Origin of the sequence: Salipiger marinus (assembly GCF_900100085.1) — a bacterium.
GTDB lineage: Bacteria > Pseudomonadota > Alphaproteobacteria > Rhodobacterales > Rhodobacteraceae > Salipiger > Salipiger marinus.
Window position 1 is genome coordinate 1 of the sequence record NZ_FNEJ01000010.1, and the last position, 225,368, is coordinate 225,368.

Here is a 225,368-nt window from a genome sequence, read left to right on the forward strand (position 1 = left end):
CACACGCTACGACAAAACCGCTGAGAGCTTCTTGGGCTTCATCGACATCACCTCCATCCGACTTTGGCTGCGCCTTTTGTCAACATGACCTAGCAGAGCCTACTCAGGATTCAGGCCGCTGAAGACGTCGGCCTTCAAGCCACTGTGCAGAACATGGTTCACTCCTCGCGAGCATCTCTGGGGATTATGATGCGCTGATCTTGACCTGCCCCCTAAGGGCCCCTCATTCATAGCGAGAGGCTGCAGGTTGGATTTTGGCATTCGCGTGCTCCGTCAGAAGCAAGCGCGCCGGGCGCAGAGCCCTCAAGTTGCTCAAGCGCTCGGCGCGCTTGTTGCGAGGGGTGGTTGCCCAGCGAGGAGTGCGGTCTGACCGTGTTGTAGTCGTAGCGCCACAGGGCGAGCTTCCGCCGCGCATCGTCCAGGCTGTCAAAAAGCTCCTCGTTCAAGAGCTCGTCTCGCAGGCTGCCGTTGAAGCTTTCGACGAAAGCATTCTGCTGGGGCTTGCCCGGATCGATGTAGTGCCATGGCACCTCGTTCTCGTCGACCCATTTCAGGATCGCCCGGCTGGTGAACTCGGTTCCATTGTCACTGACAATGCAACCGGGCTTGCCGTAGATCCGGATCAGGGCGCTGAGCTCACGGGCAACCCGTGCGCCGGACAGGCTGGTGTCCGCCACGAGGCACAAGCATTCCCGGGTGGAATCATCGATCACCGCCAGGATCCGGAACTTTCGCGAGGCGCCGCAGCTGTCAGACACGAAGTCCCAGGACCAGCGAGCGTTGGGCCACGCGGCAACCGGCATCGGCGTCCTGGTTCCGCGTGCCCGTTTTCGGCCGCGTCGTCGCTTCACCGACAGACCTTCCTCGCGGTAGATGCGATAAAGCTTCTTGTGATTCATGCTCATGCCCTTGCGTTCCAGCAACACACCGATCCGGCGATAGCCGAACCGACGCCGCATGTCGGCGATGTCCTGCATCTCCTTGCGGATGTCAGCGAAATCCGGCGAGCGTTTACGCGCGGTGCGTCTTGGGATCGACACCGATCAGCCTGCAGGCCCTGAGCTACGAGATGTCATGATCCCGCATCACCCGGAGCACCGCGTCTCGCCGCCTGGTCAATGTCGTCAGTTCTTTCCCGGCAGATCCTTCGGCACGACGTTGTCCAGCATCGTGTCCGCCAGCAGGCGCTGAGCCGGGCGTTCTCATCCTCGAGGGCCTTCAGCCGGGCGGCTTCGGACACTTCCAGTCCGCCATACTTGGACGTCAGCTTGTAGAACGTTGCGGCGCTCAGGCCGTGCCTGCAGCATACTTCCGCAGTCGGCATCCCGTTCTGCGCTACGATTGATCCACTGGATCAATCGCTTAACGCTTGAACCCTACTCCCTGATTATCCCGATTATCTGCGCCTCGGTGAAACGGCTCTTTAGCATTCGTCTGCTCCTTCAGAGGTGCCGCAGACTCTCCATTGAGGTGAGCGATTTCGCGGCGGGCAGGTCAAACGAATTAGGCGAATGGAATGCTGTTCAGCTAATGTCGATCTTGACGCGCGCATCTCCACGCATTCTCTTCCATATTTTCCGACAGCTTACTCACATGATCGTGTCAGTGCCGATCCTGCACCAGTGGCGCAACTCGTCCCAACGCCAAATGAGCATCCCGTCCTGCACAAGGCTCCTCACCCTCTTTGAACTCCGGGACCCGCAACCCTCGCACGAACAGTGCCAGGGAGACCACGGGCCGAGTCAGTTCGCTGCGATCATGATGTCTCGGCCTGATCCACGGCCTGAAGCCGCCGCAGAAACAGCAGCGCCTCCAGTTTCTGAGCCTGTTGCCGTTCTGCATCTGACTGTCGGGCCTGCCTTTCGCGGGACTGCAGAGACGCCACCGCCTCGTCGCGCGAGAACGCGAGGCGGGCAACCGCGAGGTGGTGGGCTTGGCGCGCGCGCACCATGGCCATCTGCCGGTTGATCTCCATCCGTCGGCTGGTCAGCCAGCCCTGCCACAGTGTATCTGCGCCGATCAGGCGCTGCAGAGACACAGCTTGCGCCGCAGAACGTGCCGCTTCCCGCATTCTGTCGATCTCTCCCTGCTCCGCCCGCAGCCGGTCTTCTTCCAGACGTTCACGACGCACATCTTCGAGCGCGCGCGCGCGTAGCAGCGAGGTGATGTGGCGCAGCTCGCCAAGGTCTGAAGTTTTTCCGGTCATCGCGCGCCTCCTGGGACTGCCTTCGATTTTTGCCGCATCTCTTCGGCAAACCGGATCGCGGCAGCGACGGCGCGATAATGATCCCGGCTGATCTGTTGCCCTATCTTTGTGGAGGCAAACAGAGCACGGGCGGCGGGGGGATTCGAATGGATTGGAACTCCATGCTCCTCCGCAATTTCACGAATGCGACGCGCAATTTCATCCGCACCCTTCGCCACACATATGGGCGCCTCGCCCGGTTTTCGACTCCATTTCAGCGCCACAGCGTAATGGACAGGGTTAACGATGACCACATCGGCATTCGGGACGTCCAGCATCATCCGATTCATGGCAATCTCTTGTGCGCGTGCCCTGCGGTGCTGACGGAACATCGGATCGCCTTCGGATTCCTTGAATTCATCCCGAAGTTCTTTATGGGACATACGATTCCGTCTGAGATGTTCTCCATACTGCCAGAGGAAATCCAGAACGCCCAAAGTCATTGCAACCAAGGCTGCCAGAACCAGAAGCTGGGTCAGCAAAGCGGCCATCAGCATCGTGACCTGTCCCGGAGTTCCGCCAAGCGACCCCATCATCTGATCAAGGCGGTTGGACAGGAAGATCCCGAGCACCGAAGCATAGATGACCAGCTTCACAAAGCTCTTCATAAACTCGAAGAGTCCGCGCCGATCAAATTTGTTGCGCGCGTTTTCCAGCGGAGAGATGCGGCTAAGCTTCGGTGCAAGCCGTGAGGCCGTCACCGTCACACCTCGGCTGGCAAAGAGCACACACCCTACCAGAAGCGGCGGAAGCCCCAGCCATGACAAGAGCGGCGTCGTTGTCGATTGCAGCAGCCCCGCGGTGGCGGCTGTCGCCATACCGCCGAACAGCGCTTTTGACAGTTCTTCAGGCTGATCCAGCATAGGCAATAGCGACTCGCCAAATGACTCCAGCGACTGCCCACCCATAGCCAGGGCGGCCACCACCAGCCCGGAATAGGCGGCGGCCGTCAGAAGATCCGCAGATCGAGGAATCTCTCCCTTCTTTCGCGCGTCTTCCAGCTTTCGCTGCGACGCGTCATGAGATTTTTCGCCGTCATCATCCGCTGCCATGACATCACCAGAAGGGATTGGACAGAAAGGCGTCGACCCGATCCAGCCAGACCGCCAGCAGAAGGGGGGCAGCCAGCCCCAGAAGCGCAATGGCGCCGAAAGTGATTGCTGGAGCGCCGACAAAAGCCACCATCAGCTGCGGCATGGCTTTGTTGATGAAGCCCAAGGTCAGATTATACAGCGCTGAAAGGATGACAAAGGGTGCCGCCAGAGTGAAGGCGAGGGCAAAGCTTCGAGCGACTTCGGCCTGACCGGCTTCCGCGACCGCGCCCGGTGATGGCCAGGTGAGCGGTGGCAGGATTTCGTAGGACAAAATCAGGAAAACAGCAGCCTTCACATGAAAACCCGTGAGCATCAGCAGTGCCAGTGCCGCCGACGTCAGGATATGTCCGATTGAGGGAAGAGGTTCGCTGGTGCTGTTTCCCAGGAGCTGTGACAGGGAGGTGGCCTGAGCGGCAATTGTCCCGGCCATCTGCAAGGCAAACACGAAAAGCCGCAGTGTCAGACCAAGCAGCAGACCGGACACGGTTTCTGTCAGAAGCGCAGGCATAAAGACTTCCAGAGCCGGCGTAGCCTCGGGAAAGAACGGTTCAACCGCTGGCAGAACAGCGGCGGTAAGCAATCCTGCCAGAACAAGACGAATACGCACCGAAAGCCACTGCTCGCCAAGCCCAGGCAATGCGGTCAGCAGAGCCCCAATGCGCAGAAAAACCAGAAACCCGAGCCACAGCCCGTGAGAAAGCTGCGGAAATGCCTGCTCCAGCGCCGTCATGCGGCCACCACCCCAACCAGGGAGGGACGCGCTTCGATGCCAATTTCCTCGAAGGAAAGCACCGGGTTTGCGATCCCCTTTGCTGCCATGAGCGTTCGCAAAAAGCGCCTGCGCCGGGACGAAATGACAAGCGCTGGAAAGACCCCCCGTGCGCTGGCCTGAGCCACTTCGTCAGCAATGTTGCGGGTCAGCTGTTCGAACGCTTCGGGCGGCAATGCGACATCCAAGGCACCGCGCCCGCCGTCGATCTGGTAAGTGTTGAAGGTATCTTCCCATTCTGCGGCGAGCTGGATCAATGGAATCGTTCCGTCCTCCCTCCGCATGGCGGCGACAAGCTGGAAGCCAAGCCGCTGTCGGACATGTTCGCAGATGGCCTCCGGGGTTGAGTGATGTCCCCGGACTTCGGCCACCGCCTCCAGAATGAGGGGCAGGTTCCGTATGCTGACCTGTTCCTCAAGAAGCAGGCGAAGCGTCGCGTGCAGTGTATCGATCTGCACCTTGTCAGGAATGAGCTCGTCCAGCAGGCGCCGATTTGCCTCCGCGCGCGATTTGTCGCTGAGCGAGACCATCTCATCAAGAATGCGCCGAAGCGATTTCAACGTAAGAAGCCTGCCAAAATTCCGCTTGATGACTTCCAGCAGATGGGTCGCCAGAACCTCGGTCGGAGTTACGATGGTTGCGCCAGTGATGGCCGCCCGATCCTGATCAAGCGGACGGATCCATCGGGCGGGCGCACCATAGACCGGTTCAGTCACATCCCGCCCCTCGGGCAGCTGCCGCTTGTCATCAAGCATGAGCGCAAGCACCAGATCGGGGTTGAGCTCGCCGCGCGCCACCTCCACGCCATGGATGCGGATGACATAGACGCCGGTCGCCAGTGCCGGGGCGTCAGTCAGGCGAATCTCGGGCAGGATCAAGCCAAAGCCGGAAGCAATGTGACGGCGCATGTTGGCGATCCGGACGTCCAGACCAGTTCCGGGATCCAGAACCATGTTTACCAGATCAGGCGCGAATTCCACATGGATGTCATCAACATCCAGGATGTCTCCGATCGGCTTTTCACGCGGCGCTGGCGCTATCAGCTCAGCGGGTCCGGTCGCAGCCGTCGCGACGGGCTGCCGCGACAGGCGATAAGAGACAAATGACAGGATGACCGCGCCCAGCATGAAAGGCAGGAACGGCAGGCCCGGCACCAGCGCAAACAGGGCCATCAGCACTCCGACAGTCCCCAGCGCGGCGGGGTGCCGCGCCAGCTGGCTGATCATGGCCACGTCGGTGGCGCCGGTGGCACCTCCCCGCGCAAGAAGCAGACCCGAGGCGATGGAAATGATGACCGCGGGAATCTGCGACACCAGACCGTCCCCGACGGTGAGAATCGCATAGGTTTCAAACGCGTCGGAAACGGCCATGCCATGCCCGAAGATTCCCATGACCATGCCCATCACAAGGTTCAGCAGAGTGATGAGCAGCCCTGCGACCGCGTCTCCTTTGACAAACTTCGAGGCGCCGTCGAGAGAGCCGAAAAAGGTGGTTTCCTGCTGCTCCCGCTCGCGGCGCTGTTTGGCTTCAGCGTGGTCGATGGCGCCAGCTGCCATGTCGCTGTCGATGGCAAGCTGTTTGCCCGGCATTGCATCAAGGGCAAAGCGCGCGCCAACTTCGGCCATCCGTGCCGCGCCCTTGGTGATTACCGTGAAGTTGACGATCAGCAGCACGCCAAACACCACCAGGCCAAGGAACACGCTGCCGCCCATGACGAAATTCGCGAACCCCTCGATCACCTCACCCGCAGCGCCCGTGCCGGTATGTCCCTGACCGATAATGAGTTTGGTCGAACTGACATTGAGCGACAGCCGAAGCATCAGCGATGCCAGCAGGATGGTCGGGAAGGCAGAGAAGTCGAGCGGCCGTTCGATGAACAACGTGACGGTAAAGATCAGGATGGCCACGCCGAATGAGGCAGCAAGACCGATATCCAGCACCCAGGATGGCATGGGCAGGATCATCATCACGATGATCGCCATCAACGCGACAGCGAGAAACACTGTCGGCCGGAAATAGGAGTCGGAGCGGCTCGCCATATCTACTGTGTCTCCCGCGCGATCAGCGGGCGAATCCGGACAGAAATCGGCGTCAGGGACGCCAGCGCCCGCTCCCCCCCTGCGCGCAGCAAGGGATAGTCATTCTGGCGCGCGGCACTCACCATCCGGAGGGATCCGGCATCGAGTTCGGCAGAAATCTGTGTGAACCGGGCCTTGTACCGGGCCGCAAGCTCGGGAGTGCCGCTGTGATAGAGCCCTGCCGCCTCGGTCCAGTCTCCCGTGCGGGCGTAAAGCTCTGACAGGAAATGCGCCGCATAGCGGGCATTTTCCACCGGTGCGAACATGGCATCAAGCGAGGGGAACTTGTCAGCATGCCAGCGATGATTGATCTGGAAACATCCGATATCGATGCTGCGCCTGCCCTCCTCCAGATGCTGGCGGACATGAGCAAGCGCCTCCGGCTCGGAGGGAAACCATGCTCCCGTCCCCTCGACATTGACCGTCCAGGGCCAGGGCTGCACCTGTCCGTCCTTCAGCCGACCAGTTTCCGTACGCGAGAGCGCCATAAGCACAGCGAGTGGCACGCCGCTTTGCACCGACGCCTCCGCGGCGGCCTGATCACAGACGGACCCGGCCGGGACCGCCGCAGAAACGGAAAAAGGGGACATAGGGAGCATCCCCGCCAGACACATCACCGCCCTGCTGGAGAAGCGATGCCGCACAAGCAGCACAGCGGCGACGTTGATCATCTCAATCCCCTTGTTTGCGATATGTTCTGAGCTTTACCGCCAGAGTGGTTGAAATTTGGTATCTGGCTTGGCTGTCTCAGTCCTGAAGCCGCGTTTCTTCCAGCAGGCTTCGCAGCGTTTGCAACGTCTCTGCACCAGACGCGGCGAGCGTTTCCCCAAGCGCCAAGGTGATGGGCGCGGCTTCAAGATCCGGTAGCTCAGATCGAACGAGGTCGGCAGTGGCGGCATAGGTCGGTTCTGCACCATTTTCCAAGGCCGCCCAGTCCCCTGCCAGCCAAGCCGCATCCTGCGCCTCGTCGCTGCGGCCCAGCCGGGCGAAGGCGTCGGCTGCAAAGGTAAAGTCCTGCATCATTTCGCGGGCCTGGACGCGCAGGGCCAAAACGTCTTCACCCTGCAACCCGATCAGCGCAATTTCCGCTGCTTCGGGTTCGCCGCCTGCCAGATGCCTGCGGGCGAGCAGCAGCGCCTTGCGCCTGTCCTCCGGCTCGGCGGCATATCTCCCCAGCCACTGGTCCGCACTGTCGGGCAAATTCAGTTCCAGAAGGCGCGACGCCACATCCAGCGACACATCCCCGTCAAGACCGGGAAGCGCAAACACGTGCGGGTCAAGCACATGGCGCAGGAAAAGCGGCGTTTCCGCCATTTCGGCCATCACCTGCACCACTTCCGAAGCGGCTTTCGCCAGTGTGGCGTCCGGAATTTCGTCGGTCTGCAGAAGCTCCGTCACCGCTTCCTGAAACTGCCCGTTGGCCCATAGCGAACGCACATGTGCCAGCCAAATATCCGGGCCCTGTTCGGTCTTGCGCAGCTCTGTCACATAGGCGGCGGAAAGGTCTGTCAGGCGTGCCGGGACCGGAGCCCCCTGCTGCGTCGCAACTTCGATCGCGGCGGTCACGGCCTCTGCGGTGCGCGGCCCGTTTTCATGGGTGAACGAGTCGAGCACCGATTTTGCAGCCTCAATCTCTCCGGACAGAAGATCGATCCGCGCTCCTGTGAACTGCATTTCCTGGCTGACGCTGCCGGTGGCCCGCTGCAGACGAGACAGCACGTTCCGCGCCGTATCTTCGTGCCCCGCCTGAGCTAACCGGGTCGCGAGCTGAGGTCCCAGCAGATCGCGCAGCACCAAAGGCAGCGCTTCAAAAGCCCGCAGGACGGCGGCATCATTGATCTCGGCCCGGTCGGCACCGTTGCCACCCGCAAGAACCGACCACAAAGCTGCAGCACCGTCGCATTCTGTCTGACCGTCAAAGACGCCAAGATCACCCTGCTTGCCGTCAACAATCAACGCAAGCGCCGCAAGAAGCTCGGGCGGGCGCTCCTCATCAAGCGCGAGCAAAGCCCGTGCTTCCACCCCGAAGCCGATGGACAGATAGGCGCGAACCAGATCATGCATCACCTCGCGATCCAGCCGGTCACGACCATCATAGAGCCTGCTGCGCAGTGCCGGAATATGGCTGTCGAGCGGCGTGTCAGCCTCTCCGCCCCACGCGGACAGATCCAGCGCCGAGTCAGCCGTGCACGGGATTTGACCGCCAAGCCTTATGCGTTGCTCCGGATCGCTTGGCTGTGACGGGACGAGCGAAGCTCCCACATGCTCCCGTGCTTTCTGAGGCAGGGCAGCCGGCGGCTTCGAAGGGCTGGGCGGTTGTGCAAGCAGCCGCGGATCAAGCACCGTCTCCAGAAGGCCCTGAGTGGCGGCGCTGGCCACCTGCTGCGCCAGTGATTGCTCGAACTCCGTCAAATCGGTCAGCATCCGGGTATCTTCCTCCGCCCGGATCCGGTCCTGAAAGAAGGGTGCCGGCATCAGCGGGTTTTCGACCTGTCTGGGACCAATCCCCGGATCGGCCCCCAGACGAACTTCCGAGAGCATCCCGGTTTCCGGAGCGGAATTTTCGTCTGGCGGCACCACATCCTGTGCCTCCGGCAAAGATTCCCCCACATCCAGCACCATCATGCGATCGCCCGCGCGGAACAGCCGTGTGCCGCAGGCGCAGCCAAAACGGATGTCCAGCCCTGCCCCGTCCGGAAGAGCTGTCACGGAAGCAATCCGCGTCCGGGTGATGCGGTCAAACACCTGAGATGTGTCGAGACGATATCCCGGCCCGGGCAGTTTCAGCAGCGTGCCGCCACCGTCCGCCAAGGGTGCAGCAGTGATTTCGACCCCGGCAGGCAGGTCCAGCACAAGCCGGGTGAAGTCCCCATGTTCCCCAGACCGGACCAACACCGTCTGTGCTCCGGCTGCCGAAGCCAGAAGCCATAGGAAAATGGAGACCCTCAGGATGCGGATCATGCCGCCTCCTGCTTGACGGATTTCAGCGCCTCTTCCAGATCGACAAAGCTGGGGCGGAAATGCGCCGGAGTATTCTGACGACCGACCTCGATACAGATGTTTGTGGCGTGGTTGTGCAGGTTGGCCACAAGCACCTCTCGGATCAGCTGATAGAAATGCAGATCCTCTTCGACAACCGCTTTCACCTTTACGGCAAATGGCCCGGCGAACCCATAGGCGAGGAAGACCCCCAGAAAGGTCCCGACCAGGGCACCGCCAATCAGCTTGCCCAGCACTTCCGGCGGCTGGTCGATGGAGCCCATGGTCTTGATGACCCCGAGCACGGCAGCCACGATGCCAAGGGCGGGAAGAGAATCCGCCATGCTTTGCAAGGCGTGGCTGGAATGCATGCGATGATGCTCCACCGCCTCGATGCGCTTGTCCAGAACCTCTTCGACCTGATGGGGATCGTCATAATTCATGGACATGGAGCGCATGGTGTCGCAGATCAGTTCGATCGCCAGCTTGTCGCCCTGAATTTTCGGATAGCGCGAAAAGATCGACGAGTCCTTGGGCGATTCCACATGTTCTTCGATGGCGACCGGGCTTTGCCGGGCAAGGCGGATCAGTTCGAACAGCAGGCAGAGCAGGTCCTTGTAGTCAGAGGTCTTCCATTTTGGCCCCTTGAAGACCTTGCCCATATCCGCGAGCGTATGCTTGACGACGCTCCCGTCATTCCCGATGAGAAAGGCGCCCACGGCGGCCCCCCCGATCATCATCATTTCGAAAGGCAGCGCCTTGATGATGATCGCCATTTTGCCACCAGCGGCGATGTAGCCGCCGAACACCATGGCAAAGATCACAACGATCCCGATGATTCCCAGCATCTGGGCAGCTCCTAAATCAGCCTTCGTAACCGGATAGACCGCCGACCGTTAAGATGGCCTTTCGCGGCGAGCTCAGCGTCACATCACCACGAATTCCGCATGCAGCGCGCCTGCGGCCTTGATGCTTTTCAGAATGTCGATCATGTCGCGCGGGGACACACCCAGCGCATTGAGCCCGGCGATGACCTCTGACAGGCTGGTGCCGCCCGGAACTTCCGCAAGCCCGATGCCGGGCTCTTCGACAATATCCGCTTCGGTGCGGGGGACGGCGATGGTCTCGCCTTCGGCAAAGGGGTTGGGCTGCACCACGATCGGCGCTTCCTGAATGCGCAGCGTCAGGTTGCCCTGCGACACGGCAACCCGGGAAATCCGCACATCTTCCCCCATGACGATGGTGCCCGACCTCTGGTCGACCACGACCCGTGCCCGGCGCTGCGGTTCCACCGCAAGGTTCTCAATCGCCACGACGGCCCGGGCGGGAGAACTGGCGCCCGTGCTGAGCAGGTCGACCGACACGGTGCCGGCATCCGTCATGTTGGCCGCACGCCGCCCCACCGCCCGGTTGATCGCCGCTTCGATCCGGGCGGCGGTGGTAAAGTCCGGCTCGCGCAGCGCCAGCCGCAAGGTGGACAGATCCTGAAACTCGAAATCCACCTCGCGTTCGATCCGCGCCCCGGCGGGAATGACCCCGGAGGTCGGCACCCCCTGCACCACACGACCGGCATCACCTTCGGCTTCGACCCCGCCCGCGATCACCGTCCCTTGCGCCACGGCATAAATCTGGCCATCCGCGGCATTGAGCGGCGTCATGATGAGCGTTCCCCCCAGCAGGCTTTTGGCATCCCCGATTGCCGATACCGTCACGTCGATCTGGCCACCGGCGCGGCCAAAAGGCGGCAGTCGCCCGGTGACAAACACGGCTGCGACATTGCGGGGGCGAAACTGCTCTCCGGTGACGTTCACTCCGAGCCGTTCCAGAATATTCTGCATGATTTCTTCGGTGAATGGTGCGTTCCGCAAACCGTCGCCCGTGCCGTTCAGCCCGACCACCAGCCCGTAGCCCACCAGATCGTTGGCGCGGACGCCGTCGACCTCCACCAGATCCTTGATCCGCACCGCCTGCGCCTCGGTCTGCCCCGCCATGGCCGCAACCGCCAGCGTCACGCCCAGCAAAAGCCGTCGCATCAGAAGAACTCCGTCAGCGACATGCGTGAGGAACGTACGGTAATCGCATAAAGCGCCTCCAGCTGGGAGCGGGTGTTCTCGTAGCGGGCGGCGGTGTCGAACTGGTCGATCCCCACCAGATCCAGCCGGGCGAGGCTCATCGCGGTGGTCTCGGCAGCATTGCGCGTGGTGGTTTCCTCGATCCGGGCTTCCAGCGCGCCAAGGCCCGCGCGCAATTCCACCACCGGAGCCTGCGCCTGCAGCAGATCACGACCCGCTTTCGCCATAAGACCCGTCTGCACCTCCAGAGGCAGGCCAAGCGTCGGATCGGTGGCCAGCGCCGCCTTGGCCATCATCTTCAAGACGTCCCGGAACACCTGATTGTCCGCGCGGATGTCCAGGGCCGCGGTTTCGGTCCGGCTCAGCCGCAGCGGCGCAAGACCGTCCTGCGATCCAAGATAGCCCATCGTCTCGAACCCGCCGCCGGAACCGAACCATGCGTCGAGCGCGGCATCCACCCCGGCCACCGTCGTCTCTCCGGCAAGCGCGCCGCGCAGATCGGCCAGCATCGCCTCCGGATCCGCCAGCGGAGGCGTGTCGGTCGTGGTTCCGGCAAAAAGATAGCGGCCGCCAATCCCCCGGTTCAGGCCGCTGACCATCTGTCCAAAGGCATTGCTCGCCTCTTCCGACAGGGTGGAGAGCATTTCTGACGACGGGGTCAGCGCCGCCGAAAGCAGAACCTGCGAGACGGCCTCGGCGCGGGTCTGGATTTCGGACAGTGTCGTCTGCATCGTCCCCGCCAGCAGCGAGGCTTCCGCGGTATTGAGACGAAAGGCCTCCAACTGCGCGAGGGTGCGGTCAATGGCGACCAGACCGGTGACATCCCCCGCCAGATGGGTGGCTGGATCGCGGACGAACCCCGTGGCGAGTTCGACCCCGAGCTGATCCATCTCGCGGTTGAGCCGTGTGTGATGCGTCCGCAGCAGCAGCGTGCGCGCCATGTCTCCGACAGTGTTCATTCCCGCTCTCCTCAGATGTTCAGAAGTCTCTGCATCAGTTCGTCGACGACGGTCATCACCCGGGCATTGGCGGCATAATGCTGTTCGATCAGCATCAGGTCCTGCAGCTCGGCGTCGGTATCCACGCCCTTGGACAGCTCCAGCTCGCGCAGCGCCGTATTCTGGGCGCGGCTGAAGCTTTGTTCGGAGTCGGCCCGGACGCGCGACATCGCCACCTGCGACTGCAGATCCGCCACATGCTGGCCAAAGCTCTTGGGTCCAGTGCCCAGCGCAATCGACGCCGGGGTCCGCAGCGCCTCCAGCGCATCGGCATAACCATTGATCAGCGTGGCATCCCCCACGGCCCCCGTCACGGCGGCGCCGAGCCCGTCGCGCAGGCGCCAGGATCCGGCACCTCCGGGGGCGACCAGCGCATTGATGCGGATCCGGCCTGCGATGCCGGTTTCGTCACCCGGATCAAAAGCAAGCCCGGCATCGGTGAACAGCCCCGCATCGGTGGCGCCAAGCGTGGCATCCGGGCCGCCCGGACCAAAACGGTCGATCAGATCACGGGCCAGCGCATCCAGCGCCACCTGCGTCGCCACCCCGGCCTCGTCGCGGATCAGCAGCTGCGCACCCAGCGTGCCTCCCCCCAGCGGTCCGGCATTGCTGGCGCGAATGGCTCTACCGTTCAGGGTGATGCCCGACAGCAGCCCGTTATCCTGCGTCATGTCGCTGGTGACGGTCGCCACGGGGGTGAAGCCAAGAACCGCAGGCGCGCTGTTGATGTCGGGATCAAGCAGCACCGTGCCGGATCCCGCGTAAAGCGCCACCATGCCCCGGTCGCGCTGGACACTGCGCAGCGGCACGATCCCGGACACGCTGTCGATCACCCGCTGCCGTTCATCCATCAGCGAGGAAGCATCGCCATTGCGCAGCACCGTGTCAGAAATCGCCACGTTCAGCCGGTCGACCCGGGACAGGGCACTGTTCAGCGCCTCGACCTGCGTCGCGATGGCCGTATCCGCCTCGGTCCGGGCGGACTGGACGCCAGCGCTGATGACCGTCAGCTTGGCCGCCAGATCCTGCGCCGCCAGCGCCACGGCATCCAGCCGCTGGGTCGAGGCCGGATCGCTGGATGCCGTCAGCAGCGCGTTCTCGAACGTGGCATAACGTTCGGTCAGCGATCCTGCCGCGCCGCTTGCGCCAAACAGGGTCTCCACCTGAGTGGCATAGGACTGCAGGCTGTCGGCAAAGCCCGACTGTGCGTCGGAAAGCCTGCGATCCGACAGCACCGCCGCATCTTCAAGCCGCACGACCCCGTCGATCCAGACCCCTCCGGAGGTGCCGCTGCTGCGCGGAGACAGCTCCAGCACCCGACGGCCATAACTTTCGGTCGTCGCGTTGGAAATGTTGGACGAGACGAGTCCCGCCTTGCGGCTGTTTGCGGTAAGGCCGCTCAATGCGTTGGAAAGGGCTCCGGTCAGCGACATTCAGCGGCCTCCGTTCATGGGCTCTGCAGCGCGTCAGCGCTTGAGGTTGGTGGTTTCCTGCAGCATGTCGTCCACGGTCTGGATGACCTTGGCATTGGACGTGTAGGCGCGCTGCGTCTTGATCATGTCGGTCAGTTCGCGCGCCACATCGGTCGCGGATTCCTCCCGCGAGAAGGATTTGATCTCGCCAGTGGGACCATCCCCCGCATCCCAGAGGAAATAGGCGCCGCTGTCGGAAGAGGGTTTGAAGGTCTGGTTGTCCATCGCGATCATGCCGTTCACGTTCGGCAGATCCGCCAGCGGCACCTGATACAGCGTCTTGGAAATGCCGCTGTCATAAAGCGCACTGACATAGCCGCTGCCATCGACCTCGACCGAGATCATGCTGCTGACCGGGGATCCGTCCTTGACCACGGAGAGCGGGGTGAAGCTGTCGGAAAGCTGCGACAGGCCGGTGGTGCCGCCAACCGCGCCAAGGTCGAATTCGATGGGCCCCCCTGCCACGGTGACCGTGGCAAGGCCGGTCGCCGCGTTATAGGCGCCGCCGGTCACCGTCGCCACGGAGAGCAGTCGACCGCCGCCGGTGCGGCTGTCGTCGAAGGTCAGGGTGTATTCGCCAACCACCGTTCCGCCAGAGGCCGAATCCTCCATCACCAGCGTCCATTCGTTGGAGGTGCCGGTGGCGGGGACCGTGGGGGTGAAGGTCAGGCTGATGTTCTGCGACACGCCAAGATTGTCGAAATACTCGATGGACAGGTTTTCCGAGGCGCCATCGGCCCCCGCCATGGTGCCAGTGGCGGGCAGGTTCAGCGTCATCGCGACGCTGGTGGTCGGATCCCCCTGAAGAGCGCGATTGAACTGGATCGGCTCCAGCCCGCCCACCGTATCGCGCGGGAAGGCCGGGATGCTGCCATCAAGGTTGGCGGGCCAACCCATCAGGTAATATCCCGCCTCATTGGCCAGATACCCCTCGTCATTGACGCGGAACGAGCCGGTGGAGGTCAGCAGCATCTCCGGACTGGCGGGGTTGCGGTCATATTGCGGTCCCGCGACCACGGGCAGCAGACCCTTGCCGCTGACCGCAAGATCGGTGGCGTTGCTGGTCGTGGCCAGCGCCCCCTTCTGGTCCACCAGCCGCAGGTTCTGCGACACCACCCCGCCCGCAGTGAAACTGCGACCCGTGTTGTTCATCACGATCGCATTGAACTCTGTCTCTGCCCGCCGGTAGCCATAGGTGGAGGCATTGGCGATGTTGTCGGAAATGCTCGCCAGTCGGCTGGCATTTGCGCTAAGCCCTGAAACGCCCGCGTTGAGGGACGACGAAATGGTCATGGACACGCCTTTCTGCTGTCGCGGTTTCGAGATGTCCCGGCAACAGATACGCGCGGCAGCTTAATGGGCCGCTAACAGCTAAAATCCAAGCCATTCCCCCCTCCTCAGCGGTCGCGCAGAAAGATCACCTCCAGCCGGGTGTTGCGCGGATCCATCGGGTTGTCATGCGCGGGATCGCGGTCGGCATGGGCGGTCACGCGAGCCACACGGTCGCGGTCCAGCCCCTCCCGCCAGAGCAGGTCGCGCATATGCCCGGCATGCTGCGCCGATTCATCCCAAGCCGGATTTTTTGCCAGAACAATGGGATAGGCCCGCACATGCCCCTCCACCGCTACCGGATTGCTGACCATGTCGGCCACCCGTGCCACCGCCGCAGCCAGCCGTTCCAGCAGCGGCGTCGGCCTGCCGCTGTCGTCGAACAGCCGCGACTCGGCGGTCTCGTAGAGTTCGACCACCAGACCTTCGTCGGTCAGCCGGGTCACGATATGCCGCATCAGACCATCATCCAGCGCGCTTTCGCCGGTGCGGCCCAGCAGCTTCTGTTCAAGCTCGCGCAGCGCCTCTTCTTCGGCATCCTGCGCCTCGCCCTGCGTGAAGGTGCCGCGTGCGGAATCGCTTTCCGCCGGCCTCTCGCTGGTGGCGCCGGTGCCGACCTGCGGCAGCGTCATCTCGGAAAACGTGTTGTCCCCGCCCAGCATGCCAGTGCCGCCCCCGGAAATCCGGGCCACGGCAATCGTCGGATTGAAGTAATCCGCAAGTCCCTTGCGCTGTTTTTCCGTCGTCGCGTTCAGCAGCCACATCAACATGAAAAAGGCCATCATCGCCGTCACGAAGTCGGCATAGGCGACTTTCCAGGCCCCGCCATGGTGCCCCCCGCCGCCAACGACCTTTTTCCTTTTGATGATGACCGGCGCGACATTGCTGTCCGCACCCATCTCCACCACCCTTCCAAACTCACCCGGCGTCAGGAATAGCGCAACGGGTCTTACCGCCCGCTTAACAATTCAAAATGTGGGGGGATCCCTGTGGCGGAGCCGTGCCGAATATCCCACAGCGCGGCACCCTGCCCCGCCCGTGAATGGACAGACGGCGCATTTCGGACTAGCTCTGGTTCCAACACGGCACAGGGATCCGGGGGTGACATGGCGACGTGGCTGGGCAAGACAGCGGCACTGGCCGCAACGGCAGGTCTGACGGGCCTCGCCGCGCCGGTATGGGCCGACACGCTGCCGGCCTTCAACCTGTATGGCCTGCCGGGCCTGATCGACATGCCCACCGCCGAACCTGCCCCTGACGGCACGCTTGCCCTGACCTATGGCTATGTCGGCGGCGCGAACCGCGGCTCGCTCAGCTTTCAGCTGGCCCCGCGGCTGAGCGGCACCTTCCGCTACACCGGGATTCAGGATTTCGACCATCCGGCCTCGGTGGACGGGATCTATTATGATCGCAGCTTCGACATCCGCTTCCAGATCTTCACCGAAACCGACTGGCGGCCTTCGGTCGTGATCGGGCTGCAGGATTTCATCGGCACCGGCATCTATAGCGGCGAATACCTCGTGGCGACCAAGACTCTGGCGCCGGGGCTGGCGGTGACCGCCGGTCTGGGCTGGGGGCGGCTTGGCAGCTATGGCGCGATGACCTCGGTCGGCACGCGCTCCGACACCATTCTAGGCACTGGCGGCCAGCCCACCGCCGACCGCTGGTTCCGCGGCGATGTCGCGCCCTTTGGCGGGATCAGCTGGTCCCCCGACAAACGGCTGACGGTCAAGCTGGAATACTCCTCGGACGATTATGAGGAGGAACGGCGCAGCAGCGATTTCGACCATGGCATGCCGGTCAATCTGGGGCTGGATTACCGCTTCGACAATGGCACGCAGCTGTCGCTGTATTATGCCTATGGCTCCACCGTGGGCGCACAGCTGACCCTGCCGATCAACCCCAAGACGCTGGGGGTGCCCGGCGGCACCGAAAGCGCCGGTCTGCCGGTGAAGCCGCGCGCGCCCGGCAGCGCAGCCGATCTGGGCTGGACCAGCGACCTGCCCGGCACCAGCGACTCCGTGGAAGCCCAGCTTGCCCGCGCGCTGGAACGCGAGAATCTGGAGCTGCAGGGCTTCCGGCTGGAACCCACGCGCGCCACGCTGCGGGTCCGCAACGACACCTACGGCGCCCCGGCGCAGGCCATCGGGCGCACGGCGCGGGTGATGACCCGGCTCCTGCCCGCCTCGGTCGAGGAGTTTGTCATCATCCCGTCGGATCGCGGCATGGCGCTGTCGGCGGTGACGATGCGGCGCAGCGATCTGGAACGGCTGGAACAGGACGCGGCGGTGGACATGCTGGCCCGCACCAGCTTTTCGGACGCGCAGCGCATCGCCCCCCCCGTCGACCTGCAAAGCCATCCGCGCTTTACCTGGTCGCTTGGCCCCTCGCTGTCCTACAGCACCTTCGACCCGGACGATCCGCTGCGGGTGGATATCGGCGCGTCCCTGCGCGGCAAGCTGGAGATCACGCCGAACATCGTGCTGCGCGGCGCGCTGACAAAGCGCGTTTTCGGCAATCTGGACGAGATCGACCGCGAGAGCGAATCCGCCCTGCCCCGCGTGCGCACCGATTACGGCGTCTTCGCGCGGGAGGGGGATCCCTCGCTGCGCACCCTGACGCTCAGCTTTTACGGACGGCCCGCGCCGCAGGTCTACAGCCGCCTGACGCTGGGCTATCTGGAAAGCATGTATGCCGGGGCCTCTGCCGAAGTGCTGTGGAAGCCGGTTTCCAGCCGCCTCGCGCTTGGGGCAGAGCTGAACTATGTCGAACGCCGCGATTTTGACCAGCAGTTCGGCCTGCAGGGCAACGAGACGACCGACCCCGTCAGCGGCATCACCCGGAGTTTCCCGAAGGTGAACGGCCATGTCTCGGCCTATTACGATTTTGGCGGCGGCTATAACGGGCAGCTGGATGTGGGCCGCTATCTGGCGGGCGATACCGGCGCCACGCTGACCTTCAGCCGGGAATTCGTGAACGGCTGGAAGATCGGCGCCTTCGCCACGCTGACCGACGTGTCGGCGGATGATTTTGGCGAGGGATCCTTTGACAAGGGCATCATGCTGACCATCCCGCTGGCTATCGGCACTGGAACCCCCTCGCGCGAGGGCACCGATGTCACGATCCGCTCGGTGCAGCGCGACGGCGGCGCGCGGCTGTCGGTGCCTGACCGGCTTTACGAACTGGTGCGGGAGGGGCATGAACCGGATGTCGCCGCGTCCTGGGGGAGGTTCTGGCGATGACCGGCACACGCTTGCGCCAAGGGATCGGGCTCTGCGCCCTGCTGACCGCTCTGGCCGCCTGCGGCAACGATCCGCAGCGTCCGCGAATTCTGGAAACCGCCTATCAGACGCTGTTCCAGCGCGGCGAAACGGCCCCGTCCGAAGTGACCGGCCAGCAGATCCTTGCCACGCTTCAGGCCACCGACCGGCCCGTGATCTACCTGTCCATCGAGGACCGCAAATCGCAGGCGCTGGCCGTGGAAATCCAGCAGAACGGCGCCTATGACACCTTCGCCACCACCGAACGGCAGTCCTTCACCCTGCGGAACGGCTATATCGTGGCGACACGGGGTCTGGGCGGCGATCTGATGTCGGTGGAGGAGGACGCGGTTCTGGCGCTGATCCGCGCACGGCAGACCGGCACCGCCACGTATGTCATGCGCTTTCTCACCGCCGAAGACGTGACCGAGGAACTGACCTATCGCTGCGGCGTCGAACCCGACCAGACCGTGCCGGTCAGCATGGGGCTGATCAATGCCACCGGCACCGAAATGGTGGTGGCCTGCACCGGAGAGGACGGTCCGCCCTTCGTCGATTACTTCGTGGTCAGCGCGGAGGGTGAAATTCTCGGCTCCAAGCAGTGGCTGGGAACCACCACCGGATATGTCGCGATGCACCGCGTCCGGCTGTAATCGCGCGTCAGTTCAGAGGGATCCGCCGGATCACCGTGGCCGCGATCAGGCGCAGATCGTAACACAGGCTGCGCCGCCGGGCATAGATCAGGTCCAGCCGCGCCTTGCGGGGCACGCAGCGGCGGCAATAGACCGCTTCGGTCTGGTCGGCATTGCGGCAGGGCGCCAGCAGACGCTCCTCGGTCCGGTGAAAGGCCAGCGTGGCCAGCCCGGTGACGCCGGGGCGCTGCCGCAGCACCTGCGCGTAAAGCTCCGGAAACATCTCCACATAGCGGCGCAGCGGCGGGCGCGGCCCGACAAAGCTGATATCGCCGCGCAGGATGTTCCAGAGCTGCGGCAGTTCGTCCAGACGGTAGCGGCGCAGGAAATGCCCCGTGCGGGTGATGCGATCCGCCTTGTCGCCCCCCGACACACCGCGATCGGCGCCATCGGGGCGCATCGTGCGGAACTTCCACAGCAGGAAGCCGCGCTGCGGCGTGGTCATGCGTTCGGACAGATACAGCACCGGGCGCCCGTCGCGCAGCAGGATCAGCCCCGCGAGGCCCAGCAGCAGCGGCATCCCAACCACCAGCAGCAGCAGCGCCAGCCCCAGATCCAGCAGCCGTTTCGACAGGGTCACGCGCAGGGCTCCGCGGCGCACATCGGCAGGATCCTGCCCAAGCTGGCGCCACACTGGCAAGCCTTGGTCACCCGGGCCGGTTCAGGGCCAAATTCCGTCCGTTTGCGTTGCAAAACTCCGACGCTCCGCCGCTTGTGCCGGTCCTATGCACTTCCCCGGGACCAAGAAACTGTCTATCACCGAACCTGACCGGCAAGAAAGCCCGCAAACGGGTAAACGACTGCTTCGGGAGGCCCCGTGTTGATGACGTCTCGTATCCTGATCGCGCTTCTGGCTGGCGCTACGGCGCTGTCGGCCTGCAGCCTGCCCCGGGGGGCGGCGCTGCAATCCGAAGTCCTGCGCGAAGCCGATGCCGAAATTCCCAGCTTTCAGGTCATGCCCGTCACCCGCGCCACCATGCCCCTGATCGCAAGCTGGCCGCGCACCGGCGAAGGCCATGATACCGCGTGGCCCCGCACCGCCACCGGGTCCAGCGAAAGCGTCATCCAGACCGGCGACAAGGTCGACATCACCATCTGGGACAGTCAGGAAAACTCGCTGATCACCACGCCCACGCAGAAATCCACGGCCATGCCCGGGGTCGAGGTGGCTGGCGATGGCACGGTCTTCGTGCCCTATGTCAACGAGGTGCAGATCCGCGGACTGACCCCTGCCGCCGCGCGGGCGCGCATTCAGGCCAAGCTTGAATCCATCGTGCCCTCGGCGCAGGTGCAGCTGAGCCTGACGCAGGGCCGCGGCAATTCGGTGGAACTGGTGGGCGGCGTGTCCAGCCCCGGCGCCTTTCCGATGCCGTCACGCAATTACAAGATTCTGGGCCTGATCGCGGATGGCGGCGGCATCAGCAGCAGCCTGCGCAACCCCCGCGTTCGGCTGATGCGCGGCGGCACGACCTATGAAATCTCTGCCGGAACGCTGCTGGAATCCAGCGATTACAACGCGCTGCTTTATCCCGGCGATACCATCATCGTCGAGGAAGACGACAAGAGCTTTACCGCGCTTGGCGCTTCGGGCACCGAAAGCCTGATCTACTTCCCCAAGGACCGGCTGACCGCGCTGGAAGCCATCTCGCTGATGGGGGGCCTGTCCGACCAGCGGGCGGATCCCAAGGGCGTGCTGGTGCTGCGCGAATATGACGTGCGGCATCTGCGGTCGGGTTCGGGGGCGCCCAACATGCAGCAGGTGGTGTTCACCTTCGATCTGACCTCGGCGGACGGGCTGTTTGCGGCGCGCAAGTTTGGGATCAATCCCGGCGATACCGTGCTTGCGACCGAAAGCCCGGTGACCCGGGCGCAGACCATCTTTGGTCTGATCGGCAATGCCTTCGGCGTCAGCCGTCAGGTCGCCACCATCTCCAACTGACCGACAGGGGCGCAGCAGACCTGCGCCCCCACCCTCGGCTCAGCTTTCCGGCGACAGCGAAGCCAGATAGGCGAAGACATCCGCGCCGCCATCCTTCAGCTTGAAGGTCATGGCAGAGCGTGCGCCCGCATCGCCGGTAAATTCCTTCAGAAAGGCGGTGGGATCCTGCACATAGGCCACGAAGGCGGCCTCGTCCCAGACCAGCCCCTGTTCCGCCGCCGCCTGCAGCGACGCCTTGTAGCGGAAATCCGGATCGGCTGCGGCGGGCTGCCCGGCCACCCCGAACAGGTTCGGGCCGGTCCTGCCGCCGCGCTGGATCACCTCTCCGGCCGGGTCGGCGATCATGTGGCAGGCGCGGCAGCGCGTCTCAAAGGTTTTCTGACCGGTGGCCACGTCGCCTTCGGCATGGGCGGCGGTGGCAAGGGTCAGGGTGGTCAGGGCTATGGCCAGTCTGGCGGTCATCTCGGGGTCTCCCAATGGCGTCTCCACCCCCCGTGTCTAACCAAGCCGGGCAGCAAGCGCGCTGCGACCTATTGCCAGCGCGCCGCTTGACCCCGCCTGCCGTCCGGGGGAAACAGCCCCCCGCATCACCCCAAGGAGGTCCGGTCATGGCCGAACTCATTCCCGCATGGGACAAGGGCAGCCTGCTGCCGCTGGACAAGATCGAGGTGCATCGCCGCGGCCTGCGCCATATGGCCGTGTCGGTGTTCGTCCAGCGCGGCGGCCAGACGCTGCTGCAGCGCCGCGCCTTGGGAAAATACCACACGCCGGGGCTTTGGGCGAATGCCTGCTGCACCCATCCGCACTGGCAGGAGCCCGCCGCCACCTGCGCCGCCCGCCGTCTGGGGCAGGAACTGGGCCTGCATGGGCTGAGCCTGACCCATCGCGGACAGGTCGAATACCGCGCCGAGGTGGGGCAGGGCATGACCGAACATGAGGTGGTCGACATCTTCACCGCCACCGCCCCCGAAGGGCAGGAGCCGCAGCCCGATCCCGCAGAAGTGATGGACACTGCATGGCTGCCGCTGGCGGATCTGCCCGCGCGGATCGCCGCCACGCCCGAAGAGTTTACGCCATGGCTGCGGATCTATCTGGCGCGTCACGCCGCGATGATCTTTGGCTAGGCGCTATTTCCGGCGGCGCAGATAGACGTAATAGGCGCCGCTGCCGCCGTGTTTGCCATGGGCTTCGGTGATCTGCAGCACCGCATGGGTCAGCGGCGGCAGGCGCAGCCATTGCGGCACCTGCGTTTTCAGAACCCCCCGGCGGCGCGGCATCGGATCATGCGGATCCTCCCGCGCGCCCTTGCCGGTGATGACCAGTACCAGCCGGAATCCCCGCATCTGCGTGCCCAGAATGAAGCTCGCCAGTTCGCCATGCGCCTGATCCAGCGTCATCCCGTGCAGGTCCAGCCGCGCCTCGGGATCAAGCTTGCCGCGCCGCATCCGGGTAAAGGCCTTGGCGTCCATCCGCACCGGATCCCCCGCCAGCCGGTCCTGCGTGCTGGCGTAGAAATCATGGGTTTCGGTGCGTGGCGGCGCGCGGTCGCCCAGCCCGAATGCAGGCAGGGGATCCGCCTGCGGCGGCTTCGACGCGGCGGGCCGGGGCTTGGCCGGCAGCGGCGGGGCAGGGGGATCCGCCACCGGTTTGCGCCCCGGCAACCGCTGCGCGCTGCGCGCGACAAGATGCCAGAGCTCCAGCTCTTCGGGGCGGAGCCTGCGGCGGCTCACAGCACATGATCCGGCAGCAGCGCATAGGCGCGCTGGATCGGCAGCAGAACCATCATGCGGCCCGGATCCTTCAGCTGGCCCGCGCGGCGACCGGCGGCATCGCCGGTGCCAAAGAAAATGTCCGCCCGCTGCGCGCCCTTGATCGCCGATCCGGTATCCTGCGCGATCATCAGCCGGTGCAGGGGGATCTGCCCTCCCTTTTCGACCCAGACCGGCGCCCCCAGCGGCACAAAGGCCGGATCCACCGCCACCGTCCGCAGCGTGGTGATGGAGCGGTTCATCGCCCCCAGCGGGCCGCGATGCGGCGGCACCTCGTTGACCTCACGGAAGAACACGTAAGACGGGTTGCTCAGCAGCAGCTCCTGCCCCTCGGACGGGTTGGCGCGGACCCAGTTCTTGATCACCTGCGCCGAAACCTGATGCGCCTGAAACGTGCCGCGCCGCACCAGTTCCTGCCCGATGGAGCGGTAGGGATGGCCATTGGCGCCGCCATAGCCCACGCGCAGCACCCGCCCGTCGGGCAGGCGGATCCGTCCGGAACCCTGCACCTGCAGGAAGAACAGCTCCACCGCGTCATCGACCCACGCGATTTCCAGACCACGCCCCTGCATCACGTCGCTGGTCAGGATGTCGCGCCGGGTCAGCCAAGGCGACAGATCGCGCGCGTCCTGCGGCATCCGGTACAGCGGATAGCGAAAGCGGGCATCCGGGCGGAGGGATCCGTCCAGTTCCGGTTCGAAATAGCCGGTGAACAGGGCATCCTCCCCGTCAGAAATCAGCACCGGGCGAAAAAAAAGCTCAAAGAACGCGCGGGCATCACCCGCGTCACGCGCCAGCCCGCAAAGGCTGCGCCAGTCGGGATCGTCAAGATCGCCGCAGGTGTCCAGAAACACCGACAGGGCGGAGGCATGGTCATCCTCCGCCCAGCCGTCAAGATCGCTGAACTCCATAATCCGGTAAGTGGGGTCGGTCTGCGCGGCGCTCATGGTCCCGGCCAGCAGGAATCCGGTCAGCAGCGCTGCACGGATCCCCCCTGTCATGCGTCAGTCGCGACCAGCTGCCAGTTCGGATCGTCGCTGCCCATACGGCGCGCGTAGGTCCAGACATCCTTCTGGCGCTTCACCGAGGTGGGGCTGCCTTCGATCACCTCGCCATTGGCGTTTTTCACCACCGAGGTCAGCTCGCCCACATATTTGACCGTGATTTCGGCCAGACGTTCGTTTTCGTCGAAGGTCGCATCCACCAGCGACAGCTCGCGCACGCCGACAAATTCGGCCTCGATGGTCAGGCCCTGCTGGCGGCGCTGCTCCACCACCTCGGCGAAGCTGTCATAGACATCCTGCGACAGGAAGTCGCGGAGGCTTTCGACCTCGCCCCGCTCGAAGGCCATCAGGATCATCTCGTAGGCGCCGCGCGCCCCGGACAGGAAATCGCCCACATGAAAGGACGGCTCCGCCCGTTTCATCTGGCCAAGCGCCTCGGCGGCGGGGCTTTCGGCGGGGACATGGTCCACGATGTCGTGATCCGGGCCACCCTCGATCACCTCGAAGTCGCGCCGCGCGTCGTCCCGGGTCGCAGGGGCCGGAGCAGGCGGCTTTTCAAAGCCGTCCCGCGTGCCCAGCACACTGCGCAACCGCAGGATCAGGAAGATCGCGATCCCGGCAAGGACCAGCAGTTGCACTATAGACGATGTCATCGGCACCTCATTGACGGGGTCTTCATGGAAAATCTCATATCGCTTTCCTATGTAGGCACTGGGCGCGGGCAAGTCTACCGCCCCGGCCTGAAGGAAAGGGAGGCAAGCCATGTGGCTTTTTCTGGCGTTTCTCGCCGTGCCGCTGATCGAAATCGCGCTGTTCATCCAGGTGGGCGGGCTGATCGGGTTGTGGCCGACGCTGTTTGTCGTGGTGGTGACCGCGATCATGGGCACATGGCTTGTGCGCAGTCAGGGCCTGCGGGCGCTGGCAAATCTGCAGGGATCCTTTTCCCGGCTGGAGGATCCGACCCAGCCGCTGGCGCATGGCGCGATGATCCTGCTGTCCGGCGCACTGCTGCTGACGCCCGGCTTTTTTACCGATGCCGTGGGCTTTGCGCTGCTCGTGCCGGGCGTCCGTCTGGCGGTGATGCGACAGATTGCCCGCCGGGTAAAAGTGCAGCGGTTCAGCATGGGCGGCGCCTCTGGCCCGCAGCCCAGACCGGGCCCGCGCGGCCCCCAGACGCCAAAATCCGCAGGCGAGGTGATCGAGGGTGATTTCACCGAAGTGCCGCCCTCCAAACGGCCAAATCACCCCGGATCCGGCTGGACGAAGCATTGAGAAGCCCCTGTGCTGCTGCTATGCCAATGATAACTTTCCGGAGAGGAGCCTGATCCATGGCCGAAAACGCTGAAAACGGCGCAGCCGAAGCAACCCAGCCCACCCCCGTCAAGATGAGCGTGCTGGCGCAGTTCGTGCGCGACATGAGCTTCGAAAACATCCTTGCGCAAAAGGGCGTGTCCGGCGACGTCCAGCCCGACGTGCAGGTTCAGGTGAACCTCGACGCGAAAAAGCGCAGCGGTGACAACCAGTATGAGGTGGTCATCAAGCTGAAGGTGGAATCGAAATCCAAGGCCACGCAGGACATGCTGTTCCTTCTGGAACTGGACTATGCCGGCGTGTTCAGCATCGAAGGCGTGCCCACCGAACAGATGCACCCCTTCCTGCTGATCGAATGCCCGCGGATGCTGTTCCCCTTCGTGCGCCGGATCATTTCCGACGTGACGCGGGACGGGGGCTTTCCGCCGCTCAACCTCGAAACCATCGATTTTGTCGCGCTTTACCGCAACGAGATCGCGCGCCGTCAGGCCGCCACGTCCTCGCAATCCGCAGACGGGCGCAAGATGGACGCCTGAGCCCGGATCAGGTCCGCGTCCAGAGCGCGGACTGACCCAGCTTTGCGACAAAGGCGGCGTGAGCCGCCTTTTCGTCTTCGGTCAGGCGCGGGGGCAGCGGTGTGGGCCTGCGGGTCGGACGCCAGTCGCCTTCCGCCTCGCCGGCGCTGCGGCCCGTGGAGACCGGCGCCAGCACCAGATCGGGCTGTTTGCCGCCGATCAGTTCCAGATAAACTTCCGCCAGAATTTCACTGTCCAGCAGCGCGCCGTGCAGCGTGCGCGAGGAATTGTCGATGCCGAAGCGGCGGCACAGCGCGTCCAGCGAGGCGGGCGAACCGGGAAATTTCTTCCGCGCGATGTCCAGCGTGTCCAGCGCGCAGCCTGCGGGCAGGGCGGGACGGTTGCACCAGCGCAGTTCGGCGTTGAGAAATTTCACGTCAAACGCCGCGTTATGGATCACCAGCTTGAAGTCGGTGCCGAGGAAAGCCAGAAAATCGTCGACGATGCGGGCAAAAACCGGCTTGTCGCGCAGGAAATCGTCGCCCAGCCCGTGAACCTGAAACGCCTCCTGCGGCATGCCCCGTTCGGGGTTGATATACTGGTGATAGGTGCGGCCCGTCGGCAGATGGTTGAACAGTTCGACAGCGCCGATTTCCACGATCCGGTCGCCCTGTTCGGGCTCAAACCCGGTGGTTTCGGTATCAAGAACGATCTCGCGCATTCATCTGCCTTTCGATGTCGGAAAGCACCTTCTGAACCTGTTCGCGGGCATGGTCCAGCGTATCGGTCACGATGACAAAATCGGCCCGCGCGCATTTGTCCTCGTTGGGCATCTGGCGGGCAAGGATCCGGTCCAGATCGGCTGCGCTCATCGTGCCGCGCGCCAGAACGCGCGCACGCTGCACCTCGGGCGGGATGGTAACGCAGGCCACCGCATCCATCTCTGCCTCGGCGCCGGTTTCAAAGAGCAGCGGAATGTCGAAGACACCGATGGCGTCGGGATGGGCGCGGGCAAAGCTGTCCCGGTCGGCGCGGACCAGCGGATGCACCAGCGCCTCGATCCGGGGCAGGGCGGTGGAATCCGTCGCGATCACCTGCCGCAGCGCCTGCCGCGCGACGGATCCGTCCACAACCGCCTGTGGGAAAAGTTCGGCCATCGGGGCAACGGCGGCGCCTCCGGGCTCGTAAAGCCGGTGCACGGCGGCATCCGCATCCCAGACCGGGCAGCCCGCCTCTGCAAAGAATGCCGCTGTCTGCGACTTTCCCATGCCGATAGAGCCGGTCAGTCCCAGACGGAACCTCATTCCAGCACGACAGCCCGCAGCGCCTCGTCCACCTCGGGGCGCTGGCCGAACCAGCGTTCGAACCCGGGCACCGCCTGATGCAGCAGCATGCCCAGCCCGTCGACACAGGTGCAGCCCATCTCTGCCGCAACGCGCAGAAGCCGCGTCTGCAGCGGGGTATAGACCAGATCCGTCACCAGCGCCCGCCGCGACAGACCATCCAGCGGCACGCGCAGTTCGGCCTTGCCAGTCATGCCGAGCGAGGTCGAATTGACCACCGTGGCCGCGCCTTCGACTGCGTTGCCCGCCTGCACCCAGTCCACCACCTTGATCCGGTTGCCAAAATCCTCGCGCAGCGTTTCCGCCCGCAGCCGCGTGCGGTTGGTCAGACGGATTTCAGGCACCCCCACCTCCAGCAGCGAGGCGACGACGGCCCGCGCCGCACCACCCGCGCCAAACACCACCGCAGGACCGGACTCGGGCTGCCAGTTGGGCGCGGACTGGCGCAGATTTTCGATAAAACCAAAGCCATCGGTGTTGTCGGCGTGAATCTTGCCATCCCGGCGAAAGATCAGCGTGTTCGCCGCTCCGATCAGCGTCGCCCGGTCAGAGACCAGATCGGCAATCTCCATCACCCGTTCCTTGTGGGGAATGGTGATGTTGACGCCGACAAACCCGATCTGCGGCAAAAGCCGCAGCGTTTCTTCCAGCCGGTCGGCGGGCACATCCATGGGAATGTAATGCCCCGGCAGCCCATATTTGCGCAGCCAGTGGCCATGCAGGCGCGGCGACCGCGAATGCGCCACCGGGGAGCCGATCACCCCGGCAAGCGGAATTTTGTCCATACTCATGCGGCTATGATCCCCCGGAGGTTGAAAAAGGCAAGCAGCTCGAGCAGCGGCAGGCCCAGAATGGTGAAATGATCGCCCTCGATCCGGGAAAACAGCCGGACGCCTTCTTCCTCCAGCTTGTAGCCCCCCACCGCGTGACGCAGGCTGTCCCAGTTGCGGGCAAGATAGTCGTCCAGATACGCGTCGGAAAACTCGCGCATCAGCAGCCGCGCGACGCCGACATGGCGCCAGACCGGTTCCCCGTCCTGATAGATCACCGCCGCAGACAGAAGCTGATGCCGTTGCCCACGCAGCCGCAGAAGCTGCGCGCGCGCGTCCTCGGGGCTTTCCGGCTTGGCATAGATGACCCCGTCGCAGGTCAGGATTTGATCGCAGCCCAGCACGAAGGCCCCGGGCTGCCGGTCCGAGACGCGGCGCGCTTTGTATTCCGCCAGCGCATCGGCCATGTCGCGGGGCGAGGCGCCCTCGGCCTCCAGCGCGGCGCGGATCGACGACTCATCGACTCGGGGAATCGTCACGGTGAAGGGAACGCCCGCCGCCCGAAGCAGATCGGCCCGGATTTGCGAGCCGGAGGCTAGGATAAGGTGCGGATTCATGTGGATAACTCTGTTTGCAGCTCTGCGGCCATGTCAGGGGAATGTTCTGGGGAAAAACCGCTCAGGTTTCAAGCATGGGCATAAAACCCCTGTTTTTCTTCGATTCGGGCCGAGTCCTCCGGCTGTGGGCGGGGAAAACTTCTGCTTGTGGATAAGATTTCCGGCCACAGGTTTTGTCAGAGTTATTCCATGACGGATCCGTCGGGCGCAAGCGACTGGAATCCGGATGGATTCCACAACCCGTCCCAGCCTATGCGCTGGTTTTCCACAGAGAGTCACACAAGATCCGAGAGCGTGGACAGGATCCGGCGAAACATTTGATCCACCGGATCCCTTCGCCCCATCTCACACATCTATCTAAACTTTCTTTCTTTTATTTTTCGTTAAACAGACTGGCCCGGGGGATCCCTCCGGCACGATTGACTCCCCGCCCGGCACCCGCTACGACATCCAGCGTCCGTCCGGACAAAACTTTCCCGTATGACGATAGACACGACGGCCCGACATGGCCGGGAGGATTCCATGACCACCACGGAACGTCTCAACCTTGCTGATCTCAAGGCCAAGAGCCCGAAGGATCTTCTGGCCATGGCCGAAGAGCTGGAGATCGAAAACGCCTCGACCATGCGCAAGGGCGAGATGATGTTTCAGATCCTCCGCGAACGCGCGGATGAGGACTGGCAGATTTTCGGGGATGGCGTTCTCGAAGTGCTTCAGGACGGGTTCGGCTTCCTGCGCTCCCCCGAGGCGAACTATCTGCCCGGTCCCGACGACATCTATGTGTCGCCCGACATGATCCGCAAATATTCGCTGCGCACCGGCGACACCATCGAGGGAGAGATCCGTGCCCCCGATGGCGAAGAGCGGTATTTCGCGCTGATCGACGTGACCGCGATCAACTTCGAAGACCCTGAAAAAGCCCGGCACAAGATCGCCTTCGACAACCTGACGCCGCTTTATCCCGATGAGCGGCTGAAGATGGAGATCGAGGATCCCACCATTCGCGACAGATCCGCCCGGATCATCGATCTGGTGGCGCCGATCGGCAAGGGCCAGCGGTCGCTGATCGTGGCGCCGCCGCGCACCGGCAAGACCGTGCTGCTGCAGAACATCGCCAATTCCATCGAAAAGAACCACCCCGAGTGCTATCTGATCGTGCTGCTGATCGACGAGCGGCCCGAGGAAGTGACCGACATGCAGCGGTCCGTAAAGGGCGAGGTGGTGTCTTCGACCTTTGACGAACCCGCCACCCGCCACGTTGCCGTGTCCGAGATGGTCATTGAAAAAGCCAAGCGGCTGGTGGAACATAAACGAGATGTTGTGATCCTTCTCGACTCGATCACCAGACTTGGTAGGGCGTTCAACACGGTTGTTCCGTCCTCCGGCAAGGTTCTGACCGGCGGTGTGGATGCCAACGCGCTGCAGCGTCCGAAGCGGTTCTTCGGCGCGGCCCGGAACATCGAAGAGGGCGGATCCCTCACCATCATCGCCACGGCGCTGATCGACACCGGCAGCCGCATGGACGAAGTGATCTTTGAAGAATTCAAGGGCACCGGCAACTCGGAAATCGTGCTGGACCGCAAGGTTGCAGACAAGCGCGTGTTCCCGGCCATCGACATCCTGAAATCCGGCACACGGAAAGAGGAACTGCTGGTCGACAAGATCGATCTGCAGAAAACCTTCGTCCTGCGGCGGATCCTGAACCCGATGGGCACGACGGATGCGGTGGAATTCCTGATCTCCAAGCTGAAGCAGACCAAGACCAATTCCGAATTCTTCGAATCCATGAACAGCTGACATCACCGCGGAGGCGAAGATGGACACGATCTTCGCTCTCGCCACGGCGAACGGCAAAGCAGGGGTGGCGGTGGTCCGTGTGTCGGGCCCCGACGCCTTTTCTGCCGCGGAAGCCCTGGCGGGAGACATTCCAGCCCCCCGGCGCGCCGCGCTGCGCAAGCTGAGGGATCCCTCTGGCGCGGTGCTCGACGAGGCGCTGGTGCTGTGCTTTGCCTCAGGCGCCAGCTTCACCGGCGAGCCTGTGGTCGAGTTTCATCTGCATGGCAGCGTAGCAATCCTGCGGTCGGTGCTGCGGGTTCTGGCGGATCTGCCGGGGTTCCGCATGGCGGATCCGGGCGAATTCACGCGGCGCGCGCTGGATCATGACCGGCTCGATCTGACGCAGGTCGAAGCTCTGGCGGATCTGATCGAGGCGGAAACCGAAAGTCAGCGCGTTCTGGCCATGACCGTGTTTTCCGGTGCCTTGGGCCGCATGGTCGAAGACTGGCGCGCAGAGCTGATCGCGGCAGCCTCGCTGCTGGAAGTCACCATTGATTTTGCCGATGAAGAAGTGCCTGTCGACGTTTCTGACGACGTGCGCGCGGGCTTGCTGCGGGTGCGGGCGGATCTGGACCGTCAGCTGTCCGGCATGTCCGCCGCGGAACGGATCCGTTCGGGGTTCGAGGTGGCTATCGTCGGTCGGCCGAATGTCGGCAAGTCCAGCCTGCTGAATGCGCTGGCCGGACGCGACGCCGCCATTACTTCGGAACATGCGGGAACGACGCGCGATGTGATCGAGGTGCGTATGGAAATCGCGGGGCTTCCGGTGACGCTGCTGGATACCGCTGGCCTGCGCGAGGCGGAGGATCCGGTGGAACGGCTTGGCATCGCCCGGGCGCGCGACCGGGCGGACACGGCGGATCTGCGCGTTTTCCTGTTGGCCGAGGGTGACGAGCCAGAGCTTGAAGTGCGACCGGGGGATCTGATCCGACAGTCCAAGGCGGATCTGTCGGGGGATCCGCAGGCGATTTCCAGCCTGACCGGGCAGGGCATCGAACAGCTTCTGACGGATCTGGGCACGACTCTGTCCGAGCGGGTCCAGCGCAGCAGTCTTGCAACACGGGAACGGCACAGGGTTGCGTTTCTGGAAGGGCGGGACTGTCTGGATGCGGCGCTGCGCTTGCTTGACCTTGGGCCCGAACGGTATGATGTCGCATCTGAAGAGGTTCGCGTTGCGATTCGACGGCTTGAGGCTCTGATTGGCCGTGTGGACGTCGAAAACCTGCTGGACCATATCTTCGCAAGCTTTTGCCTGGGCAAATGAGATAACCAAGGAGTGTTTCACGTGAAACAACTCGACTTCGACGTGATTGTTGTCGGTGGCGGCCATGCTGGCACCGAAGCTGCTGCTGCCGCGGCCCGGATGGGTGCGCGCACGGCGCTGGTTACGTTGAAACGCTCCGGAATTGGCGTCATGTCCTGCAACCCGGCCATTGGCGGCTTGGGGAAGGGCCATCTGGTGCGTGAGATTGACGCCATGGATGGCGTCATGGGCCGTGTTGCCGATGCCGCTGGCATCCAGTTCCGCCTTCTGAACCGCCGCAAAGGCCCTGCCGTGCAGGGGCCGCGGGCGCAGGCAGATCGCAAGCTGTATCATCAGGCCATGCTTGCGGAAATGACCACCACGCCGCAGCTCGAGGTGCTTGAAGGCGAAGTTGTTGATTTTGTGATGTCCGGCGATCGGATCGCGGGGGTCATGCTGCAGGATGGGGCGCAGGTGACCGCGCGCGCCGTGGTGCTGACCACGGGCACGTTCCTGCGCGGAGTCATTCATATTGGCGACGTGTCGCGGCCCGGGGGCCGGATGGGGGACACGCCGTCGGTCCGCCTTGCGCAGCGTCTGGATGATCTTGCGCTGCCGCTGGGTCGTCTGAAGACCGGCACGCCGCCCCGCCTGGATGGGCGCACAATCGCCTGGGATGAGCTGGAATCGCAGCCGGGCGATGACGTGCCGACGATGTTTTCTTTCCTGTCCAAGGCCCCGGTCGCGCGTCAGGTGTCCTGCGGGATCACCCACACGAATACGCAAACCCATGACATCATTCGCGAAAATCTTGGACGCTCTGCCATGTATGGCGGCCATATCGAAGGGATTGGCCCGCGATACTGCCCCTCGATCGAAGACAAGATTGTCCGTTTTGCCGACAAGACGTCGCATCAGGTCTTTCTGGAACCCGAAGGACTGGACGATTTTACCGTCTATCCAAACGGGATCTCAACCTCCCTGCCGGTCGACGTGCAGGAGGCTTATGTCCGCTCCATGCGCGGGCTGGAAAAGGCGGAAATCCTTCAGCCTGGTTACGCCATCGAATATGACTTTGTCGATCCGCGCGCGCTGGATCTTCGTCTTGCAGTAAAAAATACGCAGGGCTTGTTCCTTGCCGGACAGATCAACGGCACCACTGGCTACGAAGAGGCAGCAGCGCAGGGGCTTGTGGCTGGCCTGAATGCCGCGGCAGAGGCTTTGTCACAGGATCCGGTGCAGTTCAGCCGATCTGACAGCTATATCGGCGTCATGGTGGATGACCTGACCTCGCGCGGCGTGACCGAACCCTATCGCATGTTCACGTCCCGTGCCGAATTCAGGCTCTCGTTGCGCGCGGACAACGCTGATCAGCGGCTGTCCCCGCTGGCAATTCAGCTTGGCGCGATGTCAGAGCGGCGGCGTGCAGCGTTTGCCGACAAGATGGAGCGTCTGCAGAAGGGGAAAGATCTTCTGGAATCTCTGGCGCTTACGCCGCGGGAGCTGAACGAGCTGGGTCTGCAGATGAATGCGGATGGCGTGCGGCGGACGATTTTTCAGTTGCTGTCTTATCCGGAAATCACACTCGACGCTCTTGCGCCTAAATTCCCTGAGCTTGCGGAACTTGACGCGGACACAACCGATCAGCTTGGTAAAGACGCGATTTACGCGAATTACATCGAACGGCAGAAGCGGGATGTCGAGGCGCTGCGCCGGGATGAGACCTTGGCTATTCCTGCGGATTTTGACTTTCTTGCCATGGAAGGCCTTTCAACGGAGCTCAAGCAGAAACTGACGCGCGCGCGGCCTTCGACGCTTGCGCAGGCAGGGAAGGTGGATGGCATGACGCCGTCAGCGCTTTCGCTGCTTCTGGTTCGGCTGCGCCGCGCGGAACGGCGCGAGAGCGCATGAGTTTGCCTGTCACCGGTCTGGAAGATGTTTCACGTGAAACATTGACGCGGCTGGAAAGCTATGCGGCAACGCTACTGAAGTGGAACCCACGCATCAATCTCGTGGCGCCTGCAACGCTTGATACGCTCTGGACCCGGCACATTCTAGACTCCGCGCAGATTTTTAAGCTGGCAGATGACGGTGTGAACCATTGGGCAGATCTGGGATCCGGCGGTGGCTTCCCGGGACTGGTCGTGGCCATCCTTGCTGCTGAAAAGGCGCCGCAGCTGCGGGTGACGCTGGTGGAAAGCGATCAGCGTAAGGCGACATTCCTTCGCACCGTGCTGCGGGAAACCGGGGTGACGGCGGATGTCCGGACAGAGCGGATCGAATCTCTGGAGCCTCTCAATGCCCGGGTTCTAAGCGCGCGGGCGCTTGCTCCGCTGCCAAAACTGCTGGAGTTCGCCTCGCGTCACCTTGCAATAGAGGGCATTGCGCTGTTTCAGAAGGGCGCAACCTGGCAAAAAGAAATCGCGGCGGCGCGGGAAATGTGGCAGTTTGACTTGATCACGCAGGGCAGCCTTACCGATGCCGATGCGGTCGTTCTGAAGATCGGAGCAGTGCACCATGTCTGATGCCGTCCGGCCCGGTGGGCCCAAGATTGTCGCGATTGCCAACCAGAAGGGCGGGGTGGGCAAAACCACCACAACCATCAACCTTGGCGCGGCGCTGGCGGAGCGAGGGTTGAAGGTTCTGGTGGTGGATCTTGACCCTCAGGGCAATTCCTCGACGGGGCTGGGGGTGGAGCCGGAAGACCGCGATTACACCTCTTACGAGCTGCTGCTGGAACAGGCGCCGCTCAGCGACATGATCCTTCAGACCGGGACCGAGGGGCTGTTCCTGATCCCGGCTACGGTTGATCTTAGCTCGGCGGATATCGAACTTGTTGCCAATGAACGGCGCAGCAGCCTGTTGCGGGCGGCCCTGCGGCAGCCAGATATGGCGCAGTTCAGCTATGATTTTGTGCTGATCGACTGTCCGCCGTCGCTGAATCTGCTGACTGTAAACGCCATGGTCGCCGCGCATTCGGTTCTGGTGCCGCTGCAGAGCGAATTTTTTGCGCTGGAAGGCCTGTCGCAACTGATGCTGACGATCCGCGAGGTGCGTCAGTCCGCCAATCCTGATCTGCGGATCGAAGGTGTGGTGCTGACGATGTTTGATGCCCGCAACAACCTGTCGCGGCAGGTGGAAGATGACGCACGCGCCAATCTGGGCGATCTGGTGTTCACAACCGTCATTCCGCGCAATGTCCGGGTCAGCGAGGCGCCGTCCTATTCCGTGCCGGTGCTGACCTATGACACCACGTCCAAGGGCGCCGCAGCCTATCGCGCCCTTGCTGAAGAACTCCTGAAAAAGAACGCCAAACTGGCGGCGTAAGGCAAGAAACGAGCATGACAGACCATGAGAACACCGAAAAGGGGGCAGAGATGGCGGAAAGACGCGAACCGCGCCGAGGGCTTGGCCGGGGCCTGTCCGCGTTGATGTCCGATGTCGAGGTGCGTCCTGCGGCGGATCCCTCCGCCTCTTCCCGCAATCCGGATCGGTTGATCCCCATCGAAAAGCTGTTCCCGAACAAGGATCAGCCCCGGCGGACCTTTACCCAGGATCAGCTGGACGAACTTGCGGAATCGATCCGTACCAAGGGCATCATCCAGCCGATCATCGTGCGTCCGCGCCCCAATGCGGAAGGCGAATACGAGATTGTCGCGGGTGAACGTCGCTGGCGCGCCGCGCAGATGGCGAAGCTGCACGAAGTGCCGGCGCTGATCCGCGATTTTGACGACATCGAGGTTCTTGAAGTCGCGATCATCGAAAACATCCAGCGCGCCGATCTGAACGCCATCGAAGAGGCGGCGGGTTACAAGCAGCTGATGTTCCGCTTTGGCCATACGCAGGAAAAGATCGCCGAAGCGCTTGGCAAAAGCCGCAGCCATATCGCCAACCTGCTGCGTCTGCTGAATCTTCCGGAAACGGTGCAGACCATGGTCGTTGAAGGGCAGCTGACGGCAGGTCATGCGCGAACCCTGATCACCTCTGAACAGCCAGAGGAACTGGCGAAGGAGATCGTGCGCCGCAAGCTGTCGGTGCGGCAGGCCGAGCAGATGGCGCGGCCCGGTGCGGCAAAAACCTCCCGTCGCGCCGCGGCTGATGCTGCGCCGCAGAAAGATGCCGACACCCGCGCGCTGGAGGGGGATCTGTCCGCCGCACTGGGGATGAAGGTCAGCATCCAGAACCAGCCCGGCGGCGAAAGCGGCAAGCTGATGATCAGCTATGACAATTTCGATGATCTTGACCGTCTCTGTGCGATCCTGAGCGCCGCGCGCTAGTCTGCCAGCAGCTTGGCGATCACCGCGTTCAGCACCAGTCTGCCCTGCAGGCTGGTGCCGATGCGGTCATCTTCGGTCCAGACCAGCCCCAGATCGCGCAGATCCGTCAGGCTGCGCGGCTCGGGAAAGCCGGGGGCAATTTCGGCGGCGCGGGACAGGGACAGGCCTTCGGTCAGGCGAAGCCCCATCATGACAAATTCCGTCAGGATTTCATCCGCAGCCAGTGGCGTGACTTGCTGGTCGCCGGTGCCCGCCTCGGCCCGTTCGATCCATGCGCCGGGCATCTTCCACGCCTCTGTCGCGTGACGGATCCCTCCCAGCGTGACGCGACCATGGGCGCCGGGGCCCACACCCACGTAATCGCCGCCGCGCCAGTAAACCAGATTGTGCCGCGACTGTGCGCCTGCGGCGGCGTGGTTCGACACTTCATAGGCGGGAAAACCCGCAGCGGCGGTGATCTCCTGCGTGGCAAGGAACATGTCGGCGGCCAGATCCTCGTCCGGAAGCCGCTTCAGCTGGCCGCGCTGCGCGCGTTCCCAAAACACCGTGCCTTCTTCGATGGTCAGCTGATAGAGCGACAGGTGGTCACCCGCCATCTCCAGCGCCTCGTGCAGTTCCTGCGTCCAGTCGGGCAGGGACTGGCCTTCGCGGGCATAGATCAGGTCAAAATTCACCCGGTCAAAGACCGATCGCGCCACGCCAAGCGCCGCACGCGCCTCGTCGACATCATGCAGGCGGCCCAGCTTGCGCAGATCATCGGCGCGCAGCGACTGGATGCCCATGGAAACCCGGTTCACGCCCGCTTCGCGAAAGCCTTCGAACTTGCGCGCCTCGACAGAGCGGGGATTGGCCTCCAGCGTGATTTCGATGTCATTGGCCCATGTCCAGTGCTCCCGCGCGGCGTCGAGCACGCTGCGCACGGTGTCCGGGGTCATGAGAGAGGGCGTGCCGCCACCAAAATAGATGGAATTCAGCAGCCGCCCGTCGGTCATCTGACCATAGCGGCGGATCTCGGCGGCCAGAGCGGCCGCCCAACGGCTTTGATCCACGTGGCGCACCACATGGGAATTGAAGTCGCAATAGGGGCATTTGGCCTCGCAGAACGGCCAGTGCACGTATAGGCCAAAGCCCCCTTCGCGCCAGGTCTCAGGCAAAACAGCCCTGCACGAGCTTGGTGAACGCATCGGCGCGATGGCTGATGCGGTTCTTGGCGAAACGCTCCATCTCGGCGAAGGTCACGTCATGGCCATCGGGCTGGAAGATCGGGTCATAGCCATGGCCCTGATCGCCGCGCATCGGCCAGACCACGCGGCCCTCCATCACGCCGGGGAACACCTCGTCATGGCCATCGGGCCATGCCAGCACCAGCGTGCAGCAGAAACGCGCGGTCCACGGTTCCGCCGCGCCGCTGTCCAGCAGCGCCTGATGGGCCTTCTGCATCGCCATGACAAAATCCCGGCCGGATCCGGTCTCGGCCCAGTCGGCGGTATAGACCCCCGGCGCGCCATCCAGCGCGTCGATGGCGATGCCGCTGTCATCGGACAAGGCGGGCAGGCCGGTCGCCTGCGCAGCGGCATGGGCCTTCAGCCGGGCATTTTCCACAAAGGTGGTGCCGGTTTCTTCGGGCTCGGGCAGGTTCATCTGCTTGGCGCCCACCACCTCGATCCCGTAGGGCTGGAGGAGATCGGTGATCTCCTCCAGTTTGCCCGCGTTATGGGTGGCGACCAGCAGCGTGGATCCGGTGAATTTCCGGGTCATGCCACCGCCGCTTTCTGGGCTGCGACCAGCTGCGCCACACCGGCTTCGGCCAGATCCATCAGCTGGTCCATCTGCTTGCGGTCGAAGGTGGCGCCTTCGGCAGACATCTGCACTTCGATCAGGCGGCCATCGCCGCGCAGGATGAAATTGCCATCCACGCCCGCTTCGCTGTCTTCAGCATAGTCCAGATCCAGCACCGCCTGCCCGGCATAAAGCCCGCAGCTGACGGCGGCGACCGGCGTGATCAGCGGATCCGTCACGATGGCACCGGTTTTCATCAGCTTGTTCACGGCCAGCCGCAGCGCGACCCAGCCGCCGGTGATCGAGGCGCAGCGGGTGCCGCCATCGGCCTGCAGCACGTCACAGTCCACGGTGATCTGGCGTTCGCCAAGTGCCACGCGGTCGACACCGGCGCGCAGGGACCGCCCGATCAGGCGCTGGATTTCGACGGTGCGTCCGCCCTGCTTGCCGGTGGTGGCCTCGCGCCGCATCCGCGACCCGGTGGAGCGCGGCAGCATGCCGTATTCCGCCGTCACCCAGCCAAGGCCGGATCCCTTGATGAAGGGCGGCACCCGGTCCTCCAGCGAGGCGGTGCACAGCACATGGGTGTCGCCGATCTTGATCAGGCAGGAGCCTTCGGCGTGTTTCGTCACGTTCGTTTCAATTGAAACGGCGCGCATTTCGCTTAAATCTCGTCCAGAAGGTCGCATGGGTGCCTCTTTTCTCGGTCGCATCCGGGATAGTCGGGCCGTGCCTGTCCCGCAACCCCGATTGACGGGGAGGGGACAGCACCTTTAATGGCTCGGGCACCGCGGAGGGATTGGATGAAACAGGGGACTGGTCTTCTGGACGAAATGAACCACCGCTCGCGAGAGGTGTTCCGCAGGGTGGTCGAATCCTATCTGGAGTCGGGCGAACCGGTCGGGTCGCGCACGCTGACCCGCAGCCTGTCGGAAAAAGTGTCCGCCGCCACCATTCGCAACGTCATGCAGGATCTCGAATATCTGGGGCTGCTGGACAGTCCGCATATCTCTGCAGGGCGGGTGCCGACGCAGCTTGGCCTGCGCATGTTCGTGGATGGCCTGCTGGAGGTCCGCGATCTGGACAATTCCGACCGCGAGGCGCTGGACGCCACCATGGGCCCCGGTTCCAACGATGTGGGTGGGGTGCTGGACCGGGTGGGGGCGGCGCTGTCGGGGGTGACGCAGGGCGCCTCGCTGGTGCTGACGCCCAAACACGAGGCGCCGGTGCGCCATATCGAATTTGTCAGCCTTGGCCATGACCGGGCTCTGGTGGTGCTGGTCTTTGCCGATGGCCATGTGGAAAACCGCCTGTTCCACCCGCCGCCGGGGCAGACCCCCAGTTCCATGCGCGAGGCCGCGAATTTCCTCAACGCGCTGATCGAGGGCAAGACCCTGTCCGATCTGCGCGGAGAGATCGCGCGCCAGATCGCCACCAGACGGCGCGAGATCGATGCGCTGGCCGCCGATCTGATCGAAACCGGCATGGCCGTCTGGGAGCAGGATGCCGACACCTCCGCCCGGCTGATCGTGCGCGGCGCCGCGAATCTTCTGGGTCAGGATGGCGAGGCGGCGGAACTGGACCGGATCCGGTCGCTGTTTGACGATCTGGAGCGTAAGCGGGACATCGCCGAGTTCCTCGAACTGGCCGAAACCGGCGACGGTGTGCGCATTTTTATCGGGTCAGAGAACAAACTTTTCTCACTTTCGGGTTCCTCTCTGGTGGTCTCTCCATATATGAACGCGGATCGTAAGATCATCGGCGCGGTCGGGGTCATCGGCCCCACGCGCCTCAACTACGGCCGGATCGTGCCCATTGTGGACTATACGGCGCAGCTGGTCGGCAGGCTGATTGCCGAGCGGAGCTAGAGGTAAGTTATGGCAGACGCGAAGAAAGACGATTTTCTGGACGATATCGAGGCGGCCGAGGCGGAAGCCTACGCGCAGGACGCCGACGAGATCGACCCGGTGGAGGCGGAACTGGACGCGCTGCGTGCCGAACGGGACGAGATGAAGGACCGTTTCATGCGCGCGCTTGCCGATGCCGAAAACGCCCGCAAACGGGCGGACAAGGACCGGCGCGAGGCGCAGCAATATGGCGGCTCCAAGCTGGCCCGTGACCTGCTGCCGGTTTACGACAACATGCAGCGCGCGCTGGCTGCCGCCCGCGAGGCGGACGCCGCCGAGGCGCTGATCGAGGGGGTGGAACTGACCCTGCGGGAGCTGTCCAACGTGTTCACCCGCCACGGCATGACCCCGATCACGCCGCAGGTGGGCGACCGTTTCGACCCCAAGCAGCACGAAGCCATGTTCGAGGCGCCGCTGCCCGGCACCAAGGCGGGCGACATCATTCAGGTGTCTGCCGAAGGGTTCATGCTGCATGACCGCCTGCTGCGTCCCGCGCAGGTTGGCGTCAGCTCCATGCCTGCGTCCTGATCCGCACCGCCTGATTGTGACAGACCAGACCCCCGGCCCGCGTGCCGGGGGTTTTCTTTTGCGCCCGGAGGCGGAACCTAGTCCGGGATGATGGCCCGCAGGTCGGACCGCAGCGTGCAGCGCAGCCCGTCCGCGTGATACTGCACCTGCGGTTCGCCGCCCAGATCCCCCGCCAGCGCCACAAGCAGACGCGTGCCGAAACCGCTGCGTTCCGGCGCATGAACCAGCGGGCCGTCATGTTCCTGCCAGTCCAGCGTCAGGGCGGATCCGTCCAGCTGCCAGCGCACCTCCACCCGGCCATGGTCATTGGACAGGGCGCCGTATTTGATCGCGTTCGTGGTCAGTTCGTGCAGCATCATCGTAAAGGCGATGGCGGCCTTGGGGTTCAGCGTGACGGCGGGCCCCTCGCTCGACAGGCGGTTGGCAAAGGCGCCCTGAATCTCGGCGGCGCTGGCCACGATGGCCCCCAGCGGTGCATCCAGCCCGTCGGACCGGGTCAGCAGGTCGTTGGTCCGGGCCAGCGCGCCGATCTGGTCGTTGATGAGCCGCTTTGCGTCCTGCATGGTGGCGGCGCGGCGCATTGCCTGATTCACGATGGACTGCACGATGGTCATCGTGTTCTTCATCCGGTGTCGCAGCTCGTTGGTCAGGACCGCGCTGCGCGCCTCGGCCTCGATCTGGGGCGTGGTTTCCACCACCGTCAGATAAATCCCCGCCACCTCTCCGCTGTCGCTCCAGATCGGGCTGTGGCTGTGGGTGAAATAGGCGTCGCGGGCGATGCCGTCGCGATCCGGCGTATAGCGCGCGTTTTCCGTGTAATAGCTTTCGCCCGCCAGCACCTTGCGGAAGAACGGGTCAAGCTGGTCCCACATTTCCGACCACCAGTCCTTGGCGGGCTGGCCAAGATGGCCGGGATGCTTGTTTCCCAGCCGCACCGCGTAGGCATCGTTGTAAAAGGTGAAAAGCTCGGGCCCCCAATGCACCATCGTGGCGAATTTGGCGGTCAGGCAAATGCGCACGGCGGTCTTCAGCTCGACCGGCCACGCGGCGGGGTCGCCCAAGGGATGACTGCGCCAGTCCAGCGCGTCAAGGATGGCGCTGCACTCTCCGCCCGTGGCGGGAAAGGGTCTTGCGGGGGGAAGAACAGTCTCCATGCGACAGGACTAGAACGCCTGTGAACGGCGTGCAACAGGCGGCACTGCCGCCCGCCGCAACGGCAGGTGAAACCCATCGGGACGTGGCGGAAGGCGCCGCCGTAACGCTCAGGATTTTTGCGGCAGCAGCGCCTTCAGGTCATAAAGCGCCTGCAGCGCCTCGCGCGGGCTCATCTCGTCGGGCAGCAGCCCGGCAAGGCGGCTTTCCACCTCTGACGGGGCGGCAGCGGCCTGAGGGGCGGGGGCGGCCCGCGCCACGGCGGAAAACAGCGGCAGATCGTCGATCAGCGCCTTGGGCGAGATGCGGTCGCGGTCGCCTTTTTCCAGCGCGTCCAGCACGCTGCGGGCGCGGGTGATCACCGGCTTCGGCAGACCGGCCAGCTGCGCCACCTGCACGCCATAGGACCGGTCGGCGGCGCCGGGGCGCAGTTCATGCAAGAAGATCACCTCGCCCTCCCATTCCTTGACGGCGACAGTGGCGTTTTCCACGCCCTCCAGCTTGCCCGCCAGCACGGTCAGTTCGTGGTAATGCGTGGCGAATAGCCCGCGCACCTTGTTCACCCCGTGCAGATGTTCCAGCGTGGCCCATGCGATCGACAGCCCGTCCCATGTGGCGGTGCCGCGCCCGATCTCGTCAAGGATGACCAGCGCGCGGTCATCGGCCTGATTGAGGATGGCGGCGGTTTCCACCATCTCCACCATGAAGGTGGAGCGCCCGCGCGCCAGATCGTCAGAGGCGCCGACGCGGCTGAAAATCTGGCTGACCAGACCCAGATGCGCCGATTTCGCCGGCACCCAGGATCCCATCTGCGCCAGCAGGGCAATCAGCGCGTTCTGCCGCAGGAAGGTGGATTTGCCCGCCATGTTCGGCCCGGTCAGCAGGCAGAGCGCCGCGCCATCCGGGGCCGCATTCAGTGCGCAGTCATTGGCGATGAAGGGCGCGCCGCCCTGCTTGGCCAGCGCGCGTTCCACCACCGGGTGACGGCCCGCCCGGATGTCAAAGGCGCGGCTGTCATCGACGCGGGGGCGGCACCAGCCCTCGGCCCGGGCGAGATCGGCCAGCCCAAGGCACAGGTCGAATTCCGCCAGCGCCTGCCCGGTTTCCGAAATCTGCGGCGCCTGCTCCAGCACGGCGGCTTTCAGCCCGTCATAAAGCCGCTTTTCGATCTGCAGCGCCTCGTTGCCCGCGTTCAGGATGCGGGTTTCCAGATCGGACAGTTCCACCGTGGTAAAGCGCACCTGATTGGCAGTGGTCTGGCGGTGGATGAACAGATCCGACAGCGGCTGCGACAACATCTTTTCCGCGTGGGTCGCAGTGGTTTCGATGAAATAGCCCAGCACGTTGTTGTGCTTGATCTTCAGCGAGGACACGCCCGCATGGTCGGCATAGCGCGCCTGCAGGGCCGCCACCACGCCCCGGCCTTCGTCCCGCAGCAGCCGCGCCTCGTCCAGCGCGCTGTCATGGCCCGGCGCGATGAAGCCGCCATCGCGCACCAGCAGCGGCGGTTCGGCGACCAGCGCCGCATCCAGAAGCTCGATCAGCGCGTCATGCCCGGTCAGCGCCTGCCGCGCCTCGTCCAGCAGCGGCGGCAGGGCGGATCCGTCCAGCATGGCCGCAATGTCTTCGCCCTGGATCAGCGCGTTGCGCAGGGCGGCCAGATCGCGCGGGCCACCCCGGTCCAGCCCCAGCCGCGACAGGGCACGGTCCAGATCGGGCACCTTGCGCAGGCTCTGGCGCAGGGCCGCAGCCTGCGGCGTCTCCATCGCCCAGTCCACCGCCTGCAGCCGTGCCTCGATCACCGCCAGACTGCGCGAGGGCGAGGACAGCCGCCGTTCCAGCAGCCGCGCGCCGCCGGTGGTCACCGTGCGGTCGATCACCGACAGCAGCGATCCGGCCCGCCCGCCATTCAGCGAATGGGTCAGTTCCAGATTGCGCCGGGTCGAGGCGTCGATCTGCAGCAGGTTCGACACCGCGTCACGCTGCGGCGCGCGCAGAAGCGGCAGGCGGCCTTTCTGCGTGATGTCGAGGTAATCGACCACGGCGCCCATGGCCGACAGTTCCTCTCGGCCAAAGCTGCCGAAGCCCGCCAGCGTCTGCACGCCAAAGAGGCGGCGCAGCCGGTCCTCGGCCCCGGCGGAATCGAACGAGGCGGCGCCTAGCAGGGTGGGCACGATGCCCAGATCCGACAGCACGGCGCGCAGATCCTCCTCCACCGCGTCGGTGGTCAGCAGTTCCGACGGCGCAAGCCGCGCCAGTTCCGCGCCGATCCGCGCCCGGCCAAGCGGCATCACGTGAAACGCGCCGGTGGAAATGTCGGCCCAGCTCAGCGCCCAGTCGTCACGCACCCGGCCAAGCGCGGCAAGGTAGTTGTGGCGCCGCGCCTCCAGCAGCGATTCCTCGGTCAGGGTGCCGGGGGTGACCAGCCGCACCACCTCGCGCCGGACCACGGATTTGGCGCCGCGCTTCTTGGCCTCGGCGGGGCTTTCCATCTGTTCGCAGACCGCCACGCGAAACCCTTTGCGGATCAGCGTCAGCAGATAGCCTTCGGCGGCATGGATCGGCACGCCGCACATGGGGATGTCATCGCCCGCATGTTTGCCGCGCTTGGTCAGGGCGATGTCCAGCGCCTCGGCGGCGGCGGCGGCATCGTCAAAGAACATCTCGTAGAAATCGCCCATGCGGTAGAACAGCAGCGCGTCGGGATACTGCGCCTTGATCTCCAGATACTGCGCCATCATCGGTGTGGCTGCGGTCATGTCGCCCCCCTGTCCTGTGCGGGGCAGGCATAGCAAAGCCGCGCGCCCGGGTGAAAGGCCCAAATCGGGCCGGTTGAGCGCCGCGTGCCGCTGCGGTAAGAGCAACGACGCTCGTATCGGAGGAGGGGCCGCGCATGACGAAACCGAAATTCACCCGTGAAGAGGCGCTGGCCTTCCATCTGGAGCCGGTGCCGGGCAAGTGGGAAGTGCAGGCGACGGTCCCGATGACCACGCAGCGCGATCTGTCGCTGGCCTATTCCCCCGGCGTGGCGGTGCCCTGTCTGGAAATCGCCGCAAATCCGGAACTCGCCTATGATTACACCAACAAGGGCAACCTTGTGGCGGTGATCTCCAACGGCACGGCGGTGCTGGGTCTGGGCAATCTGGGCGCGCTGGGGTCGAAGCCGGTGATGGAAGGCAAGTCGGTGCTGTTCAAGCGCTTTGCCGACGTGAATTCCATCGACATCGAACTGGATACCGAAGACCCGGATGAATTCTGCCGCGCCGTGCGGCTGATGGGGCCGACCTTTGGCGGCATCAACCTTGAAGACATCAAGGCGCCCGAATGTTTCATCATCGAACAGCGCCTGAAGGAAGAGATGGACATCCCCGTCTTCCATGACGACCAGCATGGCACGGCGGTGATCTGCGCGGCGGGTCTGATCAACGCGCTGCATCTGAGCGGCAAAAAGATCGAAGACGTGCGCATCGTGCTGAACGGCGCGGGCGCGGCGGGCATCGCCTGTCTGGAACTGCTGAAATCCATGGGCGCGCGGCATGAGAACTGCATCATGTGCGACACCAAGGGCGTGATCTGGCAGGGCCGGACCGAGGGCATGAACCAGTGGAAATCCGCCCATGCGGTCGCCACCGAACTGCGCACGCTGGAAGAGGCGATGGTGGGCGCGGACGTGTTCCTTGGCGTGTCGGCCAAGGGGGCGGTGACGCAGGACATGGTGGCGAGCATGGCCGACAATCCGGTCATCTTCGCCATGGCCAATCCCGATCCCGAAATCACCCCGGAAGAGGCGCATGAGGTGCGGGTGGATGCCATCGTCGCCACCGGGCGCAGCGACTATCCCAATCAGGTGAACAACGTTCTGGGCTTTCCCTACCTGTTCCGGGGGGCGCTGGACGTGCATGCGCGGGCCATCAATGACGAGATGAAGATCGCCTGCGCCCGCGCGCTGGCGGAACTGGCGCGCGAGGATGTGCCGGACGAGGTGGCGCTGGCCTATGGCCGCGCGCTGACCTTCGGGCGGGATTACATCATTCCCACACCGTTTGATCCCCGGCTGATCTACCGGATCCCTCCGGCGGTGGCCCGGGCCTGCATGGATACCGGCGCGGCGCGGCGGCCCATCATCGACATGGAGGCCTATGAGGCCGGGCTGAAAGGGCGGATGGATCCCACCGCCTCGATCCTGCGGTCGATCCATGCGCGGGCGCGGCAGGCGCAGGCGCGGATGATCTTTGCCGAAGGCGACGACCCGCGCGTGCTGCGCGCCGCCGTCAGCTATCAGCGCAACGGGCTGGGCAAGGCGCTGGTGGTCGGGCGCGAGGCCGATGTGCGCGCCAAGCTGGAAGCCACCGGGCTTGGCGATGCCGTGCGCGAGCTGGAGGTGGTGAACGCCGCCAACACCCGCCATCTGGAGACCTACAAGGCGCTGCTGTACCAGCGCCTGCAGCGCAAGGGGTATGACCGGCAGGATGTGCACCGGCTGGCGGCGCGCGACCGGCATGTGTTCGGGGCGCTGATGCTGGCGCATGGCCATGGCGACGGGCTGGTGACCGGGGCCACGCGCAAATCGGCGCATGTGCTGGAGCTGATCAACCATGTCTTTGATGCCGATGCCGAACATGGCGCGGTGGGGGTGACGGCGCTGCTGCACAAGGGCCGGATCGTGCTGATTTCCGACACGCTGGTGCATGAATGGCCGGAATCCGAGGATCTGGCCAATATCGCCTGTCGCGCCGCCGATGTGGCGCGCCATCTGGGGCTGGAACCGCGGGTGGCCTTCGTGTCCTTCTCGACCTTCGGCTATCCGGTCTCCGAGCGGGCGCAGAAGATGCATCTGGCGCCGAAGGTGCTGGACGCGCGCGGGGTGGATTTCGAATATGAGGGCGAGATGGCGGTGGATGTGGCGCTGAACCGGCGCGCGCAGGACAGCTACCCCTTCCAGCGGCTGACGGGGCCCGCCAACATCCTTGTGGTGCCGGCGCGGCATTCGGCCTCGATCTCGGTCAAGCTGATGCAGGAAATGGGTGGCGCCACGGTGATCGGGCCGATCCTGACCGGGGTCGACAGTTCGATCCAGATCTGCTCGACCAACATGACGGCGAATGACATTCTGAACATGGCGGTGCTGGCGGCCTGCAAGATCGGCTGACGGCGCCTTTGGCTGCCGCCGGAGCCTCCGGCGGGAGTTTTTCTGGCAAGATGAAGGGGCAGGGAATGGCCATCTACAATCTGGGGTCGATCAACGCCGACCTGACCTACCGCGTGCCGCATCTGCCCGCGCCGGGGGAAACGCTGGGCGCGCGGTCGATGACGCGGGGGCTGGGCGGCAAGGGCGCCAACATGTCGGTGGCGGCGGCGCGGGCGGGCGCCCGGGTGGTGCATCTGGGCGCCGTGGGCCGCGATGGCGGCTGGATGATCGACCGGATGCTGGAATATGGCGTCGACACCCGCCGCATTGCCGTGCTGGACGATCCGTCGGGCCATGCGGTCATCGCGGTGGAGGATGCGGGCGAAAACCTGATCCTGCTGTTCGCCGGGGCCAACCGCTGCATCGCCCCGGAGAGCATCGCCGAGGCGCTGGAAGGCGCGGGGCCGGAGGATCTGTTCGTGTGCCAGAACGAGACCAACGCGCAGCGCGACGGGGCAGAGCTGGCCTCTGCCCGCGGGCTGCGGGTGGCCTATGCTGCGGCGCCCTTTGATGCCGAAGCGGTGACGGCGGTGCTGCCGCTGCTGGATCTGCTGGTGCTGAACGAGGTGGAGGCGCAGCAGCTGCAGGCCGCCACCGGGCGGACGCCGGAAACCCTGCCGGTGCGCGACGTGGTGGTGACGCTGGGGGCCAAGGGCTGCCGCTGGATCAACACCGACACCGGCACGACGCGGGATTTTGCCGCGCTGAAGGTGACGCCGGTGGACACGACCGGGGCGGGCGACACCTTCACCGGCTATCTGCTGGCGGGGCTCGACCGGGGTCTGCCGATGCCCACGGCGCTGGAGATGGCGCAGCGGGCGGCGGCGCTGATGGTGACGCGCTATGGCACCGCCGATGTGATCCCCGACCTGAAAGAGGTCACCGAACACCGCTTCTGAGCGGCAAAACCGCGTCAAGGCGCGGAAAAACCTGAGTTTTACCCGGCCCGCGGTTCGCCCTGCGGGCCGGGTTTTTTATGGCCGCGAAGAATTTGTCGTACATTTTCGAAAAATTTTCGTCACCGGTGAAACTCTGTTTCTCGCGCCTGCGTGTCTATGGATGTCACGTGAGACGCTGCCGGGACTGTTTGTCGGTGTGTTGGTTTGCTGGTGTGCGGGTGTGTTTGCGATGTGTCGGGTTGGCGTGGTGAAGGCCGGACCCGGGTGGTTGGTAAAGGATCGGGCACGCTTGGGTGACATGGTGAAGGTCACGACCTTCCTGCGAAGAAAGCCGCTCCTGTCTGGTGTCAGTGCTGTGTGTAAGGGGTAGTTGGGGTGGTGCCCGGACCGTCGTGTATGAGTGAGAGTTTGGTTATGTCTGACGGTCCGGTTCGCGGGGACGGTGATGGTAAGAATTCAGGTATCGCCGTTTGGTGACCAAGGTAGAGGCTTATCAGCGTAACCCCACAAGGTAAGTCTCTGAGCCGCCCCCATGCCGTGAATGGGGGCGGCTCGTTTTTTGTTGGTATTTCAAGATGACGGCGGACCGGATCCGCCAAGAAGGGCCGGGTGGCGCAGCAGATGCGCCGCCCGGCCTTAGATGTCAGCCTTTCAACCGGCGGTTGCGCGCGGCCAGCAGTTTCAGCCGCAGCGCGTTCAGCTGGATGAAGCCCTTGGCGTCCTGCTGGTCATAGGCGCCCGCGTCATCCTCGAAGGTGACATGCGCCTCGGAATAAAGCGACTGGTCCGACCAGCGCGCCACGGTGCGGGCGGATCCCTTGTAAAGCTGCACGCGCACGGTGCCGCTGACATGCTCCTGGCTCTTGTCGATCAGCGCCTGCAGCATCTCGCGTTCGGGGCTGAACCAGAAGCCGTTATAGATCAGCTCGGCATAGCGCGGCATGATCGAATCCTTCAGGTGGCCCGCGCCGCTGTCCAGCGTGATCTGTTCGATGCCACGATGCGCCTCCAGCAGGATGGTGCCGCCCGGGGTTTCATAGATGCCGCGCGATTTCATACCGACGAAGCGGTTTTCGACCAGATCGAGCCGCCCGACGCCATGCTTGCCGCCCAGCTCGTTGAGCCGGGTCAGGATGGTGGCGGGCGACAGCGCCTTGCCATTGATCGCGACCGCGTCGCCCTTTTCGAAGGTGATCTCCACCAGTTCGGGCGTGTCGGGCGCGGTCAGCGGATCGACGGTGCGCTGGTAGACGTAATCGGGGGCTTCTTCCGCCGGATCCTCCAGCACGCGGCCTTCCGAAGACGTGTGCAGCAGGTTCGCATCCACCGAGAACGGCGCCTCGCCGCGCTTGTTCTTGGCGATCGGAATCTGGTTCTGCTCGGCAAAGTCGATGAGCTTGGTGCGCGAGGTCAGATCCCACAGCCGCCACGGCGCGATCACCTTGATGTCGGGGTTCAGCGCATAGGCGGCCAGTTCGAACCGCACCTGATCGTTGCCCTTGCCGGTGGCGCCATGGGCCACGGCATCGGCGCCGCAGGCGGCGGCGATTTCCACCAGCCGCTTGGAAATCAGCGGGCGCGCGATGGAGGTGCCCAGCAGATACAGCCCCTCATAAAGCGCGTTGGCGCGGAACATCGGGAAGACGAAATCGCGCACGAATTCCTCGCGCAGATCCTCGATATGGATCTCCGTGGCGCCCATCATTTCCGCCTTGGCGCGGGCGGGCTCCAGTTCCTCGCCCTGGCCAAGATCGGCGGTAAAGGTGACAACCTCGCAACCGTATTCGGTCTGCAGCCATTTCAGGATGATCGAGGTGTCGAGGCCACCGGAATAGGCCAAAACGACTTTCTTGGGCGCGGACATGGGCATTTCCTCTGGGTTGGACTGGGCACGCGGCTTACTGCCTTTTGGCGCAGGGGGCAAGGATCGCCCGTTGACCTGCGGATGTCATGTGCTAGCCCTCGATCCGGCAGACAGGAAAGGGCGAACATGACGGGGTGGCGCATTTTCGTCCATTCGGTGCGGATGGTGGTGGACAATCTTGGCACGGCGCTGCGCCTGTCACTGGTGCTGTATCTGGTGCAGGTGGCGGCGCAGGTGCAGGCCTATATGGGGCCGGTCGATCCGGCCCAGCTTCCCGACGATATGGGACCGGGGCTGACGCAACTGGTTCTGACGCTGCTGGCGGCGGTGGCCAGCCTGTGGATCGCGGTGGGCTGGCACCGTTTCGTGCTGACCGGAGAGCCGCCCGCGGGCCTGCTGCCGCGCTGGCACGGGTCGGCGATCCTGTCCTATCTCTGGCGGTCCATCAAGATCGGCCTGCTGATCGTGCTGGCGCTGATGGTGGCGGGGCTGGTGGTGACGCTGGTCGCGCTGGCGCTGGGGCCGCAGGTGGCGGCGGTGTTCGGCTTCGGACTGGTCGGGCTGGGCAGTTTCCTGTTCTTCCGCATGGGGCTGGTGCTGCCCGCCGCGGCGCTGGGGCTGCCGCTGTCGGTGCGCGAGGCGTGGCGCGCCACGAAACGTGATGACGGCGCGGTGATCACGCTGGCCTTTCTGGTGATTGGCGGCAGCCTGCTGATCGAGCTTCCGGCGATGATCGACGGCGGATCCGCCACCACGGTCAGCCTGATCTATGGCGTGGTGGTGAACTGGTTCGCCACGATGATCGGCATTTCCATCCTCACCTCGCTTTACGGCCATTTCATCGAAGGCCGCCCCATCGACTAGGCTTGCGAAGCGGCGCGTAATCGGTCACGCCTCTGTCATGACAGATTTTCTGGACCATGCCCGCGCCGCGACCGCCGAAATGCGCTCGGTCTTCCCCGAGACGCCCTTGCTGCGCAATGCCCATCTCAGCGACCTTTACGGCGCCGATATCTGGCTGAAGCGCGAGGATCTGTCGCCGGTGCGCAGCTACAAGCTGCGCGGCGCCTTCAACGCGATGCGCAAGCGGCTGGACAAGGATCTGTTCGTCTGCGCCAGCGCCGGCAATCACGCGCAGGGCGTCGCCTATATGTGCCGCCATTTCGGCAAGCGCGGCGTCATCTTCATGCCGGTGACCACGCCGCAGCAGAAAATCCAGAAGACCCGCATCTTTGGCGGCGATGCCATCGAGATCCGTCTGGTCGGCGATTATTTCGATGACTGCCTGCGCGCCGCGCAGGCCTTCTGTGTCGAGGCGGGGGGGCATTTCCTGTCGCCCTTCGACGATGCCGACGTGATCGAGGGGCAGGCCAGTGTCGGGGTCGAGATCGAGACGCAGCTTGGCCGTGCGCCCGACCATCTGGTGATTCCCGTGGGCGGCGGCGGGCTGGGCGCCGGGCTGCTGAGCCAGTTCGGCATGCGCTCCGGCTACACCTTCGTGGAACCGTCGGGCGGCGCCTGCCTGCGCGCCGCGCTGGAGGCGGGGCAGCCGGTGACGCTGCCGCGGGTCGACACCTTTGCCGATGGCGCTGCCGTGGCGCGGATCGGCGCGCGCACTTTCGAGGTGCTGAAGGATGTGGGGCTGGCCAACACGCTTGCCCTCAGCGAGGACCGGCTCTGCACCACCATTCTGGAGATGCTCAATGTCGAGGGCATCGTGCTGGAGCCTGCGGGCGCGCTGGCCATCGACGCGCTGAAGGATCTGGGGCAGGCCATCCGGGGCCGCACCGTGGTCTGCATCACGTCGGGCGGCAATTTCGATTTCGAACGCCTGCCCGAGGTCAAGGAGCGGGCGCAGCGCTATTCCGGGGTGAAGAAATACTTCATCCTGCGTCTGCCGCAGCGGCCCGGCGCGCTGAAGGATTTCCTGAATTTCCTCGGCCCCGAAGACGACATCGCGCGGTTTGAATACCTGAAGAAATCCGCGCGCAATTTCGGGTCGGTGCTGATCGGCATCGAAACCAGCGATCCCGCCCATTTCAAGCGGCTGTTCGACGCGCTGGATGCCCATGGCTACACCTATCGGGACATCACCGATGACGAGGTTCTGGCGCAGTTCGTGATCTGACATGGCGGTCACGCGGCCAGATGCTGCGGCAGATCCGTCAGGAAATGCGCCTTTGAGCGGGCATAGGCGGCCAGAATCTCGGGCACATCCACCGCCATGGCCGCCGCAGCGGCCTGCTCTCCGGTGCTGCAGAGTTCGGAAAGCGCCCTGAAACCCAGATTGAGCGCGCTGCCCTTCAGGAAATGCAGCGCGGCGGCCAGCGATTCGGGCTGGGCCTGCAGCAGGGGCAGCTGTGCAAGCGTGGCTTCGACTTCTGTCATGAACAGCTGCACCACCTCTTCAAAATCGTCGGGCCCGATTTCCCGCCGCAGTTCCGTGACCCTGTGCCAGTCGATCATGGGACACCTCCAGTCCCTGCAGCCTAGCGCCAAATCCTGAACAAAGGCTTTTTGCCGTTCCGGCCCCGGCCTGTCCGCGGCTAAAGTCCCCGTTAAGGTCCGGTGGTCTAGGGTGGCGGGAGTTCCGGCCAGACAGGAGATCCCGTGCTGCCCCATGCCTATGACAGTGCCGCAGCCGGGGAAGCCACCGGCCAAATCCGCCGCGTTCTTGTGGTGGATGACAGCCAGATGCAGCGGCGGATCCTGTGTGCCATGCTGCGGCAATGGGGGTTCGAGGTGTGGCAGGCCGACAGTGGCGAGGCGGCGCTGCGGCTCTGCGCCGACCTGCTGCCCGATGCGGTGCTGTCGGACTGGATGATGCCGGGGATGGACGGGCTGGATTTCTGCCGCCGCTTCCGCGCGCTGCAGCGCGACAGCTACGGCTATTTCATCCTGCTCACCTCCAAGAGCGACAAGGGAGAGATTGCGCGCGGGCTGGATGCCGGGGCGGATGATTTCCTGACCAAACCCGTGGATGCCGGGGAACTGCGCGCGCGGATCAATGCCGGGGCGCGCATCCTTGCCATGCAGCGGCAGCTGTCGGACACGCTGGGCGAGTTGCGCGCCGCCTATGACGCGGTGGACCGCGACCTGCGGCAGGCCCGCACCATCCAGCAGGCGCTGGTGCCGCAGCGCAGCCGGGTGTTCGGGACATCCCGCGTCAGCCTGCTGCTGAAACCCTGCGGGCATGTGGGCGGCGATCTGGTGGGCATGTTCAGCCATTGCGACCGCAAGCTGGGGCTCTACAGCCTCGACGTGTCGGGCCATGGCATCACCTCGGCGCTGATGACGGCGCGGATCGCGGGCTATCTGGGCGGCGATTTCCCCGACCAGAACATCGCGCTGGACCGGATCCTGCAGGGCACGCTGTTCCGCCCGCCCGAAGATGTGGCGCAACGGCTGAATGCCCGGCTTTCTGCCGATCCCGGCGTGGTGGAATATCTGACCATGGCCTATGCGGTGGCGGATCTGCAGACCGGGCGGGTTGATCTGGTGCAGGCCGGGCATCCGCCGCCGCTGCTGCTGCGGGCCGATGGCAGCACGGAATTTGTGGGGCGGGGTGGGCTGCCCATCGGGCTGATCCCGCAGGCGCGGTATGACCGGCTCAGCCTCTGGCTGAAACCGGGGGACCGGCTGCTGCTCTATTCAGACGGCATCACCGAGGCGACGCTTCGGGATGGCACGCTGCTGGATCAGGACGGCCTGCGGATGCTGGCCCGCACCTGTCAGGGCGAGGGCACGGAATATCTGGACGATCTGTTCTGGCGGTTGACCGAAGCCACCCGTCACGGCGCCCGGCTGGAGGATGACATCTCTGCCGCGCTGCTGGAATTTGCGCCGGATCAGCGCAGATAGCGCTGCAGGAAATCCCGTTCGCCCTCGTTGCTGAGCAGGCTCAGCGCGGCGGAGGGATCCATCCACAGCGCGGTATGGCCGGGTTCGGTGGGCGGCCCCAGCGGATGCACCGGATGCGCCACATAGAGCGTGCAGATCTTCTCGGCCCACAGATCGTAATCGGGCATGAAGGTGAAGCGGCGGAACACGCCCAGACGGCGCGGCGCGGCGATGCGCCAGCCGGTTTCCTCGAACACTTCGCGGTGCAGCGCTGTGATCGGCGATTCGCCGGGATCGATGCCGCCGCCGGGCATCTGGTATTCGGGCAGCGGATCCTGCTGGAACGTGACCAGCAGCGCGCCATCGCGGGGCAGCAGCGCGTAAACCCCTGGCCGCATGCGATAGCGGCGTCCGGATTGCGGTGGTTCTCCGTAGCGTGGTGTCATCCGCTGCGCTCCCCTTGGGTTCCGGGCTTGTCCTGCCTATATGGGGCCGGATATGCCAAGTTCAGGCAGATAAGGAAACCCCATGACCATCGGCAAAATCGCCTGGGACGATACCGTCCTGCCCTTTCAGTTGGATCTGTCGGACATCCGCGGTCGCGTCGCGCGGCTGGACGGGGTGCTGAACGGCATCCTTGCCCAGCATGATTACCCCGAGCCGATCGAGGCTCTGGTGGCGGAAATGACGCTGCTGACCGCGCTGATCGGCGAGACCATGAAGCTGCGCTGGAAGCTGTCGCTGCAGGTGCAGACCCGCGGCGCGCTGCGCATGATCGCCACCGATTACTTCGCCCCCGAGGCCGAGGGCGAGCCCGCGCGCATCCGCGCCTATGCCAGCTATGATCCCGATCTGGTGACCAAGGCCCCGGCCTATGACCAGCTGGAGGATGGCTATTTCGCCGTTCTGATCGATCAGGGCCCCGGCACCACGCCGTATCAGGGCATCACGCCGCTGGCGGGCGGGGCGCTGGCGCGCTGCGCCGAAAGCTATTTTGCGCAGTCCGAACAGATCCCCACCCGGTTCGAGCTGAATTTCGGCAACGTGCCGCAGGCGGACGGATCCTTCCACTGGCGCGCGGGCGGCGTGATGCTGCAGCACATGCCCAAGGCCTCGCCCTTTGCGAAGGATGGCGGCACCGGCGAAGGCGGCCTGCTGCGCCCCGAGGATCTGCTGCGCGACGATGACGATGGCGAAAACTGGCGCCGCGTGAATTTCCATCTGGATACGGTGGACGAGCTGGAGCTGATCGGCCCCGATCTGCCCCCGACCGATCTGCTGGTGCGGCTCTATCACGAAGAAAACCCGCGGGTGTTCGACGCGCAGCCGGTGCGGTTCGGCTGCACCTGTTCCGAAGACCGGGTGCGGCAGTCGCTGTCGATCTATTCGGCCAAGGACATCGCGCATATGACCACGCCCGAAGGTCTGGTGACCGCTGACTGCCAGTTCTGCGGTGCGCATTACGAACTTGACCCCCAGACCGTGGGGTTCGAGGCGGACAAGTGACGACCGCTGCGGCGCAGAGTGCGGCGCTGCGCCGCGCGGTCACGGCTTCCGGGGGCGCGTCGTCGGATTTCGACCTGACGCCGGGGCTGTCGCTGCCCGCGCAGCGCCGCCTGCGCCCCGCCGGGGTGCTGGCGGGCTTCATCCCCGGGGCGGAGGGGCTGGATCTGGTGCTGACCAAACGCTCCTCGCGGCTGAAGCATCATCCGGGGCAGATCGCCTTTCCCGGCGGCAAGGTCGATCCGGGTGATGCCGATGCCACCGCCGCCGCCCTGCGCGAAGCGCGCGAGGAGGTGGGCCTGCCGTCGGATCTGGTGGAGGTGCTGGGCACGCTGCCCGCCCATGAAACCGTCACCGGCTTTCTGGTGACGCCGGTGGTGGCGCTGATCCATGCCGAATTCGACACGATCGCCGAACCCGGCGAGGTGGCCGAAGTGTTCCGCGTGCCCTTCTCCCATGTGACGGATCCGTCGCGATTTCGGGTGGAATCCCGGCTCTGGCAGGGCGGGCAGCGCAAATACTGGGTGGTGCCTTACGGTCCCTACTACATCTGGGGAGCCACCGCGCGGATGCTGCGCGGGCTGGCGGAACGGATGGCGGGATGAAGGTTTCCGGAGACTGGCTGACCCGGCCCGCCACGCAGACCGTGCTGCAGATGCTGGAGGCGGGCGGGGTTCAGGCCTTCGTGGTCGGCGGCTGCGTGCGCAACGCGCTGATGGGCGTGGCGGTGGGCGATGTGGACATCGCCACCGCAGCACCGCCGGACCGGGTGATGCAACTGGCGCAGGAGGCGGGGCTGAAAGCCATCCCCACCGGCATCGACCATGGCACCGTGACCGTGGTGGCGGACGGCATCGGGCACGAGATCACCACCTTTCGCGCCGATACCGAAACCGACGGGCGGCGCGCGGTGGTGCGGTTTTCCTCCTCGCTGGCCGAGGATGCGGCGCGGCGCGATTTCACCATGAACGCGCTTTATGCCGATGCGCGCGGGCAGGTGGCGGATCCGCTGGGCGGTCTGCCCGATCTGGAGGCGCGGCGGGTGCGGTTCATCGGCGCGCCGCTGGACCGGATCCGCGAGGATTATCTGCGGATCCTGCGCTATTTCCGCTTTGCCGCGTGGTATGGCGACCCCGATCAGGGCTTTGACGCCGACGCGCTGGATGGCATCGCGCGCGGTCTGGACGGGCTGGCGCAGCTGTCGCGCGAACGGGTGGGGCAGGAAATGCTGCGCCTGCTGGCCGCCCCCGACCCGCTGGCGGCGGTGTCGGTCATGGCGCAGACCGGCGTGCTGGCGCAGGTTCTGCCCGGCGGATCCGCCCTGAGCCTTGGTCCGCTGCTGGCCGAAGAGGCGCGGCTGGGGCTGGCCCCCGACGCGCTGCGCCGACTGGCGGTGCTGGGGGCGGACAGCCCCGATCTGCGCCTGTCGCGCGCGCAGGCGACGCGGCTTGCCCTGCTGCATCGCCTGACCGGCAGCGCGGAACGTGCCGCCGAACTGGGCTGGCGCCACGGGCGCGACATCGCGCGTGACGTGCTGGCCCTGCGCGCCGCAAGCCTGCAGCAGCCGGTCTCCGAAGCCGATCTGCGCGCGGCTGATATGGGAGCTGCCGCAAAATTTCCCCTCACCGCCCGCGATCTGATGCCGCGCCTGCAGGGGGCGGCGCTTGGCGCTGCCCTGCGCGCGGCAGAGGCGCGCTGGATCGCGTCGGGCTTCGCCCTGACCCGGGCGCAATTACTGGACGACCTGCATGATTGATCCGCTTTACGGCTTTGTCTTCCTTGGCCTGTTTTCGCCGGGGCCGAACGTGATCCTGCTGACCACCTCGGGCGCGCGCTTCGGGCTGCGCCGCACGCTGCCGCATCTGTTCGGTGTGGTGCTGGGGGTGGGGATCACTGCCGGGCTGACCGGGCTGGGCATTGCCGCGCTGCTGAAACAGGCCCCCGCGCTGGAGCTTGCGCTGCGCATCGCGGCGGGGCTGTGGATGCTGTGGATGGCATGGGGCCTGTGGACGGCGGAGCGCCGCAAGAAGGCCGAGCGGGACCGCCCCATGACCCTGCTGGAGGCGGCGCTGTTCCAGTGGATCAACCCGAAGGTCTGGGGCGTGGCGCTGGCCGCTGCCTCGGCCTATCCGGGAACCGCCGGGCCGGTCTGGGAGGCGATCCGCCTTGGCACCGCCTTTTCCGGCATCAACCTGATCTGCTGCCTGTTCTGGACCTCGGCGGGCGCGATGCTGACATGGCTTCTGACCACACCGGCGGCATGGCGCCTGTTCACCCGCGTCATGGCGGTGGCTCTTGGCAGCTTTTCCGTCATGGTGTTCCTGTAGACCCGGCGCCAGCCGCCCCCAGAATTCAGGACAATGTGATGTTCCGCCGTTTTGAAAACATGGTGGATCCGTATGTGGACTATCCGCCCACGGACCGCCCTCCGACCCGTCTTCTGCCGTTCCTGCTGGATTACGCGCAGCCCTTCCGCGCCGTGTTCATCTGGGCGGCGCTCTTGGCCGTGCTGGTGGCCGGGGTCGAGATCGGGCTGATCTGGGCCATGGGCTGGGTCGTCGACATTCTGGGCGGCGATCCGGCGCAGGTCTGGGCGGATCACGGCTGGACGCTGATCGGGCTAGGCGCCTTCATCCTGATCCTGCGCCCGCTGATCCAGGGGCTGGACGTGCTGGTGCTGAACAATGCCATCATGCCCAATTTCGGCACGCTGGTGCGCTGGCGGGCCCATGCGCAGGTGTTGCGCCAGTCGGTCGGCTGGTTCGAAAACGACTTTGCCGGGCGCATCGCCAACCGCATCATGCAGACGCCCCCCGCCGCGGGCGAGGCGGTGTTTCAGGTGTTCGACGCCATCGCCTTTTCCATCGCCTATCTGGTGGGGGCGATGATCGTGCTGGGTGATGCCGATCTGCGGCTGATGATCCCGCTGGCGCTGTGGCTCGTGCTTTATGCCGTGCTGATGCGCTGGACCATCGCGCGGGTCGGCCCCGCCTCCAAGGCGGCATCGGACGCGCGCAGCTTTGTCACGGGCCGCGTGGTCGACGCCTATACCAACATCCATTCGGTCAAGATGTTCGCGCAGGACCGGCAGGAACTGGACTATGCCAAGGAGGCGATCGAACAGGCGCGCCAGACCTTCCAGACCGAGATGCGGCTTTATACGCTGATGGATGTGGGGCTGATGCTGCTCAACGGCCTGCTGATCGTGGGCGTGGTGGGCTGGGCGCTGGCGCTGTGGATGCAGGGATCGGCCAGCGTGGGGGCGGTGGCCGCCGCCACCGCGCTGACCCTGCGGCTGAACGCCATGACCGGCTGGATCATGTGGGCGCTGACCACGTTTTTCCGCCAGCTTGGCGTGGTGGCCGAGGGGATGGAAACCATCGCCCAGCCCATCACGCTGGTCGATGCGCCTGGTGCCAAGCCGCTGGTGCTGACGCGGGGAGAGATCGCGCTGAAGGATCTCAGCCACCATTACGGGCGCGACCGGGGCGGGCTGGATCACATCAGCCTGACCATTCCGCCGGGGCAGAAGATCGGGCTGGTGGGCCGGTCGGGCGCCGGGAAAACCACGCTGGTGAAGCTGCTGCTGCGGTTTTACGATCCGGAATCGGGACGGATCCTGCTGGACGGGCAGGACGTCACCGCCGTGACGCAGGACAGCCTGCGCCGCCAGATCGGCATGGTCCAGCAGGACAGCACGCTGCTGCACCGCTCGGTCCGCGACAACATCCTTTATGGCCGCCCCGGTGCCACCGAGGAGCAGATGATCGCCGCCGCGAAACAGGCGCAGGCGCATGAGTTCATCCTGACGCTGGCCGATCCGCAGGGGCGCACCGGCTATGACGCGCATGTGGGCGAACGCGGCGTGAAACTGTCCGGCGGGCAGCGGCAGCGCGTGGCGCTGGCCCGCGTCATCCTGAAGGACGCGCCGATCCTGCTGCTGGACGAGGCAACCTCGGCGCTCGATTCCGAGGTGGAGGCGGCGATTCAGGACACGCTTTACGGCATGATGCAGGGCAAGACGGTGATCGCCATCGCGCACCGGCTGTCGACCATCGCGCAGATGGACCGGATTCTGGTGATGGATCAGGGCCGGATCGTCGAAGATGGCAGCCATGACGCGCTTCTGGCGCAAGGCGGGCTATATGCCGGGTTCTGGGCCCGCCAGTCTGGCGGGTTCCTTGACCCCGATACGCAGGACAGCTGACCCCGCATGACGCCATCAAACTGGATCGACCCCTTCGCCGAAGCCTCCGGCCCACCCCCCCGGACCCTGCTGCGGTTCTTTGGATGGGCGCTGAAGGGCGCGTGGGGGCCGGTCCTGCTGGCCTCGGTCCTGTCCATTGCCGGCGGCGTGGTCGAGGTGTCTTCGGCGCTGATCCTTGGCTGGGTGGTGGACGCGGCGCTGGGAACCGGGGCCGGGTCGGTCTTTGCCGACAATATCGGCCTGCTGGTGGGGGCGGTGCTGTTTTTCGTGGTGCTGCGGCCGCTGATCTTTGGCGGCAACTCCTCGATGCAGTCCATCGTGCTGCAGCCCAACCTGCTGAACCTCGTGCTGTCGCGGCTGCACCGGCACACGCTGGGCCAGCCGGTGACGTTTTTCGACAATGATTTTGCCGGGCGCATCGCGCAGAAAGAGATGCAGACCGCCCGAGCGCTGAACGACGTGGTGATCGACGTCATCCAGACCGTGCTTTACGCGCTTGCCTCGGTCTTTGGCGCGCTGCTGCTGCTGGCGGGGATGGACTGGCGCATCGCGCTGGCGCTGCTGGGCTGGATGGTGATCTATGGCTGGCTGATCGGGCATTACATGCCCCGGATCCGCAGCCGGTCGCAGGCGCGGGCCGGGGCGCGGGCCATGGTGACGGGGCAGGTGGTGGACACCGTGACCAACATCAAGACCGTGAAGCTGTTTGCCCATGCCGACCACGAAGACCGCGCCGCACTGGAGGCGATGGGCACGTTCCGCGACCGCTATATCGAATTTGGCCGGATCAGCGCCGCCTTCCGCTTCTGGTTGATGGCGCTGGCGGGGCTGCTGCCGGTGCTGCTGGTGGGCGGCGCGCTGTTCTACTGGAGCCGGGGGCTGGTCTCGGCGGGCGACATTGCCGCCACCGGCACCATCGCGCTGCGACTGGCGCAGATGACCGGCTGGGTCAGCTTCACGCTGATGGGGCTTTACGCCAATCTGGGCGAGGTTGAGGATGGCATGGTCACGCTGACCCCGCCGCATCTGCTGACCAACGCCCCCGATGCGCGCGAGCTTCAGGTGACCGAAGGCCGGGTGGAATTCCGCAAGGTGGGCTTTGCCTATGGCCGCCAGTCCGGCGGGGTCGAGGACATTTGCCTGACCATCGCGCCGGGGGAAAAGATCGGCATTGTCGGCGCTTCGGGGGCGGGGAAATCCACGCTGGTGGCGCTGCTGCTGCGGCTTTACGACACCGAACAGGGCGCCATCCTGATCGACGGGCAGGATCTGCGCCATGTCACGCAGGAATCGCTGCGCCGCCGCATCGGCATGGTCACGCAGGAAACCGCGATGTTCAACCGGTCGGCGCTGGACAACATCCGCTATGGCCGCCCCGATGCCAGCATGGCCGAGGTCATCGCCGCCGCCGAAAAGGCCGAAGCGCATGAGTTCATCGAAAAGATGCAGGATCACCGGGGCCGCACCGGTTATGACGCGCATCTGGGCGAACGCGGGGTCAAGCTGTCCGGCGGGCAGCGCCAGCGCATCGCGCTGGCCCGTGCCATCCTCAAGGACGCGCCGATCCTCGTGATGGACGAAGCGACCTCGGCGCTTGATTCCGAGGTGGAGGCCTCGATCCAGCGTGCGCTTGACCGGGTGATGGAGGGCAAGACGGTGCTGGCCATCGCGCACCGGCTGTCGACCATCGCGCAGATGGACCGCATCGTGGTGCTGGACGAAGGCCGCATCGTGGAACAGGGCAGCCATGACGATCTGCTGGCGCGGGACGGGCTTTATGCCCGCTACTGGTCGCGGCAGAGCGGCCAGATGGACGGGGACGCGCAGGCGGCAGAGTGACGCCCTTGCGCCGGGGGGCGCTTTGCAGGCATGAGGCGCGGCATGGAACAGGTCATCATCGAACGGCTGGGGCATCAGGGGGACGGCATCGCGCCCGGTCCCGTCTTTGTGCCCGGCACCCTGCCCGGCGAGGTGGTCGAGGGCGAAATCGCGGGCGGCGTGATGGCGGCACCGCGCATCCTGACGCCCTCCGACCAGCGGGTGACGCCGCCCTGCCGCCACGCCCGCGCCTGCGGCGGCTGTCAGGTGCAGCACGCGCGCCCCGAATTTGTCGCTGACTGGAAGGAAGGCGTGGTGCGGCAGGCGCTGGCCGCACATGGGCTGGAGGTGGGGTTTCTGCCCATCGCCACCTCGCCCGAACAGAGCCGCCGCCGCGCCGCCTTTTCCGCCCGCCGCATGAAGAAGGGCACGCTGGCCGGGTTCCACCGCAAGGGATCCGACGTGCTCGTCGAGGTGCCGGACTGCCGCGTGATCGATCCGGCCTTGGCCGCGGCGCTGCCGCTGGTCGATGCGCTGGCCCAGCTTGGCGCCAGCCGCAAAAGCGAACTGTCGGTGCTGGTGACCACCAGTCTTGGCGGGCTCGACGTGGCGGTCAGCGGCGGCAAGGAGGCCGACGCGGCCTTCCAGCAGCAGCTTGCCGAACTGGCGCGCACGTATGACTGCGCCCGCATCGCATGGGGGCCGGAGGTGCTGACCCGCCGTCCGCCCGCGCAGCGCATGGGCGCGGCGCAGGTGGTGCCGCCCCCCGGCGCCTTCCTGCAGGCGACCCCGCAGGGCGAGGCGGCGCTGCTGGCCGATGTGCGGGACCATCTGGAGGGCGCCACACATGTGGCCGACCTGTTCGCGGGCTGCGGCACCTTCGCGCTGCCCTTGGCCGAACGCGCCAAGGTGCTGGCGGTGGAGGGTGACCGCGCCATGATCGACGCGCTGGACCGGGGCTGGCGCCATGCCGAGGGGCTGCGCCATGTCACCACCGCCACGCGCGATCTGTTCCGCAATCCGCTGCTGCCCGAAGAGCTGCGGCGATTCGACGGCGTGGTGATCGATCCGCCGCGCGCCGGGGCCGAGGCGCAGACCAGCCAGCTTGCCGCCGCCCGGGTGCCGCGCATCGCCTATGTTTCGTGCAATCCCGTGACCTTTGCGCGGGATGCCGCGACATTGGTGCGGGCGGGATACCGGCTGGACCGGCTGCGCGTGGTCGATCAGTTCCGCTGGTCCACGCATGTGGAGCTTGTGGCGGGCTTTGTGCTGTCACCCCAATGACGACATCGGGAGCAGCGAAAGCTTCTGTCTTCGCAAACGCTCCTGTGTAGTATAGCTTGGGGAAAAAGAACGAGTGGGCAGGCAAGATGTATATGGGCAGGCGCCAGATGATGGTGGCCGCGGCAGCTCTGGTGGCGGGCTGCGGCAGAGGTCGTCTGGAAGACAGCAAGTTCCGAAGCTATAACGGACCGCAAATCACCCATGTGGTGGTCCATAAATCCGCGCGGAAGATGTTTCTTCTGCACCACGCGCGGATTGTCCGGATCTTCAACATCGGGCTGGGCTTCAACCCGGTGGGCGACAAGAAGGTCGAAGGCGACGGCAAGACCCCCGAGGGGCTTTACACCATCGACCGGCGCAACCCCAACTCGCGCTTCCACCTGAGCCTTGGCATCGACTATCCCAACGCCGCCGACCGCGCCGAGGCGCGGAATATGGGCCAGAGCCCCGGCGGGGATATCTTCATCCATGGCCGCCCTCAGGCCTATCAGTCCGGCCAGCGGGACTGGACATGGGGCTGCATCGCCGTCACCGACCGCGAGATGGAAGACATCTACGCGATGGTGGGCGACGGCACGCCGATCCTCATCATGCCCTGACGGGACCGGCGCACCGGTTTAGAACCCGGCTGCGCCCGAGCCCGGCGTGGCGGCCGTGTTGGGCGCGCCCATCACCAGCGTCCACCAGATCTTGCCGCTGGATTCCTGAAACCACGCAAAGCCCATCTCGCGCGCCGTTTCGTCAAGAATCACGTCGCGCGTCGGGGCCTCTTCCATCCATGCGGCAAGGGTCTCCAGCTCGGATTCGTAGGTTTCCGAGATGTTTTCGCCGACAAGCCGCCCGGTGTAGCCCACGCGCTGCACCCGGTCGATGGGCGAGGATCCGTCCGACCCGAAATGCCACGGGCGGTTCTGCACCGACATGTCGCGCGAATGGGTGGCTGCGGCCGCGTTCAGCTGCGCGCTCAGCTGCACAGGGGCCGATCCGCGCGCGCTGCGCAGGGCGTTGACCGAATCGAGCATCGAATATTCGATCTTCGCCTGATCGGCGTTGTTGATCCGGTAGACCTGAGGCAGGGGCTTGCCATCCGGGCCAAGCGCGGGAGGCTGCATGGCAGGGGTACAGGCTGCAGCGGCCAGAGCCGCGGAAATCAGGAGAAAAGTTCGTCTGTTCATTGTCCGGTCTTTCGCGCCACGAGATTTATACAGCAGATAGACCGGCAGACGTGGCCAATCAAACGCACATGGGCGTGATCGCGCCGCTCGCAGGCGTTTGATTTGCGACTGCGGCATTGCCGCAATATACTTATCCGGTCCTGACGGCAGCCGCGACGGCTTTCCGAATCTCGGGCGATTTGTAGTGGTGAGCATCATGACCAGCAAGGTTCAATCCCAACTTGGCCGGCGCGCCTTCCTTGCAGGAAGCGCGGCCCTCGCGGCGACGCCCGCCTTGGCGCAGACGATGGATTCGTCCGGCACCGTGGAACTGGAGCGTGACATCTCCCAGATCACGCGCCGCAACATGTCGAGCTTCCGCACGCTCGACTGGCAGCCCTATTTCAGCAACCTGAGCAAGGGCGCCGTGCTTGTCGACATCTCGTCGCGGGCGCTGCATTTCTGGGAAGAAAACGGCACCTACCATCTTTACCCCTCTTCGGTGCCGCTGAGCGAGGATCTGACCCGCAAGGGCCGCACCCAGATCGTGCTGAAGGATCCGGAGCCCGACTGGCGTCCGACGCCGTCGATGAAGGAACGCAATCCGGAATGGCCCGATTATGTGCCCCCCGGCCCCGACAACCCGCTGGGCACCCGCGCGCTGCATCTGAGCTGGACCTATTACCGGATCCACGGCACGCATGACACGCGCAAGATCGGGCGCCGTTCCTCCAACGGCTGCATCGGGCTTTACAACGAGCATATCGAACAGCTCTACGAAATGTCCCAGATCGGCACGCAGGTGTTGCTGATTTGACAAAGCCGACGGGGCCGTGGCGGCGCGGCCCCGAGTTCGGATTTGCAATTTTCACGTTTTGCTGATTAGAACGTGAGACGAGGTAAGTCTTGGGTGCTTGCCGCTTGCAGATTGTCTGAATGCGGCAGGCGAATATCTGGAGAAGAACATGAAGAAGATCGCTTTCGCCGCCGCTTTCGCAGTTTCCGCAACTTCCGCCATGGCAGGCAACTATGCCAAGGATGACGTGGTCATGGAGCCGGTTGTCGTCGTCGAAGAAACCGCCGCCTCCTCGTCCTCCGCTGGCATCCTGATCCCGCTGGCCCTGCTGGCCGTCGTGGCAGCTGCCGCAGCCAACTGATCCAAGGATCAGCTTGCATAAATGGGAGCGGCGCTTCGGCACCGCTCCTTTTTTATGTCCGGGGTCAGTCCAGCCAGCCGTGCAGGTTGCTTTCGATCACCGAAGACAGCGCGTCGATATGCGCCGCGTCGTCGTTGAGGCAGGGGATATAGGTGAACTCCTCGCCGCCCGCATGTTCAAAGCTTTCGCGGATCTCTTCGTTGATCTCTTCCAGCGTCTCGATGCAGTCGGCGGAAAAGGCGGGAGCAATGACGGCGATGCGCTTCTTGCCGTCTTCCTTGGCCAGCCGCGCCACTTCTTTTACGGTATAGGGCTTCAGCCATTCCTCGGGTCCGAAGACCGACTGGAAGGTGGTGGTGATCTGCGTCTTGTCCCAGCCCAGCCGTTCGCGCAGCAGCCGCGTGGTTTTCTGGCACTGGCAATGATAGGGATCGCCCTGCATCAGGTAGCGTTTCGGCATGCCGTGATAGGACACCACCAGCATTTCCGGCTTTTCGGCCTTGGCGGCATAGGCGCGTTCCACCGACTGGGCCAGCGCCTCGATATATTGCGGATGCTCGAAATAGGGATCGACCACGCGCGCGGTGGGCTGCCACGGCTCGTCCATCAGCGCGCGGAAAAACGCATCATTCGCGGTGGCCGAGGTGGCGCCCGCGTAATGCGGATAAAGCGGAAAGAACAGGATCTTGCGGCAGCCTGCTTCGGTCATCGCGCGGACCTTGGATTTGGTCGACGGATTGCCGTAACGCATGGAAAAATCGACCATGACCTGATCGCCGTAACGCGCCTGCATCTTCGCGGCGACCGCGGCGGTCTGCGCCTTGGTCAGCGTCATCAGCGGGCTTTCGTTCAGATCCTCGTTCCAGATCGACTTGTAATTCTTGCCCGAGGAAAACGGCCGCTTGGTCAGGATGATCAGCTGCAGCAGCGGCTGCCATTTCCAGCGCGGATAATCGATCACCCGGCGGTCCGACAGGAATTCGTTCAGATAGCGCCGCATCGGCCAGTAGGAATAATGATCCGGCGTGCCCAGATTGGCCAGCAGGATCCCCACCTTGGGGCGTGTCACGGCAGGGTGGTCGGCGGGCGCGTTGGCGGGCCGCGTCCGGGGCGGTGTGGCGTCAAGCATGTGTCCAGTCCCTCAAAATGCCCCCGCTAAGTATGTCACTGACAGAAGGCGTCAATCGTCCAGCGGGCGTTCCATGGTGTTCAGCGCCTCTGCAAGACGATGTGCCGCAGATCCCGGGCGCAGCGGCTTCTGCTGGCTGGCATCCGGGGCCCAGCCGGTCAGCGTGACCAGTTCGAAACTGGCACGGATCCGGCCATCGGGGCGGCTGTAGGTTTCGGCATAGATCTGCGCCGCCCGCAGCAGCACGGCGCGGCGGGTCGGCTGGCGCAGCCGCGCGGTCAGGGCGTTGGTTTCACCCATGGCGCGCAGGTCGCGCATCAGATGCAGCGCATCGCTGTAGCTGACATCCAGCACCTGACTGTCCGCCACCGGCAGCGCCAGCCCGGCCCGCTGCAGAAGCCCGCCCAGATCGCGCAGTTCGCCCATCGGCAGCACGCGGGGGGACAGGCCCCCCGTCACCTCGATTTCCGCCTGACCAAGGGCCGCGCGCAGTTCCTGCAGGGTCTCGCCGCCAAAGGCCAGCGTCAGGCACAGCCCGTCGGGGCGCAGCGCGCGGCGGCACTGGATCAGCTGGCCCACCGGATCATTGGCCCAGTGCAGGGCCAGCGCGTGGATCACCAGATCCTGCGCGCCTTCCTCCAGTGCCAGCACGTCGTCATCGGGGATGACCCGCGCGCCGGGCAGCAGCCCCTGCCAGATCTCCGGATAGGGGCTGACGATGACCGGCGCCGTGAACGTTCTTTTAACTACGCTCAGACGATCCTGCACCTCGTCCCGTGCGGCTTCATGCAGGAACAGCGCGGGGGACCGCCGCGCGCGGGCGCGGTGGCGGGCAAGGGCGGGGCGGTCGATCAGGGGCGCGGGGCTGGACATGGAGCTGAGATAAGATGGCGGAGGCGCGGTTGCAAACCCTGATCCGGCTGATCTATCCGCCGCGCTGCCTGCTCTGTGGCGGGCTGGTGGACAGCGATTTTGGTCTTTGCGGGTCCTGCTGGCGCGACACGCCCTTCATCATGGGGCTGGCCTGCGATCTGTGCGGCGCGCCGCTGCCCGGACAGTCGGACCGGGCCGAACATTGCGACGACTGTCTGGCCACGCCCCGGCCCTGGACACAGGGCCGCGCCGCGCTGCTGTATCGCGACAACGGGCGCAAGCTGGTGCTGATGCTGAAACATGGCGACAGGCATGACATCGCCCGGCCCGCCGCGCTGTGGCTGGCGCAGAAGCTGCAGCCGCTCTGCCGCGCCGATGCGGTGGTGGTGCCAATTCCGCTGCATCTGCGCCGCCATCTCAAGCGGCGCTACAACCAGTCGGCGCTGCTGGCGGACGGGCTGGCGCGGGCGCTGCGCCTGTCCCATCTGCCCGATGCGCTGATCCGTCCCCGCGCCACCCCCTCGCTGGAGGGGAAAAGTCGCGAGGAGCGGTTCACCACGCTGGATGCGGCGCTGACCCTGCGGCCCGCGCGGGCGGCGGCGCTGGCCGGGCGGCAGGTCGTGCTGGTGGATGACGTGATGACCTCGGGGGCGACGCTGGCGGCGGCCACGGCGGCGCTGACCAAGGCCGGAGTGGCAGAGGTTTGTGTCGCGATACTGGCGCGCGTTGCAAAGGAGGCTTAAATCCGGGAATGTCGGGCCCATTGCCCGAGAAAGGGAACCGTCTGATGAAAACGATCGACATCTACACCTCGCCCATGTGCGGCTATTGCCACGCGGCCAAGCGGCTGCTGACGCAGAAAGGCGTGGAGTTCACCGAAATCGACGTGATGGCCCAGCCCGCGCGCCGGTCTGAAATGGAAAAACGTGCCAAGGGGGGCCGCACCGTGCCACAGATCTTTGTGGGCGACACCCATGTTGGCGGCTGTGACGAGCTTTATGCGCTGGACCGGGCGGGCAAGCTTGATCCGCTGCTGGCCGACTGATGGCCCGCAGCCCCGGCAGACCGGCATGACCGACCCCGCCCACGCGCTGGCCATTTCGCTGTTCAGCGAACTTCTGACCGCAGACCAGCTTCTGCGGAACCGGCTGACGCGCGTGCTGCCGGACAGGATGGAGATTTCGCATTTCTCCGTCCTGAACCACCTTGCCCGCGCCTCGGGCGAACGCACGCCCGCGCAGCTGGCGCGCAGCTTTCACGTCACGCGCGGGGCCATGACCAACACGCTCGCGAAGCTGGAATTTGCGGGCTATGTGCATATCCGCCCGGACTGGGACGATGCGCGGCGCAAGCTGGTGTCGATCAGCCCGGCGGGCCGCCGCGCGCGCGAGGCGGCGCTGGCCGCCATGGCGCCGCTGGTCTCGGCGATGATGACCGAGATCGGCCCCGACCGGGTGCGCGCCGCGCTGCCGGTGCTGCGCGAACTGCGCCTGAAGCTCGAAGCCGACTGACCGCAGCTTCCGCCCCGCGGCCTTCTGCGGGGCAAAACCTTCTTCATCCCCGTCCAAAATGCGCGCGGGCTGCGGACAGGCGGCGCGTCTGCGCTATCTTGTCGCCCCTGACCGCCGGATCCCTTGGGATCTGCGGCAGAGGAAACGGTGACTTGGTGACATCAAGGAGGTGCAGATGAGCGCAAAGGCAGGGCGGCTGTCGCTGACCACAAAGGTCATGATCGGCATGGGAGCGGGGCTGGCGCTTGGCCTGATCCTGAATGCCATCGGCAACGAGGCGATCAACACCCATCTGGTGGGCGGGTTCTTCGGCATGGCAGGCGCCATGTTCGTCAACGCGCTGCAGATGCTGGTGGTGCCGCTGGTGTTCTTTTCGCTGATCTGCGGCGTGGCGGGCATTGGCGACGTGCGCATCCTTGGCCGCGTCGGCGGCAAAAGCTTCGGCCTCTACCTCGCCACCACCGCCACCGCGATCGCCGTGGCCATCCTGATCGCGCTGCTGGTCTCGCCGGGGCAGGGTTTTGTCATGGACGGGGTCGACACCTCCGGCGTGACCGCGCGCGAGGCACCCAGCGTCTGGCAGACCTTCGCCAATATCGTGCCGAAAAACCCGGTGGCGGCCTTTGCCAATGCCGAGATGCTGCAGATCATCTTCTACACCATCGTGCTCGGCATCGCCGTGCTGATGCTGGGCGACCGGTCGACGCCTTTTGTCGATGCCTGCGACTACATGAACGCGCTGATGATGAAGCTGGTCGATGTGGTCATGGCCTTTGCGCCCTATGGCGTGTTTTTCCTGATCGCCAAGACCTTCACCGAACAGGGAATCGGGCTGTTCGTGCCGGTGCTGACCTATGTCCTTGTGCTGGTGGGCGCGCTGCTGCTGCATCTGTTCGGCACGCTGATGCTGTTCCTGAAGCTGTTCTCGGGGCTTGATCCGTTCACCTTCATGAAGAAAATCCGCCCCGCGCAGATCTTCGCCTTTTCCACCGCGTCGTCCAACGCCACCATCCCGGTGACGCTGCGCTGCGTGACCGAACGCATGGGCGCGCGCAATTCCGTCGCCTCGTTCACCGTGCCCTTCGGTGCCACCATCAACATGGACGGCACCGCCATCATGCAGGGCGTGGCCACGGTGTTTCTGGCCAATGTCTATGGCGTGGATCTGGGCATTGGCGGCTATCTCACCGTGATCGGCATGGCGGTTCTGGCCTCCATCGGCACGGCGGGGGTGCCCGGGGTGGGCATGATCATGCTGACCATGGTGCTGAGCCAGGTGGGTCTGCCCATCGAAGGCATCGCGCTGATCCTTGGTGTTGACCGGCTGATGGACATGATCCGCACCGCCGTGAACATCACCGGCGATGCCGTGGTGTCGGTGATCGTGGCCAAGACCGAAGGCCAGCTCGACATGGCGGTCTATGCGGATCCTCAGGCCGGGCTCGACGAGGACGATCTGCAGATCGACCCCGCCGCCGAGGCCGAACTGGCCAGCCACACCCATCCGCCGCGCCGCTCCCGCCCGGCGGAATGAGGCACAGCCGTCACGGCCGCAGCGCGGCCGTGACGTAATTCACCGACAGGTCGCGGTCAGAGATCGACCAGCGCCAGCTGACCGGGTTGAAGACATAGCCCTTGCGGTCCACCGGGGTCAGCCCGGCCTGCCGCATCAGCTCGTAAAGCTCGTCGGGGGTGATGAATTTCTGCCAGTCATGCGTGCCCTTGGGCAGCCAGCGCATCACCCATTCGGCCCCGACAATGGCCATGGCAAAGCTTTTGGCGTTGCGGTTGATGGTCGAACACAGGTGCAGCCCGCCGGGCCGCAGCAGCTGGCGGCAGGCGGTCAGATAGGCCAGCGGATCGGCCACATGCTCCACCACCTCCATGTTCAGCACCACGTCGAACTGGTCGCCCGCCTCGGCCAGCGCCTCGGCGGTGCCGTGGCGATAGTCGATGTCCAGCCCCGACTGCGCCGCATGGGTCTGCGCCACCGGAATGTTGCGCGGGGCGGCATCCACCCCCACCACCGTGGCACCAAGCCGCGCCATGGGTTCGCACAGAAGCCCGCCGCCGCAGCCGATATCAAGGATGCGCAGCCCGGCAAACGGCGCCTCCGTGGTCAGGTCGCGGTCGAACTCTTCGGCGATCTGGGTGGTGATATAGTCCAGACGGACCGGGTTCATCATGTGAAGGGGCTTGAACTTGCCGTCCGGGTTCCACCATTCTGCAGCCATGGCCTCGAACTTGGCGACCTCGGACGGATCCACTGTGAGAGTCATCTTAAGCATTCCCATTTCTTTTTGGGGTCATCTGCCAATATAGAGGAAGAATGGACAAAGACCCGGGCCAAAAGCGCGCAGTGCAGCATCTCTACCCTCCCCTCGATCCGTTCGACCAGCGCATGATCGACATGGGCGATGGCCACCGCATCTATATGGAGCAGTGCGGCCACCCGCAGGGCATCCCGGTTCTGGTGCTGCATGGCGGCCCCGGCGGCGGCTGCAGCCCGGCGATGCGGCGCTATTTTGATCCGGCGGTGTTCCGCGTCGTGCTGTTCGACCAGCGCGGCTGTGGCCGGTCGCAGCCCCATGCCAGCGTGACCGACAACACCACATGGCATCTGGTGGCCGATATCGAACGGATCCGCCGCGATCTGGGCATCGAGAAATTCATCGTCTTCGGCGGCAGCTGGGGCGCGACGCTGGCGCTGGTCTATGCGATCAGCCATCCCGACCGGGTGGCGCAGCTGGTGCTGCGCGGCGTCTTCACCATGACGCAGGCGGAACTGGACTGGTTCTATGGCGGCGGCGCCGGGCAGTTCTGGCCCGAACCCTGGGCGCGGTTCACCGATCTCATTCCCGAAGCCGAACGCGGCGATCTGATCGCGGCCTATCACCGGCGCCTGTTCAGCGGCGACCTGCGCGAGGAAACGCGCTTTGCCCGAGTCTGGTCGGGCTGGGAAAACGCGCTGGCCTCGGTCTATTCCAGCGGCCACGGCGGCGAGGCGCCCGGCGAATATGCGCGCGCCTTTGCCCGGCTGGAAAACCATTACTTCGTGCATTCCGGCTTTCTGGAGGAAGACGGCTGGATCCTCAAGAATGTCGACCACCTGCGCGGCATTCCCGGCGTGATCGTGCAGGGCCGCTATGACATGATCTGCCCGCCGCAGCGCGCATGGGAACTGGCGCAGGCCTGGCCGGGGGCGGATCTGCGGATGATCCGCAACGCGGGCCACGCCCTGTCCGAACCGGGGATCAGCGCCGAACTGGTGCGGGTCATGGATCAGATCGCCGCCGCACAGGGTCTGCGGCAGGGGCTGCGCCTCTGAACGCGGCAGCGCGGGCGGCATGTCGCGAATTTGATCCGCCTCCCGCCCAGTTCCCTGTGGCCCCGGCGCGGGGCTCTGCGTATCATGGTCCAACCCTGCACTCCCTCCAGCCAGAGGATCCGTCGCTCCGATGACCACTCTCCGCCGCCGTCGCCTGCTGCAATCCGCGCTCGCCGCTGCGGTGCTGGGCGCGTCGGGGCTGGCCAGCCGCCCCGCCCGCGCGGGCGGCGTGCTGCAGGCCGCCCTGTCCGGCGGCAGCGCCGCCGACAGCTGGGATCCGCGCAGACCGCGCGGGGTGTTCATGGTCGCCGCCTCGCAGGGGGCGGTGTTCGACACGCTGACCGAGGTGGCCGCCGACGGCACGCTGAAAGGCGAGCTTGCCACCGGCTGGGAGGCCTCGCCCGATGCGCGCCGCTGGACCGTCACGCTGCGCGACGGCGTCAGCTTCCATAACGGGCGCCGTCTGACGGCAGAGGACGTGCTGGCCTCGCTGGCGCTGCACCGCGATCCGGCCTCGCCCGCCCATGCGCTGGTCGCCGGGATCGAGGAGATGCGGGCCATCTCCCCGCGCGACCTGCGCTTCACCCTGCGCAGCGGCAATGCCGATTTTCCCTATCTTCTGGCCGATCCGCATCTGGTGATCCTGCCCGCCGATGACATGACCGAGGCGATGGCGCGCGGCATCGGCACCGGCCTTTACCGGGTGGAACGGTTCGATCCGGGCCGCCGCTTCATCGGCACGCGGGTCACAGAACACTGGAAGGATGGCAGTGCAGGCTGGTTCGACCGGGTGGATTTCCTCGCCCTCGCCGATCCCGACGCGCGGCTGCGCGCCCTGGCCGAAGGCCGGGTGGATGCGGCGGATGCGCTGCCCCCCGCTGCCCTTGCCACGCTCGACAGCGACCCGCGATTGCGGCTGATCCGCCAGACCGGCAACCTGCAGTATGGCTTTGCCGCCGATCCCGGGCTCGACAGCGCGGATCTGCGGCTGGCGCTGAAACATGCGATGGACCGGCCCCGTCTGGTGGCAGAGGTGCTGGGGGGCTACGGCCAACCCGGCCGCGATACGCCCATCGGCCCGGCGAACCCGTATTTTTTCGGCGCCACGCCCCCGGCCCATGATCCGGACCGCGCCCGGTTTCACCTGCGCCGCGCCGGGCTGGAGGGGATCCCGCTGCCGGTCAGCGCCGCCGAGGCCGCGTTTCCCGGCGCTGCGCAGGCGGTGGACCTGCTCACTGAAACTCTGCCCCTGCGCCCCGCGAACCCCGGCGATCCGGCCCTGCGCGCCCTGATCTCGCCGGGCCGCGCGACCGAAGACTGGAGCCTCAGCATGGCGCCCGCCGCCTGCGCGCCCTGCGATGGCAGCCGCGCCCGCTTTCACACGCTGCTGCAGACCGCACGCGCCGAATTCGACAGCGCCCGCCGCGCCGAGCTTTATGCCGAGCTGCAGATGATGGGTGCCAGCAGCGGCGGCCTGATCCTGCCGATGGCCGCCGACCACCTGCAGGGCCTCAGCCGCAGGCTGGCCACCCCCGCCACGCAGGGCGCGCTCTGGCAGATGGACGATGCGCGCATGGCTGAACGCTGGTGGATCGCCTGAGAAGATTTTCGGGATCGCGTGGACCGGGCGCGCTGCCAGACTGACGCCGCGCCAGCGGATGCTGCCGGACGCCTCCGGCGGGAGTTTATCTGGCAAGATGAAGCAGCAGTCCTGCCCTTCATCTTGCCCCTAAACTCCGGGGGGTCCGGGGGGCTGGCCCCCCGGCCTTGGCTTACAGCACGTAGCGGCTGAGATCGGTGGAGCGTGTCAGCTCGCCCAGATGCGTCTCGACAAAGCCCGCATCCACGGTCACCGCATCACCGGCGCGGTCGGGCGCGGTGAAGGACAGCTCCTCGAACACCCGCTCCATCACCGTATAAAGACGGCGCGCGCCGATATTCTCGATCGACTCGTTGACCTCGGCGGCGATGCGCGCCAGCGCGTGGATGCCATCCTCGGTGAAGGTCACCGTCACCTCTTCGGTGGCCATCAGCGCGGTATACTGCCGGGTCAGCGCGTTGTCGGTTTCGGTCAGGATGCGCACGAAATCATCCTCGGTCAGCGCCCGCAGGTTGACCCGGATCGGCAGACGTCCCTGCAGTTCCGGCAGCAGATCCGACGGTTTGGCGATGTGGAACGCGCCGCTGGCGATGAACAGGATATGGTCGGTCTTCACCGGCCCGTGCTTGGTGGACACGGTCGTGCCTTCGATCAGCGGCAGCAGGTCGCGCTGCACGCCTTCGCGGCTGACATCACCGCCGCGGGTTTCCTGCCGCGCCGCCACCTTGTCGATCTCGTCCAGAAACACGATGCCGTTCTGCTCTACCGCCTCGATGGCGGCGGCCTTCACCTGCTCGTCATCCAGAAGCTTGTCGGCCTCTTCAGAGATGAGAAGCTCGTAGCTTTCCGCCACGGTCAGCCGCTTGCGCGTGGTGCGCTGGCCAAAGGCCTTGCCGAAGATCTCGCCCAGATTCATCATGCCCATCTGGCCGGGCTGGCCGGGGATTTCCATCATCGGAAAGGGTGAGGCGCTGTCGGCCAGATCAAGCTCGATCACCGTGTCGTCCAGCTCGCCCGCCTTCAGCTTGCGGCGGAACATCTCGCGGGTGCCCTCCCGCGCGTCCTGACCGGCGATGGCGGCCACCACGCGGTCTTCGGCGGCCTTGTGGGCGGCGGCCTTCACATCCTCGCGCATCCAGTCGCGGGTCTGCGCGATGGAGGCATCCAAGAGGTCGCGGATGATCTGTTCCACGTCGCGGCCCACATAGCCGACTTCGGTGAACTTCGTCGCCTCGACCTTGATGAAGGGCGCGCGCGCCAGCTTGGCCAGACGGCGGCTGATCTCGGTCTTGCCGACGCCGGTGGGGCCGATCATCAGGATGTTCTTGGGATAGACCTCGTCGCGCAGGTCGGCATCCAGCTGCTTGCGCCGCCAGCGGTTGCGCAGGGCCACGGCCACGGCGCGTTTCGCCTCCTGCTGGCCAATGATGAAACGGTCCAGTTCGGACACGATCTCGCGGGGGGTCAGGTCGGTCATGCGGGTCTCCCCTGTCCGGTCGCGATGGTTTCGACCGTCAGGTTGCCATTGGTGTAAACACAGATGTCGGCGGCGATGGCCATGGCGCGGCGGGCGATCTCTTCGGCGGACAGGTCGCTGTCCATCAGCGCGCGCGCGGCGGCGAGAGCAAAATTGCCGCCCGACCCGATGGCGGTCACGTCATGCTCCGGCTCCAGCACATCGCCCGCGCCGGTGATCACATACAGATCCCGCCCGTCGGTCACGATCAGCATCGCCTCCAGCTTCTGCAGATATTTGTCGGTGCGCCAGTCCTTGGCCAGATCGACGCAGGCGCGCTGCAGCTGACCGGGGGATTTTTCCAGCTTCGTTTCCAGCCGTTCCAGCAGGGCAAAGGCATCGGCGGTGGATCCGGCAAAGCCGCAGACCACCTCATGTCCGCCGGGCGCGAGCCTGCGCACCTTGCGGGCGGTGCCCTTGATCACGGTCTGTCCAAGGCTCACCTGCCCGTCCCCGGCGATCACCACCTCGCCGTTTTTTCGGACGCCGATGATCGTCGTTCCATGCCATCCGGGAAAGTCCTGATCGGACATTGGGTCTCCTTTCGTCACTTGTCGCCATATGGGGGCTGGACATTGGCGGCACAAGGCAGTGCCTTGGGGGAGGGGTTACTGCAGGTGTGTTGAAATGGAAATGCGAACGGATGCGCTGTTGGACGCAGCGCTGGAACAATGGCCGGGATTTGCCGCTGACCTTGGGCTTTCGACAAATGGCTGGGAGGTGGAGCCGCTGGCGCGGCGTGACGACCCGCATCACGCGGTGGTTCTGGTCAAGATGACCGGACCCGAAGGGCAGGCGCTGGTGCTGAAACATGTGGCGGCGCCTTCGGATCTGGAAACCTATGCCCGCGCGATGTCGGCCCATCAGGGCGCGCAGAAGCGTTATCCCGAAGGTGTGCCCGCGCTGCTGAGCTTTGATCTGTCCACCCAGACCTGCGTGATGGATTATGCGGAGGGCAGGATGCTGTCGCTGTGTCTGGCCGAGGCCGGACCCGCGCAGCGTCTTGATCTGCTGCGCCGCGCAGGCGCGTGGCTGGACGGTCTGCATCGTGCCGGGCTGGGGGGCCCGCGCCAGTTCCAGCCGAAATTCACCCTGCGCTATCTGCGCCAGATCCGCGAGGATGTGCTGGCCGGGCGGATGCCGGTGGCGGAGCCGGGCCGCTTCTGCGCCGCCGCCGAAACGCTGCTGGCGCGCGAAGCGGAATTTTCCGGGCAGCAGACTCAGGCGGCGCCCACCCATGGCGATCTGCATCTGCGCAATCTGCTGGTGGGGGAGACGCGGATCTGGGGCATCGATTTTGCGGGCGGGCGCATGGTGCCGGTGGGCCATGACATCGCGCGGCTGCTGGTGGATGCGGCCGTGCTTTACGCGGATGCGGACGAGGTGCCCGTGGGCGAGGTGATCCCTGCGGACTGGAGTGCCGCGTTTTTCGAAGGCTACAGGCTGGTGGGGCCGGAGGATCCCTCGGTTCGACTGCTGCTGCGCCACCGGATGCTGGCGGAATGGTGGGGTCTGCCCGCCTTTGACGAGGATCGCGGGCCCGCGCAGGCGCGGCGGCTGCGCAACCTGCTGGCGCTTGCGCCGCGGATCTTTGGCTAGACCTTTGGGGCGGCCATAAAAAACTGCGCCGCACGGCGGTGCGGCGCAGTTTTGTCCGGACTGGATCCGGTGCTTAGATCGAGCTGTCGATCCAGCTTTGCAGCGAGGCCTTGGGGGCCGCGCCTGCGCGGTTGGACACGACCTGACCGTCCTTGAAGATGAACAGGGCGGGGATGCCGCGCACGCCCATGGCGGCGGCGGTGTTGGGATTCTGGTCCACATCCACCTTGGCAATCTTGATCTTGCCTTCATATTCCTTCGACAGCTCTTCCAGAGCCGGGCCAATCTGCTTGCAGGGGCCGCACCATTCGGCCCAGAAATCGACCACGACGGGAATGTCGGAGTTTTTGACTTCTGCGTCGAAGGTCGCGTCGGTGACGGGAACGGTGGCCATGGGGCTTCTCCTTGCGGGGTTGGCAGCAGCACTATCGAGCCGGAAACGTAAGGAGCGGGCTGCGGATCGTCAAGTTGCGCTGGTGCGGGCCAATGCTGCGGACACAAGATCGTGTGGCAGCATCATGATTTCCTGCGTGGCGGTCCAGACAAGCCCGGTTTCGATGCAGCGTCCGGGCCAGATCTGCGCCAGCGCCGCCGCATAGGCGCCCATCTGCCGCAGCAGGCCTTCGGGCACCTCGGCGGGGCTGGCGGGCACGGTGCGGTTGGATTTGAAATCCACCGCCACCACCCGGTCGGGCGCCACCAGCAGCCGGTCGATGATGCCGTGGATCCGGCCCAAGGGCGCGACCTCGGCGGTCACCGCCACCTCGGCCAGCGTGTCGGTGGCAAAGAATCCCTCCAGCGCGGGGGCGGACAGCACGGCCAGCGCCTCGGCCACCACGCTGTCGGTTTCCAGCGGCGGATCCTCGGCCAGCGCCAGCACATGGCCTGCGGTGGCGGCGCGGATCTCGGGCGGCAGGGCGGCCAGATGTTCCAGCAGCAGATGCAGCAGCGAGCCCCGGCGCTTCGCCTCGTCCTCGTCAAAACCGTCGATCCCGGCCAGCGCCTTGGCCCCGCCCAGATCGGAGGGCGCCAGCACGCGCGGCGCGGACAGGGGCGGCGGCGCGGGGCGCAGCAGCGTCTCGGGCAGATCGGGGATGTCGGCGGTTTCGGGCGCGGGCAGATCCAGCGGCAGATGGGACCAGTCGGCGCTGCCCAGATGCAGCCCCTCGCCGCCGCCCCACTCGCCGAAAGCGTAGGTCATGGGCACGGCCCCGGCCCGGGTCATGCCCGCGCGCACCTGATCGAACCACGCGGATCCGTCCTTGCCCAGATTGCCCGCAGCGGCGACCACCAGCCATTTTTCGGCCCGGGTCAGCGCCACATACAGCAGCCGGTCCCGTTCGCGTTCGGCGGCGGCCTTCGCCGTCTCCAGCGCCTCGGCCTGCACCTGCGGCTGGTGGTCGGCGCCGGATTTCCAGACGGTGCCGGTGTCGGTCTTCAGCAGGCTGTCCTTGATGTCCTTTCGCGGCTGGGCGCAGTCGGGCAGGATGACGATGGGCGCCTCCAGCCCCTTGGAGCCGTGCACGGTCATCACCCGCACCCGGCCCCCCGCGCCATCGGGGGCGCGCTTGATTTCCAGATCGTCGGTCTGCACCCATTCCAGAAACCCGGTCAGCGAGGGCACGGCGGTCTGTTCATAGGCCAGCGCCTGCTGCAGCAGCGCGTTGATGCCATCCTCGGCCTCTTCGCCCAGACGGCCCAGCAGCTTCTGCCGCCCGCGATGCCGGGTCAGGATCCGTTCGATCAGATCATAGGGGCGCAGGAAATCGGTCTGTCCGCGCAGATCGTCCAGCAGCGCCAGAACCTGCGGAAATTCGTCCCGCCTGCGGCGCAGTTCGGCCCAAAGATAGCTGCCCATGCGGCGCGGATGCGCCAGACCAAAAAGCGCACGTTCCGACAGCCCCACCAGCGGCGAGCGCAGGGCCGTAGCCAGCGACAGGTCATCCTCGGGCGTGGCAAGAAAGGCCAGCAGCGCCACGATGTCCTTGACCGCAAGTTCCGACATGACCTTCAGCCGGTCGGCCCCGGCAATGGGCAGGCCGCGCGCCTTGATCGCGCGGATGATCTCGGAAAACAGCGTGCCGCGCCGCCGCACGAGGATCAGGAAATCCCCGGCATGGATCGGACGGCTGCGATAGGTGCCGGAAAACCCCACCTCCTCGGGCAGGGGCTGGCCGATGGTGCGGGCGATGAACTCGGCGATGCGGTTGGCAAGGATCACGGTGTGATGGCGCTGGCCCACGCGGTCCACCGGTTCGAACCATTCGACTTCCTCGGCGCTGTCGGGCTCCGGCTCCAGATGCGGCCACAGATCGACCCGGCCCGGCATCGCCTCCTTGAAGGCGCGGTGGCGCTGGTCCGGGGCAAAGCCCGACTCCTCGCGCCCCTCGAAGGTGGCATCGACCAGCTGCAGCACCGGCGCGGCGGAGCGGAAGCTGTATTCCAGCATCATCCGCGCCAGCGGCGTTTCGGTGGTCTGCAGCCGGTCGGCGAAATCGTCGCACATGCGGTCGAATTCGCGCGGATCGGCGCCCTGAAAGGAATAGATCGACTGTTTCTTATCCCCGACCACAAAGATGGTGCGCCGCACCTCGGCCCGCGCCCCTTCGCCTGCGGTAAATTCCCGCGCCAGCCGTTCGATCACCTGCCATTGCAGCGGGCTGGTGTCCTGCGCCTCGTCCACAAGGATATGGTCGATGCCGCCATCCAGCCGGAACAGCACCCAGTCCGCCACCCGGTCATCCGCCAGCAGATCGCGCGCGCGCAGCACCAGATCGTCAAAATCCAGCCAGCCGCGCCGCATCTTTTCCGTCTCATAGGCGGGCAGGAAGGCGGCGGCGAAGGCATGCAGCGCCGCCTCGCGCGACAGCGCCGCCAGCGCCAGACGCGGTTCGCGCGCGGCTTCCACCCGCAGCATCAGCGCGTCCAGCGCGCCGATGTGATCGGCAAGCGCGCCATTGCGCAGCCCCTTGGTGGGAAAGCTGCCGATCTTGGCGGTGAAGGGCGCCTTGGCGCCCTTGCCGGTCAGCAGCACCTGTTCCAGCACCTCCAGCGCGTCCAGCGTGGGGGCGGCGATGGCGGCAAGCTGTCCGCCCGCCTTGCTGTCATTGGCGCCCGAGCCTTTGAGCACCGGCACGATGGCCTGCAGCAGCTCCATCTCTCCGCCCAGAAACACCTCTGCCAGCAGCGTCTCTTCGTCCAGATCGGCGGGCAGGCCGTAAAGCGCGCGCAGATCCGCAGGCCCGCGCGGCGGCAGGAAGGCGTCGCGCCGCCCGCAGATTTCGCGCAGCAGCGACTCGGGCTCCTCAGAGAGCCACGGCGCCAGCCCCGCCACCAGCGGCGCCTGCGGCCCTTCGGCCATATGCTCCAGCACCTCGGCGCGCAGCAGTTCGGCGGCGCGGTCCTCCATCTCGCGGAACTGTGGCGACACGCCCGCTTCCAGAGGAAAGCGCCGCAGCAGGCTGGCGCAGAAGGAGTGGATGGTCTGGATCCGCAGCCCGCCCGGCGTTTCGATGGCGCGGGCAAAAAGCGTGCGCGCCTGCCGCAGCGGCGGCAGATCCCCCTCCAGCCCCAGCTGCCGCAGCTCCGCCGTCAGCGCGTCATCCTCCAGCATGGCCCAAGCGCCAAGGCGCTTGAACAGCCGGTTCTGCATCTCGGTCGCGGCGGCCTTGGTGTAGGTCAGGCACAGGATGTGTTCGGGCAGCACCCCGTCCAGCAGCAGCCGCGCCACGCGGTCGGTCAGCACGCGGGTCTTGCCCGATCCGGCATTGGCGGCGAGCCACGTGGAGCGGTCGGGCCGCGCCGCCTGCACCTGCCGTTCGCTGGCGTCGTTGCGGCTCATGTCAGCGGCTCCTTCACGGCGGCGTCGATCACATCCCATTCGCCAAAGCGCGACAGGTGGTCGTAAGGCGCGATGTCGGCCTCTGACACCAGTGCCGCGCGGGCGGTATAGCCGCGATCCGGTTCGAACCAGCGGGTCATCAGCTGTTCGAATTCGGCCCAGACCTGCGCGGGCGGCAGGTCGTCCAGCGGCGCCTCCACCTCGGACGGGGTTGCCGAGACCGACACGAAGACGGCGCGCACCGCATGGCGCGGGCTGAGGTTTTCGAACCCGCCGCGTTCGACCATCGCCGCCTCCAGCAGAAGCTGCTTGTCAAAGGTCTTCTGCTGCTTGGCGGTGGGGGCGGCGCCGGTCTTGTAATCATAAAGATGAGCGTTGCCATCGGCATCCAGATCGATGCGGTCGGCGGTGCCGGTCAGCACGAAGCCAAGCGGCGCGATCTCGGTCTTGCCGCGCGCCTCGTAATGGCGGGGCGTGGCGATGGCCTGACGCGCGGCTTCGGTGGCGGCGAACCAGTCCGCCATGCGCGCCACGCGCGCCTGCCACAGATGCCGCGTCACCGGAAAGGGCAGCGTGTCGGGGTCGCCGATCACCTGCGCCGCCACCGCCCGCAATCCCTGCGCGCTCAGCTGCGCGGGATCGGCCTGCGTTTCCTTGACGAAGCGTTCCAGCACCTCGTGGATCAGGATGCCGCGCAGCAGTGCATCGGGCGCGCGCTGCAGCGGGTTGAGCGGGGTCAGCCGCAGCACCCGCTTGGCATAGATCGCGTAAGGATCGCGGATCAGCGTCTTGATCTCTGTCACCGACAGGCGGCGCGGGCGCGCCTCCACCGGCGGCACCGGCGAGGGGCGGGGCGCGGGCGCGCTGGGCACCGGGCGTTCCACCTGCCGCGCCAGCGCCAGCCAGTGCCGTCCGCGCGCCTGCATCTGCCGCAGCGCATCGGGCCCCTGCCGCGCGGGCAGGCCGTTCATCAGGTTCATCAGCCGGTTCAGCCAGCGCGCGGGCACGGTTTCGGCATCGTCGGATTTCAGCGCGCGCGTCATCCAGACCTGCGGCGCGGCCACCGCCTGCTGGAAATCATGCGCGGCAAGCCCGATGCGGCGTTCGGGCAGCAGCAGCCCCGCCTTGTGGCGCATCCGCCGGTTCAGCCACGGATCGGCGCCGGGCAGTTCCGGCCAGCTGCCTTCGTTCAGCCCGCCAAGGATCAGCAGGTCGGCGCCCATCACCCGCGCCTCCAGCGTGCCCCAGATCAGCAGATGCGGATGCGGCGCGTCGCGGTCGCGCACCTCGTGCTTGGCAAGGATCGCGCCGAACAGGTCGCCATAATCGCGCGCGTCAAGATCGGTGCCATGCGCCGCCTCGCCTTCCAGCGCGGCGATGGCGGCACGGGCCTTGCGCCCGGCGGCCTTTTTCCACAGCTCCGACGTGTCGGCCCCGGGCCCGGCGGCGATACGCTCCGCCCGGTCCAGATGGCGCGACAGCCACAGCGCCAGCGGCTGCGTGCCGCGCAGCGGCGGCTGGCAGAAACACTCGGCCACCCACTCCGCCCAAGGGCCAAATTCGTTCGCCGCGCCCCAGGCGCGGATCTGGTCCGGCTGGGGAAAGGGCCATGATTTGGCGCGGATATGCAATTCCAGCTCGCGGGTGGCGCGCAGATGGATGCCCCGGTCGCCGCCGCTATGGGCCAGCGGATGCTTGAGCAGCGCCAGAAGCTGTTCCGCCGTCAGCCCCTGCTGATAGAGCGCTGCCACCTGCCGCAGGAAGCGCCCCGGCGCCGTCAGCTGCAGCGGGATGCCCGCGCTGTCATCGGGCAGGATGCCCCAGCGGTCGAGCGCGGCGGTGACCTGCCGGGTCAGCATCCGGTCAGGGGTGATGAGGGCGGCGGTCACGCCGTCCTCCGCCGCCTGCCGCAGGCGCAGCGCGATGGCCAGCGCCTCCTCCCGCTTGCTGGCAGCTTCCAGCAGGGTCAGATCCGCCGTGGCCTCGGTCAGGTCGGGCAGATGCGCGCCTTCGCTGCGCCACTGGTCGGTGACGGGAGCAGGGCGCAGCGCCAGCGATACCAGCCGGTTGCGCGTGGCACTGGGCGGGGGCGTGCCGGTCCAAGCGGGCAGGGTGGTGGGATCGATCCCCAGCTCCCCCAGCAGGCGCGAGAACCGGAACTGCGGGTGATCCTCGGCGGCCAGCGCATCGTCCAGCCCCTCCCAGACCGGGCCGGGCATGTCGAAATCGAAGCCGGGCAGCACCAGCGCCCCCTGCGGCAGCTTCGAGACCGCGCACATCAGCCGGTGCGTGCTGCCGCGCGACCCGGTGGAGCCGGCAAGGATCACCGGATGGTCGGGCGGCTCTGCCTCCCACGCGGCCAGCCGCTGTTCCAGCGCCAGACGGCGCAGGGCGATGGGGTCGGGCGCCTCTTCCCCGGTGCCGAAATAGCGCTGCACGATCTTCAGGAATTCCAGCGTGCGCAGCCAGTGGCCGGATTCGTCGCTGACATCCAGCGCGGCCAGCGTTTCGGGCGGCACGCCTTCGTCCTGCATTTCGTCCATCAGCGTGGCAAGGCTGTCGGCCAGATCGAACAGGGCGGCACGCGGTGCAAGATCCGGCTGCGCGTCCAGCAGTTTCGACACGAGCCCCGTCAGTTCCAGCCGCCGCCGCAGCGGCGAGACCGGCGCGGGCAATTGCGCCAGCGCCACCGGATCGGCAAGCGAGGTCAGCAGCCGGATGCGCGGCAGAACGCAGGCGGGCCCGGTGTCAAAGATGCCCCGGATCCGCCGCGCCATGCGGGTGGTGTTCACGATCAGCTCGACCCGCGCCATGGCCTCGGGCGGCTCGCCCGCCATGCGCGCGCGCAGCCCGTCCACCAGCGCGGCGGGAAAGTCGACGCCGGGGGCAAGGCCGAAGACGCGGGGGGAGTCCTGCGGATCAAACATGGCGGGCCAGCATCGCCTCGGCCTCGGCGATGCCCTGCGGGTGGCCGACATCGGCCCAGTGCCCGGGATAGGGCAGGCCGAACAGCCGCCCCTCCGCCGCCATCGCGGTCCAGATCACGTTGAGCGAAAACACCGCCTCGGGCACGCTATGCAGCCGGTCGGTGGCAAGGATCTGCGCGCCGGTATAGACCATGTCGCCGCCCCGGATCAGCCGCCCCTGCGGATCAAAGGTGAAATCGCCGCCGCCCTTGCGCCCGGTGGCACGCTCCAGCGGCACGCAGAGCAGCAGCGCGTCCATCCGCGCCGGATCCCATGCCGCGGCCAGCAGATCCAGCGGGTTGGGCCCGGACCAGACGGCATCGGTGTTGAGCGTGAACACCGGATCCGGGCCCAGATGCGGCAGGGCGGCGCGCAGCCCGCCCCCGGTGTCGAGGATCTGCGGCTCCTCCACCATCACCGTCACGTCGCGCCCGGCCAGATGCTCGGCGATGCGCGGGGCAAGGTAATGCGCGTTGACCACGCGGCGCGGAACGCCTTGGGTCAGATCCAGCGCGTGATCCAGCAGCGGGCGGCCCGCCACCGGGATCAGCGGTTTCGGGCAACGGGCGGTCAGCGCGCCCATCCGGGTGCCGAACCCGGCGGCAAACAGCATCACGGCATCGGGCATGGGGATTTCAGCCTTTGCAGGGTCTCGGGCGTGGGGGCGGGCAGGGCGCCCTGCAGCGCCTCGGCCACGGCGGCCAGCGCGGGATGGCGCAGATCCGCCTGCAGATGGCCCCAGACCCGGGGGATCAGGTCGATATAGCCGGGCTTTCCCCGGCTGGCGGCAAGCCGGGCGAAGACGCCCAGAATGCGCAGGTTGCGCTGCGCGCCCAGCACGGCCAGCGCGGCGCGGAACGGCGCCTCGGGCAGGCCGGTCTTGGCCAGGTAATGCGTGATGCAGGCCTCGGCCACGGCGGGGGCCACGTCGCGCCGCGCATCCTCGATCAGCGAGACCAGATCATAGGCGCGGTGCCCGGCCAGCGCGTCCTGAAAATCCAGCAGGCCCGCGCGGGCGGGGCCGCTGCGGTCGGGCAGCCACAGGATGTTTTCGGCGTGATAGTCGCGCAGGATCATCACATCGGTGTCAGGGGCGTGATGGTCCAGCGCCTGATGCAGCGCGGCTGTGGCCACGTCGCGCCGGGCCGGATCGGGGGCGCCCATGGCATAGTGGTCAAAGGCCAGATCGGTCATCCGTGCCAGCAGATCCGGCGTGGCGGCGGTCAGCCCGGGGGGCGGCGCGTGGCGGTGCAGCATCACCAACACGTCGGTGGCGCAGAGGTAAAGCTCCATCTCCCGGGCGGGATCCCCGGCAAGCCGGGCGATCAGCCCGTCGCCCAGATCCTCCAGCAGCAGCTGCCCCGGCGCTTCGGCCAGAATGTCTGGCGCGCTGAGCCCCAGCGCCCGCAGATGCCGCGCCAGCCGGGCAAACAGCGCCACGTCGCCGTCGGGATCGTCCATCAGGATGGCGCTTTCGCCGGTCCGCCACAGCCGGGTGTAGCGCCGGGAGGAGGCATCGCCCGCCAGCGGTTCGGCCCGGGCGCCGCCCCAGCCCGTACGGTCCAGAAAGGCGGTCATGCCAGCCCCTCCAGCAGTTGCGGGCCGCGCGGGCCACAGCCGCGCAGGGTCAGGGTGCGGCTGTCATCGCCGGTCACCGAAAAGTCCAGAAGCAGCGCGCCGGGGGGCACCAGATCCGCCAGCCGGTCCGGCCATTCGATCAGGCAGATCGCCGTTTCGAAGGCGTCGAGCAGGCCCAGTTCCACGCATTGATCGGGATCGGACAGGCGATAGAGATCAGCATGCCAGACCTCGCCCGCGGGCGTGTCATAGACCTGCACCAGCGTGAAGGTGGGCGAGGGCACATCCTCTGGCACCTCCTGCAGGGTCTGGATCAGGCAGCGGGCGAAATGGGTCTTGCCCGCGCCGATGCCGCCCTGCAGCAGCAGCACGTCGCCGGGCCGCAGGCGGGGCGCCAGCGCTGCGGCCAGCGCGCAGGTGGCATCGGGCGAAGGAAGCGTTACGGTGCGCGAGAACATGGCCGGAACTTACCCGGCCCTGCGTCAGGTGCAAGACGCATCGCGGCAAAATCAGGCGTCGTGCAGCGATGGTTCGGGATGTGGCACCACCGCGCCGATGCGGGAAAAGCGGACCAGCGTGGCGCCGCCCGCCACCGGCTCCACCCGGCAGATCAGGCGCTGCCCGCAGAGCAGATCCAGTTCCGCATCCCAGATGGCGCGGTCGGTGAGGTTCAGCACAAAATCGCGCAGATCGCCCCAGACCGGGGTGGGACGGCACTGCGCCTGCCAGAGCCGGGTGGCATCGGTCACGCCGGTTTCGGTCAGCGTGATGTCGGGGTCGGAATTCCACAGGTCGCGATAGGCTTCGTTGCAGAAGCTCAGCACGCCCATCTGCGAAAACACCGCGATGGCATCATCCAGACAGTCCAGCACCGCGTGCGAGGTCTCGATCTCCTGCCGGAAGCGGCGGGTCAGCGACACTTCGGCGCTGATATCCTCGAACAGGAAGGCGATGCCGCCATCGGGATGGGGGCGCCCGGTGATCTTGTAGGTCAGCCCCGAAGGCAGGTTCCATGTCTCGATATAAAGATCGCTGGAGGCGGCGGCGATCAGGTCGCCGAGCTTGTCGCGCCAGTTCTGGTAGTTCTTCGGCTCCGGCATCATGCGCTTGTCGCGCAGCATGTCGAAAAAGCTCAGCAGGTTGGGCCGCACGCTCAGGAAATCGGCGGGCAGGGCGGTCAGGTCGATGAGGGCCGGGTTGAACAGCACCAGCCGCCGTTCCTTGTCGAAGACCGCAAGCCCGATGGGCAGATGCGCGAAAATCCGGGTCAGGGTCTGCAGGAAATTGCGCTGCGACATTTCCGAAGTGATGATCGCGTCGATGCTGAGCGCGACATGCAGCCAGCCTTCGGGCACGCGATGCGACTGCACCTCGAACCAGAGGGTGCCGCCGGTCTGCAGATCGGGGGCAGAGACGCGGGTGACCTGCGTATCCTCGTCCTCTGCGGGCAGCAGGTCGAACGGGCAGGGCCCGTCGGCGGCACAGCCCATCTGGGCGCAGATGTCCTCAAAAGCGGCGTTGTGCCACAGCGTCTGGCCGCTGTCGCTGCTTTGCCAGATCGGGCAGGGCACCAGCGCCATGGTGCGGCGCAGCCGGTCCAGATCGGCGCGGTCCGCCTGCAGCCGCAGCTGTGCGCCCAGCCCCAGCGGCGGGCCGCTGACCGTCAGCCGCAGATCCGGCCCTTGGGGAGAGATCACCAGCCGCAGGTCGGGATTCCCCTCCGAGGTCAGGATGGTTTCTTCCTGCGGCGGCTGGTCGGGCAACGGGCCGAACAGCGGGGTCAGCGCGCACACCAGATCGGTCCAGTCCAGCGGTTCGGCCACGGCGCAGTCGACCATCTGCCGGGCGGACACCGTCATGTCGATCACGCGGGGGCCGGTGAGCAGGATTTCGGTGCGCTCCGGAACCGGGGCCAGCGCCGCCGCCACCTCCGGCACGGAATGCCGCGACGGCCGCAGCAGCAGCGCGCCAAAAAAGGCCGCCGCCCCGGCGCCAAGCCCGATCGCAATGGCCGCGAAGACGTCAATCAAGATCTGCCTCCCCCAGATGACCCGGCTTCCTCGCTAGGCAAGCAGGGTTAATAACCGGTTAACACAAACGCGCGGGCAAGGCGCGGGCCGAGATATTCAGGCATCAAACGGACGGTTCTGGCCAAGTGCGGCGCCCCGGGGCGGGTTCGGGGGCACGATCGCCTCGCGCGGCCAGACCACCTCGACGACGGCGCCGCGCCGCGCGCCGCTGTCCTGCGGCTCCGTCACCTCGGCGCCATTGGCAAAGCTCAGTTCGGCCCCGGTGCGTTCCAGCAGGGTCTTGGCGATGAACAGCCCCAGCCCCATGCCTTCGTATTCGGGGCGGGCGCGGCGGTCGGCCTCGCTGCGGCGGCGGCGCATGAACGGATCGCCGATGCGCCCGAGCAGATGCGGGGGAAAGCCCTCTCCGTCGTCGAGAATGCGCAGGGTGATGTGGCTGCGCGACCATTCCGCCTCGATCCAGACCTGCGTGCGGGCAAAATCCACCGCGTTCTGGATCAGGTTGCGCAGCCCGTGGATGATTTCGGGGCGGCGCAGGATTTCCGGCTGCGGCAGGTCGCCGATGGCTGTTTCGCGCAGCGTGATGGTCTTGCCACGGGTTTCGTGCGGTTCCGCCGCCTCGCGCAGCACGGCGGTCAGCGGCGCCTTGCGCAGATGCAGGTCATCCTTGCCCGCCCGTCCCATCGACCGCAGGATGTCGCGGCAGCGGTCGGCCTGTTCGCGGATCAGCCTTGCATCGTCCTGCAGGTCGGGCCGGTCGTCCAGTTCCTCCATCAGTTCCGAAGAGGTGAGCTTGATCGTGGCCAGCGGCGTGCCCAGTTCATGCGCCGCCGCCGCCACCACCCCGCCCAGATCGTTGAGCTTCTGCGCGCGGGCCAGCGCCATCTGCGTGGCGGCCAGCGCATCGGACATCGCGTTCATCTCGCGCGTGATGCGGCGGGAATAGACCGACAGGAACAGCAGCGCGATGGTAATCGCCGCCCACTGGCCGAAGATGAACAGATCGGGGATGCGCAGCGTCACGCCATCGCCGGTGCGCAGCGGCAGATGGGCAAAGACCATGGCCGAGATCAGCCCGAAGGCGGCGGCGTTCAGGATCACGGTAGAACGCAGCGACAGCATCACCGCCGACACGGTGACTGGTCCCAGCACCAGCACCGAAAACGGGTTGTTGAGCCCGCCGGTCAGGAACAGCAGGAAACACAGCTGCAGCAGGTCGAAGAGGACCATCAGGAAGTTTTCGGTTTCCGACAGCCGCTTGTTTTCCGGGAAGATGAACATGGCGACCAGATTCCCGATCACCGCCACGCCCACGGCCAGATAGCACAGGCCAAGTTCCAGCTGCAGGTCGTAAAGCCGCTGCGCCACCACCAGTGCGACGATCTGTCCGGTGATGGCCACCCAGCGCAAAAGGATCATGGTGCGCAGGCGAATGAAGTTGCTGCGCTCGTAATCTCCGAGCAGTCCTAGTTCGCTCTGGCTCATTCCGGTGCTTTCGTGACTTGATCCCCAAGGGGTAATTGTTAGGTCTGGACCGCATGGTCCGCAATGCGTCCGCGAAGGAGTCCTGTCCATGAAGATCGCAACACTGGTCGCGCTGGTCGCCTCGGGCGGGCTGCTGGCGCTGATGGGGGGGATCTGGGTCTCGACCCAGATGACCGGGCCCGGGGACGAATTCGCCGAATGCCGCATGGGCACCGTGGCGGGCGGCGCCGAGACCATCGGCGGGCCGTTCACGCTGGTGAATGCCGCAGGCGAGACGGTGACCGATGCCGAGGTCATCACCGAACCGGCGCTGGTCTATTTCGGCTATACCTTCTGCCCGGATGTCTGCCCGCTGGACACGGTGCGCAACGCCGAAACCACCGATATTCTGGAAGAGCAGGGCCATTCGGTGACGCCGGTGATGATTTCCATCGATCCCGCCCGCGACACGCCCGAGGTGATGGGCGAGTATTCCGAGGCGATCCATCCGCGCATGGTCGGTCTGACCGGCAGCGAAGAACAGGTGCAGGCCGCCACGCAGGCCTATCGCGCCTATGCCAAGAAGAATGACAGCGGCGATGACTACTATCTCGTCGACCATTCCACCTTCACCTATCTGGTGCTGCCGGAGCAGGGGTTTGTGGAATTCTTCCGCCGCGAACTGACGGCGGACGAGGTGGCGGAGCGCAGCGCCTGCTTCCTTGACAAGCTTTGAGACCGGGACAGTTTGACCGACCGGGATCCGCAGTCTAAGACTGAGGTCCGAACTTTTACAGAACGGGGGCTGGGGTGGCGGAACGCACACAAGACGATCTGGGCGACGACCGTTCGCTGCTGCTGGTCGATGATGACGAGCCCTTCCTGAAACGGCTCGCCAAGGCCATGGAAAAGCGCGGGTTCGAGGTCGAGACCGCCGAGACGGTCGCCGCCGGCACCGCCATCGCCACCGCCCGCCCCCCCGCCTATGCCGTGGTGGATCTGCGGCTGGAGGATGGCAACGGGCTTGACGTGGTGGAGGTGCTGCGCGAACGCCGCCCCGACTGCCGCGTGGTGGTGCTGACCGGGTATGGCGCGATCGCCACCGCCGTGGCGGCGGTGAAGATCGGCGCCACGGATTACCTGTCCAAGCCCGCCGATGCCACCGACATCACCAATGCGCTGCTGCAGCGCGGCGACGAGCTGCCGCCGCCGCCGGAAAACCCGATGAGCGCGGACCGGGTGCGCTGGGAGCATATCCAGCGGGTCTACGAGCTGTGCGACCGCAACGTGTCGGAAACCGCGCGGCGGCTGAACATGCACCGCCGCACCCTGCAGCGCATTCTGGCCAAACGCTCTCCCAAGTAGGGCTGCCGGATCCAGCGGGCGCGGCCTTGCGGCCGCGGCAGGTCATGTCGCCCGTGGCCGGGCTCCGGGCCGCCTCCGGCGGGAGTTTTCGGGCAAGATGAAGGGCGGCTACAGGTCGTAGCGTTTGAGCACCTTGTCGACCAGCTGCCCGGTGGCAAGGCGGTAGTTTTCGAGGCGCCCCCAGTCCTCGAAGCCGCGGCTCTGGTAATAGATCAGCCCGCCGCTGTTGTCGGCGCGGATTTCGGCATTGATCCAGACATAGCCTTCGGCGCGGCAGGCAGGTTTGGTCGCCTCGAACAGGACCGATCCGATGCCGAGCCCGGTGCGTCCGGGCCGGGCAAAGCTGGAGATCTGCGCCACGTCGGCGCCCAGCGTCGGATGCGGGTCGACCCATTGGAAGCCCAGCACCTCTCCTTCCGGATCCTCGGCCAGATGCCAGATGGCGCGGGGACGGGCCATCCAGTCGCGCAGGGTGTCGGCGCTGGCGGGGCTGGTCATCGCGGTGGTGCCGCCAAGGGCGATCACCGCATTCAGCAGCTCTGCCATGGGGCGGGCATCAAGGGGGCCGGCGCGGCGGACGGAAAGCGGGGTCATGGGCAGAGCCTCAGCAGATCGGCATGGCGGGTGGTATAGGCGGCGCGCACCTCCACCGGGGGGCGGAGGTGGATGTCGAGCCCCGCCATCAGGTCGGGGGCGGGGCGGCCGAAGAAGCGGCTGGCCTCGGCTTCGGAAAAGCCCGCGATCTGCGTCGCCTCCATCCATGCCGACACGGTGTCGGCCTTCTTGATCTGGCGCTTGAGCCTGGCGGGGGTGACGGCGGGCAGGCCGAAGCGGATGTGGATGGCGGCGGCAAGGCGTTTGTCGAGCTCGCCATAATCCGGACCGATGGCAGCCTTGACCGGCGAGATCATGTCGCCGATCACATATTCCGGCGCGTCATGCAGCAGGGCGGTCAGCCGGTCGGCGGGGCTGGCCTGCGGGCAGAGCCGGGCAAAGATCACCTCCACCAGCAGCGAATGTTCGGCCACGGAATAGGGGTGGTCGCCGCGGGTCTGGCCGTTCCAGCGCGCGACAAAGGCCAGCCCGTGGGCGATATCCTCGATTTCCACATCCACCGGGGTGGGGTCGAGCAGGTCGAGCCTGCGGCCCGACAGCATCCGCTGCCAGGCGCGGGGAGGGCGGGCCATGGCGTCAGGCCCCGTCGGGGGGTGAAAGCTGCATCGGGTGCCTCTGGATTATCCCTCTGTTTGCCTCAGTTTCTGATCCACGTTGCGGGGCAAATCAAGGGATGCTACCCCGCGCGGCAACATCGCGGACAGGAATTGGAGCGCCGGACATGGCTGCAGACTACATCGTCAAGGACATCGCGCTGGCCGGATATGGCCGCAAGGAACTGGACATCGCCGAGACCGAGATGCCGGGGCTGATGGCCTGCCGGGCGGAATTCGGCGAAAGCCAGCCGCTGAAAGGCGCGCGGATCGTGGGCTCGCTGCACATGACGATCCAGACCGCCGTGCTGATCGAGACGCTGACCGCGCTGGGCGCGGATGTGCGCTGGGCCTCCTGCAACATCTTTTCGACGCAGGATCATGCGGCGGCGGCGATTGCGGCGGGCGGCACGCCGGTCTTTGCGGTGAAGGGCCAGACGCTGGAGGAGCACTGGGATTACCTTGACCGCTCCTTCCAGTTCCCCGAAGGCGCGAACATGATCCTCGACGATGGCGGCGATGCCACGCTTTATGTCCTGCTGGGCGCGCGGGCCGAAGCGGGCGAGGACATCATCCCCGTCCCCACCTCGGAAGAGGAAGAGGTGATCAAGGCGCAGATCGCCAAGCGCATGGCGCAGTCGCCGGGCTGGTTCACCCGCACCCGCGACGCGATCAAGGGCGTGTCCGAGGAAACCACCACCGGCGTGCACCGCCTCTATGATCTGCAGAAGAAGGGCCTGCTGCCCTTCCCGGCGATCAACGTGAACGACAGCGTCACCAAGTCGAAATTCGACAACAAATATGGCTGCAAGGAATCGCTGGTGGACGGCATCCGCCGCGCCACCGACACGATGATGGCGGGCAAGGTTGCCGTGGTCTGCGGCTATGGCGATGTGGGCAAGGGCTCTGCCGCCAGCCTCAGCGGGGCAGGCGCGCGCGTCAAGGTGACCGAGGCCGACCCGATCTGCGCGCTGCAGGCGGCCATGGACGGCTATGAGGTGGTGCTGCTGGAGGATGTGGTGTCCAGCGCCGACATCTTCATCACCACCACCGGCAACAAGGACGTGATCCGCATCGAGCATCTGCGCGAGATGAAGAACATGGCCATCGTCGGCAATATCGGCCATTTCGACAATGAAATTCAGGTGGCCGCGCTGAAGAACCACAAATGGACCAACATCAAGGAACAGGTGGACATGATCGAGATGCCTTCGGGCAACCGGATCATCCTGCTGTCCGAAGGCCGCCTGCTGAACCTTGGCAATGCCACCGGCCATCCGTCCTTTGTGATGTCGGCGTCTTTCACCAATCAGGTGCTGGCGCAGATCGAGCTGTGGAAGAATGGCGGGCAGTATGAAAACAAGGTCTATATCCTGCCCAAGCATCTGGATGAAAAGGTCGCGCGCCTGCATCTGGACCGCATCGGCGTGAAGCTGACCCAGCTGTCGGCGGAACAGGCCGCCTATATCGGCGTGACGCCGGAAGGCCCGTTCAAGCCGGAACATTACCGCTACTGATCCCCTCGCGTAACGCCCTGTCCGGGGCGTTACGCAACCGACATCGGGCAGCCATGAGAGCGTTACGCGCAGCGGATAGCAGCAGCGCATCACGACCCTCACAAGGACCGATCCGATGCGCCTTTCGCTTTCCGTTATCGCGCTTTCCGCCGCGCTGGCCGCCCCCGCGCTGGCGCAGGAGACCTTTCCCGCGACGCTGGCGGGCCATGCCGTGCTGCCCGCGCTGTCGCTGGTGGCGCCGCCCGCCGACGCGCCGCGCGATGCCATGATCTCGGGCAAGTTCACTGGCGCTGCGCGCAATGACGCCCCGATGAGCGTGGAAGGCAATGTCGGCAAGGCCTATGGCGGCCATGGCACCGGCTATGCGCTGCCCTTCATCGGCCAGCCCGTGCAGGGCATGTCGGGGTTTGCCATGAACCGCGCCGAGGATGGCAGCTGGTATGTGCTGACCGACAACGGCTTCGGCTCCAAGCGCAATTCGGCGGATGCGCTGCTGTTCTTCCACAAGATGGCCCCCGATTTCGAGGCAGGCACGGTGGAGCGTCGCGACACCATCTTCCTGTCCGATCCCGACCACAAGGTGCCGTTCCGCATCGCCTATGAAGGCACGGACAGCCGCTATCTGACCGGGGCCGATTTCGACCCGGAAAGCATTCAGGTGCTGGGCGATGACGTGTGGATCGGCGAGGAATTCGGGCCCTACATCCTCCGCGCCGGTCTGGACGGTGTGGTGAAGTCGGTGCATGCCACCATGCTCGACGGCCAGCAGCTGACCAGCCCCGACACCTACAGCGTGTTTGTCCCCGCGACGGCTGGCAAGGATTTTCAGGTGCAGCGGTCGGGCGGCTATGAAGGCATGGCGCTGAACCCGGAAACCGGGATGCTGTGGGCGATGCTGGAAAAGCCGGTGCTGGGCGAAGATGGCCAGCCCGAGGGCAATTTCCTGCGCGTCATCGCCTTTGACACCAACACCGCCGACTGGACCGGCGAAAGCGTGAAATTCGCGCTGACCGAAGGTGCCACCGCGATTGGCGATTTCAACTTCATCGACGCCACCCGTGCGCTGGTGATCGAGCGCGACAATGGCGAGGGTGATCTCAGCAAGGCCTGTGCCGAAGGCGCCACCGACACCTCTGGCTGCTATCCGATCCCGGCCCGGGTCAAGAACATCGTGCTGGTCGACACTGCCTCGGTCGACGAGGACGGCTTTGTCCGCCGCATCGGCCAGATCGACCTGCTGAACATCGCCGATCCGGAAGGTGTCGCGCTGGAAGGCTTCCGCCCCGAAGACGGCGCCTTCACCTTCCCGTTCTTCACCATCGAGGATGTGGCGCGGGTGGACGAGACCCACATCATGGTGGCCAATGACAACAACCTGCCCTTCTCGGGCGGGCGCGAGATCGGCGCGGCGGCAGCGAATGAATTCATCCTGCTGTCGGTGCCGGAACTGCTGGCGGCCCAGTAAGGCGCTACAGGAAAGGGGCGCCAGAGCGGCGCCCCTTTTGTTTCGGACGGCGTCAGTGAAAGCGCCGGATCTCCCCTGACTGCAGCCGCGCCATGTAGCTGTGCATCTCGGCCTTCACCACCGGCATCAGGACATAGAGTCCGACGATGTTGAACAGCCCCATGGCAAAGATCGCCGCATCGGAAAAGTCGATCACCGGCCCAAGGTTCATGGCGGCGCCGATCACCACGAACAGGCAGAACAGGATCTTGAAGCTTAGCTCCTGCGCGCGGCCTTCGCCGAACATGTAGGTCCATGCCTTCAGCCCGTAATAGCTCCACGAGATCATCGTGGAAAAGGCGAACAGGATCACCGCGATGGCCAGCACATAGGGAAACCATGTGATCGCCGATCCGAAGGCCGCCGAAGTCAGCGCCACGCCGGAGGCATCGCCCAGCGTTTCCACCCGGCCCAGATCGGCATTCCACAGATAGGTGCCGGTTTCGGGATCCACCTGCAGCACGCCGGTGATGACGATGACCAGCGCGGTCATGGTGCAGATCACCACCGTGTCGATGAAGGGCTCCAGCAGCGAGACATACCCTTCGGTGATCGGCTCCTTGGTGCGGACGGCGGAATGGGCGATGGCCGCCGACCCCACGCCTGCCTCGTTGGAAAAGGCCGCGCGCTTGAAGCCTTGGATCAGCGCGCCGACCAGCCCGCCCGCCACGCCCAGCCCGGTAAAGGCGCCGTCAAGGATCTGGCCGAAGGCCCAGCCGATGCGGTCGTAATTCATCACGATCACGATCAGCGCAGTGCCGACATAAAGCACGCCCATGAGGGGCACGATCTTTTCCGTGACCTGCGCGATGGATTTCAGCCCGCCCACGATCACCGCAAAGACGATGCCGGCAAAGATCACGCCGGTGATCCAGCCGGGATAGTCGCCGAGGATATTGGCAAGCTGCGCATGGGCCTGATTGGCCTGAAACATGTTGCCGCCCCCCAGCGAGCCAAAGACGCAGCAGATGGCGAAGGCCACTGCCAGAAACCGGCCCACCCCGGAATAGCCCCGCTCTGCCAGCCCTTTGGACAGGTAATACATCGGGCCGCCGGATACGGTGCCGTCGGGATATTCGTTGCGGTATTTGACGCCCAGCGTGCATTCGGTGAATTTGGACGCCATGCCCAGCAGACCGGCAAGGATCATCCAGAAGGTGGCGCCGGGTCCGCCGATGGACACCGCCACCGCGACGCCCGCGATATTGCCCAGCCCCACCGTGCCCGACAGGGCCGTGGCCAGCGCCTGAAAATGGCTGACCTCGCCCGCGTCGTCGGGGTCGGAATATTTGCCCGACACCAGTGCTAAGGCATGCGGAAAGGCGCGGACCTGCACGAAGCCGAAATAGAGCGTGAAGATGGTCGCGGCGGCCACCAGCCACAGCACGATCCACGGGAACTCCGTGCCCGGAAAGGGCGAAAAGATGAAACTGACAAAAGGCCCGGTCACGCTGCCGATGGCGGCATTGATCGCCTCGTCCACGGTATTGGCGCGGGCGGGCAGGGCGGTCAGCGCCGCTGCGGCGCTCAGGGGCAGAAGAAGGCTGCGGGTCATGACGGGATCTCCTGCGCTCAGGGCACGATGACGGTGGGAACGGGCGCGATCTGCGCCAGTCCGATGGGCACCGATCCGAAGATCCGCGCGGCGACCGACTGCGTGCCCGCGCGCCCGACAAAGATCATCGCGGCCCCGGCTTCCCTTGCGGTGTCGGCCACAAGCTCGACCACATTGCCATAGCGGATGCGGCCCTCGCCCGAGATCCCGGCAGCGGTCACGCGGGCCAGCGCCGGGTCCAGAATCGCCGCCTGCGCGCGGGCCATTTCCTGTTTGCGGCGGGCGTGGCGTTCCTCGATCTCCTGCGGGGTGAGGAATTTATAGGGCGACCATTCAAGGATATGCACCAGCAGCAGCCGCGCCTGATCCCGTTTCGCCCGTGTGATCGCATAGTCCAGAAGGCCGGAATCGCCTTCTTTCCCCTCGTACGCCACGAGGAAGATTTCCCGTGTCATCGATATATCCCCGGTTGTTGGTGCAGGGACGGCAACACCGGCGGCCCGTTTCCCGGATCTCGGCCCGAAACCACCCTTCCGCCTTGATCATCCCGGAGATATCATGAGTCTGTCACACAGTTTTGCCGCCCCCGCCCCGCGCCTGGCGCGCGCAGGGCGGCGGGGAACCGTCCAAGTTGATGAAAATGCGGGGCGTTTCGCCTTTGCCCGGGGGGCGGATTTCGGCTATTCCTATCCGACGGCCAGAACGGCCGGATCCAGAATTCTGCCGTGGCTGCGTGTGTGGGAGCATGCTCTGGGGTGGCAAGGGGTCCGGTTTGGCCGGGCCCCTTACTTTACCGGGTCAGATCCCGCGCAGGATCAGCTGTCCAGCCCGCCCATCGCGCAGACCTTCGCCCATTCGTCCGCCGTGACCGGCTGCACCGACAGGCGCGCCTGTTTCACCAGCGCCATTCCGGCCAGATCGGGCTCTGCCTTGATCTGGTCCAGCGTCACCGGGCGGGGCAGCGGCTTCACCGCCTTGATGTCCACGCAGTCCCAGCGCGGATCCTCCGCCTTGCTGTCGGGATGCGATTCCGCGATCACCTCGACAATCCCCACCACCGCCTTTTCGCTCTGCGAGTGGTAGAAAAAGCCGCGGTCGCCCACCGTCATCTCGCGCATGACGTTGCGCGCCTGATAGTTGCGCACGCCGTCCCATTCCTCGCCCGCGTCGCCCTTGGCCAGCTGATCCTGCCACGACCACGCCGAAGGCTCGGACTTGAACAGCCAGAACCTCATCCGATGACCTTTTTCCATGCGATCAGCTCGACACTTTCGAACAGCCCGGCCTTGGCATAGGGATCGGCGCTGGCCCAGGCCTGCGCCGCGTCCATGTCGGCCACGTCAAGGATCACAAGGCTGCCGCACATGTCGCCCGTGTCGTCCAGCAGCGGCCCGGCCTGCGCCACCACCCCGGTGGCGTCGATATAGGCCAGATGATCGTCGCGCGTGTCCTTGCGGATCTGCAGCGCGCCGTCCTTGTCCTTGGCGATCAGGGCAACAAGCATGGTCATTCCTCCTTGAGGGGTCGGGAAAGAAGCTCGTCCAGAGCTTCGGAAACGGTGGCCTCGCCTGCGGCCAGCGCGGCCACCACGGCAGAGATCGGCATGGACAGGCCGTCGCGCGCGGCCAGCCGGGTGACGGCGCGGGCGGTGGCGGCGCCTTCGACGGTGACGCGGGGATCAAACGCCTGCCCCTGACCCAGCGCCTGCCCGAAGCGGTAGTTGCGCGACAGATCCGAGGTGCAGGTCAGCGCCAGATCGCCCAGTCCCGACAGCCCCGCCAGCGTTTCGGGGCGCGCGCCGAAATGCGCGGCCAGCCGGGTCATTTCGGCAAAGCCGCGGGTCATCAGCGCGGCGCGGGCGCTGTCGCCCAGCCCCGCGCCGATGCAGGCACCGCAGGCAATGGCGATCACGTTTTTCAGCGCGCCGCCCAGTTCCGCCCCGGTGACATCGGTGGTGCGGTAAAGCCGCAGGCTGCGGGTCGACAGCTGGTGCTGCAGGTCATGGCCCGCCTGTGCATCGCCGCAGGCCAGCGTCAGCGCGGTCGGCAGCCCGCGCGCGATGTCGGCGGCAAAGCTGGGGCCGGTCAGCACGGCGGGCAGCGCCTGCGGCTTGGCGCGGGTGATGACCTTCGACGGGCCGGTGCCGGTGGCAAGGTCGATCCCCTTGCAGCAGGCCACCAGCCGCGCGCCGTCGAGCGGCGCGTCGAGCGCGCCCAGCAGATCCGACAGGCTCTGCATCGGCACGGCCAGCAGCAGGGTCCGGTGCTGCGCCGCCTGCGCCAGATCCGGGGTCACGGCGATGCCGCAGGGCAGGTCCACCCCCGGCAGGTGCGGCGACAGGCGGGTGGTGGCCAGCTGCGCCATCGCCTCGGGGTCGCGGCCCCACAGGGTGACGGGCGTGCCTTCGCGCGCCAGCGCCACCGCCAGTGCCGTGCCGAACGCGCCCGCGCCCAGGATGCCGATCATGCCTTGGCCCCCTTCTTGCCCGACCCCAGCAGCGGGGCAGCACTCTGGTCCAGGGGCCAGCGCGGACGGGCGGCCAGCGTCATGTCCGACCGCTGGCCCGCCGCCAGCAGTTCCGATCCGGCATAAGCGATCATCGCGGCATTGTCGGTGCACAGCGCCAGCGGCGGCGCGGTGAAGCGCACCTGACGTTCGGCGCACAGATCCTGCAGCGCGCCGCGCAGCGCGGCATTGGCGGCAACCCCGCCCGCAACGGCCAGCGCCGGGGCCTGCGGGGCGCCGTCCAGATAGATCTCCAGCGCGCGGCGGGTCTTTTCAGTCAGCACGTCGCGCACCGCCGCCTGAAACCCGGCACACAGGTCCGACACGTCCTGCGCGTGCAGCCCGCCCTGATCCGCGATCAGCCGGTCGCGCAGCCGCAGCAGCGCGGTTTTCAGCCCGGAAAAGGACAGATCGCAGCCGGGCCGGTCCAGCAGCGGGCGCGGAAAGGCAAAGCGGCGCGCATCGCCCATCCGGGCGCGCGCCTCCACCGCCGGGCCGCCGGGCTGCGGCAGGCCCAGAAGCCGCGCGGTCTTGTCAAAAGCCTCGCCGGGGGCGTCGTCGATGGTGCCGCCCAGCCGGGTAAACTCCTGCGGGCCGCGCACGATCAGGAACTGGCAATGCCCGCCCGACACCAGCAGCATCAGATAGGGATAGGGCAGATCGTCGGTCAGCCGCGGCGTCAGCGCATGGCCCGCCAGATGGTTGACGCCGATCATCGGACGGTCCAGCGCCGTGGCCAGCCCCTTGGCCAGCATCACGCCCGACAGCACGCCGCCGATCAGCCCGGGACCAGAGGTGACCGCCACCGCATCCAGATCGTCCAGCGTTACACCGGCCTGCGCCAGCGCCTGTTCCACCGCCAGATCCAGCTTTTCGGCATGGGCGCGCGCGGCGATTTCCGGCACCACGCCGCCAAAGGCCGCGTGCAGGTCGGCCTGTCCCATCACCACCGAAGACAGCACCTGCCGCCCGCGCAGCACGGCGGCGGCGGTGTCGTCACAACTGCTTTCCAGTCCGAGGATGGTCGGCACGCCCATGGCTTCGTCCGTTGCATAGCCTGTCCCTTGCAGCTACCACCTGTCCCAAGCCCCCACAATCCCGGAGAGCCGATGCCGCCCCTTCCGCCCTTTCTGCTGCTGACCCGCCCCGAGCGTGAGTCGCGGCGGTTTCTGGCGGAACTGGCGGCAGAACGGGCGGAGCCGTTGGTCAGTCCGCTGCTGGACATCGTGACCACCGGGCCGCTGCCCGATCTGGCGGGGGTGCGCGGGCTGATCTTCACCTCTGCCAATGGCGTCCGCGCCTATGCCGCGCTGGCGGGGCCGCCGCTCTCCCCCTGTTTCGTGGTGGGAGAGGCGACGGCCCGCGCCGCCCGCGACATGGGGCTGGTGCCGGTGGTGGCGCAGGGCGATGCCGAAAGCCTGCTGGCGCTGATCCTTGACCATGCGCCAGAGGGGCCACTTTTGCATCTGCGCGGCACGTTTGCGCGCGGCGCGCTGGCGGAACGGCTGACCGCTGCGGGGCTGCCCGTGCGGGAGGCGGTGGTTTACGACCAGCCCGCGCGCCCGCTGACGCCCGAGGCCCGGGCCGCGCTGCAGGGCGACCGCCCCGTGGTCGTGCCGCTTTTTTCACCACGCACGGCGCGGCTTTTTGCGGCGGAGGCGCCCTGCCGCGCGCCGCTTTTCGTCGCAGCGATGAGCGCGGAGGTGGCCGAGGCGCTGCAGGGGCTCTATCTGAGAGAGCAGGAGATTTTGGCACGTCCGGATTCGGGGCTGATGCGCGAGGCGGTGGGAAAACTGCTCAAAAGCGCAGGAACGCTTGTGGTGCCTCCCGCGTCTGTGGAAGGTTGTCCCGGAAAGAGCGGCCCGCAATCGGGTCCGGACCATAGATTTTGAAAGGGTGGAGCGCGTGGCCGACAAAAAGAAGCCTGTTGACGGCGCCGAGGATCAGACGGACCGCAAGGAGCAGTCCTCTGCGGAGGCAGCAGAGGGTCGTCCAGAGGACGGTCTGACCGACGCGTCCGGCACGGACACGCTCGCTCAGGCCCCCGACACGCTGGGGGCCGCCGGGGCAGAGGACAGCCTGCCCGCCGAAGACACTGCCGGGATCAGGGCGGACGAGACCGTGACGGCGGGGGACGAAACCCTGCCCGCGGCAGAGGACAGCCTGACGCCTGCGGAGGATCTGACCGCGCCGGATCCGCTGATGGCCGGGGATGAAAGCCTGCCGCGTGAGGACACCCTGACCATGGGCGATGACAGCCTGACGACAGGCGACGACAGCGTTCTGGCGGGCGATGACAGTTTGAGCCATGACGACAGCCTGCCCGCCACGGAGCGGGACGAGCCCATTCACACGCTGGGCGAGGCCATGGAAGGGGAGGCGGCGCAGGCCGCCGCCATGACCGAGGCCGACACGATCGCGGGCGACCGGGCCGAGCCCGCCGCCGCTGCCCCTGCTGCCGCCGCAGCGCCGCAGGTGGTCCGCGAGACCGTGGTGGAGCGCAAGGGCGGTTTCGTGCCCATGGTTCTGGGCGGGGTGATCGCCGCAGGTCTGGGCTGGGGCGTGGCCAGCTGGCAGGCGGGCACGCTGCCCTTTGCCGCAGGCGCGCCGGACCCGTTCCGGGACGAGGTGACCACCGGTCTATCCGGTCAGGCAGAGCGGCTGACCGCGCTGGAAGGCCGGGTGGAGGATCTGTCCTCGCAGCTTTCGGGCATCGACATGGCCGCCCTTCAGACGCAGGCCGAGGATCTCTCCTCGCGGCTTGGCGCGCTGGAAGGGGCGCAGTCCGATCAGGGCACGCAGCTTGGCGATCTGGCGGGCCGCATCGACACGCTGGAAACCCGCCCCGTGGAGGAGTCGGTCTCTCCGGAGGCGATGGCTGCCTATGAGGAGGCGCTGGCCGATGTGCGCCGCGCCATCGAGGCGCAGCGCACCGAGGTGGAGCGCATGACGCAGGAATCGCTGGCGGCGCAGGCCGATGCCTCGGATCAGGCGCAGCTGGCGCAGTCCCGCGCGGCGCTGGCCGATGTCTCGACCGCGCTGCGGGATGGCACGCCCTATGACGAGCCGCTGTCGGTGCTGACCACCAATGGCGTGACGGTGCCCGAGGTGCTGGCCAGCTCCGCCGCCGAGGGCGTGCCGACGCTGGCCGCGCTGACCGAGGAGTTTCCGCCGCTGGCCCGTGATGCGCTCTCCGCCGCCCGCCGGGCCGAGGCCACCACCGAGGACACCACCGCGCGGGTGACGACCTTCCTTGCCAACCAGCTGGGCGCCCGGTCGGTGACGCCGCGGGACGGGTCCGATCCCGACGCGGTGCTGTCGCGGGCCGAGGCGGCGCTGCGCAGCGGCGATCTTGCCGCCACGCTGCAGGAGCTTGAGGCTCTGCCTGCCCCCGCCGCAGAGGTGCTGACCGGCTGGACCGCCCGCGCCGAGACCCGGCAGGGCGCGCTCGACGCGGCAGACGCCGTCGCGCAAGATTTGAACCAAGAATAAGGGTAAGGGAGCCACCATGCTCTGGTCACTTCTGAAGATCGTTCTCTTCGTTGCCGCTGTGGCGGCCCTCACCCTTGGTGCCGGCTATGTCATGGAAAGCCAAGGCGGGGTGCAGATCACCGTCAGCGGCATGGAATTCACGCTGGGGCCGCTGCAGTCGGTCATCGCCGCCATCCTGCTGGTGCTGGTGCTGTGGATCGTGTTCAAGGCGGTGTCGCTGCTGATCGCGGTGCTGAAATTCATCAATGGCGACGACACGGCGCTGTCGCGGCATTTCGACCGCAACCGCGAGCGCAAGGGCTATCAGGCGCTGTCCGAAGGGCTGCTGGCGCTTGCGGCGGGCGAGGGCAAGCTGGCCATGGCCAAGGCGCAGAAGGCCGAACGCTACCTGCACAAGCCCGAGGTGACGGCGCTGCTGACCGCACAGGCGGCGGAAATGTCGGGCGACCAGCGCAAGGCCGAAGAGGTCTACAAATCGCTGATCACCCGCGACGAAACGAGGTTTGTCGGCATCCGGGGCCTGATGAAGCAGAAGCTGGCCAAGGGCGACACTGATACCGCGCTGCAGCTGGCCGAACGCGCCTTCGCGCTGCGGCCCAAGCATGAAGAGGTGCAGGACATCCTGCTGAAGCTGCAGGCGGTCAAGCATGACTGGCAGGGCGCCCGCCGCACCCTGTCGGCCAAGCTGCGCCACGGATCCATGCCGCGTGACGTTTACAAGCGGCGCGACGCGGTGCTGGCCCTGTCCGAAGCCAAAGACATCTTTGACGAGGACAAGCCGATCGAGGCGCGCGAGGCGGCGATTGCCGCCTCCAAGGGCTCGCCCGATCTGATCCCGGGGGCGGCCATGGCGGCGCGGTCCTATATCGCGCAGGGCAATCCCAAACATGCCGCGCGCATCCTCAAGAAGACATGGTCGGTGGAACCGCATCCCGATCTGGCCGCCGCCTTTGCCGAGATCGCCCCGGCGGAAACCCCCGCCGAGCGCATGAAGCGGTTCCGCGACCTGACCTCGATCAAGCCCGACCACCGCGAGACCCGGCTGCTGAAGGCCGAACTGGCGCTGGCCGCAGAGGATTTCCCCGAGGCGCGCCGCGCCATGGGCGATCTGGTGGACCGCGAACCCGACGCGCGGGTGCTGACCGTCATGGCGGCCATTGCCCGGGGCGAGGGCGCCGAGGAGCCGGTGGTGCGCGGCTGGCTGGCCAAGGCGCTGGTGGCGCCGCGTGGCCCGCAATGGGTCTGCGACAACTGCAACCACATCCACCGCGACTGGCAGCCGGTCTGCGAGAACTGCGAAGGCTTCGACACACTCAGCTGGAAGACCCCGCCGCATTCCGACGTGGCCCCTGCAGGCGCCGAGATGCTGCCGCTGATCGTGGGCAAGCTGGAGGACCGCAGACACCCCGAAGCGGAGGCCCAGCAGACCGAAATCCTTGGTCCCTCGACCACGTCGGCAGAGGCGGATCCGGTCCGGGAAACGGCCCCGGAGATGCACGAAGAGAAGGCAAAATAGCCCTTCCCCTGCAGCGGCCTCGGTGTTAAGAGGCCGCTCACCAGGCCGCTGTAGCTCAGCTGGTAGAGCACGTCATTCGTAATGATGGGGTCGGGGGTTCGAGTCCCTTCAGCGGCACCACCACTCTCAGGTCAGACCATAGAAAAAGCCGCCCCGACCGGGGCGGCTTTTCTGTTTGCGGATCATTCGCGGAGGAAGGTCCGGGCGCAGGGGCGCTGCGTCCGGACCTTCTCCGTCACTCTGCGGCGGGGATGTCCACCGTCACCGACTGGACGCCCTGCCGGTTGCGCAGGCCGTCGCGGTAGATCGCCTTGAACAGGCCAAGGCACATCAGCACCATCACCACGCTGAAGGGCAGCGCGCCGATCACCATGGCGGTCTGGATCGCGGTCAGCCCGCCGACCAGCAGCAGCGCCGCCACCACCAGACCCAGCGACACGCCCCAGAAGATGATGTGGGGCCGCGCCTTGGGGCCTTCGTCGCCCGCGGCGTTGATGGTGTTCACGATCAGCACGGCGGAGTCGGCGGAGGTGACCAGATAGGTCATCAGCAGGATCACGATGATCACCGCCATGATCCAGCCCAGCACGTCGCCCAGCATGATGCCGGTCATGGTGAAGATCTTCGCGCCGTCGGTGGAGCCGAAGATGGCGCCATTGGCGAGGCCGTTCAGTTCCATGTCGATGGCGGTGCCGCCCGCGAAGGAGAACCACACGAAGCACATCAGCGACGGCACGATCATCGCGCCCAGCACGAATTCGCGGATCGTCCGCCCGCGCGAGATGCGGGCAAGGAACAGGCCGACGAAGGGCGCGAAGGCCACCCACCATGCCCAGTAGAACACGGTCCAGCCACCCTGCCAGCCCGAGAGCGCGGCGGAAGGTTCGGTGCCGTCGCTGCGATAGACGGTGAACAGCATTTCCGGCAGGGAGATCAGGTAATTCAGCGTGCCCATGAACAGCGCCTGCATGCCGAACCATGTGGAGCCGAAGATCATCAGGAAGGCGAGCAGGAAGATGCTGAGCCCCATGTTGATGTTGGACAGCCACTTGATGCCCTTGCCCACGCCGGACAGCGCCGACAGGGTGGAGGCGCCCATAATGATGATGATGGCCACGATAATCCCGGCGGTGGAGGCGTTGCCCTCTTCATTCACCAGCCACGCGCCGACGCCGATCTTGCTCATGCCCGCGACGAACTGTTCCACGCCAAAGCCCAGCGTCTGCGCCACGCCAAGGATGGTGGCGATCACGGCGACGATGTCGACCAGATGGCCCAAGGGCCCCGACAGCGCCTTGCCGAAAAGCGGCGTCAGCGAGGAGCGGATGGTCAGCGGCAGGCCGCGGCGATAGGTGAAATATCCCAGCGCGAGCCCGGCAATGGCATAGGAAGACCATGCCGAGAAACCCCAGTGCAGGTAGGACCATTTATAGGCGTTCAGGAAGTTGTCCATGCCTTCGGCGGTGGCCTGACCAAGGATCACGTCCGGGTTGGTGCGGAAGTGATAGATCGGCTCGGCCACGGCCCATGTCAGCATGCCGACCCCGATGCCCGCGCCGAACATCATGGAAAACCACGAGAAGTTGTCGAATTCCGGTTTTTCGTCGTCATGGCCCAGCTTCAGCTTGCCCGCTGCCGGCCAGATCGCCAGCGCCAGACAGACCACCACGAACAGCGCCATCAGATAGATGTACCAGCTTGCGAAATTCGCAAGAATGAAGGTGTTGAGCCCGCCCAGCACGGCCCCGGCCTGATCCGGAAAGGCCACGGCCCAGAGCACGAGGCCGCCGACGGCGAGCTTTGAGGTCACCGTGACGTCAAGGCTGAAGCCGCTGTAGAACCCGCTTTCCGCAGTCTTGATCGGCAGGTCGGAGAGAGGAGGTTTGAGTTTTGCCATAGTCACCTATTCCCTGTTGCATGGGCTTTGGGGTGTCCCGGACGCGAAGCCCTTGCGCGGTCCGGGTTGGTCAGAGGCACGCCCATCCGGGCGCGCGTCATTCGCCGCGGGGGAAGCGCTGGGAGTCTTCCACCACGTTCAGATCCATGTGGTTGCGCATGTACCGCTCCGATGCCTTCTGCAGCGGCTGGAAATCCCACGGGAAATAGGCGCCGTTGCGCAGGGCCTCGTAGACGATCCAGCGCCGCGCCTGGCTTTGCCGCACCTCGGCATCGAACCGGGCCAGATCCCAGCGGTGATCGGCCATGTCGCGGAACCGGGCCAGCGTCTCGGCATGGGCCGGATCCTGTGCCAGATTGGCCAGTTCATGCGGATCGGACTGCAGGTTGAACAGCTGGTCCGGATCCAGCGCGCAGCGGGTGTATTTCCACGGCCCCTGCCGCAGCGCCACCATCGGCGCGTAAGAGGCTTCGGCGGCATATTCCATCGCCACGGGGCTGGCACGCTCGGCACCCTGTCCCAGCGGCACAAGGCTTTCGCCATCGGTCCAGTCGCGGATCTCGTCGATGGACACGCCCGCCAGATCACACAGGGTCGGGCAGATGTCGATGTTGCTCACCGGGGCGTCGATCCGGCCCGGCGCCATCTGCGGGGCAGCGATCATCAGCGGCACGCGCGAGGCGCCTTCAAAGAAGCTCATCTTGAACCACAACCCGCGCTCGCCCAGCATGTCGCCATGATCCGACACCAGCAGGATGATGGTGTTATCCTCGGCCCGGGTGCCGCGCAGCGCCTCCATCACCTCGCCGATCTTGTCATCCAGATAGGAGATATTGGCGAAATAGCCCTGACGGGCGCGGCGCACGTTGTCATCGGTGATGTCATAGCTGCGCCAGTCATTCGCGTCGAAGATGCGCTGCGAATGCGGATCCTGATCCTCGTAGGGGATGGGGGCCACTTCGGGCAGCAGATGAGCGCAGTCGTCATACAGATCCCAGTATTTGCGGCGGGCCACGTAGGGATCATGCGGATGGGTGAAGCTGACGGTCAGGCACCATGGCCGCGCATCCTTGCCGCGCGCCAGATCATAAACCTTGCGGGTGGCGTGATAGGCGACCTCGTCGTCATATTCCATCTGGTTGGTGATCTCGGCCACGCCCGCACCGGTGACGCTGCCCATGTTGTGATACCACCATTCGATGCGCTCGCCGGGCTTGCGATAGTCCGGCGTCCAGCCGAAATCGGGCGGGTAGATGTCGGTGGTTAGCCGTTCCTCGAACCCGTGCAGCTGGTCGGGGCCGACAAAATGCATCTTGCCAGAGAGGGCGGTCTGGTAGCCCGCCCGCCGCAGGTGATGGGCATAGGTCGGGATGGAGGAGGCGAATTCCGCCGCGTTGTCATAGACCCCGGTGCGCGAGGGCAGCTGCCCGGACATGTAGCTCGCCCGTCCCGGCGCGCAGAGCGGCGAGGCGGTATAGGCGTTGCGGAACCGGGTCGACCGCGCGGCCAGCGCCTTGAGGTTGGGGGCGTGCAGCCAGTCTGCGGGGCCATCGGGAAACAGCGTGCCGTTCAGCTGGTCCACCATGAAGATCAGGATGTTCGGGCGCGAAGGATTGGTCATTCCATGCTTTCTGCAACTGCGTGGCGCGGCGCGGGTGCCGCAGGACCGGCGGCAACCGCCGGGGTGGGCCAGGGCCGTCTGCCGGAACCGGCGCGCGGCACGCGCCCCATGCGCCGCGGCTTTGGGCAGGCCGCGGCGGCACCGGCTGTCATTCGGAAACCTGATATGAGTCCAGCTAAGGTTAATTGACTTTTCTGTGAATGCACTGCCGAATCCTCTAATGTCTGACCTTGGCAATCCTTATAGCTTCTTCGCCCGGTACAGCGCCGATCTGTGCCTGTTCCTGCTGGTGGCCGACTGTGGCCAGCTGTCGCGCGCGGCTGAACTTTGCGGCCTGTCGCAGCCGCGGCTGAGCCAGCGGATGAAGTCGCTGGAGGACAGTCTGGGCAAGCCGCTGCTGCTGCGCCAGCGCCGCGGCGTGGCGCTGACCCGGGCCGGGCAGGATCTGCGCGACGCGGTAGAGCCGCATCTGCGCGAGGCCAGCGCCGCCTTCCTGCGGCTGCAGCAGCGCCCGAAGCGCCGCGCGGTGGTCATCGAAACCGATCTGGCGCTGGCCAGTTTCCGGCTGCTGCCGATCTTTCCCGCGCTCTGCGCCGATCATGACAGCCTGCGCCTGTCGCTGCTCAGCCGCCAGCTTCCCGACCGCGAGGCCGACGGCATGGCGGATCTGACCGTGCGGATGGAACCGCGCTGCGCCGACGGGCCGCGCGTCCGCTGCCTGTTCCCGGAACGGGTGGTGGCGGTGTGCAGCCCCGGCTTCAAGGCGCGGCATCCGCAGATGCGGCAGCTGCGCGACCTGCTGGATCTGCCGCTGATCGACCTGACCAGCGTGGCGGTCGCACCTTGGTTCACATGGCCGCGCTGGCTGCAGCATCACGGCCTGTCGCTGTCCGGCAGCGGCGACCGGCTGAGCTTCAGCAGCTATGACCACGTCATCCAGTCCGCCGAAGAGGGCTTAGGCATCGCGCTGGGGTGGCGTGGCCTGATCGACAGCCGTCTGGCGGCGGGACGGCTGGTGCCCGCCTTCGAGACCGAGGCGGAAAGCGATCAGGGCTATGTGCTGCGGATGACGGCTGCGCGCCCGGCGGCAGAGGTGCGGGCGGTGTTCGACTGGATCAGCCTGCGTCTGACCGGGCCAGAGGCCGCGCGCTGAACAGCACCTGCCCGCGCGGCAGCAGGGTGTCATGGCGGGTCAGCGCCCAGCCGGTGACGCGGGCCATATGCGCCACATCCTCCGCCAGCACGTGATAGGGCACGCGCAGGTCATGGGTCACCACCCCGTCGCGCTGCCGGTAGGGGCGGGCGGCCTGCGCCGCGTCGGGCACCAGAAACACGGTGAACAGCAGCTGTTCCAGCCGGGGAAAGCGCTGCAGGCGGGTCAGCGCGCGACGCAGCGCCGCCATGGGCAGATGCGGAAAGACGGCAAAGGCGATGGCATGGGTGATGGTGTCGGGGATGCCGGGACAGGCAAATTCGGCGTCCTGCACCAGCTGCGCCGGATCAAGCCGCGCCGGATCCGCCAGTTCGCGCGCATGTCCCGCCAGCATCAGCGCACGAGAGGCATCGGTGGCCCAGTAATGGCCCGGCTCCAGATAGGGCACGGCCTTGCATCCCAGCCGCAGCGCGCCCGCGCCGATGTCCAGCAGGTGATGCTGCGGCAGCAGCCCCGCCGCCTGCAGCACCGCCATCTGCGCGCGCCCGGTCTCCTCCCAGCGGCCCCCCACGATGTCGCGATGCCGCCCCGTGGCGACGGCAGTGTCATAGAATCCGGGGGTGTCATAGGGGGACTGGGCCATGGCGCGCACATGCGCACAGCCCGCGCGCAAGTCCAGTGGCAAAATGGCGGCGGCTGAATCGGAAACCGCCACGCAGCGGGCTGCGTGGCGGATCAATGTGGTCCTCTGGATGTCAGGCCGACAGGGTCAGCGTCCGGTGCTGCCCAGAACCGCCATGCCGGTGCCAAGGATCAGCTTGAGATCGTTGGCAAGGCTGGCATCGCTCAGATACTGCACGTCCATCCGCACCCGTTCGTCATAGCTGACATCGTTGCGGCCCGACACCTGCCAGAGCCCGGTGATGCCCGGCCGCATCGACAGATAGGCGGTGCGGTAAAAGCCGTATTTCTTCATCTCGACGCGGGTCACGGGACGCGGGCCGACAAAGCTCATCTCGCCTTTCAGCACGTTCCAGATCTGCGGCAGCTCATCAAGGCTGGTCCTGCGGAGGAAGTTGCCGATCCGCGTGATGCGCGGGTCGTTGGTCAGCTTGTGGTCGCGGGCCCATTCTGCCGCAGCCTCGGGGTTGTCCGCCAGATGCTGCTGCAGCTTGGCTTCGGCATCAACCACCATCGTGCGGATTTTCCAGCAGCGGAACGACTTGCCGTTCCGGCCCACGCGGCGATGCCCGAAAAAGCCGGGGCCTCCGTCGCGGCGGGTCAGCAGCCACAGCACGGTAATTACGGGCAGCAGCAGGGGAAGCATTGCGATGGCAAGGGTCAGATCCAGTGCGCGCTTCCCGAAACGGGTGTACATCGTGCGGCCTTCGTTCCGGACAGCGATCTTTCTGGCGCGGAAGGTGACGGGCGTCGCGTCACTCATATCCATGAAATTCATCGCACCCACGGTTCAGCTCCTAATTTTTCTGGCAAGAGGTTTCTGTAAATATTCAGCGCCCAGAAAAACACGGACGCGATCTTCAAAACCTTCAGACCACTTAATCGTTTGTTAACACTACTAACGCAACACTCACATGTCGATATGCAGCTGCAGCATTGCCGCTGCCCGGTTTTCGCAATCGGCGCTGTTACCTAAGAAACTTCCGTTGTTTCGCGACGGATCGTGTCACTGGGTCAAGGCACTGCGTCTAACTTCCGGGCAGATGCGACCAGCGCTAACGTCTTGTTACTCCTTAATTTTCACAAGACTTGGCTAATGCTCTGCTATGTCTTGCCCGGGGTTTAGGCAAGACGCATTAATTTTGCAAGCAAAGGTTGAGGTGGCGCAATCATTTTATTAAATTTCTGCGACGCAGCATCCGCTGCCCAAATATGCGCCAGCGCTGCATCATTCTGGCGGAAGACCGCCATCCCTTGGAGGGGGATCCGGGCAGCAAACCCCGCCCGACGGCGCCCGTGGCGCGCCGAAGTGGCGAATCGTGAAGCTGGGGGAAGGGGCCCGCGCGGCTGAGGGGGCCGGACGCGGCGCAGGCCGCGTCCGGGGGTGGCTCAGACCAGATCGAACCGGTCGGCGTTCATCACCTTGGTCCAGGAACGGACGAAGTCGCGGACAAACTTGCCCTCGTTGCCGTTCGAGGCATAGACCTCGGCCAGCGCCCGCAGCTGCGAGTTGGAGCCGAAGACCAGATCGACACGGGTGCCGGTCCATTTTTCTTCGCCCGTCTCGCGGTCGGTGCCGATGAAGCGCTGGTTGGAGCCTTCAACCGGCTTCCACGCGGTCTTCATGTCGAGCAGGTTCACGAAGAAATCGTTGCTCAGCGTGCCGACGCGGGTCGTAAGCACGCCGTCGGTCGATCCCTTGTGCGTGGCGCCCAGAACCCGCAGGCCCGCGACCAGCACGGTCATTTCCGGCGCGGTCAGGGTCAGCAGCTGTGCGCGGTCCACCAGCAGCTTTTCCGTCGGCACGGTGTAATCGGCCTTCAGATAGTTGCGGAACCCGTCGGCTTCCGGCTCCAGCGGATCGAAGCTTTCGGCATCGGTCTGCTCGGCGCTGGCATCCATGCGGCCCGGGGTGAACGGCACCTCGACGTCATGGCCGCCATCCTTGGCCGCCTTTTCGACCGCCGCCGTGCCGCCCAGCACGATCAGATCCGCCAGCGACACCTTCTTGCCGCCGGTGGCGGAGGTGTTGAAGCTGCTCTGGATGCCTTCCAGCACCGACAGCACGCGGGCCAGCTGCTCGGGCTGGTTCACGTCCCAGTCCTTCTGCGGGGCCAGACGGATGCGGGCGCCATTGGCCCCGCCGCGCTTGTCCGATCCGCGGAAGGTCGCGGCAGAGGCCCATGCGGTGGAGACCAGTTCGGGAATGGTCAGGCCGGATGCCAGAATCTGCGCCTTCAGCGCCGCGATGTCGGCGGCATCGACCAGCGGGTGATCGCAGGCCGGAATCGGATCCTGCCACAGCAGATCCTCGGCGGGCACGTCCTTGCCCAGATACAGGTTCTTCGGGCCCATGTCGCGGTGGGTCAGCTTGAACCACGCGCGGGCGAAGGCATCGGCGAACTGGTCGGGATTGGCATGGAAGCGGCGCGAGATCTGCTCGTAGACCGGATCGGCGCGCATCGCCATGTCGGCGGTGGTCATCATGGTCTTGACCTTGGTCGCCGCGTCATGGGCCGAAGGGGCCATATGCGCCTCGTCGACATCGCGCGGTTCCCACTGCCATGCGCCAGCGGGGGATTTGGTCAGCTCCCATTCGAAGCCGAACAGCATGTCGAAATAGCCGTTGTCCCATTTGATCGGGTTCGGCGTCCATGCCCCTTCGATGCCGGAGGTGATGGTGTGGCCGCCCTTGCCGGATTCATAGGTCGAGGTCCAGCCAAAGCCCTGTGCGGCGATGTCCTCGCCCTCGGGCTCTGCCCCCACCAGCGAGGCATCGCCCGCGCCGTGGCACTTGCCGAAGGTGTGGCCGCCCGCGGTCAGCGCCACGGTTTCTTCGTCGTTCATCGCCATGCGCGCGAAGGTCTCGCGGATGTCGCGGGCCGAGGCGAGCGGATCGGGCTTGCCGTCCGGGCCTTCGGGGTTGACGTAGATCAGGCCCATCTGCACGGCGGCCAGCGGGTTTTCCAGCACGCGCTCGCCGGAATAGCGGCTGCCCTGCTTGTCAGAGGTGGCAAGCCATTCCTCTTCGGTGCCCCAGTAGATGTCTTCCTCGGGCTCCCACACGTCGACGCGACCGCCGCCAAAGCCGAAGACCTTGCCGCCCATCGATTCGATGGCGCAGTTGCCCGCAAGGATCATCAGGTCGGCCCAGCTGAGCGCGTCGCCGTATTTCTGCTTCACCGGCCAGAGCAGGCGGCGGGCCTTGTCGAGGTTGGCATTGTCCGGCCAGCTGTTCAGCGGCGCGAAGCGCTGCGAGCCGGAGCAGGCGCCGCCCCGGCCATCGGCGGTGCGGTAGGTGCCGGCGGAATGCCATGCCATGCGGATGAAGAACGGGCCGTAATGGCCGTAATCGGCGGGCCACCAGTCCTGACTGTCGGTCATCAGCGCGAAGAGGTCGGCCTTGACCGCGTCCAGATCCAGCGCCTTGAACTTGTCGGCATAGTTGAATTCCATGCCCATCGGGTTCGCGGCGGGACCATGCTGGTTCAGGATCGTCAGGTTCAGCGCATTGGGCCACCAGTCGCGGTTGGAACGCCCGCCGAAAGTGTCAGGCTTGAGCGCGCCATGCAGGACGGGGCATTTGCCGCCTGCGTTGATATCGTTTCCGTCCATAAGGATCTCCCGGATTGGCTGAATGTCTGGCTCTTGGCCCCGTGCGGGCACCTTGCGAAAAACAGCGAAGCGCCGCAGCCGCGACTCTGCGTCCTGTCTTTTCGCGCGTGACCCTAGCGCAGAGTTGCAATCAGATTAAGTCGTATTTTCTAATCGATTTGATAGGATGGTCTTATCAGAAGCGGTCCTTGGCCACGTCATCCGGCGCGCGCTGTCGGCGCTGCGGGCGTCAACGGTCGGCACTGCATCGGCGGCGGTGATCATGCCCAGATCGCCATGGCTCGCCGCGCCGGGATGCACGAACTGCGCGGGCGATGTCGGATGCGGTCTGACCATGGCGCCTTTGTTTCTGAACCTGCCCCGCCTGTTACCGTGCAAATGCGCCCGTGTCCAATGGGGCATGGGCGGCCCGGCCCCCCTCCGTCCGCGTTGACAGCGCGCCCGCACCTCCGCGATAGAGAAGAGCAGGGAATTTAAGGTCCGGCCCGCCGGTCCGCAGTGACGAAAGATTTTTTCATGTTCCGCAGCATTCTGCTGGCCGCTTTGGCCGTGATCTCGCTCAGTTCCGCAGCACAGGCCGAAGACCGGGTCAGGCTGGGCTATGGGCGGCTTCTGACCAATGATTCCTTCGGTGACGTGCACGACCGCTGGCAGACGGGATCGGTCGCTTCCAGCCGGATCTGGGGGCCGGGCTGGTCCGGGCGGGCGCCGCTGCGGCCTTTCGATCTGCTGGAGCTGCGGCTTGGCGTGCAGGTGATGGCGCCGGGCGATCTGCGCCAGCCCGACCCCGATGACCGGCCCTTTGCCGGGGCGCTGTCGCTGGGGCTGCACACGCATTTCAGCCGGGGGGATCTGGACTGGACGCTGGGCGGCGATCTGGTGGTGACCGGCCCGCAGACCCGTCTGGGAGAATTGCAGACCGCGATGCATGACAGCGTCGGGGCGGTGACGGTGCCGCCTTCGGTGCTGGACGATCAGGTGAAGGACGGGCTGCACCCGACGCTGGTCGCCGAAGCCGGGCGCGAGCTGGACTTTGGCCGCGCCCGGCTGCGGCCCTTTGCCGAGGCGCGGCTGGGGGCGGAAAGCCTGCTGCGCGCCGGGGTCGACCTGACGCTGGGCCGCGTGGGGCAGGGCGAGCTTCTGGTGCGCGATCCGGTGACCGGGCAGCGCTACCGGGTCATCACCGATCCGGTGCCGGGCATGGCGCTGGTCTTTGGCGCCGACATCGCCCATGTGGCGGAAAGCGCGTTCCTGCCCGAAAGCTCGGGCGCCGATCTGCGCGCCACCCGTGAAAGGCTGCGGGCGGGCCTGCACTGGCAGGGCGACCGGATGGCGCTGTTTTACGGCCTGACATGGCTGGGCCGGGAATTCGAGGCCCAGCCCGAGGGCCAGCTTGTCGGCTCGCTGCGGCTGCAGGTGTCGTTCTAGGCCTGCGGGTCAGTCGCGCAGTTCTTCGGGATCCACGCCCCAGAGCGTGGCCTTGGGCGCCCAGCCGTCATAGCCGCCCGCCGAAATCTCGCACCAGTCGGCCACGCATTCGCCCAGTCTGGCCACCACGCCAAGCGCCAGCTTCGCCTCCACCGGGGAATTGCCATCGGCGCGGCTGTGCAGTTCCAGCATGTCCTGATCCACGATCACGGTGCGGACGCCGGACAGCAGCGAATAATGCACCCAGCCCCCGGCGCCGTCCCGGTCGCGCACCCGGCGCCAGTGGCCATATTCCGCCGTCACCTCGACCGGAAGGTCGCGGCGTTTGTAGACCCAGTCGATGCGATGGGTCAGCGACGGACCGCGCCGCACGTTCACCTCGCTGGATTTCAGCGACACGAACCGCGGCAGCGGCAGGTTGGTGACCGATCCGCGCTCTTCCTCGGCCAGCGCTCCGCTGCCGCAGAGCAGGGCGGCAACCAGTCCGGTCAACACAGTTTTCCTGATCATTGCTCCGCGTCCTGCCCGAGATTTTCCGGCGGGGTTCTTGTGCCCCGTCCAGTCATGCGACACTGTGCCAAAGCAGATCTGCGTTGCATAGGGAGGCTGACCCGCGATGCCGCAAAAACGCCTGAGTGTTGTCGTGACGCGACGCCTGCCCGAAGTGGTGGAAACGCGCCTGACCGAACTGTTCGACGTGACGCTGCGCGAGGATGACACGCCGATGACCCGCGCCGAACTGGTCGCGGCGGTCGCCTCGGCTGACGTGCTGGTGCCCACCATCACCGATGTGATCGATGCCGGGCTGATCGGTCAGGCGGGGCCGAACCTGCGGCTGATCGCGAATTACGGCGCCGGGGTCGATCATATCGATGTGGAAACCGCCCGTGCGCGCGGCATCATGGTGTCGAACACACCCGGGGTGATGACCGACGACACCGCCGACATGGTGATGGGGCTGATGCTGGCCGTCACCCGGCGGATGCAGGAAGGTCTGGCGGTGATGCAGGCCGACCAGTGGCAGGGCTGGGCGCCGACGGCGTTTCTGGGCGCGCGGCTGGGGGGCAAGCGGCTGGGGATCCTTGGCATGGGCCGCATCGGGCAGGCGGTGGCGCGGCGCGCCCGCGCCTTTGGCATGCAGATCCATTACCACAACCGCCGCCGCCTGCGCCCCGAGACCGAAGAGGCGCTGGAGGCGACATGGTGGGAAAGCCTTGACCAGATGGTGGCGCGGATGGACGTGATTTCGGTCAACTGCCCGCACACGCCTTCGACCTTTCACCTGCTGAACGCGCGGCGGCTGAAGCTGATGAAGCCAAGCGCGGTGCTGGTCAACACCTCGCGCGGCGAGGTGATCGACGAGGCGGCGCTGACCCGGATGCTGAAGGCGCGGGACCTGGGCGGCGCGGGGCTGGATGTCTACCAGCACGGCATCAAGGGCCATCCGGATCTGGTGAACATGCCCAATGTGGTGATGCTGCCGCATATGGGCTCGGCCACGCTGGAAGGCCGGGTCGAGATGGGCGAGAAAGTGATCATCAACGTAAAGACCTTTGCCGACGGGCACCGCCCGCCGGATCAGGTCGTTCCGGCAATGCTCTGACAGCGGCTCCACGAAAGGACGGACGGTAGAATGCGGATCATGGTTTTCGGCAAGACCGGACAGGTCGCCCGCGAGGTGCAGCGGCAGGCGCAGGTCAATGCGCTGGGTCGCGACGAGGCGGATCTGGCCGATCCCGCCGACTGCGCCGAGGCGATCCGCGCCGAAGCGCCGGATGTGGTGATCAATGCCGCCGCCTATACCGCCGTGGACCGCGCCGAAACCGAGGAAGATCTGGCGCGCGTCATCAATGCCGAGGCGCCGGGCGCCATGGCGCGGGCCTGCGCCGATCTGGGCATTCCCTTCATCCATATCTCCACCGATTACGTCTTTGACGGTGCCGGAGAGACGCCCTTTGCCCCCGACCATCCCACCGGCCCCTTGGGCGCCTATGGCCGCACCAAGCTTGCGGGCGAAGAGGCGGTGCGCGCGGCGGGCGGGGTCCATGCCATCTTCCGCACCAGCTGGGTGGTGTCGGCGCATGGCAGCAATTTCGTCAAGACCATGCTGCGGCTGGGGGCAGAGCGCGACCGGCTGACCATCGTGGCCGATCAGGTGGGCGGGCCGACGCCTGCCGCCGACATCGCGGCGCTTTGCCTTGCCGCTGCGGCGCAGCTGGTGGAGGATCCGGACAAGACCGGCACCTATCACATCTCCGGCGGCCCCGATGTCAGCTGGGCGGATTTTGCGCGCGAGATCTTTGCGCAGGCGGGGATCAGCTGCGAAGTGGCGGACATTCCCTCCTCGGACTATCCCACCCCCGCCACGCGCCCGCAGAATTCACGCATGGACAACCGCGCCACCGAAGCGGTCTTTGGCCTTGCGCGGCCCGACTGGCGCGCCGGTCTGTCGCGGATTCTGGAGGATCTGGGCCAGCGCGCCTAGATCCGGCCCAGCATCGCGGCGCCCGCCATCAGCAGGGTTTCCATGCGGCCCTGACGGTGCAGCCCCAGCCGCTGCCAGCCCGCCACCACCCGTGGCCCCTTGCGGCGGCGCAGGGCGGCAAATTCCGTCAGCAGCGCCCGGTTTTCCGGGGTCAGCAGATGCTGGTTGCGCTGCAGCGCGCGGATGTTGCGGGTCATCCAGTGGTGATAGCGCCCCTGCCAGATGGTGCCCAGCCGGGCGTAACGCGCGCCGAAGCCTCGGTTGCGGCCCAGCGTGTTTTCCTCGTGCTGGCGGTAGAACAGCGTGGGCTGCGCGTCATACAGGATGCGCCCCGCCGCCCCGGTGACCAGCAGGTAGAACCACCAGTCGTGAAAGGCGGGCAGCGGATCGGCGCCCGCCTCGCGCGCCAGCGCCACCGCCTCGGGGGACAGCACCATGGTGTTGCCGCCCGCCACGGTCTGGATCAGCGCGTTGCGGAAACAGGGCGGGCGCTGCCAGAGCGGCGAGGTGGCGCGGGGATGGTCGGGATCATGCCCCAGATCGGTGCGCGAACAGTAAAGCGCCACACCCGGTGCTGCCCCCAGCCGGTCCAGCGCGCGGTCCAGCCGGTGCGGATACCAGATGTCATCCTGATCGCAGAAGGCGACCGGGCCGGGCGGCAGATCCTGACGGCAGAGCAGGGTCAGGAAATTCGCCGCCACCCCGCGCCGGGGCCCGTCGAACAGCCGCACCTCCTGCGGGACGCGGGCGGCGAAGTCGGCCAGAATGTCGCGCGTGTCATCGGTGGATCCGTCATCGCCGACCCAGAGCCGCCAGTCGTGATGGGTCTGGGCCGCGATCGACTCAAGCTGCGCCGCCAGATGTGCGGCGCCGTTCCACGTCGCCATCAGGATGGTGATCTGGGTCTTGGGGGTCATCATCCTTGGCCGGAAACCTGTCCTTCGCTGGCTGCATCATCCGCCGGGCAGGGGCAAACGGCAAGCCGCGAGAAAAGCGGCCCGGCAGCTTCCTGCCGGGCCGGTCGGGCAGATCCAAGGCGGATCAGCTCACATCCTTGTAGCTGATTTCCTTGGTGTCGGTGCCGGTTTTGCTGCGGCGCACATGCAGCCGGTTCAGCGCGTTCACATAGGCCTTGGCCGAGGCATAGACCGTATCGGTATCGGCGGACTGGCCGGTGGCGATCTTGCCGTCTTCCTCCAGCCGGACCGACACGGTGGCCTGCGCGTCGGTGCCTTCGGTCACGGCGTTCACCTGATAAAGCTGCAGCCGCGCCTTATTGGGATAAAGCGCGCGCACCGCCTTGAAGGTGGCATCCACCGGGCCGTCACCTTCCATCGTGGTGGACATTTCCTGCCCGCCCACTTCCATCTCCAGAACGGCCTCTGCCGGGCCGCCAGTGCCACAGACCACTTTCAGCGAGACGATTTCCAGATGGTCGGCGCCTTCGGTCATGGCGGCGGTGACCAGCGCGAGGATGTCCTCGTCGAACACCTCTTTCTTGCGGTCGGCCAGATCCTTGAACCGCACGAAGATGTCCTTGAGCTGGTTGTCGCCCACCTCGACGCCAAGATCGCGCAGCTTGGCGCGCAGGGCGGCGCGGCCCGAATGCTTGCCAAGCGGCAGCGAGGTGCCGGCAAGGCCCACATCCTCGGGGCGCATGATCTCGAACGTTTCCTTGTTCTTCAGCATACCGTCCTGATGGATGCCGGATTCATGCGCAAAGGCGTTCTTGCCGACGATGGCCTTGTTGAACTGCACCGGGAAGCCCGAGACGGTGGAGACGCGGCGCGAGATATGCATGATCTTGCGGGTGTCGACGCCGGTGGCGAAGGGCATGATGTCGCCCCGCACCTTCAGCGCCATCACCACCTCTTCCAGCGCGGTGTTGCCCGCGCGTTCGCCCAGACCGTTGATCGTGCATTCCACCTGCCGCGCGCCGCCTTCGACGGCGGCCAGCGTGTTGGCGGTCGCAAGGCCCAGATCGTTGTGGCAATGCGTGGCAAAGATCACCTCGTCCGCGCCCGGCACCGTCTGGATCAGGCGGCGGATCAGGTCGGCGGATTCGCGCGGCGCGGTATAGCCCACGGTATCGGGGATGTTGATGGTGGTGGCGCCCGCCTTGATGGCGATCTCCACAACGCGGCAGAGGTAATCCCATTCGGTGCGGGTCGCGTCCATGGGCGACCACTGCACGTTGTCGCAGAGGTTGCGGGCATGGGTGACCGTCTGGTGGATGCGGTCGGCCATCTCGTCCATGCTGAGATTGGGAATGGCGCGGTGCAGCGGCGAGGTGCCGATAAACGTGTGGATGCGCGGGCGCGGCGCCTGTCTCACCGCCTCCCAGCAGCGGTCGATGTCGCCAAGCTGGGCGCGGGCCAGACCGCAGATCACTGCCGTCTTGCTGCGCTGCGCGATTTCGGACACGGCGCGGAAATCGCCTTCGGAGGCGATGGGAAACCCGGCCTCGATGATGTCCACGCCCATATCTTCCAGCAGCTCGGCGATTTCGAGCTTTTCGGCATGGGTCATGGTGGCGCCGGGGGACTGTTCGCCGTCGCGGAGCGTCGTGTCAAAGATATAGACGCGGGATTTGGAATCGTCGGTCATGTCGGGGACTTTCCTGAATGTCTTCGTCCTGTGGGGTTCGCGGCGCGAAACGGTCCTCCTCTGAGCGGTCGCGCCGTGATGCGCGCTCAGAGGCGGATTAGGAGAAGACGCAGGCCAAGCGCAAGCGGCGCGCCGGGGGCGCGCAGGGCTGCGGGAATGTGGCCAAGGGTCATCATGGACCTGACTATACGCAGGGATCGGCAAATGAAAACCGCAAAATCGCCGGGATTTCCCATTAATCTTTGCCGCAGCGCAGCAGCGGCGGCGCAGGGTTGAGCGACGCCACTTTGACGCCATATCCTGACAGGGACGGGGACAGCACAGGGGGACGGCATGATCTTGGGGCGGATGAAGGCGGCGGTTCTGGCGGCTGTGCTGCCGCTTGCGGCGATGGCGCAGCAGGACGCGCGCGAGGTCTATGTCTTTGGCAACAGTCTTGTGCATCATCTGGGCGACGCGGCGCATAGCAACGCGCCCTACTGGATGGACCAGCTGGCGCGGGCGGACGGGCGGCGGCTGGCGCTGGACGGGCAATGGGGCTTTCTGCGGGATTTTGCCGGAACCCTGCCGCCGCAGCCCAACTGGACCATCCCCGGCGTCACCTCCAACTGGGATCCGGGGCGCGGCACCTTTGGCGATGCGGGCTATGACGCGGTGGTGATCACGCCCGCCAATTTCATTCAGGATCAGGATCCGGACCAGCCCTTCGCCTATGACAACCCCGAGCGCGTCACCCCGGTGGAGACGATCCTGACCGTCATGGACTGGGTCGAAGGCCATGCCCCCGGCACCCCGGTCTGGATCTATGAAGGCTGGTCGGACATGGACTCGGTCGCGGGGGGCTTTCCGCCCTCGCGCCGGGGGCTGCGGCGCTATCACGACTACAATACCGGGGCTTACGGCGTCTGGTATGACGACCTGGTGGCAGAGCTGGCCGAGGCGCGGCCCGAGGCCGATCTGCGGCTGATTCCCGTGGCGCGGGTGCTGTCGGGGCTGTTGCAGCAGGGCGGGCTGCTGGAGGATCTGCCGGTCGAGGCGCTCTATGTCGATGGCTCGCCGCATGGCACGCCCGCGCTGTATTTCCTTGCCGGGGCGGTCAGCTATGCCGCGCTGTTCAACGCGCCCCCGCCCGAAAGCTACACGCCCCCCACCGACCTGCCGCCCGAGATGGCGGCGCGCTGGCCGCAGATCGCGGGCGCCATCTGGCAGCAGCTGCGCGAGCTTGGCACGGTGACAGAGCGCGACGCCACGGCCCCCGCGCCGGTCCGGCAGGCCGAGGCTGATCCCCTGCCCGCGCGGGGCGAGGTGGCGCTGCCCGGACCGGGCGCCGTGCCGCAGGGCGCGCCCGCGCTGGCCATGGGGCTGAACGGGCTGTCGGACTGGTCGACGCAGCAGCCCTTCATCGACGTGATGAAGACCGCGCGGGACTGGGTGGGGCATCTGCCCGACCAGTGGGGCGGGGTCAGCGCCGAGGAACTACGCGCGGGCGGCCATCTGGGCGCCGATGGCTGGCCGCAGAGCCTGCCCCCGCAGGTGGAGCGGATCGAGGCGCTGCTGCTGACCGACCAGCCCGAGGCGGCGGCGCATCTGCGCGGCAGCTATCGGGTGACATGGCAGGGCAAGGGCGAGATCGAACTGACCGGGCGCGCCCGCCGCGTGCGCATGGGCGAGGGCGAGGCGAGCTTCGATTATGAACCGGGCGAAGGCTCTGTCGGCATCTCCATCGCGGCGGTTGATGCGGCGGATCCGATCCGTGACATCCATGTGATCCGCGCCGATCTGCTGCCGCTTCACGAGGTTGGCGCGCTGTTCAACCCCGACTGGCTGGCGCGCATCCGCGATCTGCGCAGCCTGCGGTTCATGGACTGGATGATGACCAACGGTTCCCCGGTGCAAGGCTGGGACGACCGCCCGCGCCTGACCGATCACACATGGACCGTCTGGGGGGCACCGCTGGAGGTGATGATCGCGCTTGCCAACGAGGTGGGCGCGGATCCGTGGTTCACCCTGCCGCATATGGCCGATGACGACTACATCCGCCGCTTTGCCGAAACGGTGAAGGCCGGGCTGGATCCCCGGCTGAAGGCGCATGTGGAATATTCCAACGAGGTCTGGAACCACATCTTTCCGCAGGCGGGCTGGGCGGCGGCACAGGCAGAAACGCTGTGGGGCGCCTCGGAATCGGGCTGGATCCAGTTCTATGGTCTGCGCGCCGCGCAGGTCATGGACATCTGGACAGAGGTTTATGGCGCCGAGGCCCCCGACCGGCTGGTGTGCGTGGTGGCCACCCATACCGGCTGGCCGGGGCTGGAGGAGCAGATCCTGACCGCACCGCTGGCCTTCCTGCATCTGGGCCATGCCCCGGTCGACAGTTTCGATGCCTATGCCGTCACCGGCTATTTCGGCTATGAAATGGGCGGCGAGGAGATGGCCGCCCGGATCGACGACTGGCTGTCCCGGGCCGAGGCGCAGGCCGAACGCGACGGTACGGCGCAGGGTCTGCAGCGGGTGGCGCTGCGCGAATATGTCCGCCAGCACCGCTTTGATGCCGCGATCCTGCCGGTGGCCATGGCGCTGCAGGAGGGCTCGCTGGGCCAGCTTGTGGACGAGGTGCTGCCCTATCAGGGCGAGGTGGCGCAGAAGGCCGGGCTGCGGCTGGTGATGTATGAGGGCGGCACCCATGTCGCGGCGCAGATGGCGCGGGTGGACGAGGAGCGGCTGACCGAGTTCTTTCAGGTGTTCAACTACACGCCCGAAATGGCCAAGCTTTACGAACAGCTGCTGACCGGCTGGGTCGCGGCGGGGGGCACGCTGTTCAACGCCTTTGTCGATGTGGCGCCCGCGTCGAAATGGGGCAGCTGGGGCGCGCTGCGCTATCTGGAGGACAGCAATCCGCGCTGGGACATGCTGATGGCCTATAACGCCTCCGCCCCCACCGACTGGGATCCGCGCGGGGCGGCGGCCTTTGCCCAAGGGCTGCTGCTGCGGGCGGGCGCGCGGGGCGAGGTGCTGGAGGGGACGGAACTGGCCGACACGCTGATCGGCGGGCCCGGCAATGACGACTTGCGCGCGGGCGGCGGCGATGACCGGCTGCATGGCGGCGACGGCACGGACCGCGCGCTGCTGCGGGGCCTGCCCGGCGATTACGAGTTTCGCCGCGACGGCGCGCGGCTGATCGCCGACGGGCCTGCGGGGCAGGTCACGCTGGTGTCGGTGGAATCGCTGCGCTTTTCCGCTGACCCGGACACCGAGCTGCCCACGGCGGGGCTGTAAGAAACCTAGCCGCGCGCGCGCAGGATTTCGTCCACCAGCGTTTCGGCGCCAAGGCTGGCGCGGAAATGCGCCTCGACATGGGTGCGGCCTGCGGCGCTGAACCCTTCGGCGCTGGCGGGATTCTGCGCCAGTTCGCGGATGGCGCGGGCCAAGGCCGAAGGATCGCGCGGCGGCACCAGCTTGCCGGTATGGCCATCGTCGATCAGTTCGCTCACGCCGCCCGCATCGGTGCCGATGGTGGGCACGCCACAGGACATCGCCTCCATATAGGCGACCCCCAGCGGTTCATGCCACGAGGCCAGCACAAACACATGCGCCTCCAGCAGCTTGGCCTTCACCGCCTGCGCATCGAGCGCGCCCAGCAGTTTGACGTGATCCTGCAGCCGCAGCTTGCGCAGATGCGTTTCCAGATCCTGCCGGAATCCGGTGCCGCCCGCGTCATCCTCTCCGGCGATTTCCAGCCGCACGTCCACGCCCTGATCCAGAAGCTGCCGCACCGCCGACATCAGATCCTGATGCCCCTTCACCGCGTTCAGCCGCCCGCAGGAGAAAATCCGCAGCGGCCTGCCCTTTTCGGGCGGCTGATAGGGGGTGGTGCGGCGCAGATCCTCGGTATCCACGCCCATGGGCCGCACCACCAGCCGGGGCGGCAGCGCGCCCGACAGCTGCTGCTGCACCTCCTCCATCAGCCGGTGGGTGATGACGGTGGCAAATTCGGCGCCCTGCCATTTCACCCGCTGGCCGGGGCCGTAATCCGACAGCGGCCCGTGCAGCGTCAGCGAATAGGGCCGCCCGCCCAGCCGACGCGCCAGCCCCGCGATCAGCGCCGCGCGCCCGCAGCTATGGACATGGATATGGTCGAGCCGTTCCGCTGCGGCATGACGGTTCAGCGCCTCGGCGGCGGAGAGCGTGACCGCGACATCCTGCGCGAATCGCCGCCCCTCGCGCCAGATCTGCCCGGGCAGGCCGCGCGGCAGCAGCCGGGCCAGCGTGGCGGTGGCGGCGATCAGCCGGACCTCGCCCAGATAGGTGGTGCGGGCGATTGCCTCCTGCGACCAGCTGTGCGCGATCAGCCCTTCCGGGGGCATCCGCGTGGACAGCAGATGCACCTCATGACCCATCGCCTCCAGCGCAAGAACTTCGCGCCAGAAGAAGATATGGGTCTGCCCCGGGAATTGAGGCACCAGATATCCGATCCGCAGCTGCGGCGACACGCATCCCCCCGCTTTCAGCCCATCTTGTCCGGTCGTAGATGGCATTTGCATTGAACTCTACGCCATTTCATTCTTTGGCCACAGTTTGCTGGCAGCAGCGACGCTTGCCGGACAGGAAAATTCGCAGGTGTGGCTACATTGGTACGGATCATGGATGCGCAGCGCGACCCCGACAACAGTCCCGCCCTGTCGGTGATCCTGCCCGCCAGCAACGAGGCGGCGCTGATCGGGCCCTGCCTGTCGGCGCTGCTTGGCTCGGTCTGGACCCATCCCCGCCCGCCCGAGGTGATCGTCATCGCCAATGGCTGCCGGGACGATACCGCCGCCCGCGCCCGCGCGCTGATCCCCGGCTTTGCCGCGCGCGGCTGGCCGCTGCGGGTGATCGACCGGGCCGAAGGCGGCAAGCTCGCCGCGCTGGATGCGGGCGACGCCGTGGCGCGGGGCGGGGTGCGGGTCTATCTTGATGCCGATGTGACGGTGGATCCGGCACTGCTGACGCAGCTTTGTGACGCGCTGGCGGGGCCCGCGCCGCGCTATGCCAGCGGGCGGCTGCACATCACCGCCAAGGGGGCTGTGTCGCGCGCCTATGCGCGGCTGTGGCGCCGCGTGCCCTTCATGGCCAAAGGCGTGCCGGGCTGCGGGGTCTTTGCCGTCAGCGCGGCGGGGCGGGCGCGCTGGGGCGGCTTTCCCGACATCATCTCCGACGACACCTTCGTGCGGCTGTGTTTTGCGCCGCAGGAACGTGTCGCCGTGGCGGCCCCCTATGACTGGCCCATCGCCGAGGGGTTTGGCGCGCTGGTCCGGGTGCGGCGCAGGCAGGATGCGGGCGTGGCCGAAATCGCGCGCCGCTTTCCCGACCTTCTGCGCAACGAGGACAAGCTGCCGCTGTCGCGCCGCGGCCTGCTGGGGCTGGCCTTGCGCGACCCTGCGGGCTTTGCCATCTACGCGGGCGTGGCGCTGATGGTGCGGCTGCGCCCGCCCGCCCAGGACTGGAGCCGAAGCCGATGATCCCCGCGCTCTGGCAGCGCCTGAACGGCAGTTCGCTGATGGCCCGCGCGCTGCGGTCTTCCATGCTGACGGTGGGCGGGTTTGGCGCGGCGCAGGTCATGCGGCTCGCCTCGAACCTGATCCTGACGCGGCTGCTGTTCCCCGAAGCCTTTGGCCTGATGGCGCTGGTGTCGGTGTTCATGATGGGCCTGCAGCAGTTTTCCGACGTGGGCGTGACCCCCGCCATCCTGCAGAGCCGCCGCGGCGACGAGCGGGATTTCCTCAACACCGCATGGACGATTCAGGCGGTGCGGGGCGCGGGCCTGTGGCTGCTGGCCTGCGCGCTGGCATGGCCCATGGCGTGGATCTATGACGAACCGCAGCTGCTGCATCTGCTGCCCGTGGCCAGCCTGACGCTGCTGATCCTCGGGTTCAAGCCGACGCGGATGGACACGGCGAACCGGCATCTGCTGCTGGGCCGGGTCACGCTGCTGGATCTGGCGACACAAGGCGCGGGGATCCTCAGCGCGGTGATCCTTGCATGGCTGACGGGGTCGGTCTGGGCGCTGGTGGCAAGCGGCATTCTCAGCGCGCTGATCGAGGTGCTGATCAATTCGCGCTTCCTGCCCGGGCTGCGCAACAGCTTCCGCTGGGAGCCCGCCGCCGCGCAGGAACTGATCCATTTCGGCAAATGGATCTTTCTGGCCACGGTCTGCGGCTTCTTCTTCAGTCAGGCGGACAAGATCCTGATGGGGAAATACCTGCCGCTTGATCATTTCGGCATCTACAATATCGGCTATTTCCTTGCCTCCTTCCCGATGCTGCTGGGATCCATGGTCACGCGGCGCATCCTCATTCCCATCTACCGCGAAACGCCCCCCACGCGGAGCCGCGCCAATTTCCTGCGGCTGCGGCGGATGCGGTTTGCCGTCACGGCGCCGCTGCTGCTGCTGGTCACCACCTTTGCGGTGATGGGCGACTGGCTGGTGGATGTGATGTATGACGACCGCTATCTGGCGGCGGGAGCGGTGGCGGTGATCGTCGCCTGCATGCAGATGCCGCAGATCATCGTGCAGACTTACGATCAGGCGGCGCTGGCCGCAGGCGACAGCCGCAGCTTTTTTGTGCTGGCGGCGGCGCGGGCGGTGCTGATGGTGGGCAGCATCCTTGTCGGGCTGGAAACCGCCGGATTCATCGGCGCGCTGTTCGGCTATGGCGCGGCCTTCCTGCTGGCCTATCCGGTGGTGGTCTGGCTGGCGCGGCGCATGGGCGCGTGGGATCCGCTGCACGATCTGGTCTTTGCCGGGCTGGGCGCGGGCTGCGCCGCCTTCGCCATGTGGATCAACTGGGAGTCGATCCGCTACCTGTCGCTGCTGGGCCAGTAACGGCCCGTTCCGGAATCGCGACAATTTCCTTTCAAATTGCTACTGTCGCCGATGCGATGACAATCGCGGTGTGAGTCCGGGGAATTGAGGCGGTGATGGGTCGAATATCTCGAAACCGCCGCATTTGCTCCCCATTTTTCCTTTACGGCTCGTCAAGGCCGAAACGGCAGGATCAGGGTCATGACGCAAGTTTTTCAGCACGATTCGGATGAGACGGACATCGCCATTGTCGGAATGGCGGCCCATCTTCCCGGCGCTGCGGATATCGACGCTTATTGGCAGATGCTGCGCGAGGGGCGCCGCGCCATCCGCCGGTTGAGTGATGACGAGCTGCTTGCCGCCGGAGAGGATCCGGGCCTGATCCGCCACAAGGATTACGTGCCCTTCGCCGCGCCGCTGGACGGGTTCGAGATGTTCGATGCCGAGTTTTTCGGCTTCGCCCCCAAGGATGCCGCGATCATGGATCCGCAGCACCGGCAGTTTCTGGAAACCGCATGGGAGGCGCTGGAAAACGCGGGCCATGTGCCGGAAAACTTCGACGGGCGCGTCGGCGTCTTCGCGGGCTGCGGCATGGGCAGCTATTTCTATTTCAACCTCTGCTCCAACCCGGATCTGGTGGAAAGCACCGGCATGTTCCTGCTGCGCCATACCGGCAATGACAAGGATTTCATGACCACGCGGCTGAGCCATGTGCTGGATCTGCAGGGCCCGTCGATCAACGTGCAGACCGCCTGTTCCACCTCGCTGGTGGCCACGCATATGGCCGCACAGGCGCTGCTGAACGGCGAATGCGACATGGCGCTGGCGGGCGGGGTGACGGTGGAACTGCCGCAGGGCCGGGGCTACCTGTATAAGGAAAACGAGATCCTGTCGCCCGACGGCGAATGCCATGCCTTCGACCACCGCGCGCAGGGCACGGTCTTTGGCTCCGGCGCCGGGGTGGTGGTGCTGCGGCGGCTGGCCGATGCGCGGGCCGATGGCGACCATGTCTGGGCGGTCATCAAGGGGTCGGCGGTCAACAATGACGGCGCGCAGAAGGCGGGCTATCTGGCGCCTTCGGTCGACGGGCAGGCCCGCGCCATCGCCGAGGCGCAGGCGGTGGCGGGGGTTGGGTCCGAAACCGTGGATTACGTCGAATGCCACGGCACCGGCACCTATCTGGGCGACCCGATCGAGGTGGCGGCGCTGACGCAGGCCTTTGCCGAAACCGGGCGCGCGCGGCAGCATTGCCGCATCGGCTCGGTCAAGACCAATATCGGCCATCTGGACACGGCGGCGGGGGTGGCAAGCCTCATCAAGGCCTCGCTGGCGCTGCATCACCGCGAAATGCCGCCCAGTCTGGGATATGAGGCGCCCAACCCCGCCATCGATTTCGACCATTCGCCGTTTCTGGTGAATGACCGGCTGACGCCTTGGGTCCGGCAGGGCCATCCGCGCCGCGCCGGGGTCAATTCGCTGGGCGTGGGCGGCACCAATGCCCATGTCGTGCTGGAGGAGGCGGCGGCGCGGCCCGCGTCCGAGGCCAGCGACTGGCCCTTCCAGATCCTCACCCTGTCCGGGCGCAGCAAGGCCGCGCTGGAGGACAATGCCGCGCGGCTCGCCGCGCATCTGCGCGCCCATCCCGATCTGCCGCTGGCCGATGTCGCCTATACGCTGAAAGAGGGCCGCCGCGCCTTTGAAAAGCGCCGCATCGTGGTGGCCGACAGCGCCATGGAGGCCGCCCGCCTGCTGGAGCAGGACAGCCCCCGCCGCGTGCACAGCCATACCGCGCTGGACCGGCCCGATGTGGTGTTCCTGTTCCCCGGCGGCGGCGCGCAATATGCCGGGATGGCCCGCGATCTTTACGAGACAGAGCCGGTCTTTGCCGAATGGATGGACCGCGGGCTGGAGGTGCTGGCGGGGCTGACGGATCGCGACATGCGCGCGCTCTGGCTGCCGCAGCCGCAGGACCGCGCCGAGGCAGAGGCGGCGCTGGCGCAGCCCTCCCTGCAGCTGCCGCTCATCATGCTGACGGAATATGCGCTGGCGCAGCTGTGGATCAGCTGGGGGGTCACACCCGCCGCGCTCTGCGGGCACAGCATGGGCGAGAACACCGCCGCCTGTCTGGCCGGGGTGCTGAGCTTTGAAGACTGCATCGGCCTTGTGCATCTGCGCGGGCAGCTCTTTGACACCGTGCCTTCGGGCGGGATGCTGTCGGTGGCGCTGCCTGCGGACAGGCTGCTGCCGCATCTGGGGGCGGATCTGGATCTGGCCGCCGTCAACGCGCCGGATCTGTCGGTGGCCTCGGGGCCGCGCGCCGCGCTGGATGCGCTGGAAATCCGGCTGCGGGACATGGGTGTGGACTGTCAGCGCATCGCCATCGACATTGCCGCGCACAGCCGGATGCTGGAGCCGATCCTTGCGCCGTTCCGCGCCTATCTGCGCGGCATCCCGCTGTCGCCGCCGCAGATCCCGCTGATGTCGAACCGCACCGGCATCCTGATGACCGCCGAACAGGCCACCGATCCCGATTACTGGGCCGAACATCTGCGCGGCACCGTGCTGTTTGACGCCTGCATCGGCACGCTGGCCGACACGCCCAACCGCATCTATCTGGAGGTGGGGCCGGGCAAGGCGCTGTCCTCGCTCGCGCGGCAGAACGGCAAGGTGCCGGGGCAGCAGGTGCTGTCCTCGCTGCGCCATCCCGACGAGGACATCGCCGACGACCGCTACATGTTCGAGGTGCTGGGCCGGCTCTGGGCGCTGGGCGCCGAGATCGACTGGCCGCAGATCTGGGGCGAGGCGCGGCGCAACCGCGTGGTGCTGCCCAGCTATGCCTTCCAGCGCAGCCCCTATTTCATCGCCCCCGGCAAGGCGCAGGCCGATGTGGCGCCGCAGTTCCTGATGCGCAGCGACGATGTGGCGGGCTGGGGCTGGCATTCGGTCTGGCGCCCGCGCGCCCCCGCGCTGGAGCTTGACCTGCCCGCCGCGCTGAAGGCCGCGCCGCAGACATGGCTGATGTTCATGGACGAGGCGGGGCTTGCCAGCAGCGCCGCCGCCCGGCTGCGCGCGGCGGGCCATACGGTGATCGAGGTGCGGCCGGGCGACGCCTTCTCCCGGCTGTCCGACACCTCCTATCTCCTTGCGCCGGAACGCGGGCGCGAAGGTTATGACCTGCTGCTGCAGGATCTGGCGCAGCAGGGCCATGTGCCCACCCGCATCGCGCAGTTCTGGCTGGTGACGGAGGGCGAGCATCACCGCCCCGGATCCAGCTTCTTTCACCGCATTCAGGAACAGGGCTTCTATGCGCTGCTTTTCTTGGCGCAGGCCTTGGCCGAGGAAAACCTGCCGCGCCCGCTGCATGTCACCGTGCTGACCACCGGTGCCGCGCGCGTCGCGGAAGAGCCGCTGCCCTATCCCGCCAAGGCGACGGTGGCAGGCCCGGCCCGGGTCATTCCGCGCGAACTGCCCGGGGTCACGGTGTCGACGCTGGATCTGCAACTGCCCGATCCCGTCGCGGCGGGGCTGTTCGGGCGGGCCCGGGCCGAGGCCGCGCGGGAGGCGGCGCTGGACCATCTCACCGATCAGGTGCTGGAGGAACTGCTGGCCGAGCCGGGCACAGACATTGCAGCGCTGCGCGGGCCGCGCCGCTATGCCCGGGCGATGAAACCGGTGACCCTGCCCGCGCCTCTGGCCCTGCCCGAAGGCGGCACATGGCTGCTGACCGGGGGCTTTGGCGGCATTGGCCTCTCCATCGCGCAGGATCTGGCGCGGCGCGGCGCCACTCTGGTGCTGGTGGCGCGGCAGGCGCTGCCCGACCGCGCGCAATGGGACGATTACCTGAGGCGCCACGCGCCGCAGGACGGGCTCGCCCGCCGCATCCGCGCGGTGACGGCGCTGGAACAGGCGGGCGCAACGGTGCGGGTGGCCGCCGCCGATGTCTGCGTCAAAAGCCAGATGTCCCGCCTGCGCGCGCAGGTCGAGGCGGAGTTTGGCCGCATCACCGGCGTGATCCATGGCGCTGGCGTCATCGCCGACGGTCCGCTGCTGACCAAGACCCCCGCCAGCATCGAGGATGTGTTCACGCCCAAGATCCACGGCACCGACGTGCTTGGGGAGGTGTTTCCCGATGGCGTGGTCGACTGGCTGGTGCTGTTCTCTTCCTCCTCCACGGTGACGGCCCCGGCGGGGCAGGTGGATTACGTTGCCGCCAATGACTACCTCAACGCCGTGGCACAGGCGCGGGCAGGCGGGCAGACCCGGGTGATCGCGCTCAACTGGGGCATCTGGGCCGAGGTGGGCATGGCCGCCGAAGCCGTGGCCGCCCGTCTGGGCGAGGTGCCGGAGGCGCCGGTGGTGCCCGCAGGCGTGCCGCTGCTGGATCACGCCAGCTTTGACGCGCAGGGCAACCGGATGTTCACCGCGCGCTACACCACCGAAGACTGGGTGATCGGCGAACACCGCACCCGCGCGGGCGATGCGCTGCTGCCCGGCACCGGCTCGCTGACGCTGGCCGCGCATGCCCTGCACGCGCAGGGCGAAGACGGACCGTTCGAGATTCGCGACCTGACCTTCCTGCGCCCGCTGCGGGTGGCCGAAGGGGCGGGGCGCGACATCCGGCTGCGGCTGGCCCGCCGCGCCGAAGGCTATGGCTTCGACCTGCTGGCCGACTGCACGCTGGGCGGGCGGCGCGGCTTCTGCCTGACCGCGCAGGCCACGCTGGCGCTGCTGCCGCTGTCCCGGCCCGAACCGCTGGATCTGGCCGCGATCCGCGCCCGCTGCGGCGTGCCGCTGCGCGCGGCAGCGGGGCAGAAACTGACCGCCGCGCAGGAGGTGCAGCTGGCCTTTGGTCCGCGCTGGAAGGTGCTGGATGCCCGCGCGCTGGGGCAGGGCGAAGGCATCGCCGATCTGTCGCTGCCGCCTGCCGCCGCAGGCGATGGCTGCCTGCTGCATCCCGCGCTGCTGGACATCGCCACCGGCTGGGCCATGGATCTGATCGCGGGCTGGCAGCCCACGCATCTGTGGGTGCCGGTGTCTTATGCGCGGGTGCGCGTGCATGCGCCGCTGCCCCCGCGCATCGTCAGCTGGGTGCGCAATGCCGCCGACAACCGCGCGGGCGCCGACACCGCCAGCTTTGACGTGACGCTCTGCGATGCCGAAGGCGCGGTGCTGGTCGAAATCTCGGGCTTTACCATCCACAGACTCGCCAGCCCCGATCTGCTGCAGGCCACGCCCCGGCTGACCGCCGCCGAGGTGGAATTTGACGGGCCCGGCGCCACGCAGCCGCTGTCTGCCGCCGAGGAACGGCTGGCGCACAACCTGTCGCAGGGCATCCGCCCCGCCGAAGGGGTCGATGCCTTTGCCCGCGTGCTGAACCTTGGTCTGCCGCAGGTGGTGGTGTCGTCGATGGATCTGGATCAGCTGGTGCGCCAGACCACCGCCAGCAGCGCCGAACGCGGCGAGGGGCAAAGCTTTGACCGTCCGCAGCTTGACGGCGAGTATGTGGCGCCGGAGACCGATATCGAACGCAGGCTGGCCGGGTTCTGGCAGGATCTGCTGGGGGTGCAGAATGTCGGGGTCGAGGACAGTTTCTTCGATCTGGGCGGGCACAGCCTGATCGCGGTGCGGCTGTTCGCCATGGTCAAGAAGACGTGGCGGATCGAATTTCCGATCTCCGTGCTGTTCGAGGCGCCGACCATCCGCACCTGTGCCGCGCTGATCGCCGAGCGCACCGGGCAGGGTGCCGAGGATGCGCCGGAGGCTGCGGCGCCGCGCGCGCCGGAACGGCGGTTCCGCCATCTGGTCGCCATGCATGACGGCGAAGGCGGGGCGCGGCGGCCCTTCTTCCTTGTGGCGGGGATGTTCGGCAACGTGCTGAACCTGCGCCATCTGGCGCATCTGCTGGGCGCGGACCGGCCATTTTACGGGGTGCAGGCGCGCGGGCTTTACGGCGGCGAGGCGCCGCATGACAGCATCGAAGACGCTGCGCGCGATTACATCGCCGAGATGCGGCAGGTGCAGCCGCACGGGCCCTATATGGTCGGCGGTTTTTCGGGGGGCGGCATCACCGCCTATGAAATCGCGCATCAGCTGGAAGCAGCGGGCGAGGAGGTGGCGCTCTGCGTGCTGCTGGACACGCCGCTGCCGCAGCGCCGCGCGCTCGACCGCCGCGACCGCCTGCTGATCCAGATGCAGGAACTGCGCGCCAAGGGGGTGGGCTATCCGCTGATCTGGGCGCGCAACCGGATCGCTTGGGAAATCGCGAAGCGGCGGCAGCGGCAGGACACCGCCACCGAGCACAGCTTCCACAATGCCGAGATCGAGGCGGCGTTCCTGCAGGCCGTGGCGCGGTATCAGGTCCGGCCCTGGGACGGGCGGCTGGTGCTTTACCGTCCGCCGCTGATGGGCAAATGGACCGTGGCGGGCGGGCGGCGGGTCAGTTCCGAACGCGCCTATGTGCTGCCGGACAATGACTGGGGGCAGCATGTCCCGCATGTGGAGGTGCACGAAGTGCCCGGAGATCACGATTCCATGGTGCTGGAGCCCAATGTCCGCGTGCTCGCCGCGCTGCTGCGCGAGGCGATCGCCGGGGCAGAGGCCGTGACGCTGGGCAGCACCGTGCTGCCCTTCCCGGGGCGGAGTGCGGCGGAATGAGCCGGTCCCCCCGCCTGCTGGTGGTGCTGCTGAACTGGCGCACGCCCGACATGACCCTGCGCGCGGCGGAATCGGCGCTGGTCGCGATGCGTCATCTGCGGGCAGAGCTGGTGATCGTCGACAATGACAGCGGCGATGGCAGTTTCGAAAAGATCGCCAAGGGCTTGCAGGCGCCATGGGCCAAGGTGGCGCCGGTGCGGCTGATCCAGTCGGGGCGAAATGGCGGCTTTGGCGCGGGCAACAACGTGGGGATCCGCGCCGGGCTGTCGGACGGATCGCGCCCCGATTACGTCTATATCCTGAACTCTGACGCCTTTCCGGCGCCCGATGCCATCCGCCTGCTGCTGGGCCATCTGGAACGCCACCCCGAAGCGGGATTCGCCGGCAGCTACATCCATGGCGAAGATGGCGTGCCGCATATCTCGGCCTTCCGCTTTCCGTCGGTCGCGTCGGAGTTCGAGGGTGCGGCGCGGTTTGGTCCCATCACCCGGCTGCTTCGCGAACATGTCGTGCCGCTGCCGCTGCCGCGCGGCACCACGCGGGTGGACTGGCTGGCAGGTGCCTCGCTGATGATGCGGCATTCGGTGCTGGACCGCATCGGATTGTTCGACGAGACGTTTTTTCTGTATTTCGAGGAAACCGATCTCTGCCTGCGCGCCGCCCGTGCCGGGTTCGAAACCCATTATGTCCGCGCCAGCGAGGTGCTGCATATCGGCTCTGTCTCCACGGGCATGAAGCGATGGACGCGGGTGCCGGGCTTCTGGCTGGACAGCCGCTGGCATTATTTCAGCAAGAATCACGGGCGGGGCGGCGCCGTTCTGGCGACGCTGGCGCATGGGGCGGGGGGGCTGCTGTGGCGGGCGCGCCGCCTGCTGCAGCGCAAGCCTAGGGTCGATCCACCGAGGTTCCTGCGTGACCTGATTTCGCATGACCTGTCCGCGCTGACCCGGCCCCTGCCCGGCGTGCGCGAAACCCCGGCCCCCCGCGACGCTGCCGTCGCGCAGGCGGCCAGAGCGGAGTAGTTTCAGATGGCCAAGTTTACCGCCGTCCTGATCGGCAACGAATCCCTGCTGGTGCAATGCGCCGAAAAGCTGCTGGCGGCGGGCAACCGCATCGCCGCCGTGGTCACGCGCAACCGCGATGTCGCCGCTTGGGCGGCAGGGCGCGGGCTGGACGTGCAGCCGCCGGGCCGCGATCTGGCGCAGCGGCTGGTGCTGCCCTTCGACTGGCTGCTGTCGATCTCCAACCTCGACATCCTGCCCGCCGAGGTGCTGGCCCTGCCCGCGCGCGGGGCGGTGAATTTCCACGACGGCCCGCTGCCGCGCCATGCCGGGCTGAACGCCCCGGTCTGGGCGCTGATCGAGGGCGAAACCCGGCACGGCATCACATGGCACATGATCGAAGGCGGCGTGGACGAGGGCGATCTGCTGGTGTCGCGCGGCTTTGACATCACCGCCAGCGACACCGCGCTGACGCTGAACACCAAGGCCTATGAGGCGGCGATCGACAGCTTCCCCGAACTGCTGCTGCAGCTGGAAAACGGGCTGCGCCGGGTGCCGCAGGATCTGACGCGGCGCAGCTATCACGCGCTGGCCGACCGGCCTTCGGCGCATGGGCTGCTGGATTTCAGCCGCCCGGCGGCGGATCTGGAACGGTTGGTGCGGGCGCTGGATCATGGCGGCTATGCCAATCCGCTCGCCGCGCCCAAGATCCGGGCGCAGGGCCGCATCTGGCTGGTGGGCCGCGCGCAGGTGGTCGAAGCTGCGGGCGCGCCCGGCCAGATCCTTGAGGCCACCGACGATCACCTGACCGTGGCCTGCGGCACTGCTGCGCTGCGGCTGTCGCAGATCACCCATCGCTGCGGTGCGCCCGCGCGGGTGGCGCAGGTGGGGCGCCGGGGGGGCCAGCTGGACGTGCCCGATGCGCCGGAGCGCGCGGCGCTGGACGACCGCATCCGCGCCATCGCCCCGCACGAAGCTTTCTGGCGGCGGCGTCTGGTGCAGCTGCGCGGGTTCGAGATTCCGGGGCTGGGCAAAACCTCGGGCAAGATCGTGCAGCGCCCGCTGGCGATCTGTGCCGCACTTGATGCCTCGGCGGTGGTGGCGGCCTTTGCCGCGCGGCATGACGAACATGGCGACTGCGATCTCGCCTTTGCCGACGAAAGGCTGCGCGATCTGGCGCAGGGCGGGCTGATCGAGCCTTGGGTGCCGCTGCGGGTGGACATGCAGGGCGACATGCAGGGGCTGGCCGCGCGCACCGAATCCCGTATCGCCGAAGTGCAGCGGCATCTGGGCTTTGCACTGGATCTGCCGGCGCGGGCGCCGGATCTGACCGCGCCGCCGCCGGTGCCGCAGCTGGGCCTGAGCTTTGGCGCGGGGCCGATCCCCGGTGTTGCCGTCACGGTGGAACTGACCTGCCCCACCGCCACGCTTTACGTCGATACCGGGCGCCTGCCCGAAGCGCAGGCGGATCTGATCGCCGCGCGGCTGGAACTGATGGGCACGGAAAGCCACGCGCAGTCGGCTGTGGCCAGCCTGCCGGTGCTGCCCGCGGCAGAGCGCGATCTGGTGCTGCGCCAGCACAATGCCTCGGCGCAGGATCATGACCGCAGCCTGACCATGCAGGCCGCGTTTCAGGCTCAGGTGGCGCGCACGCCCGATGCCGTGGCGCTGGTCTTCGAAGGTCAGAGCCTCAGCTATGCCGAACTGGACGCGCGGGCCAACCGCGCTGCACAGGTGCTGCGCCAGATGGGTGTGGGCCCCGGCCGTGTGGCGGGGCTGTTCTGCCGCCGCTCCGTCGATCTGATGGTGGGGGCCTTGGGCATCCTCAAGGCGGGGGGCGCCTATCTGCCGATGGATCCGGCCTATCCCGCCGACCGGCTGCAGCATTTCCTGACCGACAGCGCGGCATCGGTGATCGTGACACAGGCGGGGCTGGAGGATCATCTGCCCGACCACGCCGCGCAGCTTCTGGTGCTGGATGCCGATCCCCGGCTGGGACAGGCACCCGACACGCCCCCGGACCAGACCAGCGGGCCGGAGGACATCGCCTATCTGATCTATACCAGTGGGTCGACCGGCCTGCCCAAGGGCGTGATGGTGGAACACCGCAACGTGGTGAATTTCTATCTTGGGATGGATGCGCATGTGCCGCAGGATCCGCCGGGCACATGGCTGGCCGTCACCAGCCTCAGCTTCGACATTTCGGTGCTGGAGCTGTTCTACACCACCGCGCGCGGCTTCAAGGTGGTGCTGACCTCGGACGAGGACCGCACGCTGATCTCTGGCGGGGCCACCACGCTCGCCGAGGGCGAGATGGGCTTTTCGCTGTATTACTGGGGCAATGACGATGGTGCGGGGCGCGACAAATACCGCCTGCTGCTGGAAGGCGCGCAGTTTGCCGACCGCAACGGCTTCTGCGCGGTCTGGACGCCGGAGCGGCATTTCCACGCCTTTGGCGGCCCCTATCCGAATCCCAGCGTGACCGGCGCCGCCGTGGCGGCGGTGACCAAAACCCTGTCGGTGCGGGCGGGGTCCGTCGTCTCGCCGCTGCACCACCCCGCCCGCATCGCCGAAGAATGGGCGGTGATCGACAACCTGACCAATGGCCGCTCGGGGCTGGCGCTGGCGTCGGGCTGGCAGCCGGATGATTTTGTGCTGCGCCCGGAAAACACGCCCCCCGCCAACAAGGCGGCGGTGCTCGACAGTCTGGACCAGATCCGCAGGCTGTGGCGGGGCGAACCGGTGGCCTTTCCGCGCAAGGACGGGTCGCTGTTTGACGTGGTCACCCAGCCGCGCCCGGTGTCGCGCGACCTGCCGGTCTGGCTGACCGTGGCGGGCAATCCGCAGACATGGAAAGACGCAGGCCGCCATGGCTGCAACGTGCTGACCCATCTGCTGGGCCAGAGCATCGATGATGTGGCGGCGATGATCCGGCTTTACCACGCGGCGCTGCGCGAGGCGGGGCATGATCCGGCGCAGTTCACCGTGACGCTGATGCTGCACAGCTACATCGCCGCCACCCGGGACGAGGCGCGCGAGACCGCGCGCGGCCCCATGCGCGAATATCTGCGCGCCGCCGCCGCGCTGATCAAGCAATACGCCTGGGCTTTCCCGGCGTTCAAGCGCCCGCAGGGGGTCAACAACGCCTTCGATCTGGATCTGGAGATCCTGACGCCCGACGATCTGGAGGCCATCCTCGATTTCGCCTTTGAACGCTATTTCACCGAAAGCGGCCTTTTCGGCACGGTAGAAGACGCGCTGGAGCGGGTGGAGCAGCTCAAGCGCATCGGCGTGGGCGAAATCGCCTGTCTGATCGATTATGGCATCCCGGTGGATCAGGTGCTGGAGGGGCTCAGACCCTTGGCCGAGGTGGTGAAGCGCGCCAACCGCGCCCCGGATCTTGCGCCGGACGATTTTTCCATCGCGGCGCAGATCCTGCGCCACGGGGTCACGCATCTGCAATGCACCCCCTCCATGGCGCGGATGATCGCCATGAATGACGAGGCGCGTTATGCGCTGTCCCGGGTGCGGCATCTGTTCCTTGGCGGTGAACCGCTGCCCGGCGCGCTGGTGGAAGAGTTTGCCCGCATCACCCCGGCCCGCCTGACCAACATGTATGGCCCCACCGAAACCACCATCTGGTCCTCGACCGAGGTGGCGGCGGCAGGGGATGAGGGCGTGGTCAACATCGGCCGCCCCTTGGCCAACCAGCAGCTTTACGTGCTGGACGAGGCGCGGCAGCCGGTGGGCGTGGGTCTGCCCGGCGAGCTGTGGATCGGCGGCGAGGGCGTGACGCGCGGCTACTGGAACCGCCCCGATCTGACGGCGGAGCGCTTCCTGCCCAACCCGTTCCATGGCGGGCGGATGTATCGCACCGGCGATCTGGTGCGCCGCCGCATGGACGGGCGCATCGACTTTATCGGGCGCGTCGACCATCAGGTGAAGCTGCGCGGTTTCCGCATCGAGCTGGGCGAGATCGAGGCGGTGCTGGAGGCGCAGCCGGGGATTTCTCAGGCGGTGGTCATGGCGCGGGAGGATACGCCCGGCGACCTGCGGCTGGTGGGCTATTACACCGCCCCCGAGCCGGTGAGCGAGGCGGCGCTGAAATCCGCCATGGGCGCGGCGCTGCCCGCCTTCATGGTGCCCGCGCATCTGATGCGGGTCGAGGCCTTTCCGCTGACCCCCAACAAGAAGGTGGACCGCAAGGCGCTGCCCGCACCACTGGCCCGCCGCGCCCCGCCTTTGGCCGCGCCCAAGGCCGCGGCAGCGGCGCCGGTCACGGCGCAGGGATCGGCCCGGCTGCAGGCGCAGATCGCCGGAATCTGGAGCGCGGTTCTGGGCGTGCAGGACATTTCCGGGCGCGACAGCTTCTTCGATCTGGGTGGGCATTCGCTGCTGGCGGTGCAGGCGCACCGGTCGATCCGCGACGATCTGGGGGCGAAGGGCCTGTCGATCACCGACATCTTCCGCTTCCCGGTGCTGGAGGATCTGACGGCGCGGGTGGCGGCCTTGGTCAGTCCTGCTCCGGTCGCGGCGCAGACCGAGGCCGCGCCGCCTGCCGCCGACCGGGCGCAGACGCGCAGCGAGGCCATGGCGCGGCGGCGGGCGATGCGGGCGCGGCGCAGTGCCTGACCTTGCCGCCCTGCAGGCGCTGGCCGCCATGGTGGACTGGCCCGAAGGCGTGGTCTGGGCCGTCTCCGGCCCGGTCGATCCTGCCGGATTGTTTCCCGTGGAACGGCAGGCCATCGCCCGTGCCGTGCCGTCGCGGCAGGCGGAGTTTGCCGGGGGCCGGGATGCGGCGCGGGCGGCGCTGGCGCAGCTTGGCCTGCCGCCGCAGCCGATCCCCAAGGGCGCGGACCGCGCCCCGGTCTGGCCCGAGGGGGTGGTGGCCAGCCTGAGCCATACGGCGGGGCTGTGTCTGGCGGTGGCGGCGCGGGCGCGGGACTGGCGCGCGCTGGGGGTGGATCTGGAACGCGCGCTGCCGCTTGACCCGGGGCTGGTGCCGACCATCGCCAGCCCGGCGGAACTGGACCGGCTGGCGCCGCTGGAGCCGGGGCTTGCCGCGCTGCATGTGTTTGGCGCCAAGGAGGCCGCCTATAAGGCGCAGTATCCGCTGACCCGCAGCCTCTTCGGCTTTGCGGCGATGGAGGCGCTGCTGCCTGATGCCGGGCTGCGCATGGTCGCGGCCACGGGGCTGGGGCAGGGGGCCGAACTGCCGATGCGGCAATGGCGCAACGGGGGTCTGCTGCTGTCGCTCTGCGCGTTGCCCCAGCTTAACCGGGGCGACTTTGCCGGTCCCGGATACGAAGTGTTTCCTTGCGGGCTGACGGAGCCGGATGGCCGCAAGGTGAAAGTTTGACTAGAGTATGTCTCAAAGGCGGCAAGGCCCGTCCGGGGTGGACAGGACTGTCGTGCCCCGAACGGTCGGGCCGCCACAAGCGGGAGAAGTGATGTGACCCAGTTCCAGTCTTTTGAGGAAATCCTTGCCGCGCTGCGCCGCCGCATGGTGCTGATCCTGCTTGTTACCCTGCTGGGCTGCGGCCTGTCGGTGGCCTTCGCCCTGCAGCAGCAGAAGATGTATGAGGCCACCGCCGTGGTGCAGATCGAAGAGGGGCAGGTCAGTGAGGCGCCCAGCAGTACCGGCGTGGCGGGGGATGACGCCTCGCGCAAGGTTCAGCTGATCGAACAGCGGCTGATGTCCCGCGACAACCTGCTGCGCATCATGGACACGCATCAGCTGTTCACCGAGGATCCGGCGATGCCGCTGAACCAGCGCGTGTCGCTTATGCGCGAGGCGGCGCGGATCGAGGAAATTCGCCCCGCTCCGATCAGCTATCAGGCGGTGCCGCAGGGGCCTTCGGGCATCCTGATCACCGTCCGGCTTAGCGATGCGCAGAAGGCGGCGGATGTCGCCAACGAACTGATGACCACGGTGATCGAGGAATCGCGCAGCCGCAGCGTGATCCGTGCCCGCGAGACGCTGAGCTTCTTTGAAAGCGAAGCGACGCGGGTCGCGGCGGAGATGGACGCGATGACCGCCCGGATCGCCGCCTTCAAGCAGGCCAATGCCGAGGCGCTGCCCTCGGGCGTGGGGGCGCTGCGCGATCAGCTGGGCTCGCTGGAGGACAGCGCGCTGGAGATCGACCGCGAGATCGTCGCCGCCGAAGGAAATTCCGCCCGCGTCCGCGAAGAGGTGCAGGCCCGGCAGCTGGCGCTGCTGCGCGAACAGAAACAGCTGATCGACACCCGGATGGCGCAGATCGAAGAGACCATCCGCCGCGGCCCCGAGGTGGAACGCACGCTGAGCGGCATGGAACGCGACCTGACCCAGCTGCAGGACCAGTATAGCGTCATCACCCGCCGCCGGGCCGAGGCCGAGATGGGCCAGATGCTGGAAACCCGCCAGCAGGCCGACCGGTTCGAGGTGCTGGAAGCCGCGCTGGTGCCCGAGGTGCCGTCCAGCCAGAGCCGTCAGAAGCTGGCGCTGATGGGGGGCGTTGCCAGCCTGATGGCGGGGCTGTTCGCGGGGGTCGTGGCCGAGCTGATGAATCCGGTGATCCGCAACGCCGCGCAGCTGGAACGCGCGACGGGCGTGCAGGCGGTGGTGTCCATCCCCGTGGTCAAGACGCGCGGCGACCGCCGCCGCCGCGGGCTGGGGATTGTCGCGGGGCTTCTGGGGCTGGCGGCGCTCTTTTGGGGGGTGCTGCGTGTGGCGGGAGCATGGCTGCCGCAGGGGCTGCTGGACCGGATTCTGCCGCGCGCCTCCGCCTGAGGCGCGCGAGGCTCAGTAGCCGTATTTGCCGAGATTGGTGCCTTCGGCCTTGTTGAGGATCATCCCCAGCAGCGGGGTCTGGTCGCCAAGCCGGCGTTCAACCTCGCGGATTTCCTTTTCGGTGCTCAGCCCGCCGCCGATGACCAGCAGCACGCCGTCGAACTGCGCGCGAAAGGCCATCACGTCGTCGAAATACAGGGCGGGCGGCAGGTCGAACAGCATGACATCGGGCTTCAGCCGCTCCTGCAGCGCGGCCAGCGCGGTGGCGGTGCCGGGATCCTGCAGCAGTTCCGCCGGATAGGATTCCGGGATGTGGTTGAAGCCGAAGGCAAGGTTGGGCCCGGCATGGAAGCTGTTCGGCCCCATTCGTAGCAGATGCTGCTCTGCCGGGACGCGCCCGCGCAGCATGTCACCCATCGAGCCCGGCGTCTTGACCCCCATCACCTTGTGCAGGCTGGGGCGGCGCAGGTCGCAGTCCAGCAGCACGGTGCGCAGCGCCTCCTGCCGGGACAGGCTGATGGCCAGATTGGCGGCGGTGAAGGTCTTGCCGCAGTCCTTGGTGGGCGAGGTGATGGCGACCCGCGACCAGCCGCGTTCGGCCAGCGTCTGCACCAGCTTGGTGCGCAGGATGTCAAAGGCGGTATGGGCCGGATCCTCGCGCCGTGCGGTGACGATGCGGTGCCGGTCGAGATGCGCCAGATCCACCGGAAAGGGCGTCAGCGCCGACCAGCGCTGGTCGGTGCCGGGAATGGGGGCGGAAGCGGCATCGGCCTCCACCTGCGCCCGGGCGTTTTCCGCCTCGCGTGCCGCCCTCGCCTCTGCCGCAGCTTGGGCGCGGGTCCGGGCGGCGGCTTCCGCCTGACGCTGCTGCTCCTCTGCCTCGGCGTCGGCCTGCGCCTGCGCCGCAGCTTCGGCCTGCCGCCGCGCCTGATCCCCGGCGGCTTCGGCGCGGCGGCGCTGGTCTTCGGCGTCGGCCTCCGCCTCGCGCTGGGCCTCTGCCTGCGCCTGTGCCTTGGCCAGAGCTTCGGCCTGCGGGTCGGGCCGGGGCGTGGGGGCCGGGGGCGGGGTGTCTTCGGGGCGGTTGCGGCGGCGGAAGGGGCGGCGTTCGGACATGGTCATGCCCCCGCCGGTCCGGCCTGACCGGATGCCGCGCAATATCTGTGTCTGTGGTGACCGGTATGCCGTGCCATGTCCGCCATCTGCCTGTCTGCCCGAGTTCGGATCCGGTCTTGCGGATCCCGTTATGTCCTTTTGCCCAGATAAACGAAGGATTCTGTCAGGAATAAGGTGGTTTCTGGGGGGATTGTTCTCAATCCGTGTCCCGCCGCCACCTCAGAACCCGAACAGATCCGCCTGAGCGATGGCCCGGTCGACAAAGCGCGTGCGGTCGGCCTCGGGCGTCCAGTCCAGCATCTGCTTGGGCTTGTCGATGATGAAGGGCGAAAAATGCGCCCGGCTTTTCCAGTCCGCCAGCGAGGGGCGCGTGACGCCGTGCTGGCGCAGGGCATATTTCTTCAGCACCGATTTTACCGCATCCGCCGCGTAAAAGGCGGTGAGATTGCCGGAGCTGACCCGGATCCGCGCCCCCAGCACCGCATGGATGGCGTCGAAATAGTCGCGCGCGGTCAGCAGCGGCTCGCCCACAAGGTTGAAGCTTTGCCCGTTGGCCGAAGGCCGCGCCGCCATGCGTACCAGCCCGTCCACGACATCGTCGATCAGCACGAAGGGCAGGATGTTCTGCCCCGGCCCCCAGATGCGCACCGCCCCCGCACCATGCCAGCGCCCGATGCCCCAGTGCTGCAGCGGTCCGCCATGGCCCACCACGATGCCGGGGCGCGCGATGGTCAGCGGCAGCCCCCGGTCGCGATGCAGCGCCATCAGCTGCCGCTCGCATTCCGCCTTGGACCGGGCATAAAGGTTGCGGTCGCTCATATCCGCCGCGAAGGGCGTGGATTCGGTGATCGGCACCTCGGGGCGGGACATGTCGAAGCTGGCGATGGTGCCGGTATAGATCAGCCGTTTCACCCCGGCCTTCTGGCAGGCCATGCCGACGCGGGTGGCGACACCCACATCGTTGACCAGCGCCTCGGCCCATGTCTTTTCCAGCGAGCGCGCAAGGTTGAACACCACGTCCACCCCCTGCATCGCGTGGGTCAGCGCCTCCAGATCGTGGAGGTTCAGCGCCACGGTTTCCACCTGATCGGGCAGGTCGGGGAAGGGGCCGCGCCGCCCGCGCGACAGCACGCGCACGTCATGGCCATCCGCCACCAGCCTGCGGGTCAGCGCCCGCCCGATAAAGCCGGTGCCGCCGATCACCAGCGCGCTGGGGCGGGCGGGCCGGGTCTGCACGGCGGGGGCCTTCACCTCCAGCACCGAGGCGGGCAGCAGGGCGATGGCCTGGTCCAGCGCCTCCATCACCGCCACGGCGCTGTCGCCGGAAAAGCGCGGATCGGAGGGCCTGCCTTGGGAAATGGCGCCATAGACGGCAGCGGTCATGCCGCGAAAGCTTTGGCCATAGGGGTTCTGCTGGTTCAGCGACCGGGTCTGGATCGCGGCGTTGCGCGCGCCCACCCGCAGATGCTGCCAGCCCAGATCCAGCTGTTTGCGCAAGGGGTTGAGGATGAGGTCAGAGGCGTTTTCCCGTTCCACCATCAGCGTGTCGGCGGCATAGTCCAGCCGCGCCCGCCCCGAGGATCCGCGCAGCACCACCGACCGGTCATCGACGGTTTCCACCATCGACAGCGTAAAGCTCAGATCGACCCCGCCCGCGCGGGCATAGATGCGGAAGCCCTGCGGGCGCTGGTCGCCGCCGGGCAGGGCGACGGGCTTGCTGGCGGAGGCGAACAGGATCTCGGGCGGGCCGAACAGATCGACGGCAAAGGCCATCAGATGCGGCCCCAGTTCCAGCAGCAGGTTGCGGGGTTCGCGCAGCAGCCACAGGCTGTAAGGGCCGGAGCGCAGCGGCGCCAGCGGCAGCGCCCATGTAAAATCGGCGGCGGAGATCCGGCCATACTCTCCGGCCTGCATCGCGGCCTTCATCCGCTGATAGGTGGGCAGGCCAAGGAAGTTGTGCCCGGCATGGAACAGCTTGCCCGCCGCCCGCGCCGCGTCGCGGATGGCGCGGGTCTGGTCGGCACTGGTGGCGACCGGTTTTTCCACCAGAACATGCAGCCCGGCCTTCAGGCATTGCTGGGCCAGCGCGGCATGGGGGTTGGGCGGGGTCAGCACATGCACCGCGTCGCAGCTGCCGCTGTTGATCAGCGCCTCGACCGAGGTGAAGGCCATCAGCCCATGCGCTTCGGCGAAGCCGCGCGCGGCGGGTTCGGAAATGTCGCAGATCGCTTGCAGCTGGACACCGGGCGTGGCGCGCAGCGCCTCGGCATGCCAGCTTGCGATATATCCGGCGCCGATCAGACCGACGCGAACAGGAAGTGTCATCCGGCGCGCCCCTTATTTGTATTCGATGATGCGCATCTGCGCGTTGCGCAGACGGCGGAGATGATAGGTGGCCATGCCGACGAGGTTGGGAAATTTCGACAGGGCGATGAAGAGGGCGTGTTGCCGCGCCTCGCGTTTAGGCAGCCCGGCGCGGCGCAGCCCCTGCTGCGTGCGCAGGTAGTTCAGCGCATAGATGGCCAGCGGCACCAGCAGTAGCCATGGCGAGACCAGCGCCAGCGCCAGCGACAGCAGCGGCAGCACCAGCGCATAGGCCAGCACTCGCTGCCGTTCGCGGGCAAAGTAATCCGGATGCAGGTGGCCGACATGGGCAAAGCCATGGCCGGTGCGCACCGCGCGGCGCCACCACTGGCCGAACCGGTGCATGTCGGCATCGTGGCGCGTCATCTCCAGCGGCAAGCGCTCCAGCGCCCATCCGGCCTTGCGCAGCCTTGTGCCGAACTCCTCGTCTTCGGAGGCGATGATGCTGTCGCCAAAGCCGCCGACATGGCGGAACGCCTCGGCCCGCACCAGCATGTCGCCGCCGCAGCCCAGAATGCGCCCCACCGGGCGGCGCCATTCGAAATCGCAGAGCTGGTTGAAGATGGAGCTGTCGCGGTGAATTTCCGACCGCCAGCCGGTGACCAGCGCCAGTTCGGGATGCCGCGACAGATGCGCCACGGCGGCAGAGACAAAGCCCGGCACCAGCGTGCAGTCGCCATCGACGAACATCACGAAATCCGGATCGGTCAGCGCGGCAAAGCCCGCATTGCGCGCGCGCGCGGCGGTAAAGGGCACCGACATGTCCAGTTCGACGACCTGCGCGCCCGCGCGGCGCGCTTCGGCCACGCTGCTGTCGGTGGATCCGCTGTCCACATAGACCACCTGCCGCGCCTGACCCGGCAGCGAGGCCAAGGCCGCGACAAGCCGGGATCCTTCGTTGCGGCCGATCAGGACGATGTCCACGGCACTCATGCGATGTCCTTTCTGGACAGGGGCGCGGGCGTGGCCGCGCCGGAGGACTGGAACAGCTGCGAGAGCTTGGCAGCCTCGGTGGCAATGTTGAAATCGGCGCTGACCCGGGCCCGCCCGGCCTGCCCCATGGCGTGACGGCGGGCGGGATCGGTCAGCAGCGTGTCCAGCGCGCGGGCCAGCGGCGCGGCTTCGCCCGGTGGCACCAGCAGGCCGGAGATGCCGGAGTCGACCAGTTCGGGAATGCCCGCGATCTGCGTGGTGACCACGGGCAGGCCCGCCGCCATCGCCTCCATCAGCACCACGGGCACGCCTTCGGCAAAGCTGGGCAGCACGAAGATCTGCGCGCCCGCCAAGGCATCGGCCACCTCGGACTGGCTGCGATAGCCCAGAAACTCCACCCGGTCGGCCAGCCCCAGCCGGATCGCCCGCGCCTCCAGCGCGGCGCGGTCGGGGCCGTCGCCGATCAGCCGCAGCCGCAGCGCGGGATGGGCGGGGGCCAGCGCCGCCAGCGCCTCCAGCAGCAAGGGCACGCCTTTCACCCCGGCGAGCCTGCCGACAAACAGCAGCACCGGATCGTGGCCGGGGGCGGCAGCATAGCGCGCGGGGTCGATGCCGCAATGCACCACCCGCAGCTTGGGCCAGTGCGCGGCCTCGGCGAAACACATCAGCTGCGACCGGCAGAAGGCGCTGATGCAGGCGACAAATTCCGCCCGCGCCGCCTTTTCGTCGATGCGCCAGTGCTGCGGTTCAAAGAAGATGTCCGGCCCGTGGATGGTAAAGCTGTAGGGGATGCCCGACAGGGCAGAGGCCAGCATCGCCACGGTGCAGGAGGCTTTGGCGATGTGGTTGTGCAGATGCTCCACGCCCTGTTCCGCCAGATGCGCGGCCAGCACCCCCGCCTCAAGGAAATAGATCAGGTTGTAAAGCCGCCCCTTCACCCCCTTGGGGGCCGTGGTCCATGCCAGCCGCAGCGCGCGGCCATAACGGGCAGGCCGCGCCAGCCAGCGGCCATGGGCGCGCAGCACGCGCAGCGGGGCGCGGCAGGCCTCCAGCACCTTGAAGGTGCGGGCATGTTCGCTGCGCTGTTCGGGGCCGACCAGATGTTCCGCGCCCGTGGTGCGGATGGAGCAGGTCAGCACCTCATGCCCCAGCGCGCGCAGCGCCGCCACCTCGCGCTGGATGAACGTGTCCGAGGCGCGGGGATATTCCCCGGTCAGATAGGCGAGACGGCGCAGGGTCATGCCGCGCCCTCCTTCAGGGCGGCGGCCATCAGCGCCTCGAACCGTGGCTGGTCCAGCGGGCCAAGCCGCCGCACCAGCGCGCGGGCGTCATAGCGCAGCGGCAGGATGCGGGCGCGCAGCACGGGTTCGCGCAAAAGCCCGGGCAGGCGCGGGCCAAGCGGCGCCAGCAGCCGGGCCACGGGCAGCACCACGGGCCATGGCAGCGGCAGCACCAGCCGGGGCCAGCCCGACAGCCGGTGCGCGCGCAGGAACCGCGCCCGGTCGGGCCGGTCGGCATCGACGAGGTTCAGCACCTCCACCCCCTGCGGGGCGATGCCTGCCGCCCGCACCAGCCGCCGCGCCACATGATCCACATGCGCCAAGGGCAGCTCTCCACCCTGACCCATGGCGATCAGCAGCGGGCCCAGCGACACGCCCAGATGCGCGTTCCATGTCCGGCCTTCGCCAAAGATCGCGCCGGGGCGCAGGATCCACAGCGGATGGCCCGCGTCCCGGCACATCGCCTCCTGTCGCAGCTTTCCGGCGACATAGGCGTCGCGCGCGGTGTCGGGCTGTTCCAGCGGGGTCGCTTCGGTCACGGTGCCGCCCGGCGCCAGCTTGGTGTAATCATAGACGGCGATGGAACTGACCAGCACCAGCCGCGCGGACTGGCCCGCCATTGCCGCCAGCAGATGCCGCGTGCCCAGCGTGGTGGCCGCCGTCACCGCACCTTCGTCGCTGCCCAGATGCGCGGCGCAGTGGATGACGGCGCCAACGCCGCGCAGCGCGGCGCGCAGCACCGGGATCGCCGCCGGATCGGCCAGATCGGCGCAGCAGGGGATCACCCCCGCCTCGGTCCACGCGGCGGGGGGCGTGCCACGGGTCACCGCCACCACCTCCAGCCCCTGCGCGCGTGCCTGAGACAGCACCGCCCGCCCGACGAATCCGGTGGCCCCGGTCAGCAGCAGGCGGGTCACATCGCCCATGGCATCGGCTCCATCGGGGCGCAGCGCGTGGTCATGCGCTGGGCGCCGCCGGTTTCCCCGGCATTCTGGATGGCCAGCGTCACCTCGGTCAGGTGCAGCGCAAAATCGGCGGAGAGGCGGCAGGGCCGGTTGTCGCGCAGCGCCTCCAGCATCTCGGCGGGGCCGAGCATGAAGTTCATCGCGGCGGCGCCCCAGCGTTTCACCTTTGGATGGGTGGGCTGCGGCAGGCGCAGGCGGCGGGGCAGCGGGTGTTCCATCAGCCGCCGCCGCAGGGTGAAGCGGCGGGCAAAGCGCACCGGGGCGGCATTGTCCCACGCCGCCTTGCAGCGCAGCACCCCCGCATCGCCGACGATGCTGATCCCGTGGTCATGCGGGGCGGCGATGGAACAGGTCAGCCGGGTGACGGGGCCATGGTCGAAAAACAGCACGGCCACCGACAGATCCGGTGCGGTGGGGCCAAGCCCGCCCTTGTCGGGCAGCACCTCGGCCGAGGCTGCGACCACCGTGCGCACCGATCCGAACCAAGAGATCAGCCAAGTCAGGTAATAGCCCCCATGTTCCAGCGTGCAGCCGACGCGAAACTCGTCCTCCCACGGCCAGGGTGCGCCGCTTTCGCTGTGCCATCGGTCATAGGCGGCCTGCGGCACGAACCCGTCATCCAGTTCGGCATAAATCGCGCGCGGCGTGCCCGCGATGCCATGGCGCAGCGCATGGCCCAGCGTCTGCGCGGTCTCGCCCAGCACGGAACAGGGGGCGGAGGCCAGCAGAAGCCCGTGTGCGGCGGCAAGCTGGTGCAGATCCTCGGCCTCGGCCAGCGTCAGGGCCAGCGGCTTTTCGCAATAGACGTGATGTCCCGCCTCCAGCACCGCGCGGTTCAGCGCGTAATGCGCGCCCGGATTGGTCAGGTTCAGCACCACGCCCCCAGCGGGGGCCTGCGCCAGAAACCGGTCCAGCGAGGGTTCCGCCCGCAGCCCCCAATGGGCGCAGAACCGCGCCAGCCGGTCGGGGTCGTGGTCATGCACCTGTGCCACGGCCAGCCCCGGCATCGCCGCAAGCGAGCGCATATACAGATCGGCTACAAAGCCGCAGCCCAGAATCGACAGCTGTCCGGTCACATTGCCCCCTGTCTGCGCAGGCAGGGCCAGCCGAAACACCGGAGGAAAAGCGGGATCATGCGGGGTCTTTCTTGCCGGAGCCTTTGGTCAGCCGTCTTTGACCAGACAAATTTGACCAGATTTCGGCACAAAGCTGCAATGCCTGTACAGGCGCAGCCTTTGAGGTGACAATTTTGCACCTTATGCGGCAGCTCTGCCACGGTCTGCGGGAAATCGACGTATCGGCATCTCGGAATGTCGGGGATTGGCTGTAGAACTTGGCGTCGGGGCCAGAGGGATGTCGTATGGATTTCAGCGTTTCGGGGCAGAAGGTCTCCGTCAACGTGGCGACATGGGCCGCGCTTCAGGCCCGTGTGACCGAACGTCTGGCGCAGCGTCAGGGCTTTGCGCTGGCCACGCTCAACCTTGATCATCTGGTCAAGCTGCGCGGCCTGCCACGGTTCCGCGCCGCCTATGCCGCGCAGGATCTGGTCACCGCTGACGGCAATCCCATCGTGTGGATGTCGCGGCTGGCGGGCCGCCCGGTGGAACTGATCCCCGGATCCGATGCGATCCTGCCGCTGGCGCGCATCGCGGCGCGGCTGGGGGTGGGCGTGGCGCTGGTGGGCAGCACCGCCGAATCGCTGTCCCGCGCCAAAAGCTATCTGGAACGCGAGGTGCGCGACCTGACCGTGGTCTGCACGCTGGCGCCGCCCATGGGTTTTGACCCCGACAGCCCCGAGGCACAGGCCCTGCACGAGCAGATCGCCGCCTCTGGCGCGGGGCTGTGTTTCGTGGCGCTTGGCGCGCCCAAGCAGGAAATCTTTGCCGCCAGTGGCCGCCGCGCCGCGCCCGCCGTGGGCTATGTCAGCATTGGCGCCGGGCTGGATTTTCTGGCGGGGATGCAGAAACGCGCGCCAGCATGGGCGCGGCGTCTGGCGCTGGAATGGCTGTGGCGGGCGCTGAACAGCCCGAAACGGCTGGGCCTGCGCTATCTGCAATGTCTGGCGATCCTGCCGGGCCAGATGCTGCGGGCGGCGGTGCAACGCTTCCGCTCCCGTCAGGCCTGAGGGGCCAGCCGCCGCGGGCGGCGCCGCTGGCCGGTCAGCGCCTGCTTGACCCGGGATTTCAGCCCCAGCGGTGGCAGCACCTCCGTGTCCCGCTCGAACACGGCGCCGTTCAGATCCGGATCGCAGCGCAGCGCCAGATCCACCCCCCAGCGGGCCGACAGCTCGGGCGGCAGGCCATCGGGAATGCCCATGTCGGTGCGCAGCATGCCGGGCATCCAGTCGCCGATCACGATGCCCGGAAAGCGGTCGCCCAGATCGGCCACCAGCGCGCGGGTGAAGATGCGCGCGGCGCCTTTCGACACGGAATAGGCCGCAGAGGCGGGCAGCGGCTGCAGATCGGCAAAGGTCGCGACGTTGAGGATGCGGCCCCGCCCGCGCGCCACCATCCCGTCCAGCACGGCACGGGTGCAGGCCACCGTCCCGCCCAGATTGACGGCGACGCTGTGCAGAAAGCTCTCTGCCGTCTCGTCCAGAATGTCGCGCCGGGGATAGACCGCGGCATTGTTGACAAGCAGCGCCACCGGCCCGTGATCCGTGGTGATCCCGGCCACGCAGCGGATGACGGCGGCGGGGTCGGCCACGTCCAGCGGCCAGATCAGCACCCGGCCCTGCGGCGCCTGTTCCTGCGTCTCCTCAAGGGCGGATCTGCGGCGTCCGACTGCGGCGACGGTGAAGCCCTGCCGGGCAAGCTCCAGCGCCAGCGCGCGGCCCAGCCCGGATCCGGCGCCAGTCACCAGCGCGATGCCGTCTTGGGGGGTCAGTCGGGTCATGTCGGATCCTTCCGCAGGTGGTCGGCGACGCGCAGGGCATTGGCGGCGATGGTCAGGCTGGGATTCACCCCCATCGACGTGGGCATGAAGGAGGCATCGGCCACCCAGAGGTTGCGCAGCCCATGTGCGCGGCACTGCGAGTCCAGCACCGACCGGGCGGGATCATGGCCAAACCGCAGCGTGCCGCTGGGATGGCCGAAATTCAGCTCTGGCCCCAGCCCCAGAAACAGACGCCGCTGCCCGCGAAAAGCCTGCGCGATGGCGCGGCGGAAGGCATGGCGGCGGGCCAGCAGTTCCGGCGCCATGGCATAGGTGATGGCCAGCCGGTCGGGATCGGGCAGCACGCGGTTGTGCAGATAGGGCAGATCCTCCATCAGCCCGACAAAGATCTGGGCATGGCCAAGGATCCGTGCGGCCAGCGCGGCGGGCAGGCGGGTCAGATGCGGCAGCCCCGGCACATGCCCCAGCCGCGAGGCGGCCAGCATCCGGTTCAGGTAAAACAGGATCTCGCCATAAGAGGCGCGGATGCCCATGGCCTGCACCATGCCCATCCGGGTATGGCCCGCCGTGTAAAGATCCCGCAGGGCCAGCGCCTTGGTCGCGCCCGCATCGGGCGCATCCCGGGGCGGCCAGATCGCGAACATCTCGTTGAGGTGGAACATCAGGTTGCGCCCCACCAGTCCGGATCGGTTGGCCAGCCCCTCCGGCCAGTGGTCGGACAGGGAATTGAGCAGCAGCCGCGGCGAATTGAGCGCCCCCGCCGCCAGCACCACATGCCGGGCCCGAAGGCGCCGCAGCGCGCCGCCCTGCCGCAGCTCCACCTCCTGCACCGAATCCGGTCCGGCGATCAGCCGCGTCACCTCGGCCCCGGTCAGGATCTCGGCATTGCCGGTGGCCAGGGCGGGCTCCACCCCGGCGGAGCGTCCGTCCATCTTGCAGGGGCGCGGGCAGCGGGTGCCAAGGCAGTTCAGGCAGCCGTCGCTGCGGCGGATCGCGGTATGGGCGTAATAGGGATTGAGGCCGCCCGCGCGAAACCGGGCCATCAGCGCGGCTTCGGTGGCGGTCAGCGGCGGCGGCGGATCAAGCGGCGGCGGCGCGTCGGATGACAGCGGATCGGGCGTGCCATGCAGGTGATACATCCGCGCGGCATGATCGAACCAAGGGCGCATCTCGTCATAGCCCACGGGCCAGCCGCCAGTGGGGTGCGGGCGGTCCAGCAGATCATCCAGATCATGCCGTTCGGGCCGTTCCAGCGTCGCGGCGTAGAACACCGAAGATCCGCCGATCCCCGCACCCAGCGGCGCATAGAACCGGCTGTCGCGGCCATCCACCGTGGCATGCAGCGGCTCTGGCCAGAGCCCGCGGGCCAGCCGCGCCTCGGGGACAAAGATCTCCGACAGCCCGTTCCGCGCCTGCCGCTGCCCGGCGGCGCCCTTTTCCACGAACAGCACCCGCCACCCGGCTTCGGCCAGCGCGCGGCCCAGCGTGCCGCCGCCCATGCCGGTGCCGATCACGATGCAGTCCCAGTCCGGTCCGGTCGCGGTCATGAGGCGGGATCCGCTGCAAAGACCGGCGCGAAAAGATCGTGCAGGGCACGGGCGGCGGTGTTGGTGACGTGGTTGTTGTCGAAATACCAGCCCTCGCCGCCCTGCAGCGCGTGGCAGGTGGTGGCATCGCAGAGGCGGGGCCAGCTGTCGATCAGGCTGACCGCGCCCGCCTCGGCCAGTGCCCGCCACGGCGCTTCGGCGCTGGCGGCGCGGGCCTCGGCCTCGGCGCGCGCGACCTCGGGGCGGGTGACGGGAGTGCGGGCCAGCGGCCAGCCGTCATGCGCCGCCTCGCGCGCGGCGCGGCGGCTGTCATAGCCGGGGATCTCGGGCGGCTGGCGCAGCACGAAGATCTGTTCGAACCGGTCCAGCAGTTCGGCCACGCTGGCATCGATGCGCTGCGCCAGCAGATCGGACTGCGCCTCGCCGATGCGCACCGGACCATCGGCGGGATGCAGCGCGATGGTGTTCTGCGCATCCAGCCCGACCCCCGCACCGGTGGCGTAATAGCTCCAGCGCCCGATCAGCAGCAGCGTGGTCAGATCCGGCAGCTGCGGCAGCGCCTGCCGGATCTGCAGCGTGGCATTGGTGCAGTCCAGATCCTGCGCCGGGGTTGCCGCGCTTTCGACCTTGCGCAGGCCAAAGACCGGCGGGCAGCCCGCGCGCCACAGGATCAGCCCCGGCGTGCCCGCCTGCTGCGCGGCCTGATCCAGCCCCTCGCGGAAGGCGCGCACGTGGCTGTCGCCCCAGACCAGCACGCGCGGCGGGCCTTCGGGGCCGATCGGGCAGACCTCCAGCCCCATCAGCGGGCCGCTGGCGGGGGTGGTGCAGCGGCTCCAGTCCTGCAGGAAATCGGCGGAGGCGCGGATATGCGGCTGCACTTCGGGGCGGAAGCGGCTGGTCAGCCCGTCGCCAAGGTAAAGCCATCCCCCCAGCGCCAGCAGCAGGGCCGATCCCGCTGCCGTGCCACCCAGCAGGGCCGGGGCGGGCAGGCGGGCATGGCGCACCGGCTGTTCCACGAACCGCCAGCTGAGCCATGCCAGCCCCACCGCCAGCGCCAGCCACAGCGCCGCCTCCAGTGGGCCGGAATAGCTGCCGCGCAGGTAAAGCGACAGCGTCACCACCGGCCAGTGCCACAGATACAGCGAATAGGAGATGCGCCCGAAAAACACCGGCACCGGCGAGGACAGCGCGCGGTTCACCGTGTTGCGCCCGGTGCCATTGGCCAGCAGCAGCACCGTGCCCAGCACCGGCACGAGGGCCAGCAGGCCGGGAAACTGCGGCCCCGCCGGAATCAGGATGATCGAGGCCGCGACCAAGCCCAGCCCCAGCCAGCTGAGCGCGGCATATCCGCGCCAGCGCCGTCCGGTTTCGCAGCCCCAGATCGCCAGCAGCACCCCCGACAGCAGTTCCCACGCCCGGAAGGGGAAGAGATAGAAAGTGGCGGTGGGCAGATGTGGCGTCAGCAGGACGCTGGCCGCCAGCGAGGCGGCCCAGATCAGCGCCAGCGTCCAGATCAGCGCGCCCCGGCGCCGCGCAAACAGCAGCAGAAGCAGCGGCAGGACGATGTAGAATTGCTCTTCCACCGCCAGCGACCATGTGTGCAGCAGCGGCTTGTCTTCGGAGGCGGCGTCGAAATAGCCCGCCTGCCGGAAGAACAGCACGTTGGACAGATAGACCGTGGCGGCGATCAGCGTCTTGCCGAATTCGCGGAACTCAAAAGGCAGCAGCAGCGCCGAGGCCAGCGCCGTGGTCACCAGCGCCATGACGAAAAAGGCCGGGGCCAGACGGCGGAAGCGGCGCAGATAGAAGCGGCCCAGCCGGATGCGGCCCATCGCCTCGCGCTCGCGCCACAGGATGCCGCCGATCAGGAAGCCGGAGATCACGAAGAACACGTCCACCCCGGTGAAGCCGCCGGGAAGGCCGGGAAAACCGAAGTGATAGACCACCACGGCAAGCACGGCGATGGCGCGCAGCCCGTCGATGTCACTGCGATAGGGCAGCGGGGCGGGCGCCATGTCCGGGGTGGCAGAGGGCGTCTGTCGGGGTCTGGTCATGCGTCCTGTCCGGGTTCTCCGGTGCGGGGGCACATTGCGGCCCCGTCTAAAATCCAGTTCTATCAGAGCCTCGAAATAAGGCGATTAAAGGGCAGAACCCGTCACGGTCTGGTTTAGATGGCAATTCTTGCCGATCCGTCACTCTGTGCCGGCTGGTCCAAAAAAATCCGGCTTGGGGGAGGGGCGGCCTTGGGCGATCCAGTCATAGACCCGCGCCACCTGCCGCGCCTTCTGGTCCCATGTGAAATGGCTCTGCACCCGGGCGCGGGCGGCGGCAGCCAGCTCGGGCAGGGGGGCGGGATCCTGCGCCAGCCGCTCCAGCGCCGCGCGGAAGCCCGCCACGATCTCTGCCCGCGATCCGCAGGGCACTTTCAGCCCGGTTTCCGGCCCCACCAGCTCGCCCGGGCCCGCGTAATCCACGATCAGCGGCACCACGCCAAGCGCCATCGCCTCCAGCACCACGCCGCCGCCGAATTCGCGGATCGACGGGAAGGACAGCAGATGACAGCGGCAGAGGATGTCCTGCACCGCGCGATGCTCCTGCCAGCCGTGAAAGGTGACGGCCCCGGCGATCCCCAGCGCCGCCGCCTGATCCGCCAGCGCGGGGCGCATCGGCCCGTCGCCCACGATGTCGATCTGCATCTGGCCCGCGCGCAGCAGGGGGGCCGCCGCCTCCAGCAGCATGTCGGGGCCCTTGTAGGGCACGAGGCGGCCCACGAAGGCGGCGCGCAGCGGGCCGGGGCCGGGGGTGGCGGTGCGGTTGAACCAGGCGGGGTCGATGCCGTTTTCCGGCAGGTGGATCACCTTATGCGCGTGGCGGGCGGGGATCTCGCTGGCGGTGTGGCGCGAGCCGGTGAGGATCGTCGCCGCATGGTCCAGCGTGGCGCCATGGCCGGGCAGCAGCCGGTAGGCGCCGCGCAGGTGGCTCAGCCATTCGCGTTCGCGCCGCCGTTCTGCCTCGAATCCCGCAGGCCACGGCACCCCGCCATTGAGCGGCCCCAGCACGAAGGGCACCCCGGCCTTGGCGCAGCGTGCCGCCACCGGAGAGCCGATGGTGGGGCTTAGCGGGGTGATCCGGTGCACCAGATCCCAGTCGCCGCGCCGGATCCGCGCGCCGAACTGTCGCCAGACCAGATGTTCGAACCACGGATAGCTTAGCGCGTTGATCGCCTGCACCATGGTCCAGCCCTTGCCTTCGCCCATGCGCAGGATTTCGGCCAGCTTCCACATCGGGCGGGCGAAGGCCTCGGAATCAATCGCGGTGAAGTCGGTGCCTTCGGTCAGGCCCGCGCGCAGGATCGCGTCGCGGTTGCGGATCTGCGTGACGATATGCACATCCGCCACCTCGCGCAGGGCATGGGCCAGCGACCAGCCGACCAGCGGCACGCTGACCCATTCGGGATTGGCGGCCTCGGCGATGGCAAGGATGCGGGGACGTCGGGTCATCGGCTCACATGATCGACTGCCAGCGCGGCTTGTCGCGCGGCGCGGCGGCGGGCAGGGCGGGATTTTCGGGCGCCCGCCGCCCCAGCCGCTGCGCCTTCAGCGCCTCGGCATAGCCGGTCAGGGCACCCGCCACCATCCATGTCAGCGGGGTCAGCGTGGCGTTGGGGATCATGTCCGCGACATTGACCGCCAGCAGCAGCGACAGCGGCGCGATCAGCGGCGACACCGCATCGGGGGGGGCATGTTTCGCCTCGCGCCAGAGCAGGATCAGCGGCAGCAGCAGCAGCCCGAATTCCGCCAGAAAGCCGACCCAGCCATAGACCCCGATCACGATGATCCAGCGCCCGTCAGAGACGGTGGTGATGAAGCCGGTCACGGGATCGAGGATCTGGTTGCGCCCCCAGCTGCCCCAGCCGAAGACCGGTTTCAGATAGGCGCGCTCCAGCAGGGTGTTTTCGTTGTCGAAGCGGAATTCCAGCGAATAGGCGCGGTCCTGATCGATGGCGGCGGCGCGGTCCAGCAGCGCCTGTTCGGGCACCAGCCCCGCCCCCTTCACCAGCGGATAGGCCAGCGCCAGAAGCCCGATCAGCAGCGCCAGCCGGATCTGCATCCGCCGCGTCAGCAGCAGCACCGCCGGGATCACCAGCAGGCCAAGCACCAGCGCCCCCATCGATTTCGCCAGCACAAGGACCGCCGTCAGATAAAGCGCCGCCAGCAGCGCCCGCAGCTTGGACGCTGCCGGATCGCGCCGCCACAGCGCCCATGCGGCGACGGCAGAGGTCATCAGAAAAAATGCCACCCACAGCCCGTGATAGAGGAACACCACCGGGCGATAGCCGCCGAACCGGATCGACTGGCCGAAGAAGTGCTGGTAATAGCCGTAAATCCAGTTGTTCAACTGCGGCGACAGCCGGATTTCCACCAGCATCAGCACGGAATACACGAGCCCGCCCCAGACCAGCGCGCGCAGAATCTCGCGCTGCGCCCCGCCCGTCGCCAGAAAGCGCCGCGCCAGCAGGAAGGGCAGCACCAGCAGAAGCTGCTGCAGCGTCAGGGCCACGGCATCCTTGATCCCGAGCCCGGGCAGGCCGATGCGGCCAAAGAACACCGGTTCGGCATTGGTGACCACGGTCAGCGCGGGCGACAGCACGAAGACCGCCAGCAGCACCCGGCCCAGCCCCGATTCGGGCAGGAACGACCCGTCCGATCCGCCCCGGAACAGCACGAGGACAAAGGCGGTCAGCGCGGGGATGTTGTGCTTGGTCAGCGGCGGCATCAGCGGCAGGTCGAAGACCGCAGGCGGTTCCGGCAGGAACAGATAGCCCAGCAGCAGCGACAGGATCAGCGCGCGGTCCACCGCCAGACGCCGGAACAGCGCGACCGTCACCAGCGGCCAGAGCGCCAGCATGAGAAAGGCAAGAGGGTTCGGCATCCCGTGTCGTGGTCGTCCCGTGAAAACCCATGGCACCGGCCCCCCAAGCGCCCCGCCATGCCGCCTGACCGTAGCAGGCTCGTGCCCGGTTGTCGCCTGTCGCGTCGGGGCGCCGCGCCGGGGGCTGGCAGATTTGGCACAGGCGCGGCGGACCGAAGAGCATCGCGATCGGGTCATGAAATGGCCCAATTGATTGGTCATCGGTCTGACAAGTGAAAGAAGGGTCAGCGTTTCCTTGCCACAGCAGCGTCTGAAGATTGCGTATCTGAGCGATTTTTCCCCGCTCGACAGGAATTTCTATTCCGGCGGCAATGCCCGCATCCATGACGCGCTGGTGCGCCATGCGGGCGATGTCACGATCCTGCCCCAGACCTGGGGGCTGGCCGATCCGGTGCGCCGCGCCATCCTTGCCCTGCCCGACCGGTTCAGCCTGCGGCTGCGCTGGCGGGCACAGCTGGCGCTGGCCCCGGTCATCGCGTGTTCCATCGCGGCGGCGCTGCGGCGCGACAGGTATGACGTGCTGTTCGGCGCCTATGCCTTCCAGACGCTGCACCATCTGCGACGGCCCTATCCGCTGACCGTGGCCTATACCTCGGACGCGACGCCCACGGTCTACCGCCGCTCTGAAATCGGGCAGGCCTTTTCCGAAGTGCTGCCCGGCGGGCGCAGGCTGGATGGCTGGGTGGAACGCGCCGAAGCGCTGGTGCTGCGCGGCAGCGACATGCTGCTCTGGCCCTCGGCATGGCTGCGCGACGCCACGCTGCAGCGCTATGATCTGGACCCGGACAAGGTGCATCTGGTGCCATGGGGCGCCAATATCGCGCCACCCCCCGTGCCGCAGCCGCGCAGCGTAGGTCCCGGCGCGCCGCTGCATCTGCTGCTGGTGGGGCGCAACTGGCAGGCCAAGGGCGGGCCGGTGGCGCTGGCCACCCTGCACCGGCTGCGCAAGGCCGGGCTTGACGCGCGGCTGACCGTCATCGGCTGCTCCCCGCCCGAGGCGCAGGGCGATCCGCATGTCACCATCCACCCGCAGCTCGACAAATCCGTGCCCGCCGAGGCTGCGCTGTTCCAGCAGCTTTATGCCCGGTCGCATTTTGTGGTGCAGCCCAGCTATGAAAGCTACGGCTTTGCCTTCTGCGAAGCCTCGGCGCATGGCGTGCCCTCGCTCTGCCTGCGGGTGGGGGGCGTGCCGGTGCGCGACGGGGTCAACGGCTTTGCCCTGCCGCCGGGCAGCGGCGCAGAGGCTTTTGCCGCGCGCATTCAGGCCACCGTGGCCGATCCGGCGGGCTATGCCGCGCTGTGCCGCAGCACCCGCGCCGAATATGACCAGCATCTGAACTGGGACGCATGGGGCGCCCGCGTCGGCGATCTGCTGCGCGATGCGGTGGCCCGGCGCAGCGCCTGACCCGGAAAGCGCTGGTCAGACCCCATGCCCTGCCCTAGCCTCTGGCAAAAGCCAAGCTTTTGGCAGAAGAAGGGGGCAAGCCCGCGATGAAGGACCAGCCAGACCCGGACACGGCACCGCGCATTTCGGACGAGATCCGCAAGACCACCTGCTACATGTGCGCCTGCCGCTGCGGCATCGACGTGCATCTGAAAGACGGCGTGCCGGTCTATATCGACGGCAACCGCGATCACCCGGTCAATCGCGGCGTGCTCTGTGCCAAGGGGGCGGCGGGGCTGAAACAGGTGCTGTCGCCCGCCCGGCTGCGCGCGCCGCTGCGCCGCACCGGCCCGCGCGGCTCGGGCGAGTTCGAGGAAATCAGCTGGGACGAGGCGCTGGATCTGGCGGTGAGCTGGCTGAAGCCGCTGCGCGAGACGGCGCCGGAAAAATTCGCCTTCTTCACCGGGCGCGACCAGTCGCAAAGCTTCACCGGCTGGTGGGCGCAGATGTATGGCACCCCCAATTACGCGGCCCATGGCGGCTTCTGTTCGGTGAACATGGCGGCGGCGGGGATCTATACGCTGGGCGGCAGCTTCTGGGAATTCGGCGCGCCCGACTGGGATCACGCGCGGCTTCTGCTGCTGTTCGGCGTGGCGGAGGATCACGACAGCAACCCGCTGAAGCTGGGGCTGGGGCGGCTCAAGGCGCGCGGCGCCAAGGTGGTGGGCATCAACCCGGTGCGCAGCGGTTACAACGCCATCGCCGATGACTGGCTGGGCATCACCCCCGGCACCGACGGGCTGCTGGTGCTGGCGCTGGTGCATGAACTGTTGCGGGCGGGGCGCATCGACCTCGAGTTTCTCGCGCGCTTCACCAATGCGCCGGTGATCCTCGACTGCGATCCGAAATCCCCCGACTACGGTCTTGCCCTGCGCGACGAAGAGGGCCGCGCGCAGGTGGTCGACCGCCGCACCGGGCGGCTTGCGCCATGGGATGGCGAAGGGGTGGAACCGCAGCTGACCGGGCAGATCCGCCGCGCCGGGCTCAGCCACCGCTCGGTCATGCACCATATCGCCGACCGCTACATGGATCCCGCCTATGCGCCGGAAAAGGTGGCGGAGCGCTGCGGTCTGGCGCCCGGGCAGATCCGGCGGCTGGCGGCGGATCTGGCCCGCGCCGCCTTTGATGATCCGGTGGTGCTGGACCAGCCCTGGACCGATTTTCGCGGCCACCGCCACGCCACCATGGTGGGCCGCCCGGTGGCGGTGCATGCCATGCGCGGGATATCCGCCCATTCCAACGGTTTCCAGACCTGCCGCGCCATCCATCTGCTGCAAAGCCTGCTGGGCGCCGTGGAAACGCCCGGATCGATGCGGTTCAAGCCGCCCTATCCGAAACCCGCCAGCGCCCATCCGCGCCCGGCCTTCCGCAGCCGCCCCGGCCAGCCGCTGGAGGGCCCGCATCTGGGCTTTCCGCAGGGGCCGGAGGATCTGGCGCTGCATCCCGATGGCAGCGCTGCCCGCATCGACCGCGCCTTCACATGGGAAAACCCGCTTTCCGCCCATGGGCTGATGCATATGGTCATCGCCAATGCCGCCGAAGGCGATCCCTACCGGCTCGACACGCTGATGCTCTATATGGCGAACATGGCGTGGAATTCCGCCATGAACACGCAGGGCACGATCGACATGCTGACCGCGCAGGACGAAGACGGCGGCTATGTCATCCCGCATATCATCTGCGCCGATGCCTATAGCTCGGAAATGGTGGCCTATGCCGATCTGGTGCTGCCGGACACCACCTATCTGGAACGGCATGACTGCATCTCGCTGCTGGACCGCCCGATCTCCGATCCGGACGCGGCGGCGGATGCGATCCGCTGGCCGGTGATCGCGCCCGACCGCGACGTGCGGCCCTTCCAGTCGGTGCTGCTGGATCTGGGCGCGCGGCTGGGTCTGCCCGGCATGGTCGATGCCGAAGGCCAGCCGACCTATGCCGATTACGCCGATTACATCCAGATGCACGAACGCCGCCCCGGCATCGGCCCGCTTGCGGGGTTCCGGCTGGGCGACAAGGGCCTGCAGGACGGGCGCGGCCTGCCCAACGCCGCGCAGATCGACAGCTACATCGCCGCAGGCGGCTTCCACGAAATGCCCGTCCCGCCCGAAGCCGCCTATTTCAAGCCATGGAACCGGGCATGGGCCGACTGGGCGGTGGACAAGGGGCTGGCCGAGGCCCCCGGCTTCGATCTGGTGCAGCTCTGGTGCGAGCCGCTGCGCCGCTTCCAGCGCGCCGCCGAAGGTCACGGCCCGCACCAGCCCCCCGACAGCCTGCGGGGCCGCATCCGCACCACCTTCGATCCGCTGCCGGTCTGGTATCCGCCGCTCTCGGACGCGTTCGAGGATCCGGCGGAATTTCCCGTCCACGCCATCACCCAGCGGCCCATGGCGATGTATCACAGCTGGGGCGGCCAGAACGCGTGGCTGCGCCAGATCCACGGGCAGAACCCGCTCTATCTGCCGACGCTGTGGTGGAACCGGCTGAACCTCGCGCCCGGCGACTGGGTGCGGGTCATCTCCTCCCATGCGGAAATCACCGTGCCCGCCGAACACATGGCCGCGCTCAACCCCGACACCGTCTGGACATGGAACGCCATCGGCAAGCGCAAGGGCGCATGGGCGCTCGACCCCGCCGCCCCCGAGGCGACGCGCGGCTTCCTGCTCAACCACCTGATCCCGGAACGCCTGTCCGGGGCAGGCGGCTGGTCCAACAGCGATCCCGTCACCGGACAGGCGGCATGGTTCGACCTGCGGGTGCGGCTGGAAAAATCGGCCCCGCCCGATCAGGCGCAGCCGACCTTCCCGCCGCTCCGCTCCCCGGTGCCCCCGCCTTAGGCTTCTTCTGACCCCAAATATCCCGGGGTCCGGGGCAGCGCCCCGGTCCCGCCTTTTCCTTCAGCGCGACATCGGAACATGACGACACTTCCCCCCCTCCCGCAGAAAAAGCTCGGTCTGGTGATCGACCTCGACACCTGCGTGGGCTGTCATGCCTGCGTCATCGCCTGCAAAGGCTGGAACACCCAGAGCCAGCCCAGCCCGCTCTCCGATCAGGATCCCTATGGCGCCGATCCCACCGGCACCTTCCTCAACCGCGTGCACGGCTTCGAGGTGCAGCCCCCCGAAGGCCCGGCCCAGCTGGTGCATTTCCCCCGCTCCTGCCTGCATTGCGACGACGCGCCCTGCGTCACCGTCTGCCCCACCGGCGCCAGCTGGAAACGCGCCGAAGATGGCATCGTGCTGGTCAACGAAGCCGACTGCATCGGCTGCGGGCTCTGCGCATGGGCCTGTCCCTATGGCGCGCGGGAAATGGACATGGCCGAAGGCGTGATGAAGAAATGCACGCTCTGCGTCGACCGCATCGACAATCCGCACCTGCCCGAGGAAGACCGCCTTCCCGCCTGCGTGCGCACCTGCCCGTCGCAGGCACGGCATTTCGGCGACCTGAACGATCCCGACAGCGCGGTGTCGCTGCTGGTGGCGGAGCGCGGCGGGGTGGATCTGATGCCGGAACAGGGCACGGCCCCGGTGAACAAATACCTGCCGCCGCGCCCCCGCGACGCAGCACCGGACGATGTGGACGTGCTTGCCCCCTATCTGGATGTGGTGGCCGAAGAACCGCGCGGCCTGCTTGGCTGGATCGACCGCACGCTGGCGAGGATCTGAATGTATCCCGCACGCTCGCTCATCGCCTTTTCCACGCTCTCGGGGCTGGGTTTCGGCCTGCTGGTCTGGCTGGGGATCGATCCCGCGCCGCCCACCGGCTGGGTGGCGCTGGTGTTCTTCGCCTTGGCGCATGGGCTCTGCCTTGCCGGGCTCGCCGCGTCAGCGCTGCATCTGCGCCGCCGTGACCGCGCGCTCAAGGCGTTCAGCCAGTGGCGCAGCAGCTGGCTCTCGCGCGAGGCTTGGGCCGCCGTGGCGGCGCTGCTGGCGGGGGGCGGGCACGGTCTGGCGCTGATGCTCGACCAGCCGCTGCTGCCGCTTGGCTGGCTGTCGGCGGCGCTGGCGCTGGCCGCCGTCACCTGCACCGCGATGATCTATGCGCAGCTGAAGGCTGTGCCGCGCTGGCATCACTGGTCCACGCCTGCGCTGTTCCTGCTGACCGCGCTGGCAGGGGGCGCGCTGCTGTCGGGCCATGTCACGGCGGCGCTGATCCTGCTGCCCGCGCTGGGGGCGCTGCAGATCTGGACATGGTACGATGGCGATACGCGCTTTGCCCGCAGCGGCAGCACGCCCGCCACCGCCACCGGGCTTGCCGGGCGCGGCAGCGTGCGCCCGCTGTTTCCGGCCCAGACCGGCAGCACCTATGTGCTGGACGAGATGGCCTTTGTGGTGGCCCGCCGTCACCTGAAAAAGCTGCGGGTGCTGGGGCTGGCTTTTATGGTGGTGCTGCCCGTGCCGCTGCTGCTGCTGCCGATGCCGCATCTCTTCGGTGCGGTTGCGCTTGTGTCGCATGTGGCGGGCGTGGTTCTGTCGCGCTGGGTGTTTTTTGCCGAGGCCGAGCATGTGGTCGGCCTGTATCACGGAAGAGGCTGACATGTCGTTTCTGGCCGGGTTTGACGCGCAGTGGCAGGATGCCAGCGCCTATCTCGACACGCTGACCCGCGATCTGTGGGAGGGGCGGCGGCTGGACCGCACGCCGGATCTGATGGCGCCGCAGGTCGTCTCGCATGGCGGTCTGGGCTGGCTGCAGGAGCCAGAGGTAGTGGGCGCCGATCTGGCGGCGCGGCTGGCGGCGTTTCCGGACACAAGGCTGCTGGCCGAAGACACGCTGTGGCACGCGCCCGCCGAAAACGCGCTGATGGCGGCGCAGCGGTTCCATGTGATCACCCGCCATGACGGCGCCGGGCTTTACGGGCCTGCCACCGGGCGCGATCTGGGCTTTCTGCAGATGGCCGAACGCTATTGCGTGGCGGGGCGGGTGCAGGAGGAATGGGTGCTGCGCGACGAGGCGGCGATCCTGTCCCGCCTTGGCATCGGGCTGGAGGAGGGCGCGCGCTGGCGGCTGGTCACCGCCCCGGACCGCAGCGATCCCCCCGCGCCCCGTCCCGCGGGGCAGGGCAACGGCAACCCGTGGGGGCAGACGCTGGGCGATCTGATCGACCGGGTGATGGGGGGCGAACTGTCGGCGCTGGACCGCCAGTATGATCCCGCCGCCGAACTGTTCCTGCCCGGCAGCGTGCAGGGCTGCGGCCCGCGCGAGGCCGAGGCGTTCTGGATCGGCCTGCGCGCCGCCTTTCCCTCTGCCCTGTTCCACGTGGAGCATCTGATGGGGGCGGAGGATCCGCTGGCCCCGCCGCGCGCCACCCTGCGCTGGCGGCTTGCCGGGCGGCATGACGGCCATGGCACCTTTGGCATGCCCACCGGGGCGGAGGTCGACATCCTTGGCATGACCCATGCCGAATTCGGCCCCGACGGGCTGCGCCGGGAATGGACGCTTTACGACACGCCCGGCATCTGGGCGCAGATCCTGCGCGCCACCGGCAGCTACTAGTCCTTGGGGCTGCGTCGGAAAAAGCCGCGCAGCCGCCCGCCCGCATCGTCCAGATTGTCACCCATGTCTTCCAGAACCGGGTCGATCCGCCGCTTGCGGAACCGGCGCCAGCGCACGTAAAGCGCCCAGAACACCGCCGCCAGCACCACCAGCAGCGCAATGCTGGTCCACGGGATGATGCGCACCTCCGGCCCCGCCACCGGGCGGATCGACACGGCGTTGGGATAGATCGACAGCACCTCGTTGCGCCAGCCGTAATGCTTGATCGCCACCCAGTCCGGTTCCGCCCCGGTGGAGCGGCGGTCATTCGCCTCCGCCTGCAGGTTCGAGGTGTCGAACTTGAAATAGGGCGGCCAGCCCCAGCCGGTATCCTCGTTGCGATAAACCATCACACTGTCATCGGCGCGCCGCGTCTGGATGAAGAACACGTCGCGCCCGCCAGTGGCGGCGGCGCTGGAACTGCCCGCCTGCGACCAGAACCAGCGGTTGGCGCCGGGGGTCTCGCGCTTTTCATAGGTGTCGGTGATCCGCACGATGTCGTGCTGCGGCAGGGTGTAGTGCAGGAAGGCCGCCACGACCGCCCATAGCAGCACCAGCACCGTCCATTTCACATATTTCATCGCAGGGGCTCCCCGGGGTCTGTTCCGGCGCTGGGGGCGGCGCCGCCGGAATTGCGCCTCCCCTTCACCTGACCTCAAGTGGCGGGAAAATCAACCACCGGCGGTGTCGCGAATCCGGGCGCCTCCCCCCTGTTCGAGGGGGTGCCCTGCGGCGCCCCGGTCAGGTATCCCCGACCTTGCGAGCGGTCGGGACTGCATCCATCCTGTCAGATGTTCCCTTTTGCAGAAAGTTCTTATCAAAATGTTCAGACAAACCCTTTTCGCCCTGACCCTCGCACTTCCCGCCTGTCCCGCCGCCGCCGACGAGATCTCCGACACGCTCGGCTCCGCGCTGGAGGCCTATGAGGCGGGGGACATCCAGTATGCGCTTGAAGAGCTGGATTTTGCGCGGGCCAAGCTTCTGGAACTCAAGACCGACGCGCTTGGCGCCTTCCTGCCCGAACCGCCGGAGGGCTGGACGCGCACGGTCAACACCGAAGCCAATGCCGCCATGGCGATGATGGGCGGCGGCGTGGCCGCCGAGGCGGATTATCAGACCGGCACGGGCGACAGCTACCGGCTGCAGATCCTCGCCGACAACCCGATGGTGGCGGGCATGGCCGCGATGGTGTCCAATGCCGGGGCCATGGGGCTGAAGACCGAACGCGTCAACCGCCAGCGCTTCGCCATTCAGGACCAGCAGGTGATGGGGCTGATCGCCAACCGCATCTTTGTGCAGGTGGACGGGCCGGACACCGCGACCGCCCTGACCCTGCTGGAGGCGATGGATTTCGACAGCATGGCGGATTTTGGCCAGTAAGCCGCCGCTCTGAAAGGGAAAATGCGCGTGCGACAAGGACACCGCACGCGCTTTTCAGGGCCGGAGGGCACACCCGACATGAAGTCATGTTTCCTTGACTCACGGCCCGGGGACAGGTCTAGTTTAGCGCACCGGTAAGTTTGTCGGTTTTTTGACAGTCTCGTCTGTTTGCGCTGAATTCTTTTCGGACCACCTCCTCATGACCCTCTCCTGCGCGACCCTGCCCGCGACCCGTCTCCTGCTGTCCCATGGCTGGCTGGCCAAAGAGCCTGCGCCGTTCCAGCAGGCGGTGCTGGACCGGATCCAGATCCGCCGCTTCGACACCGGACAGTATACCCATCACATCGGCGACGATCCGGGCGGCATCTTTGGCATTCTGGGCGGCAGCTTCGGGGTGATGACCCAAAGCCCGACCCTTGGCGTGGTGCTGGGGCATATCTTTGGCGCGGGCGCATGGTTCGGGCAGGGGCCGCTGGCCACGGGCGGGGCGCGGATGCTGACCTTCCGCGCGATGCAGCCGGCGCTGGTGGCGCATGTGCCGCTGCCCGCGATTCAGGAATTGTCGCGCGCCATGCCCGAAGCCCCGCGGCGCTTCGCCGGGCTGGTGGAATACAACGCCATCATCACCTATCAGATTGCGGGCGAACTGCTGATCCGCCGCTCCGACCAGCGCATCGCGGCGGTGCTGCTGCGCGTGGTCAGCGCCACGCAGTCCAGCCATGGCGACGATCCCACCGCCTGCCTGCTCACCCAGACGGATCTTGCGGAAATGGCGAATGTGTCGCGCCAGACCATGAACACGGTGCTGAAACGGTTCGAGACCGAAGGCTGGATCGCGCGCGGCTATGGCAAGCTGTCGGTGCGCGACATGCAGGGCCTGCAGGAGTTCCTGACCGGCGGCGACTGACCCCGCCCCTTCATCTTGCCCCTAAACTCCGGGGAGCGCGAGGGGCTGGCCCCTCGCCCTTGTGTCAGCGCAGCGCCGGGGAAAGGGGACAGCGCCCCTCGCCCCGTCTGCTGCGTCTCAGATGCTCAGGCAGACATATTTCATCTCGAGGTAATCCTCGATGCCGTGATGGCTGCCTTCGCGGCCAAGACCGGACTGCTTCACCCCGCCAAAGGGCGCCAGTTCGGTGGAGATGATGCCGGTATTGACGCCGACGATGCCATATTCCAGCGCCTCGGCGACCTTGTAGACCCGGCTCAGATCCTTGGCGTAGAAATACGAGGCAAGGCCGAAGATCGTGTCATTGGCAAGCTCGATCACCTCGTCCACCGTGTCGAACCGGAACAGCGGCGCCAGCGGGCCAAAGGTTTCCTCGGTGGCGAATTTCATCTCCTGCGTGGCGCCGGTGACGATCAGCGGGGCGCAGAAGCCGCCGCCCAGACCCGGATCCTCGGACCCCAGCAGCACCTTCGCGCCCTTGGCCTCGGCATCGGCCACATGTTCGCGCACCTTTTCCAGCGCCTCGGGGTTGATGAGCGGGCCCAGATCGGTGCCGTCCTTCAGCCCGTCGCCGACCTTGAGCTTCTTCACCGCCGCCGCCAGCTTCTCGGCGAAGGCGTCATAGACCCCGGACTGCACGTAAAGCCGGTTGGCGCAGACGCAGGTCTGGCCGTTGTTGCGGAACTTGCAGGCGATGGCGCCTTCCACGGCGGCATCCAGATCGGCATCGTCGAACACGATGAACGGCGCGTTGCCGCCCAGCTCCATGGAGCATTTCATCACCTGATCGGCGGCCTGTTTCAGCAGGATGCGCCCGACCTCGGTGGAGCCGGTGAAGGTCAGCTTGCGGACCTTGCCATTTTCGCAGAATTCCTTGCCGATCTCGGACGAGGACGAAGACGGCACCACGTTGAACACGCCCGCCGGAATCCCGGCGCGTTCCGCCAGCACCGCCAGCACGATGGCCGACAGCGGCGTTTCCTTGGCGGGGCGGGCGACAAAGGCGCAGCCTGCCGCCAGCGCCGGCCCGGCCTTGCGGGTGATCATGGCATTGGGGAAGTTCCACGGCGTGATCGAGGCCGCGACCCCGATCGGCTGTTTCATCACCATCAGCCGCTTGTCGCGCTGGTGGCCGGGGATGGTCTCGCCATAGATGCGCTTGGCCTCTTCGCCGAAAAACTCGATGAAGGACGCGCCATAGGCGATCTCGCCCTTGGCCTCGGCCAGCGGCTTGCCCTGTTCGGCGGTCAGGATCGTGCCCAGATCCTCCTGATTTTCCATCATCAGGTCGAACCATTTGCGCAGCACCTTGGCGCGTTCCTTGCCGGTCCACTGCGCCCAGTCCTTCTGCGCGGCATAGGCGGCGTCGATGGCCTGCGCCACCTGCGCGCGGCTCAGATCGGCCACCTCGGCGATGACATCGCCCCGGGCGGGGTTGCGCACGTCGAACGTGCCCTTGTCGCCATCGGTCCATGTGCCGTTCACGTAAGCCCGGGTTTCCAGAAGGCTGGGATCCTTCAGAAGCCCGGCAAGATTGGTGATTTGGTCCAGCATGAGGTCTCTCCTCTTGTCTTCCTTGCTGCGTCCGGCGCAGCATCTGCTATTCGGGACAGTAGTGCCAGAGGAGAGAATGGCGATGGATCTCAGCGATGCCTATGCCAATGCCGCCCATATTCCCGGTGCGGCGGACTACCCGCCGCGCTGGCAGGCCGCCGCTGCGGCGCTGCGCGAGGGTCTGGAGGCGCAGGGGCGGTTCCGCCGCCTGAGCTATGGCCCGGGCGCGCGGCAGGTGCTGGATCTGTGCCTGCCCGAGGCGGCGCCGCGCGGGCTCGTGGTCTTTGTGCATGGCGGTTACTGGCTGCGCTTCAGCGCCTCGGACTGGACGCATCTGGCGGCGGGGCCGCTGGCGGCGGGCTGGGCGGTGGCGCTGCCGTCTTATGACCTGTGCCCTGCGGTGCGCATCGCGCAGATCACCACGCAGGTGGCTTCGGCCATCACCTGCGCCGCGTCAGAACTGCCGGGTCCGCTGCGACTGACCGGCCATTCGGCGGGCGGGCATCTGGTGGCGCGGATGCTGGCGCCGGGCATGCTGCCCGCAGACGTGGCGGCGCGGGTGGAGAAGGTGGTGCCGGTCTCGCCGCTGTCGGATCTGCGCCCGCTGATGCAGACCGCGATGAATGCCGACCTGCGGCTTGACGAGAGCGAGGCGCGGGCGGAAAGCCCGCTGTTCCAGCCCGTGCCAGAGGTGCCGGTGACGGTCTGGGTCGGCGGCGCCGAACGGCCCGCCTTTCTGGATCAGGCGCGCTGGCTGGGGGCGGCATGGTCCTGCCCGGTGCAGGTGGAGCCCGGGCGGCATCATTTCGACGTGGTCGAGGGGCTGGAACGGCCCGAGCACCCGCTTTGCGCCGCACTTCTGTCGGATCAGGCGTCCGCAGGCTGAGCTGGGGCGGGGGATAAAGAAAGGGCGAGTGGCTCTGCCCCTCGCGCCGGAGGCGCGGCACTGGAAAGGGCGAGGGGCTCTGCCCCTCGCGCTCCCCGGGATATTTTTGCCAAGAAGAAGGTGCGGGGGTCTCGCCCGCCCGGGGGCTGTGCGGCGCGGGGATCAGGCCGGGGCGAGCATGCGGCCCAGCGGGCGCCCGGCCAGAATATGGACATGCAGATGCGGCACCTCCTGCACGCCCGCCGTCCCGGCATTGGCGATGAGGCGGAAGCCGTTTTCCTCGACCTTCATCAGGCGGCAGACCTCGCCGATCGCCCGGGTGTAATCGAGGATTTCGGCATCCGAGGCGTTCTGCGCAAAATCGTCGTAGCAGACATAGGCGCCCTTGGGGATCACCAGCACATGGGTGGGCGCCTGCGGGTGGATGTCGCGGAAGGCGAGGCTGTGCTCGGTCTCCAGCACCGTGTCATTGGGGATCTCGCCGCGCAGGATTTTGGCGAAGATGTTCTGGTCGTCATAGGAATAGGGCATGCTGTCCTCTCAGTCTGCAAACAGGGGGGTGGTCCGGGTGATGGCCCGGGCGGTGTCGTCGGACACCGACAGGAACTGCGCCACGGCGCGGGCCTGCGTCTCGGGCGGGTCGGTGTCGCGCAGGAGCAGGTGATGGTCGAATCCGGCCTCGCGGATCTGGTCGCTTTGATGCCGGATGTCGTTGCGCAGCGCGGGCAGCAGCTGGGCCAGACGGTCCGCCGGGGTCTGCGCGGAGGCAAGCCCCGCCTCTGTCGCGTGGCGGATCAGGTCGCTGTCGGAGAGGCGGCAGTCGATCTCCAGCAACCGCGCGGGCGCGCTGTCGCGGCAGAAATCCTGCATCAGGTCAAGATTGGCGGGGTCGAGGCAGATCACCAGACGGGCGCTGCCGTAATAGTCGAAGAGCATCCGCAGCAGCGCCCGCCGGTGGCGGTGCCGCTTGGCCAGCGTGGACTGCAGCCCGCCCAGATCGGGCAGGGCGCAGCTTTCGTCGGTGAAGAGATAGCCGATGCAGGGCAGGCCGGTCTGCGCCGCCACCGCGCGCAACAGGCGGTCCGCCACCTGCCGTTTGCGGCAGACCACGATCAGCAGGCTGCGGTCATGGCCCAGCGTGCTTTCGGCTTCCCAGATCCGGGGCGCGAAGCGGCGGCCGATGCGCCCGCGCGAGGTGAGGAAGCGGAACAGCGACCGCCCCTCGTCCGAGATCCGCAGCGGCAGGCCTTCGGAGGCGTAAAGCACCCCCAGCCTGCGCCGCAGATCCCGCGCATATGGGCTGATCTTGCGCGCGAACAGGTAATCCTGCGCCAGCAGCAGGTCATACTGGTCGTTATGGAACACCACCGGCATGCCGTAATCGGTGAAGAGCAGAAAGGTCAGCGTGCGGCTTTCGATCTCTGTCTCTGGGACCAGATGGCGCACCAGCGTCTGGAAAAACGTCTCGTCCGGGATCCATGTGCTGCGGAAGAAGCGGATCACGTCGGGGCGGCTGCGGCAGAAGCCGAGGATCGCCTCCACCGTGCCGCGCCGCAGGCACCACCATTGCGAGCCGATCATCATTTCCAGATCGCGGGGGATGGTGCGGGTCAGGCCCAGCCGTTTCTGCAGCGCGAAGCTGGCATAGAACAGCGTCTTCTGCGTGCGTTCGTTGAACCAGTGGCGATAGGTCAGCCGTTCCTCGACCCAGCCGGTGCGGATCCAGCCGGAGGTGAAGAAATCGCTGCTTTCGATAAAGTCGGCGTCGTGCCGGTCAAGGAAGGCATGGGCATAGTCCGCAGGCTTGATGGCCATGCAGTCGCCCGACAGCATGTAAAGATGGGTCGCGCGTGGAAAGGCCGCCAGCGCGGCGCGGGCGGCGGCCAGCGTGGCCTTGACCAGCGACCACTGGCCCCAGCCGCAGCGGATGCGCGTCCTGGTGAAGGTCACGCTGGGATTGTCGGCCAGCGCGCTGCGGATGCGGTCATAGTCTGCCTTGGGGGCGCGCGCGTCGAAATGGATCGCCATGCAATCGCCTGCGGCGGTCAGGCTGGTCGCCTGACGGATGACCGCGTCCGGATCCCTGTGACAGAGCAGGATGAAGGCAATCTTCGCCATTCCGGAAACGATGGGCCCCCTTTGGATCCGATGATCGCGCGGGTTCCGGCGCGACGGACGTTGAACTACCCCGGCTCATTTGGTTTCTTGCATGTCGGACAGGGCCGCGACAAGCGGGGCAGGGGATGGAGGCGGGATAGAATGGGTTTTCCGGGCACATGGATGACCGAAAGCGAAAGCATGGTCTATCGGGTGGTGCCGAAATGCGCCTGCTCCACCATCGGGCAGATCATGTTCCGGTCGGATCATGGCCGGTTCTATGACGGCGACATCCACGATGCGACCGAGGGCCTGCACAAATGGGCGCAGGAGCACAGCCAGCCGGTGATCTCGGCCAATGTGGCGGCGCGGCGGTCCTATGCCTTTACCTGCGTGCGCAACCCCTATGCCCGCGTCCTGTCGTCGTTTTTCGACAAGATCTGCGGCATCCAGCGCAATGGCCGCCGTTATCGCGGCAATCTGGTGCCGCTGCTGATCCAGAAATACGGCATCGAGGTCGGCGGCGAGGAGGGCACGGAGGAGTTCGACCAGATCCGCAGCTTCCGCCGCTTCCTGCTGTTCGTGCGCGACACGGTGCGCTGGCGCCGCCCGATGGAGCCGGACATCCACTGGTCCTCGATGTCGGGCCATGTGTCGACCTTCATCGTCAATGGCGGGCGCTACGATCGGATCTTCTGGACCGAGCGGTTCAGCGAAGGCATGCAGAGCGTGCTGGATCAGGTGCAGACCCCGCATCCGGTGGATCTGGCCACCATGCCGCGGTTCAACGAAAGCGAAGGCCACGGCCCCAGGCGCGCCCATCCGGTCGAGGATTATTTCGACGACCTGTCGATGCATCTGGTCTACGAAATCTACAAACGCGATTTCGAGCTGTTCCGCTACGATGTCGACAACCCCGCCAACAAGATGCCGCTGGCGGAGATTGATCTGGACGAGGTGCACGCCAAGCTGGGGGACTAAGCGCGCCTAGTCCGGCAGGTCGGCCGAGGGGATCATCGGAAAGAACACGCCGCCCGACCACAGGCCGAACCAGCTTTCGCCGTCCTGCGGATGATGCGCGCCAAGCTCGGCCAGCCGGTAAAAGCTCTTGCGGTCGATCAGCGCCTCCAGATCGGCGCGGATGTGGATATAGGGCGCGGGCTCGCCGGTTTCGGCATCGCGGGTGACGCGGATCGGATGGTCCGGCCCCGCCACGGCATAATCGCCCACATGGGTCTGAAAGGTCAGGATCTGATCGCGTCCGCTGTGTTCGGCTTCGAAATCGGTGGCGACGAAGGGCGCGTCCTCGACGGTGATTCGGACCTTTTCCACCGGAGTGACCAGATAATAGGCACCGTCCTCCTTCTTCAGGATGGAGGAGAACAGCCTGACCAGTTCGGGGCGGCCAATCGGGCTGCCCATGTAGAACCATGTGCCGTCGCGGGCGATCCGCATGTCCAGATCACCACAAAAGGGCGGGTTCCAGCGGTCTACGGGCGGCAGGCCCTTGCCTCCGGCGGCGCGTGCGGCGGCGGCGATCCCCTCTGCCGAGGGCGTCACGAAGTTTTGTGTCGTCATTGCTTTTGCCATTTTCCTTGCCCGGGATACAGTTGGCCCACCGAACAGGGAAAGCAAGGGAGTCCCAGATGGCCGAAGACCTGGTTGCCGAGATCGAGGCGCTGGAAGACAAGCTTGCCGCAGCGAAGTCCGCGATCACGCGCCGCTTCATCGGTCAGGAGCGCGTGGTGGATCTGACGCTGGCCTCGCTGCTGTGCGGGGGTCATGCGCTGCTGATCGGCCTGCCCGGTCTGGGCAAGACGCGGCTGGTGGAAACGCTGTCCACCGTCATGGGGCTGGATGGCAACCGCGTGCAGTTCACGCCGGACCTGATGCCCGCCGACATTCTGGGATCCGAGGTGCTGGAAACGGGGGCGGACGGCTCTCGCGCCTTCAAGTTCCTGCCCGGTCCGATCTTCTGCCAGCTGCTGATGGCGGACGAGATCAACCGCGCCTCGCCGCGCACCCAGTCGGCGCTGCTGCAGGCGATGCAGGAGAAATCGGTGACCATCGGTGGCCAGACCCGCAAGCTGGATCTGCCCTTCCATGTGCTGGCCACCCAGAACCCCATCGAACAGGAAGGCACCTATCCGCTGCCAGAGGCGCAGCTGGACCGGTTCCTTGTGCAGATCGACGTGGCCTATCCCGACCGCAAGACCGAACGCGACATCCTGCTGGCGACCACCGGCGTTGAAGAGGCCGAGGCGCCGCGCGTCTTTGATGCCGAAACCCTGCGCGCGGCGCAGCATCTGCTGCGGCGGATGCCGGTGGGTGACGCGGTGGTGGAGATGATCCTTGATCTGGTGCGCGCCTTCCGTCCCGGCGATGCATCTGCAGGGGCGCGTGTGCGCGACACCGTCGCTTGGGGGCCGGGGCCGCGCGCGGCGCAGGCGCTGATGCTGACCGTGCGGGCCCGTGCGCTGCTGCAGGGCCGTCTGGCGCCCGCGCCCGAGGATGTGCTGGACATGGCGCGCCCGGTGCTGGTGCACCGCATGGCGCTGACCTTCTCGGCACGGGCGCGTGGCGAAAGCCTTGGCAGGCTCATCGACGAGGTGACTGCGGATCTGACCCGCGCCGAGGCTGCGGCTTGACGTCCGACATCGCCCAGCTTCGCCAGCACGCGCAGGAAGAAGCCAGCCGCTTTCCCGCGCTGCTGGCCCGGGCCGACCAGCTGGCGGGCACCGTTCTGCTGGGGGAACATGGCCGCAGGCGTGCGGGTCTGGGCGATGATTTCTGGCAATACCGTCCGCTGCGCCCCGGCGACACATGGCGCAGCATCGACTGGCGCCGCTCCGGGCGCGGGGATGAGCAGTTCGTGCGCGAACGGGAATGGCAGATCGCGCAGAGCGTGCAGCTTTGGGTGGATGGCGGCGCCTCGCTGCGCTTCGCCTCCGACCGCAACCTGCCCTCCAAGGCGGATCGCGCCCGGCTGGTGGCGCTTGCGGCGGCGATCCTGCTGGTGCGCGGCGGCGAACGTGTGGGCCTGACGGGCTGGGCGCTGCCGCCCCGCAATGGCGACGTGCAGATCCTGCGGCTGGCCGAGGCCTTGGCCGAAGAGGGCGAGGCGGATTATTCCGCCCCCGAGGCGCGCGGCATGATCCCGCATGCCCGCGCCATTTTCGTGTCGGATTTCCTTGGCGATCTGGACCCGATCGAGGCGGCGCTGACCAAGGCCGCCGACCGGGGCGTGCGCGGCGTGCTGCTGCAGGTGCTGGATCCCGCCGAGGAAAACTTTCCCTTCGCCGGGCGCACCATCTTTCAGAGCGTGGGCGGCACCATTGCCCATGAAACGCTGAAGGCGGGCGATCTGCGCGAGAAATATCTGGCCCGGCTGGCCGACCGCAAGGCGCGGCTGGATCATCTGTCGCGGCTGACCGGCTGGCACTATCTGTGCCATCACACCAATGACAGCGCGCAGAATGCCCTTCTGTGGATCTGGCGCGCGATGGACGGAGGCCACGGATGACGCTGCTGGGCCCCTTGGGCTTTACCGCCCCTTGGCTGCTGCTGGGCCTCTTGGTGCTGCCGGTGCTGTGGGTGATCCTGCGCGCCGTGCCGCCCGCGCCGATCCGGCGGCTGTTTCCCGGCGTGGTGCTGCTTCTGGGTCTGCGCGACGAGGATCAGGTCACCGACCGCACGCCGTGGTGGCTGCTGCTGCTGCGGATGCTGGCGGTGGCGGCGGTGATTGTCGGGCTGGCGGGGCCGGTGCTGAACCCCGAGGAGGACGGGCAGGTCGCGGGCAGCGGGCCGCTGCTGGTGGTGATGGATGCCAGCTGGGCCAGCGCGCGCGACTGGCGCGCCGAACAGATGGCGCTTGAATCGCTGCTGGCCCGCGCCGAACGCGAAAGCCGCCCCGTGGCGCTGCTGCGCCTGACCGCGCCCGAACCGGTGCAGTTCCAGCAGGCCGCCGTGCTGCGCGCGCGCCTGACCGGGCTGCGCCCCGAACCGTGGCAGCCGGATGAGCCGCAGATCGCCACGGCGCTGGATCTGCTGCCCGAAAGCGGCTTTGACAGCTACTGGATGTCCGACGGGCTGGACCGTGACAGCCGCGCCCCCCTGCTGGCGGCGCTGGAGCAGCGCGGCGATCTGACGGTGTTCGAAAGCCCGCGCAGCCTTTATGCGCTGCATCCCGCCCGGTTCGAGGAAGGCCATGTGCGGCTGACCGCGCGCCGCCTGCGGGCAGGGCCCGAGACCGAGGTGCAGATCCTTGGCCACGGGCTTGATCCTGCGGGCAATCCGGCGGTGCTGGTGCGCGCGCCGCTGACCTTTGCCGGGGATGCCACCGAGGCCGAACTGGATCTGTCGCTGCCTGCCGAACTGCGCGCCCGCATCACCCGGTTCGAGGTGGAGGGCGCGCGCAGCGCCGGGGCCGTGACCCTGCCCGATGACAGCCTGCGCCGCCGCGAGGTGGCGCTGATCGCGGGGTCGGAAAACCGCGAGGGGCTGGAACTGCTGTCGCCGCTGCATTACCTGCACCGCGCGCTGGAGGCGGATGCCGACATCCTCGAAGGCGCGCTGAGCGATGTGCTGCCCGCCAATCCCGATGTGATCGTGCTCGCCGATGTCGCCACGCTGTCGCCCGCCGAAGCGCAGGGCGTCACCGACTGGCTGGATCAGGGCGGCACGCTGCTGCGCTTTGCCGGGCCGCGGCTTGCCGGTTCTGACGTGTCGCGCGAGACGGAGGATCCGCTGATGCCGGTGCGGCTGCGCGCGGGCGGGCGGTCCGTCGGCGGGGCGATGAGCTGGGGCGAACCCAAGACGCTGGCGCCTTTCCCCGAAGACAGCCCCTTTGCCGGGCTCGCCATCCCCGAAGATGTGACCGTGACCAGCCAGGTCATGGCGCAGCCCGATCCCACGCTGGCCTCGCGCGTCATCGCGCAGCTGACCGACGGCACGCCCTTGGTCACGCGCAAGCGGGTGGGGCAGGGGCAGGTGGTGCTGGTCCATGTCACCGCGAATGCCGAATGGTCGACCCTGCCGCTGTCGGGGCTGTTCGTGCAGATGCTGGAACGGCTGGCGATTTCGGCCATGCCCGCCACCCCCGCGCCCGAGGATCTGGCGGGCACGGTCTGGCAGCCGGTCCGGGTGCTGGATGCCTTTGGCGCGGTGGGCGATGCGGGCACGCTGCCCGGAGTCGCGGGCGAGGATCTGCTGGCCGCAGCGCTGGGGCCGGATCTGCGCCCCGGTCTTTATCAGGGCGAGGATCGCAGCCTTGCCCGCAATGTCGTCACCCAAGAAACCGTATTGGAGCCCATGATGTGGCCCGACTCCGTTCCCGTCGAAGGCCTGTCGCGCCCGCAGGAAACGCCGCTTTCGGGTTGGCTGCTGGCGCTGGCCATCGCGCTGCTGCTGGCCGATGTGGTGGCCTCGCTCGCGCTGTCGGGGCGGCTGCGCGGGGCACGCGCGGCAATGGTGCTGCTGCTGGCGCTGGCCGTGGCGCCGGTGCAGGGCCGCGCGCAGGAGACCGCAGCGGATGATTTCGCCCGGGCCGCCACAGCCGAGGTGACGCTGGCCCATGTGCTGACCGGCGATGCGCGCCTTGACGAGGTGGCGGGCGCGGGGCTGCGCGGGCTGACGCAGACGCTGTTCTTCCGCACCTCGGTCGAGCCTGCCGAGCCGATGGGGGTGGATCTGGAACGCGACGAACTGGCGTTTTTCCCGCTGCTGTACTGGCCGGTCACGCCGTCGCAGCCGCAGCCTTCTGCCGAAGCCTATGCCAAGCTCAACGAATATCTGCGTTCGGGCGGGATGATCCTGTTCGACACCCGCGATGCCGATGTGGCGGGATTTGGCGCCGCCAGCCCCGAAGGGCGCAAGCTGCGCGAACTGGCCGCGCCGCTGGATATTCCGCCGCTGGAGCCGGTGCCGCAGGATCACGTCCTGACCCGCACCTTCTACCTGCTGCAGGATTTCCCCGGTCGCTACAACAGCCGCGATGTCTGGGTCGAGGCGGCGCCCCCCGATGCCGAACTGATCGAAGGAATGCCGTTCCGCAACCTCAACGACAACGTGACGCCGGTGGTGATCGGCGGCAATGACTGGGCCTCCGCATGGGCGGTCGAGGAGAATGGCGCGCCCATGGTGCGCATCGGCTCGGGCTTTGCCGGGGAACGCCAGCGCGAGATCGCCTATCGTTTCGGGGTCAATCTGGTCATGCATGTGCTGACCGGGAACTATAAATCCGATCAGGTCCATGTGCCTGCGCTGCTTGACAGGTTGGGCCAATGACCGGACAGATCGTGTTTGACCCGCTGCTGCCTTGGCCGCTGATCGCGGTGCTGGGGGCGCTTGCCGCCGCTGGTGTCGCGCTGGCGCTGTGGCGGGGCCTGCCCGGCTGGGCGCTGCGCTTTGCCGCTGCCGTGGTGCTGGTCGCGGCCCTGGCGCAGCCGTCGTTTCAGGAAGAGGATCGCGCGGCCCTGTCGGACATCGTGCTGATGCTGGTGGATCAGAGCGCCTCGCAGGATCTGGGCGACCGCATGGACACCACCGCCGCCGCCGCCGAGACGATGGAGGCGCGGCTGGCCGCCCGCCCCAACACCGAGGTCCGCCGCATCGAGGTGGGCGACGGCGAGGGTGACAGCGGCACCCTGCTGATGACCGCCCTGACCGAGGCGCTGGCCGAAGAGCCGCGGGGCCGCATCGCGGGCATCTTCCTGCTGTCCGACGGGCGGCTGCACGATCTGGACCGTGCGCCCGATCTGCCCGCGCCCCTGCATCTGCTGCTGTCGGGGCGCGACACCGACTGGGACCGCCGCCTGATCGTGCGCAACGCCCCCGCTTTTGCCATTCTGGGCGAGCCGGTGACCCTGACCCTGCGGATCGAGGACGAGGGCGCCGCCCCCGGCGCCACCGAAACGGCGCTGCAGATCTCGGTCGATGGCGGGGCGCCGCAGCAGGTGACGGTGCCGGTGGGGCAGGATGTGGATCTGCCCGTGACCCTGCCGCATGGCGGGCTGAACGTGATCCAGTTCACCACCCCCAACGCCGAGGGCGAACTGACCGACCGCAACAACACCGCGCTGGTGCAGATCAACGGCGTGCGCGACCGGCTGCGCGTGCTGCTGGTGTCGGGCGAGCCACATGCGGGCAGCCGCACATGGCGCAACCTGCTGAAATCCGACAGTTCCGTGGATCTGGTGCATTTCACCATCCTGCGCCCGCCGGAGAAACAGGATGGCGTGCCGGTCACCGAACTGTCGCTGATCGCCTTCCCCACGCGCGAGCTGTTTCTGGAAAAGATCGAGGATTTCGACCTCATCATCTTTGACCGCTACAAGCGGCGCGGCATCCTGCCCGCCATCTATCTGGACAACGTGCGCAACTATGTCGAAACCGGCGGCGCGGTGCTGGTGGCGGCGGGGCCGGATTTTGCCTCGGCGGACAGTCTGTTCCGCTCGCCCTTGGGCGAGGTGCTGCCTGCCGAACCCACCGCGCGGGTGCTGGGCGAAGGCTTCCGCCCGCAGGTCACCGAACTGGGCGAGCGTCATCCGGTGACGGCGGGGCTGACCGGCGCCGACAGCTGGGGCCGCTGGATGCGCCAGATCGAGGTGACGCCGCGCGACAGCGCCGAGGTGGTGATGGCGGGCCCAGAAGACCGCCCGCTGCTGGTGCTGGACCGCGTGGGCGAGGGGCGCGTCGCGCTTCTGGCCTCGGATCAGGCATGGCTGTGGTCGCGCGGGTTCGAAGGCGGCGGGCCGCAGCTGGAACTGCTGCGGCGGCTGGCGCACTGGATGATGAAGGAACCGGAGCTGGAGGAAGAGGCGCTTTGGGCCGAAGCCACCGGCCAGAGCATGCGCATCATCCGCCGCACGCTGGAAGAGGGTGTGGGAGAGGTCACCGTGACCCGCCCCGACGGCACCGAAGAGACGGTGACCCTGTCCGAAGTGGCGCCGGGCCGGTTCGAGGCGACCTATCAGGGCCCCGAGATCGGGCTTTACCGGCTGACCGAGGGCGAGCAGGAGACGGTGATCGGGCTTGGCCCCGCCGCCCCCCGCGAATTCGAACAGACCATCGCCAGCGCCGAAGCGCTGGAGCCGGTGCTGGACAGCATGCGCGGCGGCACCGCCCGGATCGAGGAAGGGCTGCCCACCATCCGCGCCGTGGGGGCGGGCCGCCCCGCCGCAGGCCGGGGCTGGCTGGGGATCACCCCGCGCGAAGCCTATGAAACAATGGACGTGACGCGTCTGCCGCTGCTGCCGCCATGGCTGGTGCTGCTGCTGGCGGCGGGCTTCATCGTGGGGGCGTGGCTGCGCGAGGGACGCCGCGAAGGACGGCGGGCTTAATCGCCCTCCGGCTCCACCGCCAGCAGCGCCTCGCGCGAGCGCGAGGTGAATTCGCGCCGCAGGATCACCGCGCTGCTGATCAGTGTGGCGATCAGCAGCGGCACCGTACCCAGAAGCCACGCGGTGGATCCGATGCCGAAATAGACCGAGCGCAGCCCGCGATTGTAGCTGCGCGCGGCGAGGATGTTCAGCTCCGCCGCCTTGGCGGCGCGGGCAAAGGCCAGCGGGCTGGTATCATTGGGCACCGCCCCCATCATCACCGAGCAGTAGCCGAAAAGCCGGTTGGACCAGACAAATTTCAGAAAGGCATTGGCGGCGAACAGCAGGATCAGCAGCAGCTTCGCCTCCCAGACCAGCACCGGATCAGTGCCGGGCGACAGATCCTCGGCCACGCCGCGCAGCCGTTCGGGATTGCCCAGCAGGGCAAAGATCCCGCCGATGGCGATCATCGAGGTGGAGGCGAAAAATGCCGTGCTCTGCCGCAGCGAGCCGACGATCTGCGAATCGAAGATGCGCGGATCGCGCCGGACGAACTGCCGCATCCAGATCCGGCGGTAGCGCGCCATCAGCACCGACACCGAGGGGCGGCGCTTTGGCGCGTTTTCGATGGCGAAGGAGGTCAGCAGCCACGCGGCGAGCAGCAGCGCCACCGCCCCCAGATCCAGAGGGCTGAAATAGTCCAGCGGATCCAGCATGCCCATGCCCCCCGGTCAGAACGGTTTGACGACCACGGCCCAAAGCACCGCGATCACCACAAACACGCTGATTTCATTGAAGATGCGCAGGAACATGTCGCTTTCGCGAAAGATGCCGCGCTTGGCCAGCAGCACCATGCGCCCGGTCCAGACGTAATGCACGACCAGCAGCAGCACGAGCCCGATCTTCAGATGCAGCCATGCCGGAAAGCCCCAGATCCAGCCCAGCCAGATGCCGGTGATCAGCGCGATCACCCCCAGCCCCGCCGAAAAGCGGTAAAGCCGGATGGTCAGGTCGCCCAGAGGGCCGAAATCGCCCAGCCGGGCATGTTCGCGCTTCCAGTAGATCAGCGCGCGGGGCACCGCGAAGATGGAGGTCATCCATCCCATCACGGCAAGCAGGTGAATGATCTTGAGCCAGTCCATGCGCTTACCTGTTATCATTCCGGGACGCCGCGCAAGACCGGGCAGAAGGCTGCGGCAATTCTGCTTGGCTTTACCGGCAAATTGGTTATATGACTTTACCAATTCAGGAGTGACGCCCATGCAGATGCCAGCCCCCGACGCCCGCATCCTTGCCCGCAAGGCCCAGATCGTGGCGCGACTTCGCACCGTCCTGCCCGAGACTGCGGTGATCTCCGAGCTTGCCGAGACGCGGGCCTATGAATGCGACGCGCTGACCGCCTATCGCTGTCCGCCGCTCTGCGTGGTGCTGCCCGGTTCCACCGAGGACGTGTCGGCCGTGCTGCGGATCTGCCACGAAGAGGGCGTGCCGGTGGTGCCGCGCGGATCCGGCACCTCGCTTGCCGGGGGGGCGCTGCCCACGGCGGATGCGGTGATCCTTGGCGTGGCCCGCATGACCGAGGTGCTGGAGACCGATTACACCAACCGGGTGATCCGGGTGCAGACCGGGCGCACCAACCTGTCGGTCAGCGGCGCCGTGGCGGAGGAGGATTTTTTCTATGCACCCGATCCGTCCTCGCAGCTGGCCTGTGCCATCGCGGGCAATATCGCGATGAATTCGGGGGGCGCGCATTGCCTGAAATATGGCGTGACCACCAACAACCTGCTGGGCGTGACCCTCGTGCTGATGGATGGCACCGTGGTGGAGCTGGGCGGCGCGCATCTGGACGCGCCGGGGCTGGATCTGCTGGGGGTGATCTGCGGATCCGAAGGCCAGCTGGGCGTGGTGACCGAGGCGAGCCTGCGCATCCTGCGCAAGCCCGAAGGCGCGCGCCCGGTGCTGATGGGGTTTGACAGCAACGAGGTGGCCGGGGCCTGCGTGTCCGACATCATCAAGGCGGGGGTGCTGCCGGTCGCCATCGAATTCATGGACCGCCCCTGCATCGAGGCCTGCGAAGCCTTTGCCCATGCCGGATACCCGATGTGCGAGGCGCTGCTGATCGTCGAGGTCGAAGGGTCGCCCGACGAGATCGACGAGCAGCTGGCGCTGATCCTTGCCATCGCGCGGCGGCATGACCCGGTGGAGCTGCGCGAGGCGCGCGATGCCGACGAGGCCGGGCGCATCTGGCTGGGCCGCAAATCGGCCTTTGGCGCCATGGGGCAGATCAACGATTACATGTGCCTTGACGGCACCATCCCGGTGACCGCGCTGCCGGAGGTGCTGCGCCGCATCGCGGGCCTGTCCGAAGAGTTCGGGCTGAAGGTGGCGAACGTGTTCCATGCGGGGGATGGCAACATGCATCCGCTGATCCTGTTCGACGCCAATACGCCCGGCCAGCTGGAACTGTGCGAGGCGTTCGGGGCGGAGATCCTGAAGCTCTGTGTCGAGGTGGGCGGCTGCCTGACCGGCGAGCATGGCGTGGGCATCGAAAAGCGCGACCTGATGAGCGTGCAATATGCCCCCGCCGATCTGGAGGCGCAGATGGCGGTGAAGGACGTGTTCGATCCGCGCTGGCTGCTGAACCCCGCCAAGGTGTTTCCGCTGGACGTGTCGGAGCCGCGCCGGAGCGTGGCGCTGGCGGCGGAGTGAGAGCGGGGGCGCTGCCCCCGCACCCCCGGGATATTTGAACCAAGAAGAAGAGCCATGAGACCTGAGAGCGAGGCCGAGCTGGCCGCAGAGATTGCCGGGGCCGAGGGGCCGCTTCTGATCCGGGGCGGCGGCACACGCGGGGTGGGCGCGGTTGCGGGCACCGTGCTGGAGACCGGCGGGCTTGCGGGCATCACGCTTTATGAGCCGGGGGCGCTGACGCTGGTGGCGCGGGCGGGCACGCCTCTGGCCGAGGTGGAGGCGGCGCTGGCGGCGGAGGGGCAGCGGCTGGCCTTCGAGCCGCCGGATCTGCGCGGGCTGCTGGGACGCAGCGGCGATAGCACGCTGGGCGGCGTGGTGGCGGCCAATGCTTCGGGCCCGCGGCGGATCGCGGCGGGGGCCTGCCGGGATTTCCTGCTGGGGGTGCGCTTTGTCGATGGCCGCGGGCAGGTGGTGCGCAATGGCGGGCGGGTGATGAAGAACGTCACCGGCTATGATCTGGTCAAGCTGATGGCGGGCGCCTGCGGCACCTTGGGCGTCCTGAGCGAGGTCAGTCTGAAGGTGCTGCCGCGCCCCGAGGTCAGTGCCACGCTGGTGCTGCACGGGCTTGACGACCGGGCTGCGGTGGCGGCGCTGGCGCGGGGGCTGGGCTCGCCCTATGAGGTGACCGGGGCGGCGCATGATCCGGGGGCCGGGGACGGGCCGCGCAGCTATCTGCGCATCGAAGGCTTCGCGCGCTCGGTGGCCTATCGCATGGAGCGGCTGCGCGGGCTTTTTGCCGATGTTGCGGCGGAGGTGGTCGAGGGCGAAGGGCCGTGGCCCGGCCTGCGCGACGTGGCGCCGTTTCACGGGCGGGCGGGGGCGGTCTGGCGGCTGTCGGTCACGCCCTCGGAGGCGCCGGCGCTGGCCGCGCGGCTGGGGGCGGAGGCGCTGCTTTACGACTGGGGCGGCGGGCTCGTCTGGGCGCTGCTGCCCGAGGGCGTGGATGCGCGCGCCCGGCTGGGGGTGTTCCGCGGCCATGCCACGCTGCTGCGGGGCGCAGGCTGTGCCGCCTTTCATCCCGAACCGGCGCCGGTGGCGGCGCTGTCCGCCGGGCTGCGGCAGCGGTTCGATCCGCGCGGCATCCTAAATCCCGGCCTGATGACATCCTGAAGGAGCGCCGATGCAGACCAAGTTCACCGAGGCGCAGCTTGCCGATCCGGGCACGGCGCGGGCCAACCAGATCCTGCGGTCCTGCGTGCATTGCGGATTTTGCACCGCCACCTGTCCCACCTATCAGGTGCTGGGCGACGAGCTGGACAGCCCGCGCGGGCGCATCTACCTGATCAAGGACATGCTGGAAAACGAGCGGGTGCCGGATGAAAAGACCGTCACCCATATCGACCGCTGCCTGTCCTGTCTGGCCTGCATGACCACCTGTCCGTCGGGGGTGCATTACATGCATCTGGTGGACCATGCCCGCGCCTATATCGAGGAACGCTATCGCAGGCCGTGGCCGGACCGGGCGCTGCGCTGGCTGCTGGCGCGGATCCTGCCCCATCCGATGCGCTTCCGGCTGGCGCTGGCGGCGGCGAAGCTGGGGCGGCCCCTGCGCGGGCTAATGCCCGATGCGCGGCTGCGCGCGATGCTGGACATGGTGCCCGCGCGGATTCCGCCGGTCAGCCGCAATGACGATCCGCAGAGCTTTGCCCCCGTGGGGCCGCGGCGGATGCGCGTCGCGCTGATGACCGGCTGCGCGCAGAAGGCGCTTGATACCGACATCAACGATGCCACGATCCGGCTGCTGACCCGGCTGGGCTGCGAGGTGGTGGTGGCCAAGGGCGCGGGCTGCTGCGGGGCGTTGACCCATCACATGGGCCGCGAGGCCGAGGCGCATGGCTCGGCAGCGGCGAACATCCACGCGTGGATGGCCGAAATCCGGGGCGAGGGGCTGGAGGCCATCGTCATCAACACCTCTGGCTGCGGCACCACGGTCAAGGATTACGGCCATATGTTCCGCAGCGGGCCGCTGGCGGCGGAGGCGGCGGAAATCTCGGCCCGGGCGCTGGACGTGTCGGAACTGCTGGTGAAGCTGGGCCTGCCCGAAGGCGCGCCGAAGGGGCTGCGCGTGGCCTATCACGCGGCCTGTTCGCTGCAGCACGGGCAGAAGGTGAAGACCGCGCCCAAGGATCTGCTGAAACGTGCCGGTTTCGAGGTGGTGGAGCCCGCCGATCCGCATCTGTGCTGCGGCAGCGCGGGCACCTACAACCTGATGCAGCCCGAGATTTCCGGCGAGCTGAGGCGGCGCAAGGTCGCGACGCTGGAGGCGAAGGCGCCGCAGGTGATCGCGGCGGGCAATATCGGCTGCATGATGCAGATCGGGTCGGGCACCGGCGTGCCGGTGGTGCATACGGTGCAGCTGCTGGACTGGGCGACCGGCGGGCCGGTGCCGCCCGCGCTGGCCGATCTCTGATCCGTGCCCAATTTTCGACAAATCAGGGTGGCAGTCTGCACGCAAGACAAAGGAGACTATCCCCTGTGAAGATGCTCGCCGCGCTGGTGCTGTGTCTGCTGGCTGCGTCCGCAGGGGCGCAGGACAGCGGGCTGTTTTCCATGTCGAGCCGGGAGGACGGGCGCGGCTGGGAAGCGGTTGGCCGGATCGAGATTGGCGGCAAGGCCTTCTGCACCGGCGCGCTGATCGCGCCGGATCTGGTGCTGACCGCCGCGCATTGCCTGTTTGACGCGGAAAGCGGCGCGCGGGTGCCGGTGTCGGAGATCCAGTTTCTGGCGGGCTGGCGCAACGGGCGGGCGGCGGCCTACCGCCGGGTGCGCAGCGCGGTGCCGCTGCCGGGCTATGATTTTACAGCCCCCGCCGGGCCGGAGCGGGTGCGGCAGGACGTGGCGCTGCTGCGGCTGCAGCATGCGGTGCGCAACACCACGATCACCCCTTTTGCGCTGGGGCCGATGCCCGATCATGGCGACGAGCTGGGCGTGGTGTCCTATGCCCGGGACCGGTCCGAGGCACCCTCGCTGCAGGAGATGTGCGATGTGATGGACCGGCAGCAGGACATGCTGGTGCTGTCCTGTTCGGTGGATTTCGGCAGTTCCGGCGCGCCGGTGTTTTCCTTTGCCGGGGGGCAGCCGCGCATCGTGTCGATCATTTCCGCCAAGGCCGAGGCCGGGGGCAGGCCGGTGTCGCTGGGCGCGCCCGTGGCGGCGGCGCTGGTGCCGCTGCGCGAGGCCATCGCCGCCGAGACGCCGGTGTTCCGCCCGCTGGTCGCCGGAAACCGGCGGGAGACGGGGGCAAAATTCGTGCGGCCCTGACATATGTGGCGGCGCTGCTGCTGGCGGTTGCGGGCGGCGCGGCCATGGCGCAGGGCGCGCGGCTGGACGTGCTGGACCAGCGCGGCGATCTCTTGGGCTGGGAGGCGGTGGGGCGGCTTGATCTGCCCGGCGGCTTCTGCACCGGCGCGCTGATCGCGCGGGATGTGGTGCTGACCGCCGCACATTGCGTGCATGACCGCACCACCGGCGCGCCGCTGCCCGCCGCAGGCATGGTGTTCCGCGCGGGCTATCACCGCGGCACGCAGATCGTGGCGCAGCGGGTGCGGCACTGGGTGGCGCCCTCCGGCTACGTGCAGCAGCCGGGGCAGAGGCTGGGGGCGGAGGCCATCGCCCATGACGTGGCGCTGCTGAAGCTGGAGGCGCCGGTCAGCGTGGCCGAGGCCGATCCGTTCCGCATCCATGACACGCCCCCCGAAGGCACTGCGGTCAGCCTGCTGTCCTATGGTCGCGGGCGCGAGGAGGTGCTGTCGCGTCAGCCCGCCTGCGCCATGACGGGCCGGTATGCGGGCGGGATTCTGGAATTCGACTGCAGCGTGACTTGGGGGTCGTCGGGGGCGCCGGTTTTCGTGCGGGAGGCGGGGCGGCTGCGCATCCTGTCGGTGATCTCGGTGGCGAGCGATCCGGGGCAGGGCACGGGGCATGCGATGGGGCCAAGCCTGCCCGCGCTGGTGGCGGATCTGTCGGCGCGGCTGCGCGGGACAGAGGCCCAGACCCCGGTCAGCGCAGGGGTGCGCCGCGTCAGCGTGGGTGACGGGCGCGGCGGCATGGCGGCGCGGTTCGTGCGGGTGCCGCAGCCCTGAGGCGGGGTTCTTGACAGGGGCGGGGCGGCTTCCCACCTAAACTGCACCGGGGTGCCTGCGACAGGGCTCCGGTGATCTAGACGCCTGTCCCCCAAGGGAAGGCGCCGCAATTACGGTATCGCTTTACGGAGGATTCCCATGCGACACTTCGATCTTGCGCCGCTTTATCGCGCAACCGTCGGCTTTGACCAGATCGCCGACCTGATGGACCGGGTGCTGGCCAGCGACGTGGCCCAGCCCAGCTATCCCCCCTACAACATCGAAAAGACCGCCGATGATGCCTACCGCATCTCCATCGCCGTGGCAGGTTTTGCCGAGGCCGATCTGTCGGTCGAGGTGAAAGAGCACGCGCTTGTCGTGTCGGCCCGCAAGTCCGAGGCTGACGAAGGCCGCAGCTTCCTGCATCGCGGCATCGCCACCCGCGCCTTTGAACGCCGCTTCACGCTGGCCGATCATGTGCGCGTGACGGGCGCCAGCCACGAAAACGGCATGCTGCATATCGACCTAAAGCGCGAGATCCCCGAGGCGCTGAAGCCCCGGCGCATCGCCATCGCCCGCGCCGATGACGTGCAGACGCAGAAAGACCTGCTGGACGCGCAGACGGTGAACTGATCCCGCGCGCCCTTTGGCACAGGCTGGCCCCGGCGGAAACGCCGGGGCTTTTTGCTGTCATGCGTCTGTCATGAAGACATCATGCGGACGTTACGTCAGCGGCGCATGGCAGGAACCGGACAACACAGGGGGATCCGTTCCATGCCCATCCGCACGCTGTGCCTGACGTCGGTTCTGGCGCTTTCCGCCGGGGCCGCGCTGGCCGATACCAGCTTCAACCGCATTGCCAGCTTCGCCACGCCGCTGAACATGGCCGAAGGCGAGGACAAGGCGCGCACCAGCTCCGCCGAGATCATCTCTGCCACCGAAGATGGCATGGTGCTGGTCTATACCGACAGCCCGCTGGGCGTGGTCGGCCGCATCGACATCAGTGACCCCGCAGCGCCCAAGCCGCTTGGCAATGTGGCGGTGGACGGCGAGCCGACCTCGGTCACCGTGCTGGGCAACCATGCCTTTGTCGGCGTGAACACCTCGGAAAGCTTCACCAACCCCTCGGGCAAGCTGGTGGTGCTGGATGCGGTCTCCGGCGAGATCGCGCAGGAATGCGATCTGGGCGGCCAGCCCGATTCCTCGGCTCTGGCCAAGGATGGCAGCTTTGTCGCCGTGGCCATCGAAAACGAGCGGGACGAGGACGCGGGCGATGGCCGCGTGCCGCAGATGCCCGCAGGCTATGTGGCGATCCTTGACGTGGTCGACGGTCTGGCGGTCTGCGACAGTCTGGTGAAGGCGGATGTGACCGGCCTTGCCGAGGTGGCGCCCGAAGATCCCGAGCCCGAATTCGTCGACGTGAACGAGGCGGGCGAGATCGTCGTCACGCTGCAGGAAAACAACCACATCGTCGTGCTGAACAAGGCCGGCGAGGTGCAGAGCCATTTCTCCGCCGGGGCGGTGGATCTGACAGAGATCGACACCACCGACGAGCGCGGCGCGATCACCTTCACCGACAGTCAGGACGCCCGCCCGCGCGAGCCCGACGCGGTGCAGTGGATCGACAGCGACACGCTGGTCATCGCCAATGAAGGCGACATGGATGGCGGCGCGCGCGGCTTCACCGTGTTCAAGAAAGACGGCACGCTGGTTCACGAATCCGGCGCATCGTTCGAACATGCCGTGGCCATGGTCGGCCACTATCCGGACAAGCGGTCGGATGCCAAGGGCGTGGAACCCGAAGGCATGGAACTGGGCACCTTTGACGGCGTGCCTTACATGTTCCTGCTGGCGGAACGCGCCTCGGTGGTCGGGGTCTATGACATGACCGATCCCGCAGCGCCGGTGCTGAAGCAGATGCTGCCCTCTGGCATTTCCCCGGAAGGCGCCATCGCCATCCCGGAGCGGGGGCTGGTCGCCACCGCCAACGAGGTGGATCTGGTGGAAGACGGCGGCGTGCGCGCCCATGTCATGATCTACGAACTGCAGGACGGCGCGCCGGCCTATCCGACCGTCACCTCCGAAGGCGCGGACGAGCTGATCGGCTGGGGCGCCAATTCCGGCATGGTCGCGGGCGAGGACGGCATGCTTTACGCCGTCAATGACAGCTTCTTTGCCTATCAGCCCACCATCTTCACCATCGACGTGTCGGAACAGCCCGCGCGCATCACCAAGGCGCTGCCGGTGACCCGGGGCGGCCATCCGGCGCAGAAGCTGGACATGGAAGGCATCACCACCGATGGCGAAGGCGGTTTCTGGATCGCCTCCGAAGGCGATGCGGCCAAGCTGGTGCCGCATGCCATCTATCACGTGAATGCCGAGGGCGAGATCGAGAAAGAGATCGGCCTGCCCGAGGCGCTGCTGGAAGGTCAGAAGCGGTTCGGCTTCGAAGGCATCACCCTGCTGGACGGCACGCTGTGGATGGCCGTGCAGCGCGAATGGGGCAATGACCCGGCGGGCCATGTCAAGCTGATCTCCTACAACCTCGAGTCCGAAGAATGGGGCGCCGTGCATTACCCCATCGCCACTGCGGAAACCGGCTGGGTCGGTCTGTCGGACATCGTCGCCCATGGCGATCAGGTCTATGTCGTGGAACGCGACAACCAGATCGGCGATGCCGCCAAGATCAAGAAGATCTACAGCGTGCCCGCCGCTGAAATGGTGCCCGCCGCTCCCGGCAGCGAACTGCCCGTGGTGACCAAGACCGAAGTGCGCGACCTGATCCCCGACCTGAAAGGCTGGGGCGGCTATGTGGTCGACAAGGTCGAAGGTCTGGCCATCACCGCAGACGGCACCTTCTGGGTGTCCACCGACAATGACGGCACCGATGACAGCTCGGGCGAGACGTTCCTCTGGAGCTTCACGCAGGACTGATCCGGACCTGATACAGACAGGAACGCCGCGCGGGGAACCGCGCGGCGTTTGCCGTTCCGGGGAAGGGCGGATCAGGCGGCGGGGGTGCTGCGGGTCAGTTCCAGAAACACATCCTCCAGATCCGCCTGTTCGGTGCGCACGTCGCGCAGCCGGATGCCCTGCGTGTGGATCAGCTGCAGCACCTGTTCGGCAGAGGTTTCCCGCGCCCGGTAGCTGAGCGCGATCAGCCCGCCCTCGCGCCGTTCGGCGGTGATGCCGGGGCCCTGCGGCAGGGTGACGGGATCACTTTCGGGCGTGATCACCATGGTCTTGGCGTCAAGCTGGCCCAGCAGGTTGGCGGTGCTGTCGCGCGCCACCACCTCGCCATGGTTGATGATGGCGATCTCGTCGCACATCTGTTCGGCCTCTTCGAGGTAATGCGTCGTCAGGATGATGGTCATGCCCGTCTCCTGATTGAGACGGCGCACGTTGCGCCACAGCATCTGCCGCAGTTCGATGTCCACCCCGGCGGTGGGTTCGTCCAGCACAAGGATATGCGGCTGGTGGACCAGCGCCTTGCCCAGCAGAAGCCTGCGCCGCATGCCCCCCGACAGGGTGCGGGCATAGGCTTCGGCCTTGTCGGACAGCCCGATCATCTCGAGGATCTCTTCGGTGCGCCGGTCCTTTTTCGGCACGCCATACAGCCCCGCCTGCACCTCCAGCGCGGCGCGCGGCGGGAAGAACGGGTCAAGGTTCAGCTCCTGCGGCATGACCCCGATGGCGGCGCGGGACTGGCGCGGGTTGCGGTCCTGATCCCAGCCCCAGATCGTGACCTTGCCCGCCGTTTTCAGCACCAGCCCGGCCAGAATGTTGATCAGCGTCGATTTTCCCGCGCCATTGGGCCCCAGCAGGCCAAAGATCGACCCTTCGGGCACGGCAAGGTCGATGCCCTTCAGCGCCTGTTTTCCGCCTGCATAGGTCTTGCGCAGACCCTCGATCCGGATCGCATCCTGCGTCATGCCGAGCCTTGCTCCTGTCTGCCACTTGTCTCATAACGCAGGTAGTGCACCGACAGCAAAAAGGGAACCGGACCAATGGCCACCGAGGCACCCGAGACCAAAATCGTCGACAGCCACCGCATCGCCTGCGATGGCGGCGAGGGCGCGCTTGGCCATCCAAGGGTCTGGCTGACCATCCCGCAGCAGACGGGCTTCGTGGAATGCCCCTATTGCGACGCGAAATACGTCCACCGCGATTTCGAGGGCAAGGTCTGACCCTCCGGCAGCCCTGAGCCGGAGCGGTGCTTGCCGTCCTTCTGAAAACCCTGCCGTTTTTTGCGGTGATCGGGCTGGGCTATGGCGCGGCCCGGATGCGGTTCTTTTCAGAGGCGGCCAGTGCGGCGCTGACGCGCTTTGTCTTTTACTTCGCGCTGTCGGCGATGCTGTTCCGCTTCTCCGCGAACCTGTCCATCGCCGAGATCTTCGACCCGCAGCTGGCGCTGGCCTATCTGACCGGCACGGCGGCGGTCTATGCCATTGCCACCGCCGCCGGGCTGTGGCGGCGGCAGGATGTGGCCACCACCGCGATCGAGGCGCAATGCGCCGCCATCGGCAATACCGGCTTTCTGGGCGTGCCGATGCTGGCGGTGCTGCTGGGGCAGGCGGCGGTGGCGCCGATCATCCTCGTGCTGTCCATCGACCTCATCGTGTTCTCTTCGCTGCTGGTGATCCTTGTCACCGGGTCGCGCGACGGGCAGCTGTCGCCCGGCACGCTGCGCACCGTGGCGCTGGGGCTGGTCAAGAACCCCATGATCGTCTCGGTTCTGGCGGGGCTGGCGGTGTCGGCCAGCGGGCTGACCCTGCCTGCGGTCGCCAATGACTTCCTGACCCTGCTGGGCAATGCCGCGACCCCCGGCGCGCTTTTTGCCATTGGCGCGTCGCTTGCCACCAAAAGCGCGGAACGGCTGGAGGTGGCGGGCTGGCTCAGCTTCTGCAAGCTGGTGCTGCATCCCGCCTTCGTGGCGCTGGCGGCGTTCTGGCTGATCCCGGTCAGCGGCTTTCAGGCGGCGGTGGTGGTCTCTGCCGCGTCGCTGCCGGTGGCGGGCAACATCTTCATCCTTGCGCAGCATTACGGCATCGCGCCGCAGCGGGTGTCGGCCTCCATCCTGATCTCGACGGCGGCCAGCATCCTGACGGTCAGCGCGGTGATCGCATGGGTGGCGCCCTAGGCTTGCCGCTGCGGGCGCGGCGCGGTAGCCATGTCCGCAAACGGAGGATCGGCCATGTTGACCAAATCGGAAAACCGCAGCTTCGGGGGCGTGCAGGGCGTCTATACCCACAGGTCGGAGTCCTGCGCCTGTGACATGACCTTTGGCCTGTATCTGCCGCCGCAGGCGCAGACGGGCAAGGTGCCGCTGCTGTGGTATCTGTCGGGCCTGACCTGCACCCATGACAACGCCATGACCAAGGCCGGGGCGCAGGCTTGGGCCGCCGCGGCAGGCGTGGCGGTGGTGTTCCCCGACACCTCGCCGCGCGGGCCGGGCGTGGCCGATGATGAAGCCTATGATCTGGGGCAGGGCGCGGGCTTTTACGTCAACGCCACGCAGGATCCCTGGGCGCCGCATTTCCGCATGTGGGATTACATCGCCACGGACCTGCCCGCGCTGCTGGCCGCCGAATTCCCGCTGGACATGGACCGGCAAAGCATCACCGGCCATTCCATGGGCGGGCATGGCGCGCTGACGCTGGCGCTGACCCTGCCGGACCGCTTCCGCTCGGTCTCGGCCTTTGCCCCCATCGCCAACCCGACGCAGAGCGACTGGGGCCGCAAGCAGCTTGGCGCCTATCTGGGCGAGGACAGCGCCGCATGGGAGGCCCATGATTCCACGCTGCTGATGACGGAACGCGGCTTTGCCGGGCCGCTGCTGGTGGATCAGGGCGCGCAGGACCAGTTTCTGGATCTGCTGAAGCCCGAGGCGCTGGCCCATGCCATCGCGGCGCGGCGCCAGCCTGCGACCTTCCGCATGCAGGCGGGCTATGACCACAGCTATTTCTTCGTGGCCTCCTTCATGCGCGATCACATCGACTTCCACGCCGAGGCGCTGCGGGCGTGACGCTGTATATCGACGCCGATGCCTGCCCGGTGAAGGACGAGGCCGAACGTGTGGCCACCCGTCACGGCTGGACCATGGTGCTGGTGTCGAATGGCGGGCTGCGCCCCTCGCGCAACCCGCTGGTGCAGATGGTCACCGTCTCCGCCGGGCCGGACGAGGCCGACAAGTGGATCGCCGACCGGGCGGGCGCGGGCGATGTGGTGGTGACCAATGACATCCCGCTGGCCGCGCGCTGCGTCGAAGGCGGCGCGCGGGTGCTGCGGCCCGACGGGTCCCGGCTGGATCAGGGCAATATCGGCGCGCAGCTTGCCATGCGCGATCTGATGGCGGACCTGCGCGCGGCGGACCCGTTCCGCGCGGGCAGCGGCAAGGGCTTTACCAAGGCGGACCGGTCGCGGTTTCTGGATGCACTGGAACGCGAGATCCGCGCAGCAAAAGGCTAGGGCATGTCCATCAGAGCTGTGGTTTTCGACATCGGCAACGTGCTGATCGAATGGGCGCCGGAGCGGTATTTCGACCGGGTGCTGGGGGAGGAGCGCCGCCGCGCGCTGTTCGCCGAGGTGGATCTGCACGCGATGAACGACCGCATCGACCAAGGCGAGGATTTCCGCGAGGTGGTCTATGCCACCGCCGAGCTTTATCCGGACTGGGCGGAGCATATCCGCCACTGGCACGACAACTGGCTGGAACTGGCAACCCCGGAAATCCCCGGATCGGTGGCGCTGCTGCGGCGCCTGCGGGCGCGGGGCGTGCCGGTTTTTGCGCTGACCAATTTCGGCATCGGCACCTTTGATCTGGCCGAACCGGCCTATCCCTTCCTGACCGAATTCGACCGCCGCTATGTGTCGGGCCATATGAAGTTCATCAAGCCGGGGCACGAGATTTTCGAGCAGGTGGAGCGTGACTGCGGCCTGCCGCCGGAAAGCCTGCTGTTCACCGATGACCGCGACGACAACATCGCCACCGCCGCCGCGCGCGGCTGGCAGGTGCATCCGTTCCGGGGTCCGGAGGGGTGGGAGGACTGCCTGATCGGTCACGGGCTGCTGCCCGCCCGCGACGCGGCCTGAGCCGCGCCGCCTCTGTCACGCTGGCGGGCGCGGCCTGAGCCGCGCCGCCTCTGTCACGCTGGCGGGCGCGGCCAAGGCCGCGCCGCCTGTCGCTCAGGCGGGTTGCGGCACCGGCGTGCGGTTTTCCCGGATCGGCAGGTGAACGATGGCGCTCAGCGCGCCGACGCCGACGCCGATCCACCAGACCAGCGTGTAATTGCCGTAGATGTCATACATCCGCCCGCCCAGCCACACGCCAAGGAACCCGCCCAGCTGGTGGCTGAAGAACACCACGCCATAAAGCGTGCCCATGTAGCGCAGCCCGTAAAGATGCGCGACCAGCCCCGAGGTCAGCGGCACGGTGGCGAGCCACAGCGAGCCCATCAGCAGCGAGAACAGGATCACCGAGGTGGGGGTGATCGGCATCAGGATGAAGGTGCCCGCCACGATGGTCCGCGCGGTGTAGATGCCCGCCAGCAGGTATTTGCGCTGCCAGCGTTTGCCCGCCCAGCCCGCCATCAGCGTGCCCGCCACATTCGCCACCCCGATCAGCGCGATGGACCACGCGCCAAGCGCCGAGGTGGTGGTGATGCCCACGGCATGCAGCATCCCGCCCGGATCGATGGGGCCGCACATTTCCTCGACAAAGGCGGGGAAATGCGCGGTGACGAAGGCAAGCTGGTAGCCGCAGGAGAAGAAGCCCAGAAAGATCAGCGCAAAGGACGGATCGCGGAAGGCGCGGGTCAGGATGGTGCCCATGCTTTCTTCCAGCTCCGCCCGGCTGGCCGGGGCGGGCGCGCGCATCATCGGCAGCGCCAGCAGCATGGCAAGGATCGCCACGGCAAAGACCAGAAACACCGACTGCCACGGCATGATGCCCAGCAGGGCCTCGGCCACCGGGGCGCCGAAGACCTGCCCGGCGCTGCCCGCCGCCGTGGCGATGGCCAGCGACATGGACCGGTTCTCCTCGGACGAGGCGCGGCCCACCACGGCAAGGATCACGCCAAAGCCGGTGCCTGCCACGCCGAAGCCCACCAGCACCTCATAGGCCTGCATCGAGAACGGATCGGCGGCAAAGCTCGACAGCACCAGTCCCAGTGCATACAGCAGCGCCCCCATGACGATGGCCTTGCGGTCGCCGATGCGTTCCGCCAGCGCCCCGAACAGCGGCTGCCCGATGCCCCAGGCAAGGTTCTGGATGGCGATGGCAAGGCTGAACTCGGCGCGCGGCCAGCCGAATTCCTCGGCGATGGGGATCTGGAACACCCCGAAGCTGGCGCGCACGGCGAAGGAAATCAGGATGATGACACAGCCGGTCACGAGGACGGGCGTGAAGATGGAGGGTTTGGTCATGCGGGGAACTCCTGCTCGCGCGCCAGCCTTACGGGGCGATGTCACGGGGTCAATCCCGATTTGGTGATGACGGGGATCATCTTCCGTGATGCGCGCGGGCTCTACACAAAGCCGCCGGGCCGCGCTATGGCGCGGACATGACCACGCTGACCGACCTTTACGACGCAAGGGTGGCCGAGGGCCGCCTGACGCGAGACCCCGCGCAGGAAGACACCCTGCCCGAGCTGGAGCGCATCCGCGCCGAACTGGCAAAGCCGGTGAAGCGCGGGCTGTTCCGCCGTGCGCCCGAACCGCCGAAGGGGCTGTACCTTTGGGGCGGGGTGGGGCGCGGCAAATCCATGCTGATGGATCTGTTTGTCGACAGCCTGTCCGTGCCGGTGCGCCGGGTGCATTTCCATGCCTTCATGCAGGAAATGCAGGCTGATCTGCACCGCCTGCGCGGCGAGGGCGTGGAGGATCCGGTGATCCCCATGGCCCGCCGCGTCAGCGACGCGGTCAAGGTGCTGGCCTTTGACGAGATGCAGATCACCGACATCGCCGATGCGATGCTGGTGGGGCGGCTGTTCCAGCAGCTGTTCGATGCGGGAACGGTCGTGGTCACCACCTCGAACCGGGTGCCGGACGATCTTTACAAGGACGGGCTGAACCGGCAGCTGTTCCTGCCCTTCATCGCGCTGATCAAGGAGCGGCTGGTGGTGCGCGAACTGGCCTCTGACCGGGATCACCGGCAGGACCGTCTGAAGGGCGCGCAGGTCTATTTCACGCCGGTGAACGATGCCTCGCGCGCGAAGATCGATGCGCTGTGGACGGAGCTGACCCAAGGCCGCGAGGAGCCGCTGGTGCTGACCGTCAAGGGCCGCCGGGTGGAACTGCCGCGCTATTCCAACGGCATCGCGCGCGCGTCGTTCTACGATCTCTGCGGCCAGCCGCTGGGGCCTGCCGATTATCTGGCGCTGGCCGAGGCGGTGCGGATGCTGGTGATCGAGAACATCCCCCGGCTGGGCCGCAGCAATTTCAACGAGGCAAAGCGGTTCGTGACGCTGGTCGACGCGCTGTACGAGGCGAAGGTGAAGGTCATCATCAGCGCCGTGGACGAGCCCGAAAGCCTGTATGTCGAAGGCACCGGCGCGTTTGAATTCGAACGCACCGCCAGCCGCCTGCGCGAAATGCAGGATGCGCGCTGGGGCGAGCCGGGCTGATCCTGTCGCCGCGCGGGCGCTGACAGAAGGAAGGGCCCCGCGAGGGGCCCTCCAAGGTGGCTCGATTTTGGGTCTTCTGCCTGATCCTGTGTCCGGTTCCGCATCACTGCGACCGGACTCTGTCGGTGCGGGACAGATGCGCGCGGACGGCGTCCGGACGCGGGTGTTGTTTTTCTGAGTGATCTGCCCCGATGGTGCCGCGAGCGGGTGTGCAATCTGCGCGTGGCCTTGGGCTGACCTTATGCGAGACGCAGCGAATCAGTCAACATATAGTTACTGGCACGAGCTGAGGCAGGCGGGATTGCGCGAATCACCAGCACTAGCGGCGCGGGCCTTCAGCCGTTGTCGCGCAGCACGGTCCCGGCAAGGTAAAGCGAGCCGCAGATCAGCACCCGCGCGGCAGGATCACGCGCGATGATGGTGTCCAGCGCGCTGGACACATCGGGGGCGGTGCTGCTGGCCAGACCCACGGCGCTGCCCGCCTCGGCGGTCTGGTCGGCAGAAAGCGTGGCGGGCGCGTCGGGGATCGACACGGCGGTCAGGCTGTCCACCACCCGCGCCAGCGGGCGCAGGTAGCCGGACACGTCCTTGGTGTTGAGCATGCCGCAGATCAGGTGGGTGGGCCTGCGCGGCATGTGTTCCAGCAGATCGGCCAGCGCCTCTCCGGCGGCGGGGTTGTGCCCGCCATCCAGCCACAGTTCCGCCTCGGGCGCGGCCTTGGCCAGCGGGCCCCGGCGCAGGCGCTGCATCCGGGCGGGCCAGTCGGCGCGGGTCACCGCCGCCTCGCAGGCGGCTTCGTCATGGCCCAGATGGCGCAGCGCGGCGAGCGCCGCCCCGGCATTGGCGATCTGATGCGGGCCGGGCAGGTTGGGCAGCGGCAGATCCAGCAGCCCGGTTTCATCCTGATAGACCAGCCGCCCGCGTTCTTCCCAGACATGCCAGTGCTGGCCATAGGCCAGCAGCGGGGCACCCAGACGGGCGGCGCGCGCCTCGATCGCCTCCAGCGCTTCGCCATCCTGCGGGCCGACGATGCAGGGCACGCCGCGTTTCAGGATCCCGGCCTTTTCGCCCGCGATCTCGGTCAGGGTCTCGCCCAGATACTGCTGATGGTCATAGGAGATGGGGGTGAGGATGGTCAGCGCCGGCGTCTCCACCACATTCGTTGCATCCAGCCGCCCGCCAAGCCCGGTTTCCAGCAGCGTGACATCGGCGCGGGTGCGCGCGAAGGCCAGAAAGGCGGCGCAGGTGGTGATCTCGAAATAGGTGATCTGGTCGCCGCCATTGGCGTGCCAGCATTCATCCAGCGCGGCGCTCAGCGCGGATTCGTCGATCAGATCCCCGGCCACGCGGATGCGTTCGTGAAAGCGCACCAGATGCGGCGAGGTATAGGCATGCACGCTCTGGCCTGCCGCCTCCAGCCCGGCGCGGATCATCGCCTGCGTGCTGCCCTTGCCGTTGGTCCCCGCCAGATGGATGACCGGCGGCAGGTCGCGTTCGGGATGGTCCAGCGCCGCCAGCAGGCGCCACACCCGGTCCAGCGTCAGGTCGATGATCTTGGGATGCAGCGACATCATCCGGTCAAGGAGGACATCCGAACCGGCAGCAGTGCTCACTTGGCGGGCTTCTTCTTTGCGGGAGCGGCGGCAGGGGCGGGCACCGCTTCTGCCGCAGCCTCCGACTCGGGGGAGGGCAGGTCGCCCGCGACGGGCGGCGGCATGCCCATCAGCATGCGCAGGATCGTCACCAGTTCGGCGCGCAGGCGGCGGCGGTCGGTCACCCGGTCCAGCATGCCATGTTCCAGCAGGTATTCGGCGCGCTGGAAGCCTTCGGGCAGCTTTTCACGGATGGTCTGTTCGATGACGCGCGGCCCGGCGAAACAGATCAGCGCGCCGGGCTCCGCGATCTGGACATCGCCCAGCATGGCATAAGATGCGGTGACGCCGCCGGTGGTGGGATGGGTCAGCACCACGACATAGGGCAGCCCCGCCTCGCGCAGCATCTGCACGGCCACGGTGGTGCGCGGCATCTGCATCAGCGACAGGATGCCCTCCTGCATCCGCGCGCCCCCGGCGGCGGAGAACAGCACCAGCGGGCGCTTCGATTTCACCGCCTGTTCGGCGGCCTTGATGATGGCATTGCCGACATACATGCCCATCGACCCGCCCATGAAGGAAAAATCCTGCGCGGCGGCAATGATGGGGGTGCGTCCGATTTCCCCGGCGGCGACCAGCATCGCTTCTTTTTCACCGGTGGTTTTCTGCGCCGTGCGCATCCGGTCGGGGTATTTCTTCTGGTCGCGGAAATGCAGCGGATCGGCCAGCGGCTCCGGCACGTCGATTTCCGAGAAGATGCCGCCATCGAACAGCGCGGTGAAGCGTGCGCGCGGCGTGATGTGCATATGGTGTCCGCAATTGGTGCAGACGCCAAGGTTGTCCGTCAGTTCGCGGTGGAACAGCATCGTTCCGCAAGCGTCACATTTCGTCCACAGGTTCTCTGGCATCTCGCGGCGCGAGAAGATCGAGTTGATCCGCGGACGGACGTAGTTGGTGATCCAGTTCATGCGTTGCGGCCCTTACCCGGAGCGGCTTTGATTGCGGGTGACTTAAGCCGCGGTCGGGGGAAATGCAATCGCGCGCGCAGGCTCAGACCCGCAAGGCCAGCCGCGCGGCCAGCCAGCCCAGCCCCAGAGTCATCAGATCCGGCAGCAGCATGGCGCGCATGGCGCTGGTGTCATCGGTGTCGAAGGGCCAGAGATACAGCGCGAGCCCGGCCATGTCGCCCTGCGGGGCGATCAGGCCTATCGCCATGAAGTTGTTGACGAAATGAAAGGCGATGGCCGGCCCCAGCGTGCCGCTGCGCGCCGTCAGGTCGGCCATGGCCAGCCCGAAGACAAAGGCCCAGAGCGTGACCAGCCCGGCATTGGCGCCATAGATGGCGGGCGCGTGGTGACCCAGTGCAAAAAGCGCCGAAGGCAGCACCAGCCAGACCGCAGGCCAAGGCAGGCGCGCGGCAAGCTGGCTTTGCAGATAGCCGCGGAACAGGATTTCTTCGCTGCCGGTCTGCACCAGAAGCGCCAGCAGCGTCAGCGGCAGCAGCGCCAGCCACGTCACGGGCGGCAGGCCCGGCTGCAGATCCGCCGACAGCGGCCATGGCGGCAGCAGCACGATGACGGCGCTGAGCAGGGCCAGCGCCACGGCCACCCGCAGGCCCTGCCGAAGCGCCAGCCCGGGCGGGCCGATCAGGCTGAGGAAGGGGCGCCCGTGCAGAAGCCGCGCGCTGACCGCCGCCCCCGCCGCCATGGCCCCCATGGAGAGCAGCAGCACCAGAAGGCCAAGCGGCGAGTCGTCGACAGTCAGGCTGTCCTTGCCCGCCAAGGGCAGCAGCAGACCCAGCAGCACCTGCGCCAGACCAAAGGTCACCACGATCGCCAGCAGCAGCCCCAGCGCCAGCCGCCAGATCTCGGGGCGGCGTGCGGCAGCGGTCAGGAGGGTGAAGGACCGGTAGCTCATATGCCCTGCGATCTGATGAAAACATGTCCCGGGGGGAAGGCTGCGGCGCCTGCTGGCATGCCGGAAATGTCCGCCCCATACGGGCCAGAAGGGCGCGAATGCACCGGGATGTCAACTCCGCCCCGGCTGGGGGGTATTCTTTCTTGTGCCACGTCAAGGGCTTCGCTATCCCGATACGGGAGCAGATACAGGGCGGGGGGACAGGCGTCATGCGCCATGGGCTGAGCTTTGCGGCATATGCCGTCGCGGGTGTTCTGTCGGGCTGTGTGGCCCCGGTGGCCGGAGGCAGCGCCGGGTCGGCGCCGCTGGCGCGGGCGGCGCTGGTGTCGGGCGATGTGGTGGCGATTGGCCCCGAAGGCTATTGCGTGGATCCGGTGACACTGGCGCGGCGGCCCGGACGCAACTTTGCCGTGGTCGCCTCCTGCCGCATTCTCAGCGATGGTGAGACCGGCCCGATGGTGGAGCCTGCCGTGATGACGGTGACGGTTGGACCACGACAGGCGACAGCGGCCCTGCCCAGCCCGGCGGTGATGGCGGCGCAGGCGGGCCAGCGGCTGATCGGCGGCAGGGAACAGGACGGCGTGGCGCTGGCCCATCTGGCGAGCGGCGGCGATGCGGTGCTGGAGGCGGGCGATCCGCGCTACTGGCGGGCGGTGTACCGGCAGGGATCGCGCCTTGTGGCGCTGGCGCTATATGCGCCAGAGGGCAGCCCGCTGGCCGAGGAGGCCGGAGCCGAGATGCTGCTGCAGATGCAGGACCGGATGGCCGCGGCCAGCGCCGCCCCGGCTGAGGCGGACGCCGGGAACTGACCCGGCCCCGGCGGGCCGGGACGACAGGACAGCGCGCGGGCGCAGAGGCGAGGAGCCACAGGGCATGGCGGCAGGCAGCAGGGACGGATGGCTGGATCGGGTGATGACCGCCGTGGCGCTGCGGCGCTGGGGTCGCGCCGCCGAGGCCGCGCCAGAGACGGATCTGCCGCGCCTGCGCCGCCAGCGGGCCGCCGCCCGGCGGCTGAAAACCCGGCTGGACCGGTTGCTGCAGGTGGCCGAGGCGCGGCTGGCGCTGCCGCTGATCGGATCACAGGCCTTTCCGCGCCCGCAGGATGCCGACTGGGCATGGCGCCCGGATCCGTGGTGCGGGCCGCTGCCGGTGCAGGGCCTGTGCCCGGCCCGCTCTCCGGCACGGCTGGCGGAAGGGACGGTGCTGTTTCACGACTGTCCGCGCGCCGACATCGTCCTGCGCCAGATCCGCAACACGCGGGATGCCGATCTTGCCGCCTGCGGCCTGAAGCTGGAGGTGTTCCGGTTCGAGGGATCCTATCTGTCGCTGGCCGTTGATCTGCCCGAGGCGGCGGCGCAGGGGCTGAAGCGGCGGCATCTGCTGCGGGTCGAAGCGCTGGTGGAGATGGAGCGCCCGGTGGAGATCCTCGCCCGGCTCAACATCCGCCACGGTCCCAATACCGAACAGATCGTGCGCGAACTGCCCCTGCAGGGCGACAGGGCGCGGGTCGAATTCGATCTGGCCTATGCCCGGCTGAACGAGAAGCGCGTCGATCACCTGTGGCTGGACCTGATCTTCGAGGGGCCGGAGATGTCTCAGGTGATCCTGCGCGATCTGACCTTTTGCCGCCGCCCCCGGGCGGAGCTGTGACGGAGAGACGGGATGAGCGCTTACACGCTGACCAAGACGCGCTTTCGCGACGGGATCTGGCAGGGGCTTCTGGTGGGGGAGCCGCGCGGCATCTCCGCCCCCGAGGTGGTGGTGACGCTGGAGGAGGTGCCGCTGCGCGGCGTGACCCTGACCGAAACCGCCGATCCGGGATGCTGGGCGCTGGACGTGCCGGTGCCGGTGGAGGCGGTGGGGGACGGGGTCCGCACCTTCGTGATCCGCGACGCGGAAAGCGGCGCGCGGCTGGACAGCTTTGCCCTGATCGCGGGCGAGGCGCTGGACGATGACCTGCGCGCCGAGATCTCGCTGCTGCGGGCCGAGCTTGACCTGCTCAAGCGGGCATTCCGTCAGCACTGTCTGGACAGCGGTAAAACCCGGTCAGGTTGATTGACCTTCCCGCTGCCAGCGTCCAAGCTGAGCCGGTCGCCTCATCCGGAGTTCTTATGCCCTCGCCCCTGCTCGGCATTGCGCTGAAACTTGCCTCTGTCGTGCTGTTTGTCGTGATGTCGGCGCTGATCAAGGCCGCCTCGGACGAGGTGCCCACCGGGCAGACGGTGTTTTTCCGCTCTTTCTTTGCCATGCCGGTGATCCTTGTCTGGATCCTGTGGCGGCGCGAGCTGTCGAGCGGGCTGCGGGTAAAAAGCGTGTCGGCGCATTTCCTGCGCGGCATCGTGGGCGCGGGCGCCATGGGGTTCAACTTTGCCGCACTTGGCCTGCTGCCGCTGCCCGAGGTCACGGCGCTGAGCTATGCCGGGCCGCTGCTGACGGTGATCTTTGCCGCCGTGCTGCTGGGGGAAAAGGTGCGGATTTTCCGCATGAGCGCGGTTCTGATGGGGCTGGTGGGCGTGGTCATCGTGATGTGGCCGCTGCTGACCGTGTCGGACGTGAACCGGGCGGTGCTGTGGGGGGTGATCTTCATGATGGCCTCGGCGGTGCTGCGGGCGCTGGTGCAGATCCATATCCGCCGCATGGTGGCGACCGAACAGACCGCCGCCATCGTGTTCTATTTCTCGCTGACCGCGACGCTGCTGTCGCTGCTGACCATCCCCTTTGGCTGGGTGATGCCGGGGCCTGCGGATCTGGCGCTGCTGGTGGGGTCGGGGCTGATCGGCGGGGTGGCGCAGATCTGCCTGACCGCAGGCTACCGCCATGGCGAGGCGGCGCTGCTGGCGCCTTTCGACTATGCGTCGATCCTTGTGGCGATCCTGATCGGCTATGTGGTGTTTTCCGACGTGCCGACGGTGTGGATGCTGGTGGGATCGGCGGTGGTCATCGCCTCGGGTGTCGCCATCATCCTGCGCGAACATGCGCTGGGGGTGAAATCGTTCAAGGCCCGGCAGGGGATGACCCCGCAGGGCTGATCCCTGCGGCGCGGTCGAGGAGGGCGCTGCCCCCCGTCTGCCACAGGCAGACATAGCGTCATGGAAGGGGGCTCTGCCCCCGCCTGCCACAGGCAGACATATGTCATGAAAGGGGGCTCTGCCCCCGTCTGCGCTGGCGCGCAGACTCCCCCGGAGTTTAGGGGCAAGATGAAGCCTCAGAGATCGAAGAGGGCTGCCGTGACATAGGCGGGCGCCAGCAGGGCGCGGCGCAGGCGGCCCAGCGGAAAGCGCGCGGGCGGGGTGCGGAGCGCTGCGGGCAGCGGGGGCGGCGCGCCGCGGATCATCTCCGCCATCAGCCTGCCGACATGGCTGCCCATGGCGACGCCATTGCCGTGATAGCCCATGCCCGCGAAGAGGCCGGGATGGCCCGGCACCGGCCCGGCATAGGGGGTGAGATTGGCCATCAGGCAGACCAGCCCCGCCCATTCATGGGTGATCTGCACGTCCCGCCATGCCGGGAACATGGCGGTGAATTCGCGGCGGATGCGGCGCGAGATCGCGGCCTGCGCGCGCGGCGTGGCGGTGAGCCCGCCGCGCATCCCGAAGAGGAAGCGGTTGTCGGGCAGCAGGCGGAAGTAGTGCAGCAGCTGCCGGGTGTCATAGGCCATCTGGCGCGAGGTCCAGCCCTGCGCCTGCCGCTGCGCCTCGGTCAGCGGGGCGGTGACGATGACGCTGGACTGCACCGGCAGGTAGCGGGCGGCGAGCCAGTCGGGCAGATCCTCGGAGGAATAGCCGTTGGTGGCAAGCAGAACCCGGTCCGCCGTCACGCTGCCTGCGGCGGTGTCGAGCTGCCAGCGGCCCGCGATGGGGCGCAGCCGGGTGACGGGGCTATGGGCGTGAAGCGTGGCCCCCGCCTGCTGCGCGGCCCGGGCGAGGCCCGCGTGATATTTGCGCGGGTTGAGCGCGAAGCCCAAGGGCACGGTCAGCGCGCCGTGAAACGGCCCGGCCAGACCTTCGGCGGCCAGATCGGCGGCGCCGGTGAGCTGCGGCGTGACACCGTAAAGCGCGGGGATCTCCTGCGCCTCGGCCTGCAGCTTCTGCCAGGCGCGGGGGCTGTGGGCGAGCAGGGTTTCGCCCTCGGAATGGGTGTCGGCGTCGATCGCATGGGTCTGCAGCAGATCCGCGACCGTGTCGATCGCGGCCTTCTCGCAGGCCCGCCACTCGCGCAGCCCGTCTTCGCCGAAGCGCTTGCGCAGGACGGAGGCCGGGGCCTTGGCGCCGCCCAGACAGCAGAAGCCGCCATTGCGCCCCGAGGCGCCATAGCCGGGGTGATCCGCCTCCAGCAGGGTGACCTGCACGCCCGCCTGCGCCAGATGCAGCGCTGCGGAAAGCCCGGTGAAGCCGCCGCCGATCACGGCGACTTCGGTCTGGCGGGAGCCGGGCAGGCCGGGCCAGCTGCCGGGCGGCACGGTGTCCGCCCAGAAACAGGCGCCCTGCGGCCCGTAGGCCGCGGCTTCGTAGATGCGTTTCATGTTTGCCCGATGGTCTTTCTGGTTATTCCGCCCGGATGGCCGCCTGTTCGTCGCGGGCCTGCGACACGGCGGCGCGTTTGGTGATGATCGAGGCGGCCACCACCCCCACCGTGACCACGGCGATCATCAGGGTGGACAGCGCGTTGATCTGCGGGCTGACCCCCAGACGCACGGCGGAGAAGATCTTGATGGGCAGGGTGGTCGCCGAGGGGCCGGTGGTGAAGCTGGCGATGACCAGATCGTCCAGCGACAGGGTGAAGGCCAGCAGCCAGCCCGAGATCACCGCAGGCGCGATGATCGGCAGGGTGACCAGCCGGAACGCCTCGAACGCGGAGCAGCCCAGATCCAGCGCCGCCTCTTCCAGCGAGCGGTCGAAGGAGGTGAGCCGCGAGGACACCACCACCGAGACGTAGCACATGGCGAAGGTGGTATGGGCCAGCACGATGGTGAACACGCCCCGGTCGATGTTGAGCCCGATGAAGAGCAGCAGCAGCGACAGGCCGGTGATCACCTCCGGCATGACGAGCGGCGCGTAGATCATGCCGGAAAACAGCGTGCGCCCGGAAAACCGCCCCGCGCGCACCAGCACATAGGCCGCCATGGTGCCCAGCACCGTGGCGAGGGTGGAGGAGAACACCGCCACCTTCACCGTCACCCATGCCGCGTCCAGAAAGGCCTGATCGCGCAGCAGTTCGCCATACCATTTGGTGGAGAAGCCCGCCCAGACCGTGACCAGACGGCTTTCGTTGAAGCTGTAGACCACCAGCAGGATCATGGGCAGGTAGAGAAAGGCAAAGCCCAGGGTCAGAGAGGTGGTGTTGAACCAGGAAAAGCGTCTCATCCCTCGGCCTCCCGCTGTTTTTGCTCGTTGCGCTGGAACAGCACGATGGGAATGATGAGGATCAGCAGCAGGATCACCGCCACCGCCGAGGCCACCGGCCAGTCGCGGTTGGAGAAGAATTCCTCCCACAGCACCTTGCCGATCATCAGCGTGTCCGACCCGCCCAGAAGCGAGGGGATGACGAATTCGCCGATGGCGGGGATGAAGACCAGAAAGCAGCCCGCGATGATGCCGTTGCGCGACAGCGGCCAAGTGATCAGCCAGAACGCCTCCATCCGGGAACAGCCCAGATCCTCGGCCGCTTCCAGCAGCGATTCATCCAGCTTTTCCAGCGCGGAATAGATCGGCAGGATCATGAAGGGCAGGTAGGTGTAGACGATGCCGATATAGACGGCGGTCTTGGTGTTCATGATCTGCAGCGGCGTGTCGATGACGCCCAGAAACAGCAGGACCTGATTGAGCACGCCTTCGGTCGACAGGATCCCCATCCACGAATAGACCCGGATCAGGAACGAGGTCCAGAACGGCAGGATCACCAGCATCAGCAGGGTGGGCCGCCATTCGCGCGGCGCCCGCGCCATGCCATAGGCGATGGGGTAGCCCACGCAGAGCGTCAGCAGGGTGGAGACCACCGCGATCTGCAGCGAGCTGAGATAGGCCTGCCAGTAGAGCGAGTCGGTGCTGAGAAAGACGAAATTCTCGAAATCCAGGTCCGAGAAGAAGGTAAGCAGGCCGTCCAGTCCCTGCGTCAGGTCGAGCTGCGGCATGTAGGGGGGCCGGGCCAGCGCCACATCCGACAGCGAGATCTTGAGCACGATCAGGAAGGGGACAAGGAACAGCGCCAGAAGCCACAGATAGGGAACGGCGATGAGAACGAAGCGGCGCATCGGCTATTCCTCCAGCACGACGCCGGCGGTGTCGGTGAACCCGACCCAGACCTCGTCCTCCCATGTGATCTGGCGGTTGGCCAGACGGCGGGCATTGACCATCTGCGCCTTCATCCGGTGCCCGCCCGCCAGTTCGACGTGATAGGTGGAGATGTTGCCCAGATAGGCGATGTCGATGACCTTGCCGCGGAAGGTGTTGGGGCGGTCGGGCCGCTCCACGTCGATGGTCACCTTTTCGGGGCGCACGGCAAAATGGCAGGCCTGACCGGGGCTGAACGTCGTGTCGGTGGCGGCGCGGATCGGCGGCTGGCCTTCGGCCCAGTCGATCGACACGCCGTCGCCCTGCGGCGTGGCACGGCCCTGCAGGATGTTCACGTCGCCGATAAAATCCGCGACATAGACGCTGTTCGGGGCCTCGTAGATTTCGGCGGGGGTGGCGACCTGCACCAGATGGCCCTCGTCCATCACCGCGATGCGGGAGGCGACGGTCATCGCCTCTTCCTGATCGTGGGTGACGATCACGAAGGTGGTGCCGGTCTTTTCCTGAATGTCCATCAGTTCGAACTGCGTTTCCTCGCGCAGCTTGCGGTCCAGCGCGCCCAGCGGTTCGTCCAGCAGGAGCAGCTTCGGCGCCTTGGCCAGACTGCGGGCCAGCGCCACGCGCTGCCGCTGCCCGCCCGAGATCTGGTGCGGCTTGCGTTTGGCAAATTTGGTCAGCCGGGTGAGGCGCAGCATTTCCTCGACCCGCGCGGCGATCTGGTCGCGGTCGCGCGATTCCCGTTTCAGCCCGAAGGCGATGTTTTCCCAGACCGACAGATGCGGAAACAGCGCATAGCTCTGGAACATCATGTTGACCGGGCGCTTGTTGGGCGGAATGGCCCCGATGTCCTGCCCCGACAGGAAGATATGGCCGGAACTGATGGTCTCGAACCCGGCGAGCATCCGCATCATCGTGGTCTTGCCGCAGCCCGACGGCCCCAGCAGCGCAAAAAACTCCCGCTCGTAGATGTTCAGCGACAGGTCGTGAATCGCGGTGAACTCTCCGAATGTCTTCGTGACATTGCGGAATTCGATGATGGGTTTCTGGTCCGGATCGGTCCAGGGGGCGAAAACGGTCTGAGCCATGCAGGTATCCTGTGCTGAAAAGGCCCGCGTCCCGAAGGGCGCGGGCCGGAGGGCGGGCTCAGGCGCCCGATTTCACCTTGGTCCAGAGCCGCGTCACATCGCGGTTCAGACGCTGGTCATAGGGCGTGAAGGTATAAAGGTTCTCCAGCGTCTCCGCGTCGGGATAGATCGCCGTGTCTTCGATCACGTCCTCGTTCAGGAATTCCTGCGACGCCTCGTTGCCATTGGCATAGTAGACGTAGTTGGACGCGGCGGCCATGTTTTCCGGATCCATGATGAAGTTCAGGAAGGTATGGGCCGCATCGGGATTGGGCGCATCCACCGGAATCGCCATCTGGTCGAACCACATCAGCGCGCCTTCCTTGGGCGCGTTATAGGCCACCTCGACGCCATTGTCGGCCTCGGCGGCGCGGTCGCGGGCCTGCAGCACGTCACCCGACCAGCCGAAGGCCACGCAGATGTCGCCATTGGCCAGCGCGTTGATATATTCCGAGGAGTGGAACTTGGAGATATAGGGCCGCACTGCCATCAGCACCGGTTCGGTCTTGGCGATGACTTCGGGATCCTTGGAATCGGGATCCTCACCGATGTATTTCAGCACGGCGGGAATCACCTCGACCGGCGCATCAAGGAAATAAACTCCGCAGGCGGCCAGCTTTTCCATGTTCGCCGGATCGAAGATCAGATCGAGGCTGTCGATGGGCGCGTCTTCGCCCAGCACTTCCTTGACCTTGTTCACATTCACGCCGATCCCGGTGGTGCCCCACATGTAATTGACGGAATATTCGTTATCGGGGTCGTATTGCGCGGTGCGCTCTTCGATCACGTCCCACATGTTTTCCAGATTGGGCAGCTTCGACTTGTCGAGCTTCTGGAAGGCTCCTGCCATGATCTGACGCTGCAGGAAGCTGCCGGTCGGCACAACCACGTCATATCCGGAAGACCCGGCCAGCATCTTGGTTTCCAGAACCTCGTTGCTGTCGAACACGTCATAGATCAGGTCGATTCCGGTTTCGGACTCGAATTTCTCCAGCAGCGATTCGTCGATATAGTCCGACCAGTTGTAGACGCGGACCTCTTGGGCCTGCGCCGCAGTGGCGAGCAGCGCCAGTGTGGCGGTGAAACTCAGAAGGGGTGTCTTCATACTTTGCTCCCGTCGGTGTTGGGGTCTATAGCCGCCCCGTGGCTTGTGAATTTGATCAAACGCTGCCCCGTTTGGCAACTGTGGTGATGTTTTCACGGGCCGGTGCAGCGTGCAAGATGAGGCTGAGCGGCCATTGGTCAATCTGGAGGCAGGCGATGAATGTTAGGGCAGAGGGCGCGGGACCGCCTGCGCATGAGGTGGTATATCGCCGCCTGCGCGAGATGGTGCTGTTTGGCGAACTGGAGCCGGGGCAGGCGGTGACCATTCAGGGGCTGGTCGACGAGCTGCAGGCGGGCATGACCCCGGTGCGCGAGGCGCTGCGCCGTCTGATCGCCGAGGGCGCGCTGGCCTTTCGCGGCAACCGGCGGATCGTGGTGCCAGTGCTGGATGCGGCGGCGGTGGACCAGCTGACCGTGGCCCGCGTGGCGCTGGAACCGCAGCTGGCGCGGCGCGCGGCGCAGCATTGCGGAGCGGCGGAGGTGGCGCTGCTGCGCGCGACCGACGCGCGGCTGGACCGGGCCATCGCCCGGGGCGACGTGCGCGGCTATCTGGAGGAGAATCACCGCTTTCACGCCGAGTTGAACGCGCTGGCGCAGGCGCCGATCCTGACCGAGCTGGTCGACGGGCTGTGGCTGCGTTTCGGGCCGTCGTTGCGCGTGGTCTGCGGCCAGTTCGGCACCCGCAACCTGCCGGATCGCCACAAGGATCTGCTGGAGGCGCTGGCCGAGGCCGACCCCGATGCCGCCGCCCGCGCCATGGAAGGGGACGTGGTGCAGGGCATGACCCAGATCCGGGAGGGGCTGATCTGATTCGATTGACCTCAGATAATTTGATCATATTATCGGCGCCAACATATCTCCTCCCTGAAAGGTGGCCGACATGACGCTTGTCTCCGTCAATTCCCCGACATCCGAACTGCAGGCGCTGGACGCCGCGCATCACATGCACCCTTTCACCACCGCGCAGGATCTGGCGCGCAAGGGCGCCCGGGTCATCACCCGCGCCGAAGGCTGCTGGCTGACCGACAGCGAGGGGGAGCGCATCCTTGACGGCATGGCCGGGCTCTGGTGCGTGAATGTGGGCTATGGCCGCCGCGAACTGGCCGATGTGGCGCAGCGCCAGATGCTGGAACTGCCCTATTACAACACCTTCTTCCAGACGACCCATGTGCCGGTGATCCAGCTTGCCGCCAAGATCGCGGAACTGGCGCCGGGCGATCTGAACACCGTGTTCTTTGCCTCTTCGGGGTCAGAGGCCAATGACACCAACCTGCGGCTGGTGCGCACCTACTGGCAGGAAAAGGGCGAACCGCAGCGCGACGTGATCATTTCCCGCTGGAACGGCTATCACGGCTCCTCGGTCGGGTCGGGCAGCCTTGGCGGCATGAAGGGCATGCACGCGCAGGGCGGGATGCCGATTCCCGGCATTCACCATATCGACCAGCCGCACTGGTATAACGAAGGCGGCGACATGACCCCCGAGGAATTCGGGCTGGAACGCGCGCGGCAGCTGGAAGCGGCGATCGAGGAGATCGGCCCGCACCGCGTCGCCGCCTTTATCGCGGAGCCGATTCAGGGCGCAGGCGGCGTGATCATTCCGCCCTCGACCTACTGGCCCGAGGTGCAGCGCATCGTCGACAAATACGGCATCCTGCTGATCGCGGACGAGGTGATCTGCGGCTTCGGGCGCACCGGCGCGTGGTTCGGATCGGAAACCGTGGGCATCCGCCCCGACATCATGACCATCGCCAAGGGCCTGTCCTCGGGCTACCAGCCGATCGGCGGGTCGATCCTGTCGGACGAGGTGGCAGGCGTGATCGCCAAGACCGAATTCAACCACGGTTACACCTATTCCGGCCATCCCGTCGCCTCTGCCGTGGCGCTGGAAAACCTGCGCATCCTGCAGGAAGAAAAGATCGTGGAGCGGGTGCGCGACGATACCGGCCCTTACCTCAAGACGAAGTTCGAAGCACTGGCCGAGCATCCGCTGGTGGGCGAGGCGCGCATTGTCGGCATGATGGGCTCGCTGGCGCTGACGCCGGACAAGGCGAGCCGCGCGCCCTTCGAGGCCGAGGCAGGCACGGCGGGCTACATCACGCGGGAACGCTGTTTCGCCAACAACCTCATCATGCGTCACGTCTATGACCGCATGATCATCTCGCCGCCGCTGGTCATCAGCAAAGAGGAAATCGACATCCTGATTTCCCGCGCATGGACGGCGCTGGACGAGGCCCATGCCGAACTGAAGGCGCAGGGGCTGATGAAGGCCGGACGCCGCTAAAGGCTTCCGCGCGCCCCGGGGGTCCGGGGCGCGCGATCCGGCTTAGCCCATGGGCGTCGGGGCACCGGTGGCCATGTTGGTGCCGATATAGGGTTTTTTCGCCGCCTTCCACGCGCCGAACCCGCCTTCCATATGGGCGATCCGGTCACAGCCTGCGGCCATGGCGGCGCGGGCGACCTTTTCCGACCGCACGCCCGATCCGCAATGGAAGACGATGCGCTTGTCGCTCTGGCCGGGCAGCTTTTCGGCGCGGAAAAACGCCATCGGCATCAGCAGCGCGCCTTCGACATGTTCGAACATGTATTCCTGCGGCGTGCGCACATCGATCAGCACGATCTCGTTGCGGTCAAAAGCCTCTGCCACCTCCTCCACGGTCCATGTTTCCAGAACGCTGCTGCCTGCATCTTCGGTTTTCATGCGCTGTCTCCTGTCATATCTGGTTTTCCGAATCCTTGACCGAGACTTGGCCCCGCCGCTGCGCTTGGCAAGGGGGGCGGCAGCGCGGAAATTTCGCAAGCGCTGCCCGATTTCCGGCGCCACGCCGCGCCGATCCGTGGCAGGATGGCGCCATGCTGTTCCCCATGCCCCCCTCCGACACGCTGTATCAGGCGCTTCTGGACCGCGATCCGGCCTATGACGGGCAGGTCTGGGTCTGTGTCGCCTCCACCGGCATCTTCTGCCGCCTGACCTGTCCCGCGCGCAAACCGCTGCGGGCCAATTGCAGCTTTCACGACAGTGTGGCCGCCTGTCTGGCGGCGGGGTTCCGGCCCTGTAAACGCTGCCATCCGCTGGCGCCCATGGCGGCGGGCGAACCGGTGATCCAGCAGCTTCTGGCCGCGCTGGACCAGGATCCGGCCCGCCGCTGGGGCGAACCCGATCTGGTTGCGCTGGGGCTTGATCCCTCTACCGTGCGGCGGGTGTTCAAGCGGCAGTTCGGCATGACCTTTCTGGAGATGGCCCGCCACCGGCGGCTGCGCGAAGGCTTCACCACGCTGGCAAGCGGCGGCCCGGTGATCGCGGCGCAGCTGGAGGCGGGGTTCGAGTCGGCCAGCGCGTTCCGGGCGGCCTTTGCCCGGTTGCTGGGCCGCGCGCCGGGCAGTCTGCGCCAAGATGCGCTGCTGCGCGCCGACTGGATCGCCACGCCCTTGGGGGACATGCTGTCGGTCTGCGACGCGCGCCATCTGCATCTGCTGGAATTCATGGACCGCAAGGCGCTGCCCGCCGAACTGGCCCGGCTCGCCAAGGCGGCGGGCGGCGAGATCGGGCTGGGCCGCTTCGATCCTTCGGACCAGATCCGCGCCGAACTGGCGCGGTTCTTTGCGGGCAGCTCGGCGCGGTTCGACACGCCGCTGGCGCTGCATGGCACGCCGTTCACCCGGCAGGTCTGGCAGGCGCTGCGCGCCATCCCGCCCGGACAGACCCGCAGCTATGGCGCGCTGGCGCAGGATCTGGGCCGTCCGCAGGCGGTGCGCGCCGTGGCGCAGGCCAATGGCGCCAACCAGATCGCGCTGGTCATCCCCTGCCACCGGGTGATCGGCGCCGATGGCGCGCTGACCGGCTATGGCGGCGGGCTGTGGCGCAAGCAGCGCCTGCTGGAGATCGAGCGCGGCTATCGCAGCCCGCCTCCGGGGCTTGCACCGGACCGCCCGCAGGCATAGGCGCAGCCCATGCGCATCCTTGAGAACATCATCAGCGACCGCGGCTCGCGCTATGCCGTCTCTGGCGGGCCCTGCACCTCGGAGGAGGAGGCGCGTGCCTTTCTGAAGGATCTGAAGCGCGCCAAGAAATTCGCCAAGGCCACGCATAACACATGGGCCGTCCTGCTGGGCGATGTGCCGCTGAAGAATGACGATGGCGAAAGCGGCGCAGGCATGGTGATCCTGCGCATGCTGGAACGCGAGGGCCTGCGCGACCATATCGTGGTGGTGACGCGTTGGTATGGCGGCAAGCATCTGGGCGGCGACCGGTTCCGCCATGTGCAGGACGCGGTGCGGCTGTATCTCGACGCGCGGACCACCGAGGAGAGCGGGGGAAAGCCCGTTTGAGAATCGCTGCAGCTCTGCTAGGTCTGGTGGCATGAACAGCCATAGCCCCAACATGCGCCCTGTCATCCGCCAGCTGGACGAGGCCGCCGTCAACCGCATCGCGGCGGGCGAGGTGGTGGAACGGCCCGCCTCTGCGGTCAAGGAACTGGTGGAAAACGCCATCGACGCGGGCGCACGGCGCATCACCGTGGATATTGCCGATGGCGGCAAGACGCTGATCCGGGTCACGGATGACGGCTGCGGCATGGCGCCCGAGGATCTGCCGCTGGCGCTGTCGCGGCACGCCACCTCCAAGATCGACGGCAGCGATCTGCTGGCCATCCACAGCTTCGGCTTTCGTGGCGAGGCGCTGCCCTCGCTGGGGGCGGTGGGGCGGCTGACCATCCAGAGCCGCGCCGAGGGGCTGGACGGCGCCGAGATTACGGTGAATGGCGGTGTCGTGGGTGACATCCGGCCCGCCGCGCTGAACCAGGGCACGGTGGTCACGCTGCGCGATCTGTTCTTCGCCACGCCCGCGCGGCTGAAATTCCTGCGCACCGACCGGGCCGAAATGATGGCGGTGGCCGAAGGGCTCAAGCGGCTGGCCATGGCCGAGCCTTCGGTGGGCTTCACCCTGCGCGACGTGTCCGAGGGGCGCGACCGCGTGAGCTTCCGGGCCGATGCGGTGCCGGGCGATCTGTTCGACGCGCTGCGCGGGCGGCTGGCGCAGGTGCTGGGGGCAGACTTTACCGACAACGCCCTGCCCATCGATGCCGAACGCGACGGGTTCCGGCTGACCGGCTATGCGGCGCTGCCCACCTATTCGCGCGGATCTTCGGTGGCGCAGCATCTGTTCGTCAATGGCCGCCCGGTGCAGGACAAGCTGCTTTATGGCGCGCTGCGCGGCGCCTATGCCGATTTCCTCAGCCGCGACCGGCATCCGGCGGTGGCGCTGTTTGTCGACTGTGCACCGCATCTGGTGGATGTGAACGTGCATCCCGCCAAATCCGAGGTGCGGTTCCGCGAGCCGGGTCTCGTGCGCGGGCTGATCGTGTCGGCGCTGCGGCATGGTCTGGCCGAGGCCGGGCATCGCGCCTCCACCACCGTGGCGGGGGCGACGCTGGGGGCCTTCCGTCCCGAACCTGCCGCCACGCCTTCGGGCGCGCCGCGCGTCTATCAGATGGACCGGCCCTCTGCCGCCGCGCGCAGCGCCGCCTATGCCGCGCAGGCGCCGCAGGGGTTTTCCGAGTTTTCGGGCACCTATTCCGGTCGCGTGGTCGATCCCGCGCCCGCCCCCGCGCCTGCCGCAGAGGACAGGCCAGAGCCGCGCCATCTGCCGCTTGGCGCCGCGCGCGGGCAGGTGCATGAAAACTACATCATCGCCCAGACCGAAGATGGCGTGGTCATTGTCGACCAGCACGCCGCGCATGAGCGGCTGGTCTATGAAAAGCTCAAGCGCCAGATGGCGGAACGGGGCGTGCCCGCGCAGGCGCTGCTGATCCCCGAGATCGTGGAACTGTCCGCCGAGGATCAGGCGCGGCTTCTGGACATTGCCGATGACCTGTCCCGCATGGGGCTGACGGTGGAAGCCTTTGGCGGCTCTGCGCTGGCAGTGCGCGAGACGCCCGCGATTCTGGGCGAGGTCAATGCCACCGCCCTGCTGCGCGACATTCTTGACGAACTGGCCGATTTTGGCAGCAGCCAGCTGGTGCAGGAAAAGCTGGAGGCGATCCTGAGCCTGGTGGCCTGCCATGGCTCCATCCGGTCGGGGCGGGTGATGCGCGCCGAGGAAATGAACGCGCTGCTGCGCGAGATGGAGGCGACGCCGCATTCTGGCCAGTGCAACCATGGCCGCCCCACCTATGTGGAACTGAAACTCAGCGACATCGAACGGCTGTTCGGGCGCACATGACTGAGGGCTGGCAGATCGCGCTGGATGACCCGCTGCTGTGGGCGGGGTTGGGCGGCGCGCTGCTGGCGCTGCTGCTGATCCTGTCGATCCGCGCCTCCAACCGCGCCGCCCGGCTGGGCTATCCGCTGAGCCAGCTGGCGCAGCGGGTGCAGGCCTTGGCCGAGGGGCAGGACCGGCTGGCGGGCGGGCTGCATCATGTCAGCGAGGCGCAGGTGCAGAGCCAGACCGCCATGCTGCAGCTGATGGAGCAGCGTCTGGCGCTGGTGCAGCAGAACATGGCCGAAAGCCTGCACGGCACCGCGCGGCGCACCGCCCATTCGCTGGGGGAACTGCAGGAACGGCTGAAAACCATCGACCGCGCACAGGAAAACATCACCCGCCTGTCGGGCGACGTGCTGTCGCTGCAGGACATCCTGTCCAACAAGCAGACCCGTGGCGCCTTTGGCGAAATCCAGCTGAATGACATCGTGTCGAAGGCGCTGCCGCGCGACAGCTACGTGCTGCAGGCCACGCTGTCGAACGGGCGGCGGGCGGACTGCCTGATCAAGCTGCCCGGACCTCCCGGCGCCATGGTGGTGGATGCCAAGTTCCCGCTGGAATCCTATGAGGCGCTGCGCCGCGCCGAAACGCCCGAGGCCCGGCAGCGCGCCGCGCAGGGCTTCCGCATGTCGGTGCGCCGTCATGTGCGCGACATTTCCGACCGCTACATCATCGAGGGAGAGACGGCGGACAGCGCGCTGATGTTCCTGCCCTCAGAAGCGGTCTATGCCGAACTGCATGGCAATTTCCCCGAGATCGTGCGCGAAGGCTTCGGCCTGCGGGTCTGGATCGTGTCGCCCACCACCTGCATGGCCACGCTGAACACGCTGCGCGCCGTGCTGAAGGATGCAAGGATGCGCGAACAGGCGGGGGCGATCCGGCGCGAACTGGCGCTGCTGCATCAGGATGTGGACCGGCTGGGCGGGCGGGTCGAAAACCTTGACCGGCATTTCGGCATGGCGGCGCGCGATCTGGCCGAAATCCGGATCAGCGCCGAAAAGGCCGGGCGCCGGGCGCAGCGGCTTGATAACTTCGATTTCGAGGATCTGGCCCCCGAGGCGCGCCCCGCCCCGGTCTGACCGGGTTTGCGCAGGATCAAGGACGGCGCCGTCTTCTGCCCGCAAGGTGGCGGGGAAAGGAGACCCGTCATGGAAGAAATCAGCGTTCGCAAAGTCGCCGCCGTGATCCTGATGGCCCGTGAGCTTGATCGGGCCGAAGGCGAACTGCGCGGCTTCATCCGGTCTATGAGCGACGAGGAAAAGGCCGCTCTGGTCGCGATCATGTGGATCGGTCGCGAGGTGTTCGAGGCCGAGGACTGGCAGGAGGCCTATGGCACAGCACTTTCCGAAGCCTCCACCCCCACCGCCGATTACCTGATCGGCACGCCGCATCTGGCCGACCATCTGGAAGCCGGGCTGGAGGCCTTGGGCTATGATCCCGAGGACGAGGAGGACGAGCTGCTGACCCGCGGCAGCTAACGCAGGGCGCGGCCCTTGACGATGGCATCGTCGCCGAATTTTGCGCGGATGGCATCGGTGGCGCGTTCGGCGGCGGCGCGCTTGCCCGCATCGGGATCCAGCAGGTCGCCGCCCCGGTCCGCCTGATCGGCGGGCACCAGATCCGAAATTCCCGCCCCCAGCAGCCGCCACGGGCCTTCCTTGCCCAGCGGGTCCAGCAGCGCGCGGGCGGTGCGGTAGATGCGGTCGGCCATCTGCGTGGCATCCGCCAGCGACTGCCGCCGGGTCAGGGTGCGGAAATCCGACCGCTTGACCTTGAGCGTGACGACGCGCCCCGCCAGCCCCTTGGCCTTGGCGCGGTCGGACACCTTTTCGCACATGCGCCACAGATGACCGTCCAGCAGGTCGGGATCGGCGGTGTCTTCGGCAAAGGTCGTTTCGTTGGAAATGGATTTTATCGGGGAATCGCGGGTGACGCGGCGGTGATCCTGCCCTCGCGCCAGATGCCACAGCCGGTCGCCCATGCCGCCGAAGCGGGCCACCAGATCGCGCTGGTCCCAGCGCAGCAGATCCTCGAAGGTGCGGATGCCCGCCCGCTCCAGCGCCTCCTGCGAGGCAAGACCCACCCCCCAGATCAGCCGCACCGGCCTTGGCCGCAGAAACTCCTGCGTCTCAGTGCGGCCAATCACCGAAAACCCGTGCGGCTTGTCGAGATCAGAGGCGATCTTGGCCAGAAACTTGTTATGCGACAGACCCACGGATCCGGTCACGCCAAGCTCGTCACGCATCCGCTTGACCAGCCGGGCCATCATCACGGCGGGCGGGTGGCCATGCAGCCGCGCGGTGCCGGACAGATCCAGAAACGCCTCGTCCAGCGACAGCGGTTCGATGGCGGGGGTCAGATCCTCCATCATTGCGCGGATGCGGCGCGACACGTCCGCGTAAAGCGCCATTCGGGGTTTCAGCACCACCGCATCGGGGCAAAGCTTCAGCGCCTGAAACATCGGCATGGCAGAGCGCACGCCCCGGATGCGGGCCACGTAACAGGCGGTGGAGACCACGCCGCGCTTGCCGCCGCCGATGATCACCGGCTTGTCGGCCAGTTCCGGATTCTCACGCTTTTCCACGCTGGCATAGAAGGCGTCGCAGTCCATATGGGCGATGGACAGATCCCACAGTTCGGCATGGCGCACGATACGGGGCCGTCCGCAGGCGGGACAGCGCGACCCAAGATCAAATTCGGTCAGACAATCGCGGCAGAGCGCAGGCATGGCTGGCATTTCCGGCGGGAGTGGTTATCTGCGCAGCATACGCCCCTTCCGGGCCGGAGACCATCGCGTGAGCTTTTCCGGAGCGAAACTGATCCTGTTTCTTGGCGCCGATCTGCTGGTGCTGCGGCGGGATCATACCCCCGGCATCCCTTGGCCCGGCTTTCTGGATTTCCCCGGCGGCGGGCGCGAAGGCGCGGAGACGCCCGAAGCCTGCGCGCTGCGCGAAACCTGCGAGGAGGTGGGGTTGGTGGTGCCGGATGCGGCACTGGTCTGGCGGCATCAGCACGGGGACAACTGGTTCTTTGCCGCGCATCTGCCCGGCGCCACGGTCCGCGAGGTGCGTTTTGGCGGCGAGGGCGAGGGCTGGCTGCTGATGCGTCCCGAGGAATTTGCCGCAAGGGACGATGCGATCCCGCATTTCCGCGACATCCTGCGCCTTTATCTGGCGCAGGGCTGAGCCGCCGCTGGCGGCAGGGTTCGCAGCCGCCTCAGGCGGCGCGGAACCACGACAGCCAGCCGGACTTGCGGCGCTCGTCGCCCATGGCCCGGGGACGCATCACGTCGCGCTGGCTGCTGTTTTCCATCGTCATGCGCGACTGCAGCGTGCCGGGCTGATCCAGCGCGGCCAGTGCCCGGGCCAGAAGCACCCGTTCCGCCGCATCGGGCTGCGTCGTCACCGGCGCGTCAAAGCTGCTGGCCACGCGCACGCGCCCGGCATCGGTGTGAAAGGTAACAAGCGCCTCGAACCGCTGCTCTGCCGCGTTGTAGCGCATATCGCCGATCTGGGTCTGACTCTCGGTCATGAGATGATCTCCTGCCTGTCGATTATGGACCAAACGCGCGCCCTTACACAGAAGTTCCGGGCGGCTGCGCGCACGAGGCCGTGAAGTCAAGCGAAAAACGTGCCGATGAAAGAGCTTTCCGGGCGCTGTTGCCCCCGGCATACTATGATCTGGATTTGGCTTAAGGGATTGGAGTCGCAGGATGAGTCCGGAAGACATCTGGCTGGAACTGCTGGGGCAGAATCTGGTGATCCTGCTGCTGGCGGGATTTGTGATCCTGTGCGTTCTGCTGGGGGTGCGGATCGTGCCGCAGGCGGAAAAACATGTGGTGGAACGGTTCGGGCGGCTGCGCGCCGTGCTGGGGCCGGGGATCAATCTGATCGTGCCGTTTCTGGACCGGGTCGCGCACAAGGTGTCGATCCTTGAACGTCAGCTGCCGACCGCCAGTCAGGATGCCATCACCACCGACAACGCGCTGGTGGAGGTGGAAACCAGCGTCTTCTACCGCATTCTGGAGCCGGAAAAGACCGTTTACCGGATCCGCGATGTGGATGCCGCCATCGCCACCACCGTAGCGGGCATCGTGCGGGCCGAGATTGGCAAGATGGAACTGGACGAGGTGCAGTCCAACCGGTCGGCGCTGATCGCCACCATCAAGTCCAGCGTGATGGATGCGGTGGATGACTGGGGGATCGAGGTGACGCGGGCCGAACTGCTGGACGTGAACCTTGACCAGCAGACGCGCGAGGCGATGCTGCAGCAGCTCAACGCCGAACGCGCCCGCCGCGCGCAGGTGACCGAAGCCGAGGGCCGCAAGCGCGCCGTGGAACTGGCCGCCGACGCGCAGCTTTACGCCGCCGAACAGCAGGCCAAGGCGCGGCGCATCTCGGCGGAGGCCGAAGCCTATGCCACGCAGGTGGTGGCCGCCGCCATCGCCGAAAACGGCCTTGAGGCGGCGCAGTATCAGGTGGCGCTGAAACAGGTGGAGGCGCTGGTGGCGCTGGGGCAGGGCGCGGGAAAGCAGACCGTGGTGCTGCCCGCCAGCGCGCTTGACGTGTTCGCGGATGCGTTTTCGCTGCTGAAGGGCCGGGGCTGATGGGCTGGGCGCAGCTGTGGTGGGTCTGGATCGGCGCGGCGCTGGTGCTGCTGGCGCTGGAGATGCTGGCGCCGGTCTACATCCTGCTGGGCTTCGCGGTGGGGGCGCTGGCGGTGGGGCTGGCGCTGCTGGCCGGATTGCAGGCGGGACTGCCGTGGCTTCTGCTGATCGGCGCGGCGGTGTCGCTGCTGGCATGGGTGGCGCTGCGGCGCGGAACGGGTCTGCGCAAGGGGCAGACCCGCATCGTGACCCGCGACATCAACGAGGATTAGGCGCCGCGCAGTTCCGCCAGAATCGCCTCTGCCGCATCGCGGGGCGCTGGCGCGCGCCAGATCGGACGGCCCACCACGATGTGATCGGCCCCTGCAGCGATGGCGTGGGCCGGGGTGGCGATGCGTTTCTGGTCGTCATCCGCCGCGCCCGCCGGGCGCACGCCGGGGGTGACGATCAGCTTGCCCGCCGCTTCGGGCAGGGCGCGGATCGCCGCCGCCTCGTTCGGGGAGGCGATGATGCCATCGGCGCCCGCCTCGAAGGCGCGGGCGGCGCGTTCCACCACCAGATCGGGAATTGCCCCCTCGCGGATCAGGCTTGCATCCAGATCGGCGCGGTCGAGCGAGGTGAGGATGGTGACGGCGAGGATTTTCATGTCCTTGCCGCGCGCGCCTTCCTTGGCGGCGCGGACCACATGCGGATCACCATGCACGGTCAGGAAATCAAGGTCATACTGCGCCAGCCCGGCCACGGCGTTTTCCACGGTCTGTCCGATGTCGAACAGCTTCATGTCCAGAAAGATGCGCTTGCCGCGTTCCTGCTTCAGCTCGTTGGCCAGAGCCAGACCGCCACCCGTGAGCATCCCGAGCCCGATCTTGTAGAAGGACACGGCATCCCCCAGCTGGTCGGCAACGGCGAGCCCCTGCAGGGCATTGGGCACGTCAAGGGCAACAATCAGGCGGTCATCAGACATCTGGGGGCGCTCCGGGTTTGGGACGCGCCCCTCTTGCGGGCAGGCATGGCCTGCGTCAACCCATTGTGGCCGGGATCACGGCTGTGGCCGGGTCCGTTCCGCCAGCGCGGGGTCGAAGTTCAGGTCTTCGGCGCTGCTGGCTTTGGCGGGGGCCTGATCCGGGCGGCGCATCACCTGCTTGATGGCGCGGGCCAAGACCTGACGGTGCTGCGCCAGATGCCACGGATCCGGCGCCGCACCCGCCGTGCGGGTGATCAGGATCCGGCCATTGCGGGCAGTCAGCGACACGCTGCCAGCGCCCATGCCATCGTCTGCGGTGGTGTCGATGCCGTCATAAACGGCGCGTTCAGTTTCCATGATCTGCCCTCCTTCCCGAACCGTAGCGCAAACGCATTAAGAGGGTGTGTTGTTCCCTGTCCTTGCGCGTTTTTCCCGGTCACATGCTCTTGAAGCGCCAGCTTAGCACGACCATTTTCCATTGCGAGGCCCGACGATGGGATGTGCTGCAAGGCAGGCATCCCGGATCCCGGTCGGGCGCTTGTCAAAGGAGAGAGACGATGAACTTGGACAAGTTCACGGAGCGGTCGCGCGGCTTTATCCAGGCCGCCCAGACGATCGCCATGCGGGAAAGCCACCAGCGGCTGGCGCCCGAACATATTCTGAAAGCGCTGATGGATGACGATCAGGGGCTTGCCTCCAATCTCATCACGCGGGCTGGCGGCGCGCCCGCGCGCGTGACCGAGATGCTGGCGCAGAAGCTGGCGCGCATCCCCAAGGTGGGCGGCGATTCCGGCCAGATCTATCTGGACACGGCCACCGCTCGCGTTCTGGACGAGGCCGAAAAGATCGCCAAGAAGGCGGGTGACAGCTTCGTGCCGGTGGAACGGATCCTGATGGCGCTCGCCATCGAGAAATCCGCCGCCAAGGAGGCGCTGGAAGCGGGCGCCGTGACCCCGCAGAAGCTGAACAGCGCGATCGAGGATCTGCGCAAGGGCCGCACCGCCGACACGGCCTCTGCCGAGGAAGGGTATGACGCGCTGAAGAAATACGCGCGCGATCTGACCGAGGCGGCGCGCGAGGGCAAGATCGACCCCATCATCGGGCGCGACGAGGAAATCCGCCGCTCCATGCAGGTGCTCAGCCGCCGGACCAAGAACAACCCGGTGCTGATCGGCGAGCCGGGCGTGGGCAAGACCGCCATCGCCGAAGGGCTGGCGCTGCGCATCGTCAATGGCGATGTGCCGGAAAGCCTGCGCAACAAGCGGCTCTTGGCGCTGGACATGGGCTCGCTGATCGCGGGCGCCAAGTATCGCGGTGAATTCGAGGAACGGCTGAAAGCGATCCTGAACGAGGTGACCTCGGCTGCGGGGGAAATCATCCTGTTCATCGACGAGATGCACACGCTGGTCGGCGCGGGCAAGGCGGAAGGCGCGATGGATGCGTCCAACCTGCTGAAGCCTGCTCTGGCGCGGGGGGAGCTGCATTGCGTCGGCGCCACCACGCTGGATGAATACCGCAAGCATGTGGAAAAGGACGCGGCGCTGGCCCGGCGGTTCCAGCCGGTGATGGTGCAGGAGCCGACGGTGGAGGATACGATCAGCATCCTGCGCGGCATCAAGGAGAAATACGAATTGCACCACGGTGTGCGGATCTCTGACTCCGCGCTGGTGGCGGCGGCGACGCTGTCGCATCGCTACATCACCGACCGGTTCCTGCCCGACAAGGCCATCGACCTGATGGACGAGGCGGCCAGCCGTCTGCGCATGGAAGTGGACAGCAAGCCCGAAGAACTGGACCAGCTTGACCGGCAGATCCTGCAGATGCAGATCGAGGTCGAGGCGCTGAAGATGGAGGACGATCAGGCCTCCAAGGACCGGTTGGACAAGCTGGAGCGTGAACTGGCCGAGGTCGAGGAACGGTCCGCCGAGATGACCGCGCAATGGCAGGCGGAGCGCGACAAGCTGTCTGCGGCCCGCGAGCTGAAGGAACAGCTGGACCGGATGCGCGCCGATCTGGAGATCGCCAAGCGCGAGGGCAACTTCGCCAAGGCGGGGGAGCTGCAATATGGCCGCATCCCCGAGATCGAGAAGAAGCTGGCCGAGGCGGAAAGCGCCGAGGGCGACGTGATGGTCGAAGAGGCCGTGCGCGCCGAGCAGATCGCCGAGGTGGTGGAACGCTGGACCGGCATCCCGACCAGCCGCATGCTGGAAGGCGAGCGCGAGAAGCTGCTGCGCATGGAAGAGGGTCTGCACAAGCGGGTCGTCGGCCAGAATCAGGCGGTGACTGCGGTGGCCAATGCCGTGCGGCGGGCGCGGGCCGGGCTGAATGACGAGAACCGCCCGCTGGGCAGTTTCCTGTTCCTTGGGCCGACCGGCGTGGGCAAGACCGAACTGACGAAGGCGGTGGCGGAGTTCCTGTTCGACGATGACAGCGCCATGGTGCGGGTCGACATGTCCGAATTCATGGAGAAGCATTCCGTCGCCCGTCTGATCGGCGCGCCTCCGGGCTATGTCGGTTATGACGAAGGCGGGGTGCTGACCGAAGCCGTGCGGCGCCGCCCCTATCAGGTGGTGCTGTTCGACGAGGTGGAAAAGGCGCATCCCGACGTGTTCAACGTGCTGCTGCAGGTTCTGGATGACGGCGTGCTGACCGATGGTCAGGGCCGCACCGTGGATTTCAAGCAGACGCTGATCGTGCTGACCTCCAACCTTGGGTCGCAGGCGCTGAGCCTGCTGCCCGAAGGATCCGACAGTGCCGCCGCGCGGCGCGACGTGATGGATGCGGTGCGGGCGCATTTCCGGCCCGAATTCCTCAACCGGCTGGACGAAATCATCGTCTTTGACCGGCTGAAGCGGGCGGATATGTCCGGCATCGTCGACATCCAGATGGCGCGGCTGTTGAAACGGCTCGCGGCCCGCAAGATGCGGCTGGATCTGGACGATGCGGCGCGGAAATGGCTGGCCGAGGAAGGCTATGATCCGGTCTTTGGCGCACGTCCGCTGAAGCGGGTGATCCAGCGCGCGCTGCAGGATCCGCTGGCGGAGATGATCCTGGCCGGGGATCTGCTGGATGGTGCGGTGGTGCCGGTGACCGCAGGCGCCGACGGTCTGGTGATCGGGGAACGGCTGGGCGCCAGCAACCGCCCCCGCCCGGACGATGCCGTGGTCCACTGACGCTGACACCATGCCAGACATGGGAAAGGCCCGCCAACCGGCGGGCCTTTCTGCTGTTTCGGGGTCCGGGCGGAGGCGGTGCGCGCCCGCCCGGATCCGAAGGGCGGGATCACTCCGGCATGATGACGGCGTCGATCACGTGGATCACGCCGTTGGAGGCTTCGACATCCGGTGTCACCACATTGGCGCCGTCCACGGTCACGCCGCCTTCGGTCATGATGGTGACCATGGAGCCCTGAACGGTCTCGGCTTCCATGCCGTTGGTCAGGTCGGTGGACATCACCTTGCCCGGCACGACGTGGTAGGTCAGGATGGAGGTCAGCTGGTCCTTGTTCTCAGGCTGCAGCAGGGTGTCGACGGTGCCTTCCGGCAGGGCGGCGAAGGCCTCGTCGGTGGGCGCGAAGACGGTGAAGGGGCCGTCGCCCTTCAGCGTCTCCACAAGGCCTGCGGCTTCGGCGGCGGCGAGCAGGGTCGAGAAGCTGCCATTCGCCTGTGCGGTTTCCACGATGTCGGAGTCGCTCTGGGCAAAAGCCGGGGTCGCGATGAAGGCTGCTGCGGTCAGGGCGAGATAGGTTCTGCGGAACATGGGTGATCTCCTTGGTTGAAGGTACCGGGGTTACGGCGGGATCTTCAGGACGGATCAGCGCAATTTCCGCAGCAGACGGGCTTGACCGGGGCAGGGGCCGCGCTAAGCCGCGGCCCTGCGCCGGGTCCAATAGAGTCTTCGTGACGCAGCGTCAGCGGGTCGTTATCACTCCAGCCCCACGGCGCTGCGCGCGATGCCGTCCAGCAGCGCCTCGATCTTCTTCATCTCGCCTTCGGGAAAGCTGCGGAAGCCCACGGTGGTGGTGTCGGGGGACTCTGGCCGGACCATGACGAAGATGTGGTAGGGGCAGTAGACGATGTTCATCGGATCGGCCTCCATCACCTCGCGCGACAGTTGCGCAGAACAGAAGCTGTAGATGTCGGCCTGTTCGAACAGCACCACGTCAGAGCCCAGATCGGCGCGGGTGCGTTCCAGCATGTCGCCGGTATGGCTGATGTGATCGACCACCAGCCCTTCGTCCAGAATGGCGTTTTCCAGCCCGAAGATCACGTCGTCGAAGCTCTGGTCGGTGTCATAGGTGATCACCGCCTCCTGCGCTGCGACCGGCCCTGCGGCAAGCGCCGCAACCACCAGCCCTGCAAAAAGATTTTTCATGATTTTCCTCCCTTGGTTGCCGATCCGTGCGGCGGTTGTCACTGTGTCGCCCTATCCTGACGATATGACTGATGCAGTTCAATGAATATGTAGAGGGGCCCATGGGCGCGGCAATGTATATCCTTCAACTCCTTGCGCTGGGGTTTCTGGTGGTGATCGGACTGGCGGTGCTGCTGGTCTTTCTTCTGTATCTTGTGGACACCACCCAGACCGGCGACGCGATCCGGCGCAATTACCCGGTGATCGGGCGCTTTCGCGGGCTGTTCACCAAGCTGGGCGAATTCTTCCGGCAGTATTTCTTTGCCATGGACCGCGAGGAGATGCCGTTCAACCGCGCGCAGCGGGACTGGGTGTATCATGCCACCACCGGGCGGGATAACACCGTGGCCTTCGGATCGACCCGCAACCTGAACGTGCCGGGCACGCCGATCTTTGCCAATGCGGTGTTCCCGCCGCTGGATGACCAGTTCGCGCTGACCGAGCCGATGCTCATCGGCCCCACCGCCCGCATCCCCTATGTGGCGCGGTCGATCTTCAACATCTCCGGCATGAGCTATGGCGCGATTTCCCGCCCTGCGGTCGAGGCGCTGAGCCGGGGTGCCGCCAAGGCGGGCATCTGGCTGAACACCGGGGAGGGCGGGCTTGCGCCCTTTCACCTGCTGGGGGGCTGCGATCTGGTCTATCAGATCGGCACCGCCAAGTTCGGGCTGCGCGATGCGGAGGGCAATCTGGACGATGCCAAGCTGGCCGAGGTCGGCGCCAATCCGCATGTGAAGATGTTCGAGCTGAAGCTGGCGCAGGGGGCCAAGCCCGGCAAGGGCGGCATCCTGCCCGGCGAGAAGGTGAACGAGGAAATTGCCGCGATCCGCGGGCTGAAGGTGGGCCAGCCCGGCATTTCGCCCAACCGACACCGCGAGATCGACGATTTTGGCGATCTGCTGGACATGATCGTGCATATCCGCCGCGTCTCGGGCCGCCCTGTCGGGTTCAAGACGGTGATCGGCTCTTCCGATGACTGGGAGGAGATGTTCCAGCTGATCGTCGAGCGCGGCCCGGAAAGCGCGCCGGATTTCATCAGCATCGACGGCGGCGAAGGCGGCACCGGGGCGGCGCCCATGCCGCTGATCGACCTTGTGGGCATGCCCATCCGGGAATCGCTGCCGCGTATGGTCGACCTGCGCGACCGCTACGGGCTGAAAAGCCGGATCCGGATCATCGCCAGCGGCAAGCTGGTCAACCCGTCCGATGTGGCATGGGCGATCTGTCTGGGTGCGGATTTTGTGACCTCGGCCCGGGGCTTCATGTTCTCGCTGGGCTGCATTCAGGCGCTGAAATGCAACCGGAACACCTGCCCCACCGGCATCACCACCCATGACCCGCGCCTGCAGAAGGGTCTGGTGGCGGAGGCCAAATATCTGAAGGTGGCCAATTACGCCAAGTCCGTCATCAAGGAGGTGGAAACCATCGCCCATTCCGTGGGTGTGGCCGAACCCCGGCTGATGCGGCGCAGGCATGTGCGCATCGTGCAGGCGGACGGATCCTCGATCCCGTTTTCCAAGATCCGGCCAAGTTACAGAGGAGACACCGCAACGTGACACGGCTTGGTTTGGCGTCGGCGGAATTTGGCCTTACCGTATCTGGCAGGTGTGTGACAGGAGACAGGTAAGATGGCGCGGCGCTGGACAGGGTCCCTCAAGGATCGGGACGTAACGGATGAATCCCTGTGGCTAAGCCGCAGGCAGCTTATGGGCGGGGCCGCCGCAGGGCTGGCGCTGACCACCCTGCCGGGCGGTGCCCGCGCGCAGGGGCTGGAGCCGAACCGCTGGGAGGAGATCACCAGCTACAACAACTACTATGAATTCGGCACCGGCAAGGAAGACCCCAAAGCCTATGCCGACGCGCTGACCACCAAGCCGTGGACGGTGACGATGGCAGGCATGGTCGACCGCCCCGGCGATTACGCCTTCGAGGACATCATGGCCAAGATGACGGTGGAGGAACGCATCTACCGCTTCCGCTGTGTCGAGGCGTGGTCGATGGTGGTGCCGTGGAACGGGTTTGAACTGGCCGACCTGCTGGATCTGGCGGGCGTGCAGTCGGGCGCAAAATATGTGGCGTTCGAAACCGCCTATCGCCCCGACGAGATGCGCGGCGTCGCCTATCCGGTGCTGGACTGGCCCTATGTCGAAGGGCTGCGGCTGGACGAGGCGATGCACCCGCTGACCATCATGGCGACCGGCATCTATGGCCGCGACATCCCCAACCAGAACGGCGCGCCGCTGCGGCTGGTGGTGCCATGGAAATACGGGTTCAAGTCGATCAAGTCGGTGGTGCGGATCACCCTGACCGATACCGAGCCGCCCACCTCGTGGAACAAGGCCAATGCGCGGGAATACGGCTTTTACAGCAACGTGAACCCCGAGGTGGACCACCCGCGCTGGAGTCAGGCGACCGAGCGGCCCATTGGCGGCGGGTTTTTCGCCAAGCGCGAGTCCACGCTGATGTTCAACGGCTACGCGGATGAGGTGGCCTCGCTTTACGCTGGCATGGATCTGTCGAAGTTCTTCTGATGCGCGACAGGATCAACACCGCGCTGCGGCGCATCCCCGCGTGGGTCATCTATGTCATGGCGCCGCTGCCGGTGGTCTGGCTGGTCTGGCAGGGCTTCATCGGCGGGCTGGGCGTGGAACCCATCCGCGCGCTGGAACATGAACTGGGAGAGATCGGCCTGCAGCTGCTGCTCGCCGGGCTCTGCGTGACGCCGCTGCGGCGGTATCTCGGGCTGAACCTGCTCAAGTTCCGCCGTGCGCTTGGTCTGGTCGCCTTCTTCTACATCACGCTGCATCTGCTGGTCTGGCTGGTGCTGGACGTGCAGATCCCCGCACAGATCTGGGCCGACATCGTGAAGCGCCCCTATATCACCGTGGGGATGCTGGCCTTTGTGCTGATGGTGCCGCTGGCGCTGACCTCCAACAATGCCTCGGTGCGGCGGCTGGGGGCACGCTGGCGCAGGCTGCACTGGCTGACCTATCCGGTGGCGGTGCTTGGCGCGCTGCATTTTGTGCTGCTGGCCAAGGGGTTCCAGATCGAGCCGCTGATCTATCTGACGCTGGCGCTTCTTCTTGTGGCGCTGCGCGGGCGGGCGCTGTGGCCATGGCCCGTGAAACCACGGGGCCGGGCGCAGGCGTCCTGAGGCAGGCAGACAGGGATTTGGACCAGACGGCCCGGCAGACATGCCGGGCCGTCGTGGTTTTGGTGGCTCGCCTGCGGCTTACCCCCAGAGTCGGGGCAGATTCTGTGGATATCTATGTGGGTATGTCGATTTTGGGTGTGATCTGGGTGTGTTGTGTCGGGATTTTTTGGGTTAAGCTTTTGGATTTGCGTGATTTTTGAGGTTTTTGGTGCTGCTCGTGAAGTTTTTGCGAAAAAGGGGTTGCGGGTGTTTGTTGTATTCCGTAGATAGCCCCTCACCGGCGGCGCTGAGGTGCTGACGGGACGCCAGACGGGGCGGCGGCGAGGCGGGAACGCGGAGCTGGTCGCAGACGAGGCGGAACGGAATTCGAGGGCATGACGGGCAGCGCGCCGCAAGTTAGGGCGCACTGGTCTGGTTTTTGTCTCTCACGCTCTTTGACATCGCAAGTATCTGAAGAGATATGCGGGCGGCACTGGTTCATACGATGGATCAAATGTCTGCATATCAACGCTTCTAGGGTTTCGGCCCGATGATGAAGTGTCAGCTTCACTGTTTGGCGGCTTTCGGTTTCTTTGGAAACCCGAAGCACGAC

Annotated in this window: 195 protein-coding genes, 1 tRNA gene and 2 pseudogenes; 102 read left to right on the forward strand and 96 right to left on the reverse strand. The window is 66.9% G+C overall.

Annotation, left to right across the window (positions count from 1 at the left end):
• Positions 1 to 88, forward strand: a pseudogene (locus BLR51_RS27160) (IS5/IS1182 family transposase); the annotation flags it as partial.
• Between the two features lie 139 nt (positions 89 to 227).
• Here the strand turns inward: BLR51_RS27160 and BLR51_RS12580 are convergent.
• From BLR51_RS12580 to BLR51_RS12640, 13 genes and pseudogenes are all read right to left on the reverse strand, one after another.
• Positions 228 to 1,358 (reverse strand): annotated as a pseudogene (locus BLR51_RS12580) (IS3 family transposase).
• Positions 1,359 to 1,756: 398 nt separating this feature from the next.
• Positions 1,757 to 2,206, reverse strand: coding sequence for a hypothetical protein (locus BLR51_RS12585; RefSeq protein WP_089847453.1), 450 nt, complete (start codon positions 2,204 to 2,206; stop codon positions 1,757 to 1,759).
• Positions 2,203 to 3,297 carry an EscU/YscU/HrcU family type III secretion system export apparatus switch protein gene (locus BLR51_RS12590; protein ID WP_089847455.1) on the reverse strand — a complete coding sequence of 365 codons (1,095 nt, stop codon included), beginning with the start codon at positions 3,295 to 3,297 and terminating at the stop codon, positions 2,203 to 2,205. Before BLR51_RS12590 ends, BLR51_RS12585 begins: the two co-directional genes overlap by 4 nt.
• A 4-nt stretch (positions 3,298 to 3,301) precedes the next feature.
• The gene (locus tag BLR51_RS12595) at positions 3,302 to 4,069 is read right to left on the reverse strand and encodes a flagellar biosynthetic protein FliR (protein WP_089847457.1); all 768 of its coding nucleotides are present in this window, start codon (positions 4,067 to 4,069) and stop codon (positions 3,302 to 3,304) included.
• Positions 4,066 to 6,147 carry a flagellar biosynthesis protein FlhA gene (gene flhA / locus BLR51_RS12600; RefSeq protein WP_089847459.1) on the reverse strand — a complete coding sequence of 694 codons (2,082 nt, stop codon included), beginning with the start codon at positions 6,145 to 6,147 and terminating at the stop codon, positions 4,066 to 4,068. The genes BLR51_RS12595 and flhA overlap by 4 nt, the downstream gene beginning before the upstream one ends.
• 2 nt (positions 6,148 to 6,149) lie before the next feature.
• A complete protein-coding gene (locus BLR51_RS12605) occupies positions 6,150 to 6,857 on the reverse strand; it encodes a transglycosylase SLT domain-containing protein (protein WP_242656722.1) in 708 nt (235 codons plus the stop codon).
• A 76-nt stretch (positions 6,858 to 6,933) separates the two neighbouring features.
• Positions 6,934 to 9,147 carry a hypothetical protein gene (locus tag BLR51_RS12610; protein WP_089847461.1) on the reverse strand — a complete coding sequence of 738 codons (2,214 nt, stop codon included), beginning with the start codon at positions 9,145 to 9,147 and terminating at the stop codon, positions 6,934 to 6,936.
• On the reverse strand, positions 9,144 to 10,013 hold the full coding sequence (gene motA / locus BLR51_RS12615; protein ID WP_089847463.1) for a flagellar motor stator protein MotA: 870 nt from the start codon (positions 10,011 to 10,013) through the stop codon (positions 9,144 to 9,146). The genes BLR51_RS12610 and motA overlap by 4 nt, the downstream gene beginning before the upstream one ends.
• Positions 10,014 to 10,091: 78 nt before the next feature.
• Positions 10,092 to 11,198 (reverse strand): flagellar basal body P-ring protein FlgI, encoded by a 1,107-nt coding sequence (locus BLR51_RS12620; RefSeq protein ID WP_089847465.1) that lies wholly within the window; start codon positions 11,196 to 11,198, stop codon positions 10,092 to 10,094.
• Positions 11,198 to 12,196, reverse strand: a complete 999-nt coding sequence (locus BLR51_RS12625) for a flagellin (protein ID WP_089847467.1) — start codon at positions 12,194 to 12,196, stop codon at positions 11,198 to 11,200. The genes BLR51_RS12620 and BLR51_RS12625 overlap by 1 nt, the downstream gene beginning before the upstream one ends.
• Before the next feature lie 11 nt (positions 12,197 to 12,207).
• Entirely contained in the window at positions 12,208 to 13,668 is a 1,461-nt protein-coding gene (flgK, locus tag BLR51_RS12630; RefSeq protein ID WP_089847469.1) for a flagellar hook-associated protein FlgK, read from the reverse strand.
• 33 nt (positions 13,669 to 13,701) lie between these two features.
• Positions 13,702 to 15,000, reverse strand: coding sequence for a flagellar hook protein FlgE (locus tag BLR51_RS12635; RefSeq protein WP_089847470.1), 1,299 nt, complete (start codon positions 14,998 to 15,000; stop codon positions 13,702 to 13,704).
• A 104-nt stretch (positions 15,001 to 15,104) separates the two neighbouring features.
• Positions 15,105 to 15,935, reverse strand: coding sequence for a flagellar motor protein MotB (locus tag BLR51_RS12640; protein WP_089847472.1), 831 nt, complete (start codon positions 15,933 to 15,935; stop codon positions 15,105 to 15,107).
• Positions 15,936 to 16,142: 207 nt separating this feature from the next.
• Here BLR51_RS12640 and BLR51_RS12645 point away from each other — a divergent pair, with 207 nt between their 5' ends.
• Both BLR51_RS12645 and BLR51_RS12650 read left to right on the forward strand, forming a co-directional pair.
• Positions 16,143 to 18,278 (forward strand): YjbH domain-containing protein, encoded by a 2,136-nt coding sequence (locus tag BLR51_RS12645; RefSeq protein WP_089847474.1) that lies wholly within the window; start codon positions 16,143 to 16,145, stop codon positions 18,276 to 18,278.
• Complete coding sequence (locus BLR51_RS12650) at positions 18,275 to 18,949, forward strand: YjbF family lipoprotein (RefSeq protein ID WP_089847476.1); 675 nt, start codon at positions 18,275 to 18,277, stop codon at positions 18,947 to 18,949. The genes BLR51_RS12645 and BLR51_RS12650 overlap by 4 nt, the downstream gene beginning before the upstream one ends.
• 7 nt (positions 18,950 to 18,956) lie before the next feature.
• On the opposite strand, the gene BLR51_RS12655 is transcribed toward BLR51_RS12650, so the two are convergent.
• Complete coding sequence (locus BLR51_RS12655; RefSeq protein WP_089847802.1) at positions 18,957 to 19,568, reverse strand: sugar transferase; 612 nt, start codon at positions 19,566 to 19,568, stop codon at positions 18,957 to 18,959.
• 243 nt (positions 19,569 to 19,811) lie between these two features.
• On the opposite strand from BLR51_RS12655, the gene BLR51_RS12660 reads away from it, so the two are divergent.
• Positions 19,812 to 20,927, forward strand: a complete 1,116-nt coding sequence (locus BLR51_RS12660) for a polysaccharide biosynthesis/export family protein (protein WP_089847479.1) — start codon at positions 19,812 to 19,814, stop codon at positions 20,925 to 20,927.
• A gap of 39 nt (positions 20,928 to 20,966) precedes the next feature.
• Here BLR51_RS12660 and BLR51_RS12665 read toward each other — a convergent pair whose 3' ends face one another.
• Positions 20,967 to 21,389 (reverse strand): c-type cytochrome, encoded by a 423-nt coding sequence (locus tag BLR51_RS12665; protein WP_089847481.1) that lies wholly within the window; start codon positions 21,387 to 21,389, stop codon positions 20,967 to 20,969.
• A 146-nt stretch (positions 21,390 to 21,535) separates the two neighbouring features.
• Here BLR51_RS12665 and idi point away from each other — a divergent pair, with 146 nt between their 5' ends.
• Positions 21,536 to 22,051: an isopentenyl-diphosphate Delta-isomerase gene (gene idi, locus BLR51_RS12670; protein ID WP_089847483.1), complete on the forward strand. Its 516-nt coding sequence runs from the start codon at positions 21,536 to 21,538 to the stop codon at positions 22,049 to 22,051.
• Positions 22,052 to 22,054: 3 nt separating this feature from the next.
• Here idi and BLR51_RS12675 read toward each other — a convergent pair whose 3' ends face one another.
• Genes BLR51_RS12675 through BLR51_RS12685 form a run of 3 tightly spaced genes read right to left on the reverse strand, consistent with a single transcriptional unit; the run spans position 22,055 to position 24,353 of the window.
• A complete protein-coding gene (locus BLR51_RS12675; protein ID WP_089847485.1) occupies positions 22,055 to 22,657 on the reverse strand; it encodes a Smr/MutS family protein in 603 nt (200 codons plus the stop codon).
• Positions 22,654 to 23,697: a murein transglycosylase A gene (mltA, locus tag BLR51_RS12680; protein WP_089847487.1), complete on the reverse strand. Its 1,044-nt coding sequence runs from the start codon at positions 23,695 to 23,697 to the stop codon at positions 22,654 to 22,656. The genes BLR51_RS12675 and mltA overlap by 4 nt, the downstream gene beginning before the upstream one ends.
• A complete protein-coding gene (locus BLR51_RS12685; protein ID WP_089847489.1) occupies positions 23,694 to 24,353 on the reverse strand; it encodes a Tim44/TimA family putative adaptor protein in 660 nt (219 codons plus the stop codon). Before BLR51_RS12685 ends, mltA begins: the two co-directional genes overlap by 4 nt.
• A gap of 109 nt (positions 24,354 to 24,462) precedes the next feature.
• On the opposite strand from BLR51_RS12685, the gene BLR51_RS12690 reads away from it, so the two are divergent.
• A complete protein-coding gene (locus tag BLR51_RS12690; protein ID WP_089847491.1) occupies positions 24,463 to 24,972 on the forward strand; it encodes an FxsA family protein in 510 nt (169 codons plus the stop codon).
• Between the two features lie 56 nt (positions 24,973 to 25,028).
• Positions 25,029 to 25,547 carry a protein-export chaperone SecB gene (gene secB / locus BLR51_RS12695; protein ID WP_089847492.1) on the forward strand — a complete coding sequence of 173 codons (519 nt, stop codon included), beginning with the start codon at positions 25,029 to 25,031 and terminating at the stop codon, positions 25,545 to 25,547.
• A 7-nt stretch (positions 25,548 to 25,554) separates the two neighbouring features.
• Here secB and dnaQ read toward each other — a convergent pair whose 3' ends face one another.
• Genes dnaQ through BLR51_RS12715 form a run of 4 tightly spaced genes read right to left on the reverse strand, consistent with a single transcriptional unit; the run spans position 25,555 to position 28,256 of the window.
• Positions 25,555 to 26,247, reverse strand: coding sequence for a DNA polymerase III subunit epsilon (dnaQ, locus tag BLR51_RS12700; protein WP_089847494.1), 693 nt, complete (start codon positions 26,245 to 26,247; stop codon positions 25,555 to 25,557).
• Positions 26,228 to 26,830 carry a dephospho-CoA kinase gene (gene coaE, locus BLR51_RS12705; protein WP_089847498.1) on the reverse strand — a complete coding sequence of 201 codons (603 nt, stop codon included), beginning with the start codon at positions 26,828 to 26,830 and terminating at the stop codon, positions 26,228 to 26,230. Before coaE ends, dnaQ begins: the two co-directional genes overlap by 20 nt.
• A complete protein-coding gene (locus tag BLR51_RS12710) occupies positions 26,827 to 27,660 on the reverse strand; it encodes a shikimate dehydrogenase (protein WP_089847500.1) in 834 nt (277 codons plus the stop codon). The genes coaE and BLR51_RS12710 overlap by 4 nt, the downstream gene beginning before the upstream one ends.
• Entirely contained in the window at positions 27,657 to 28,256 is a 600-nt protein-coding gene (locus BLR51_RS12715; RefSeq protein WP_089847502.1) for a Maf family protein, read from the reverse strand. Before BLR51_RS12715 ends, BLR51_RS12710 begins: the two co-directional genes overlap by 4 nt.
• Positions 28,257 to 28,778: 522 nt before the next feature.
• On the opposite strand from BLR51_RS12715, the gene rho reads away from it, so the two are divergent.
• Genes rho through BLR51_RS12745 form a run of 6 tightly spaced genes read left to right on the forward strand, consistent with a single transcriptional unit; the run spans position 28,779 to position 35,612 of the window.
• Complete coding sequence (gene rho / locus BLR51_RS12720; RefSeq protein ID WP_089847504.1) at positions 28,779 to 30,053, forward strand: transcription termination factor Rho; 1,275 nt, start codon at positions 28,779 to 28,781, stop codon at positions 30,051 to 30,053.
• A gap of 19 nt (positions 30,054 to 30,072) precedes the next feature.
• A complete protein-coding gene (gene mnmE / locus BLR51_RS12725; RefSeq protein WP_089847506.1) occupies positions 30,073 to 31,356 on the forward strand; it encodes a tRNA uridine-5-carboxymethylaminomethyl(34) synthesis GTPase MnmE in 1,284 nt (427 codons plus the stop codon).
• A 21-nt stretch (positions 31,357 to 31,377) separates the two neighbouring features.
• On the forward strand, positions 31,378 to 33,246 hold the full coding sequence (gene mnmG, locus BLR51_RS12730; protein ID WP_089847508.1) for a tRNA uridine-5-carboxymethylaminomethyl(34) synthesis enzyme MnmG: 1,869 nt from the start codon (positions 31,378 to 31,380) through the stop codon (positions 33,244 to 33,246).
• Positions 33,243 to 33,860, forward strand: coding sequence for a 16S rRNA (guanine(527)-N(7))-methyltransferase RsmG (gene rsmG / locus BLR51_RS12735; protein WP_089847510.1), 618 nt, complete (start codon positions 33,243 to 33,245; stop codon positions 33,858 to 33,860). Before mnmG ends, rsmG begins: the two co-directional genes overlap by 4 nt.
• Positions 33,853 to 34,662, forward strand: coding sequence for a ParA family protein (locus BLR51_RS12740; protein ID WP_089847512.1), 810 nt, complete (start codon positions 33,853 to 33,855; stop codon positions 34,660 to 34,662). The genes rsmG and BLR51_RS12740 overlap by 8 nt, the downstream gene beginning before the upstream one ends.
• A gap of 50 nt (positions 34,663 to 34,712) precedes the next feature.
• Positions 34,713 to 35,612, forward strand: a complete 900-nt coding sequence (locus BLR51_RS12745) for a ParB/RepB/Spo0J family partition protein (protein WP_089847804.1) — start codon at positions 34,713 to 34,715, stop codon at positions 35,610 to 35,612.
• On the opposite strand, the gene hemW is transcribed toward BLR51_RS12745, so the two are convergent.
• The 3 genes from hemW to rph are packed head-to-tail and all read right to left on the reverse strand — an operon-like array spanning position 35,609 to position 38,080.
• Positions 35,609 to 36,796 (reverse strand): radical SAM family heme chaperone HemW, encoded by a 1,188-nt coding sequence (gene hemW / locus BLR51_RS12750; protein WP_089847514.1) that lies wholly within the window; start codon positions 36,794 to 36,796, stop codon positions 35,609 to 35,611. The genes BLR51_RS12745 and hemW overlap by 4 nt on opposite strands.
• Positions 36,759 to 37,370 (reverse strand): RdgB/HAM1 family non-canonical purine NTP pyrophosphatase, encoded by a 612-nt coding sequence (gene rdgB, locus BLR51_RS12755; protein ID WP_089847516.1) that lies wholly within the window; start codon positions 37,368 to 37,370, stop codon positions 36,759 to 36,761. The genes hemW and rdgB overlap by 38 nt, the downstream gene beginning before the upstream one ends.
• Complete coding sequence (rph, locus tag BLR51_RS12760; RefSeq protein WP_089847518.1) at positions 37,367 to 38,080, reverse strand: ribonuclease PH; 714 nt, start codon at positions 38,078 to 38,080, stop codon at positions 37,367 to 37,369. The genes rdgB and rph overlap by 4 nt, the downstream gene beginning before the upstream one ends.
• Positions 38,081 to 38,194: 114 nt before the next feature.
• Between rph and hrcA the strand changes: the two genes are divergently transcribed.
• Positions 38,195 to 39,259 (forward strand): heat-inducible transcriptional repressor HrcA, encoded by a 1,065-nt coding sequence (gene hrcA / locus BLR51_RS12765; RefSeq protein ID WP_089847520.1) that lies wholly within the window; start codon positions 38,195 to 38,197, stop codon positions 39,257 to 39,259.
• A gap of 9 nt (positions 39,260 to 39,268) precedes the next feature.
• On the forward strand, positions 39,269 to 39,826 hold the full coding sequence (locus tag BLR51_RS12770) for a nucleotide exchange factor GrpE (protein ID WP_089847522.1): 558 nt from the start codon (positions 39,269 to 39,271) through the stop codon (positions 39,824 to 39,826).
• Positions 39,827 to 39,903: 77 nt separating this feature from the next.
• Here the strand turns inward: BLR51_RS12770 and BLR51_RS12775 are convergent, their stop codons facing one another.
• On the reverse strand, positions 39,904 to 40,980 hold the full coding sequence (locus BLR51_RS12775) for a sensor histidine kinase (RefSeq protein WP_089847524.1): 1,077 nt from the start codon (positions 40,978 to 40,980) through the stop codon (positions 39,904 to 39,906).
• A 108-nt stretch (positions 40,981 to 41,088) separates the two neighbouring features.
• Complete coding sequence (mutS, locus tag BLR51_RS12780) at positions 41,089 to 43,737, reverse strand: DNA mismatch repair protein MutS (protein WP_242656723.1); 2,649 nt, start codon at positions 43,735 to 43,737, stop codon at positions 41,089 to 41,091.
• Positions 43,738 to 43,871: 134 nt separating this feature from the next.
• Here mutS and BLR51_RS12785 point away from each other — a divergent pair, with 134 nt between their 5' ends.
• Complete coding sequence (locus BLR51_RS12785; RefSeq protein WP_089847526.1) at positions 43,872 to 46,127, forward strand: NADP-dependent malic enzyme; 2,256 nt, start codon at positions 43,872 to 43,874, stop codon at positions 46,125 to 46,127.
• A 65-nt stretch (positions 46,128 to 46,192) separates the two neighbouring features.
• Positions 46,193 to 47,065 carry a ribokinase gene (locus BLR51_RS12790; RefSeq protein ID WP_089847528.1) on the forward strand — a complete coding sequence of 291 codons (873 nt, stop codon included), beginning with the start codon at positions 46,193 to 46,195 and terminating at the stop codon, positions 47,063 to 47,065.
• Between the two features lie 643 nt (positions 47,066 to 47,708).
• Here BLR51_RS12790 and BLR51_RS12795 read toward each other — a convergent pair.
• Complete coding sequence (locus tag BLR51_RS12795) at positions 47,709 to 48,929, reverse strand: argininosuccinate synthase (RefSeq protein ID WP_089847529.1); 1,221 nt, start codon at positions 48,927 to 48,929, stop codon at positions 47,709 to 47,711.
• 126 nt (positions 48,930 to 49,055) lie between these two features.
• Here BLR51_RS12795 and BLR51_RS12800 point away from each other — a divergent pair, with 126 nt between their 5' ends.
• Together BLR51_RS12800 and ilvA are read left to right on the forward strand one after the other, a co-directional pair.
• Positions 49,056 to 49,793 (forward strand): hypothetical protein, encoded by a 738-nt coding sequence (locus tag BLR51_RS12800; RefSeq protein WP_089847531.1) that lies wholly within the window; start codon positions 49,056 to 49,058, stop codon positions 49,791 to 49,793.
• Between the two features lie 37 nt (positions 49,794 to 49,830).
• Positions 49,831 to 51,057 carry a threonine ammonia-lyase IlvA gene (gene ilvA, locus BLR51_RS12805; RefSeq protein ID WP_089847533.1) on the forward strand — a complete coding sequence of 409 codons (1,227 nt, stop codon included), beginning with the start codon at positions 49,831 to 49,833 and terminating at the stop codon, positions 51,055 to 51,057.
• 8 nt (positions 51,058 to 51,065) lie between these two features.
• Here ilvA and BLR51_RS12810 read toward each other — a convergent pair whose 3' ends face one another.
• Positions 51,066 to 51,395 (reverse strand): Hpt domain-containing protein, encoded by a 330-nt coding sequence (locus BLR51_RS12810; protein WP_089847535.1) that lies wholly within the window; start codon positions 51,393 to 51,395, stop codon positions 51,066 to 51,068.
• 144 nt (positions 51,396 to 51,539) lie between these two features.
• Between BLR51_RS12810 and BLR51_RS12815 the strand changes: the two genes are divergently transcribed.
• Positions 51,540 to 52,790 carry a PP2C family protein-serine/threonine phosphatase gene (locus tag BLR51_RS12815; RefSeq protein ID WP_089847537.1) on the forward strand — a complete coding sequence of 417 codons (1,251 nt, stop codon included), beginning with the start codon at positions 51,540 to 51,542 and terminating at the stop codon, positions 52,788 to 52,790.
• On the opposite strand, the gene BLR51_RS12820 is transcribed toward BLR51_RS12815, so the two are convergent.
• The gene (locus BLR51_RS12820) at positions 52,778 to 53,215 is read right to left on the reverse strand and encodes an NUDIX hydrolase (protein WP_089847539.1); all 438 of its coding nucleotides are present in this window, start codon (positions 53,213 to 53,215) and stop codon (positions 52,778 to 52,780) included. The two genes, BLR51_RS12815 and BLR51_RS12820, sit on opposite strands and share 13 nt — an antisense overlap.
• Before the next feature lie 82 nt (positions 53,216 to 53,297).
• On the opposite strand from BLR51_RS12820, the gene hslO reads away from it, so the two are divergent.
• The 8 genes from hslO to BLR51_RS12860 all read left to right on the forward strand — a co-directional run bounded on the left by hslO (position 53,298) and on the right by BLR51_RS12860 (position 62,180).
• Positions 53,298 to 54,275: an Hsp33 family molecular chaperone HslO gene (gene hslO, locus BLR51_RS12825; protein WP_089847541.1), complete on the forward strand. Its 978-nt coding sequence runs from the start codon at positions 53,298 to 53,300 to the stop codon at positions 54,273 to 54,275.
• Positions 54,272 to 54,877, forward strand: a complete 606-nt coding sequence (locus BLR51_RS12830; RefSeq protein ID WP_089847543.1) for a CoA pyrophosphatase — start codon at positions 54,272 to 54,274, stop codon at positions 54,875 to 54,877. Before hslO ends, BLR51_RS12830 begins: the two co-directional genes overlap by 4 nt.
• A complete protein-coding gene (locus BLR51_RS12835; protein ID WP_089847545.1) occupies positions 54,874 to 56,028 on the forward strand; it encodes a CCA tRNA nucleotidyltransferase in 1,155 nt (384 codons plus the stop codon). The genes BLR51_RS12830 and BLR51_RS12835 overlap by 4 nt, the downstream gene beginning before the upstream one ends.
• Positions 56,021 to 56,599, forward strand: a complete 579-nt coding sequence (locus tag BLR51_RS12840; protein ID WP_089847547.1) for a LysE family translocator — start codon at positions 56,021 to 56,023, stop codon at positions 56,597 to 56,599. The genes BLR51_RS12835 and BLR51_RS12840 overlap by 8 nt, the downstream gene beginning before the upstream one ends.
• Before the next feature lie 38 nt (positions 56,600 to 56,637).
• Entirely contained in the window at positions 56,638 to 58,479 is a 1,842-nt protein-coding gene (locus tag BLR51_RS12845; protein WP_089847550.1) for an ABC transporter ATP-binding protein, read from the forward strand.
• A gap of 6 nt (positions 58,480 to 58,485) precedes the next feature.
• Positions 58,486 to 60,318, forward strand: a complete 1,833-nt coding sequence (locus tag BLR51_RS12850; protein WP_089847552.1) for an ABC transporter ATP-binding protein — start codon at positions 58,486 to 58,488, stop codon at positions 60,316 to 60,318.
• A gap of 42 nt (positions 60,319 to 60,360) precedes the next feature.
• Positions 60,361 to 61,581 carry a class I SAM-dependent RNA methyltransferase gene (locus BLR51_RS12855; protein ID WP_089847554.1) on the forward strand — a complete coding sequence of 407 codons (1,221 nt, stop codon included), beginning with the start codon at positions 60,361 to 60,363 and terminating at the stop codon, positions 61,579 to 61,581.
• Positions 61,582 to 61,673: 92 nt separating this feature from the next.
• A complete protein-coding gene (locus BLR51_RS12860; protein ID WP_089847808.1) occupies positions 61,674 to 62,180 on the forward strand; it encodes a L,D-transpeptidase family protein in 507 nt (168 codons plus the stop codon).
• A gap of 18 nt (positions 62,181 to 62,198) precedes the next feature.
• Here BLR51_RS12860 and dalA read toward each other — a convergent pair whose 3' ends face one another.
• Positions 62,199 to 62,756, reverse strand: coding sequence for a divisome-associated lipoprotein DalA (dalA, locus tag BLR51_RS12865; RefSeq protein ID WP_089847556.1), 558 nt, complete (start codon positions 62,754 to 62,756; stop codon positions 62,199 to 62,201).
• Between the two features lie 196 nt (positions 62,757 to 62,952).
• Between dalA and BLR51_RS12870 the strand changes: the two genes are divergently transcribed.
• Complete coding sequence (locus tag BLR51_RS12870; RefSeq protein ID WP_089847810.1) at positions 62,953 to 63,552, forward strand: L,D-transpeptidase; 600 nt, start codon at positions 62,953 to 62,955, stop codon at positions 63,550 to 63,552.
• 148 nt (positions 63,553 to 63,700) lie between these two features.
• Complete coding sequence (locus tag BLR51_RS12875; protein WP_089847812.1) at positions 63,701 to 63,892, forward strand: ferrochelatase; 192 nt, start codon at positions 63,701 to 63,703, stop codon at positions 63,890 to 63,892.
• A gap of 64 nt (positions 63,893 to 63,956) precedes the next feature.
• Here the strand turns inward: BLR51_RS12875 and hemH are convergent, their stop codons facing one another.
• Together hemH and BLR51_RS12885 are read right to left on the reverse strand one after the other, a co-directional pair.
• Positions 63,957 to 65,021: a ferrochelatase gene (hemH, locus tag BLR51_RS12880; RefSeq protein ID WP_089847558.1), complete on the reverse strand. Its 1,065-nt coding sequence runs from the start codon at positions 65,019 to 65,021 to the stop codon at positions 63,957 to 63,959.
• A 51-nt stretch (positions 65,022 to 65,072) separates the two neighbouring features.
• Entirely contained in the window at positions 65,073 to 65,894 is an 822-nt protein-coding gene (locus tag BLR51_RS12885) for a methyltransferase domain-containing protein (protein ID WP_089847560.1), read from the reverse strand.
• Between the two features lie 14 nt (positions 65,895 to 65,908).
• Here BLR51_RS12885 and BLR51_RS12890 point away from each other — a divergent pair, with 14 nt between their 5' ends.
• From BLR51_RS12890 to BLR51_RS12905, 4 genes are all read left to right on the forward strand, one after another.
• Complete coding sequence (locus BLR51_RS12890) at positions 65,909 to 66,637, forward strand: ComF family protein (RefSeq protein WP_089847562.1); 729 nt, start codon at positions 65,909 to 65,911, stop codon at positions 66,635 to 66,637.
• A gap of 44 nt (positions 66,638 to 66,681) precedes the next feature.
• The gene (gene grxC, locus BLR51_RS12895) at positions 66,682 to 66,939 is read left to right on the forward strand and encodes a glutaredoxin 3 (RefSeq protein WP_089847564.1); all 258 of its coding nucleotides are present in this window, start codon (positions 66,682 to 66,684) and stop codon (positions 66,937 to 66,939) included.
• A gap of 25 nt (positions 66,940 to 66,964) precedes the next feature.
• Positions 66,965 to 67,405, forward strand: coding sequence for a MarR family winged helix-turn-helix transcriptional regulator (locus tag BLR51_RS12900; RefSeq protein WP_089847566.1), 441 nt, complete (start codon positions 66,965 to 66,967; stop codon positions 67,403 to 67,405).
• 175 nt (positions 67,406 to 67,580) lie between these two features.
• On the forward strand, positions 67,581 to 68,939 hold the full coding sequence (locus BLR51_RS12905) for a dicarboxylate/amino acid:cation symporter (RefSeq protein ID WP_089847567.1): 1,359 nt from the start codon (positions 67,581 to 67,583) through the stop codon (positions 68,937 to 68,939).
• Positions 68,940 to 68,949: 10 nt separating this feature from the next.
• Here BLR51_RS12905 and ubiG read toward each other — a convergent pair whose 3' ends face one another.
• Positions 68,950 to 69,684, reverse strand: a complete 735-nt coding sequence (gene ubiG / locus BLR51_RS12910) for a bifunctional 2-polyprenyl-6-hydroxyphenol methylase/3-demethylubiquinol 3-O-methyltransferase UbiG (RefSeq protein WP_089847814.1) — start codon at positions 69,682 to 69,684, stop codon at positions 68,950 to 68,952.
• A gap of 50 nt (positions 69,685 to 69,734) precedes the next feature.
• Between ubiG and pip the strand changes: the two genes are divergently transcribed.
• Together pip and BLR51_RS12920 are read left to right on the forward strand one after the other, a co-directional pair.
• Positions 69,735 to 70,733, forward strand: a complete 999-nt coding sequence (gene pip / locus BLR51_RS12915) for a prolyl aminopeptidase (RefSeq protein WP_089847569.1) — start codon at positions 69,735 to 69,737, stop codon at positions 70,731 to 70,733.
• Between the two features lie 130 nt (positions 70,734 to 70,863).
• Positions 70,864 to 72,333 (forward strand): ABC transporter substrate-binding protein, encoded by a 1,470-nt coding sequence (locus BLR51_RS12920; RefSeq protein WP_089847571.1) that lies wholly within the window; start codon positions 70,864 to 70,866, stop codon positions 72,331 to 72,333.
• A 172-nt stretch (positions 72,334 to 72,505) separates the two neighbouring features.
• Here BLR51_RS12920 and hslU read toward each other — a convergent pair whose 3' ends face one another.
• Positions 72,506 to 73,810, reverse strand: coding sequence for an ATP-dependent protease ATPase subunit HslU (gene hslU / locus BLR51_RS12925; RefSeq protein WP_089847572.1), 1,305 nt, complete (start codon positions 73,808 to 73,810; stop codon positions 72,506 to 72,508).
• On the reverse strand, positions 73,807 to 74,382 hold the full coding sequence (gene hslV / locus BLR51_RS12930; protein WP_089847574.1) for an ATP-dependent protease subunit HslV: 576 nt from the start codon (positions 74,380 to 74,382) through the stop codon (positions 73,807 to 73,809). The genes hslU and hslV overlap by 4 nt, the downstream gene beginning before the upstream one ends.
• Positions 74,383 to 74,476: 94 nt before the next feature.
• Here hslV and BLR51_RS12935 point away from each other — a divergent pair, with 94 nt between their 5' ends.
• Positions 74,477 to 75,448: a phosphotransferase gene (locus BLR51_RS12935; RefSeq protein WP_089847576.1), complete on the forward strand. Its 972-nt coding sequence runs from the start codon at positions 74,477 to 74,479 to the stop codon at positions 75,446 to 75,448.
• 73 nt (positions 75,449 to 75,521) lie between these two features.
• Here the strand turns inward: BLR51_RS12935 and trxA are convergent, their stop codons facing one another.
• The 8 genes from trxA to regB form a co-directional block, all read right to left on the reverse strand.
• The gene (trxA, locus tag BLR51_RS12940; protein ID WP_089847577.1) at positions 75,522 to 75,842 is read right to left on the reverse strand and encodes a thioredoxin; all 321 of its coding nucleotides are present in this window, start codon (positions 75,840 to 75,842) and stop codon (positions 75,522 to 75,524) included.
• A 69-nt stretch (positions 75,843 to 75,911) separates the two neighbouring features.
• Complete coding sequence (gene addA, locus BLR51_RS12945) at positions 75,912 to 79,289, reverse strand: double-strand break repair helicase AddA (RefSeq protein ID WP_089847579.1); 3,378 nt, start codon at positions 79,287 to 79,289, stop codon at positions 75,912 to 75,914.
• Positions 79,286 to 82,216, reverse strand: a complete 2,931-nt coding sequence (gene addB / locus BLR51_RS12950; protein ID WP_089847581.1) for a double-strand break repair protein AddB — start codon at positions 82,214 to 82,216, stop codon at positions 79,286 to 79,288. The genes addA and addB overlap by 4 nt, the downstream gene beginning before the upstream one ends.
• Entirely contained in the window at positions 82,209 to 82,883 is a 675-nt protein-coding gene (locus BLR51_RS12955; RefSeq protein ID WP_089847583.1) for a nucleotidyltransferase family protein, read from the reverse strand. The genes addB and BLR51_RS12955 overlap by 8 nt, the downstream gene beginning before the upstream one ends.
• The gene (locus BLR51_RS12960; RefSeq protein WP_089847585.1) at positions 82,868 to 83,833 is read right to left on the reverse strand and encodes an aminoglycoside phosphotransferase family protein; all 966 of its coding nucleotides are present in this window, start codon (positions 83,831 to 83,833) and stop codon (positions 82,868 to 82,870) included. Before BLR51_RS12960 ends, BLR51_RS12955 begins: the two co-directional genes overlap by 16 nt.
• A complete protein-coding gene (gene tsaE / locus BLR51_RS12965; RefSeq protein ID WP_089847587.1) occupies positions 83,830 to 84,291 on the reverse strand; it encodes a tRNA (adenosine(37)-N6)-threonylcarbamoyltransferase complex ATPase subunit type 1 TsaE in 462 nt (153 codons plus the stop codon). The genes BLR51_RS12960 and tsaE overlap by 4 nt, the downstream gene beginning before the upstream one ends.
• A gap of 51 nt (positions 84,292 to 84,342) precedes the next feature.
• Positions 84,343 to 85,863: a PAS-domain containing protein gene (locus BLR51_RS12970; RefSeq protein WP_242656724.1), complete on the reverse strand. Its 1,521-nt coding sequence runs from the start codon at positions 85,861 to 85,863 to the stop codon at positions 84,343 to 84,345.
• A gap of 96 nt (positions 85,864 to 85,959) precedes the next feature.
• Complete coding sequence (regB, locus tag BLR51_RS12975; RefSeq protein ID WP_089847589.1) at positions 85,960 to 87,348, reverse strand: sensor histidine kinase RegB; 1,389 nt, start codon at positions 87,346 to 87,348, stop codon at positions 85,960 to 85,962.
• Positions 87,349 to 87,442: 94 nt separating this feature from the next.
• On the opposite strand from regB, the gene BLR51_RS12980 reads away from it, so the two are divergent.
• Positions 87,443 to 88,063, forward strand: a complete 621-nt coding sequence (locus BLR51_RS12980) for an SCO family protein (protein ID WP_207543627.1) — start codon at positions 87,443 to 87,445, stop codon at positions 88,061 to 88,063.
• A gap of 74 nt (positions 88,064 to 88,137) precedes the next feature.
• Positions 88,138 to 88,692: an ActR/PrrA/RegA family redox response regulator transcription factor gene (locus BLR51_RS12985; protein ID WP_089847593.1), complete on the forward strand. Its 555-nt coding sequence runs from the start codon at positions 88,138 to 88,140 to the stop codon at positions 88,690 to 88,692.
• Positions 88,693 to 88,800: 108 nt separating this feature from the next.
• Here the strand turns inward: BLR51_RS12985 and BLR51_RS12990 are convergent, their stop codons facing one another.
• Entirely contained in the window at positions 88,801 to 89,286 is a 486-nt protein-coding gene (locus BLR51_RS12990; protein WP_089847595.1) for a GNAT family N-acetyltransferase, read from the reverse strand.
• The gene (locus BLR51_RS12995) at positions 89,283 to 89,879 is read right to left on the reverse strand and encodes an HD domain-containing protein (RefSeq protein WP_089847597.1); all 597 of its coding nucleotides are present in this window, start codon (positions 89,877 to 89,879) and stop codon (positions 89,283 to 89,285) included. Before BLR51_RS12995 ends, BLR51_RS12990 begins: the two co-directional genes overlap by 4 nt.
• A gap of 149 nt (positions 89,880 to 90,028) precedes the next feature.
• Between BLR51_RS12995 and ahcY the strand changes: the two genes are divergently transcribed.
• Positions 90,029 to 91,417, forward strand: coding sequence for an adenosylhomocysteinase (ahcY, locus tag BLR51_RS13000; RefSeq protein ID WP_089847599.1), 1,389 nt, complete (start codon positions 90,029 to 90,031; stop codon positions 91,415 to 91,417).
• A 115-nt stretch (positions 91,418 to 91,532) separates the two neighbouring features.
• Positions 91,533 to 92,882 carry an esterase-like activity of phytase family protein gene (locus BLR51_RS13005; protein ID WP_089847601.1) on the forward strand — a complete coding sequence of 450 codons (1,350 nt, stop codon included), beginning with the start codon at positions 91,533 to 91,535 and terminating at the stop codon, positions 92,880 to 92,882.
• Between the two features lie 52 nt (positions 92,883 to 92,934).
• Here BLR51_RS13005 and BLR51_RS13010 read toward each other — a convergent pair whose 3' ends face one another.
• The 6 genes from BLR51_RS13010 to tsaD all read right to left on the reverse strand — a co-directional run bounded on the left by BLR51_RS13010 (position 92,935) and on the right by tsaD (position 98,018).
• Positions 92,935 to 94,476, reverse strand: coding sequence for an alanine/glycine:cation symporter family protein (locus tag BLR51_RS13010; RefSeq protein WP_089847603.1), 1,542 nt, complete (start codon positions 94,474 to 94,476; stop codon positions 92,935 to 92,937).
• 17 nt (positions 94,477 to 94,493) lie between these two features.
• Positions 94,494 to 94,931, reverse strand: a complete 438-nt coding sequence (locus BLR51_RS13015) for a universal stress protein (RefSeq protein ID WP_089847605.1) — start codon at positions 94,929 to 94,931, stop codon at positions 94,494 to 94,496.
• Between the two features lie 360 nt (positions 94,932 to 95,291).
• Positions 95,292 to 95,711: an EVE domain-containing protein gene (locus BLR51_RS13020; protein WP_089847607.1), complete on the reverse strand. Its 420-nt coding sequence runs from the start codon at positions 95,709 to 95,711 to the stop codon at positions 95,292 to 95,294.
• Entirely contained in the window at positions 95,708 to 95,980 is a 273-nt protein-coding gene (locus BLR51_RS13025; RefSeq protein ID WP_089847609.1) for a YciI family protein, read from the reverse strand. The genes BLR51_RS13020 and BLR51_RS13025 overlap by 4 nt, the downstream gene beginning before the upstream one ends.
• Before the next feature lie 2 nt (positions 95,981 to 95,982).
• Positions 95,983 to 96,942 (reverse strand): NAD(P)H-dependent glycerol-3-phosphate dehydrogenase, encoded by a 960-nt coding sequence (locus BLR51_RS13030; RefSeq protein ID WP_089847610.1) that lies wholly within the window; start codon positions 96,940 to 96,942, stop codon positions 95,983 to 95,985.
• The gene (gene tsaD, locus BLR51_RS13035) at positions 96,939 to 98,018 is read right to left on the reverse strand and encodes a tRNA (adenosine(37)-N6)-threonylcarbamoyltransferase complex transferase subunit TsaD (RefSeq protein WP_089847612.1); all 1,080 of its coding nucleotides are present in this window, start codon (positions 98,016 to 98,018) and stop codon (positions 96,939 to 96,941) included. The genes BLR51_RS13030 and tsaD overlap by 4 nt, the downstream gene beginning before the upstream one ends.
• Before the next feature lie 72 nt (positions 98,019 to 98,090).
• Between tsaD and BLR51_RS13040 the strand changes: the two genes are divergently transcribed.
• From BLR51_RS13040 to BLR51_RS13055, 4 genes are all read left to right on the forward strand, one after another.
• The gene (locus BLR51_RS13040) at positions 98,091 to 98,873 is read left to right on the forward strand and encodes a uroporphyrinogen-III synthase (protein ID WP_089847614.1); all 783 of its coding nucleotides are present in this window, start codon (positions 98,091 to 98,093) and stop codon (positions 98,871 to 98,873) included.
• 13 nt (positions 98,874 to 98,886) lie between these two features.
• Positions 98,887 to 100,473, forward strand: coding sequence for a COG4223 family protein (locus BLR51_RS13045; RefSeq protein WP_207543626.1), 1,587 nt, complete (start codon positions 98,887 to 98,889; stop codon positions 100,471 to 100,473).
• Positions 100,474 to 100,489: 16 nt separating this feature from the next.
• The gene (locus BLR51_RS13050; RefSeq protein WP_089847616.1) at positions 100,490 to 101,989 is read left to right on the forward strand and encodes a heme biosynthesis protein HemY; all 1,500 of its coding nucleotides are present in this window, start codon (positions 100,490 to 100,492) and stop codon (positions 101,987 to 101,989) included.
• A 44-nt stretch (positions 101,990 to 102,033) separates the two neighbouring features.
• Positions 102,034 to 102,109 (forward strand) — tRNA-Thr (locus BLR51_RS13055).
• Positions 102,110 to 102,224: 115 nt separating this feature from the next.
• Here the strand turns inward: BLR51_RS13055 and BLR51_RS13060 are convergent.
• Together BLR51_RS13060 and betC are read right to left on the reverse strand one after the other, a co-directional pair.
• Positions 102,225 to 103,886 (reverse strand): BCCT family transporter, encoded by a 1,662-nt coding sequence (locus BLR51_RS13060; protein ID WP_089847618.1) that lies wholly within the window; start codon positions 103,884 to 103,886, stop codon positions 102,225 to 102,227.
• A gap of 97 nt (positions 103,887 to 103,983) precedes the next feature.
• Positions 103,984 to 105,507 (reverse strand): choline-sulfatase, encoded by a 1,524-nt coding sequence (gene betC, locus BLR51_RS13065; RefSeq protein ID WP_089847621.1) that lies wholly within the window; start codon positions 105,505 to 105,507, stop codon positions 103,984 to 103,986.
• Positions 105,508 to 105,727: 220 nt separating this feature from the next.
• On the opposite strand from betC, the gene BLR51_RS13070 reads away from it, so the two are divergent.
• Positions 105,728 to 106,660 carry a LysR family transcriptional regulator gene (locus tag BLR51_RS13070; protein WP_089847623.1) on the forward strand — a complete coding sequence of 311 codons (933 nt, stop codon included), beginning with the start codon at positions 105,728 to 105,730 and terminating at the stop codon, positions 106,658 to 106,660.
• Here BLR51_RS13070 and BLR51_RS13075 read toward each other — a convergent pair.
• The 3 genes from BLR51_RS13075 to katG form a co-directional block, all read right to left on the reverse strand.
• Positions 106,623 to 107,303: a class I SAM-dependent methyltransferase gene (locus BLR51_RS13075; RefSeq protein ID WP_089847818.1), complete on the reverse strand. Its 681-nt coding sequence runs from the start codon at positions 107,301 to 107,303 to the stop codon at positions 106,623 to 106,625. The genes BLR51_RS13070 and BLR51_RS13075 overlap by 38 nt on opposite strands.
• 126 nt (positions 107,304 to 107,429) lie before the next feature.
• Entirely contained in the window at positions 107,430 to 108,038 is a 609-nt protein-coding gene (locus tag BLR51_RS13080) for a sugar transferase (RefSeq protein ID WP_230795126.1), read from the reverse strand.
• Positions 108,039 to 108,730: 692 nt separating this feature from the next.
• Complete coding sequence (gene katG / locus BLR51_RS13085) at positions 108,731 to 110,956, reverse strand: catalase/peroxidase HPI (RefSeq protein WP_089847625.1); 2,226 nt, start codon at positions 110,954 to 110,956, stop codon at positions 108,731 to 108,733.
• Positions 110,957 to 111,472: 516 nt separating this feature from the next.
• On the opposite strand from katG, the gene BLR51_RS13090 reads away from it, so the two are divergent.
• Positions 111,473 to 112,384: a lipid A-modifier LpxR family protein gene (locus BLR51_RS13090; protein ID WP_089847627.1), complete on the forward strand. Its 912-nt coding sequence runs from the start codon at positions 111,473 to 111,475 to the stop codon at positions 112,382 to 112,384.
• Between the two features lie 9 nt (positions 112,385 to 112,393).
• On the opposite strand, the gene BLR51_RS13095 is transcribed toward BLR51_RS13090, so the two are convergent.
• On the reverse strand, positions 112,394 to 112,894 hold the full coding sequence (locus BLR51_RS13095; RefSeq protein ID WP_089847629.1) for an SH3 domain-containing protein: 501 nt from the start codon (positions 112,892 to 112,894) through the stop codon (positions 112,394 to 112,396).
• A 106-nt stretch (positions 112,895 to 113,000) separates the two neighbouring features.
• Here BLR51_RS13095 and BLR51_RS13100 point away from each other — a divergent pair, with 106 nt between their 5' ends.
• Both BLR51_RS13100 and rfbD read left to right on the forward strand, forming a co-directional pair.
• Complete coding sequence (locus BLR51_RS13100; RefSeq protein ID WP_089847631.1) at positions 113,001 to 113,987, forward strand: 2-hydroxyacid dehydrogenase; 987 nt, start codon at positions 113,001 to 113,003, stop codon at positions 113,985 to 113,987.
• A 30-nt stretch (positions 113,988 to 114,017) separates the two neighbouring features.
• Entirely contained in the window at positions 114,018 to 114,869 is an 852-nt protein-coding gene (gene rfbD / locus BLR51_RS13105) for a dTDP-4-dehydrorhamnose reductase (protein ID WP_089847633.1), read from the forward strand.
• Here rfbD and BLR51_RS13110 read toward each other — a convergent pair.
• Together BLR51_RS13110 and BLR51_RS13115 are read right to left on the reverse strand one after the other, a co-directional pair.
• Complete coding sequence (locus BLR51_RS13110; RefSeq protein WP_165616818.1) at positions 114,866 to 115,786, reverse strand: glycosyltransferase; 921 nt, start codon at positions 115,784 to 115,786, stop codon at positions 114,866 to 114,868. The genes rfbD and BLR51_RS13110 overlap by 4 nt on opposite strands.
• 124 nt (positions 115,787 to 115,910) lie before the next feature.
• Complete coding sequence (locus BLR51_RS13115; RefSeq protein ID WP_089847636.1) at positions 115,911 to 117,476, reverse strand: 2-isopropylmalate synthase; 1,566 nt, start codon at positions 117,474 to 117,476, stop codon at positions 115,911 to 115,913.
• Between the two features lie 333 nt (positions 117,477 to 117,809).
• Between BLR51_RS13115 and BLR51_RS27415 the strand changes: the two genes are divergently transcribed.
• The gene (locus BLR51_RS27415; RefSeq protein ID WP_089847638.1) at positions 117,810 to 120,749 is read left to right on the forward strand and encodes a type I secretion protein; all 2,940 of its coding nucleotides are present in this window, start codon (positions 117,810 to 117,812) and stop codon (positions 120,747 to 120,749) included.
• A gap of 5 nt (positions 120,750 to 120,754) precedes the next feature.
• Here BLR51_RS27415 and epsE read toward each other — a convergent pair whose 3' ends face one another.
• On the reverse strand, positions 120,755 to 121,951 hold the full coding sequence (epsE, locus tag BLR51_RS13125; RefSeq protein WP_089847821.1) for an exopolysaccharide biosynthesis GT4 family glycosyltransferase EpsE: 1,197 nt from the start codon (positions 121,949 to 121,951) through the stop codon (positions 120,755 to 120,757).
• Between the two features lie 162 nt (positions 121,952 to 122,113).
• Between epsE and BLR51_RS13130 the strand changes: the two genes are divergently transcribed.
• From BLR51_RS13130 to BLR51_RS13160, 7 genes are all read left to right on the forward strand, one after another.
• Positions 122,114 to 122,971 carry a glycosyltransferase family 2 protein gene (locus BLR51_RS13130; protein ID WP_089847639.1) on the forward strand — a complete coding sequence of 286 codons (858 nt, stop codon included), beginning with the start codon at positions 122,114 to 122,116 and terminating at the stop codon, positions 122,969 to 122,971.
• Entirely contained in the window at positions 122,968 to 124,335 is a 1,368-nt protein-coding gene (locus BLR51_RS13135) for an oligosaccharide flippase family protein (RefSeq protein ID WP_089847641.1), read from the forward strand. The genes BLR51_RS13130 and BLR51_RS13135 overlap by 4 nt, the downstream gene beginning before the upstream one ends.
• Before the next feature lie 180 nt (positions 124,336 to 124,515).
• Complete coding sequence (locus BLR51_RS13140) at positions 124,516 to 130,968, forward strand: type I polyketide synthase (protein WP_089847643.1); 6,453 nt, start codon at positions 124,516 to 124,518, stop codon at positions 130,966 to 130,968.
• On the forward strand, positions 130,965 to 131,990 hold the full coding sequence (locus BLR51_RS13145; RefSeq protein ID WP_089847646.1) for a glycosyltransferase family 2 protein: 1,026 nt from the start codon (positions 130,965 to 130,967) through the stop codon (positions 131,988 to 131,990). The genes BLR51_RS13140 and BLR51_RS13145 overlap by 4 nt, the downstream gene beginning before the upstream one ends.
• A 6-nt stretch (positions 131,991 to 131,996) precedes the next feature.
• Positions 131,997 to 136,601 carry a MupA/Atu3671 family FMN-dependent luciferase-like monooxygenase gene (locus tag BLR51_RS13150; protein ID WP_089847648.1) on the forward strand — a complete coding sequence of 1,535 codons (4,605 nt, stop codon included), beginning with the start codon at positions 131,997 to 131,999 and terminating at the stop codon, positions 136,599 to 136,601.
• Positions 136,594 to 137,328, forward strand: a complete 735-nt coding sequence (locus BLR51_RS13155; RefSeq protein WP_242656725.1) for a 4'-phosphopantetheinyl transferase family protein — start codon at positions 136,594 to 136,596, stop codon at positions 137,326 to 137,328. The genes BLR51_RS13150 and BLR51_RS13155 overlap by 8 nt, the downstream gene beginning before the upstream one ends.
• Positions 137,329 to 137,421: 93 nt before the next feature.
• Positions 137,422 to 138,741: a GumC family protein gene (locus BLR51_RS13160; RefSeq protein ID WP_089847649.1), complete on the forward strand. Its 1,320-nt coding sequence runs from the start codon at positions 137,422 to 137,424 to the stop codon at positions 138,739 to 138,741.
• Positions 138,742 to 138,753: 12 nt separating this feature from the next.
• On the opposite strand, the gene BLR51_RS13165 is transcribed toward BLR51_RS13160, so the two are convergent.
• The 6 genes from BLR51_RS13165 to BLR51_RS13190 form a co-directional block, all read right to left on the reverse strand.
• A complete protein-coding gene (locus BLR51_RS13165) occupies positions 138,754 to 139,860 on the reverse strand; it encodes a CpsD/CapB family tyrosine-protein kinase (RefSeq protein WP_242656726.1) in 1,107 nt (368 codons plus the stop codon).
• Positions 139,861 to 140,073: 213 nt separating this feature from the next.
• Complete coding sequence (locus BLR51_RS13170; RefSeq protein WP_089847651.1) at positions 140,074 to 142,179, reverse strand: NAD-dependent epimerase/dehydratase family protein; 2,106 nt, start codon at positions 142,177 to 142,179, stop codon at positions 140,074 to 140,076.
• 12 nt (positions 142,180 to 142,191) lie between these two features.
• Positions 142,192 to 143,151, reverse strand: coding sequence for a glycosyltransferase family 2 protein (locus tag BLR51_RS13175; RefSeq protein WP_089847653.1), 960 nt, complete (start codon positions 143,149 to 143,151; stop codon positions 142,192 to 142,194).
• Positions 143,148 to 144,392: a glycosyltransferase gene (locus BLR51_RS13180; RefSeq protein WP_089847655.1), complete on the reverse strand. Its 1,245-nt coding sequence runs from the start codon at positions 144,390 to 144,392 to the stop codon at positions 143,148 to 143,150. Before BLR51_RS13180 ends, BLR51_RS13175 begins: the two co-directional genes overlap by 4 nt.
• A complete protein-coding gene (locus BLR51_RS13185) occupies positions 144,389 to 145,357 on the reverse strand; it encodes an NAD-dependent epimerase/dehydratase family protein (RefSeq protein WP_089847663.1) in 969 nt (322 codons plus the stop codon). Before BLR51_RS13185 ends, BLR51_RS13180 begins: the two co-directional genes overlap by 4 nt.
• Positions 145,345 to 146,472, reverse strand: a complete 1,128-nt coding sequence (locus BLR51_RS13190) for a Gfo/Idh/MocA family protein (RefSeq protein ID WP_089847827.1) — start codon at positions 146,470 to 146,472, stop codon at positions 145,345 to 145,347. The genes BLR51_RS13185 and BLR51_RS13190 overlap by 13 nt, the downstream gene beginning before the upstream one ends.
• Before the next feature lie 284 nt (positions 146,473 to 146,756).
• Here BLR51_RS13190 and BLR51_RS13195 point away from each other — a divergent pair, with 284 nt between their 5' ends.
• On the forward strand, positions 146,757 to 147,521 hold the full coding sequence (locus BLR51_RS13195; RefSeq protein ID WP_089847664.1) for a WecB/TagA/CpsF family glycosyltransferase: 765 nt from the start codon (positions 146,757 to 146,759) through the stop codon (positions 147,519 to 147,521).
• On the opposite strand, the gene BLR51_RS13200 is transcribed toward BLR51_RS13195, so the two are convergent.
• The 5 genes from BLR51_RS13200 to BLR51_RS13220 form a co-directional block, all read right to left on the reverse strand.
• Entirely contained in the window at positions 147,512 to 148,291 is a 780-nt protein-coding gene (locus BLR51_RS13200; protein ID WP_089847666.1) for an SDR family oxidoreductase, read from the reverse strand. The genes BLR51_RS13195 and BLR51_RS13200 overlap by 10 nt on opposite strands.
• Positions 148,288 to 149,838, reverse strand: coding sequence for a GMC oxidoreductase (locus BLR51_RS13205; protein WP_089847668.1), 1,551 nt, complete (start codon positions 149,836 to 149,838; stop codon positions 148,288 to 148,290). Before BLR51_RS13205 ends, BLR51_RS13200 begins: the two co-directional genes overlap by 4 nt.
• Positions 149,835 to 151,892 (reverse strand): acyltransferase family protein, encoded by a 2,058-nt coding sequence (locus BLR51_RS13210; RefSeq protein ID WP_242656727.1) that lies wholly within the window; start codon positions 151,890 to 151,892, stop codon positions 149,835 to 149,837. Before BLR51_RS13210 ends, BLR51_RS13205 begins: the two co-directional genes overlap by 4 nt.
• A gap of 138 nt (positions 151,893 to 152,030) precedes the next feature.
• Positions 152,031 to 153,338, reverse strand: a complete 1,308-nt coding sequence (locus BLR51_RS13215; RefSeq protein ID WP_089847672.1) for a glycosyltransferase family 4 protein — start codon at positions 153,336 to 153,338, stop codon at positions 152,031 to 152,033.
• 4 nt (positions 153,339 to 153,342) lie between these two features.
• Positions 153,343 to 154,770 carry a hypothetical protein gene (locus BLR51_RS13220; protein WP_230795028.1) on the reverse strand — a complete coding sequence of 476 codons (1,428 nt, stop codon included), beginning with the start codon at positions 154,768 to 154,770 and terminating at the stop codon, positions 153,343 to 153,345.
• 235 nt (positions 154,771 to 155,005) lie between these two features.
• Here BLR51_RS13220 and BLR51_RS13225 point away from each other — a divergent pair, with 235 nt between their 5' ends.
• From BLR51_RS13225 to BLR51_RS13245, 5 genes are all read left to right on the forward strand, one after another.
• Positions 155,006 to 156,175, forward strand: coding sequence for a glycosyltransferase family 4 protein (locus tag BLR51_RS13225; protein WP_089847674.1), 1,170 nt, complete (start codon positions 155,006 to 155,008; stop codon positions 156,173 to 156,175).
• An 86-nt stretch (positions 156,176 to 156,261) separates the two neighbouring features.
• Positions 156,262 to 159,048, forward strand: coding sequence for a molybdopterin-dependent oxidoreductase (locus BLR51_RS13230; protein WP_089847677.1), 2,787 nt, complete (start codon positions 156,262 to 156,264; stop codon positions 159,046 to 159,048).
• Between the two features lie 78 nt (positions 159,049 to 159,126).
• A complete protein-coding gene (locus tag BLR51_RS13235) occupies positions 159,127 to 159,876 on the forward strand; it encodes a 4Fe-4S dicluster domain-containing protein (protein WP_089847679.1) in 750 nt (249 codons plus the stop codon).
• On the forward strand, positions 159,877 to 160,746 hold the full coding sequence (locus BLR51_RS13240) for a dimethyl sulfoxide reductase anchor subunit family protein (RefSeq protein ID WP_089847681.1): 870 nt from the start codon (positions 159,877 to 159,879) through the stop codon (positions 160,744 to 160,746). It abuts the gene before it with no gap.
• A 1-nt stretch (position 160,747) separates the two neighbouring features.
• Positions 160,748 to 161,704 carry an ester cyclase gene (locus BLR51_RS13245; RefSeq protein ID WP_089847683.1) on the forward strand — a complete coding sequence of 319 codons (957 nt, stop codon included), beginning with the start codon at positions 160,748 to 160,750 and terminating at the stop codon, positions 161,702 to 161,704.
• Here the strand turns inward: BLR51_RS13245 and BLR51_RS13250 are convergent.
• On the reverse strand, positions 161,701 to 162,324 hold the full coding sequence (locus BLR51_RS13250) for a DUF1523 family protein (protein ID WP_089847686.1): 624 nt from the start codon (positions 162,322 to 162,324) through the stop codon (positions 161,701 to 161,703). The two genes, BLR51_RS13245 and BLR51_RS13250, sit on opposite strands and share 4 nt — an antisense overlap.
• A gap of 241 nt (positions 162,325 to 162,565) precedes the next feature.
• Between BLR51_RS13250 and BLR51_RS13255 the strand changes: the two genes are divergently transcribed.
• Positions 162,566 to 163,123: a hypothetical protein gene (locus BLR51_RS13255; protein WP_089847688.1), complete on the forward strand. Its 558-nt coding sequence runs from the start codon at positions 162,566 to 162,568 to the stop codon at positions 163,121 to 163,123.
• 199 nt (positions 163,124 to 163,322) lie between these two features.
• Complete coding sequence (locus tag BLR51_RS13260; protein ID WP_089847690.1) at positions 163,323 to 164,030, forward strand: Crp/Fnr family transcriptional regulator; 708 nt, start codon at positions 163,323 to 163,325, stop codon at positions 164,028 to 164,030.
• 117 nt (positions 164,031 to 164,147) lie between these two features.
• On the opposite strand, the gene BLR51_RS13265 is transcribed toward BLR51_RS13260, so the two are convergent.
• Positions 164,148 to 165,623: an NAD-dependent succinate-semialdehyde dehydrogenase gene (locus tag BLR51_RS13265; RefSeq protein ID WP_089847691.1), complete on the reverse strand. Its 1,476-nt coding sequence runs from the start codon at positions 165,621 to 165,623 to the stop codon at positions 164,148 to 164,150.
• A gap of 82 nt (positions 165,624 to 165,705) precedes the next feature.
• On the opposite strand from BLR51_RS13265, the gene BLR51_RS13270 reads away from it, so the two are divergent.
• Entirely contained in the window at positions 165,706 to 166,509 is an 804-nt protein-coding gene (locus BLR51_RS13270) for a hormone-sensitive lipase (protein ID WP_089847693.1), read from the forward strand.
• 162 nt (positions 166,510 to 166,671) lie between these two features.
• Here BLR51_RS13270 and BLR51_RS13275 read toward each other — a convergent pair whose 3' ends face one another.
• Together BLR51_RS13275 and BLR51_RS13280 are read right to left on the reverse strand one after the other, a co-directional pair.
• Positions 166,672 to 167,040: an HIT domain-containing protein gene (locus tag BLR51_RS13275; protein ID WP_089847694.1), complete on the reverse strand. Its 369-nt coding sequence runs from the start codon at positions 167,038 to 167,040 to the stop codon at positions 166,672 to 166,674.
• A gap of 9 nt (positions 167,041 to 167,049) precedes the next feature.
• A complete protein-coding gene (locus BLR51_RS13280) occupies positions 167,050 to 168,627 on the reverse strand; it encodes a DUF5928 domain-containing protein (RefSeq protein ID WP_089847696.1) in 1,578 nt (525 codons plus the stop codon).
• Positions 168,628 to 168,768: 141 nt separating this feature from the next.
• Between BLR51_RS13280 and BLR51_RS13285 the strand changes: the two genes are divergently transcribed.
• On the forward strand, positions 168,769 to 169,587 hold the full coding sequence (locus BLR51_RS13285; RefSeq protein ID WP_089847698.1) for a sulfotransferase family protein: 819 nt from the start codon (positions 168,769 to 168,771) through the stop codon (positions 169,585 to 169,587).
• Positions 169,588 to 169,593: 6 nt separating this feature from the next.
• Here BLR51_RS13285 and BLR51_RS13290 read toward each other — a convergent pair whose 3' ends face one another.
• Positions 169,594 to 170,184, reverse strand: a complete 591-nt coding sequence (locus BLR51_RS13290; RefSeq protein WP_089847700.1) for a DUF1285 domain-containing protein — start codon at positions 170,182 to 170,184, stop codon at positions 169,594 to 169,596.
• Positions 170,185 to 170,252: 68 nt separating this feature from the next.
• On the opposite strand from BLR51_RS13290, the gene BLR51_RS13295 reads away from it, so the two are divergent.
• Genes BLR51_RS13295 through BLR51_RS13310 form a run of 4 tightly spaced genes read left to right on the forward strand, consistent with a single transcriptional unit; the run spans position 170,253 to position 176,945 of the window.
• Positions 170,253 to 171,254, forward strand: coding sequence for an AAA family ATPase (locus BLR51_RS13295; RefSeq protein WP_089847702.1), 1,002 nt, complete (start codon positions 170,253 to 170,255; stop codon positions 171,252 to 171,254).
• A complete protein-coding gene (locus tag BLR51_RS13300) occupies positions 171,251 to 172,129 on the forward strand; it encodes a DUF58 domain-containing protein (protein ID WP_089847704.1) in 879 nt (292 codons plus the stop codon). Before BLR51_RS13295 ends, BLR51_RS13300 begins: the two co-directional genes overlap by 4 nt.
• Positions 172,126 to 174,891, forward strand: coding sequence for a DUF4159 domain-containing protein (locus tag BLR51_RS13305; protein ID WP_089847706.1), 2,766 nt, complete (start codon positions 172,126 to 172,128; stop codon positions 174,889 to 174,891). Before BLR51_RS13300 ends, BLR51_RS13305 begins: the two co-directional genes overlap by 4 nt.
• Positions 174,888 to 176,945 (forward strand): glutamine amidotransferase, encoded by a 2,058-nt coding sequence (locus tag BLR51_RS13310; protein WP_089847708.1) that lies wholly within the window; start codon positions 174,888 to 174,890, stop codon positions 176,943 to 176,945. Before BLR51_RS13305 ends, BLR51_RS13310 begins: the two co-directional genes overlap by 4 nt.
• On the opposite strand, the gene BLR51_RS13315 is transcribed toward BLR51_RS13310, so the two are convergent.
• Together BLR51_RS13315 and BLR51_RS13320 are read right to left on the reverse strand one after the other, a co-directional pair.
• Entirely contained in the window at positions 176,942 to 177,646 is a 705-nt protein-coding gene (locus tag BLR51_RS13315; RefSeq protein WP_089847710.1) for a DUF599 domain-containing protein, read from the reverse strand. The genes BLR51_RS13310 and BLR51_RS13315 overlap by 4 nt on opposite strands.
• Positions 177,647 to 177,655: 9 nt before the next feature.
• Positions 177,656 to 178,066, reverse strand: coding sequence for a CopD family protein (locus BLR51_RS13320; RefSeq protein ID WP_089847712.1), 411 nt, complete (start codon positions 178,064 to 178,066; stop codon positions 177,656 to 177,658).
• A gap of 118 nt (positions 178,067 to 178,184) precedes the next feature.
• Here BLR51_RS13320 and BLR51_RS13325 point away from each other — a divergent pair, with 118 nt between their 5' ends.
• The 7 genes from BLR51_RS13325 to BLR51_RS13355 all read left to right on the forward strand — a co-directional run bounded on the left by BLR51_RS13325 (position 178,185) and on the right by BLR51_RS13355 (position 186,667).
• Positions 178,185 to 179,633, forward strand: coding sequence for an FAD-linked oxidase C-terminal domain-containing protein (locus BLR51_RS13325; protein WP_089847714.1), 1,449 nt, complete (start codon positions 178,185 to 178,187; stop codon positions 179,631 to 179,633).
• A 54-nt stretch (positions 179,634 to 179,687) separates the two neighbouring features.
• Complete coding sequence (locus BLR51_RS13330) at positions 179,688 to 180,782, forward strand: FAD-binding protein (RefSeq protein WP_089847717.1); 1,095 nt, start codon at positions 179,688 to 179,690, stop codon at positions 180,780 to 180,782.
• A gap of 10 nt (positions 180,783 to 180,792) precedes the next feature.
• The gene (gene glcF / locus BLR51_RS13335; RefSeq protein ID WP_089847719.1) at positions 180,793 to 182,082 is read left to right on the forward strand and encodes a glycolate oxidase subunit GlcF; all 1,290 of its coding nucleotides are present in this window, start codon (positions 180,793 to 180,795) and stop codon (positions 182,080 to 182,082) included.
• A gap of 71 nt (positions 182,083 to 182,153) precedes the next feature.
• Positions 182,154 to 182,933 (forward strand): trypsin-like serine peptidase, encoded by a 780-nt coding sequence (locus BLR51_RS13340; protein WP_230795131.1) that lies wholly within the window; start codon positions 182,154 to 182,156, stop codon positions 182,931 to 182,933.
• A 5-nt stretch (positions 182,934 to 182,938) separates the two neighbouring features.
• Positions 182,939 to 183,754, forward strand: coding sequence for a trypsin-like serine peptidase (locus BLR51_RS13345; RefSeq protein ID WP_242656728.1), 816 nt, complete (start codon positions 182,939 to 182,941; stop codon positions 183,752 to 183,754).
• 138 nt (positions 183,755 to 183,892) lie between these two features.
• Positions 183,893 to 184,366, forward strand: coding sequence for an Hsp20 family protein (locus BLR51_RS13350; protein ID WP_089847721.1), 474 nt, complete (start codon positions 183,893 to 183,895; stop codon positions 184,364 to 184,366).
• Between the two features lie 141 nt (positions 184,367 to 184,507).
• Entirely contained in the window at positions 184,508 to 186,667 is a 2,160-nt protein-coding gene (locus tag BLR51_RS13355; protein ID WP_089847724.1) for an esterase-like activity of phytase family protein, read from the forward strand.
• Positions 186,668 to 186,738: 71 nt separating this feature from the next.
• Here BLR51_RS13355 and BLR51_RS13360 read toward each other — a convergent pair whose 3' ends face one another.
• Entirely contained in the window at positions 186,739 to 187,665 is a 927-nt protein-coding gene (locus BLR51_RS13360) for an ABC transporter ATP-binding protein (protein WP_089847725.1), read from the reverse strand.
• Between the two features lie 75 nt (positions 187,666 to 187,740).
• Between BLR51_RS13360 and BLR51_RS13365 the strand changes: the two genes are divergently transcribed.
• From BLR51_RS13365 to BLR51_RS13385, 5 genes are read left to right on the forward strand one after another with little or no spacing between them, the layout of a single operon-like run.
• On the forward strand, positions 187,741 to 187,920 hold the full coding sequence (locus BLR51_RS13365) for a zinc-finger domain-containing protein (protein ID WP_089847727.1): 180 nt from the start codon (positions 187,741 to 187,743) through the stop codon (positions 187,918 to 187,920).
• Positions 187,921 to 187,946: 26 nt separating this feature from the next.
• Positions 187,947 to 188,873, forward strand: coding sequence for an AEC family transporter (locus BLR51_RS13370; RefSeq protein ID WP_089847729.1), 927 nt, complete (start codon positions 187,947 to 187,949; stop codon positions 188,871 to 188,873).
• A 54-nt stretch (positions 188,874 to 188,927) separates the two neighbouring features.
• Complete coding sequence (gene fghA / locus BLR51_RS13375) at positions 188,928 to 189,758, forward strand: S-formylglutathione hydrolase (protein ID WP_089847731.1); 831 nt, start codon at positions 188,928 to 188,930, stop codon at positions 189,756 to 189,758.
• The gene (locus BLR51_RS13380) at positions 189,755 to 190,201 is read left to right on the forward strand and encodes a YaiI/YqxD family protein (RefSeq protein ID WP_089847733.1); all 447 of its coding nucleotides are present in this window, start codon (positions 189,755 to 189,757) and stop codon (positions 190,199 to 190,201) included. The genes fghA and BLR51_RS13380 overlap by 4 nt, the downstream gene beginning before the upstream one ends.
• Positions 190,202 to 190,204: 3 nt before the next feature.
• Positions 190,205 to 190,825 (forward strand): HAD family hydrolase, encoded by a 621-nt coding sequence (locus BLR51_RS13385; protein ID WP_089847735.1) that lies wholly within the window; start codon positions 190,205 to 190,207, stop codon positions 190,823 to 190,825.
• Between the two features lie 93 nt (positions 190,826 to 190,918).
• Here the strand turns inward: BLR51_RS13385 and BLR51_RS13390 are convergent, their stop codons facing one another.
• Positions 190,919 to 192,157: an MFS transporter gene (locus tag BLR51_RS13390; RefSeq protein ID WP_089847736.1), complete on the reverse strand. Its 1,239-nt coding sequence runs from the start codon at positions 192,155 to 192,157 to the stop codon at positions 190,919 to 190,921.
• Positions 192,158 to 192,294: 137 nt separating this feature from the next.
• Between BLR51_RS13390 and zapE the strand changes: the two genes are divergently transcribed.
• A complete protein-coding gene (gene zapE / locus BLR51_RS13395; protein ID WP_089847738.1) occupies positions 192,295 to 193,356 on the forward strand; it encodes a cell division protein ZapE in 1,062 nt (353 codons plus the stop codon).
• 335 nt (positions 193,357 to 193,691) lie between these two features.
• Here zapE and BLR51_RS13400 read toward each other — a convergent pair whose 3' ends face one another.
• The 3 genes from BLR51_RS13400 to BLR51_RS13410 all read right to left on the reverse strand — a co-directional run bounded on the left by BLR51_RS13400 (position 193,692) and on the right by BLR51_RS13410 (position 196,865).
• Positions 193,692 to 194,930 (reverse strand): bifunctional folylpolyglutamate synthase/dihydrofolate synthase, encoded by a 1,239-nt coding sequence (locus tag BLR51_RS13400; RefSeq protein ID WP_089847833.1) that lies wholly within the window; start codon positions 194,928 to 194,930, stop codon positions 193,692 to 193,694.
• A gap of 35 nt (positions 194,931 to 194,965) precedes the next feature.
• Positions 194,966 to 195,916 (reverse strand): acetyl-CoA carboxylase, carboxyltransferase subunit beta, encoded by a 951-nt coding sequence (gene accD / locus BLR51_RS13405; protein ID WP_089847740.1) that lies wholly within the window; start codon positions 195,914 to 195,916, stop codon positions 194,966 to 194,968.
• An 82-nt stretch (positions 195,917 to 195,998) separates the two neighbouring features.
• On the reverse strand, positions 195,999 to 196,865 hold the full coding sequence (locus BLR51_RS13410; RefSeq protein WP_089847742.1) for a CPBP family intramembrane glutamic endopeptidase: 867 nt from the start codon (positions 196,863 to 196,865) through the stop codon (positions 195,999 to 196,001).
• 209 nt (positions 196,866 to 197,074) lie between these two features.
• Here BLR51_RS13410 and BLR51_RS13415 point away from each other — a divergent pair, with 209 nt between their 5' ends.
• The 4 genes from BLR51_RS13415 (at position 197,075) to BLR51_RS13430 (ending at position 199,894) form a co-directional block, all read left to right on the forward strand.
• On the forward strand, positions 197,075 to 197,674 hold the full coding sequence (locus BLR51_RS13415) for a hypothetical protein (protein ID WP_089847744.1): 600 nt from the start codon (positions 197,075 to 197,077) through the stop codon (positions 197,672 to 197,674).
• Between the two features lie 64 nt (positions 197,675 to 197,738).
• Positions 197,739 to 198,515, forward strand: coding sequence for a DUF6478 family protein (locus BLR51_RS13420; protein WP_089847746.1), 777 nt, complete (start codon positions 197,739 to 197,741; stop codon positions 198,513 to 198,515).
• A gap of 12 nt (positions 198,516 to 198,527) precedes the next feature.
• Entirely contained in the window at positions 198,528 to 198,920 is a 393-nt protein-coding gene (locus BLR51_RS13425) for a hypothetical protein (RefSeq protein ID WP_089847748.1), read from the forward strand.
• A gap of 56 nt (positions 198,921 to 198,976) precedes the next feature.
• On the forward strand, positions 198,977 to 199,894 hold the full coding sequence (locus tag BLR51_RS13430; RefSeq protein WP_089847750.1) for a DMT family transporter: 918 nt from the start codon (positions 198,977 to 198,979) through the stop codon (positions 199,892 to 199,894).
• A 176-nt stretch (positions 199,895 to 200,070) separates the two neighbouring features.
• Here the strand turns inward: BLR51_RS13430 and BLR51_RS13435 are convergent, their stop codons facing one another.
• From BLR51_RS13435 to BLR51_RS13455, 5 genes are read right to left on the reverse strand one after another with little or no spacing between them, the layout of a single operon-like run.
• Positions 200,071 to 201,387 carry an NAD(P)/FAD-dependent oxidoreductase gene (locus tag BLR51_RS13435; RefSeq protein WP_089847752.1) on the reverse strand — a complete coding sequence of 439 codons (1,317 nt, stop codon included), beginning with the start codon at positions 201,385 to 201,387 and terminating at the stop codon, positions 200,071 to 200,073.
• Positions 201,388 to 201,409: 22 nt separating this feature from the next.
• Positions 201,410 to 202,228, reverse strand: a complete 819-nt coding sequence (locus BLR51_RS13440; protein ID WP_089847754.1) for an ABC transporter permease — start codon at positions 202,226 to 202,228, stop codon at positions 201,410 to 201,412.
• Positions 202,225 to 203,115 carry an ABC transporter permease subunit gene (locus BLR51_RS13445; protein ID WP_089847756.1) on the reverse strand — a complete coding sequence of 297 codons (891 nt, stop codon included), beginning with the start codon at positions 203,113 to 203,115 and terminating at the stop codon, positions 202,225 to 202,227. Before BLR51_RS13445 ends, BLR51_RS13440 begins: the two co-directional genes overlap by 4 nt.
• A 3-nt stretch (positions 203,116 to 203,118) precedes the next feature.
• Entirely contained in the window at positions 203,119 to 204,240 is a 1,122-nt protein-coding gene (locus tag BLR51_RS13450; RefSeq protein ID WP_089847758.1) for an ABC transporter ATP-binding protein, read from the reverse strand.
• Between the two features lie 58 nt (positions 204,241 to 204,298).
• On the reverse strand, positions 204,299 to 205,384 hold the full coding sequence (locus BLR51_RS13455) for a polyamine ABC transporter substrate-binding protein (protein WP_089847760.1): 1,086 nt from the start codon (positions 205,382 to 205,384) through the stop codon (positions 204,299 to 204,301).
• Between the two features lie 155 nt (positions 205,385 to 205,539).
• Here BLR51_RS13455 and BLR51_RS13460 point away from each other — a divergent pair, with 155 nt between their 5' ends.
• Both BLR51_RS13460 and BLR51_RS13465 read left to right on the forward strand, forming a co-directional pair.
• Positions 205,540 to 206,193, forward strand: coding sequence for a GntR family transcriptional regulator (locus BLR51_RS13460; protein WP_242656729.1), 654 nt, complete (start codon positions 205,540 to 205,542; stop codon positions 206,191 to 206,193).
• Positions 206,194 to 206,263: 70 nt separating this feature from the next.
• Positions 206,264 to 207,664 (forward strand): aspartate aminotransferase family protein, encoded by a 1,401-nt coding sequence (locus BLR51_RS13465; RefSeq protein WP_089847764.1) that lies wholly within the window; start codon positions 206,264 to 206,266, stop codon positions 207,662 to 207,664.
• 42 nt (positions 207,665 to 207,706) lie between these two features.
• On the opposite strand, the gene BLR51_RS13470 is transcribed toward BLR51_RS13465, so the two are convergent.
• Complete coding sequence (locus tag BLR51_RS13470; RefSeq protein WP_089847766.1) at positions 207,707 to 208,081, reverse strand: rhodanese-like domain-containing protein; 375 nt, start codon at positions 208,079 to 208,081, stop codon at positions 207,707 to 207,709.
• A gap of 152 nt (positions 208,082 to 208,233) precedes the next feature.
• Here BLR51_RS13470 and BLR51_RS13475 point away from each other — a divergent pair, with 152 nt between their 5' ends.
• The 5 genes from BLR51_RS13475 (at position 208,234) to BLR51_RS13495 (ending at position 213,117) form a co-directional block, all read left to right on the forward strand.
• Complete coding sequence (locus BLR51_RS13475) at positions 208,234 to 209,322, forward strand: bifunctional transcriptional activator/DNA repair enzyme AdaA (RefSeq protein WP_089847768.1); 1,089 nt, start codon at positions 208,234 to 208,236, stop codon at positions 209,320 to 209,322.
• A gap of 9 nt (positions 209,323 to 209,331) precedes the next feature.
• Complete coding sequence (locus tag BLR51_RS13480) at positions 209,332 to 209,709, forward strand: YigZ family protein (RefSeq protein WP_089847770.1); 378 nt, start codon at positions 209,332 to 209,334, stop codon at positions 209,707 to 209,709.
• A gap of 31 nt (positions 209,710 to 209,740) precedes the next feature.
• Entirely contained in the window at positions 209,741 to 211,600 is a 1,860-nt protein-coding gene (mutL, locus tag BLR51_RS13485) for a DNA mismatch repair endonuclease MutL (RefSeq protein WP_089847772.1), read from the forward strand.
• A complete protein-coding gene (locus tag BLR51_RS13490) occupies positions 211,597 to 212,718 on the forward strand; it encodes a DNA recombination protein RmuC (protein ID WP_089847774.1) in 1,122 nt (373 codons plus the stop codon). Before mutL ends, BLR51_RS13490 begins: the two co-directional genes overlap by 4 nt.
• Positions 212,719 to 212,787: 69 nt before the next feature.
• The gene (locus tag BLR51_RS13495; protein ID WP_089847776.1) at positions 212,788 to 213,117 is read left to right on the forward strand and encodes a DUF3775 domain-containing protein; all 330 of its coding nucleotides are present in this window, start codon (positions 212,788 to 212,790) and stop codon (positions 213,115 to 213,117) included.
• Here the strand turns inward: BLR51_RS13495 and BLR51_RS13500 are convergent.
• Positions 213,114 to 214,367, reverse strand: a complete 1,254-nt coding sequence (locus BLR51_RS13500) for a DNA polymerase IV (protein ID WP_089847778.1) — start codon at positions 214,365 to 214,367, stop codon at positions 213,114 to 213,116. The genes BLR51_RS13495 and BLR51_RS13500 overlap by 4 nt on opposite strands.
• Positions 214,368 to 214,434: 67 nt before the next feature.
• Here BLR51_RS13500 and BLR51_RS13505 point away from each other — a divergent pair, with 67 nt between their 5' ends.
• A complete protein-coding gene (locus BLR51_RS13505) occupies positions 214,435 to 214,824 on the forward strand; it encodes an NUDIX hydrolase (RefSeq protein WP_089847780.1) in 390 nt (129 codons plus the stop codon).
• Positions 214,825 to 214,855: 31 nt separating this feature from the next.
• Here BLR51_RS13505 and BLR51_RS13510 read toward each other — a convergent pair whose 3' ends face one another.
• Positions 214,856 to 215,170 carry a hypothetical protein gene (locus BLR51_RS13510; protein WP_089847781.1) on the reverse strand — a complete coding sequence of 105 codons (315 nt, stop codon included), beginning with the start codon at positions 215,168 to 215,170 and terminating at the stop codon, positions 214,856 to 214,858.
• A gap of 181 nt (positions 215,171 to 215,351) precedes the next feature.
• Between BLR51_RS13510 and BLR51_RS13515 the strand changes: the two genes are divergently transcribed.
• Positions 215,352 to 216,245 carry an SPFH domain-containing protein gene (locus BLR51_RS13515; protein ID WP_089847783.1) on the forward strand — a complete coding sequence of 298 codons (894 nt, stop codon included), beginning with the start codon at positions 215,352 to 215,354 and terminating at the stop codon, positions 216,243 to 216,245.
• A complete protein-coding gene (locus BLR51_RS13520) occupies positions 216,245 to 216,517 on the forward strand; it encodes a hypothetical protein (RefSeq protein WP_089847784.1) in 273 nt (90 codons plus the stop codon). Before BLR51_RS13515 ends, BLR51_RS13520 begins: the two co-directional genes overlap by 1 nt.
• On the opposite strand, the gene pyrF is transcribed toward BLR51_RS13520, so the two are convergent.
• Complete coding sequence (gene pyrF, locus BLR51_RS13525) at positions 216,514 to 217,209, reverse strand: orotidine-5'-phosphate decarboxylase (protein ID WP_089847786.1); 696 nt, start codon at positions 217,207 to 217,209, stop codon at positions 216,514 to 216,516. The two genes, BLR51_RS13520 and pyrF, sit on opposite strands and share 4 nt — an antisense overlap.
• 75 nt (positions 217,210 to 217,284) lie before the next feature.
• Positions 217,285 to 217,566, reverse strand: coding sequence for a hypothetical protein (locus tag BLR51_RS13530; protein ID WP_089847788.1), 282 nt, complete (start codon positions 217,564 to 217,566; stop codon positions 217,285 to 217,287).
• Between the two features lie 200 nt (positions 217,567 to 217,766).
• Between BLR51_RS13530 and clpB the strand changes: the two genes are divergently transcribed.
• Positions 217,767 to 220,382 carry an ATP-dependent chaperone ClpB gene (clpB, locus tag BLR51_RS13535; RefSeq protein ID WP_089847790.1) on the forward strand — a complete coding sequence of 872 codons (2,616 nt, stop codon included), beginning with the start codon at positions 217,767 to 217,769 and terminating at the stop codon, positions 220,380 to 220,382.
• A gap of 109 nt (positions 220,383 to 220,491) precedes the next feature.
• On the opposite strand, the gene BLR51_RS13540 is transcribed toward clpB, so the two are convergent.
• Positions 220,492 to 220,968 carry a fasciclin domain-containing protein gene (locus tag BLR51_RS13540; RefSeq protein WP_089847792.1) on the reverse strand — a complete coding sequence of 159 codons (477 nt, stop codon included), beginning with the start codon at positions 220,966 to 220,968 and terminating at the stop codon, positions 220,492 to 220,494.
• Between the two features lie 165 nt (positions 220,969 to 221,133).
• Positions 221,134 to 221,583: a DUF302 domain-containing protein gene (locus BLR51_RS13545; protein WP_110506210.1), complete on the reverse strand. Its 450-nt coding sequence runs from the start codon at positions 221,581 to 221,583 to the stop codon at positions 221,134 to 221,136.
• 101 nt (positions 221,584 to 221,684) lie between these two features.
• On the opposite strand from BLR51_RS13545, the gene BLR51_RS13550 reads away from it, so the two are divergent.
• From BLR51_RS13550 to msrQ, 3 genes are all read left to right on the forward strand, one after another.
• Positions 221,685 to 223,178: an FMN-binding glutamate synthase family protein gene (locus BLR51_RS13550; protein WP_089847837.1), complete on the forward strand. Its 1,494-nt coding sequence runs from the start codon at positions 221,685 to 221,687 to the stop codon at positions 223,176 to 223,178.
• Positions 223,179 to 223,250: 72 nt separating this feature from the next.
• Entirely contained in the window at positions 223,251 to 224,153 is a 903-nt protein-coding gene (gene msrP, locus BLR51_RS13555) for a protein-methionine-sulfoxide reductase catalytic subunit MsrP (RefSeq protein ID WP_089847794.1), read from the forward strand.
• Complete coding sequence (gene msrQ / locus BLR51_RS13560; RefSeq protein WP_089847796.1) at positions 224,153 to 224,776, forward strand: protein-methionine-sulfoxide reductase heme-binding subunit MsrQ; 624 nt, start codon at positions 224,153 to 224,155, stop codon at positions 224,774 to 224,776. Before msrP ends, msrQ begins: the two co-directional genes overlap by 1 nt.
• Positions 224,777 to 225,368 lie beyond the last annotated feature (592 nt).

Bases quoted from the DNA above. Each gene is read 5' to 3' on its own strand.
- ilvA (WP_089847533.1), top strand. From the start codon at position 49,831: ATGACAGATTTTCTGGACCATGCCCGCGCCGCGACCGCCGAAATGCGC.
- BLR51_RS12935 (WP_089847576.1), top strand. From the start codon at position 74,477: ATGGAAATGCGAACGGATGCGCTGTTGGACGCAGCGCTGGAACAATGG.
- BLR51_RS13320 (WP_089847712.1), bottom strand. From the start codon at position 178,066: ATGGACTGGCTCAAGATCATTCACCTGCTTGCCGTGATGGGATGGATG.
- BLR51_RS13455 (WP_089847760.1), bottom strand. From the start codon at position 205,384: ATGAAGACACCCCTTCTGAGTTTCACCGCCACACTGGCGCTGCTCGCC.
- BLR51_RS13440 (WP_089847754.1), bottom strand. From the start codon at position 202,228: ATGAGACGCTTTTCCTGGTTCAACACCACCTCTCTGACCCTGGGCTTT.
- trxA (WP_089847577.1), bottom strand. From the start codon at position 75,842: ATGGCCACCGTTCCCGTCACCGACGCGACCTTCGACGCAGAAGTCAAA.
- BLR51_RS13385 (WP_089847735.1), top strand. From the start codon at position 190,205: ATGTCCATCAGAGCTGTGGTTTTCGACATCGGCAACGTGCTGATCGAA.
- BLR51_RS13545 (WP_110506210.1), bottom strand. From the start codon at position 221,583: ATGAAAAATCTTTTTGCAGGGCTGGTGGTTGCGGCGCTTGCCGCAGGG.
- BLR51_RS13330 (WP_089847717.1), top strand. From the start codon at position 179,688: ATGAGACCTGAGAGCGAGGCCGAGCTGGCCGCAGAGATTGCCGGGGCC.
- betC (WP_089847621.1), bottom strand. From the start codon at position 105,507: ATGACCAATCCTTCGCGCCCGAACATCCTGATCTTCATGGTGGACCAG.
- dnaQ (WP_089847494.1), bottom strand. From the start codon at position 26,247: ATGCGCGAGATCGTTCTTGATACCGAAACCACCGGGTTTGAGCCCGAA.
- BLR51_RS13110 (WP_165616818.1), bottom strand. From the start codon at position 115,786: ATGACCCCCAAGACCCAGATCACCATCCTGATGGCGACGTGGAACGGC.
- BLR51_RS13360 (WP_089847725.1), bottom strand. From the start codon at position 187,665: ATGACGCAGGATGCGATCCGGATCGAGGGTCTGCGCAAGACCTATGCA.
- BLR51_RS13010 (WP_089847603.1), bottom strand. From the start codon at position 94,476: ATGACCCGCAGCCTTCTTCTGCCCCTGAGCGCCGCAGCGGCGCTGACC.
- BLR51_RS13135 (WP_089847641.1), top strand. From the start codon at position 122,968: ATGATCCCCGCGCTCTGGCAGCGCCTGAACGGCAGTTCGCTGATGGCC.
- accD (WP_089847740.1), bottom strand. From the start codon at position 195,916: ATGAACTGGATCACCAACTACGTCCGTCCGCGGATCAACTCGATCTTC.
- BLR51_RS13195 (WP_089847664.1), top strand. From the start codon at position 146,757: ATGGATTTCAGCGTTTCGGGGCAGAAGGTCTCCGTCAACGTGGCGACA.
- BLR51_RS13295 (WP_089847702.1), top strand. From the start codon at position 170,253: ATGGCCGAAGACCTGGTTGCCGAGATCGAGGCGCTGGAAGACAAGCTT.
- BLR51_RS13170 (WP_089847651.1), bottom strand. From the start codon at position 142,179: ATGACACTTCCTGTTCGCGTCGGTCTGATCGGCGCCGGATATATCGCA.
- BLR51_RS12790 (WP_089847528.1), top strand. From the start codon at position 46,193: ATGGCCATCTACAATCTGGGGTCGATCAACGCCGACCTGACCTACCGC.
- katG (WP_089847625.1), bottom strand. From the start codon at position 110,956: ATGGACGGAAACGATATCAACGCAGGCGGCAAATGCCCCGTCCTGCAT.
- BLR51_RS13150 (WP_089847648.1), top strand. From the start codon at position 131,997: ATGGCCAAGTTTACCGCCGTCCTGATCGGCAACGAATCCCTGCTGGTG.
- BLR51_RS13060 (WP_089847618.1), bottom strand. From the start codon at position 103,886: ATGGCAAAACTCAAACCTCCTCTCTCCGACCTGCCGATCAAGACTGCG.
- BLR51_RS12590 (WP_089847455.1), bottom strand. From the start codon at position 3,297: ATGGCAGCGGATGATGACGGCGAAAAATCTCATGACGCGTCGCAGCGA.
- addB (WP_089847581.1), bottom strand. From the start codon at position 82,216: ATGTTTGATCCGCAGGACTCCCCCCGCGTCTTCGGCCTTGCCCCCGGC.
- glcF (WP_089847719.1), top strand. From the start codon at position 180,793: ATGCAGACCAAGTTCACCGAGGCGCAGCTTGCCGATCCGGGCACGGCG.
- fghA (WP_089847731.1), top strand. From the start codon at position 188,928: ATGTTGACCAAATCGGAAAACCGCAGCTTCGGGGGCGTGCAGGGCGTC.
- hslV (WP_089847574.1), bottom strand. From the start codon at position 74,382: ATGTCCGATCAGGACTTTCCCGGATGGCATGGAACGACGATCATCGGC.
- BLR51_RS12690 (WP_089847491.1), top strand. From the start codon at position 24,463: ATGTGGCTTTTTCTGGCGTTTCTCGCCGTGCCGCTGATCGAAATCGCG.
- BLR51_RS13280 (WP_089847696.1), bottom strand. From the start codon at position 168,627: ATGGCGAAGATTGCCTTCATCCTGCTCTGTCACAGGGATCCGGACGCG.
- BLR51_RS13510 (WP_089847781.1), bottom strand. From the start codon at position 215,170: ATGACCGAGAGTCAGACCCAGATCGGCGATATGCGCTACAACGCGGCA.
- BLR51_RS13350 (WP_089847721.1), top strand. From the start codon at position 183,893: ATGCGACACTTCGATCTTGCGCCGCTTTATCGCGCAACCGTCGGCTTT.
- BLR51_RS13015 (WP_089847605.1), bottom strand. From the start codon at position 94,931: ATGACACGGGAAATCTTCCTCGTGGCGTACGAGGGGAAAGAAGGCGAT.
- BLR51_RS13215 (WP_089847672.1), bottom strand. From the start codon at position 153,338: ATGACCCGACGTCCCCGCATCCTTGCCATCGCCGAGGCCGCCAATCCC.
- BLR51_RS12900 (WP_089847566.1), top strand. From the start codon at position 66,965: ATGACCGACCCCGCCCACGCGCTGGCCATTTCGCTGTTCAGCGAACTT.
- BLR51_RS13230 (WP_089847677.1), top strand. From the start codon at position 156,262: ATGAAGGACCAGCCAGACCCGGACACGGCACCGCGCATTTCGGACGAG.
- mutS (WP_242656723.1), bottom strand. From the start codon at position 43,737: ATGACCGCAGCCACACCGATGATGGCGCAGTATCTGGAGATCAAGGCG.
- hrcA (WP_089847520.1), top strand. From the start codon at position 38,195: ATGAAACAGGGGACTGGTCTTCTGGACGAAATGAACCACCGCTCGCGA.
- BLR51_RS13100 (WP_089847631.1), top strand. From the start codon at position 113,001: ATGCCGCAAAAACGCCTGAGTGTTGTCGTGACGCGACGCCTGCCCGAA.
- BLR51_RS13200 (WP_089847666.1), bottom strand. From the start codon at position 148,291: ATGACCCGACTGACCCCCCAAGACGGCATCGCGCTGGTGACTGGCGCC.
- BLR51_RS12875 (WP_089847812.1), top strand. From the start codon at position 63,701: ATGAAGAAGATCGCTTTCGCCGCCGCTTTCGCAGTTTCCGCAACTTCC.
- BLR51_RS13390 (WP_089847736.1), bottom strand. From the start codon at position 192,157: ATGACCAAACCCTCCATCTTCACGCCCGTCCTCGTGACCGGCTGTGTC.
- tsaD (WP_089847612.1), bottom strand. From the start codon at position 98,018: ATGGGCGTGCCGACCATCCTCGGACTGGAAAGCAGTTGTGACGACACC.
- BLR51_RS12640 (WP_089847472.1), bottom strand. From the start codon at position 15,935: ATGGGTGCGGACAGCAATGTCGCGCCGGTCATCATCAAAAGGAAAAAG.
- BLR51_RS13210 (WP_242656727.1), bottom strand. From the start codon at position 151,892: ATGACCAGACCCCGACAGACGCCCTCTGCCACCCCGGACATGGCGCCC.
- BLR51_RS12920 (WP_089847571.1), top strand. From the start codon at position 70,864: ATGACCACTCTCCGCCGCCGTCGCCTGCTGCAATCCGCGCTCGCCGCT.
- hslO (WP_089847541.1), top strand. From the start codon at position 53,298: ATGACCATCGGCAAAATCGCCTGGGACGATACCGTCCTGCCCTTTCAG.
- BLR51_RS13290 (WP_089847700.1), bottom strand. From the start codon at position 170,184: ATGACGACACAAAACTTCGTGACGCCCTCGGCAGAGGGGATCGCCGCC.
- dalA (WP_089847556.1), bottom strand. From the start codon at position 62,756: ATGAACAGACGAACTTTTCTCCTGATTTCCGCGGCTCTGGCCGCTGCA.
- BLR51_RS13020 (WP_089847607.1), bottom strand. From the start codon at position 95,711: ATGAGGTTCTGGCTGTTCAAGTCCGAGCCTTCGGCGTGGTCGTGGCAG.
- BLR51_RS13025 (WP_089847609.1), bottom strand. From the start codon at position 95,980: ATGCTTGTTGCCCTGATCGCCAAGGACAAGGACGGCGCGCTGCAGATC.
- BLR51_RS12840 (WP_089847547.1), top strand. From the start codon at position 56,021: ATGATTGATCCGCTTTACGGCTTTGTCTTCCTTGGCCTGTTTTCGCCG.
- BLR51_RS13005 (WP_089847601.1), top strand. From the start codon at position 91,533: ATGCGCCTTTCGCTTTCCGTTATCGCGCTTTCCGCCGCGCTGGCCGCC.
- zapE (WP_089847738.1), top strand. From the start codon at position 192,295: ATGACCACGCTGACCGACCTTTACGACGCAAGGGTGGCCGAGGGCCGC.
- rho (WP_089847504.1), top strand. From the start codon at position 28,779: ATGACCACCACGGAACGTCTCAACCTTGCTGATCTCAAGGCCAAGAGC.
- BLR51_RS13490 (WP_089847774.1), top strand. From the start codon at position 211,597: ATGACTGAGGGCTGGCAGATCGCGCTGGATGACCCGCTGCTGTGGGCG.
- BLR51_RS12710 (WP_089847500.1), bottom strand. From the start codon at position 27,660: ATGAGTATGGACAAAATTCCGCTTGCCGGGGTGATCGGCTCCCCGGTG.
- BLR51_RS12660 (WP_089847479.1), top strand. From the start codon at position 19,812: ATGACGTCTCGTATCCTGATCGCGCTTCTGGCTGGCGCTACGGCGCTG.
- flhA (WP_089847459.1), bottom strand. From the start codon at position 6,147: ATGGCGAGCCGCTCCGACTCCTATTTCCGGCCGACAGTGTTTCTCGCT.
- BLR51_RS13530 (WP_089847788.1), bottom strand. From the start codon at position 217,566: ATGGAAACTGAACGCGCCGTTTATGACGGCATCGACACCACCGCAGAC.
- BLR51_RS13130 (WP_089847639.1), top strand. From the start codon at position 122,114: ATGGATGCGCAGCGCGACCCCGACAACAGTCCCGCCCTGTCGGTGATC.
- msrQ (WP_089847796.1), top strand. From the start codon at position 224,153: ATGCGCGACAGGATCAACACCGCGCTGCGGCGCATCCCCGCGTGGGTC.
- BLR51_RS13495 (WP_089847776.1), top strand. From the start codon at position 212,788: ATGGAAGAAATCAGCGTTCGCAAAGTCGCCGCCGTGATCCTGATGGCC.
- BLR51_RS13475 (WP_089847768.1), top strand. From the start codon at position 208,234: ATGCTGTTCCCCATGCCCCCCTCCGACACGCTGTATCAGGCGCTTCTG.
- mutL (WP_089847772.1), top strand. From the start codon at position 209,741: ATGAACAGCCATAGCCCCAACATGCGCCCTGTCATCCGCCAGCTGGAC.
- BLR51_RS12585 (WP_089847453.1), bottom strand. From the start codon at position 2,206: ATGACCGGAAAAACTTCAGACCTTGGCGAGCTGCGCCACATCACCTCG.
- BLR51_RS13270 (WP_089847693.1), top strand. From the start codon at position 165,706: ATGGATCTCAGCGATGCCTATGCCAATGCCGCCCATATTCCCGGTGCG.
- BLR51_RS13265 (WP_089847691.1), bottom strand. From the start codon at position 165,623: ATGCTGGACCAAATCACCAATCTTGCCGGGCTTCTGAAGGATCCCAGC.
- ahcY (WP_089847599.1), top strand. From the start codon at position 90,029: ATGGCTGCAGACTACATCGTCAAGGACATCGCGCTGGCCGGATATGGC.
- pyrF (WP_089847786.1), bottom strand. From the start codon at position 217,209: ATGTCTGATGACCGCCTGATTGTTGCCCTTGACGTGCCCAATGCCCTG.
- BLR51_RS12645 (WP_089847474.1), top strand. From the start codon at position 16,143: ATGGCGACGTGGCTGGGCAAGACAGCGGCACTGGCCGCAACGGCAGGT.
- BLR51_RS13410 (WP_089847742.1), bottom strand. From the start codon at position 196,865: ATGAGCTACCGGTCCTTCACCCTCCTGACCGCTGCCGCACGCCGCCCC.
- flgK (WP_089847469.1), bottom strand. From the start codon at position 13,668: ATGTCGCTGACCGGAGCCCTTTCCAACGCATTGAGCGGCCTTACCGCA.
- BLR51_RS12620 (WP_089847465.1), bottom strand. From the start codon at position 11,198: ATGCGACGGCTTTTGCTGGGCGTGACGCTGGCGGTTGCGGCCATGGCG.
- BLR51_RS12595 (WP_089847457.1), bottom strand. From the start codon at position 4,069: ATGACGGCGCTGGAGCAGGCATTTCCGCAGCTTTCTCACGGGCTGTGG.
- BLR51_RS12795 (WP_089847529.1), bottom strand. From the start codon at position 48,929: ATGTCCGCGCCCAAGAAAGTCGTTTTGGCCTATTCCGGTGGCCTCGAC.
- BLR51_RS12635 (WP_089847470.1), bottom strand. From the start codon at position 15,000: ATGACCATTTCGTCGTCCCTCAACGCGGGCGTTTCAGGGCTTAGCGCA.
- BLR51_RS13420 (WP_089847746.1), top strand. From the start codon at position 197,739: ATGGCGGCAGGCAGCAGGGACGGATGGCTGGATCGGGTGATGACCGCC.
- BLR51_RS13115 (WP_089847636.1), bottom strand. From the start codon at position 117,476: ATGACCGACGATTCCAAATCCCGCGTCTATATCTTTGACACGACGCTC.
- BLR51_RS12995 (WP_089847597.1), bottom strand. From the start codon at position 89,879: ATGGCCCGCCCTCCCCGCGCCTGGCAGCGGATGCTGTCGGGCCGCAGG.
- BLR51_RS13315 (WP_089847710.1), bottom strand. From the start codon at position 177,646: ATGGGCATGCTGGATCCGCTGGACTATTTCAGCCCTCTGGATCTGGGG.
- BLR51_RS13520 (WP_089847784.1), top strand. From the start codon at position 216,245: ATGGGCTGGGCGCAGCTGTGGTGGGTCTGGATCGGCGCGGCGCTGGTG.
- BLR51_RS12855 (WP_089847554.1), top strand. From the start codon at position 60,361: ATGGAACAGGTCATCATCGAACGGCTGGGGCATCAGGGGGACGGCATC.
- BLR51_RS13540 (WP_089847792.1), bottom strand. From the start codon at position 220,968: ATGTTCCGCAGAACCTATCTCGCCCTGACCGCAGCAGCCTTCATCGCG.
- BLR51_RS12625 (WP_089847467.1), bottom strand. From the start codon at position 12,196: ATGAACACTGTCGGAGACATGGCGCGCACGCTGCTGCTGCGGACGCAT.
- coaE (WP_089847498.1), bottom strand. From the start codon at position 26,830: ATGAGGTTCCGTCTGGGACTGACCGGCTCTATCGGCATGGGAAAGTCG.
- secB (WP_089847492.1), top strand. From the start codon at position 25,029: ATGGCCGAAAACGCTGAAAACGGCGCAGCCGAAGCAACCCAGCCCACC.
- BLR51_RS13435 (WP_089847752.1), bottom strand. From the start codon at position 201,387: ATGAAACGCATCTACGAAGCCGCGGCCTACGGGCCGCAGGGCGCCTGT.
- BLR51_RS12665 (WP_089847481.1), bottom strand. From the start codon at position 21,389: ATGACCGCCAGACTGGCCATAGCCCTGACCACCCTGACCCTTGCCACC.
- BLR51_RS13470 (WP_089847766.1), bottom strand. From the start codon at position 208,081: ATGAAAACCGAAGATGCAGGCAGCAGCGTTCTGGAAACATGGACCGTG.
- BLR51_RS27415 (WP_089847638.1), top strand. From the start codon at position 117,810: ATGATCTTGGGGCGGATGAAGGCGGCGGTTCTGGCGGCTGTGCTGCCG.
- BLR51_RS13250 (WP_089847686.1), bottom strand. From the start codon at position 162,324: ATGAAATATGTGAAATGGACGGTGCTGGTGCTGCTATGGGCGGTCGTG.
- BLR51_RS13165 (WP_242656726.1), bottom strand. From the start codon at position 139,860: ATGACCATGTCCGAACGCCGCCCCTTCCGCCGCCGCAACCGCCCCGAA.
- BLR51_RS13180 (WP_089847655.1), bottom strand. From the start codon at position 144,392: ATGACCCTGCGCCGTCTCGCCTATCTGACCGGGGAATATCCCCGCGCC.
- mltA (WP_089847487.1), bottom strand. From the start codon at position 23,697: ATGACAGGGGGGATCCGTGCAGCGCTGCTGACCGGATTCCTGCTGGCC.
- BLR51_RS13445 (WP_089847756.1), bottom strand. From the start codon at position 203,115: ATGCGCCGCTTCGTTCTCATCGCCGTTCCCTATCTGTGGCTTCTGGCG.
- BLR51_RS13430 (WP_089847750.1), top strand. From the start codon at position 198,977: ATGCCCTCGCCCCTGCTCGGCATTGCGCTGAAACTTGCCTCTGTCGTG.
- BLR51_RS13080 (WP_230795126.1), bottom strand. From the start codon at position 108,038: ATGTACACCCGTTTCGGGAAGCGCGCACTGGATCTGACCCTTGCCATC.
- BLR51_RS13205 (WP_089847668.1), bottom strand. From the start codon at position 149,838: ATGACCGCGACCGGACCGGACTGGGACTGCATCGTGATCGGCACCGGC.
- clpB (WP_089847790.1), top strand. From the start codon at position 217,767: ATGAACTTGGACAAGTTCACGGAGCGGTCGCGCGGCTTTATCCAGGCC.
- BLR51_RS13340 (WP_230795131.1), top strand. From the start codon at position 182,154: ATGCTCGCCGCGCTGGTGCTGTGTCTGCTGGCTGCGTCCGCAGGGGCG.
- BLR51_RS12775 (WP_089847524.1), bottom strand. From the start codon at position 40,980: ATGGAGACTGTTCTTCCCCCCGCAAGACCCTTTCCCGCCACGGGCGGA.
- BLR51_RS13240 (WP_089847681.1), top strand. From the start codon at position 159,877: ATGTATCCCGCACGCTCGCTCATCGCCTTTTCCACGCTCTCGGGGCTG.
- BLR51_RS13140 (WP_089847643.1), top strand. From the start codon at position 124,516: ATGACGCAAGTTTTTCAGCACGATTCGGATGAGACGGACATCGCCATT.
- idi (WP_089847483.1), top strand. From the start codon at position 21,536: ATGGCCGAACTCATTCCCGCATGGGACAAGGGCAGCCTGCTGCCGCTG.
- BLR51_RS13355 (WP_089847724.1), top strand. From the start codon at position 184,508: ATGCCCATCCGCACGCTGTGCCTGACGTCGGTTCTGGCGCTTTCCGCC.
- BLR51_RS13465 (WP_089847764.1), top strand. From the start codon at position 206,264: ATGACGCTTGTCTCCGTCAATTCCCCGACATCCGAACTGCAGGCGCTG.
- BLR51_RS13260 (WP_089847690.1), top strand. From the start codon at position 163,323: ATGACCCTCTCCTGCGCGACCCTGCCCGCGACCCGTCTCCTGCTGTCC.
- BLR51_RS12715 (WP_089847502.1), bottom strand. From the start codon at position 28,256: ATGAATCCGCACCTTATCCTAGCCTCCGGCTCGCAAATCCGGGCCGAT.
- BLR51_RS13095 (WP_089847629.1), bottom strand. From the start codon at position 112,894: ATGATCAGGAAAACTGTGTTGACCGGACTGGTTGCCGCCCTGCTCTGC.
- BLR51_RS12955 (WP_089847583.1), bottom strand. From the start codon at position 82,883: ATGCCCGATGCCGTGATGCTGTTTGCCGCCGGGTTCGGCACCCGGATG.
- msrP (WP_089847794.1), top strand. From the start codon at position 223,251: ATGGCGCGGCGCTGGACAGGGTCCCTCAAGGATCGGGACGTAACGGAT.
- motA (WP_089847463.1), bottom strand. From the start codon at position 10,013: ATGCTGGGAATCATCGGGATCGTTGTGATCTTTGCCATGGTGTTCGGC.
- BLR51_RS12610 (WP_089847461.1), bottom strand. From the start codon at position 9,147: ATGATCCGCATCCTGAGGGTCTCCATTTTCCTATGGCTTCTGGCTTCG.
- tsaE (WP_089847587.1), bottom strand. From the start codon at position 84,291: ATGTTCTCGCGCACCGTAACGCTTCCTTCGCCCGATGCCACCTGCGCG.
- BLR51_RS13285 (WP_089847698.1), top strand. From the start codon at position 168,769: ATGGGTTTTCCGGGCACATGGATGACCGAAAGCGAAAGCATGGTCTAT.
- BLR51_RS12835 (WP_089847545.1), top strand. From the start codon at position 54,874: ATGAAGGTTTCCGGAGACTGGCTGACCCGGCCCGCCACGCAGACCGTG.
- BLR51_RS12860 (WP_089847808.1), top strand. From the start codon at position 61,674: ATGGGCAGGCGCCAGATGATGGTGGCCGCGGCAGCTCTGGTGGCGGGC.
- BLR51_RS12845 (WP_089847550.1), top strand. From the start codon at position 56,638: ATGTTCCGCCGTTTTGAAAACATGGTGGATCCGTATGTGGACTATCCG.
- BLR51_RS12885 (WP_089847560.1), bottom strand. From the start codon at position 65,894: ATGTCCAGCCCCGCGCCCCTGATCGACCGCCCCGCCCTTGCCCGCCAC.
- BLR51_RS12960 (WP_089847585.1), bottom strand. From the start codon at position 83,833: ATGACCGCCTTTCTGGACCGTACGGGCTGGGGCGGCGCCCGGGCCGAA.
- BLR51_RS13400 (WP_089847833.1), bottom strand. From the start codon at position 194,930: ATGATGTCGCTGCATCCCAAGATCATCGACCTGACGCTGGACCGGGTG.
- rfbD (WP_089847633.1), top strand. From the start codon at position 114,018: ATGCGGATCATGGTTTTCGGCAAGACCGGACAGGTCGCCCGCGAGGTG.
- BLR51_RS13550 (WP_089847837.1), top strand. From the start codon at position 221,685: ATGGGCGCGGCAATGTATATCCTTCAACTCCTTGCGCTGGGGTTTCTG.
- BLR51_RS13305 (WP_089847706.1), top strand. From the start codon at position 172,126: ATGACGCTGCTGGGCCCCTTGGGCTTTACCGCCCCTTGGCTGCTGCTG.
- BLR51_RS12650 (WP_089847476.1), top strand. From the start codon at position 18,275: ATGACCGGCACACGCTTGCGCCAAGGGATCGGGCTCTGCGCCCTGCTG.
- addA (WP_089847579.1), bottom strand. From the start codon at position 79,289: ATGAGCCGCAACGACGCCAGCGAACGGCAGGTGCAGGCGGCGCGGCCC.
- BLR51_RS12820 (WP_089847539.1), bottom strand. From the start codon at position 53,215: ATGACACCACGCTACGGAGAACCACCGCAATCCGGACGCCGCTATCGC.
- BLR51_RS13450 (WP_089847758.1), bottom strand. From the start codon at position 204,240: ATGGCTCAGACCGTTTTCGCCCCCTGGACCGATCCGGACCAGAAACCC.
- hslU (WP_089847572.1), bottom strand. From the start codon at position 73,810: ATGACCGACCTGACCCCCCGCGAGATCGTGTCCGAACTGGACCGTTTC.
- BLR51_RS13050 (WP_089847616.1), top strand. From the start codon at position 100,490: ATGCTCTGGTCACTTCTGAAGATCGTTCTCTTCGTTGCCGCTGTGGCG.
- BLR51_RS13275 (WP_089847694.1), bottom strand. From the start codon at position 167,040: ATGCCCTATTCCTATGACGACCAGAACATCTTCGCCAAAATCCTGCGC.
- BLR51_RS13030 (WP_089847610.1), bottom strand. From the start codon at position 96,942: ATGATCGGCATCCTGGGCGCGGGCGCGTTCGGCACGGCACTGGCGGTG.
- BLR51_RS13415 (WP_089847744.1), top strand. From the start codon at position 197,075: ATGCGCCATGGGCTGAGCTTTGCGGCATATGCCGTCGCGGGTGTTCTG.
- BLR51_RS12605 (WP_242656722.1), bottom strand. From the start codon at position 6,857: ATGATCAACGTCGCCGCTGTGCTGCTTGTGCGGCATCGCTTCTCCAGC.
- regB (WP_089847589.1), bottom strand. From the start codon at position 87,348: ATGAGCCAGAGCGAACTAGGACTGCTCGGAGATTACGAGCGCAGCAAC.
- BLR51_RS13515 (WP_089847783.1), top strand. From the start codon at position 215,352: ATGAGTCCGGAAGACATCTGGCTGGAACTGCTGGGGCAGAATCTGGTG.
- BLR51_RS13185 (WP_089847663.1), bottom strand. From the start codon at position 145,357: ATGGGCGATGTGACCCGCCTGCTGCTGACCGGGGCCACCGGATTCGTC.
- rdgB (WP_089847516.1), bottom strand. From the start codon at position 37,370: ATGACCCGGAAATTCACCGGATCCACGCTGCTGGTCGCCACCCATAAC.
- BLR51_RS13480 (WP_089847770.1), top strand. From the start codon at position 209,332: ATGCGCATCCTTGAGAACATCATCAGCGACCGCGGCTCGCGCTATGCC.
- BLR51_RS12770 (WP_089847522.1), top strand. From the start codon at position 39,269: ATGGCAGACGCGAAGAAAGACGATTTTCTGGACGATATCGAGGCGGCC.
- BLR51_RS13460 (WP_242656729.1), top strand. From the start codon at position 205,540: ATGAATGTTAGGGCAGAGGGCGCGGGACCGCCTGCGCATGAGGTGGTA.
- BLR51_RS12740 (WP_089847512.1), top strand. From the start codon at position 33,853: ATGTCTGATGCCGTCCGGCCCGGTGGGCCCAAGATTGTCGCGATTGCC.
- BLR51_RS12745 (WP_089847804.1), top strand. From the start codon at position 34,713: ATGGCGGAAAGACGCGAACCGCGCCGAGGGCTTGGCCGGGGCCTGTCC.
- hemW (WP_089847514.1), bottom strand. From the start codon at position 36,796: ATGCGTTCACCAAGCTCGTGCAGGGCTGTTTTGCCTGAGACCTGGCGC.
- BLR51_RS13255 (WP_089847688.1), top strand. From the start codon at position 162,566: ATGTTCAGACAAACCCTTTTCGCCCTGACCCTCGCACTTCCCGCCTGT.
- BLR51_RS13310 (WP_089847708.1), top strand. From the start codon at position 174,888: ATGACCGGACAGATCGTGTTTGACCCGCTGCTGCCTTGGCCGCTGATC.
- BLR51_RS12810 (WP_089847535.1), bottom strand. From the start codon at position 51,395: ATGATCGACTGGCACAGGGTCACGGAACTGCGGCGGGAAATCGGGCCC.
- hemH (WP_089847558.1), bottom strand. From the start codon at position 65,021: ATGCTTGACGCCACACCGCCCCGGACGCGGCCCGCCAACGCGCCCGCC.
- BLR51_RS12685 (WP_089847489.1), bottom strand. From the start codon at position 24,353: ATGACATCGTCTATAGTGCAACTGCTGGTCCTTGCCGGGATCGCGATC.
- mnmE (WP_089847506.1), top strand. From the start codon at position 30,073: ATGGACACGATCTTCGCTCTCGCCACGGCGAACGGCAAAGCAGGGGTG.
- BLR51_RS13175 (WP_089847653.1), bottom strand. From the start codon at position 143,151: ATGAGTGCCGTGGACATCGTCCTGATCGGCCGCAACGAAGGATCCCGG.
- BLR51_RS12870 (WP_089847810.1), top strand. From the start codon at position 62,953: ATGACCAGCAAGGTTCAATCCCAACTTGGCCGGCGCGCCTTCCTTGCA.
- BLR51_RS12800 (WP_089847531.1), top strand. From the start codon at position 49,056: ATGACGGGGTGGCGCATTTTCGTCCATTCGGTGCGGATGGTGGTGGAC.
- BLR51_RS13500 (WP_089847778.1), bottom strand. From the start codon at position 214,367: ATGCCTGCGCTCTGCCGCGATTGTCTGACCGAATTTGATCTTGGGTCG.
- rsmG (WP_089847510.1), top strand. From the start codon at position 33,243: ATGAGTTTGCCTGTCACCGGTCTGGAAGATGTTTCACGTGAAACATTG.
- BLR51_RS13040 (WP_089847614.1), top strand. From the start codon at position 98,091: ATGCCGCCCCTTCCGCCCTTTCTGCTGCTGACCCGCCCCGAGCGTGAG.
- grxC (WP_089847564.1), top strand. From the start codon at position 66,682: ATGAAAACGATCGACATCTACACCTCGCCCATGTGCGGCTATTGCCAC.
- BLR51_RS13070 (WP_089847623.1), top strand. From the start codon at position 105,728: ATGTCTGACCTTGGCAATCCTTATAGCTTCTTCGCCCGGTACAGCGCC.
- BLR51_RS13090 (WP_089847627.1), top strand. From the start codon at position 111,473: ATGTTCCGCAGCATTCTGCTGGCCGCTTTGGCCGTGATCTCGCTCAGT.
- BLR51_RS13145 (WP_089847646.1), top strand. From the start codon at position 130,965: ATGAGCCGGTCCCCCCGCCTGCTGGTGGTGCTGCTGAACTGGCGCACG.
- ubiG (WP_089847814.1), bottom strand. From the start codon at position 69,684: ATGACTCTCACAGTGGATCCGTCCGAGGTCGCCAAGTTCGAGGCCATG.
- BLR51_RS13425 (WP_089847748.1), top strand. From the start codon at position 198,528: ATGAGCGCTTACACGCTGACCAAGACGCGCTTTCGCGACGGGATCTGG.
- BLR51_RS13220 (WP_230795028.1), bottom strand. From the start codon at position 154,770: ATGCCGAACCCTCTTGCCTTTCTCATGCTGGCGCTCTGGCCGCTGGTG.
- BLR51_RS13245 (WP_089847683.1), top strand. From the start codon at position 160,748: ATGTCGTTTCTGGCCGGGTTTGACGCGCAGTGGCAGGATGCCAGCGCC.
- BLR51_RS13235 (WP_089847679.1), top strand. From the start codon at position 159,127: ATGACGACACTTCCCCCCCTCCCGCAGAAAAAGCTCGGTCTGGTGATC.
- BLR51_RS13365 (WP_089847727.1), top strand. From the start codon at position 187,741: ATGGCCACCGAGGCACCCGAGACCAAAATCGTCGACAGCCACCGCATC.
- BLR51_RS12990 (WP_089847595.1), bottom strand. From the start codon at position 89,286: ATGACCCCGCTTTCCGTCCGCCGCGCCGGCCCCCTTGATGCCCGCCCC.
- BLR51_RS12905 (WP_089847567.1), top strand. From the start codon at position 67,581: ATGAGCGCAAAGGCAGGGCGGCTGTCGCTGACCACAAAGGTCATGATC.
- BLR51_RS12785 (WP_089847526.1), top strand. From the start codon at position 43,872: ATGACGAAACCGAAATTCACCCGTGAAGAGGCGCTGGCCTTCCATCTG.
- rph (WP_089847518.1), bottom strand. From the start codon at position 38,080: ATGCGACCTTCTGGACGAGATTTAAGCGAAATGCGCGCCGTTTCAATT.
- BLR51_RS12850 (WP_089847552.1), top strand. From the start codon at position 58,486: ATGACGCCATCAAACTGGATCGACCCCTTCGCCGAAGCCTCCGGCCCA.
- BLR51_RS13075 (WP_089847818.1), bottom strand. From the start codon at position 107,303: ATGGCCCAGTCCCCCTATGACACCCCCGGATTCTATGACACTGCCGTC.
- pip (WP_089847569.1), top strand. From the start codon at position 69,735: ATGGACAAAGACCCGGGCCAAAAGCGCGCAGTGCAGCATCTCTACCCT.
- BLR51_RS12890 (WP_089847562.1), top strand. From the start codon at position 65,909: ATGGCGGAGGCGCGGTTGCAAACCCTGATCCGGCTGATCTATCCGCCG.
- BLR51_RS13325 (WP_089847714.1), top strand. From the start codon at position 178,185: ATGCAGATGCCAGCCCCCGACGCCCGCATCCTTGCCCGCAAGGCCCAG.